The organism is Gordonia sp. SID5947 (assembly GCF_009862785.1).
Taxonomy (GTDB): domain Bacteria; phylum Actinomycetota; class Actinomycetes; order Mycobacteriales; family Mycobacteriaceae; genus Gordonia.
This window is the reverse complement of the sequence record NZ_WWHU01000001.1, coordinates 402,603-633,288: the sequence shown is the minus strand read 5'-3', so window position 1 is coordinate 633,288 and position 230,686 is coordinate 402,603. Positions and strand designations below refer to the sequence as shown.

Sequence of the window (230,686 nt, the reverse complement as noted above, 5' to 3'; positions counted from 1 at the left end):
CGCTCCTTCATCTGTTCGGACTCGGTCTGATCCATGCGCCGGGCCAGGAACGACAACACACCTTCGAATTCGGTGTAGTACGAACGGGTTCGCCCGTACCGATTTCGGAACTTCACATGGACCTGGTGGTCGCTGCCGTTCAGGATGGCGTTGCGCGCCTTGGCCGGCAGCTTCCGCCACGGGGTGTCAACATCGAACCCCATCTGATCGGCGAGGCCACCCATCAGCCGCAGGAAATAGTCGGCATTGTGCCCACCCGACCACGGGGCGATGGCCCCGTCCGACAGCGAGAGGTCGGGGTCGGGGACCACCAGTTCCTCGTCGACTTCTTTGCGGATGCCGAGGCCGTCACACTCCGGGCAGGCGCCGTACGGCGAGTTGAACGAGAACGACCGCGGTTCGAGATCGTCGATCGCGATCGGGTGCCCGTTCGGGCACGCCATGCGCTCGGAGAATCGGCGTTCCCGGTGCGGGTCCGATTCGTCGAGGTCGACGAAGTCGAGGACCACTATGCCGTCCGCGAGGCGCAGAGCGGTCTCGATGGAATCGGTGAGACGCTGCTTCGCACTGGTCTTGACGGCGAGACGGTCGACGACGACCTCGATGTCGTGCTTCTCCTGCTTTTTGAGCTTCGGCGGATCGGTCAACTGATGCACGGTGCCGTCGACCCGCGCACGGGAGAAGCCCTGGGTCTGCAGTTCGGCGAAGAGGTCGACGAACTCGCCCTTGCGGGTGCGGACGACGGGGGCGAGCACCTGGAAACGCACGCCCTGATCCATCTCGAGGACCTGGTCGACGATCTGCTGTGGTGTCTGCTTGGCGATCAGGGCACCGCACTCGGGGCAGTGGGCACGTCCCGCACGGGCGTAGAGCAGACGGAGGTAGTCGTAGACCTCGGTGATCGTGCCGACCGTGGACCGCGGGTTGCGGTTGGTCGACTTCTGGTCGATGGAGACGGCCGGTGACAATCCTTCGATGAAATCGACGTCCGGCTTGTCCATCTGCCCGAGGAACTGGCGCGCATACGCTGACAGCGATTCGACGTAGCGTCGCTGTCCCTCGGCGAAGATGGTGTCGAACGCCAATGAGGACTTGCCCGACCCGGAGAGCCCCGTGAACACGATGAGGCTGTCCCGAGGGAGATCCACGTCGATCCCGCGCAGGTTGTGTTCGCGGGCGCCGCGGACGATGAGACGGTCAACCACTTGCAGTCCTCATTCATTGCTGACCGGCAGGCGCCGGTGTGCTGGTGTGTGAGCTGGCAGGACGCGATCCGGATCTGCCCAGACCGCTCCGCGCACAGCTTATGGGCGACCACCGACAGGATCGGCGAGCTCGGCTGGCCTCCCCCTGGCTGGAGAGCTCCACGCCTGCCGCCTCCGATGGTCACCTCGGCCGATGTTCCACGATACCCTCGTCGGCCGACCGACCGCTGGTTCGCCGAGCCCGGGTGAGCGGCGCACGATCCGGGGCTAACCTGACGGCCATGAGCCCCCAGGATGTATCCCTCAGCGACAGTTACACCGGCGATCTCTCGGAGTCACCTCGGCCTCAGCGGCGAACCCTCGGCTCGGCGACGATCGTCAAGATGTCTGTCGGTCCGATGGACAACAACGTCTACGTGATCACCTCCGCACAGACCGGCGACCAGCTGATCATCGACGCCGCGAACGACGCCGACCGGATCCTCGAGGTGGTCAGGTCCCTGCCCGGTACCCCGAAACTGATCTTCACCACACATCAGCATTTCGATCACTGGCAGGCGCTGACCGAGGTGGCAGGCGAACTGGGCGTGCCGACGGCGGCGGGCCGTCTCGATGCCGGCGAGCTGCCCGTCACCCCGGACCGGTTGATCGATGACGGCGACACCATCGAGGTGGGCGACCTCACCTTCGACGCCATCCATCTGGCCGGCCACACCCCCGGCTCGATCGCGCTCGCCTACACCGACGGCGACGGGGTTCACCTCTTCACCGGCGATTGCCTCTTCCCCGGTGGCGTCGGCAAGACCTGGGAGCCCGGTCATTTCGACACGCTGATCGACGACGTGTCGACCAAGATCTTCGATCGCTATCCGGATTCGACGGTGGTCTATCCAGGGCACGGCAAGGACACCACGCTGGGCGCCGAGCGTCCTTCGCTACCCGAATGGCGCGAGCGCGGCTGGTGATCGCGCGGGACGACGACGCCGATTCTCGTCGCGCGTACCTGCGGGCGCTGTCCGCGACCGGTAGCCTCGATGAGGTTCACCACTCAAGTCGTGGGGGGTCGAACATCCGAGTTCTGTCACGAGGAGGCCGTCAATGTTGATCCGCCGAATTGCCCGACCCATGCTGGCCACTGCCTTCGTTGCCTCCGGCATCGATGCCCTGCGCAATCCTGCGCCCAAGGCCGAGATGTCGCGGGATCTCGTCGACAAGTCGGTCGAGGCCCTCCCGAACAGCGTCACCGACAACGTCCCGACCGAGCCGGAGGTCTTGGTGCGGGTCAACGGCGCGATCCAGGTCGGCGGAGGAATCCTGCTGGCGACGGGCAAGTTCCCGCGTTTCGCCGCCCTCGGTCTCGCGGGTTCGCTGGTCCCCACCACGCTGGCGGGCCACCCTTTCTGGGAAGAGACCGACCCGGCGGCCCGGGCTCGGCAGCGCACCCAGTTCTACAAGAACGTGAGCTTGCTCGGCGGGCTGCTGATCGCGGCCGTCGACACCGAGGGCAAGCCCTCGCTGGCGTGGCGTGGTCGCCGCAAGGCAGGCGAGGCGGGCCAGGCGATCACCGCCGCCTTGCCGATCGGAGTGGCCGCATCGGAATCGACCTGGGACACGATCCGCGAACGCTCCGCAGAAGGCGCCCACGTGTTGGGTGAGCGTTCCGCCGACGCCGCCGAGGTCATCAAGAATCGCGCCCCCGGGATCGCCGAAGCCGCGCGCGACCGTTCCATCGAGGCCGCCGAGGTCATCAAACACCGTGCGCCCGAGATCGCCGAGGCCGCGCGTGACCGTTCCGTCGAGGCCGCGGAGCTGATCCGGCACCGCGGACCGGAATTGGCCGGTGCGGCCCAGAAGCGATCCGCAGATCTGGCTGAGGCCGCCCAGAAGCGTTCCGAGAAGGTGACCAAGGCCGCCCAGAAGCGATCCGACAAGGCAACCAAAGCTGCCCAGAAGCGATCCGACAAGGCAACCAAGGCCGCCGAGAAGCGCGTGACCAAGGCCGCCGACCGCATCAAGGATCGTGCACCCGAGATCGCCGACCAGGCGGCGGCACTCGCCGGCAGTGCGAAGGACAAGGCGTACGACGGTGCCGAGGAGGGCCGGCGTCGCTGGCGAGAGGCCCGCTCATAGACGCTCTTCCCGACCCCCACGGCCCGGGCAGGCCGGAAACCGACGACAGGACGGTTTTCCCCGCCCATGCATACCCATGGGCGACACCCGACGGCGTCGACGATGACCACGTGCGCGAGGACTCCCTCGCCGGCCGGACACTCGTCGTCGCCGTCGGGTCCAACGCGTCGGCCGCGGTACTGCGCGCGAAGCTCGCGTCGGTCGTCCGCGACACCGAGCCACCGATGGTCCGGGTGACGGTGTCCCATCTGGCCGCCGGACACTCCGCTCACGTCTCCGCACGCGGATACATCCCCGCGGCGCCCTACCTTTCCCCCGGGGCGCGACTTCGTACCGTCGGCGCCTGGCTCACCGACGACGAGACCGCAGTCCTCGACCACACCGAACCGAATTACGATCGCATGATGCTCTCCACCGCCGACCACCCGGTCGTTGCCACAACCGTTGTCCCCCAGACATTCTCGCTGTACGTGTCGCGGCACGGCATTCTTCGGGATGCACACACGGCCATCACCGTCCCGCTGGGCTCGCAACGGTCCGCCATCCGATGGCTCGGCGAGCGACTGCCGGATCCGGCGCTACGCGGCGCGGCGGAAACCGTGTGCCGGCGGCTGGCGGAGCCGCCCACCGCCGCGCGGCTCACCGCGTCGATCCGATCGGCGGACCTGGCAGGCGACGCACAACTGGCGTCGACCACATCTCACGAAGGCGTGGCACGACGGTGAGCTCGACAGACACGGAAAAATCGGAGTCCGACGTGGACTCGCGGATCAGCGAGGAACAGTCACATCTCGATCAGGTCTACGGACGGCTCGATCGCATGCGCGCCAACACGCAACGTCGACTGTCGTCGACGTTGCGCGAGAAGGGTGGCACTCCACAGGCGCGCTCCGAACGCGAATCCTATGAACGCATGTACACCGACGATCTCGCCAAGTTCGATGCCGCCGAACACAATCTGTACTTCGGTCGGCTCGATCTCGACGACGGCGAGGTCCGTCGGATCGGCCGTATCGGCGTGCTCGACGACGACGACGCCGACACCACACTGCTGCTCGACTGGCGTGCGCCGCTGTCTCGGCCGTTCTATCTGGCCACGCCCGCGGCTCCCGAGGACGTCGATCGTCGCAGGCATGTCCGGACCCGCAGCAGGCGGGTGCGCGCCGTCAACGACGAGTACCTGGCTCTCGGTGACGCCTCTCCCGACGACGTCGGGCACGGGGACGTGGTCAACGAGACCGCGTTGGTCGCCGCGCTGAACGCGGCCCGCACGGGCGAGATGACCGACATCGTCGAGACGATTCAGCGCGAGCAGGATCTGATCATCCGATCCGCCCACCGCGGGGTCACGGTCATCCAAGGCGGGCCCGGTACCGGGAAGACCGCCGTGGCGCTGCACCGGGCGGCGTACCTGCTGTACACCCACCGGGACATCCTGTCGCGCAGCGGCATTCTGATCATCGGCCCCAACGACGACTTCCTCACCTACATCGGCCAGGTTCTCCCTCGCTCGGTGAGTCTGGTGTGCTCCTGTCCACCATCGGCGATCTCTACCCCGGCGTACACGCCGCGGCGACCGAGAGCCGGCAGGCCGCCGCCGTCAAGGGCGATCTACGCATGGTCGATCTGCTGAAGCGCGCCGTGCGTGCCCGACAGTCGTTGCCGTCCAAGCCGGTTCCCGTGGACTTCGACACCTATCACGTGATGATCGATTCGACGTTGATCAAGGCGGCCCGAGCAAAGGCACGGAGTTCTCGCCGCGCACACAATCTCGCCCAGCCGGTCTTCTTGCGCACTGCTCTGGACGGCCTGGCCCAGGCGCACGCCCGCGCGATCGGCTCGAGTCTGCTCGACGGTTCCCAGCTGCTCAGCGGCGCCGACATCGCCGACATCCGCGACGAGATGAGTCAGGATCCCGAAATTCGTCGCGCGGTCCTGCAATACTGGCCGAAGTTGACGCCGCAGGCCATGCTGCGCGATCTGCTTGCCGATCCCACTGCGGTACGCAAGGCCTCCCCCGGCTGGTCCGATGAGGATCGCACCGCGCTGCTGCGCCCCGCCGGCCGCCCACACGCCGACAGCGCCGACCTGACTCCGGCCGACGTCCCGCTGCTCGACGAACTCGCGGAGTTGATCGGTTACGGCACCGACGATGCCGAGCGCGTGGAACGTGAACGCTGGCGTCGTCAACTCGCCGACGCGCAGGACGCGCTGGACATCCTCACCGGGTCGGCACCGCAGGATCTCGAGGACGAACTCGATCCGGAGATCCTGATGGCGTACGACCTCATCGACGCCGAGCAGCTGGCGGCCCGCCAGACCGAGACGCAGCGGCTGACCACCGCCGAACGCGCGCACGGTGACCGGAACTGGGCCTTCGGCCATGTCATCGTCGACGAGGCGCAGGAGTTGTCGGCCATGGCCTGGCGAATGGTGATGCGCCGCATACCGAACCGCTGGATGACGATCATCGGTGACACCGCACAGACCGGCGACCTGGCCGGTACACGCTCCTGGGGCGATGTGCTGACCCCCTACGTCGCCGACCGGTGGCACCTACGTGAACTGACCGTCAACTATCGGACGCCTGGCGAGATCATGACCTACGCGACACGCATGCTCGCGCAGATCAGTCCGATGCAGTCCCCGCCGACGTCGTTGCGGAGCAACGGGATAGAGCCGGTCGCGATTCGCACCGACATCGCCAAACTGGCACAGGTCGCGGTGGAGGTGGCGGGCAAACCCGAGCTCAGCGGCGTCACCGCGGTGATCGTGCCCGCCCGTCTCCGTGACGACGTGATCGCCGAGTCGAGCGACATCGATTCACCACCACGTGTTCTCACGGTCGGCGCATGCAAAGGCCTCGAGTTCGACAACATCGTGGTCGTCGAGCCCGCGGCGATCGTCACGGACTCTCCCCGTGGGTACTCGGATCTGTATGTCGCACTGACCCGGGCGACGCAGCGACTGACCGTGGTCCACTCCGAGGACCTGCCTGCCGAACTCGCCGACCTGCCGAGAGCGAGCAGCTAGGACGAGGAGTCCGCGCTCCCGGTGAGCCACGACACCGCGTCGTCGATACCGATCACATCCGCGTATTTGGCCTGCAGATCCAGCAGATTGGCATCGTGTAACGAGGCCTCCCGATCGCCACACGCATCCGCCACGATCAGCGGGCGGAATCCGTGCTGGAGCGCATCCGTCGCGCTTGCGCGAACGCATCCGCTGGTCGACAGCCCGCAGATGTACAGCGTGTCGATTCCCTGGGCCGTGAGCGTGGAGGCCAGCGACGTACCGAAGAACGCGCTCGCATACTGCTTCGTGACCACGGTGTCGTCGGGTCGCGGCCGACATGCCGGCACGAAGTCCGCGAGCGCGGACCCCTCCTCGAACACTTTGAGCGACGGGATCTTTCGGCGGAACAGGCCCCCGTCGGCACCGCCGGGCAGATAGCTCACCCGGGTGAAGACGACTGGGACACCCGCGCGACGACCGGTGTCGATGAGCACCGCGGCGGTTTCGACAGCATCCTCGACGGGCGCGCGCAGCGGCGACGAGTCGTCGAGATAGGCCATGGCGAGGTCGATCGCCAGTACCGCAGGCCGGCGCCCAGGCCCCAGACGACCGGCGAATCCCGATCCTCGATACGACCCGAGGGTGTCGTTCACGTGCGAACCGCCTTGCGGACGTTCACCGGCGGTCGTGGTGCGGGCAGCCCCGTCTCCTCCTCACAGCGATCGATGATCTCGGCGAGCGAAGGTCCCTTGTCGAAGACCGGCAGTTCCCCCCGGTGGCCACGTAGATCCTCGCGGCGCGCACGGGTTGCCGCCGCGTCGACCACACCGTCTGCATCGCAGACCACCCCATAACCGTCGGCAGCACCCTCCACGCTGATCAGACGTCGACGCACCTCCAGCGCGACCAGGTCGGGGTCACGGTCGAGAGGATCGCCCCATCCGCCCCCGCCCCACGTGACGAAGTGCAGCACATCGTCACGAAAGACCGGGACGTCGTGGATCTTGCTCGGCAGGATCTCGACTTCCCCGAAGCGCGCTGAATCCACTTCCTGCCCCGGGCGCCCGGTTTGCCGCCGTTGACTCCCCACGGGTAGGTCAACCATCGGTCGTCATGGATGGCGATGGTGCCCGGCTCGGCGAACCGATACGCCACATCCACACCGTTTCCGCCGCGGTGCAGTCCGGCGCCGCCGGTGTCGGCGATCGTCTCCCACCGTTCGATCCGGAGCGGATAGTACGACTCGAGGTACTCGCACGGGATGTTCACGAACGACGGCCACAACGAGTGACCGTCCGGACCGTCGCCCATCGGACGTCCGGGTATCCCCCCGAAGCCGATCGAGTACAGCTGGAACCACTCTCCGTCGCGCGATCCCCCGTCGTAGTGACCGGAGTACATGAAGTGCGGTGACGACGAGAATCCGGCCGCGTTGAGGATCTCCGGATTCTTCTTGCCGAGAAGCCCGCCGAACAGATCGAACACCCGGCCGATGCCATGGTTGCGGCCGTTGAGGGCGGCGGGATATCGCGGCTTCCAGAAGGAGTCCTCGGGGATGGTCACGTCGATGAGTGGGTAGAACCCGTCGTTCCACAGGATCTGTGGATCCGCGACGGTGATGACGTAGATTCCGAAGAACATCCGCACAAGATTCTCGTTGATGAAGTAGTTCACCGGACCGACGGCTTGTGGCGCCGCCTCACTGAAATCGAGATGGATCTTCTCGCCCGTTCGAGTCAGCTTGATAGTGAGTTCGTAAGGCCCGTAACCACATCCGTCGTCACAGATGTAGTCGCTGAACTCGACGGTCTCACCGTCCTCGAACAGTGTCGCCAGGAGAACCTTCATCGCCTGGTAGTTGCGGTCGAGCAAGGCGTCGAGCGCGGAGAGGTAGACGTCGACGCCGAACCGGTCACACAGCTCCACGATCCTGCGCGACGCCGTGGTACACGCGGCGACGAGACCGTTGAGATCGGCCCGGTTCCAGTCGGGCATCCGCACCTGGTTCAAGATGATGTCGAGGGCGGTCTCGTTCATCTTTCCGGCATCGTAGAGCTTGAACGGTGGGATGATCACGCCCTCTTCGTAGATCGTGTGTGCATCGGCGGGCATCGAGCACGGCGTCTTCCCCCGACGTCGGACATGTGGCCGAACATCGACGACCAGCCGACCACCCGGCCGCTGTGGAAGATCGGCAGCACGATGAGCCAGTCGTTGGCGTGGCTGATGGCCGCGCCACATGCATAGGGGTCCGAGGTCAGGAGGATGTCGCCCTCACCGACCGTGCCGTCGAAATTGTCCAGGAAGTCGGGTACCGAGAGACCGAACTGCCCGACGACCATCTTTCCGCTGGGGTCGGCGATGAGCGGGAACTCGTCGTGTTGCTCCCGGATCCCCGGGACAACGCGGTGCGGAACAGCACCTCGTCCATCTCGTATCGCGCATTGCGCAAGGCATTCTCGATGATGTCGAGGGTGACGGGGTCGACCGGGACCTTGTCGACGGGTGTGCTGGCGGTCTCGACGATGGTGGCCATCGGGGCTCCTGATGTGTGAGGTCGGATGGAGTGGCGACGCGTGGTCAGAGCGGACGGATGAGGAGGCTGGCGTTGGCGTGGACGGTGGCGGCATGGCCGGTGAGCACCAACGTCGTCGAATCCATCTCGGTGATCACGGCCGGCCCCTCGATCACGTTGCCGGCGTTCAGCTTGGCGCGGTCGTAGATTCCCGCCGACACCTTCGACCCGTCCATCCACACCTCACCGGTGCGGACGAGCGCTGCCGAAGAGTCGGTACCACCGTCGGTGAGCGGTTGCCACGCAACATCCGGGCGCGGGCCGCTCACCGTGACACGCAGGTTGATCACCTCACGCTCGTTCTTCAGCAGAAAGGAGAAGAGGCGCTGGTGTTCTGCGTCGAAGGCCGTTCCGAGGCCAGCGAGGATCTCACCGCCGGCGATCACGTCTGGATCGAGGTCGACCGGGATCTCGAATCCCTGTCCGTGGTAACGCAGATCCACCTGGAACCGGGTGGTCTGATCCTCGCGGGCGACACCTTCGGCCGAGAGCCGTTCTGCAGCCGCATCTGCCAGTTCCCGGAAGGCCCCCAGCAGTTCGTCATCGGTCGTCTCCGAGAAGGCCCGGATGAATGTGCGAGCGCTCTCCTCGCGCAGACATGTGGTCGCGTCGCCGTATGCGCAGAGGACACCCGGCGAGGGCGGCACGATCACCGGCCACGAGCCGGTGAGTTTGCCGAGCGCGTTCGCGTGCAGCGGTCCGGCTCCGCCGAACGAGACGAGAGCGAAATCCCTGGGGTCGTAACCCTGTTGGACACTCACCAGGCGCAGGGCGCCGAACATGTTCTCGTTGACGATGTCGACGATGCCCGCGGCTGCCGCTTCCACACCATCGAGACCCATCGCGTCGGCGATCGACGACACCGCGGCACGGCTGGCCTCGACGTCGAGTTCGACCTCGCCGCCGGCCAATTCGCTCTGCAGATACCCGAGCACCACGTTCGCATCCGTCACCGTCGGCTCGGTACCACCGCTGCCGTAGGCCGCCGGGCCCGGGTCGGCGCCTGCCGACTGTGGCCCTACCCGCAGCGCCCGTGTCAACTCCGGGACGTGCGCGATCGACCCGCCACCCGCGCCGACCGTTCGTACATCGACACTCGTGGCGCGCACCGCGAGATCGCCGACCTTGGTCTCCCGGCCGATACGTGGTTCACCTCCGAGGACCAGCGCGACATCCGTCGACGTCCCGCCCATGTCGAAGGTCAGGAAGTCGGCGTATCCCGCCTGCTGGGCGAACCACGCGGCCCCCGTCACGCCTCCCGCCGGACCCGACAGCAGCAGCGACACCGGATCCTCGGCCGCCTTGGCGGCCTGGACGAGGCCGCCGTCGCTACGCAGGATCGACAGCGGTGCCGAGATACCGTCCTGTTCGAGCGATCGCGCGAGATTCCCCACGTACCGCGAGACCTCGGGCTGGACATAGCTGTTGGCGACAGTGGTGAGAGTGCGCTCGTACTCACGCATCTCGGGCAGCACGTGGCTCGAGATCGACACGGGGATACCGGGGAGTTCCTCCGCCGCCCAGAGCGCTATCTGTTTCTCGTGCGCGTCGCTGGCGTAGGAATTGATGAGCGCGACGGTCAATGCCTCGATGTCGGCATCGGCGAGGCTGCGCAGCTGTTCACGAGCCTGCGCCTCGTCGAGCGCGGTCACCTCCACACCGTCCGCACCGATCCGGCCGACCACCTCGACCGTGTGCTCGAGCTTCGCCAGCGGCTCCGGTTTGGGCCAGATGATCCAGCCCGCGAGGCCACCCGGGACGAACGACCGAGCGATCTGCAGCACCTGACGGAACCCCTCGGTGGTGACCAGCCCGACACGGGCGCCTCTGCCCTGCAGGATCGCGTTTGTCGCCACGGTGGTGCCGTGGAAGATCTGTCCGAGCTCGGCGAGGTCGATGCCGGCTTCGGTACACACCTTTCGGATGCCGTTCAGCACACCGATCGACTGGTCTGCGGGCGTCGAGGGCGTCTTCGCGCGGTAGGTGATGCCGGAAGTCTCCTCCAGCAGCAGGACATCGGTGAAGGTTCCGCCGACGTCGACGCCCAATCGGTAGCGCATGTGGTTCTCCAAGGTCGTAGAAGTTTGTTTGCGTAGAAGCGGAATGCAGAAGGGTCAGATGATGCCGCGTGCGGCGAGCCCCGCCTGCTCCGGCGGCGAGAGCCCCAGGATGCCGCCGTAGATCTCGCTGTTGTGTTCGCCGAGTTCGGGACCTGGCCTGCGTACGGCCCCAGGCGTGTCACCGAGCTTGGGGAAGACCCCGGCCATCGGGAACTCGCCGAAATCCGGATGTGCCAACCGGACGATCGCGTCGCGTGCGGCGAAGTGCGGATCGGCGAACATGTCGCGGGCGGTGTAGATGCGGCCGGCAGGCACTCCGGCGACGTGCAGGATGTCGAGGACCTCGTCGGTCCCGTGATCGGCAGTCCAGGCACCGATCAGATCATCGAGAGCGTCCATGTTCACACCGCGCGCGGCGTGGTCGGCGTACCTCGGGTCCTCGATGAGTTCCGGTCGATTCATCGCGGTTGCGAGACGTCCGAACACGGAGTCCTGGTTCGCTGCGACGAGCACCATCTCGCCACCCTTCGTCGGGTACACGTTGCTCGGCGCGATGTTCGGGAGAACCGATCCGGTGCGTTCGCGTTGATATCCACCGATCGACCATTCCGGAAGCAGGGACTCCATCATCGCCAGCACGGCTTCGTAGATCGCCGAATCCACGAGTTGCCCGCGTCCGGTGTTCTCCCGGTGGTGGACGGCGATGAGGATTCCGATGGTCGCGAAGACAGCAGCGAGCGAGTCACCCAGCGAGATACCGGCGCGCGACGGGGTACTGTCGGGATCTCCTGTGACATAACGTATCCCACCCATCGCCTCACCGATGGAACCGAATCCTGCCCGAGGTGCGTACGGCCCGTCCTGCCCGTACCCGGTCACCCTCGCCATGATGAGGCCCGGATGCAGATCGCGCAGTGCATCGAATCCCAATCCCCACCTCTCCAGCGTTCCGGGCCGGAAGTTCTCGATCACCACGTCGGACTCGGTGATGAGGGTGCGGGCGAGTTCCTGGCCTTCCACGCTGCGCAGATTGCAGGTGACGGACTTCTTGTTACGTGCCACCACCGGCCACCACAACGACTTCCCGTGGGGCTTTTCACGACCCCACTGTCGCATCGGATCACCCACACCGGGTGCCTCGAGTTTGATCACCTCCGCGCCGAAATCCGCGAGTAACTGACCGCAGAACGGTCCGGCCAGCAACTGGCCCATCTCCACCACCCGGAGGTCTGCCAGTGGCCCCTTGTCGGTCATGTCAGCTCTTGCCTTTCAGGTTTGGCGGTCGACGCATTCGGACGAGTGGCCTGGTCGGACGAAAGTGCCTGTAAGAGCACATGTTTTGCCGCCCGGACATGCGCCCGCATGACCGAGTCCGCCCACACCTCGTCTCGGGCCCGCAAGGCGGCCACCAGATCACGGTGGTGGGCGCAACTCCGTACCAGGTCATCTGCCGAGTAACGATGGAAGGTGCGCATGACGAGCGGTAGCTGGATCACGGCGCCGAGCATCGTCACGAGGCGCGTACTGGCGGACGCGGAACGGACGATGGCATGGAACTCGTCGTTGAGCTGGGCGACGAGGTCGAGCTGGCGTTCCGGCCCGGAGGCCGCGGCCTCCATGAGCTGACACAGTTCCGCCATCCGATCGACATCCTTGTCCTCGATGCGGGTCGCGGCACGACCGGCGGCCATGGCCTCCAAGGTCATCCGCAGGTCGTAGATCTCCTCGAGATCCTCCGACGACCACGAGCACACCCGTGCACCGCGATGCGGCAGCACCTCGACGAGCCCTTCCATCTCCAGTTGCCGTAGCGCCTCGCGAACCGGAGTGCGACTGGTGTCGGTCAGTTCGGCGATCTCCACCTCGCCGAGGCGCGCGCCCGGGGCGTAATCGCCGTCCACGATCCCGTCACGGATATGCGCGTAGACGCGGTCGACAGCTCTGGCCATCCCCACCTCCTCGCTCGATTGTTCACAATCTAAGCGACTGGGCTCCTTTGCGCTGTCCGTTTCGGTTAAATCTGCGTTTCCAATGACCTCGTTGCATACAATTGCCCGACACGGCAGGATGGGGTGATGAACTCGTTCACCGTCGTCGAAGTCGGGCCGCGTGATGGGCTGCAAAATGAGAAGGCGCTGTTGTCGGTCGACGACAAGGTCGAATTGATCACTCGCAGCATCGGAGCCGGCATGCGCCGGATCGAAGCCGTGAGCTTCGTCAATCCCAAGCGGGTTCCGCAGATGGCCGGCGCCGAAGATGTGATGGCCGCGGTACCTCGCGACGCCGGTGTCTCCTACATCGGCCTCGTCCTCAATCGCCGCGGTCTCGACCGAGCGCTCGCCGCGGGTGTGGACGAAGTGAACTGTGTGGTGGTGGCCACCGACGAGTTCAGCACCCGGAACCAAGGATGCACCGTCTCCGAGGGGATCGCTGCCGCACTCGACATCGTGCGTGACGCCCGCGCGGCCGGCGTTCCGAGTACCGTGACCATCGCCGCGTCGTTCGGCTGCCCGTTCTCGGGTGAGGTCACCGCGGATACCGTGGTCGACATCATGCGGCAGCTGTCTGAGGCCGCACCGGATGAGATCGCACTGGCCGACACCATCGGCGTCGGGGTACCCGCGCAGGTGCGGGCGCTGGCGGCCGGTGCCGCCCAGGTCGCGCCTTCGACTCCGCTGCGGTGGCATTTCCACAACACACGCAACACCGGGTATGCGAACGCGCTCACCGCGCTCGAACTCGGTGCGGCCGCACTCGATTCGAGTATCGGAGGCTACGGCGGCTGCCCGTTCGCGCCGGCTGCGACGGGCAACATCGCCTCCGAAGATCTCGTCTACGCACTCGACCGATCAGGCGTCTCGACCGGTATCGACCTGCATCAGCTCGTCGACGCCGCCGACTGGCTGTCACGGGCGCTCGGCAAGGACGTGCCGGCCCTGTTGGGTCGCGCCGGTTCGTTTCCCCCGTCCGCCTGAATGCACTCGGTCCGCCTGCCGGCCGACTGGCCGGGAGGCGGACCGTGGTAGTCCCTGGGTACGAGGGTGACTACGTCGTGTGCACGATCAGCACGTCGCAGGCGGATTTGCGTGCGACGTCTGCCGGGACCGAACCGAGAAGGCGTCCGGCGATCGAGTTCAGCCCTCGGTTACCGACGACCAGTAGATCCGCGTTGACGTCCGCGACCAATTGCAGCAACGCGTCGACCGGCGCACCCTTGATCGAACGAGCGTCGATGTTGGCCGCGCCCGCCTTGGTTGCGCGCTCCTTGGCGGTACGCAGAATCTCTTCGGTCGGAGACGATCCGGTGATCTGGTATGCCTCGTCCTTCAGCACATCGGCCGCGCCGCCCGCGCCGCGATCGTTCGGAAAGTAGGCGCACGCGATGACCAGCGAGGCTGATTCGCCTGCGGTCGCCCCCGCACGATCGACAGCCCGCAACGACGACTCAGAGCCATCGGTGCCCACGACGACCGTCTTGTATGCGCTCATCCCAACCTCCACGAGTCAGTCTGCCTCGCGGTCACGAGACAGGTGTCATCCCCACACTGTAGAACCCCTGACCCGGCAGAGTAGTTGGCAGCGTGCCGGTTTGTCCGCACTTCGTGGTTATCGGCACATTTCCCGATGATGTGCGATCTGCTACGCCCCCGTCCCTCTGGCCGGCTCACTTGATGCCTGCGGCGTCCATTCCACGCAGTTCCTTCTTCAGGTCCGCGATCTCGTCACGCAACCGGCCCGCGAGTTCGAACTGCAGGTCGCGCGCGGCACTCATCATCTGGTCGGTGAGCTGTGCGACCAGGTCGGCGAGTTCGGCCCGTGGCATCGACGACGTGTCGCGCTTCTCGATGACCCCGGCGCTGCCACCCCTCGCCTTGGAGACCTCACCCTGTGCCCGACGGCCGCGGCTGGCGTTGCGCCCCGAGCCCCCGACAGCGACAGCCTCATCCTCGGCTTCTCGATAGACCTGGTCGAGGATGTCGGCGATCTTCTTGCGCAACGGTTTCGGGTCGATGCCCATCTCGGTGTTGTAGGCCACCTGCTTCTCCCGACGACGTTCGGTCTCGTCGATCGCGTTGCGCATCGAATCGGTGATCTTGTCGGCGTACATGTGAACCTCGCCGGACACGTTGCGGGCAGCACGTCCGATGGTCTGGATCAGCGACGTCGTGGACCGCAGGAAGCCCTCCTTGTCGGCATCGAGAATGGCGACAAGCGACACCTCTGGGAGGTCGAGGCCCTCTCGGAGCAGGTTGATGCCGACCAGCACGTCGTATTCGCCGGATCGCAGCTGGCGAAGGAGTTCGACGCGACGCAGGGTGTCGACCTCCGAATGCAGGTAGCGCACCCGGATGCCGAGTTCGAGCAGATAATCGGTGAGGTCTTCGGCCATCTTCTTCGTCAGCGTGGTCACCAGGACACGCTCATCACGGTCGGTGCGCTCCCGGATCTCGTGCACGAGGTCGTCGATCTGCCCCTTGGTCGGCTTGACCACCACCTCCGGGTCGATCAGCCCGGTCGGACGGATCACCTGTTCCACGAATTCGCCGTTGGCCTGACCGAGTTCGTACGGACCGGGCGTCGCGGACAGGTACACCGTCTGTCCGATCCGGTCGACGAACTCATCCCACGTGAGTGGCCGGTTGTCGACCGCCGACGGCAGTCGGAATCCGTAGTCGACGAGGTTGCGTTTGCGCGACATGTCACCCTCGTACATGCCGCCGATCTGCGGCACGGTCACATGGGACTCGTCGATGACCATGAGGAAATCGTCCGGGAAGTAGTCGATGAGGGTCGCAGGCGCGCTGCCCGCGGCGCGACCGTCGATATGTCGCGAATAGTTCTCGATACCGGAACAGAAGCCGACCTGACGCATCATCTCGAGGTCATAAGAGGTACGCATCCGGAGTCGTTGCGCCTCCAGCAGTTTGCCCTTCGACTCCAGTTCCGCCAGCCTGGCTTCGAGCTCCTCCTCGATTCCCTTCATCGCCTTCTCCATGCGCTCCGGTCCGGCGACATAGTGGGTGGCGGGGAAGATCCGCAGCGAGTCGACCTGACGCACAACGTCTCCGGTCAACGGGTGCAGATAGTAGAGCGACTCGACCTCGTCGCCGAAGAACTCGATGCGGACCGCCAGTTCCTCGTACGAGGGAATGATCTCGACGGTGTCGCCGCGTACGCGGAAGCTGCCACGGGTGAAGGCGGTGTCGTTGCGGGTGTACTGCACATCGACGAGGAGCCGCAGCAGGGCATCGCGGTCGATCTCGTCACCGACGGACATCTCGACCGATCGGTCCATGTACGACTGCGGCGTACCGAGGCCGTAGATGCAGGACACCGAGGCCACCACGACCACGTCCCGCCGCGACAGCAGATTGGAGGTCGCCGAGTGCCGCAGGCGCTCGACATCGTCGTTGATCGACGAGTCCTTCTCGATGTAGGTGTCGGTCTGCGCGATGTACGCCTCGGGTTGGTAGTAGTCGTAGTACGACACGAAGTACTCGACGGCGTTGTTGGGCAGCATTTCGCGCAGTTCGTTGGCGAGCTGGGCGGCGAGCGTCTTGTTCGGCGCCATCACCAGCGTCGGACGCTGGACACGTTCGATCAGCCACGCCGTGGTGGCCGACTTACCGGTACCGGTTGCGCCGAGCAGGACGATGTCCTTCTCGCCTGCCGCGATCCGTCGTTCGAGGTCGTCGATGGCGGTGGGCTGGTCGCCGGCCGGTTCGTACTCGCTGACCACCGCGAACCGGCCTTCGGTGCGTTCGATCTCCCCGATCGGCCGGAACTCGGAATGCGCGAGTACGGGGTGTTCTGCTGCAAAAGCCATAGTGCCAGGGTAAACGCGCGGTACGACAGATGTGTTCCGTCAGCGACGTCGGCCGTCACCACATAAGGTCACGGCCATGACGGTAGCTCCGCATCCACCCAAGCGGGAGATCTTCGACGTGCCGGCGATGACCAACACCGACAACAAGGGGTTCGTGCGGCCGGTGGAGCGCTACGAGGTCACCGACCATGGCCTCTACATGTCACGCCCGGCCGATCATCCGCGGTTCTTCCACCTCGAGTCGTGGCTGCTCCCCGACCTCGGGCTCCGGGCGAACATCTTCCACTTCACCGCGGGCCACCACGACGGTCAGCGCCTCTATCTGGACGTGGGCAGGTTCGGTTGGCCGGATGGCGACGGTCGATGGCATGCCGAGGACTGGTACTTGGATCTGGTGGATGTACCGGGACTGTCTCTCGAACTGATCGACGTCGACGAACTCTTCGAGGCTCACAGCGCAGGTCTGCTCGACACGGCGCAGTGCGAGGAGGCGGTCGCGATCGCCACCCGAGCCCTGGTGGGTGCTGCTGAGCACGGTCATGACGTACAGGGATGGCTCGACGATGCCGCGGGTGGGCCGGTGTTCTTCCGGGATCACCGCGCGAGCTGACCCATCGGTACCCGGCGGACGCGGGCAGGGCCGGCGACCGCAGGACGAGATCCGTCCCTGTGAGTTGGAGCTGAGGGATTATCCCCCTCGGAGTGAGCTCACGGGGAAAATGCCGGACCTTGACGATTCGGGGCCGGACGGGTCCCGGGCCGGGGATTCGCGATGAGACCCCCGCCGAGAATGAACGAGGGCAACTGGATGCCTGTTCCGACCTGGGCCGTGGTGGTCTTCCATACGCCGCGCTGCGTTGCAGTGATCGTGTAGCTTGCCGCGTGCCGCGAGCTTCCCGGTGACGGTCACCGTCCCGGCCGTTGGCTTCACCTCGATGAGCTTCTCCGAAGATCCGCTGTTACGCGTGGCAGTAATGGTGACCATGTCTGCGGTGTCCGAGTAGTCGTCGACGGTCGCGGCCATCTCGTACGGGCAACCCGTCCCGCAGCGGTTCATGACCAGTCCGTATCCCAACGGGGGTGGTGACCTCCACCTTCGCCGCCACGGCGTTCGCGGGCACCGCCATCACGACACCGGCCGCACCGACGCTCGCGATCGCTGCCGCCGACCACAGAACCACTTGCGCTACTTGCCATTGTGTTCTCTCCATTGCTGATTCGTGCCGATGCCCCGATCCGACGGACGGGACCCGCCAACCATGCCGTCACTCGCCGCGGAATCCCAGGTTGGCGGGACAGACGCGCCGAGAACGGAAAGACCACGGACAGAACACGATCGGGGGCGTTGCGAACAGTGTCCGCAGCGCCCCCGATCGATCAGTTCGGAAAGCTCACATCGTCATCTCATCAGCCGAGAACGATGCAGGAGCCACTCAGCGGAAGTTCCACCGACCCGGTGCTCGGGAGCTGGATACCGGTGCCCACTTTGGCCTCGACCGACTGGGACATCGGGTTGCCTTTTTGGAAGGCCTTGATCGTATAAGTTCCCGGCGATTCAGGCTCGAAGGTGTAAGCAGCCTTCGAGTTCGAAGGCTGTACCGATTTCGAACCAATGTTTGTGCCGTCCTTGGCGACAGTGAACGCAACAGTTTCGCTACCTGTCACCGTCGCCTCGACGTCATAGGAACAGCCCGCGCCGTACAGACCCGCCGTCGAACCGTATCCGGAAGGTGTGGTGATTTCGATCTTCGACACCGAAGCACTCGCCGGCGCGGCCATGACGGCGCATGCGGCTCCGGCGCCGAGGAGCGCCGTGGCGGCTCCGACGATCCGACGACTCTTGCCTACAGCCATGTGTTGATCTCCCTTGAGGTTTGGTGGCTTCTCGGCCACAGTCCATCGACTGCGGCCGTCTCAGGTATTTCACAGATGTCGCAGTCCGGCAACCCGGGACAGCTCTCGATCGCGTCCTCGACGCGCACAGTTCATCCGCTGCCCGGGTTCACGTGACATCCACGCGAGCGATCACAGAATGATGCACGAACTTCCGGTGTAGACCGCCTGCACCACCGTGAGTTCGCCGGTCGTCTTGGTCGAGCTGCCCTGCTTTGCGGTGATCGTGTACTTGCCCGGCAGCAGTGGAATCCAGCTGAAGACGGCCTTGTTGTCGTTCGGGGTGACCGTCTGGGATCCCGGCACTGTTCCGGTGACGGTGAACTGCACAGGTTCATCGGTGTTCACCGTCGCGATGACGCCGTACCCGCAACCCGCGCCATATCGGTTCTCGCCCACCGATCCCAGTAACGCCGAGTTGTCGATCTGCAGATCCTCGGTCAGCGCAGCGTTCGCCGGCGCGGCCAGTACGGCTCCCGCCGCGACGACACTCGCGAATGCGATGGCCGTCGACGCCGTCCGGACCCTCGTGTGTACACCCATGGCTGTTCTCCCTCGACTCAGAGCAGTGACGTAGGTCGCACCTACAGGTGCGCGCTTCACGCTAGCAAAGCCCGACGTCGGCGGCCGGGCGAAGCGCTGAATCTGGAGACGGACGTATTCAGAGTTCATCTGAACACGGGACAGTCAACTGTCGGAGCGGGCGCGCTTCCACTCGGCGATGCGGCGATAGGCGTCGTCGAACCACGGCTCTTTGGCCGCGATGTAGCGGGTCAGATCCCCGCCCGCCCCGGCCAGAGCCTTGTCCTTCATCTCGGCATATTCGCGACGCGCAACCTCATCGGCCCGCAACCAGTCGCGGAAGTCGATCGCGAAGGCGCGGCCCGGAGATGCGGCAGGCCGCACGTGCACGTTGACCGGGCGGCCCGGGTCCGCCGAGCCATGAAAGCGCTTCCCCCACAGCCCTTCGTCGACCGACCCCGTCGCAGGATCTGGTTTGGGACGGTCGGCCTCGATACCGGGAACCCGCGGAAATCCGCCGTCGGCGAGGACGTCGACGAGGGCGTCGGCAACCTTCAGATCGGCGACGGTGATCTGCACGTCGATCGTAGGTTTCGCGGGCAGACCGGGAACCGCCGTCGAGCCGATGTGATCGATGGCGGTGGCCTTGTCCCCTACCACCGCCCACAATCGGTTCACGATCCGAGCCCCCTGGGCAGCCCATGAAGGATCCGGATCGACCAGCGTCAATGCACCCCGCACCGCGGTCCGTGACCGCACATTCTGGTCGAAAGGTATGAGACGTTCGTCCCACAACGCAGCGGCCGCCGCGGCGAGATCCTCGGGCGAACCCGAGTTGTCGAGCCACACGTCGGCGACCGCGCGTCGTTGCTCATCGGTGGCCTGCGCGGCGATGCGGGCGCGGGCATCGGCTTCCGGCATGCCCCGCGCCGTGGTCAACCGCTGGATCCGCACCTCGGCGTCCGCATGGACGATCACGACGAGGTGGAAGAACGGGGCCATGTTCCCTTCGACGAGCAGTGGGATGTCCTGCACGACGATCGCATCGTCGGGAGCGGCGTCGAGCAGTTCCTGGGTGCGCTTCCCGACGAGCGGGTGAGTGATCGAATTGAGCTTCGTGCGCTGTTCTTCGTCGACGAAGGCCTTGGCCGCCAGTGCCGGACGATCGAGGCTGCCGTCGCCGGCAAGGATGTCCGGTCCGAACGCCTCGACCAGGGCGGCCAGCCCCTCGGTACCGGGCTCCACCACCTCGCGCGCGATCTTGTCGGCGTCGATGTGGTAGCCGCCGCGTTCGATGAAGGTCGTCGCCACGGTCGATTTGCCGGCACCGATGCCGCCGGAGAGCCCCAGTCTGATCACACCGACCAGTCTTGCAAACCCGGTGGCAGACGTTCCCGCGACCTCACGGTGGAGGTCGCGGGAACGGTCGGACGCAAGGTATCGGATCAGCCGGTGACGCCCGTCAGTTCGATCGTCTGCTCGCCCACCTCGGCCTGAGCCTTCTGCTCCCCCGTGTTCAGATCGACCGCGGTGATCGTCTTCGCCGCCGGATCGGAGACGTAGGCGACCTCTTCCTGGACGTGCACATTGGGCATCGCAGACTGCCACTCGTCCGGTTCGGTCCACGCGGGGATGACCGGGACCTTGCGGATCTGCTCGGCGGTGACGGGGTCGTACACGTAGAGGGCACCGTCGGTTCCGAGAATGACCGCGGAGCCGTTGGGCCCGCGCTCGATCGAACGGAAGCTGTAGCTCGTCGGGAACGGCACGATCCGCAACTGCCCGGTACGGGTGTCGGTCAAGGTGAACCGGTTCGGCCGCTCGAGCTCGGCGTCCTCGTCGGTCTTGTAGTCACCCAACACGATCGGTGAATCCTCCGCGCCGGCCTGATTGCCGATGCGTCCATACCCGTCAGGACTCTGCACCTTCCGGATCTCGTTGCCGCGCACGATCAGGATGCCGTCCTGGCAGCCGAAGGTCAGCACACCGTCGGCGGCCGCGGCCTCACCGTGGACCCCCGGGCACTGGTCGTTGCGGGCGATCTCGTTGCGCTCCCGGTCGAGGATCACGATGCCGGAGCGGGTGTCCTCGTTGCCCGAGGTCACCACCAGGCTGCCGTCACCGCGCGAGACCGCAACACCGTGGTGCGGCTCGGGCACGGTGTACTCGGTCGACTTCGCGTTGCCGCGCTCCAGTTCTGCGGGCTCCACGATGTCGACCTCGCCGGTACCGTCGGAGAACAGCGTGATCCGGGAGTCGTGTGGGACCACGTGACCGGGCTCAGCACCGCCGAACCGCATCTCGGTCATCGACGGCGCGACCGTGTAGTAGTGGCCGTGATCGCCGTGCTGACGCGTCCACGTACCCATGTCGAGGACGCGGAAACCGCCTGTCTCCGAGACGAAGACGTTTCGACCGTTGTCGGCGCTGTTGAGCCGGATGAATCCCTCGGTCGGGATGTCGGCGACCTGGTCGAGGCTGTCGGCGTCGAGAACGAGGATGCCGCCGTCGTAGCTCAACGCCAGGCGCGGTGTGGCGCTCTGTTGTTCGACAGACTGCCCGTCGACCGCCGAGCTCGAGGAAGCACTACTGGTGGCCGAGGTCTCGCTCCCCGACCCGCAGGCGGTGAGGGAAAAGGACGACGCGACCAGCAGTGCGGCGACCTGTGTCAGTTTTGTCCGTTGTGATTGCACGCGGGACAGTCAAATGTCTAATGACAATTATTGTCAACAACGCATGCTTCGTCGGCCGGAAAGACACCACTCCCCGGTTCGGTATCCGAACCGGGGAGCGGTGAGCGTTACTGCTGGGTGCGTATCAGGCGTTGCCCGACAGCTTCTCGCGCAGAGCAGCGAGCTGCTCGTCGCTGGCCAGCGAGCCACCCGTCGAAGCGGGAGCGCTGCTCGCGCTCGAGCGGCCCTCCGATGCCGACGAGTAGTCCGACGGGGCCTTCTCGGCCTCGGCGGCAGCGGCAGCGAACTTCTCGATCTGGGCGGTGTGCATCTTGTGGCGACGCTCGGCCTCGGCGTACCGGGCCTCCCATGCCTCACGCTGCTTCTCGAAGCCTTCGAGCCATTCGTTGGTCTCGGCGTCGAAGCCCTCCGGGAAGATGTAGTTGCCCTGCTCGTCGTAGCTGTCGGCCATGCCGTACTTCGAGGGGTCGAACTCTTCGGTGTAGTCCTCGTTGGCCTGCTTGAGGCTCAGCGAGATCCGGCGACGCTCCAGATCGATGTCGATGACCTTGACCATCGCGTCGTCACCGACTGCGACAACCTGATCCGGCACCTCGACGTGGCGCTCGGCCAGCTCGGAGATGTGGACCAGACCCTCGATGCCCTCGTCGACGCGGACGAACGCACCGAACGGCACGAGCTTGGTGACCTTGCCCGGCACGATCTGACCGATCGCGTGGGTGCGGGCGAACTGACGCCACGGATCTTCCTGAGTCGCCTTGAGCGACAGCGAGACACGCTCGCGGTCCAGGTCGACGTCGAGAACCTCGACAGTGACCTCGTCGCCCACCGCGACGACCTCGGACGGATGATCGATGTGCTTCCAGGACAGCTCCGAGACGTGGACCAGACCGTCGACCCCGCCGAGATCGACGAACGCGCCGAAGTTGACGATCGAGGACACGACGCCCTTGCGGACCTGCCCCTTCTGCAGCTGGTGCAAGAACTCGCTGCGGACCTCGGACTGGGTCTGCTCGAGCCATGCCCGGCGCGACAGGACCACATTGTTGCGGTTCTTGTCGAGCTCGATGATCTTGGCCTCGATCTCCTTGCCGATGTACGGCTGGAGGTCGCGGACGCGACGCATCTCCACCAGCGACGCGGGGAGGAAGCCACGCAGACCGATGTCCAGGATCAGGCCGCCCTTGACGACCTCGATGACGGTGCCCTTGACGGCCTCGTCCTTCTCCTTGAGCTCCTCGATGGTGCCCCAGGCACGCTCGTACTGAGCGCGCTTCTTGGACAGGATCAGGCGGCCTTCTTTGTCCTCCTTGGTGAGGACCAGTGCCTCGACCTCGTCACCGACGTTGACGACCTCGTTGGGGTCGACGTCGTGCTTGATCGAGAGTTCACGGGAAGGGATGACGCCTTCGGTCTTGTAACCGATGTCGAGCAGAACCTCGTCACGATCGACCTTGACGATGGTCCCTTCGACGATGTCGCCATCGTTGAAGTACTTGATCGTGGAGTCGATGGCGGCGAGAAAGTCCTCGGCCGAGCCGATGTCATTGACGGCTACTTGCGGCGAGGTGATCGTGGGGGACGACATATGTTGAGTTGCTCCGGACAGGTGTGTAGTAGGTAAAGTTCTTCTGATTGCACGTGCGAACAGCGTGTAGTCGAGCACACGCGCGTGAGCCAGCGTACTCCAGCCGCATTGAACTGGGCAAATAGTTGCCACGACGGAGGGTGACCACGTGGTCCATTCGCTCGAACTCCTCCTGGACGATGCGTCTGACCAGGAGATTCGCGCTCAGTGGAGACTGCTCGCCGAGGCCGGTCTGCCGAACCAGGGATCGATCCGGTCCGGGACCAATCGGCCGCACGTCACACTCCTGGCGGCACAACATATCGCGACCTCCGCCGACGGCGCGTTGACACCGGTGAGCACGCGACTCCCGGTGCACATGACGATCGGTGCACCGATCGTGTTCACCCACGGCTCCCGGATGACACTGGCCCGCCTCGTCGTTCCCTCGACCGAGCTCCTCTCGATACACGCCCAGACGGTCAGATCGACCGTGGGGCACCTCGGTGACGCGCCCGCACCGATGCCCCACAGCACCCCGGGCCGGTGGACACCACACGTCACAGTGGCCCGGCGCCTCGATCCCGGACAGCTCACCCACGCGCTCGCGACCATCGACACCCGCTCGACTATCGAAGGAGCTTTCGTCGCGATCAGACACTGGGACGGCGACGCCACGACCGAGACGATCCTCGCGGGCCGCGACTGCTGAGCTTCCCGTCGACCCCGCTGCATCATTCGGTTCCCGCGGCATCGATCGACGCAGCGGGAGCGGAAGGATGCAGCGGGAACGTCGTCAGGATCGTCGAGACCGCACTGTGTGCACCACTCGCCGCGCATCATTGACAGATGACCGCATCATCGAACGACGTCAGCGCCGACGAGTTCTCCGAACGCCTCTTCGCCTCGGCCCTCGCGACCGCCGAGACGATGAGTGTCTATCTGGGCGAGAAGCTCGGCTGGTATGCCGCTCTCGTCGACCGCGGACCGCTCACCTCCGACGAACTCGCCGAACACACCGGGACCGACGCACGATATGCGCGGGAATGGCTGGAGATGCAGGCCGCATTCGGCATCCTCCACGCCGACCTGGACACCCGACCGGTCCGGTTCGCCATCACTGCCGGCGTGGCCGAAGTCCTCACGGACCCATCGAGCCTCGCCTTTCTCGGCCCCCTCCCCCAGATGTTCGCCGCATCCTTCGCGCACCTTCCCGAGTTGCTCGACGCCTACCGGACAGGTGGCGGCGTGAGTTGGGAGCGCCTGGGCGCCGACGCCCGCGAATCTCAGGCGGCGATGAACCGCCCATGGTTCGACCGGCGTCTCGCTCCGTCGCTGGCGGCCGTCGATCATCTGCACGGCAGACTGTCGCGGCCGGGCACTCGGGTCGCCGACATCGGCTTCGGGGGCGGGCACTCGACCGTCGCGCTGGCAACGGCCTACCCCGGTGCGACGTTCGTCGGACTGGAGGTAGATGCGGAATCGGTACAGATGGCGCGCCGCGCCGCCGTCGATGCCGGCGTCGCCGACCGGGTGGAGTTTCTTCTCGTCGACGGCGCAGAAGCCACGGCGCGGGGACCGTTCGACATTGCCTTCGCCTTCGAATGTCTGCATGACATGCCGCGTCCGGTCGAGGTCCTCTCGGCGGCGCGTGCCTCGTTGGCACCGGGCGGGTCGATGGTGGTGATGGACGAGGCCGTGTCGGATGAATTCTCGGGTCCGGCAAGTGATCTGGACAAGATCATGTACGGATTCTCCCTGTTCGTCTGTTTGCCGGATGCCATGAGTTCGCCGCCTTCGGCGGCGACAGGGACCGTGATGCGCCCGTCGACGCTGACGTCGTATGCCCATGCGGCGGGCTTCACGAGAGTCGACGTCCTGCCGATCGAGGACTTCGGCTTCTTCAGGTTCTACGAACTCATGACAGACTGAGGCCGATGATCGAGGACGAACCCGGCCACCCGGATTCTGCCGAGTCGAATCCGGCCGAGACGAGCAGCATCCGGCCGCCTCGCGTGCTGGGCAGGGTCGATTCGACGACGAGCGACCGCGCGAATCGGTGGTGGTGGGATCACGATGCCGAGAACTATCACGCCGAACACGGCGATTTTCTCGGCACCTTTGCCGACGGTGGAGATTTCGTGTGGTGTCCGGAAGGTCTCCGCGAGGCGGATGTCGGGCTGCTCGGCGAGGTCGCCGGGCGCGACATACTCGAAGTCGGGTGCGGTTCTGCACCCTGCTCCCGGTGGCTCGGTTCGCAGGGTGCTCGCGTCGTCGGTGTCGACCTGTCCCGCCGGATGCTCGGCATCGGGCTGGCCGCGATGGCCGCCGACGGCGCACACGTTCCCCTCGTCCAGGCGACCGCCGAGTCGTTGCCGTTCGCCGACGAAGCCTTCGATGTCGTGTGTTCGGCCTTCGGTGCCGTCCCGTTCGTGGCGGATTCGGCAGGTGTGATGGCCGAGGTCGCCCGCGTCCTCCGACCCGGCGGACGTTGGGTGTTCGCGGTCAACCACCCGATGCGATGGATGTTCCTCGACGACCCCGGACCAGATGGACTCGTCGTGCACATCCCCTACTTCGATCGCACCCCGTACACAGAGGTCGACGAGTCCGGTGCCATCACCTACGTCGAACATCACCGCACGGTCGGTGATCGCGTCCGGGAGATCCGTTCCGCCGGATTGGTTCTCGACGACATCGTGGAGCCGGAGTGGCCCGAGGGATTCGAACACGAATGGGGCCAGTGGAGCCCGTTCCGGGGCCAGTACTTTCCGGGGACCGCGATCTTCGTCTGTCACAAGCCGCGCTGACCCGTCGAGGAATCCCCGATCAGAGCAGCTTCGACAGAAAGCTCTGCGTCCGCTGGTGCTGTGGGCTGGCCAGAACGTCGCGAGGTACGCCCTTCTCCACCACCACACCGGCATCCATGAACACCAGCTGGTCGGCGACCTCGCGCGCGAAACCCATCTCATGGGTGACCACGACCATCGTCATACCCGACGCCGCGAGTTCACGCATAACGCCGAGGACCTCGCCGACGAGCTCCGGATCCAACGCCGAGGTCGGCTCGTCGAACAGCATGAGCTTCGGCTCCATGGCCAACGCGCGCGCTATCGCGACACGTTGCTGCTGTCCACCCGAGAGTTGCGCGGGGTAGGTGTCGGCCTTCTCCGACAGGCCGACCCGCTCGAGCAGATAACGCGCACGTTCCGACGCATCCTTCTTGCTCTGCTTCTTGACCTGGGTCGGCGCCTCGATGACGTTCTCCAGCGCGGTGCGGTGCGGAAACAGGTTGAAGTGCTGGAACACCATGCCGATGTCGCGTCGCTGGCGGGCGGCATCCTTGGGACTCATCTCGTAGAGCTTGTCGCCCCGCTCCCGGTAGCCGATGAGATCTCCGTCGACGTAGAGTCGGCCGGCGTTGACCACCTCGAGATGGTTGACGCACCGCAAGAACGTCGACTTCCCGGAGCCGGACGGGCCGATGAGGCAAAGGACCTCACCCCGCCCCACCTCCAGCGTGATGCCCTTGAGTACCTCCAGCGAACCGAAGCTCTTGCAGACCCGGTCGGCCTGGACCATCGGCTGCTCAACGACGCTCATCGCTCTCCCCATCCACGATCGGCGCATTCTGGACGGCGGCCATGGCTTTCAGCTGGCGTGCGGTCATCTGCCTGCTCGCCCCCTTCGAGTAGTAGCGCTCGAGGTAGTACTGCCCCACCATCAACACACTCGTGATGACCAGATACCAGGTAGAGGCCACCATCAGCAGTGGGATCGGCTGGAAGTTCACGCCCGAGATGTCGCGCGCACGTCCGTAGAGTTCACCGGTGAACGGCACCGCAGCAACGAGGCTTGTCGTCTTGAGCATGCTGATCACTTCGTTGCCGGTCGGCGGGATGATGACCCGCATCGCTTGCGGCAGCACGGTCCGACGCATCGTCTGCGCCCATGACATGCCCAGCGCCACCGAGGCCTCGGACTGTCCTTCACCGACCGAAGAGACACCGGCCCGGACGATCTCGGCCATGTAGGCCGCCTCGTTCAGGGCCAGACCGATCATCGCGAACGTGAAGGCGGCGTTCAGCGACTGGATGTCGAAGTGGGCGAACTGATACACGAATGGGATACCCAGGTCGATCTGCTTGTAGATCGACGGGAACAGCCCCCAGAACACCAACTGGACGTATACCGGTGTTCCGCGGAACACCCACAGGTAGACCCACGCGGTATAGCGCAACACGGGGTTCGGCGACAGTCGCATGATCGCGAGCAGGACACCCAAGATGATCGCGATGAGCATCGCGAGCACGGTCAGGGCGAGCGTGTACCAGACCCCGGACAAGATGCGTGTGTCGAAGAGGTACTTGGCGTACGTATCCCAGGCGTACGCCGCGTTGGTGGCCGCGCCATAGACGAAGAGCGCGGCCAGCACCAGGACGATCGTCGCGGCAGCCCATTGGCCGGGATGACGCAAGGGTACGGCTTTGATCGGATCCGGATCGGTGGCGTCGGCCCCGGTCGGTTGCGGACCCGTGGACGGAGAGCTCACTGCCTAGCTGACCGCGCCGTTGATCACCGCGTTCGGGATGGTGCCCGACTGGACACCCCAGTTCTCGGCGATCTGCATGTACTGGCCGTTGTCGATCAGATGTTGCACGGCCTGTCGCAGAGCCTCGCCGAGCGGCGAGCCCTTGGCCACCGGGTACCCGTACGGAGCCGATTCGAAGACACCACCCGCAGGCTCGATCGCACCCTCGGATCGCTTGATCGCATAGGCGGTCACCGGCGAATCGGCGGACATCGCGTCGACCTTGCCGAGCACCAGGGCGTTGACCGCTTCGTCCTGCGAGTCGAACTTGACCTTCTGGATGGCGGGCTTGCCCGCGTCTGTGCATGCCTTGCTCTTGGCCGGGACCTCGTCAGTGTCCTCGACGGTGGTGGACTGCACGGCGACGCGCTTCCCGCAGGCGTTGTTCGGGTCGATCGATGCACCCTTCTGCTTGGCCCACTGGATCCCCGCGCTGTAGTAGGTCACGAAGTCGACCTGCTTCTCGCGCTCCTTGCTGTCGGTGAACGACGACATCCCGACGTTGTACGTACCCTGCTGGACCGCGGGGATGATCTTGTCGAAGTCGGCTTCCTTGTAGACCGGCTTCAGCCCGAGGACGCCGGCGACAGCGTTCATCAGATCGACGTCGTAGCCGACGATCTGGCCGCTGGGATCCTTGAACTCGTTGGGCTGGTACGGCACGTTCACCCCGACGATCAGCTGGCCGGACTGCTTGATGTTGTCGGGAACCAGATCGGCGATCTCCTGGACCTTGGTCGCCTCCACCTTCGACGACGACGCCGCCGGGCCGGACGACTCGGAATCCTCGTTGTTGGAACATCCCGCCAGGGCGAGAGCCAAGACCGCACAGAGCGCGACCAGCACTCCACCGGGCCGGGACGATCGCAGAAAACGCATCACATACCCCATCTGTTCAATACCTCGCATGCATCCGCATGGTCGGGCGCACGACGGCATCGGCGGCCATCGACGACGCACATGACGAACTTAATTGCTACCAACCCTATCCACCGGGTAGTTACCAGAGATTTACCGGATGGGGGTCTCGATACGACCCGCAGAACGGCGCACCCGCGCACTCCTGAGCTACTCGACCGGCAGAACGGCAGGCCTCCTCATCCGATCGCCTGTCAGATCCGCTCGAGTACTGCATCGGTGAACCCACGGGTCGTCGCGGTGCCGCCGAGGTCCGCAGTTGCCGTCGACTGCGCGAGCGTGTCGGCGACCGCCGCCTCCATCCGTCCCGCCGTCGCGATCAGTCCACCATCGGATGTCGCCTCTCCGTGTCGACGCACCGCCATGGCCGTCGACATGATGATGGCAGCCGGATTCGCGAGCCCGCGGCCGGCGATGTCGGGAGCGGCGCCGTGCGTGGCCTGCGCCATCACCTTGGTTTCCGAACAATTCACCGACGCGGCGAGACCCAGCGAGCCGGCCAGCTCGCCCGCGAGATCGGAAAGGATGTCGCCGAACAGATTCTCGGTGACGACCACGTCGAAATCGGAGGGACGCCGGACGAGGTGCGCCGCCATCGCGTCAACGTGCTGTTCGTCCGCGACGACGTCCGGGAACTCCGCGGCCACCTCGCGGCACACGTCACGGAACAGTCCGGTGGTGAGCCGCAGAACGTTCGCCTTGTGCACGATGGTCACGTGTGATGATCGTTCGCGGGCCGCCTCGAAAGCCACGCGTGCGATCCGCTCGGATGCCTGTCGCGTGATCATCCCGACCGCGAGCGCCACGTCCGGCGTCGGCATGAACTCGCCGGTGCCGGCGAACATGTTGCGGTCCGCGTACAAACCCTCGGTGTTCTCCCGGACGATCAGCACGTCGATGTCCCGCGCGGTGGCGCGGACGCCGGGAAAGGCACGGGCCGGGCGAAGGTTCGCGAACAGTCCGTACCGGGTCCGGATCACCGCTCCGGGCGTTCGTTCGGAGTGCGGTGCCGGATAGCTCGCGGAGTCGTGCGGCCCCATCACCCAGACGTCGAGATCGTCGAGGGCGCACAAGGTCTCACCGGGAACAGGATCGCCGTGACTGTCGATCGCGCTGCGCCCGAAAGGCAGCTCGACCCACTCCACCTCGATGTCCTCGGCCCTTGCGGCAGCGCCGGCGACCGCAATGGCAGCCGGCACGATCTCGGGTCCGATGCCGTCGCCGGTCAACACCCCGATACGCAACATCAGTGTGCCGCGTCGTCCCATGAGCGCCCGAACCCGACCGAGACCTCCAACGGGACGGACAAGGTGATCGCGCTGCCCATCTCCTCACGGACCACGGCCTCGACAGCGTCGCGCTCCCCGGCGGCGACCTCGACGACCAGTTCGTCGTGGACCTGCAGGAGCATGCGGGACCGGAGTTGCTCACGCTCGAGACGTCCGTAGACGTTGATCATCGCAACCTTGATGATGTCGGCGGCGGTGCCCTGGATGGGAGCGTTGAGTGCCATCCGTTCCGCCGACTGCCGTCGCTGCCAGTTGTCACTGTTGAGATCCGGGAGATACCGGCGCCGCCCGAAGAGCGTCGCGGTATATTCGTTGCGCCGTGCCTCGGCGACCACGTCGTGCAGGTAGTCGCGGACGCCCCCGAACCTCGCGAAGTACGCCTCCATCTGCTCTTTCGCCTCGTCGCGGCTGATCTTCAGCTGCGCTGCGAGTCCGAATGCGCTGAGTCCGTATGCGAGTCCGTAGGACATCGCCTTGACCCGGTGGCGCATCTCCGTGGTGACCGCGTCGATAGGTACGCCGAATGCGCGGGACCCCACGAAATTGTGGAGGTCCTCGCCCGTGTTGAAGGCCTCGATCAGTCCGGCATCTTCGGACAGATGGGCCATGATGCGCATCTCGATCTGGCTGTAGTCCGCGGTCATCAGGCAGTCGAAGCCCGGTCCCTCGGACTGGGTGCCGACGATGAAGCCCTTGCGAATCTGACGGCCCGCCTCGGTGCGAACCGGGATGTTCTGCAGGTTGGGTTCGGTCGACGACAACCTGCCGGTCGCCGCGACGGTCTGGTTGAACGTCGTGTGCACCCGCCCGTCGTCGGCCACGGATTTGAGAAGGCCGTCCACGGTGACCTTCAGGCGTGTCGCGTCCCGGTGCTCGAGCAGATGCGCGAGGAAGGGATGTTCGGTCTTCTCGTACAGACCCTGCAACGCGTCGGCATCGGTGGTGTAGCCGGTCTTGGTCTTCTTCGTCTTCGGCATGTCGAGCTTGTCGAACAGCACCGTCTGCAGCTGCTTCGGCGAACCGAGATTGATCTGCTCGCCGATCACGTCGTATGCGGCATCCGCGGCAGTGCGGATGCGCTGGGCGAAGTCACTTTCCAACTCCCCGAAGTGATCGACGTCTACCGCGATGCCGGCCGCCTCGAGCTGGGCGAGCACGAACAGCAGAGGCAGTTCCATCTCGGTGAGCAGCGGCTTCGAGTCGATCCGCTCGAGCTCGGTGTCCAGGGTGTCGGCGAGTTCGGCGACCGCCCGCGCCTCCAGCATCTGATGCTCGGCATGCTTCGCATCTCCGGCGTCCTCGTCGAGCAGCGACATCTGTCCGTCGTCGGGTGCGGTGTCGTCGCGGAGTTCGCGACGCAGGTAGCGCAGCGTGAGGTCGTCGAGGTTGAACGTGCGCTGCCCGGGACGAACGAGATAGGCGGCCAGCGAGGTGTCGCTGGTGACACCTGTCAACGTCCAGCCACGGGCCCGTACGGCGTGGATCGCCCACTTCACCTCGTGCAGCGCCTTGGGCCGATCGGTGTCCGCGAGCCAGGCACCCAGCGCCACCTCGTCGTCGGCGTCGAGTCCGGTCACATCCAGGTAGGCCGACGTCCCGTCGGCAGCGGCGATCGCGATCCCGGTGGCGTCCGCGCCGATCACCTGACGCGGTGACGTGACCGCCACACCGCTACGTCCGGTCGCGGTGTGCTCGTCCAGCCACGCACGCACCTCCCCTGCCCCGAGTATGGTCCCGTCGAGTTCGAATCCCGATTCTGCTTCTGGCTCAACGGAACTCAACGTCGAGAACAAACGGTCACGGAGAACCCGGAACTCGAGGTCGTCGAAGAGCCGGTGGATGCGGTCACGGTCCCAACCGACCATCGCCAGTTCATCCGGCCCGGCGGGGAGCTGCATGTCACGCACCAGTTCGGTGAGCTGCCGGTTGGTCTGCACCGAGGCCAGGTGGGCACGCAACGCGTCACCGACCTTGCCCTTCACCTCGTCGACGTGGTCGACCAGGGATGCGAGCGACCCGTATTCGCGAATCCACTTCGACGCGGTCTTCTCTCCGACACCGGGGATGCCGGGCAGGTTGTCGCTCGGATCGCCGCGGAGCGCCGCATAGTCGGGGTACTGCACCGGCGTCAGACCATACTTCTTCTCGACCTCCTCGGGAGTGAACCGGGTCAGGTCGGAGACGCCCTTACGCGGGTAGAGCACGGTGACGCTGTCGTCGACGAGCTGCAGCGAGTCCCGGTCACCGGTCACCACCAGCACCTTGTAGCCCTGGGCCTCGGCCTGGGTCGCCAGGGTCGCGATGATGTCGTCGGCCTCGTAACCCTCGATCGCCATCACCGGGACCCCGAGCGCATCGAGCACCTCCTTGGTGAGGTCGACCTGGCCGTTGAACTCGTCCGGAGACTTCGACCGCTGCGCCTTGTACTCCGGGAACATCTCCGACCGGAACGTCTTGCGTGACACGTCGAAGGCCGCGGCGATATGGGTGGGCTCCTCGTCACGCAGCAGATTGATCAGCATCGACGTGAACCCGTAGACGGCGTTGGTCGTCTGACCGGTCGCGGTCTTGAAATTCTCCGCCGGTAACGCGAAGAAGGCGCGGTAGGCCAACGAATGTCCGTCGAGCAGCATCAGGAGCGGCTGCCCGTCCTTGCCTGCCGGTTTCGTCGCGGGCGCTGTCGAACTCTTCGCGGGACTCACCCCAGGGAGTCTAATGACCCGACCCGACAGTTCGAGGAGGTGTCAGCCCGGTCGCCGCATGGGCCACAGCTTCGGCCCGCCGTGCGGCAGGTCGATCTCGCCGATGACCTCGAAACCGAACCGTTCATAGAGCGGGACGTTTGCCTCGTTGGACGCTTCGAGATGCACCGCCCCGGCCATCCCGTCGAGCCGGGCGTGCAGCATGCTGGTGCCGACGCCCTGCCCCTGGACCGTTGCGCCGATCAACGGCAGATACCAGTACGGTTGGTTCGGCCGGTACTCGGCGCACAGCTCGTCGAGTTCCTGGCCGTAGGACGCACGCTTGCCGAGCGCACAGATGAAGCCGGCGATGCCACGCATCTCGTCGACCTTGCGGACGGCGAATCCCGGCGGATCCCACACCGATGCGCCCACCGCGGTTCCGTCGAGCATGGCCACGTCGCGTCCACTGTCCCGTCCGTGGCCGGTGGTCAGCATCGCCTGGAAGAACAGATGATCCTTGCCGCGATCGGGCAGCATCCACCGGATCACCGGGTCCTCCACGAACGCCTGCGCGAGCAGGGTGGTGATCAGCTTCTTGTCCGAGGACGCGACGACCGAGATACCCGCCATCTCACGAGATTAGGGCCGGCCGCCTCCGGTGTCGGCCGTTTCGCCAGGTTCAACCCCGCCGATACATCGGCCACACCGTCGGTCCACCCTCGGGAAGAGTGATCTCGGTGGTGACCTCGAACCCATATCGCTCATAGAGTGGGATGTTCGCCTCGTTGGAACTCTCCAGATACGCCGGCGCGTCGACCCGATCGATACCCGCGGCGAGCAGTGCGCTGCCGATGCCCACACCCTTCACCGTCGCCCCCACCTGCCCCAGGTACCAATGCGGTTCCTTGGGCCGTAGCTTGGTGAACTCCTGCTCCAGCAGCGCGCCATAGCGCATCCGGCCGCCCAGGGCTCGGACGAACCCCACCATCGATCCGATCTGCCGGGTGGGCGAGATCTTGTGTCCGGGTGCATCCCACACGGCCGCGCCGATCGGCACTCCGTCCCGCAGGGCCAGATCGATCGATGCATCCTCGCCGTGCACCCAACGGACCAGCGTGCGGAAGATCTGCTTGTGATGACGGGAGTCCGGCTGCAACCAGCGGATGACGGGATCGTCGACGAATGCTTGAGCGAGGAGCGAACTCACCAGGTCGAGATCTCGGCTCGAGGTCACTGCGATGGCCGGCATGCGCCGAGCGTAGACGATCTGGACCGGTCACCGGCAGTGTGCGACACCGGCGCTACGCGACATCGTCAGGCGACACCGTCAGGCGACACCCAGGTATGCCTCACGAACCGCGTCGTCGACCAGCAGGTCCTTGCCCGCACCCTCTTTTGTGATCGCACCCGTCTCCAGGATGTAGCCCCGCGTCGACCGGCTCAGAGCCTGCTGCGCATTCTGCTCGACGAGCAGAATGGTTGTGCCCTCGGAGTTGATCTTCGCGATTATCCGGAAGATCTGCTGGATCACCATGGGCGCCAACCCCATCGACGGTTCGTCGAGCAACAGCAATTTGGGCCGTGCCATCAGTGCACGCCCGATCGCGAGCATCTGCTGCTCACCGCCGGACATGGTCCCGCCGAACTGCTTGCGGCGCTCGCCGAGTCTCGGGAAAAGCGTGAATACGTGCTCGAGCGACTCCTGGTAGGCCGCCTTTGACCCGAACTTGCGGCCGTAACAACCCATGTCGAGGTTCTCGAGCACGGTCATCCCGGGAAAGATCCGGCGCCCCTCGGGCACCTGGATGATGCCACGCTTGACCCGCTCGTGCGCCGCCAGACCGGCGATGGACTCGCCGTCGAAGAGGATGTCCCCCTCGGTGAGGCGATTGAGTCCCGAGATGCCGCGCATCGTGGTCGACTTCCCTGCGCCGTTGGCACCGAGCAGCGTGACCAGTTCCCCGGCACCGACATTCAGGGAGATGCCGTGCAGTGCACGGATTCGTCCGTAGTGGATCACCACATCGCGCAATTCGAGGACCGGGGTCGACGATCCGTCGGCGGTGTTCCGCGGCGGCTCGGGGTCAGACGGTTTCGTCATCGGGAACTCCCAGGTATGCGGCCACGACGGCCGGGTTGTCGCGGACTTCTCGCGGCGTCCCGTCCGCGATCTTGCGACCGAACTCCAGGACGACGATACGGTCGGTCACCCCCATCACAAGGCGCATGTCGTGCTCGATGAGGAGCACGGTGTATCCGTCGTCGCGGATCTTCTGGATCAGGCCCATCAGTGCGGTCTTCTCGCTCGGATTGAATCCGGCGGCCGGCTCGTCGAGACACAGCAGCTTGGGTTCGGTCGCCATCGCCCGGGCGATCTCGAGTCGTCGCTGGTCGCCGTAGGGCAGGTTCGACGCCTTCTCTGCTGCTCTGGGCCCGATGCCCACGAACTCGAGCAAGGCCATGCCGCGGTCGACCGCGTCGCGTTCCTCTCGGTAGTGACGTGGGGTTCGGAAGATGCCACCGACCACCGAGGTCTTGTGCCGCGCGTCGGTGCCGACGCAGACGTTCTCGAGGGCGGTCATCTCTCCCCACAGCCGCACGTTCTGGAACGTGCGGGCGATGCCACGGCGGGTGATCTTGTGCTGCTTGATCTTCCCGAGCGGCGCACCATCGAAGACAACGGTGCCGCGGGTCGGTCGATAGACCCCGGTGATCGCGTTGAAGCAGGTGGTCTTGCCTGCGCCGTTCGGGCCGATCAGGCCGAGGATCTCGCCACGCTTGATGTCGAAGGTGACGTCGTCGAGGGCGGCGAGGCCACCGAACTCGACGGTCAGGCCACTGACCTCGAGCAGCGGTTCGCCCGTCGCGGTGGCGATATCTCGTTGGGGCGCGACGGCCTCGGCAACCGCTTCGGGATCGGCGAGGTCAGGATCGATGGCCGCCGGATCGACGATGGCGGTGGCAGATGGATCGGCGACGGCCTCCGCTATCTGTTCGTCATGGTCCGGGACGCTGCCGGCACCCGAATTGTCGCCCGGCTCGTGATCCCTGCTCACGCCTTCACCTCCTCACCACGGGTCGGCCCGCCACCGGGCGCACGTTTCACGGCTCCGTAGATACGCCGACCGAACGTGATCAACCGCGCTCGAGCAGGGAACAGGCCCTGCGGCCGGAAGATCATCAGCACCACGAGTGCGACCCCGAAGAACAGATACTTGAACTCGCTCAGCGACTGACCACCGATCTCGACGCCCTGAACTCGCGCGGGCAGATAGACGACCAGGAACGCCCCGGCGATCACGCCGAGCTTGTTGCCCTGTCCACCGAGCACCACCGCGCACAGGAACAACATCGAGTTGATGACGGTGAAGGCCTTGGGGTCGACGTACTGGACCTGACCGGCGTACACCGCACCCGAGAGTCCGCCGATCCCGGCGCCGATGACGAACGCCCAGAGTTTGTACTTGAACGTCGGCACCCCCATGATCTCGGCGGCGTCCTCGTCTTCCCGGATCGCCACCCACGACCGGCCGACGCGGCTGCGTTCCAGATTGCCGATGATGATCAGGACGAGGATGACCAAGGCGATGCCGAGCCAGTACCACCAGACGCCGTAGTTGAGCGTGTCCGCGTTGTTGGCGCTGGAGAACACACCGGCCGGGTGTTTGTCCGAGGTGCCGAGTTCGGGGAACAGCACTCCCTGCAGGCCCGATGCCCCATTGGTGACGTCGCCCAGATTGTCGGCGAGGAGTCGCACGATCTCACCGAACCCGAGGGTGACGATCGCGAGATAGTCACCGCGGACGCGCAGCGTCGGGGTGCCGAGGATGACGCCGGTGAGACCGGTGATGACGATCGCCAACGGCACACAGGCCAGCCACGCCCACGGACCCGAGAAGATCCCGTGGTCGGCACTGTCCCACAGTGGGCTCGCCGGGCTGGTCATCAGCGCGACGACGTAGGCGCCGACCGCATAGAAACCCACGTACCCGAGATCCAGCAGGCCGGTCTGGCCGACCACCACGTTCAGGCCGATCGCGATCAGCGCGGTCATCGCGAAGGTCGCCATCACCACACCGAAATCGGTTGCCGTGGTGGTGATCAGCGGCGGATTCACCACAGGGAGCAGGCCGATCACGATGATCGCAGGCACCCCGACGAGCCATTGCATGACGCGGGGTAAACCGTTCCACCACGTACGGATCGCGTCGCCGACACCACGAGGTGGGGGCGCGTTCGGGTCGTCGGGCACCGTGGCGCCTGCGGGCTGCTGAGTCGTCATACCCGTGCCTTCCCGAGCTTCTCACCGAGGATGCCCGTCGGGCGGAACATCAGCACCAGGATCAGCAGGACGAAGGCGACGACGTCCCGCCACTGGTTGCCGAGCACCACCGATCCATAGTTTTCCATGACCCCGAGCAGAAGTCCGCCGAGCAGCGCACCCCGAACGTTGCCGATGCCGCCGAGGACCGCGGCGCAGAACGCCTTGATCCCGAGGATGAAACCGCCGTAGTACACGATGTTCGTGGGGACGCGCAGCGTGTAGAGCAACGCTGCCGCGCCCGCGAGCAGGCCACCGATGAGGAAGGTGACCATGATGATGCGCTCGCGCGACACACCCATCAGCAACGCGGCGTCGGGATCCTGGGCGACCGACTGGATTCCGCGGCCGAGGCGCGTGCGGTTGATCAAGTAGTCGGTACCGAGAGCCAGTACCAGAGCCGAGATGATGATGATCAACGTCAGGTTGTAGACGGGCGCCCCGAAGATGCTGAATTCCTTGACAGGCTGTACCAGTCTGATCGTCGGTTGCGCGCTCGAGCCACCCAGCGGCGGATCGATCGGCAGCTTCGGCAGCACGTAGTGCACGAACTCCTGCAGCACGAACGACATACCGATCGCCGTGATCAGGAAGGCGAGAGGCTTCGCCCTGCGCTTGCGCAGCGGACGGTAGGCCACGAACTCCAGACCGACTGCCGCACCACCCGATACGGCCATGCCGCACAGCCCTGCCAGGAGCAGGTAGAGAACGGTCATGACCGTGCCCTCGGAGTAGGTGTTCCCCGACGGGGTGAAACCGAGCAACAACAGGCCGATGTATTGGCCGAACATGCCGAGCATGAAGACTTCGGAGTGCGCGAAGTTGATCAGGCGCAGTACGCCGTAGACGAGGGTGTACCCCACCGCGACGAGTGCATAGATCGCACCGTACGTGAGCCCCTCGATCGTCAGCCCCCAGAACCCGTTCTGGAGAGCGCCGAGATCGAAGTTGATGGTCGCTGCCACCGACGCCGCCTCGGCCATCGAGTACACGATCATGCGTGCCTTTCAGCCACGAGAGAATCCCCCAGAGACCACGGTGCGTCCGGGCTGGTGTGCCCGGACGCACCGTGATGATTGCGCCTTACTTGACGTCGTAGACCCAGATGAGCGAAGACGTGAGCTCGCCGGTGGGACTCCACTGGTACTCGCGCGCCAGGCCCGGGCCCTTGTAGCTGCGAACGAACGACAACAGTTGGGGGCGAGTGCGCTTGCCCTCGTTGATCCCCTTCATCAGGATCGACGCGAGGTCGTAGGCCTCGACCGAATAGACGCCGGGCGCCTGGTTGAAGGCCGCCTGATAATCCTTCTTGAACTGCGACGGCGCCGGACCGCACGGGCACGACAGGACTGCGCCCTTGGCACTGTCACCCGCCTGGGCGGTGAACTGCGGATCGTTGGCGCCGTCACCGGAGACGAAGGTCGCCTGCGAGCCCGCGGTTTTCAGCTGCTGGGCCAGCGGAGCGGCCTCCGCGTAGTAGCCGGAGTAGAAGACAGCGTCCGGATTGGCGGCGGTGACCTTCGAGATGATCGCCGAGAACTCGCGGTCACCCTTCTTCACGTCCCCGGAGCAGGAGGCGTCAGCGGCCGACCCCAAGGACTGGGTCATCGCCTTGGCCAGTCCGACTCCATAGTCGGTGTCGTCCTTGATGACACAGACCTTCTTCTTGCCCATCGTGCCGGTCAGATACTTCGCGACCGCCGGGCCCTGCACGTCGTCGTTGGCGAGACCGCGGAAGAAGGTCTTCCAGCCGTTGTCGGTGAGCGTCGGGTTGGTGGCGGACGCAGTCGTCGCGACGAGACCCGCCTGGTTGAAGATTCCCCCGGTCGCCTTCGTCTCGCCGGAGAAGGCGGGGCCGATCAGTCCGACGATGTCTTCGTCGTTGACGATCTGGGGTGCGACCTGGGTGGCCTTCTGGGGATCGCCCTCGGTGTCGAAGGTCTTGAGTTCGATCTGGCAATTCGGGTTGGCTTTGTTGTGCTGGTCGACCGCGAGTTGCGCGCCGTTCTTGATGTTGATGCCGAGTGCGGCGTCCGCACCGGTCAGAGCGCCCGCCATCGCGATCGTCGACCCGGGACACTGTGCCTGGCCGTCGCCGGCCGGATTGAGTGCTGCCGACTCCGAGGCGCCCTGGACCTCATTGCCCTGGGTGTCGATCTGGGCCAGGGGCGCGATCTCGAGACCAGTACTCGCGCCGGCCGAACCGCTGGAACCGGATTCGGTCCCGGAGTCGCTGGATTTGCTGCTACACGCTGACACGGCGAGCACACTCGCCATCGCCAGCGCGAGAGCACCTGTCGCCACACGACGATGCATACTCTTACCTCTTCACTTCCCACCCACCCGGCGTGGACGTCGACTGTCGAGGCCGATCGTCGGTGCCAAGAGATCTGCTGAGGAGACCTTGAGAAAACATAGTCCGAAACCACGGCGCCCGCGATGGATTGGGGTCAAACGTCCATGACGGCGCTCGGCGTGTTTTCACAGATTTAACGGCGCGAGTCCTGCACGTGTCAGCTGTCGGCGCCGAGCGTCTCGACGACCACCTGAGCGACGGCCTTCATCGTCGTGCGGCGGTCCATGGCGGCTCGCTGAATCCACTTGAACGCCTCCGGCTCTGAGAGCGCCTGCTTTTCCATCAGAAGCCCCTTCGCGCGTTCGACCAGTTTGCGCGTCTCCAGACGGTCGGCGATCGTGGCGACTTCTTTCTCCAGCGCGGCCACCTCGTTGTAGCGGCTCACCGCCACCTCGATCGCCGGCACGAGATCGGCCTTGGTGAACGGTTTGACCAGATAGGCCATCGCACCGGCGTCACGCGCCTTTTCGATGAACTCACGCTGGCTGAACGCGGTCAGCATCACCACCGCCGCCAACTTCTTCTGTGCGATCTCGGACGCCGCGTCGATGCCATCACGCACCGGCATCTTCACGTCCATGATCACCAGGTCCGGCCTCAGGCTCTCGGTCAGCTCGACGGCGACCTGTCCGTTCGGGGCCTCCCCGACCACCTCGTAGCCCTCTTCACGGAGCATCTCGATGAGATCCATCCGGATCAACGAGTCGTCCTCGGCGACGAGCACCCGATGGGTTGTCATCTGTTCGCCGGTCCGATCCGCAGCCCTGTCTGCCACCGTCACCATCCCTCCTCCGCTTCGAATCAGCCACTACCAGCGCTGACCTGCATGCGCCGATGCGAGCAGCGTACCGGTTGGCCGGTCGCTCGGCCGATCATCTAAAGTGGATTGTCGCGGCAGTCGCACCACGTCGACTCGCGGCAGATGCCCTCGTAGCCCAATTGGCAGAGGCAACGGATTCAAAACCCGTCCAGTGTGAGTTCGAGTCTCACCGAGGGCACCACGAACACCGCCTACCAGCACAAACCCCAAGCGGGGTCGAAGTCGCACCGCTCGAAACCGGGGCAAACGCGACCAGGATGTCACCCAAGACATTCAGCCCGCGGGGAGTCTCCCGGATCCCGACGATCGGTGCGGCTATGCCGCTGCGGCACATGCTCATCGGCGCGTCGGGCGAAGGTCACCCCGCAGGTTGGCGGGCGCGGCGAGGTGACCCGCGTGTTCCCGGCCGGCGAACCACCTCACTCGGTCGTCGAGTTCTCGTCACCGTCGTCGTCGCGGGAGCCGGCGATCATGTGGTCGAGGATGTCGATGGTTGCCTCCGCCGCAAGTGAAAAAGGTTCCAGCACGATGTCGGCCCCGGCGGCGCGGAGTCTCTCTGCATCGTGTGGATGGTGCGCAGTCACGACCACATGTCCGTGATACTTGTGATGCCGCAGGGCATGCAGCAGCGCGAAATTGGCATCCATCGTCGGGATGGTGCTGATGATGAACCGCGAACGTGACAGCGGCAGCGTCTCGAGGAAATGGAGGTCCGAGGCACTTCCGTAGACCGATCTCACCCCCGGACGCGCATTTGTCGCCAGACGTTGCGGATCGAAATCGACGGCGAGCACCTGGTGGCCGGCAGCGCTGAACTCGTCGGCGATGTGCCGGCCGAAGCGTCCGAGCCCGTACAGAATCGCGTCCACGGCGACTTCGTCGGCCTCGGACGCCGTCGCGCGTCGGCTGGCGGACCGGTCGAACCTGGACAGCAGTGGTTCCAGCCGCCGGTAGAGCTGATGCGAGAAGAGGATCAGATAGGTCGAACCACCGATGGTGACCAGCGCGACGACCGTGATGACGCTGGAGGTGGTGTCGGAGATGTGGCCCAGACCGAGGCCGAGGGCCGCCAGGATCAGCGAGAACTCCGATATCTGTCCGAGCGGCAGGCCGGTCATGAACGTCACCTGCGGCGGATAACGCTGAATCACCATCAAGATCATGATGATGAGTGGTTTCCCGACGAGGACGAACAGCGACAACACCACCACTTCCGCGATGTGTCCCGAGGCATCGGCGAAGTTCAGTCCCGCTCCGAGGTCGAGGAAGAAGAACAGCAACATGAAGTCGCGCAGACTCACCAACCGCGCGCCGAGCGCGTCGCGGTAAGGGGTGGCCGCCAACGACACCCCGGCCAGGAAGGCGCCGACCTCCGAACTGAAACCCAACGCCTCGGTGGCCGCGGCCAGCGCGATCGCGTAGGCGACGCCGAAGAGCACCAGCAGCTCCTGCGACCGTGCCACCTGATGCAGCAACCACGGCAGGACGAAGCGCATCACCAGTCCCACGCCGACGATCAGGCCGATGCCCTTGACCAGCACCAGCGCCATGCTCACCGCCATGGCGTCATCGGTGTCCTGACCGAACGCATTGATCGCGATCATCACGACCACCACGACGAGGTCCTGCACGATCAGCAGTCCGACGGCGATCCGTCCGTGAAGTTGTTCGATCTCCCGGGTGTCGGAGAGGAGTTTGACGATGATGATGGTGGAGGAGAACGTCACGGCCAGTGAGATGTAGAACGCCGCAACGGCGCTCGTGCCGAATGCGATCGCGAGCAGGTAGCCGAGACCCCCGGTGAGCACCACCTGCCCGATGCCGGTGATGAGAGCCACCGGGCCAGTGGTCCGGATCAGGTTCATGTCGAGGCGCAAGCCCACCAGGAACAGCAGGATGGCGATGCCGAGTCGGGCCAGTAGCTCGATGGTCTCGTTGGCGACCACCCATCCGGTACCGGTCGGGCCCACCAGGATGCCGACACCGATGAAGGCGACGATCATCGGCTGTCGCAGCTTGGTCGCCACCAGGCCCGCGACCGCCGCGATGGCCAGAATGGCTGCGATCAGAGCGAAGTCGTGTGGTTCCACCACGCTGAACTCTTTCTTCGGGCGATCTGCCCACCCAACTTAACCGTTGTGCAGTCGCGTCGTGGGCAGGCTGAGCCGAGACCGCACCGACATCCGATCAGCGTCGATAGCGCTCCACGAAGCGCCGCAGGATGGCTGCCGGATGCCGCGCATCGGTCGCTCGAGCAGCCTCCTGCAGCGATCGCGCCTCCGCCGGATCGAAGTAGCCGAAGTCCCGGTACACATCGATGCGCGTACAGAGGCTCTCGGCGTCGAGTTCCGGATGGAACTGGGTGGCATAGACGTTTGCTCCGACCCGGAAGGCCTGAACCGGGCACGTCGGCGACGAGGCGAGGGGCACGACGTGCCCGGGTAGCCGGCGCACCGCTTCTTTGTGGCCACCGTATGCGTCGAACGTGTCGGGCAGATCCGCGAAGAGCGGATCGACACGACCGGTCGCGGTCAAGGTGACGGTCACCGCCCCCACCGGCTCACCGTGGGTGCGGTCGATCTCCGCACCGATCACCGACCCGACCGCTCCCACGCCGTAGCAACAGCCGAGAAACGGGTAGTCGGCGGAGACGATCCGGCCCACCAGCTCCGACAACTCCGTTTCCGCCCGCAACTGTGTCGCGGACTTGGAATGCGCCGGGTCGCTGACGTTGTAGGGCCCACCGCCGAGGATGACGCCCGACCACGCACCGAGGTCGACGGGACCCAAGCGGCGACGGGTCACGTTGATCGAGCGAAGCTCGTCGCAGGCGAGCCCACCGAGCCGCAGCACCGACCGATACTCGTCCACGGCCGCCTCCTCCTCGGCGCGGATGGACAGCAACAGGAACGGGGCGGGCCGAGACCGGCCGAGCGCGTTCACCTACCGACGGAAGAGCTTGTTCCCCAACCACACCAAGGGGTCGTAGTGGCGATCCACGACCCGCTCCTTCATCGGGATCAGTGCGTTGTCGGTGATCTTGATGTTCTCGGGGCACACGTCCGTACAGCACTTGGTGATGTTGCACAGCCCCAAACCGTGGTCCGCCTGGGCGGAATCACGTCGCTCGGCGACGTCGAGGGGATGCATGTCGAGCTCGGCGACTCGCATCAGGAAACGAGGACCGGCGAAGCTCTGCTTGTTCTCCTCGTGGTCGCGGACCACATGACAGGTGTCCTGGCAGAGAAAGCACTCGATGCACTTGCGGAACTCCTGCGACCGCTGCACGTCGACCTGCTTCATCCGGTACTCGCCGGCCTTCAGGCCATCTGAGGGTGTAAACGACTGGATCTCACGGGCTTTCGCATAGTTGAACGACACGTCGGTGACCAGGTCACGGATCACCGGGAACGTCCGCATCGGCGTCACGGTGATGACCTCGTCTTCGGTGAACGTCGACATGCGGGTCATACACAGCAGCTTCGGACGGCCGTTGACCTCTGCTGAGCACGACCCGCATTTGCCCGCCTTGCAGTTCCAGCGAACCGCCAGGTCGGGAGCCTGGGTCGCCTGTAGGCGGTGGATGATGTCGAGCACCACCTCACCTTCGTTGACGAGCACGGTGTAGTCCTGAAGGTCACCGTCATCGGTGTCTCCGCGCCACACCCGGAACTTCGCGTCGTAGCCCATGTCAGTTCTCCTTGCTGCCCCCGGAATCGGGATGCCCGGCGATCTCACCGGCCGTGTAGTACTTCTCGATCTCGGCGAAATCGAAAAGCTCCAGCAGATCCGGACGCATCGGGGTCTGCTCTTCTTTCGCCACCGTCACCGACGGCACCGCCGACCGGTCACCGACGTCGGCGGTGCAGACCAGCAATGTGTTTCGCCAGTCCGGATCCATTTCGGGGTGGTCGTCACGCGTGTGGCCACCGCGGCTCTCCGTGCGCATCAACGCCGCTTTGGCCACACATTCACAGACCAGCAGCATGTTTCGCAGATCCACGGCCAGGTGCCAGCCCGGGTTGAACTGCCGGTGTCCCTCAACCTGCATCCCGGGCAGTCTGGCACGGATGTCCTCGAGCACGCTGATCGCCTCGGCCACCTCCGCTTCTTTCCGGATGATGCCAACGAGGTCGTTCATGGATTGCTGCAGGTCGGTGTGCAGGGTATACGGGTTTTCCGGCTTGCCGCCCGACGCGGATTCGAACGGCGCCAAAGCAAACGCCGCAGCGCGATCGACGTCGTCGGCGGACACCCTGGGGCGGTTGCTCAGCGATTCGATGTACGACGCCGCACCAAGTCCGGCGCGCCTCCCGAACACCAACAGGTCGGACAACGAGTTGCCGCCCAAGCGGTTCGAGCCGTGCATGCCACCTGAGCATTCACCCGCCGCGAACAACCCGGGCACACGCGCCGCCCCGGTGTCCGGATCCACTTCGATGCCACCCATCACGTAATGACATGTCGGGCCGACCTCCATCGGCTCGGCGGTGATGTCCACGTCGGCCAGTTCTTTGAACTGGTGGTGCATCGACGGCAGCCGTCGGATGATCTCGTCGGCCGGCATCCGCGAGGCGATGTCGAGGTAGACGCCACCGTGTTCGGTGCCGCGTCCGGCCTTGACCTCCTCGTTGATGGCGCGCGCAACCTCGTCGCGCGGCAGCAGATCCGGTGTCCGCCGGGCACTGTCGTTGTCGGCGAGCCACTTGTCGGCTTCGTCTTCGGACTCGGCGTATTGGCCCTTGAACACCGGCGGGATGTAGTCGAACATGAACCGTTTGCCGTCGGCGTTCTTCAGCACACCACCGTCGCCGCGGACCCCCTCGGTCACCAGGATGCCCTTGACGCTTGGGGGCCAGATCATCCCGGTCGGATGGAACTGGACGAACTCCATGTTGATCAGGCTTGCGCCGGCCCGCAACGCAAGTGCGTGACCGTCCCCGGTGTACTCCCACGAGTTGGACGTCACCTTGAACGACTTGCCGATCCCACCGGTCGCCAACACCACCGCAGGTGCTTCGAACAGAACGAAGCGGCCGGACTCACGCCAGTACCCGAACGCGCCCGCGATTGCATCACCGTCCTTGAGCAGCTCGGTGATGGTGCATTCGGCGAAGACCTTGATGCGCGCCTCGTAATCGCCGGTGGCCGCGTAGTCCTCCTGCTGCAGCGAGACGATCTTCTGCTGCATGGTCCTGATCAGCTCGAGCCCGGTCCGGTCGCCGACGTGTGCGAGTCTCGGGTAGGTGTGACCACCGAAGTTGCGCTGGGCTATTCGGCCGTCCGCGGTCCGATCGAACAGCGCTCCGTAGGTTTCCAGCTCCCAGACCCGGTCTGGTGCTTCCTTGGCGTGCAGTTCGGCCATCCGCCAGTTGTTCAGGAACTTGCCGCCGCGCATGGTGTCCTTGAAATGCGTCTGCCAATTGTCCTTGGCGTTGGCATTACCCATCGACGCGGCACAACCACCCTCGGCCATCACTGTGTGCGCCTTGCCGAACAGCGACTTGCACACGACGGCGACGGAATAGCCCTTCTCACGCGCCTCGATGACCGCACGCAGACCGGCCCCACCGGCACCGATCACTACAACGTCGTACTGGTGGCGTTCGGTTTCGGTCATCTAGCGGGTACCCCCAAGGTCAAATCGTTTGTGCAACAGGCATCGCGCACAGGACGGTGGATCAGCCCACAAATCTCAGGTCCGAGATCGTGTTGCTGGCAACCAGCATGATGTAGAAATCGGTGAGCACCAGTGTGCCGAGCGTGATCCAGGCGAATTGCATGTGACGGGTGTTCAGCTTCGAGACCACGGTCCACATCCGGTATCTCACCGGATGTGCCGAAAAGTGCTTGAGCCGACCACCGGTGACATGCCGGCACGAATGACAGGACACCGTGTAGGTCCACAGCAGGATCACGTTCACCAGCAGGACCACGTTACCCAGTCCGAAGCCGAATCCCCCGCCCTTGCCATGGAAAGCGATGACGGCGTCGTAGGTGTTGATCAGCGAAACAACCACTGCCACATAGAAGAAGTAGCGGTGCGCATTCTGGATGATCAGCGGGAGGCGGGTCTCCCCCGTGTACCGACCGTGCGGCTCGGCCACTGCGCACGCCGGCGGAGAAAACCAGATCGAGCGGTAATAGGCCTTGCGGTAGTAGTAGCACGTCACCCGGAAGCCGAGGAGAAACGGAAGGACGACGAACCCGAGTGGAATCCACATCGGGAGTTCCGGGAACGGAGTCCCGAAATGGCTCGACCCCGGTACACACGAATCGCTGAGGCAGGGCGAGTAGAAGGGTGTCAGATAGTGATAGTCCGCCACCCAGTATGCGCTGCGGACAAAGGAGCGCACCGTCGCGTAGACGACAAACGCCAGCAGACCGAGCGCGGTCAGGAGTGGCGAGAGCCACCACCTGTCGACTCGAAGAGTGCGCGCCGTGATGCGCGCCCGACCCGGAGAAGAAACCCCGGTAGCATCCCGCTCAGCCGCGGGGGCGCTCACTTCGTACGCTCACGCGAGTGGAAGCCCAGTCCTTCGTCTTGCGCACCGAGCCACGCCGACTCGTCTGATTTGCTGTCGGGTACATAGATCACGTCGTCCTTGTTCACCGGAGGTCGAATCACCGGTGGTGGCGCGTGTTCGAAATCGTGCAGGTCGATCTCGAGGCGATCGAGGTCGTTGGTCATGCGACGGACGGCATCGACATCCCCGTACTGCGCCTTCAGCGTGACGATGTGATGCCGCAGCACTCCGATGCTGCGGTGGAGTTCCTTCATCTCGGCCGTTGCCATGGCGCTCCCTCCAAGACCTGTGTGATATCTACCACACTACTGGCAGGGTGCACTCAGTCAACGGTTTTGAGTGAACGTGTCCCGTGCCCAGTCGACCCTGGCCCGCACACCTCGATAGCCATCCGAAAGTCTTCGAGAGCACTGTCGTCGATCCGATAATCGCAGTTCAGAACCATTTTTGTGAGCACTCGAGGGTAGTTCCGCGGGCGACGACGTGGCTCCGGGAAGTCTCGTCCAGACCGTGATCTCACCGGGGGTGGCGGCGATACCAGAGACGGAGGCCCCGGCCTTTCTTGTCGGCCGAACGGCAGATCGCATGGGCACTGAAGCCGCGTAGTGAACCTGCGTACATGGCGCTGCTCGCGGGACCTCGCCCACGCACGTGGCCGCTTCCCGACAACGTCGAGTCCCCTTGCGCCGTCGGCATTGTCCGAATCGACATCCACACCCCGAGGCGTACGGTTGGACGGTACTCAACTGCGCCCGCATTGTGCTCCGGAGGTCTCATGCGTCTCACCAAATACACCCACGCCACCGTCACCCTGGCCAAAGACGACAAGACGCTACTGATCGATCCGGGCGCGTTCACCCCGAACGCCGCCGACCTGTTGGCCGACGCCGACGCTGTGCTGATCACGCATGAGCATTTCGACCACTTCGACGCCGAGAAGATCGTGGCCGCGATGAAGGAGCGCGAAGAACTCCACCTGTATGGCCCGGCCTCGATCGCCCGTTCGTTGTCGGAGGTCGCCAGTCGCGTTCACCCCGTCTCAACCGGGGAGTCTTTCGACATCGCGGGTTTCTCGGTCGAGACGTTCGTCGCCGACCATGCGGTGATCCATCCCGAGATCCCTCTCGTCGACAACGTCGGGTTCCTGATCGATCACAGCGTCTTCCATCCGGGTGACGCCTACCTGAATCCGGGCCGACCGATCCAGACGCTGTTGCTCCCGGTCAGCGGTCCGTGGATCTCCACCGAACAGGCCATCGACTTCGTGCGGGCCGTGGCGCCCCAACTCAGCATCGCGATCCACGACGTCATGCTCAGCGACACCGGCAAGGCCACGACGGACATGTTCCTCGGCGCAGATTCGCTGACCGGGACACCGCTGGAAGTGCTGGCCGTGGGTGAGGATCGGGAGCTGGCAGGCGCGTAGTCGGGGCGTCGATACACTCACCGCATGACCTTCGAGGGCTTTCCCGAAGCCGCGCTCGACTTCTACGACGACCTCGAGATGGACAACACCAAGTCCTTCTGGGAGGCGAACAAGGAGGTCTACCGTACGGCTGTCGCGGAGCCGATGCGTGCGCTCACCGACGCGCTCGCCGACGAGTTCGGTGCGGCAAAGATCTTCCGCCCCTACCGAGACGTGCGGTTCGCCAACACGAACCGGACGCGACTTACAATCTACATATGTCCATCTCCGACAGCAACCAAACCGGCTTACGAGTCCTCGGTCGACTCCGGATCTCCCGAGTCCGCGAAGAGTCCACTTCGATTGAGCGACAACGCGAGATAGTCCAGAACTGGGCAGACGCCCACGACCACACAGTCGTCGGTTGGGCCGTCGACGAGGAGGTCTCCGGCTCGGTCGACGCGTTCGACTCGCCGGCGTTCGGACCGTGGCTCACCGACCCCGAGAAGATCGACGAGTACGACGTCATCGCCGCGTGGAAGCTCGACAGACTCGGACGTAACTCGATCCGGCTCAACAAGCTCTTCGGCTTCTGCCGCGAACACGACAAGACTCTCGTGTGCGTCGCAGACAATATCGACCTGTCGACGTGGGTCGGTCGATTGGTCGCGAACGTCATCGCCGGACTCGCCGAAGGCGAACTCGAAGCGATCAGAGAGCGCGTCATCGACTCCCGCCGGAAGCTGCGCCACGACGGCTACTGGACCGGAGGCAGACCACCCTACGGTTACAAAGCGATCAGACTGGACGACGGACACAAGACCCTTGTCCACGACGCCGATACCGCTCGGATCGTCCGCGAGGTATTCGACCGCGTCGTCTCCGGCGACTCCGTCGGGTCGATAGCCGAGGACCTGACCGACCGAGGTATCCCGACACCCGCCGACGTCGTCCGAGTCCGCAACGGCAACCCGAAGAATCCGCCGACCGGTGCGGCGTGGCGACGCGGGACGCTGCACGACATACTCACGTCTCCATCGCTTCTCGGTTTCGCGATGCACCGGGACGAGATCGTCCGCGACGACGCAGGACGACCTGTCCGCAAAGGTCCGGAGCTTCTCACCGCCGACGAGTTCGAACGACTACAAGCACATCTTGCCGAACGGTCGAAGCCGCTCGACCCGACCCGACGGACTCAATCCCCGTTGCTCGGCGTCGTCCGCTGCGACGAATGCGACGCGAACATGCACCACAAAGCGCAGCGGTGGACGAGAGCCGACGGAACCGACGCGGTCACCCGCTACTACGTCTGTCCCGAGAACCACGGAGGACAAGTACGAGCGGCGGAACTAGAGCAGCTACTCGAAACCGAGTTCCTAGAGCAGCACGGCGACCGCGAGGTCACCGAGCGTCGGTTCATCCCAGCGGAGTCACACGAACGAGACCTAGCAGACGCTCAGCGCGCTCTAGACGACCTCACGAGGATGTATGCGACCGCGAGGTCGAACGCCGCACGGGAGCGCTACGAGAGCCAACTACGAGCTGTAGACGACCGCGTCGCGGAGCTAGAACAGATGCCCGCACGCGCTGCGCGGTACGAGACGATCCCGACCGGACGGACGTACGCCGACGAATGGCGAGACCGCGACACCGAACAACGCCGGAGGTTACTCTTATCCTCCGGCATCGTCTTGTCGGTGTTCAAGTACGAGCGCAGTAACGCGATGAGGACACACGTCCGCGTCCCGCTGGACTGGGACGGGACCGGCGACGCCGCCCGACTCGTCGATTGAGCCGGACGACGCCGTCGGAAAGTCACCTCTTCTTGAACTGGAGTGACTTCTTCTTCTTCTCGAGATCCTCTTTGCGCTTCGCCTCGTCGATGTCCTTGACGATGTACGTCGCTCCGGACCCCTCCTGCTCCTTCGGGTTCGGGGTGACCGATCCGTTGATGAACTGGGAGATAAGCGAACCGACGACACCCGACGACGAGAACCCGAGATCGGATGCGAGGGTCTGGAACGGTGCCTGTGCGATCGACTTCCCCGAGGCGATGAGATCCTGGGAGATCGTGTCGTCCCACGTCTTTTTCACCGAATCGGCGAGCTTCTTCGTCGCGTTCTCGACCGGCGTCGTGTTCGATAGTCCGTTGGTGAGACCTTGGACGATGTTCATGCCGTAGCCGTGGAAGACCTTCGACGGGGAGTGGATACCGAGAACGCTCTTGAACGCGTTCTTGATGCCGCCGGCGATAGAGATAACCGTCCCGAGTACCGGAACAGACTTCAGGCCGTTGAGCAACCCTTGCATGATCTGAGCGCCGATAGCCGTCAGGTCGATGGACGAGAACGTACTGACGATCTTGTCCTTTGTGTCGGTGACGATCTGCTTCACCGCATCGAGACTCACGGACACGGCTTCTTTGAACTTGTCGAACGCGTTCGACAAGGTGTCGATCACACCCGAGATGACGTTCCCCGCATTCGAGAACGCTCCCTTGAGGATCCCGACCTGAGTAGCCGTGATCTTGAAGATGTTGATCGCAGAACCTAGCGGTCCGAGGATGATCTTGAACAACGAGACCACTCCGGACATGACCGGCTGGAGACCACCGAGTACGCCGGTGACCTGTGCGACGACGCCGACCCACTGAGTGAACCCGTTGAGGATCGTCAAGACATACGGTGCGAGGGTGATGATCCCTGTCGTGATCTGCGGTAGCGCGTTAGTCGAGAAGTTGACGAACGAGTCGACCAACTGTGGCATGACGGCTACGAGCTTCGGGATCAGATTGACCGCCATCTGCACGAGTTGCGGCATCAGCGGAGCGAGCTTCACCGCGGCATCTCCGAGAGCGATACCGAGCTTCGCCATCGAGTCGGCGATCTTCGGAGCGTTGTCGGCGAGAGCTCCCGCGAACGCGGTAGCCATCTGACCGAACCCTTCGACGATCTGCGGAAGCACCGGAGCAAGTTGGTTCATCACAGACAGCAGAGAGTCGGAGAGAATCCCGGCTACCTCGGTGAGGACCGGAGCCATCTTCGTAGCGAGACCGCTCCAGAGGTTGCCCATCGAGTCGTAGAACTTCACGAGCGCCGGTTGCATCTTCTCGATCGCGGGCGCGAGCGCGTTGAGGAACGAGCCGGCTGTCTTGAGGATCGCGTTCGAGAACGCGGCGAGACCGGGCATCGCGGCGGCTAGCGAGTTCGCGAGCCCTTCGATGGTCGAGCGAATCGGGCCACCCATCGAACCCATGACCTTCACGCCGGACTCGAACAACGTGTTGAACGCGTTACCGAGACCGGTGACGACCTCGGAGAGTCCCTTCATAGCGGAATCGAGAGCCCCGGACGAGGCCAGCCGGTCGACGACCGCACCAAACCCGTTGGCGAACGTGCCGAAAGCGTCGGCGAGGTAGCCGAACGCCGCGGACCCTTCGGAGGCGAGTTTCAGGAACCCCGACGTCAGCGTCTCGACGCCGGGAGCGAGACGGGTCATGAGCGTAGCGGTGTTGTCGAGAATCCCGCGCATAGCCGACATACCCGCTTGCGAGTTGACGACCTTGAAGAATGCGCCGGAGACGTCGAGCATCCCTTCGGCGATCCTGGACAGCGACGGTTCCATCTTCCCGAGCGTCTTCGAGAACGCTTCGAACTGACTCGTCAGACCGCGTTCGAACACACCGGAGATCGACGTCTTGAGATGATCGAGAACAGGATTCAACGCCTCGGCGGCTTTCTTGATCCCGTCGAAACCGAGGTAGGTCACGCCGGCGGCGGCACCGACCGCGCCGAGCAACGACGGCAGACCCGCGAGCAGCGACGAGACCAGACCGGTCAGCGGAGCTATCAACGCCGCGACGGCGACCGCGATCAGACCCATCGACCCGCCGGAACCGCCGAGACCGCGGAACGACCGCGACGCTCCGTCGGCGGCTCCTCGCATCCGCGAGAGCTGTTGACTCATCCGCGACATACCGCCGATAGCGTCACGCGAGGTCTTCTGGTCGATCTCGACGGGGATCTCGACCTTCTCGCGGCGGGCGATAAGCCGGAGTTCAGCGGCCAACGCGCGGAGGCTCGCGCGGGTGTGCTGCGAACTGACACCGACCTTGACTTTGACCTTGTCGTCGAGACCGGCGGTCGCTTTCTCCATGTCGGCTCGAAGATTCTTCGTCTTCAGTTTCACCGGGACTTTGACCTTGAGTCCCTTGGTCGCCCGCTTCAGCGACCGATCTGTGTCGCGCCGGAAATGACTCGTGTCGGGCATGACGCGTACGGATACGCGCCCGACCTCTTTACCTTGTGCCACAGGGTGGCTCCTATCTGATACGACGAGACGCCGGACCCCCGAAGAGGTCCGGCTCACGTCTGGTTGTTGTTCCTAATCGACCTTCATCCCGAGTCGCCACTGGCAGACCCGGAAGTCGGTCATGAGACCCTCGACGATCAACGGATGAGCGTCGGGGTGTTCGCGCGCTTCTCGAGCGATACGGTCGAGTAGGTCGCACGCCTCGTCGAGGACGTCGGGATCGGCGTCGGCGTACCGAGACAGCACATGTTCCCGGTACCGATCTCCGGTGCTCACCGAAGAGTGATCGGCATCCCCGGTGCCTCTGTCCCGGTGCCGGCGTATCCGCGGACGCGGCTCGCTTCGAGCTCGTCGACGAGATCCCCAGCGGCCTTCGGCGTCAGCATCCGGAAGCCGATACCTTCGCGTGCCGCGGTCAGCCACACCGGATTCAAGCTCTTCTCGACTTCGGACATCCCGCGTCCCGCTGCGAGCCGTCCGTCGGCGAGCTTCCAGAACTGTTTCGCCGCCGACGGTGCGGTGATCCGCAAATGTACCGGAGCCAACCCGCCGACGCCGGGGAGATCCGACAACGACACGATGAACGCCTGGTACCCGGCGAGTTCGGCGGCGGCTCGCTTCGCGTCGTTGAGCGCGGCGAGAACGTCGGGATCACCGATCCGGACGATGTCGTCGTTCGTCACGCCGACGGGCAGACGGTTGACCGCGTCGACGTACCGCGCTGCCGCGTCGTCGAACGCCGGAGTCAACTGGTCGACGGCGTCGTCGACGGTCGCGGCGAGACCGCGCAACGCGCGGACCGCGTAGTTCTGTTGGATCTCGCGCTTCGCACGACTCATCGCCGACTGGTTGCCGATGTCGATCGACGGGACGAGTTGAGCAGCGCGTTCGCGGACGACGTGCTCGGCGTTCTTCTCGGTGATCTCGACGTCGGCGAGTCCCGGCGGACGGGTGTCGACGTATTTCAGCGCGTCGAGACCGGCGCGGAGCTTGTCGAGCTCTTTCGAGAGCTTGACCCCGGCGTCGGTCCACGCGTCGAAGGTCTGGTTAGCGGTGATGGTTGCGTCAAGTGCCATGTAGTGATTCCCCTTATCGTTGGGTGTGGTGGTGGCGGTGGCTATTCAGTTGTGGGACTGGACAGGGTCGGGTTACCGGAGGGTCCTCCGGACCCGGCTCCGCTGCACCTATTCGGAGCGTCCGACGGTCGGGTCCGGCTCGACGAGGCTCCGGACGAGTTGAGCCGTCGACGTCGACATCGGGGCCGACGTATCGCCCCTGAGAGCGGCTGAGACCGCGTCGATAACCCGGTTCCCGTTCAGCGGTAGCGGTTCCGATTCCGTCGGCTCAGAACGGCTCTGAGCGCCGTACTCGTTCTGTAGCTCAGCGGCTCGGACGATCGGGTCCGACGATCCGGCGGCATCGGCGTCGGTCGACAACCCGAGTGCGCCTCGGAGCGCGTCGGCGGCGGATACCTTCTGGGTCGGTTCGGTCATACGTTCAGTTCCTCTCGGTCGACGAGGACGACCAGCGGAGCGAATCGGCGGGTGTTCACGTCGTGTCGGTTGTGGCAGCGGATGCACATCGGCATGTAGTGGTTCACGTCGAGCGAATACGGAGATCCCTCGGCCTTCCCGGGGCCGGCGATCTTCTCGTCGGGGTCGGCGTAGTCGTACGCCCACGAGTACGCCGGACCTCCGCAGTAGTCGCACGCGTAGTCCGACGCCGGTCCGCGCTGCGCCCGCACGCGCTGGTGCGCGGTGTCGTACGACGCGGTATCACCGACCCATCGCGGGTGATCGGGTCCGAACTTCTCCGACGCGGTCTCGGCGACGATCAGCGGGTCACCGTGGGCTTTCCACCGGCGGAGGTGGGTAGCGCAGTACCCGCGTCCCGAGTGCTTGCGGTCGCATCCGTCGACCGAACACGTCTTCGGCGGTCTCGGCGATGTCGTCCCGGTGCGGCGGACGCGCCGGTAATGCTTCTGGCAGAGATCCGTCTCGACTCCGTCGATGTCGATGCAGCAGAAGTACTTGCCGCGGCATCCGTCGACTTCGCAGACCTCTTCGTGGTCGAGCTTCTTCTCTTGGACGACGTCGAGATCCCCGGTGCTGCGTAGTCGCGAGTAGTGCGGCCGGCAGTACCCGCGAACCTTCGCCGGGTCCTCGCAGACGTCGACTAGACAGACCGACATCAGTCGAGATCCATCTCGTCGAGTTCGTCGGCGACCGCGCGGAGCCCTTCGGCGACCGACGCGGCGAAGTCGTCGGGATCGACCGGAAGCTCAGCAGTCGCTATCCGGTTCCCGTTCAAGACGATCTCCATCGGAGCGATCTCGGTACGAGCGTCGACGTAGACGCCTCGGTGGTGTTTACAGGTCATTCTGGTGGTTTCCCCTTTCGTTGTGCTCAGCGACCGGGTCGGTCGAGAGCTTCTTCGAGGTCCTCGAGCCGGAACCCGGCGAGAGCGTTCTGTCCTCGGTTGACCTCGATCGCTCCGGCGACTTCGAGTTCGCCGCGGGCGATCAGACCGATGACGGTCGACGGTTCGGCGACACCGAGCGCGATCAGCTCTCGCGCCGAATACAAACCGGCTTGCATATTCAGTTCCTCCGGATCTGGTAGGTGAGATGAGCGGTACGACGAGATCCGTTGTTGTAGTCGGGATCTCCGTCGATCTGCCACGTCTGGTCTTTCCAGACGATTTCGGATTGAGCACCCAGCAACGGGAATCCGCGGGGGAGCTTCATCCGGTAGACGCCCTCGGCGTCGAAGCCGACGTCGGTGTCCTCTTCGGGGACTCCGGCGGGTTGGATCGTCGCCCGGGTGACGACTCCGACGGACGACGGACGCGTCCGCGTGTTCCCGTCGGCGTCGGTGACGAGTTCCTCGGGATAGACGGTGACGACGTCGCGGTGACGGTCGAGAAGTGATGGCATTCGTTGTTCCTTGTTCAGGCGACGCCGGCGGCGAGCCTCTCCGCGGCTACGGCGGTCTCAGCGGCTTCGGACGCGTCGAGCAACCGGAGCGACGCTGCGACGGCTTCGGGGTCTTCGCCGGCGGTGAGCCTCGCGTGCCACTGGACGGCGTGACGCTTCGGTACGTGGTGGCGGTACCGGAGCGTCTCGGCTTGCTCGGCGATCGGTCGGTGGTCTCGACCGCGCTCGATAGCTCGATCCCAAAGGATCTGTCCGTACGACGGTCCGTCGAGTCCGTAGGGGCGAATATGCGTCCGGAGGATCTGCGGAGTCATATCCGCGAGTTGCTCCCAGTCGATGGCGAGCCACGAGAGCTCTAGCGAGGTCCACTCGATCTTCGCGTCGGGCGAGTTCGGGATGAAATGGTTGGTGATGGCGGACAGGTCGCAGAACCGCTCGAGCGCGGCGTCGGAGTCGATCAAGCGGGTTGTTTCCTCTCTCGGATCTCGCGGTACCGCGCCGCGTCACGTTGGATTCGCTGCGCGTACTCGCGCTGACGCTCTCGGCGGCAACGTTGACAGCGTCGGACCCCGTCGGGAGCTTCGTAGACGTCGTCTAGCGGATGTCCTCGTCGGCAGGTGTCCATCGGTTCACCTCCTTTCGGTGAATCAGGTGATTCTTTGTGGCACAAGAAAATGCGGTCAACGCTTCGGGCGTTGCCGCTACGTGGGTCGAGAAGAGAGGTCTTGAGCACCGGGAGCCGGACCCTCGATCGACGGAAGGGGGTACGTCGGTCGGGCGATGTGGGCCGTCTCGACCGGTGCTTCCGAGCGACTCCGGGCAAAGGGACCGGGTCCTCGGATACCGAGACCGTCGTCCAGGAGGGGGACGGTCTCGATCAAGTCTGTGGGTAGGAGACCTCCGAGTGTCTCCTTGCTCCTACTTAGAGTGAAGGTTCAACTTTCGAGGTTCTGAGACCGAACGTGACCGACGTCACTCGCTCTAGGTCTCTCCCTCTACTTGTATAAAGGTTCCAATTTCACGCTTCGTTATCGGCTGTTACCGAGCCGATGCGAAGACGTGATAGTCGGGGGTCTGTCACAAGTGAGGTACCCACCTAGCTAGACCACCGGAGATCGAAGAGAAAGCGAGCGAAGCTCGCGCATCGGAAGTCGAAGACAGGATTCTTCGCTTCGGAGAAGGGAAGAACCTAACCGGGTTCGTCCGTCCCTAGGGGTCCGGACGACCCGAAGACTCTAAGGCGAAGGGTCGATGTCTCCGTCTCCCTAGGGGTCGACGTCGACTCGGAGAGTCCGACCCGAAAGGGAGGACGACGCTGTTGTTACGTCGTGCTGTCAGGGTCGGTCGTTCGGTCGTCTCAGTCACTTCGTTCCTTCGACTCCCTCTCTCCCTCTACTTGTATAAAGGTCTGATTCTTCGATCCCGGAGTACAAAGTCAAGTAATCGTTATCCGAACGAGATCGTAGAGCGGTAGCGTCTAGAGAACATCCGTCTCCTACATCGGGCCGATGCACAGACACTCGTTCCTGGCTCTGAGAGCGACGCTGACGGAGTTTTACCCGTTCTCCGGTACGCCTACACCCCCGGACGGTTACAGACGCTCTGAGCGCTCTCACCACAAATGCGATAGCCGGCGGGTTGAAATACTCCTGCCACTCGACGTCGGGGAGGTCGATCCGGTCTCCCGGCTTGACGTCGGTCGCGAACCCCGCGTCGATCGCTCGCTTCCACGCCTTCCGGTACTTGATGACCGACGGCTTGGACATGGCTCCTGTCTGTGCGAAACCAGTGACCGTAAACCGGTTAAGTTCTTTACCGGTTTTGCCTCTACCACCTTTGGCTTCATCGGTGGTGAACGCCCACACCAGCGCGGCGCGCTTCCACGTCTTGCGGTATTTGGCGACCGTCGGGCGAGACATCGCCCCTGTACGTGCGAACTCCGACACCGACTGCCTGTCAATTTCTTTACAGGCATATTGATTTCGGCCTTCGTAGGTGAACGCCCACAGTCGGACCAAGTCCGACGAAGAGGGCCGACTCCGTCGTCCCGACCAGCGCTCGACTCGGAGCAGGTCAACCGACGGAACACCCACGCGATGTACGGGAGTCGGAGCTTCTAACCTGCGCGTGACGACGGAGGCGCATAACGAGGCGGGACAGACCCCACCGGGAGGGGTCCCCCCGTGCCCCTGCGACGACCAGCAACGACGATTGCACTCGACACGAACGCGAGCGACGAACGAGACGGTCGAGGACGAACGAGGATCGAACAATCGTTCGGCACGACGATGCACCGACCACCCGCGCGTCAACGGGAGCGCGGCGAACCACCGACCCGCGTCGCGTTCTCGGCTCGAGTGTCGGTGACAGTCGGTAGCGTCCCCCGTATGACCCAGCCGATACCCGCCGGCCCACAACAACCGGAGCCCTACTTCGACCAGGGCATCGGCATGTGGATCTACCCCGACGGGTCGATGTTCGATCCCGTCTCCGGTTCGTGGGTGACCCAGTACCGACCCGACTACACCCACCCTCCGGTGGTCAATCAACAGGTCGTCTACGGCTACAACGGACCGGTCTACGTCCCGCGGAAGTCGTGTCCCCACGTGATGCACGCGGTGTTGACGTTGCTCACCTGCGGTCTGTGGCTCCCGATCTGGATCATCGACGCGATCGCGAAGAGCGGGTAGATCGGTCGTAAGGAAGTCTTCCGCTTTCATGACGCGGATTCGTTGACCCGACGCCCCGCTCGGTAGCGAACTCGGGGACGGAGCATAGAACAAGCTGTTAGCGGACCTGTGTAGGACACGCCGGTGAATACGGCGCGATGATCCACAACGTAGCCCTGAGCAGGGCTTTGATGATTCGCGGTGAAGAAGCCAGTCTCATCCACCAGTTTGACCGCGCCGAACGATATCGTAAGTACCACACGAGAACAGCGAAAACCTCGGCACCCGCCGGGGTTGCTCGAGGGTCTCACCGTGAGCTTGTGTCAATACACCTACCTCAAGCTAACACACCGTCTACCTAGACTAGTAGAGGCTCTCACTCGTGTGTCCGAGCAGGTCAACGTGTGAGGAGAGCAAATGTCTGATCCTTCGCCTATCGGGGGTTTTCTCGAACCCCTTGTCCGAGTCCTACCGCCCGAGACGGTCCCGATCGTCTTCGTGACGGGTCTGATCGCATGGGGACTCGTCCCCGCGGTCTGGCTTCCGTATGCGGGCATCGTCTTGATCCTCCACGCGGTCAAGTCGCTGATCGGGCTCAAGTCTGGCTGAGGACGTACTCCTCCTCGATCCCGACGTCGGGTTCATATTCGGCCGGCGTCGGGTCTCGGCCCTCGTCCAACCGTGAGCGTGGACAGCACGCCGGTCTCGTTCGGAGATCAGCCGTATCGAACGCGAGTGGTTCCCTCGGGTGGTTAGTCCGTCGTCCGGTGGGAGTTGAACGGGTTTGTCCACGGATCGTCAGGCGTCGGAGTCGACGACCTGTTGGGAGTCGACGACGGTCTCTGACTCTTCGGTGTCGAACTCAGGTCGTGCGGTAGCTCGACCGTTGAACGGCGCGGCTCCGCTGCGCCTAGTTCCCAACCGTCGAACGGTCGGTATTCCCCGGTGCTGTACTCGACGACGTCACCGTCATCGGTGACACGCCAACTACGAGGAGTCGACGACGCAGGAGTCGACGACGCAGGAGTCGACGACGCAGGAGTCGACGACGAGCCGACACCGGAGTCAGCCGGAACAAAAGGAGGCTGACGATCGTCTTCGCCTCCCTCGGGGTCGGCTTCGACTCCGGTGCTGTGAGTCATCGACCCCGAGGGAGATGACGAACTCATCGGTTCGTCACCGGTGACCCGAGGAGGATGAGACGGAGGAGTCGGAGGAACCGAAGGGTCCGACGACGACGGAGTCGAAGACGACGAGGCCGACTCCCTAGGGGTCGTCGACCCCGATGAGTAGTTCCGTTGAGTAGTTGGTGTCCCACTGACGGGACCCACTTCTCCCACAGATGGGACCCAGTTCTCCCACGAACGGGACCCAGTTTCGGCAACGTCGGGTATGTGAGTCCCATCAGTGGGACCCGGTTTGTCGATCGTCGGGATCGTCAATCGGTACTCGGTCGACGTTCCTCGGACGCTTCCACCGCGCGAGATCCGCTCGATCCAACCTTTGTCGACACACAGATTGATGTGTTCTATGACCCGAGTCCTCGACACACCGGACTCACGGACGAGGGTCTCGAGCGATGGCCACGCTTCGAGCGTGTAGTTGTCGGCGTAGGTCATCAGCGCACCGAGCGTCTTCGCGACGGGCCTAAGGTCCTTATCCGGGCACCGGAAGAACGCTCGCTGCCACCGGATCAACGGAACCGCGAGTTGTTCCCTACGCTGTCGATCCTCCTCCGGAGAGAGCACGTAGTCGGTCTCTGTCATGCACCCACCTTCGTGTAGAACTCGGTGACCGAGCGACCGATCACCGGAGAGTCGTCTGAGTACTCCTCGACGACGCTCTCAGATAGCTCGTAAGCGCCTCCGGCGAGCTCTTCGGCTACCGGTGCGTACAGGTCCGAGTCGGTCCGGACAAGCTCGCTCCGGAGCACGAGCAACCCTTCGGCGGTCGCGTGCGCGTACAACAACCCGTCTTCGGCGACGAGTTCGACAGCGGTCTCATTCCAAGTGTGTTCGTAGTTCATGGTTCAATTCCCTTCTTGTATCTTGTGTCGTGTTTGACAAGGACAAGACGCCGTACAAGACCCATCAGGGCGCTTTCGTCGGGGTGGCTCCGGCGACCGGGTACTACGTACAGATCGGCGCACCGGGCGTCCGCGTCGGCGCCGGCTTCTACGAGGCGTCCGCCGACCGCCTTGTCGCACTGCGGGCGGCGATCGACCATGACCGGCACGGTGCGGAGCTCGAACGGCTGGTGAAGAAACTCGCCAAGGCCGGGTGGGAAGTCGGCGGCGACAAGCTCAAGACCTCCCCACGCGGCTGGGACCCCGACCACCCTCGGATCGACCTGTTACGCCACAAGTCCCTCACGGTCGGCCGGGACTACGGCTTCGAGGACGTGATCCACACAGGCGACCTCGTCGATCGCATCCGTACGGACTGGCGCGCGGCGACTCCGCTCGTCGAATGGGTCGCGCGGCACGGGTCACCCTAGAGGGAGCCGTCACCGACGTCCGGAGCGGCGAGTCCGTTCCGTAGCGCGTAGAGGCTCGCGCCCACCCGATTGACAGCGCCGATCTTGGTGTACGTGTGCTCAACGTGATTGCGTACTGTCTTCTCGCTCAACACAAGCCGTGCCGCGATCTCCCGGTTGGACATGCCGCGCGCCACGAGTCCAAGGATCTCGGTCTCGCGCGGCGTCAGCGTGTCCTCTCGTCGGACGCGCGCTCCCTTGTGTCCGGCGGCGCTCAGAACCGCCTCCACACAGTCACCGTCGAGCGCGCCACGGTCAGCACGCCTCGTAAGCCGGGCCGCGGCATCTTCGTCGGTGAATGCGTCGCGATACGGCCGCGGCTCAGTCGCCGACTGGTACGCGACCGCAGCCGCCACCAGCCGTTGGCTGCGGCCGAGCGCGGCACCCCCGACCCCCAGCGGGTAGCCACTGCCGTCGAGATGCTCGTGATGGCTCCGCGCGATCGCCGCGACGGCACCAAACCCGGGGATACGCATGAGAACTCGATCGGTGAGATACGGATGCATCCGAACCCGCTCCCACTCGGCACCGGTCAGCTCTGCCGGTTTCGACCAGATCTGACTGGACACACCGATCCGCCCGATGTCATGGAGATGCCCGGCCCGACGGACAATGTCGACCTCGGCCGACGACATCCCCATCTGCCCGGCGGCAGCGCCCGCGAGCGTGGCCACATTCCGCGAATGTCCCAGCGAAAAAGGGCATTTGAGGTCACCGAAGTCGCCGATCGCGGTCACCAGGGCGTCGAGTCCGGCATCGTCGAGTGCCATTTCCCAGTCGGGGGCGAGAGTGATCGCATCGCTCCACGGATCATCGCCGGCGACTGCGAGCATGCTCTCCGCGTCCGCGACGAACGCGTCGACGACCACCGGATCGAAATGGCCGCCGCGACGGCTGCCTGCCATCGCGACCGCCCCGTCGAGGCCATACGTCCGGTGATGGACCTCTGCCACGTCGGCGACCTGCGCGACCCGCATCTCGATTGGTATGTCGTCGCCGGCCGCGCCGGCGGGCAGTCCACCGCCGTCGAAACGCTCGTAGGTGAAGGCGATCGCACGCTCGACGTCAGGGCCGAGGCCGACGTGCCGGGCCAACGCCGCCGCCGACATGCAATGGGAGTGCACGAGGGTCGCGAGTTGGCCGCGAGCGTCACGGAACAGCGTCGCCATCGTCTTCACCCGGTATCCGAGCGGCTCACCCCGCCCCACATTGCCCAGCAGAAACCGCAAGTACGGAATCCCGGACCAGTCGACGAGGTACGCGTCTCTGCGGACCGCGATGTCGTCGCCGAACCACCGTGCGTACTCGTGCGAATCCGCATGACAACCGATCCACATCAGCAGGGTCGCGTAATAGGTGGTGGCACGCTGGGCGCGGTCCAGGCCCAACCGGTCGGCCAACCGGCAGGCGATGACGGCCGAACGCAGCATGTGCTCGGCGGGCTGACCGAGCCCGAGGTCGATGGCGACCGAGAGACCCGCCAACACCTCGACACGCCGCGGGAGCAGAGGTTGCCCGGTCATGAGTCCATTGTCATCCCGATGACCGGCGATGTCAGCCGTCGGTTCGCCCGCACACCGCGCGAACAGTCCGGCGCGTCGTCCTCACGCCACCTCCGCATCGTCGGCGACCACGTCACCTGCCCGTGCCGGCGGCGGAGTGAAGCTCGCCTGCCCGACGAAGAACAACCCACGCTGTGGGAGCCAGAAATCCCCCAGCGCGGTCTGCACGTCGAGCGGGGCAGGTGCACCGAGGTTCTGCCCCCGATGCGTGGCCTCGGCGGAGGCCACCCGCCAGACCTGGAGCGGCGTCGCGCGGAACAGAGGACCATTCGGTGTCCGTCCGCACAATCGCATGCGGCCCGAGCCCAGCACCGCACCGGCCATCGGGCCCATGACGGTCAGAACCGAAGCACTGGTCAATGCCCGCATGGGCATGGCCGCACCCATCGCGGTCAGGATTCGGGTCGCCGGGGACGACGCCAACTCGAGTCGCCACCGCAGTTCATCGCCGAGGGCCACCTCGACCTGCGACCCGTCGGTCCACGAGATGTCGATGGCAGGCACGCGTCTCACATCGGCGCCCGCGCCGAAGTAGCGGGGACAGCTGGCAGCAGGATCCGTCGTCGTATGAATAGTCCACCGGCCCTGTGGGTCTCTGTGCCAGATCGTTCGGTAGGGAGCCCCGAGGGAACTCGCCAGCATCTCGCGTAACGCGAGATAATGGCCCGAGGCGAACGGAATCCCCATGACGCCGTAGCCCGCGAACCGCTCGTCGGACCCGCCAGGTAGATCGGGATGTGCACGCAGGGCGGTGACCGCCTCATATGGAGTGTGAGTGTTCATGAACTCAGTTTGAGACCGGACATGTGGACGGCACGTGGGGCAAATGCCTCAAATCTGGAGCGATGGCGAGGTCACGCGTGCGGAACTCTAGGTGACAAAGCCGTCGACATACACCCAGCGTCCGTCGAAGCGCTCGAAACGGCTTCGCTCGTGAAGTGTTCCGCGGATCCCGTCACGCCGGTGGTACGCGGTGAACACCACTTCTCCGGTCTTCTCGAACGGTGTACCGCCGGAAGTGGATTCGATGTCCAGCCGATACCACTCCTGCGTGTCGTCGAGGTCGAGGACACGGGGTCGCGTGCGTGGATGCCAACTCGCGAGAAGGTGCTCACGGTCGCCCAACGCGAATGCCGTGAATCGTGAGCGCATCAGGGCCTCGGCGGTACCGGCCTTTCGTTCACCGGACAGGACCGGTCCACAGCAGTCGTCGAAGGCCAGACCCGACGTACACGGGCATCGCTCCGACTGCAGGCTTTTCGAATTGCTCATCGTCGTCAGCCTATTCCCAGACAGCCTTCGACAGCGGATCGGCAGGCCGCCCACCTGGACGGGACATGATCGCGAGACGCGGGCCGTCTCCACTCACGCGGGGCGAACGGCCAGACGCGGGTCGTCGACTACCCGCGTCACCCGAGCCCACCCGCGTCACCGAAGACCACTCGTGGCGTGGCCACCCTTCGTGACGCTCGCTCCTCAGGGACCGGGCCGGAGGACGCTCATCGACACCAGTACGAACTGGCGCACCCGTCCGATGGCCTGCGAACCGCACGTCGACTGCAGGGGGTCAGACATCTCTTCGGACAGGATCACCTCGACCGGACCGTCGGGATCGTCGAGCAGGACCCGGATCTGTTGATCACCCCGCTGCACGTCCAGCGGGGCCAACGCGTCGATCCGGTCGATGCCGGTCTCCTGCCGCACGAAATGCTGGGCCGCCTGCACCGGGTGCGGCAACGAGGTCCGGCCTCGCAGGTGCGAATCGTCAAGTCTTCCAGCGTTGTACAGCCGGACCAACGCGGCCGGATCGTCGGACGAATCGACTCTGCCGTAGCTCAGGCCGTGCGGCAGGATGAGCATCGTCGCGGCAAACCGGTCGCCACCGAGATGGGAACACTCCCAGGTCCATTCGGGGAACCCGGCGGCGATGGCGGTGGTCGCCGCACGACCGCGTACCGCGCAGCACTGATCATGTTTCCCGTGTGCGCAGATCGCGACCACAGGGTCCGACGACGATTCACCGTCGGAGCCGTCCAAGGCGAGTTCGAGGTAGTCGGCCGGGCCGGCCACCTCTCCCCGATGGACCGACTCCGCTCCGGGGCGCGAGTGCACGACAAACCAGCGCCACCGTGGAGTGGGTGCACGTTTTCCCGGCCGCCGGATCGCGACGATACGCATGCCCGTCGCCTCGACCCGCCGGACGATGGAGCGGCCGAGCGCCGGGTCGATGATCTTGGGCGAGTTGAGGAACACCGACGGTCCCCACGGGCCCGACAGTTCCAGGAGCAGCCACGAGAACCCAGCTGACGCGGTGCCATACATTGGGTCGCCACGCTCCAGCGACTGATCGCTACACGGGGTGCTGCCCCTCACGCCGGCGAACCCGTCGACATCTCGGCGGGCACGACGACGGCCTCGCGGAGCAACCGTCTGATCAACACCATGCCGTCGGCCGCGTCGAGTCCGGGCAGCGCTCCGGCGGACACGATCTCACGGTGTGCCACCGCGTTCAGAGCGTCGGCACAGTATCCCGGGAAGCTGATCGTCCGATCACGTAGACGGAGCTCCACACGGTCCGCCGCCCGACGCACCGTTCCCACCAATCCGTGCCGCCACCGCACCGCAACCGTGGCATCGAGGTCGTCGATGACGGCGGCCGTGCGGAGGGGCCACACGGCGGCCGGCCGGGTCTGCTCGGCGAACCGCGCTCGCAGTCGGGCGGTGGTGGCGTCACCGAGCTCGGTGCTCCGGTCCCGCAGCACCGCGACGAGCGCGGCCATCGCTTTCGTGGCCATCGCCTCTGTCTCGTCGCGATCGGTCAGGTCGATTGCCATCGGCAACGACGACCGGAACTCCTCGACACCGGCGAGCTCGTCGACGACGGCCCGGACCACGTCGCCGACGGTGGTCGCGGCCACTCCGATGGTGAGATGAATCGAGGTGTCGCCCTGTGCCAGCGCCGAGTGAATCCACCCGCGAGGGAGGTACAGAGCGTCGCCGGGGGCCAGCACCGTGTCGATGACCGGGTCGTCGCCGACGCGCGCCTCGATGGCCGCACGATGATCTGTCCATGGCTGCGACACGAGCGGGTCGCGGTACACGGGCTCGTGCACCGTCCAGCGCTTGTGGCCAGCGGTCTGCAGGATGAACACATCGTGAACGTCGTAGTGCGGATCGAACCCCCGGTTGCCGGCCGGGGTGACGTAAGCGTTGGCCTGCACCGGGTGTCCGAGATCGTCGACCATGCCTCGAACAAAGTCGATCACCGGCGGCCACAGGCGGTGGAGTCCCTGCAACACGATCGTGGCGCCGGCCGCGAACTGGGCGAGCACTTGCGCGGAGTCCACCTGATCGGGCATCTCCGCACCGAACCCGGCCGGTCCCGTGTAGCACTCACGACCGACGAGTCCACCGTCCCTAGCCATCCGGATGAACGGAGTCCGGAGGCCGCGTCGCGCGATCAGCTCATCGACATCCGATTCCGACAGCAGGTCGTCGAAACCGCGGGGCAGCGACTCAGAACTGCTGAGCAACGGGAGCCGGCCCCAGTTCTCGCGACCGAAAGTCGCGCGATCGACCGAGATACAGCGACTCAGCATCAGGCTTCGGTCAGGCGGTTCCGTCGGCACCTCCGTCATGACCGTCGGGGTTCGAGCCACCGTCGGCCGGTCCCTCACCACCGGCGGTACCGTCGGCGCCGCCATCGTGACCGTCGGGGTTCGAGCCACCGTCGGCCGGTCCCTCACCACCGGCAGTACCGTCGGCACCGCCATCGTGACCTTCCGGATTCGAGCCACCGTCGGCAACGCCTTCGCCGCCGCCGGAAGTGGTGATGTCATCGTCGTCGAGTGCCATCGGCTTTCCTTTCGTCGTTCGGAGCTGCGTGATGGCTCCTCTTTCCACTATGAAGAGATCTCCGCGCGATGTCCTGTCATTCGCGCGATCGATCCGCGACTGTCGCTCATCCGATCCGGATGATTTCCCCTCACCAGCGGCAGCAACGGACTTCGGCCCGTGTTCCACGGCGTAATCTCACCGCGGTGCAACACTGGCGCGTTCTGATCATCCTCTGCGCAGCGCAGTTCATCATGGTGCTCGACACCACTGTCATGAACGTGTCGGTGTCCAGCGTCGTGGTCGACCTGGACACGACCATCACCCAGGTGCAGCTGGCCATCACGTTGTACACCCTGGTGATGGGCTCGTTCATGTTGTTCGGTGGGCGGCTCGGCGACATGTTCGGCCGTCGACGCGTGTTCTCGATCGGCCTGATGGTCTACGGCATCGGTTCGCTGATCACAGCGTTCAGCCCGAACATCGGGGTACTGTTGTTCGGCTGGTCCTTCGTGGAAGGAGCGGGCGCGGTCCTGGTGATGCCGGCCATCATCTCGCTCACCGCAACCAATTACGACGGCAGGGACCGCGCCACCGCATACAGCGCACTGGGCGGGATCGCCGCGGCCGGCGCCGCGGCCGGCCCCTTGATCGGCGGATGGGTCACCGAGGCATTGACGTGGCGGGTCGTGTTCGCGGCCGAAACCGTTGTGTGCCTGGCCGTGATCGCCTGCGTGCGGGTGATCTCGGATACCGGGCGATCGGGCTCGCGGCGGATGGACTGGGGCGGCACCTTCCTCTCCGCAGCAGGTCTGGGTCTCATCGTGCTGGCCTTCCTGCAGTCCGGTACCTGGGGTTTCATCCGGCCATCCGGTGCGTTGACGATCGCCGGAACTGAGATAACGCCTTTCGGGCTGTCGGTGGTGCCGTTCATGATCGCCGCCGGGGTGTTCATCCTCATCGGGTTCTTCAGTTGGGAACGTCATGTCATCGCGCGCGGTCGCACACCGTTGATGCACCCGGACCTGCTGCGGAAACTGCAGCTGCGCAACGGTCTGGTGATGATGGTCGCGCAGCAGACGATCATCGGTGGAATCTTCTTCGTGATCCCGATCTACCTGCAATACGTCTTGTTGAAGAATGCATTCGAGACGGGTGTGAAGCTGGCCCCCATGTCGGTGGCGATGCTGATAGCCGCGTTCGCGAGCCCGAAACTCGCTGCGACACAATCGCCGCGTCGAATGGTCCGGATCGGGCTGGTACTCGTGATCGTCGGGTCGTCGCTGTTGGTCACCACGATCGAGCCCCAGCTCGACGGTGTGTGGTTCGCGGTGGGGATGGCGATCTTCGGAGCCGGATTCGGCTTCATCGCCTCGCAACTCGGCAACGTCATCATGTCGTCGGTGGGTGACCGCGATCGCGGTGAGGCCGGAGGCCTCCAGGGCACCGCACAGAACATCGGTACGTCGGTCGGCGTCGCACTGCTCGGTGCGCTGCTCGTCGCATCACTCGGTGCGGGCTTCAACAATGCCGCACAGGTGGATCCGAACCTGTCCGAGCAGAGCAAGACCCGTGTCGCGGAACTGTCTGCCAACGGCGTCGAGATCGTGACCAGGGACCAGCTCACCGAGGCGGCCGAGGCGAGCGGCCTGTCGACACAGGACGTCGAACAACTAGCCGAGCACTACGAGGACGCCCAGATCCAGTCGATCAAGGACGCGATCCTGCTCGCGATCCTGTTGGCCGCGCTGGGATTCGTCATCGCCCGGCGACTCCCGCGACAGCCCGGCGCGGAACTCGGCGCGGCGCCCGTGGCCGATGCCACCCCGGAGACGCCCTGAAATCGCAAAGACCTCACCTCCCGTCAGCGATCTTGCGCGCTCCCGAGGTCTGCTGCGAGAGGTGAGGTCCGTGCAGCCGCGAAGCGGCCGCCGTCCCCCTCGGCCCGTCAGAGCCGGACGACGTTGAGGTCTTCGAGACGGCTCGGGCAACCGAGCGGCCCGTTGATTCGCGAATGGTTGTGTCGCCGCAGGTTCAGGCGGTCAGCAGCACTGCGATTCCGATGAGTGCGGCGAGGCAGCTACCGATGGTCGACTGCACAATGAACTCCTCGGCGTTTGAGAAAGTGGCAAAAGTCAAGGTGGGTCAGGCCGCTCGGACGCGTCGGGTGTGACGGGCGTAGCGGGGACTGCCGAAGATGTGCCAGATGCCGCGGACCGGGGCGGGAAGGCCGGCCAGCAGGCGTGCGCGTTCGGATGGGTTCGCATCCTCGAGGACTACGCCGAAGAGCATGAGCAATGTGAGCTTGGGAGTGTGCGTGACCAGGTGCTCGCCCTGCGAGGCCCATTCCGCTTCGGTGAGGTGGTCGGCGGCGAGCGGCAGCAGAGTGGCCTCCTCGTCGTCCAGATGCTCCAGCAGGACCGCTCGATGGTCGGTGAGCGAGGCCACCAGGGCGTCACGTTCGTCGGCTCCGGCAGTGGCCTCCCACGCTGACACCTCGGTATCCAGCCTGGTCAGCGTGGCGGCTACGCGCGTGTGCTGGCTCTCCATCCGCAGGACGATGTCGGCCCCGAGGTCCACACGGGCCAACAGCGGCGGCCACAGCAACTCGTCCTCGCCTTCGTGGTGGTTGTGCAAACCCAGTCGATAGAGGCGAAAGTGGTCGGCGATGATCGCGGCGCGACGGGTGTCGCCCGGCGCGACCGCCGCCACCAGTTCGATCAGCAGGCGCGCCTCGCGGCGGAGTCCGCGGTGGACTACTTCCATGTCCTGGGTGTCGATACTCATCTACTGGTTCCCTTCGTGTTTCATCGGTTCGATGCACCCGAGACTGCGTCCCGGCTTTTGGAAGGCACTTGGAGACAACTTGGAACACCACTGCGGGTCGCGCGTACGATCGGCCTGGTCATGGTCTTGATCCGGGTATTGGGTTCGTTCGCGGCCGAGGACAACGATGGGCCGGTTCCACTCGGCGGACCGCGGCAGCGCGGCGTGCTGGCCTTGCTGGTGGCCGCACGCGGGCAGGTCGTATCGGTCGACCGTCTGGTCGAGGATCTGTGGCAGGGCGAACCGCCAAGCCACGCCCGCACCTCGTTGCAGGCGTACGTGTCCAACCTGCGCCGGCTGCTGGAACCCGGTCGCGCACCGCGCACCCCGGCTCGGCTGCTGGTGAGCGCCGCGCCCGGTTACGCGCTGCGATTGCCGTCAGAAGCGGTGGACGCGTGGACTTTCGAGGATCTACTCGACGAGGCTCGAGCGCTCGCCGACCCCCGCGCCGCCCACACCCGGCTGGGTACGGCGTTGGCGCTGTGGCAAGGGTCGGCGTTCGCTGAGTTCGTCGACGAGCCATGGGCCAGGGCCGAGATCACGCGGCTCGACAATTTGCACGTGGTCGCCCGTGAACTGCGCGTCGCGGCGGGACTGCGGTCGGGCGACCCTGCCGCGGTGGTTCCCGAGGCCGAGGACCTGACCCGTGACGAGCCGCTGCGCGAAGAAGGCTGGCGGATGCTCGCTCTCGCCCTGTGGGGCAGCGGTCGCCGAGCCGACTCGCTGGCGGTGCTGCGTCGGGCGAGCGCGACGTTCGCCGACGAGCTGGGGCTCGATCCAGGGCCGGATCTGGTGGAACTGGAGGCAGCGATCCTCGCCCAGCGCACAGACATCCTGCGCGCTGCCGTTCCGCCGACGCCCGTGGCACCCCCGCGTGCGCAGGGTACGCCCGGCCACAATGCTCCGACGTTCGATTCCACCCGGGCGAAAGCTATCGCGGATCAGATGCGGGACGTCACACGATTGCCTGGGGAACAACCGGATTCGATACCGACAGAGGGTGGATCCGCTCCACCGCCGAGCGGCGGGCCCCGCGCCGGCACATTCGTGGGCCGCGATCGCGAACTCGCGACGCTGCTGGCCGCCGCAGAGGAGGCCACCGCCGACGGGGTTCGCGTCGCTCTCGTCACCGGGGAGGCCGGGCTCGGCAAGTCGACATTGCTGGAGCACCTCGGCGCACGCCTCGGGCAGGACGGATGGCTCGTGGCCGCCGGGCGCTGCCCAGAGCTGGACAGCGCCCCGCCGGCGTGGGCATGGGTCGAGGCACTACGGACGGTGGCGGCGGCATTCCCGCCCGCCGAGTCGGACGTCGATCTGGCGCCACTGCTCAGCGATTCCGCGCCCGGTACCGACGATGCGACGGCCGGGCGGTTCCGGCTGCGCCGAGCCCTGTGGAAGTGGCTCACCGCGGCTGCCGACGCGCGTCCCGTAGCGCTGATCCTCGACGATCTGCACTGCGCGGACGGCACAACCTTGGATCTGGTCGGCGGTGGCGTGGGTGTGCGGGCCCCGATCCTGATCGTCACGGCATATCGGTTGGACGAGAGCGAACGCCTCACCGCCACCCTCGGATCACTCGCCCGGTCCGCGCCGTTGCGGCTGGACCTGCCCGGACTGCCCGTCCACGCTGTTGCCGATCTCGTGCGCGCCGAATGCGCGGCCGACGACACGACTGTGGAAGGGATCGCCGAGCGGACCGGCGGCAACCCCTTCTATGTGCGGGAGAGCGCGCGGCTGCTTCGCGGCGAGGGCGCGCTGGTCGCGCTATCCGAGGTCCCCGGCGGTGTCCGGGATGTGCTGCGGCGCAGGCTCGCCCGGCTCCCGGAGGGCGGTGTCTCCGTCCTGCGATTGGCGGCGGTGGCCGGACGGGAGAGTTCGGTGGACCTGCTCGTCCGGGCCGCCGATACGGACGAGGACGGCGTGCTGGACGCGCTGGACGCAGGCGTCCTCGCCGGATTGCTCGACGAACCGGGGCCCGGGCGCGTACGGTTCGTGCACGCGCTGGTCCGGGACACGTTGATCACCGATGTCAGCCGGGTCCGGACCACGAGAATGCACGCCCGGATTGCCGCTGCACTGGAAGGTTCGGGCGATATCACGGCCCTCGCCCATCATTACTCGCGGGCGGGGTCACCCAAGGCCGTCAGCTATTGCGTGCGCGCCGCCGAGCTGGCCGAAGCACGCTATGCCCACGACGTAGCTGTCGCGCTCCTCACCGATGCCGTCACCAACTCCCGCGACCCGGACGAACGCATGGACCTGCTCGGCAGGCTGCTGCGCGCACAGGTCCGGTCCGGCTCCTTCGCCGCGGCCAGGGACACCCGCGAACGGGCCGTGGAGGTCGCCGACTCGATCGGGCGCGAGGACCTGATGATCGCCGCGTTCACCGCCTGGACCGAACCCACCCCCTGGCAAGCCCGCCCCTATGGCACGATCGACCACCCCATCGTCGAGCGCCTCCGCCGCCTGCTCGAACGGCCCGGCCTCCCCCCAGGCACGCGATCCCACCTTCTCATCGCCTACGCCCACGAGCTGGTCGGCGAGGACGATCCAGCAGTCGTCGCGGCGGGCGAACAAGCCCTCGACCTCACGGCCGATCCCCGCCTCCGCGCCGCGGCTTTGCTGGTCCTGGCACGCGCTTCCGGACGGGAGGAGTACTCCCGTGAGATGGTGAAGATCGGTGTCGAGCACGACCTGCCCGTCTATCACGTGACCGGGCTGCTGAACCAGGCCGCCAACGCCGCGGGGGCCAACGATCCGGCGACCATGCGCCGCGTCTCCGACAAGGCTCTCGATCTCGCCCGCACCTACCGAATGCCCGAAGCGATCGGCGCCGCCGAGATCGCACTGGCGACGCTGGTACTCATCGAGGGCCGGTTCGCCGAGGCCGAGCGCCGCTACGCCGAGGCCACCGAACGTATGGAACGCGCCGGATCGGTGCACGCCGCCGGCTTCCTCCGCCTGACGCGGGCAGCGATCTGGATCAGCGACGGCACGCTCGGCGACCACCTGGACGACGTGCGCGCTTTCCACGAGGCACTGGGCCCCATGGTCGCCGACCTGCTCACGCTCGCTCTCCACACTGCCGGCCACAGCGACGAGGCACTCCGCGCCGATGCAGCACCGGCCGCCATCCGGCCCGACTTCTTCTTCACCTTCCTGACCAGCCTGCGCGCCCTGGCGAGTATCGCGTCGAACGACCGCGCCGGCGCTGAGCAGGCCTACGCGAACCTGCTCCCACACCGAGACGGCCCCCGGCGGGCGCGGAGACCGTGTCCCTGGCGCTGCGCCCGGTGGCCCACACACTCGGCGAACTCGCCCTCTTCCTCGGCCGCCACAACGACGCCGCCGCCCACTTCACCCGGGCCGCGGACATCGCCGACCGGTGGCACGCCCCCCACTGGTCCGCCGACGCCAGGGCATAGGCCGAACGTGCTCTCGACCAACATGTTTCGCCTCGCGGCAAGCCGGAACAGCGTTCGACTGCGGGCGCTCCAGGTACCGGTTGAGCCTTCCAAGTCAGCTCCAACCACCTTCCAAAACCCCGGGACCATTGTGGAGCTCATCGGAATCGAACCATCGAGGAGCGAAGCATGAGTACACCCACTTTCCACGCCGCCGTCGTCCGCACTCCGAGCGGACCCGACTCGATCGAGATCATTGACGTCCCGCTCACCGAGCCAGGCGCCGGTGAGGTCGCGGTCGCGGTCGCGGCCGCGCCGGTCAACCCCACCGACCTGGGAGTCGCGGGCGGGTTCTTCCACGAGATGGGCATGATCGAACAGCCGTCGCACACCGGCCTGGGCTGGGACTTCGCCGGCACCGTGCGCGCCGCCGGTCCGGGCGTGGACGTGGCTGCCGGTACCCGGGTCGCCGGTGTCGTGCTCGGTTTCGACCGCGACTTCGGCACCTACGCCGAACAACTCGTCGTTCCCGCCGCCGACCTCGCCGTCGTACCCGAAGGACTCGACCTGGTCTCGGCATCGACAGTGCCGCTCAGCGGTCTGAGTGCAGCGCAGATCGTCGATCAGCTCGGCGAAGCGCCCACAGACGGAAACCAACTGCTGGTGACCGGCGCCGCCGGCGCGATCGGCGCCAACGTTGCCGCGCTCGCCCCCGACCGCGGTTGGCAGGTGACCGGCCTGGCCCGAGCATCGGACGAACAGTTCGTGCGAAGTCTCGGCGCCGACTTCGTCACGAGTACCGGGATGGGATGGGACGCGGTGGTCGACGCCACGCCCCGGCAGGCCTGGGGCCTGACCCTGGTCCGCGACAGCGGAACTTTCGTCGGCGTACGACCCAATATCGTGCCCGCGGCCGAGCGAGGGATCACAGTGCACACACTGATGGCGCGGTCGGACGCTTCGCGGTTGGAGCAACTACTGGCCTACGCGGCGTCCGGCCGGTTGCCGACTCGCGTGCATGCCGTCATGCCGTTGGACCGGGCCGCGGACGCCCATCGGGCCATGGCCGAAGGCGGGACGCGCGGTCGCTACGTACTCAAGCCATGACCGACAGCGACCACTGCGCAGATCAGACTCTTCGGTGGCGGTCTCCCGCGTGAACAGCGTTGCCAGACGGCAGGTTACGCCCGTCGGTTCCCGTGCGTCTCAGGTCCTGCAACCTGTTTCTCACAACGAAACTCGTACTGTTCGGGCACCGACAACAGGGCCGCCCGTCGGCGACGAAGCCTCCTCGGTTTCGGCCCCCTGGACGCCCGGATCGGACCTCAGCTGCCGAGGATCTTCGCCTTCTGCACGGCGAATTCCTGTTCGGTGAGGATGCCCTGCTGATACAGCGCGCCGAGCTCCTTCAGTTGCTCGATGGTGTCGCCGGACGGGGCAGCGGGCGCAGCCGCCGGCGCGGGCGCGGGGGCCACGTACTGCTGTGTGGGCTGGGGCTGCGCATAGCGCTGTTGATTCTCGTATTCCTGCTGCGCCCACCTGTTCGACTGACGACGGGACACGCGGTTGCTCACCGACGTCGCGGTTCCGGCGATGACGGCAGTGCGCGCAGCTGCGCGAATGAGTCCGGGCATGTTGTTCTCCTTTGCGGGTCGGACGTGATCGAGCGAAGGCCTCAGGCCTCCGCGGCGTCCAGGGTTTCGAGGAAGTCGTCCATCGGGATACGACCGGCGGCCACCAGCTGGCCACCGTTTCGACGTAGCGCCGCAGCAAATCCCGCGGCCCAGGCATTCTCGTACACGATGATCGCCGCGGCGGTTCCCGGCTGCAGAACCGACGCTGCCTCCGAGACGTCATCGGTCGAGATCAGATCGGTGGAGACGCCGTCGAAAACCTCGAAGTCGGCGCCGAGCTGATCGAGTTCGATCTGGGTGATCTCACCCCCTCGTCCTTCATCACGAAGGCGAGGTCGATGATGCGGATGACACCGCGATCAACCAGTTCGATGAGGTACGGAATGGCCTCGCCGTTCGGCTGTTTGTCGGGCCACTCCAGCACCACGTAGTCGATGGGTCCAAGTTCTTGGGCGGCTTCTTCGGTCATGAAAACCTCGCTGCATCGCGATTGACAGGTGGTGATCGACCTTCCCGCACCGCGGGAACGACGACCCTCCGATCGATCCTAGTGTGAAGTTGCCGTTCCCCTGCCGGGTTCGACCTCATTTTCATCCCGGTCGGGTGAGACGCGACTCGACCTCCGGATCGGGGCTGGTCGTCGCTACGCTGGCGGGGTGACGCCCGACATGCCCCGCAACCGGTCGGGGCGTGTCGTCGTGGCGGGTATCGCGGTGGCACTCGCCGGGGTCTGCTACTCGTCATGGGTTCTGGAGTTCCTGTGGCCCAGTCCGCTTGATCCGCTTCGTACCTTCCTGAGCGAGCTCGACGCCGCCCATCGTCCACATCGCGAGGTCTACGTCGCGGGTGACATCACGACGTCGTGTTGTGCACTGTTCGCCTCGGTCGCCCTGCTCGTACCGCGGCCCGCGTTCCGTGGCTTTCCGGCGATCACCGCGGTGGTGGCATTGGGCGCCTTCGGGATGTCGACGCTCGCCGACGCTCTCATGCCCATCGAATGCATCCCCGGGGTGGACGCCGGCTGCCCCGAGGAACCGAGCGGCTTTCTCCCACAGCTGCACCACATTCATGCGCTGACGAGCACCCTGGCGGTGTTCTCGATCTTCACGGCCATGATCGCGGCCACCGTCGCTGCACATCGCTCGGGGAGTTGGCCGGAACTGAGGGTGGTCGGGACCATCGTCTTGGGCGTCATCGTGGTGTCGACCGTGTGGATGTTGGCCGCCGACAACCTGTCAGGCGATTTCCGCCTCGGTCTCGCCCAACGAATCCAGGTCGGTGGGATCACGGCGTGGCTGATGATCTGGGGCTGGGCGATCGTCGCTGCGCGACGCAGGCCAGATGTCGGCAGCGTGTGACATTCAGCGCTAACGGAGGTCGATGATCTCGCTTCCAGGCGATTCCCCGTACAACGCATCGATGCGCTCGGCATATTTCGTCGCAATCGGCTTACGCCGCAACTTCATCGTCGGCGTCAGTTCGTCACCGCCCGGATCCCAGGCCGCCGGCACCAGCGTGAACCGTTTGACCTGTTCGACTCGCGACAGTTTGCCGTTGCCTTTCCGGATGGCGGCGGTGACCTCGTCGATCACCTCGCGCCGGCTCGACAGGGTCGCGAGATCGGCATCCGGGATGTTCAGATTCTTCGCCCGTGCGGCGGCTGCGTCCGGGTCGAGGACGACGAGCGCGGCGACGAACGGTTTTGCGTCACCGATCGCCACGACCTGACCGATCAGCGACGACGCCGCCTTCATCGCGTTCTCGATGTTGGTCGGCGACATGTTCTTGCCCGCCTCGCTGATGATCAGTTCCTTCTTGCGATCGACGATCCTCACATTTCCGTCGTCGTCGATGGTGGCGATGTCACCCGTGGCGAGCCACCCGTCGGCATCGATGGTCTCCGCGGTCTTGTCGGGTTGTTTGCGATAACCGCGCATCACGACGGGACCCCGGACGAGGAGTTCGCCGTCGTCGGCCAGTTTCGTCTCGACGCCGGCCACCGGCCTGCCGACGGTGCCGATCGCGAGGTTCTCCGCGGTGGTCAGCGTGGACACCCCGGTGGTCTCCGACATCCCCCAGACCTCCAGCACCGGGATGCCGAGGCCGAGGAAGAACTGGAGCACCTCGGCCGGGATCGCGGCGGCGCCCGACCCGGCGAACTTGACCTGATCCAGCCCGATGGCGGTGCGGACTTTGTGCAGTACCAATTTGTCGGCGAGTCCGTGCTGGACGCCACCGACCAGCCCAGCGCCGCGACCCTCGAGATGCGCCTTCGCCGAGGCGGCTCCCGCGCCGAGCGCCCACGCCGCGAGATTCTTCTTGACCGGACTCGATTCCTCGGCCATCTTCGCCTCGATCCCGGCCCGGATCTTCTGCCATACCCGCGGCACACCGAAGAAGAACGTCGGCCGCACCTCCGGCAACGCGGCCGCGATCTCGCGTGGATCCGGCACCGTGGTCACCTGGATGCCGCGAACCATGTTGGCCGCATGGGACGACACCCGGTCGGCGATGTGGGCGGCGGGAAGGTAGGAGATGACCCGGTCATCGAAGCCTGCCTCGACGTGCTCCTCGAGGGCGGCGAGCTCGGCGATGATGTTGCGATGGGTGATCTCCACGCCCTTCGGTGGGCCGGTGGTGCCCGAGGTATAGATCAGCGTCGCCAGATCATCGGGTTGCACGGCGCGCCAGGATGATTCGAAGTCAAATCCGTCCGGCGGTTCGGTCTGCTCCAACTCGGCGAGGGTCATCGTTCCGCTCGCGGCGCCGTCCACGACGATCGTCGTCGTGACCGCGGTCGCGGCGGCACGGATGACCGGGAGGAATACCTGTTCGGTCACCACCACGGCATTCTCGGCATTGCCGAACAAGTACGCGATCTGATCGGGTGAACTCGTGTTGTAGATGGAGAACGGGATCGCCCCGAGGTGCAGCGCCGCGGTGTCCACCAAGTGGAATTCCGGGCGGTTGGTCAGCATGATGCCCACGGTGTCGCCACGTCGGACACCCAGCGCGGCGAGGCCGCCCGCGATCGCTTCGACGCGCTCGGCGTATTGCGCCCAGGTGATCTCCTGGATTCCGCCGACCGTCCGGATCGCCACCGCGTCCGGTCGTACCTTTGCCGTCAGCGCAAATGCCTCCGGAAGCGTGGCGACCGCGGTGCCGCTCGCGTGAGGAAATGTGATCCGCTCTGTGTCCGTCATGACCGATTCTCTCACTCCGCCCGACAATGTGGTCGGGCTCACATTACCGAGAGATGGAGGAGCCTGGCGAGAATCCGCCAGATTGGTAATGAAATGGTAAAACTCAGTCGTCAGAGCATGATTCGTGCGGCCGAGGCGCGGTCAGGTGCCGACCGGACGAACCTCCCACGCACCTTCGCCGATCAACTCGAGAACATTAGTGTGGTGCTGGTCGGTGGTGCTGCGGTGACTGACGGACACGAGGATCGTCTCCGGCAACTCGGCCCGGATCAGCGAGTACAGCGAGAACTCCAGACCTTCGTCGACCGCAGAGGTCGCCTCGTCCATGAACACCACCTCGGGCCGGGTCAGCAGGATGCGCGCAAAAGCGACCCGCTGTTGCTCCCCCGGTGACAGGACCTTCGACCAGTCCTCCTCCTCGTCGAGACGATCCACCAGATGTGGCAAGAACACCCGCGCGAGTGCGGACCTGATCGCGTCGTCGCCCACGTCGTCCGGTTGGGCCGGATACGCAACAGCGGTCCGCAGATTTCCGAGCGGGATGTAGGGAATCTGAGACAGGAACAACGTGCGGTCGCCTGCCGGGCGAGCGAACTCACCGTCGACGAACGGCCACAGTCCGGCCAGGCCGCGTAGCAATGTCGTCTTGCCCGAACCCGATCTGCCCTTCACGACGAGCGCATCGCCGGGATCCAGCGAGAGGGTGAGGTCGCGGATCAACTCGTCGCCGTCCGGCGTGGTGATGTCGACATCGGTGAGACGGACGGCGCGGTCACGGTCGATGGTTGTCATCGCCGAGAGCTCACGTGATTCCTCGTTGGCATCCTCGAGCCCGTTGAGGCGGATCAGCGCTGCTCGGAAATCGGCAAACGAATCGTAGGCCTCACGAAAGAATGACAAGGAGTCGTGCACATTGCCGAACGCCGACGCCGTCTGATTCATGTCGCCCAGCGTGATCGTCCCGGCGAAGAACCGCGGCGCCTGGATGACATAGGCGAAGACGACCGAGAGCTGGTTGACCACGAAGTTCCAGCCGTTGAACTTGAGGGTTCGGAACACGATCTGCCAGAAGTTGCCGACCACGGCCCCGAAACGTTCCAGCAGGCCGGCTCGTTCGACTCCCTCACCGTGGTAGAGGGCGACGTTCTCGGCGCCGTCGCGTACTCGGACAAGGGCATACCGGAAATTCGCGGTGAGTCGTTCGCGGAGGAAGTACAGCCGAATCAGCGGGCGGCCGATCCAGAATGCGACGACGGTGGTGATGAGGACGAACATGTACACGAACCAGACCATCGCCCTCGGCACCTCGGTGCCGAACACCGACATCGGCCCGGAGAGGTCCCAGAGGATCTTGGTGAACGAGACGATCGTGATGATTGCCGGGATCACACCGTTTGTCGACGATCCGCCATAGCCGAACACCAGCTGACGACTAGACGTGGCGACGGTCGTGATGTCTGTCTCGATGCGCTGGTCGGGGTTGTCCACTCCGGGCTGGATCGCCGAATCCGGTCCTTGGGGGCGCGCCGCCTCGACAAACCTGTTCCGGTAGAAAGCCTTTCCGCCGAGCCAATCCGTGGTGTTGCGAGCAGTCATGTACTCGCGCAGCTTGATCTCGAACGCGCTGCCCAGATAGAGCTCGATGAGCGTGCGGACGATGTGGATGGCCGCCAGAACGCCGAAGATCCACATGGCTTTCCAGAACGCCGACTTTCCCGCGTCGAGCGCATCCTGATTGCCTTGGGCGAGCCCCTCGGCAGCAGTCTGGAGGGCCGTGAACATGTCATTGCCCTGGTACGAGAACAGCACCGTGACACGTACTCCGGCAACGGCCAGCAAGAGCAGCACCGCGACCAGCCCCCACCCGAGCAGACGGGTATCGCGATCGGTGAAGAATCCGCCGGCCGCGCGCCAATACTGGCGCCCCCAGTGGGTGAACCGTGCAAGCAGATAGCCGACCACCAGCACGCCGACGAGAGCGATCGCGAACACGATCCCGATCCACCGAAGCGAACCCAATACCTCGTTGCCCCAGTCGATGCTGTCAGTCACCCTCTCCCCCATCCGTACCAAGGTCACGTGTGGGTCCTGCCCGGGAATCGGCCAGGGCTCACAGAGATCGCCGCAGTCTAACCCGCGCCTTCGCTTACCACCCGTTAAGGCACGTGGTCAGGAAACCGGGCGCAGCACCACACCCGACGAAAGCGCCGATTCGGACACGGTTTCCTGGAGGACATCGCCGATGCGAATCACATAACCGTCTCGTCCGGACTCGACATCGTGCGCGCGGAAGGGCATCTCGCAGCGACCGCCGTCTCCGCTGCGCCGTTGACCAAGTGTGGTGGTCGACAACTCGCCACCGGTCTCGTCGTAGATCTGCACCGTTGCTCCGGGACCGATCTGCAGAGCCTGCGCCTCGGCTGTCGGGCACACAACCACGCCGCGGGCGGTGAAGGACGTCCGATTGACCGTGCCGACCAGCAGCGCCGCGACGGCGACCGCGGCCAACGCCATGGCCGCCAGCGAACTGATGACGATGATCGGCGACCGCGTGCTGCGCTGCCAGGTGCGCTGCGGCAGCATCGGTCCCGAACGCAGCCAGAACTGCGGAGCGTTGGCGGATCCGGTGTAGGGGTCGACCGGATGGCCTGCACGGTGGTGGTCATGCGCCTGGGGCGCCACGTCATGTCGAGGAGGCTGGCCGGAGGTCATGGGATCAGTCTGCCACCCGCTCGATCAGTTCTTCGGCGGGAAGTACTTGATCAGCGCCTCTTGGACCACCGAGGTCGCCAGGGTGCCGTCGCGTTTCCAGAACCGGCCCGACCCCATGCCGCGGCTGCCCGTCGCCACCGGCGACCGCGTCGCATACAGCATCCACTCGTCGAAACGGAAGTCGCGATGGAACCACATCGAATGGTTGACGGTGGCGGCGAAAAGTCGATCGATCCCCCACGAGAGCCCATGTGTCGTGATGACCGAATCGAGGACCGTGGTGTCCGATGCGTAACACATGGCTGCAACGTGCATGATCGGATCGTCGGGCATCGCGCCGTCGGTCTTCATCCACACCCGGTTGTCCTTGAGCGTCGCGCCGGCGTCGCGCATCTTCCACGTCGGATCGTTCGCGAACCGAATGTCTATCGGGTGCAACGCGTTGACGAAGGTTGCTATCCGATCCTCGTAGCCCTTGAAATGCTCGCCGAGCGGCGGCAATTCCTCCGGGTAGGGAACCTGCGGGATCTCCACCGCGTGTTCGAGACCGGCACTGTTGTCCTGGAAGGCGACCAACATCGTGAACACCTCGGAGCCGTCCTGCATGGCGGTCACCTGGCGGTTCGCGAAGGACTTGCCGTCGCGGAACCGTGCCACGTGATACTCCATCGGCTTGCTGACATCGCCGCCCCGGATGAAATGGGCGTGCAGCGCGTGGATCGGCGGATTGCCTCGGGTGATGGTGCGCCCGGCAGACACCACCCCCTGCGCCAGCAACTGACCACCGAACGTGCGCGCCGTCTTCTGCTCCGGGTGGCGGCCGATGAACAGGTCGTCGTTCTGCTGCTCGACGTCGAGCAGGGCGAGCAGCTTGCCGAGGTCCTCGGATTGTTCGGTCATGACAGGACACCCTATGCCCCCGGCCCGGGTGGTCTCGATACGACTCCTCGCTCCGCTCGTCGCCTACTCGACCAGCACGAACGACTCGTCGCTCGCACGACAGCGGGGAGGGTCGTCTACTCGACCAGAGGCAGATCAGGCGGGCGAGCTCAGTGGTCCTGCTCGCCGATCCGGTGGACGTGAATCATGTTGGTGGAGCCGACCGTTCCGGGCGGGGCACCTGCGACGATCACCACCACGTCGCCTTCCTTGAGGCGCCCGATGCGCAGGAGTTGATGATCCACCTGATCGATCATGTGATCGGTGGTGTCGACGGGATCGACGATGAATGTCTCCGTGCCCCAGCTCAGCGCGAGTTGACTACGCACCGCCTGGGTCGGTGTGAACGCCAGCAACGGCAGACGCGAATGCAAGCGAGCGAGCCTGCGGACGGTGTCGCCGGACTGGGTGAATGCGACGAGGGCCTTCACCTCCAGACGCTCACCGATGTCACGGGCGGCGTAGGAGATGATGCCGCGCTTGGTACGCGGCACATGCGACAGCGGCGGGACCTCGCGGGAGCCGGATTCAACCGCTCGGGCGATCTTGTCCATCGTCAGCACCGAGTCGATCGGCCACTTGCCCACCGAGGTCTCGCCGGAGAGCATCACCGCATCCGCACCGTCGAGCACCGCGTTGGCGACGTCGGAGGCCTCCGCGCGGGTGGGGCGTGAGTTCTCCATCATCGAGTCCAGCATCTGGGTCGCCACGATGACCGGCTTGGCGTTCTCGCGGGCCATCTGGATCGCACGCTTCTGGACCAGCGGCACCTCTTCGAGCGGCAGCTCGACACCGAGGTCGCCGCGAGCGACCATGATGGCGTCGAATGCGAGCACGATGGCCTCGAGATTTTCGATGGCCTCGGGCTTTTCCAGCTTGGCGATCACCGGGACCCGGCGCCCCACGCGATCCATCACCTCGTGGACCAGCTCGATGTCTGCGGGGCTTCGGACAAACGACAGGGCGATCATGTCGACACCCAGTTCGAGAGCGAACTCCAGATCGGCGATGTCCTTCTCCGACATCGCCGGCACCGACACGTTCACGCCGGGCAGCGACAACCCCTTGTTGTTGCTGACCGGGCCGCCCTCGGTCACGGTGCACACCACGTCGTTGCCCTCGACCGCGGTCGCCACCAGGCCGACCTTGCCGTCGTCGACCAGGAGTCGATCACCGGGCTTGGCGTCCGATGCCAGATTCTTGTAGGTGGTCGACACCCGGTCGTGCGTCCCGACGATGTCGTCCACAGTGACGCGGACCTCTTCGCCGGTCGCCCACATCACTTCGCCGTTCGGCGCGCCGGTGTCCTCGAATTTGCCCAGACGGATCTTCGGACCCTGCAGGTCCGCGAGAATGCCCACCGCCTTCTCGGTGGCATCGCCTGCCTTACGCACCCTGGCGTACACCTCGCGGTGCACATCATGGGTGCCGTGGCTCATGTTCATCCGGGCCACGTCCATACCGGCCTCGACGAGCTCTTTGAGCTTCTCGTCGCTGCTGGTCGCCGGGCCGAGGGTGCAGACAATCTTTGTTCGCCGTGTCACTGTGTTCACCTTAGTCCCGTTGTATCGCCATCTCTATCCCGGCGCGGATTGGTCACCTGCGGGCCACATGCAGTTCGTGCAGGTCAGCGCGGTGTCCGAGGTGACCGCGAACACAATGAAACCAACGCTTCCCGCGCGCGTTGCGAGCGCCCGCAGGTGTCGCCGTCACCGCACCGACAGCGGCAGAGTCGCGGGCCGCACCGGCGACGGCAGGTCGGACTCGCCCATCAGGAGCTCGTCGACCGCGCGCGCGGCCGATCGCCCCTCCGCGATGGCCCACACTACGAGCGAGGCACCGCGATGGGCGTCTCCGCAGACGAAGACCCCCGGCGCGTCGGTCTGCCAGTCACTGCCGCACGACAGCGCGCCACGTCCATTGGGTTCGAGTTGGAGGTCGGTCAGCAGCGCGCCACGCGCGACACCGGCGAACCCGATTGCGAACAGAGCCATCTCGCACGGTATCTCGAACTCGTCCCCGACTGGTGTGACCACTCGTCGGCCGTCCGGCTCACGCACCACCTGCACCTCGGCGAGCACCAGGGTCGTCACGTTGCCGTCGTCGTCGCCGAGGAACCGCTGGACGGCCACCTCATACTTGCGCTCGCCGCCCTCGGCGTGCGCCGATGATGTCCGCATGACCAACGGCCATGTGGGCCACGGCGATCGGCCCTCGTCGCGGTCGCTGGGAAGTGCGGGGTTGTAGTCGAGCTGCACCACCGATGCCGCCCCCTGACGATGCGCAGTGCCGAGGCAGTCGGCACCGGTGTCGCCACCGCCGATGATGACGACGTGCTTGCCCTGCGCGGAAACCGGCGACGGACCGTCGCCCTCGCATTCGCGATTGGCGGGCACGAGATGCTCCATCGCGAGATGTACGCCGCCCAGTTCACGACCGGGCACCGGGTTGTCACGGGCCTCCATGGCCCCGATCGCCAGCACGACCGCGTCGTGCCGCGAGCGCAACTGCTCGACCGACATGTCGGTACCGACGTCACAACTGGTGACGAATTCGGTTCCCTCGGCCCGCATCTGGGCGATCCGCCGATCGATGTCGGACTTCTGGAGCTTGTACTCGGGGATGCCGTATCGCAACAATCCACCGAGCCGGTCGTCGCGCTCGTACACGGTCACCTCGTGACCGGCTCGCGTGAGTTGTTGCGCGGCAGCAAGTCCTGCGGGCCCCGAGCCCACCACTCCCACCGACTTGCCCGAGCGGGCCGCCGGCGGTTCGGGCCCGATGATCCCCTCCGCCCACGACTCGTAGGCGATGGTCTTCTCCACCCGTTTGATGGTGACACTGCCCCGCTGGTCGCTTCCGAGATCGACAAGACGCAGGCCGCCTCGCAGGGCGCCGGACACACCATCCCGGTGAACTCGGGAAAGTTGTTGGTGGCATGCAGTCGGCTGCTCGCTGCATCCCACCGGCCACGCCGCACCAGATCGTTCCACTCCGGGATCAGATTGCCCAGGGGACAACCTGCGGTGCCGGAGTGGCAGAACGGAATTCCACAGTCCATACACCGCCGCGCCTGTTCGGACACTTCGGACAACTCACGCAACGGGTTGTCACGGTGCTCGTAGACGTCGTCCCAGTCCTGCACGCGCTCGGCGACCGGACGATACTTCGATTCCTTCTTGGGGATCTCCAGGAACCCTCTCGGATCAGCCACGTGCCGCCTCCATGATCGCCGAATCGATGTCGCGTCCCTCGGCCTCTGCCATCCGGGCGGCATCGAGCACTCGCTTGTAGTCAGTGGGCATGACCTTGGTGAAGCCCAGGCATCGCCGCGGCCAGTCGGCCAGCATCGATGCGCCGATCGCCGAACCGGTGAGTTCGGTGTGCTTGATGATCGTCTCGCGCAGGAAGCACAGGTCGTCGGGATCCGGTCGCAAGAGCTCCACCATCGCCATGTTCACCTTGGCGACATCGAGGTCGTACACAAACGCGATACCCCCGGACATACCGGCGGCCAGGTTGCGTCCGGTGGATCCGAGGATCACCGCCCGCCCCCGGTCATGTACTCGCACGCGTGGTCGCCGACGCCTTCGACCACCGCCGTGGCGCCCGAATTGCGGACCGAGAAGCGTTCGCCGACCTTGCCACGCAGGAACACCTCCCCCGACGTCGCGCCGTACAGGATGGTGTTGCCGGCGATGACCTGGTCCTCGGCGACGAACCGGGAGCCGGGATCGGGTGCCACGACGATCTTGCCGCCACACAGCCCCTTACCGACATAGTCGTTGGTGTCGCCCGACAGACGGATCGTCACGCCAGGTGGCAGGAATGCACCGAGGGATTGTCCGGCCGAGCCCGTCAGCTTCACCACGATCGTGTCCTCGGCCAGTCCTTCGGCCCCGTAACGTCGCGTGACCTCCGATCCCAACAACGTGCCGACCGTCCGGTTCACGTTGCGCACCGGCAGTTCCAGCGTCACCGGATGGGCATCCTCGAGCGCACCTTCGGCGAGTTGGATGAAGGTCTGATCGAGTGCACGATCGAGTCCATGGTCCTGGCCGCGTATCCGGCGGGTCGGTCCTTTGTCGTCGTGTGTGCGGAAGATCGGGGTGAGGTCGAGGCCCTTGCTCTTCCAGTGCGCCACCGCGTCTGCGGTGTGCAACCGCTGAGACTGTCCGATCGCCTCGTCGAGCGTGCGATAGCCCAGTTGTGCCAGATGCTTTCGCACATCCTCGGCGATGAACCGGAAGAAGTTGACGATGTGCTCGGCCTGACCGGTGAACCGGGCACGTAGTTGCGGATTCTGCGTCGCCACGCCGACCGGGCATGTGTCGAGGTGGCAGACCCGCATCATGATGCAGCCGCTGACGATGAGCGGTGCCGTCGAGAAGCCGTACTCTTCGGCACCGAGCAGGGCTGCCATGATCACATCGCGGCCGGTGCGCAGTGCGCCGTCGCACTGAACGGTGATGCGATCGCGTAACCCGTTGAGCATCAACGTCTGTTGCGCATCGGCGAGCCCGATCTCCCACGGCGTGCCTGCGTGCTTGAGGGAGGTCAGCGGCGACGCACCGGTACCACCATCGTGACCGGAGATCAGCACCACGTCGGCATGTGCCTTGGACACACCGGTCGCAACGGTCCCCACGCCGACCGCACTGACGAGCTTCACGTGGACGCGCGCGTCGGAATTGGCGTTCTTCAGGTCGTGGATCAGCTGTGCGAGATCCTCGATCGAGTAGATGTCGTGGTGCGGCGGGGGCGAGATCAGTGCGACGCCGGGAGTGGAATGCCGCGTCTTGGCGATCCATGGATACACCTTGTAGGCCGGGAGTTGCCCTCCCTCACCGGGTTTCGCCCCCTGCGCCATCTTGATCTGGATGTCGGTTGCGTTGATCAGGTAGTCGCTGGTGACCCCGAAACGGCCGGAGGCGACCTGTTTGACCGCACTGCGTCGTTCCGGATCGTAGAGCCGGTCGACATCTTCGCCGCCCTCACCCGAGTTGGAGCGGCCACCGATCCGGTTCATGGCGATGGCGATGGTCTCGTGGGCCTCGGCCGAGATCGACCCATAGCTCATCGCGCCGGTGTTGAATCGCGTCATGATCGTCTCGACGGGCTCCACCTCGTCGAGCGGGATCGGTTCGCGCTCAGTCAGATCGAAGTCGAACAGGCCACGCAGGGTGCCGCCCTCGCGCGAGAGCTCGTCGACCTCGTCCGAGTACTTCTGGAACACCTCGGCCTGACCGGTTCTCGTGGCGTGCTGGAGCAGGAAGATCGTCTCAGGGGTGAAGAGGTGGAGCTCGCCCTCACGGCGATACTGGTACTCGCCTCCGACCTCGAGACGCCGGTACACCTGCTCGGTCGGGTTCTCCGGGAACGCGCGATGGTGACGGAGCCGCACCTCCTCTGCGAGTTCGTCGAGTCCGACGCCTTCGATACGGGAGACAGTGCGCGTGAAGTATTCCTTGACGACCTCCGACGACAAGCCGACGGCCTCGAAAGCCTGCGCGCCGGTGTACGAGCTGATGGTGGAGATCCCCATCTTGCTCATCACCTTGAGCACACCCTTGCCGAGCGCCTCGAGGTAGTTGCGGCTGGCCTTGGACGACGGGACACCGGTGAGCTCGCCCCCGGCGATCAGGTCATCGATCGATTCGAGAGCGAGGTAGGGGTTGACCGCGGCCGCGCCGAAGCCGATCAACAGAGCGATGTGGTGCACCTCGCGAGCGTCGCCCGACTCGACGACAAGCGCGACCTTGGTGCGCTCCTTGGTACGGACGAGATGGTGATGCACCGCCGACGTCGCGAGCAGCGACGGAATGGGCGCATGATCACGATCGGTTCGACGGTCGGAGATCACCAGCGTGGTGTGCCCCTCGGCGATCGCCTGACTCGCACGCAGGCGCAGATCTTCGAGCGCGGCCGCGAGCCCCGGCCCGCCGTCGGCAACCTCATACAGACCGTGGAGCACCTTCGCCGACAAACCCGGGTTGTCCCCGTCGTCGTTGATGTGGACGAGTTTGGCGAGATCGTCGTTGTCGATGACCGGCCAGTGCAGCAGGATCTGCCGGCACGACGCAGCGGTCGGCTGCAGGAGATTGTGCTCCGGCCCTGTCACGCGTGCCATCGACGTGACGATCTCCTCGCGGATCGCATCCAACGGTGGATTTGTGACCTGCGCGAACAGCTCCACGAAATAGTCGTAGAGCAATCGGGACCGCTTGGACAGCACCGCAACCGGGGTGTCGGTGCCCATGGAGCCGAGAGGCTCGTAACCGGAGGCGGCCATCGGGGTGAGGAGAACGCGCATGTCCTCCTCGCTGTAGCCGAAGGAGACCTGGCGTCGGACGACGGTATCGTGATCGGGCTTGTAGACAGGACGGTTCGGCAGGGTCGCGATGTCGAGCAGACCGGCATGCAGCCATTCGTCGTACGGTTCGGCAGCGATCAGCTCCCCTTTGATCTCCTCGTCGGGGATGACCCGGCCCGCCTCGGTGTCCACCAGGAACATCCGGCCCGGTTCGAGCCGCCCCTTCGACAGGACGTCGTCGACCGGGACGTCGAGCACACCGGCCTCCGACGCCAAGATCACCCGACCGTCGCGGGTCTGCCACCAGCGTCCCGGCCGCAGACCGTTACGGTCGAGCACGGCCCCGACGACGGTTCCGTCGGTGAACGTGACACATGCCGGGCCGTCCCACGCCTCCATCAGCGACGCATTGAACTGCAGGAACGCGCGTCGTCGCGGGTCCATGTCCGGTACGTTCTCCCACGCCTCGGGCACCATGAGCATCACCGCGTGCGCAACACTGCGGCCGCCGAGATGCAGGAGTTCGAGGACCTCGTCGAGCGATGCGGAATCCGACGCGGCCGGAGTGCAGATCGGGAAGACACGTTTCAGATCCCCCGGGATCAGGTCGGTCTCGAGGAGCGCCTCCCGTGCTCGCATGCGGTTCCGGTTGCCGCGGACGGTGTTGATCTCGCCGTTGTGCGCGACGAAGCGGAACGGATGGGCCAGCGGCCACGACGGGAAGGTGTTTGTCGAGAACCGGGAGTGCACGATCGCGATCGCGCTGTGGCACCGATCGTCGCGGAGGTCGTCGTAGTAGAGGGGCAGCTGCATCGTCGTGAGCATGCCCTTGTAGACGATGGTGCGACTCGACAGCGACGGGAAGTAGATGCCCGTACCCGCTTGTTCGATCTCCGGGGTGACCCGCTCGGCCTGCTTGCGGAACGGGTAGATGAAACGGTCCAGTTCGAGGCCGCCGATCCGTTGCGCACCGGCCACCGGATCGACGGTGACGAACAGTTGCATCATGTACGGCATGCAGCCGAGCGCCGTCTCCCCGATGTCGGCGCGGTCGGCGTCGACCGGCAGTTCACGCCATCCCAGGATGGTGACCCCCTCGTCGAGGGCCAATGCGCGAACCCGTTCGACGGCGCGCTCGCGCAGGACCGGATCGGTGGGCAGGAAACAGATGCCGGCGGCATAGGTGTTCTGTCCGTCCACGGTCGGTGCGGGCAGGTCGAAATCCGCCACCGCGCGGAGCAATTCGTCGGGGAGCTGGATGAGGATGCCTGCCCCGTCACCGCTGTTCACCTCGGCGCCCGCGGCACCGCGATGTTCGAGGTTTTCCAACGCCAGCAATCCGTCGGCGACGATCGAGTGGGAGCGTCGGCCGTAGATGTCCGCCACCATGGCGACGCCACACGAATCGACTTCGGCCTCCGGGTCGTACAGACCCTGCTTGGCCGGGAGCGCAGAAAACAACATCTCGAACCTCCACTCGACTCGGTGACGAATCGCAATGCTCGATGTCCTCAGGGACAACGCTGGCCCGTGGAGCAGTTATCTGGTGTCCGAATTCGACGTTCTGAACCCGATCACCGTGAAGCTTCACTGTATCGGACGGTATCCGAGGATGCCGCCGACTGTGTTCGCTCACACGGACAACGGCGAACCGGTGACGGAGGTGTCGTCGTCAGCGCTGTTCGGAAGGCTCGTCCGTGTCGTCGGCGGTGCTGTCGGTGTCGTCGGCGGTGCTGTCGGCGTCAGTCGTGTTGCTGTCGACGTCATCTGTGTTGCTGTCGACGTCGGCGGCGGTGCCGTCGGCGTCAGTCGTGTTGCTGTCGGCGTCAGTCGTGTTGCTGTCGACGTCATCTGTGTTGCTGTCGACGTCGGCGGCGGTGCTGTCGGCGCCAGTCGCGGTGCTGTCGGCGCCAGTCGCGGTGCTGTCGACGTCAGTCGCGGTGCTGTCGACGTCAGTCGTGTTGCTGTCGACGTCATCTGTGTTGCTGTCGACGTCGGCGGCGGTGCCGTCGGCGTCAGTCGTGGTGCTGTCGGCGTCGGCGGCGGTGCTGTCGGCGTCAGTCGTGGTGCTGTCGACGTGATCTGTGTTGCTGTCGGCGTCAGTCGTGGTGCTGTCGGCGTCAGTCGTGGTGCTGTCGACGTCATCTGTGTTGCTGTCGACGTGATCTGTGTTGCTGTCGGCGTTGGTGGTGGTGGTGTCGACGGCACCTGGAGCGGACTCGGAAGCGTCGTCCTGCTCCGATTCCAGCACCCAGTCGTCGGTGGAGGACTCGGCCGTCAGTGGCTCCCCTTCATCGGTCCGGGGAGTGTGTCGAGCGATTGCGGCGGCAAGCGCGGCCTCGGCTGGGCTGTCGGCATCGGCACCGGTGTCGGCACGCCTGGCTCTGCCGCGCCTGGTGTCCGGCTCGGCGTGATCGACATCGTCGGCACCTGTGTCCTGGCGGTCATCGACGTATCCGACCACCCCCAGCTCCTCGAGTTCTTCGGCACGGCGTGGGTGATAGATCTCCAACCCCTGCTCGCGGCCACGTGGCGCGAGGACGAAATACGCCGCAGCACAGGCAAACACCAACACCGCGGTGAAGACGTTGATCCGAGTGCCGAAGATGTGCGTGGCCGGGTCGGATCGCATCAACTCCACGCCGAAACGACCCACGCAATAGCCGGCCACATACAGGGCGAACAAGCGTCCGTGACCGATCCGGAAACGCCGGTCGACGACGACGAGCAGGATGACCACCAGCACGTTCCACAACAGTTCGTAGAGGAACGTCGGGTGCACGATCGCCACCACATGCCCATTCGACGTGCCGGCGATCAGGCCGGGATCGGCGACCCCGTTCGCGTCGACCCGCTCGTAGATCTTCAGACCCCACGGCACTGTCGTCTCGCGTCCGTAGAGCTCCTGGTTGAAGTAGTTCCCGAGACGTCCGATGGCTTGCGCGAGCAGGATCGCCGGGGCGAGCGCATCACCGAACGGGGGATCTTGATGCCGTGTCGTCGCGCACCGATCCAGGCACCGAGCGCGCCGAGCAACACGGCCCCCAGATACCGAGGCCGCCATCCCAGATCTTCAGTGCGTCGATCGGCTCTTTCGGGCCGTCTCCGAAGTAGGTCTGCCAATCGGTGGCGACGTGGTACAACCGCCCGCCGACGAGGCCGAAGGGCACCGCCCAGATCGCGACGTCGAGGACCTCGCCTTCCTGCCCGCCTCTGGCCCTCCACCGCCGATCTCCCCACCAGACCGCGACGATGATCCCGACGATGATGCAGAGTGCGTAAGCGCGGAGCGGAAACGGTCCGACGTGCCAGACGCCCTCGGGCGGGCTCGGGAGATACGCCAGGACCATCGATCCTGCGGATCCAGTCCCGTCGAGAGTCATCGGCCCAGCAAAGGGTGTCGGCACCGTCACGTTGCCACCCTAACCGACGGACCGAACCGGGTCGTGGACCGGCGGCGGGAGCCTATGCGCCGCGCGAAGCCGGATCTGCAGGCGTCGCCGCACGAACACCCTCGGCGAGTTCGCCGACCAGCGAGCCGAGTTCGCTGGTGCCCTTCTTGGCCGCCGACACGAGCGCCGAGCCGACGATCACGCCGTCGGCATAGCTCGCGATCTCGGCGGCCTGCGCACCACTGCGAACGCCCAGACCGACTCCGATCGGGATGTCCGAGTGCGCTCGCACCCGTGCACAGAGCTCCGGCGCGGCGTCGGACACGGCGTCACGGGCGCCGGTGACGCCCATCGTCGACGCCGCATACACGAAGCCGCGCGACGCATCGACGGTCATCGCGAGTCGCTCGGCCGTCGACGATGGTGCGACCAGGTAGATGCGGTCGAGGTCGTGGGCGTCGGAGGCGGCTTCCCAGGCCGCACCCTCCTCCGGAATCAGGTTCGGGGTGATCAGCCCGGCACCTCCGGCGTTCGCCAGATCCTGTGCGAACCGGTCGACACCGTACTGCAGCACCGGGTTCCAGTAGCTCATCACGACGGCCTTGCCCCCGGCCGCGGAGATCGCCTCGACGGCTGCGAAGACGTCGCGGACCCGCACACCGTTGGTCAGCGCCAGATCGGCGGCCTCCTGGATGGTGGGACCGTCCATCACCGGATCGGAGTAGGGCACACCGACCTCGATGATGTCGCAGCCGGCGTCGACCATCGTCCGGAAGTACTCCACCGACTTCTCGACCGTGGGGTATCCGACGGGTAGGTACCCGATCAGGGCACTGCGGCCCTCATCGCGGCATCGGGCGAAGGTCGGGCCGAGCCTCGACGGCGCGGTGTGGGTCACGACCGCCGATTCCCCGGCACTCATACCGTCTCCCCTGTCTGTTCGCCGCCTGCCGTCGCCTCGTCCTGTGACGGTGGCTTGTCGAACAGGTGGAACCATTCCGCGGCGGTGTCGACGTCTTTGTCACCACGACCGGACAGACTCACGACGATGATCGCTCCGTCGCCGAGTTCGTGGCCCAGTTTGAGTGCCCCCGCGACGGCATGCGCGGACTCGATGGCCGGGATGATGCCCTCGCGACGACTCAGCAACGCGAGCGCGTCCATCGCCTCGGTGTCGGTGATCGGCTGGTAATCGGCGCGGCCGATGTCCTTCAGATATGCGTGTTCGGGACCGACGCCGGGATAGTCCAGACCCGCTGAGATCGAATGCGATTCGATCGTCTGCCCGTCCTCGTCCTGCAGCAGGTAGGAGTAGGCGCCCTGGAACGCACCCGGTGTGCCGCCGGTGAAGGTCGCGGCATGCCGACCGGTCTCCACGCCGTCGCCGGCCGCCTCATATCCGACGAGTCGCACGCCCTCGTCGTCGATGAACGGATGGAAGATCCCGATCGCGTTGGACCCGCCGCCCACGCACGCCACCACGGCATCGGGCAGACGTCCGACCTGCTCCTGGATCTGCGCACGCGCCTCGAGTCCGACGACCCGCTGAAAATCCCGGACCATGGTGGGGAACGGATGTGGACCGGCGGCCGTGCCGAAGCAGTAATAGGTGTTGTGCGCGTTGGTCACCCAGTCACGCATCGCCTCGTTGATGGCGTCCTTGAGGGTTGCCGAACCGTTGTCTACAGCGATCACCTCGGCGCCGAGGAGCCGCATCCGGGCCACGTTCAATGCCTGGCGGTCGGTGTCGACCCGGCCCATGTAGACCACGCAGTCGAGTCCGAGCAACGCGCAGGCGGTCGCGGTGGCGACCCCGTGCTGACCGGCACCGGTCTCCGCGATCACCCGGGACTTGCCCATGCGCTGCGCGAGCAATGCCTGCCCGAGCACGTTGTTGATCTTGTGCGAGCCGGTATGATTCAGATCCTCGCGCTTGAGGAAAAGCCTTGCGCCACCGGCATCTTCACGTAGCCTCCCCGCCTCGTACAGCGGCGATGGCCGACCCGTGTAGTCCCGTTGCAACCGATCGAGTTCGGCCAGATAGTCGTCGTCGCGGCGCAATTTCTGATACGTCGTGGTGACCTCGTCGATCACTGCCATCAACGCCTCGGGGACGTGGCGTCCGCCGTATACGCCGAAATGGCCGCTCTCGTCTGGCTCGATCGAGGTACGGGTGGTGAGCCCGACGCTCATGGCCGGGTAGGGAACGTTGGGGGAATCGGTATTCGCGCTCACGGTCTCTTGTCGTCGACTATCAGGGTCAGCGGGCGGAAGTGACCGTCAGCGAACCGGTTTCGGGCAGGAAGGGTGTGTCCCGGCGGTCACCAGTTCGGAGACGGCCGCCCGCGGGTTGCCACTTGTGACGAGCCCTTCGCCGACGAGCACGGCATCGGCTCCCGCCCCGGCGTAGGCCAACAGGTCGGCAGTGCCGCGAACACCGGATTCGGCGACCCGGATCACCCGGGTCGGCAGACCGGGGGCGATGCGGGCGAAGCAGTCACGGTCCACTTCGAGGGTCTTCAGATTGCGCGCGTTGACGCCCACCACCGAAGCACCGGCCTCGAGCGCGCGATCGGCCTCTTCCTCGGTGTGCACCTCGACGAGTGCCGTCATGCCGAGACTCTCGGTGCGATCGAGCAACGACGCCAGCACGTTCTGCTCGAGTGCCGCGACGATCAGCAGGATCACGTCGGCACCGTGTGCCCGGGCCTCGTGGATCTGATAGGGCCCGACGATGAAGTCCTTGCGCAGCACCGGGATGTTCACCGCGGCCCGCACACTGTCGAGATCGGCGAGCGATCCGCGGAATCGGCGCTGCTCGGTCAGCACACTGATGATCCGGGCGCCACCGGCCTCATAGGCTGCGGCCAGCTCGGCGGGGTCGGCGATGGAGGCCAGATCACCCTTGGACGGGCTGGCACGCTTCACCTCGGCGATGACACCGATGCCCGGCTTGTTGAACGCGGCCATGGCGTCGATGGGATCTGGGGCCTGCGCGGACGCCGCTTTCACAGCCGCGTAGTCGAGCACGGCTTCGCGCGCGGCGACGTCAGCTTTCACTCCCTCGATGATGGAGTCGAGGACAGTCGGCGTACTCACGACGTGTGGGCCCCCTTTCGATGTTCGTGTGTTCTCAGGGTAGACCGGTGCCCGAATCGTCCTGTGGCCGGGTTGGCCGCTCACGGCCGTCGTCCGCGGGGGTGTCCGGGACATCGGTGGGATCGATCCCGGTGTCGAGTGCGTCCCACATCATGCGTTCGTTCGCCGGCGGCGCTTCGTTACGTTCATCGGTGGGTGCGGCGTCGCCGGAACCCGTGTCGCCGGTGGCCGCGGCGCCGGCAGCGCGCTCGTGTTCGGCGAAGATCTGGCGTTCCAGTTCTTCGCGACGCGCACCGGGAGTCTTGTACTTCGAGGACATCCCGGCTCCCCCCGCCACCCGCAGGAGCAGGACGCCGGCGAGGACCGCGCAAACGGTGCCGGCGAGCGCCACCACCGCCGCCCACGAGTTGGTGGTGATCAGCAAGACCTGGAATCGGCCGGGGAGATCAGCGGCGTCGGAGGCGTAGTCGGAGTCGGCACCGCCGGTCATCAGCGAGATGGCCGGGATCGCGGCCAGGACGCCACCCGCGGCGACAAGGATCGCGATCACCCGAAGACCCCATCCGCGCACCGAGAACGCCGCGAGGACAGCCGCGAGCAACACCAGCGCCAGCGGCGTCAGCCACGGGCTCCAGTCCGACCCTTTGACGTCGAAATCGCGCGCGGGGGCCAGACCGTCCGCGGCGAGTACCCGGCACCACACCAGCCGCGACGCCGACCAGAAGGCCAACGCCGCCAACGCGAGCAGAATCGCGGCGAGCATCTGGCGTCGACGCATGAACGACTTGGTGGCGGCCGCCGGATCGGCGCTCGATGGTGTCGGTGCGTTCATCGGGTCCCGCTCTCCGCCGCGACCTCGCCGGCGCCCGATCCCACCCGCCGCATCGTGCCCGCGGCCGCAACCGCGTTGAGCACGGCGGTCGCCTTGTTGCGCGCTTCGTTGTATTCGTATTCGGGTTCGCTGTCGGCCACCACGCCGCCACCTGCCTGCACAAATGCGCGTCCACCCGACATCAACGCCGTGCGGATCGCGATGGCGGTGTCGGCGTTGCCGGCGAAATCGAGATAACCGACGATCCCGCCGTAGAGACCGCGCCGCGTCACCTCGTGCTCGTCGATGAGTTCCATGGCACGCACCTTCGGCGCGCCGGTGAGGGTGCCCGCCGGAAAGCATGCCGTCACGGCGTCGAGCGCGTGTTTGTCGTCGCGCAGGGTCCCGGAGACCGTCGAGACGAGGTGCATCACGTGGCTGTACCGCTCGACGTGGCGGTAGTCGCTGACCTTCACCGTGCCGGGTCGGCAGACGCGACCGAGATCGTTGCGTCCGAGGTCGACCAGCATCAGATGCTCGGCGTTCTCCTTCTCGTCCTCGACGAGGCCCTTGGCGAGGAGTTGATCTTCTTCCTCGGTGGCACCACGCCAGCGTGTGCCCGCGATGGGATGGGTGGTGGCCACCCCGTCGGACACGGTGACGAGCGCCTCGGGGCTGCTCCCGACGATGGTGAAGGGGCCGGTGCCGCCGCCCGTGTGACCGGGCATCCGCAGCAGATACATGTACGGACTCGGGTTGGACGCGCGCAGCACCCGGTACACGTCGACGGGGTCGGCGTCGGTCTCCATCTCGAAGCGCTGCGACGGCACCACCTGGAATGCCTCGCCCGCTTCGATCTCACCCACCAGGGACGTGACGATCTCGCTGTACTCCTCGAGTGTCCGCTGTGAGCGGTACTCGGGCGTGGGGCGGTCGAAGTGCGACACCGTGGACGGCGACGGCGCGGCGAGGGCTGCGGTCATGCGGTCGAGGCGTGCCACCGCGTCGGTGTAGGCCTGCTCCACTCGCTCGGACGAGCCGTCCCAGTTCACCGCGTTCGCGATCAGGGTGATGGTGCCCTCGTGGTGATCGACCGCGGCGAGGTCGGTCGCCAGCAGCATCATCATGTCGGGGAGCCCCAGATCGTCCTTCGTGGTCTCCGGCAGCCGCTCGAGCCTGCGCACCATGTCGTAGGCGAAGAAACCGACGAAGCCGCCGGTCAGCGGCGGCATGTCCGGGAAGGAGTCGGTCGCGAGCAGGCGCAGCGACTCGGCCAGCGCCTCGATCGGGTCGCCTCCGTCGGGAGCGCCCGTCGGGACCTCACCCCACCACCGCGCCTGGCCGTCGGCGACGGTGAGCGCCGACGGCGAGTGCGCGCCGATGAACGACCAGCGCGACCACGAACGGCCGTTCTCCGCCGACTCCAGCAGGAAGGTGCCCTCCCGGTCGCCTGCCAGCTTTCGATAGGCCGACAAGGGCGTCTCGGAATCGGCGAGCACCTTGCGCGTGACGGGGACGACGCGATGGTCGGCCGCGAGGTCGAGGAACTCCGCGAGGGTCGTCGTGTCGGAGCTCATCCCAGCGGCTCGCCGCCGACGCCCCACTGCTGCCGGGGGATCTCGGTGATGGTCACCCACACCGAGTCGGGATTCTTGCCGGTCGCCTTCGCGTAGGCATCGGTCACCGCCGCGATGGTCTCTCGTTTGACCCGGTCGGACAGGCCCGGGGTCTGCGAGATCTGGATCATTGGCATCGGCGCCGTCACCGCCTTTCTTCTCGACTGGTCGGGTTCATTCTCCCCCGCCGACGCCGGACGACCCGTCGCCCGGGGGTGCGTCGGGTGCCGAGAGCGGCAGCGATGGGGTGTCGAAACAACTGTGATTACCGGTATGGCATGCGGCGCCCACCTGATCGACCACCAACAACACCGTGTCGCCGTCGCAATCGAGCCGGACGTCGTGGACGTACTGGGTGTGGCCGCTGGTCTCGCCCTTCACCCAGTACTGCTGCCGCGAACGCGAATAGTAGGTGGCGCGCCGGGTGGTCAGCGTCTGCTCGAGGGCGGCGTCGTCCATCCACGCCATCATCAAGACCGTGCCGGTCTCGCGTTCCTGTGCCACCGCGGCGAACAACCCGTCGTCGTTGCGTTTGAGGCGGGCCGCGATGTCGGGGTCGAGCGCCATGTCGGTGTCCTGTCGTGTCGTCGAGTGCGTTCCGGGGCAACGTCGGGTCAGCGGACGATGATTCCCTCGGCCGCCATCGCGGCCTTCACATCGGGAATGGTCAGCTCGCCGAAATGGAACACCGAGGCGGCCAGCACCGCGTCGGCACCGGCCGCCACCGCCGGCGCGAAGTCGGCGATCGCACCCGCACCGCCGCTCGCGATCACCGGCACATCGACCTCGGCGCGTACCGCGGTCAGCATGCGCAGGTCGAAACCACGCTTGGTGCCGTCGGCATCCATCGAGTTGAGGAGAATCTCACCGACGCCGAGTTCCTGTCCGCGTCGAGCCCAGTCGACTGCGTCTATACCGGTTCCGCGGCGGCCACCGTGGGTGGTGACCTCCCAGCCCGAAGCGGTGGGCTCGTCGCCCTCCGGAACAGTCCGCGCGTCCACGGACAGCACGATGCACTGCGACCCGAAGCGACGGCTCATCTCGGCGAGCACCTCGGGACGGGCGATCGCCGCGGTGTTGACGCTGACCTTGTCGGCGCCGGCACGCAACATGGTGTCCACGTCATCGACGGTGCGGATGCCACCGCCGACGGTCAGCGGGATGAAGATCTGGTCCGCTGTCCGCTTGACGACCTCGATCATCGTCGACCGGCCGGAGCTCGACGCCGTGACGTCGAGGAAGGTCAGTTCGTCTGCACCCTCGCCGTCGTATCGGGCGGCGAGTTCGACGGGATCACCCGCGTCACGCAGGTTCTGGAAGTTGACCCCCTTGACGACCCGACCGTCGTCCACGTCGAGACAAGGGATGACGCGTACCGCAACTGTCATCGAAAAGCCCTCCCGGTCGAGACGTCCCCGACAACACCGTCGAGACAAGGGATGACACGTACCGCAACTGTCATCGAAAAGCCCTCCCGGTCGAGACGTCCCCGACAACACCGTCGAGACAAGGGATGACCCGTACCGCAACTGTCATGGTTGACCTCCCGAGTTGTCGAGGTGACCGGTGTCGGCGGGATGCGTCCCCCACTCGTCGCCGACCACGTCGTCGATGACCGTCATCAGCTCCGCGTGCAGACCCGGCGCCGCACACACCAGCGACGTCGACTCCGCGGTCCACGGCGCGCCGCCGAGGTCAGACGCCACTCCCCCGGCCGCGCGCACGAGTGCCGCACCGGCCGCGTTGTCCCAGGCGTGACGACCGAAAGCGATTGCCCCGCCGAAGATCCCCGCCGCGGTGTAGGCCATGTCGACGCCGGTGCTACCGGTCATTCGCAGCCGCGCGACCCGAGAACTCAACGCCCGGATGACATCTGCTCGCCGCGCTCCGGGATAGCGCCCTTTCGCACCCGCGTTGAACGGGCCATAGGCGATGGCCGATGTCTGCAGGTCGATCGGGGTCAACGGTGCCGCCGGCTTGCCGTCGACGAGCAGTGGACCATCGACGTGCCCGGCAAATCGGCGCCCGAGCACCGGCAACCAGGTGAGCCCGAGTACCGGGTCTCCGTCGACGAGCAGCCCGAGCAGGATGCCCGCCAGCGGGAGACCGGTCGAGTAGTTGTAGGTGCCGTCCACCGGGTCGAGTACCCAGACCGCCCCCTCGGTGACCGACGGGCCGCCGAATTCCTCACCATGGACCGGGATCTGGGTGCGCTCGGCGAGTTCGCGGGCGATCCGTCGCTCCAGATCGAGGTCGACCTGGGTCGCGAAATCCGTGGGCCCTTTGGCGACGGCGCTCGGCGCGCCGAGTCCGGCCACGAAGTCGTCGGCGACCGAGTCGAGGATGGAGCTCGCCGTGTCGAGCAGTCTCAGGTGGTCCATCACGTCCCGGCGACCGCCGACAACGCCTGGGGCAGGGTGAACCGGCCGGCGTACAGCGCTTTGCCGACGATCGCCCCTTCCACGCCGCGGTCGACGAGACCGGCGATCGCGACCAGATCCTCGAGGGCCGATACGCCGCCGGACGCGACGACGGGGGCCGATGTGGCCGTGGCGACTTCAGCCAGGAGCTCCAGATTCGGACCGGCGAGGGTGCCGTCCTTGGAGACGTCGGTGACCACGTAGCGCGCGCATCCGTCGCGGTCGAGGCGCTCGAGCACCTCCCACAGGTCTCCGCCGTCGGTGACCCAGCCCCGCCCGCGGAGACGATAGGACTCCCCTTCGCGGATGACGTCGAGCCCGACCGCGATCCGGTCGCCGTGACGTTCGATCGCCCGTGCGCACCATTCCGGGTTCTCCAGCGCGGCCGTTCCGAGATTCACTCGGGTGCAACCGGTCCCGAGCGCCGCCGCGAGCGAGTCGTCGTCGCGGATACCGCCGGAGAGTTCGACCTTCACGTCGAGCTCACCCACGACGTCGGCCAGCAGCTCTCGATTGTTGCCGCGACCGAACGCGGCGTCGAGATCGACGAGATGGATCCACTCGGCCCCGTCGGTCTGCCAGGCCAGCGCGGCCTCCCTCGGCGACCCGTAGGAGGTCTCGGTGCCGGCGGCGCCTTGGACCAGACGCACGGCCTGCCCGTCGGCGACGTCGACGGCGGGGAGGAGTTCAAGGGTGTTACCCATCGGTGGATGTGTTCCTGTCTGTCGGATCGGAGGGATGGGGCTGGGCCGAACGCGCGGCCAGGATCTCATGCTCGGCACGGTCGATCATGCGTCGGGAGACGCCGCCGATCACCCCGATCATGGCCAGCACCGCGAGCAGTGCGATGACGAGCCCCGCAATGGGCGACCACTGCGCGACGCCCAGGATCACCGGGATCGCCACCAGCAGTACGACGACACCCGCGCCGAGCGAGTACAGGACCAGCTTGCCGTAGGAGAATCGGGTGTCGTCGACCTTCATGCCAGCGACCGCACCCAGTTGCGGAGCAGGTGCGCACCGGCGTCACCGGACTTCTCCGGGTGGAACTGGGTCGCGGCGAGGGCGCCGTTCTCGACTGCCGCGAGGAACGGCCCACCGTGCGTCGCCCATGTCAGCTTCGGTGGATCGATCCGCGAACCGTCGGTGTCCATGTCCCAGTCCTGCACGGCGTAGGAGTGCACGAAATAGAAGCGGGTGTCGGCGTCCAGACCGTCGAACAGCACCGACCCGGCGGCCGCGTCCACGGTGTTCCAACCCATGTGCGGGAGCACCTCGGCCGGGAGCCGGCTGACAGTACCCGGCCACTCGCCGCATCCCTGTGCCTCGACGCCGAATTCGACGCCGCGCTCGAACAGGATCTGCATGCCGACACAGATGCCGAGCACCGGCCGCCCACCGGCCAGTCGCTGGTCGATGATGCGGTGCCCGGTGACCGCGGTCAGCCCCTCGATACAGGAGGCGAAGGCTCCGACCCCGGGGACCACGAGTCCGTCACACTCCGTCGCGATGTCGCGGTCGTCGGTGACGGTCACCTCGGCCCCGGCCCGTTCGAGTGCGCGCTGCGCCGAACGCAGGTTGCCCGAACCGTAGTCGAGGATGGTGACCGCCGGCGCACCGCTCATCGCGTGCACCCCATCACAAGGCGCCCTTGGTGGACGGCACGCCGCTGACCCGGGGGTCGTTCTCGGTGGCGGCACGCAATGCACGGGCCACCGCCTTGAACTCGGCCTCGGTGATGTGGTGCTGATCGCGGCCGTACAGCACGCGCACGTGGAGTGCGATCCGCGCGTTGAGCGCGATCGCCTCGAAGATATGCCGGTTGATGACCGTCGAGTACGGCACACCCGGATATCCGCCGATGACAGCGGTGAGCATGTGCTCGGGTTCGCCGGTGTGGACGCAGTAGGGGCGGCCGGACACGTCGACAGCCGCGTGCGCGAGCGACTCGTCCATGGGTATCCAGGCGTCGCCGAACCGCCGGATGCCCTTCTTGTCGCCGAGCGCCTGACCAAGGGCCTGTCCGAGCACGATCGAGGTGTCCTCGATGGTGTGGTGCCCCTCGACCTCGATGTCACCCTTGGCCTCGACTGTCAGATCGAAACTGCCGTGCTGGCCGAACGCGGTGAGCATGTGGTCGAAGAACGCGATACCGGTGGAGATCTTCGTGACGCCGGTGCCGTCGAGGTCGAGTTCGACCGCTATCGACGACTCCCGGGTGGTGCGTTCGACACGCGCCGAGCGAGCGGTGCGCCGGCGTTCTTGTTCGGGCGGCTGTGCGGTGGTCACTTACCCATTCTCCAGATCTGTTGACGCGAGCGTGCGGCTGACGTCGAGGAAGGCGTCGTTCTCGGCTGCCAGGCCGATGGTGACACGCAGATGGCCGGTGATCCCGACGTCCCGGATCAACACGCCGTGGTCGAGGTAACGTCGCCAGCTCGCGGGTGCGTCGGTGAAGTGGCCGAACAGCAGGAAGTTGGCGTCGGAGTCCACCACCCGGTAGCCCACTTCGGACAGTTCCTCGGCGACGCGCTTGCGTTCGGCGATGATGGCCGCGACACCCGCGAGCGTGTCGTCGCGATGCCGCAGCGCCGCCCGTGCCGACGCCTGCGTCAGCACCGACAGGTGGTACGGGAGACGGACCAGGAGCAGCGCCTCCACGATCGCGGGCGCCGCCGCCAGGTAGCCCAGACGCCCGCCGGCGAACGCGAACGCCTTGCTCATGGTGCGGCTGACGACGACCGTGGCCGGGAACTCGTCGATCAGTTCGACCGCACTCGGCCGTTCCGAGAACTCGCCGTATGCCTCGTCGACGATCACGATGCCCGGCGCCGCCTCGACGATCCGCCGGAGATCGTCCAGGGTGACCGAACCGCCGGTCGGGTTGTTGGGCGAGGTCACGAACACCACGTCCGGTTGCCGCGCCGTCACCTCGGCGACCGCGTAGTCGATGTCGAGACCGAAGTCGGCGGCCCGATGTGCGGCGAGCCAGGTGGTGTCGGTGCCATCGGAGATGATCGGGTGCATCGAGTACGACGGCACAAACCCGAGGGAGCTGCGGCCCGGCCCGGCGAACGCCTGCAGCAACTGCTGCAGGATCTCGTTGGAACCGTTTGCCGCCCAGAGGTTCTCGACGCCGAGCGACACACCGGTCGCGGCAGAGAGATACTCCGCCAGATCGGTCCGCAGGGCGACCGCGTCGCGGTCGGGATAGCGGTGCAGCGACGCGGCCGCGACACGCGTCGACGCCGCGACGTCGTCGATCAGCGCGGCCGACGGCGGGTGCGGGTTCTCGTTGGTGTTGAGGACCACCGGGACCTCGAGTTGCGGTGCGCCGTAAGCACTCTTGCCACGCAAGTTGTCACGCAGGGGCAGATCGTCGACGGTGATGCCGGAGCCGGGGATCACCGTGTCGGTTGCGCTCACCGCTCACCTCCGGCAAATCGTTGCCTCACCGCGTCGCCGTGACCGGGCAGGTCCTCGGCGTCGGCGAGCGTCACGACCTTGTCGGCGACCTCGCGCAACGCAGCCTCGTCGTAGTCGATGACGTGCACGCCCTTGAGGAATGTCTGCACCGACAGTCCGGACGCGAACCGCGCCGAACCCGACGTCGGGAGAACGTGATTCGATCCCGCGCAATAGTCACCGAGACTGACGGGCGCATACGGGCCGACGAAGATCGCGCCGGCGTTGTGCACCCGATCGGCAACCGACGCGGCGTCTCGCGTCTGGATCTCGAGATGCTCCGCGGCATAGGCATCGACTACGGCCAGACCCGCCTCCAGGTCGTCGACGAGCACCACCCCGGACTGCTTGCCGGACAGGGCGGTGGTCACGCGCTCACGATGTTTGGTGGCCGCCACCTGGGTGTCGAGTGCGACATCGACCGCATCGGCGAGATCGACGCTGTCGGTCACGAGCACCGACGCCGCCAGGACATCGTGCTCGGCCTGACTGATCAGGTCGGAGGCGAGGATGCCCGCGTCGGCACTGTCGTCGGCGAGGATGGCGATCTCGGTCGGGCCAGCCTCGGAGTCGATGCCGACCACACCGCGGCACAGGCGCTTGGCCGCGGTCACGTAGATGTTGCCCGGGCCGGTGATGAGGTCGACCGGGTCGAGGATGGCGCCGGGGTCGTCGGCGGCGTCGGTGTCGGTGCCCCCGTACGTGAGCAGTGCCACGCCCTGCGCACCGCCGACCGCCCACACCTCATCGACGTCGAGCAGCGCGCACGCGGCGAGGATGGTCGGGTGCGGCCAGCCACCGAAGTCCTTCTGCGGAGGCGATGCGATCACCAGCGAACCGACGCCCGCCTCCTGGGCGGGGACGACGTTCATGATCACCGACGACGGGTACACCGCATTGCCGCCGGGCACGTAGAGCCCGACGCGACGTACCGGGATCCACTTCTCGCTGACCACTCCACCGTCGACAACCTGGGTGCGCGAGGTCTCCCGCCGCTGATCGGCATGCACCTTGCGGGCCCGGGTGATGGATTCGCGCAGCGCGTCGGCCACCGCGGGGTCTAGGTCGGCCAGCGCCGCAGCGATCACCGTCGCCGGGACACGGACCGACGTGGGGCGGACACCGTCGAACGTGGCCCCGAACTCGAGAGCGGCGTCGACGCCACGCTCGGCGATCTCGTGAACCACCGGCGCCACCGTGTCGAGGACGGCGTTGACATCGGTGCCCCCGCGCGGCAACGCTCGACGCAGTTCAGCGAGCGTCGGGGTGGCACCGCGCAGGTCGGTTCGGGCGAGCATGAGCTTCTCCTGTTGGGCTGAGGTTTCCCGTCCAGGATATGGGGTCGTGCCACGCGACTCCCAATCCGTAGCACCAGTCCGCGCCCAGCGCCGACTATTGCTACGGATTCGCGGGGGTGCCGGGATGTCGAGTCCGAGGTCGAGGACGGTGACCGAATGGGTCAGCGCGCCCACGGCGAGATAGTCGACACCTGTGCGGGCGTAGTCGGCGGCCACGTCGAGCGTGAGCCCACCAGAACTCTCCAGCTTCGTGTGCGGCGACCGCTTGTTGCGGCGCTGCACCGCCATCTGCGTCTCCCACAGCGCGAAGTTGTCGAGGAGCACCAACTGCGGTTCGAGCGGCAGCACCTCGTCGAGTTGGGCGAGCGAATCGACCTCGACCTCGACCGGCAGGTCGGGGGCGGCCGCACGCACCGCGCTCAACGCCGCGCTCACCGAACCAGCCGCCACCACATGGTTGTCCTTGATGAGCGCAGCGTCGCCGAGACCCATGCGGTGGTTCACCCCGCCACCGGCGCGCACGGCGTACTTCTGCAGGTACCGCATCCCGGGCAGCGTCTTGCGTGAATCGCGCACCTTGGCGTTCGTCCCCTCCACCTGCGCCACCCAGCGAGCCGTCGCCGTGGCGATGCCGGACAGGTGAGAGACCAGGTTGAGCGCCGTCCGCTCGGCCGTCAGGAGAGCGGCGGTGGGAGCCTGCACGCTGAGCACCACATCCCCTGGCCGGACGGAACTGCCGTCGGGAACAGCGGTGGTCACCGCGTACTCACCCGCACCGATGACCTCGTCGAACACCGCGAGGACCACCGCCACCCCGGCGATCACGCCGTCGGCCCTGCTGACGACTGCGGCGTCGGTCCGGGCATCGGCGGGCACGGTCGCGAGAGTCGTGACATCGGGGCCGTAGCGCAGATCCTCGTCGAGCGCGGTCCGGATCAACGTCCGGACGTCCTCGGTGACGGTCAGCTCGAGATCGTGGCCGGCCCGGGCCTGGCCGACAAAGGCTTCACTCACCGGAGCCGGGGTTCCCGATCGAGATCATCCGCTCGACACTCTTGCGCGCACGCTCGGCGACATCGGGTGCCACGTGGACCTCGTCACGGCCCTCGCGCAACGAACGCAGCAGCGCCGCCGGGGTGATCATCTTCATGTACGGGCACGACGCGCGATCGTTGACGGCCTGGAAATCGACGGTCGGTGCGGCCTTGCGCAGTTGGTGCAGCATCCCGATCTCGGTGGCCACCAGGACCTGCTTGGCCCCGGTCTGGCGGGCGGCGTCGAGCATGCCGCCGGTGGACAGGATCTTGACGCGGTCCTCCGGCACAGCCCCCTCGCCGGCGAGGTAGAGCGCAGACGTCGCGCATCCGCATTCGGGATGGATGAACAGATCGGCCTCCGGGTGGGCGCTCGCCTGGTCGGCGAGTTCGTCGCCGTTGATGCCCGCGTGCACGTGGCATTCGCCCGCCCAGATGTGGATGTTGTCGCGGCCCGTCTCCCGCTTCACGTGCGCGCCGAGGAACTGATCCGGGAGGAAGAGCACATCGCGATCGGGATCGATCGAGGCGACGACGTCCACGGCGTTCGATGACGTGCAGCAGATGTCGGTGAGCCCCTTCACCTCCGCGGTCGTGTTCACATACGAGACCACCACCGCGTCGGGGAATTCCGCCTTCCACTCGCGCAGTTCGTCGGCCGTGATGGAGTCGGCCAGCGAACACCCGGCGCGGGCGTCGGGGATCAGCACCCGCTTCTCGGGGCTGAGGATCTTCGCGGTCTCGGCCATGAAGTGCACACCACAGAAGATGATCTCGTCAGCGTCGACCTCGGCGGCGATCCGTGACAGCGCCAGCGAGTCGCCGACGTGGTCGGCGACATCCTGGATCGCGGGAAGCTGGTAGTTGTGCGCGAGCAACGTCGCATTGCGCGCCCGGGCCAACCGTCGGACCTCGTCGGCCCATTCGGGGGTCGGCTCCACGCCGGTGTATCCACCGGGGCCGTCGGTCCACACGGCATCCATCAGACCGATGTCGCCGCTCGTCACGCCGGACGCCGCGGCCGGACGGTCGCTGGTGATGCTCATCTGCCACTCCTCTACCGGTCGCGCTCGGAGCACGGGTCATGCGGCCGAGCCAGGTTTTCGACTGGTGATCGAAAACGCTGTCCATCGTAACACCGGTCACATCTGCGGCATTCCCTCGCCGATTCGAGTAGTCCACTACGCGTTTGCCCGCGAGCGCCGAACCATAGCGTCGGCCAGGTACAGACCTCATCCGGCCAGTCCAGACCACGGCCACCGGACCAGATTGCGAGCAACGCGATGACCGTCTCCCCATCCGACAGCTTCCGCCCCGCCCCCGCACCGACGCGTCCTCGTCCCACTCCGCCCGGCATCGGACGTCCCGATGCCGCCGCGCGGCGCCGCGAGGCCGCCCTCGCCCGCCTGGCCGCCCGACGGATGCCCCTGCCCGGCCAGCCCATGGCGATCCCCGCCACCTCGTCGCCGGCGCGCGTATTGCCCACGTCGCCCGCGGCGCCGCGCGTGCATCCGGCCGACGGACGATCACACATGCGGTTGATCCCGAGCACCGATCCGGTTCCGTACGGCACATCGTCGTTCGCGGCGCCACCGGCCCCACGAGCGACGTCACCGGCATTGCGACCGCATCCCGAGAACCCCACCCGCCGGCGGCCCGGCCTCACCGACCGCGAGGTCCAGGTGCTCCGCACCTGGCTGCTCACCGATTCCAAGATCTGCGTGGCCGCCGAACTCTCGATCTCGATCGGCACGGTGAACACGCATCTGACGCGAATCCGGGCCAAGTACACGTCGGTCGAGCGCACCGCCCGCACCAAGGCCGCGCTGGCGGCCCGAGCGATCCAAGACGGGATTCTCGCACTCGACGAACTGTGAGTCACGGCGTGGCGACGGGCGGGCGGGCGGCCCCGACACCCATACAATCGACGCCATGCCACCGCCGCCGCCGTCGTCGCCCGCCGGCCCGGACGGGTCACGCGGGGTGCGCGTCGAGGTGTTGACCGCGGTGTTCCAGGTGCGCGCAGCCGGCCCGGACTCGACTTCCGCGTTATGTGTCCTGCTCGAGCGGACCGCCACCACGGGCACGTGGTCGCTGCCGGGTGGCGACGTCGCCGACGACGAGACGCTCGAGACCAGTTCGCGACGTCTGGTCGCCGACAAGGTCGACATCGGGAAGATCGCTCACCTGGAGCAGTTGGCCGTGTTCTCCGGTCCCCGCCGAGTCCCCGGCGCGCGCACCATCGCGTCCACGTACCTCGGACTCGTCCCGAGCGACGTTCGCGCGCCGCTGACCGAGACCACGGCCTGGCATGCTGTCGACGCCTTGCCGGACCTCGCCTTCGATCACGGCGAGATCGTCGCCGCCGCGCGACATCGTCTGGCCGCCAAACTGTCGTACACCAACATCGCCTTCGCGCTGGCCCCGGCACGCTTCCCGATGTCGGAACTATCCGAGATCTACTGTGCGGCACTCGGTTACCCGGTCGACACAACCAATCTGCTCCGCATCCTCAGTCGTCGTGCAGTGGTGGTGGCCACCGGAACGGTCGGCAAGACCGGACGGTCCGGCGGTCGCCCGCCTGCCCTGTATGCGTTCGCCGACACCCGACTGCGGGTCACCGACGAGTTCGCGACACTCCGGCCGCCGATGTGACCCGTACGCGGGCTCCGGGCCTACGTCAAAGACCAGGTCGGGACAACACGCTGTCGTGACAACATGCCTGACGCACCCCCTGTCACAGCGCGGTGAGCACCTGGGCATCACCCTCGGTGATCGCGATCGTGTGCTCGCTGTGCGAGGTACGTGAACCGTCGGCGGACCGGATAGTCCAACCGTCGGGGTCGTAGACGATCCGGGACGTGCTCTGCGCCAGCCACGGTTCCAGCGCCAACGTGAGCCCGGGCCGCAACCGCATCCCGTGCCCGGCGCGCCCCAGGTTGGGCACATGTGGATCCTCGTGCATGGTTCGACCCAATCCGTGACCACCGAACTCGGTGTTGACGAGATAGCCCTGGGATGTGCAGATCTCGCCGATGGCCGCCGAGATGTCGCCGAGACGGTTTCCCGCTCGGGCCGCCGCAATCCCCGCCGACAGGGCGGCCCTCGTGGTCTCGACCAGGCGCTCGTCGTCGCCGAGTGCGGACCCGACGATCACCGTCCGCGCCGAGTCGGCCACCCAACCGTCGATCGCCACGGCGATGTCCATGCTGAGCACGTCGCCGTCGGCGAGGACATGGTCGTGTGGCAGACCGTGCAGCACGGCGTCGTTGACCGACAGGCAGATGACATTGCGAAACGGTCCTCGACCGAATGAAGGTTCGTAGTCCCAGTAGCACGAGACCGCCCCGCGTCGCTCGATGAGCCGACGGGCCCGCATCTCGAGGTCGAGGAGATTCACGCCGACCTGCGCACGACCCGCCAGATCCTCGAGCAGCTCAGCGATGAACTGCCCGGTCACCCGCATTGCAGCAACCTCTTCGGGTGATTTCAGTTCGATCACTACGACCTCCGGTAGCCGACTCCTACGTATTTAAATACCACCCTACGCACGGAGGCCGGTATTTTCATACCAGGGTCGCTAGAGTGGGCACATGGTTCGCGCACCCTTGACAGCTGAGCAGATCGCCGCCGGCCGAAGGCTGGGAGCGCTGTTGCGCGACGGTCGTGGCAGCCGCACGACGAACGAGGTCGCGCGCGCGGCGGGGATATCGCCGGAGACGTTGCGCAAGATCGAGGGTGGTCGGCTGTTGACCCCGTCGTTCGCGACGGTCGTCGCATTGAGCCGGGTGCTCGACATCTCGGTCGAGACGCTCGCCGCCGCCGTGAGCGACGAGGCGATCGCTCACATCGGCTGAGGCGTGGGCCGCAACGGCTCGTCGACACCGACGTCGGGCAGGTCGCCGACCCCGAGATCACCGGTCCGTGCGGCGAGCGCGAATCCGAGATAGACCAACGCCGCGGCGAGCGGCGCGCAGACGAACAGGACCCATGGACCGCCGACCCCACCGCGCACCGCGCCGTCGAGCCAGAGGTCCGGGACCACGTCGAAGGTCGCACCGACCGGCGACGAGCGCGGATCGTCGAAACGCCAGTCGGCCACCCTCGTACCGACCCACGCGGCGATGAGCGAACCGGCCACCGTCGCCACCGCCACGGCCGCGAATCCCAGTGGACCGCGCCATCGACGACTCGCGATCCAGGCGATCACCACGGCGACCGCTCCGTAGCCGAACAGCAGGAGGGCGAAGGTCCCGACACCTGCGAACTCCTCGGGGAACTCGCCCGCCGGGATGATCGCGGAGTCGGCGGCGAGAACCCGGCCGGACATCGCCGGGGTCACCGCCGCCCAGATCATGCCCACCACCGACCCGAGCAGCACCACCGAACCGACCACCGCGACCAGTGGTCCGGGGCCGGCGGTCGGCGTGCGTCGGTCACCGCCGGCCCAATTCGGACGAGTCGATCGTGCCATGGCGGGAGCAGCGTGCACCCCACCCATCGGGGCGGACCTGCACCACCATGCGCCGACCGCACTGCCCGCAGAACCGGGGCGGTTCCAGGCCCATCCGTGCCGCGGGCGGCACCGCGCCCGGTGACTCCAGTTCGAGTTCGAGGCCGGTGTACACACCGAACCGGCAGGGCTCGGCCAACGGGCCCGGGATCTCATGCAGCGCGCCCGGAGCGCCCGAGGGCCCCGGCGTCGTCATCGGAGACGTCACGTCGTCGAGCCTAGATGCTGTCGTTGAGCGCTTTGATCGGCATCGACAGATCCGACAGGAGATCGAGGTCGTCCTCGGCCGGTCGTCCCAGCGTGGTGAGGTAGTTGCCGACGATGACGGCGTTGATCCCGCCGAGGATGCCCTGCTGGGCGCCGAGGTCGCCGAGCGTGATCTCGCGGCCACCCGCGAAGCGCAGGATGGTGCGCGGCAACGCGAGACGGAATGCGGCAACCGCCGTCAGCGCTTCGGACGCAGGCAGCACATCGAGGTCACCGAACGGGGTGCCCGGACGCGGATTGAGGAAGTTGAGCGGAACCTCGTCGGGCTCCAGCGACGCGAGGTCGGCAGCGAACTCGGCGCGCTGCTCGAGGCTCTCCCCATGCCGAGGATGCCGCCGCAACACACCTCCATCCCGGCGTCGCGGACCATGCGCAACGTGTCCCATCGCTCCTCCCACGTGTGGGTGGTCACGACGTTCGGGAAGTGGCTGCGTGCCGTCTCCAGATTGTGGTTGTACCGGTGCACACCCATGTCCTTGAGCTGATCCACCTGCTCTTGGGTGAGCATCCCGAGGCTGCAGGCGATCTGGATGTCGACCTCGTTGCGGATCGCCTCGATACCGGCCGCGACCTGGCTCAGCAGGCGCTTGTCCGGTCCGCGTACGGCTGCCACGATGCAGAACTCCGTGGCGCCGGTCTTCGCGGTCTGCTTGGCCGCCTCCACGAGTGACGGGATGTCGATCCACGCACTTCGTACCGGTGACGCGAAAAGTCCTGACTGCGAACAGAAATGGCAGTCCTCGGGGCAACCGCCGGTCTTGAGGGAGATGATCCCCTCCACCTCGACCTCGGGTCCGCACCACCGCATCCGGACGTCGTGGGCGAGTTGCAGCAGCTCGGTCAGGCGGTCCTCGGGAAGCCGCAGCACCTCGAGGATCTGGTCGCGGTTCAATGGCTCCCCGCGGTCGAGCACCTGTGCGCGCGCGACGTCGAGGATGTCGTCCGATGTGGGCCGCCGATCGGTGCCGGGTGCAACGGATGCCTGGGTCACGAGTGAACTCCTTCTGTGGACTGACTGTCGGGGTGGGCGGCTACCCACGTGGAGGATTCGGGTGCGATCGGCGGGAATCCGGGTCTTGTCGACCGGGAGGCATCGCTCGACGGCGGGGCACTCTCGCGCCGGAGCCACTCGGGATCGATCCACGACGGCGCGCGGCGACGGAACTCCGCGGGTGCGAGGGTCCCGGCACCCGCCGGGAGCACACCGACGATGGGCACGCCCGTGACGCGCGGGAGATCCGTACGGTTGCAGGTCATCGCGAGGTCGGGTTCGGCGGGCCACGAGCCCACCACCAGACCCGCTGGGCGCAGACCTCGTGCGACGATCGCGCCCACCGTGAGCTCCGCATGATTGAGCGCACCGAGTCCGGCCGGCACCACGACGACGACACCGGCATCGGTGGCCGCGGCGACGTCCAGAAGGGTGAGTCCTTCTGCCAGCCGGACCAGGATGCCACCGGCACCCTCGACAAAGGTGACGTCGTGGGCTGCGGACATCGCGCCGACCGCGGCCGCCACGGCCTCGGGATCCAGTGCGTCCATCCCTGCGCGCCGGGCCGCGGTGTCCGGGGCCAGCGGGTCGGGGAAGCGCGCACATTCCGCGGTGGCGACCGGCCCGGCCAGTCGCTCGATCACCGCCAGGTCGCCGGGCTCGCCCGGCGCGATCCCGGTCTGCGCCGGCTTGCACACGGCCGCAGTCAGTTCCGCATCCACCGCAGCCACGACCAGCGCAGCGGTGACGATGGTCTTGCCGACGTCGGTGGACGTACCGGTGACCGCCAGAACACGTCCCGTCATCGCGCTCCGACCTCGCGCAGTGCATCGTTGATCACAGCGGCGACGTGATCGAGCACCGGGCCGTCGAGATCGGCACGCACCGTCACACGCAGTCGCGAGGTGCCTGCGGGCACCGACGGCGGGCGGAAACAGCCGACGAGCACACCGTGCTCTCGACAGATCGCCGCAGCGGCCACCGCACGCTGCGGTTCCCCGACGATCAACGAGATCACCGCGGCGGACGGGGCGGGTGCACCGATCGCGACAGCGAGCCGGGTGGCGTTGGCGCGCAACCGCTCCGGCGTCGCGGCGCCCGAACGGAGGAGTCCGAGGGCAGCGCGGGCCGCGCCCACGGCCGCCGGATTGAGGCCGGTGTCGAAGATGAACGTCCGTGCCCGATCGATCAGATGCGCACGTAGCAGCTCGGAGCCGAGTACCACCCCGCCTTGCGCCCCGAGCGATTTGGAGAGCACCGTGGTGACGACCAAGTCGGGTGCGCCGGAGAGTCCGAGTTCGGCGACCAGTCCACGGCCACCGGGCCCACGTACCCCCAGAGCGTGCGCCTCGTCGACCAGGAGGGCTGCACCGTGATCGCGGGCGGCCGAATACAACTCGGCCACCGGCGCCGGATCGCCGTCGATGCTGTACACCGAATCGGTGACCACCAGGGCCCGCTGTTCGGTCCGCTCGCGTAGGGCCGCTCGCACCGCGGCGTGGTCGCCGCGCTCGGTGACCACCACCCGTGCGCGCGACAGCCGGCACCCATCGATCAGCGATGCGTGCGTGCCGGTGTCGCTGACGATCAGGTCGCCGCGCCCGGCCAACGCGGTGATCGCGCCGATGTTGCCGAGATAGCCCGACGAGAAGGCCAGCGCAGCGGGGAAGCCGAGGAAGTCGGCGAGATCGTCCTCGAGATCGACATGGAGTTCGGTGGTCCCGACGACGAGCCTCGACGCGGTCGATCCGGCCCCCAGGTGTCCAGTGCGGCATGCGCACCGGCGATCACCGCTGGATGGCCGGACAGGCCGAGGTAGTCGTTGGACGCCAGATTGACCATCGTCGCATCCGGTGGCCGGACGACCGGGTCGCGGTGGAGTCCGGCGGCGCGTAGTGCGGCGGCCTCGTCGGCCAGCCAGGCCAGCGCGTCGTCGACGTCGGCGGCCTGCGCGAGTGCGGTCTGCGAGAGATCGGTGGTGGTCATCGCGCGGCTCCCGCGATCAGATCGGCGGCGAGACAAGCCTGCGCGGCGGCCCGCACGCCGCGGGTGATGGTGTCGACGTCGTCGTCGGTGCACACGAAAGGCGGCATCACGTAGATGAGGTCCCGGAACGGCCGGAGCCACACGCCCGCGTCGAGGGCGGCGGCGCCGGCGACCGCGACGTCGACCGGACGGTCGAGTTGCACGACCCCGATGGCGCCGCACACCCGAACCTCGACGACACCCGTCCGACCGACGAGTTCGGCCAGGCCCGAACGCAATCGGTTCTCGATACGCGCGACCCGCTCCCGCCATGGGGAGTCGAGCAGCAGTTCGACGGCCGCCACCGCGACGGCACAGGCCAGCGGGTTGGCCATGAACGTCGGTCCGTGGGCGAGCCCGCCGGCCTCCCCGGCACTGATCACCTCGGCGATCTCGGCGGTGCACAGTGTGGCCGCCAGGGTCAGATACCCGCCCGTCAGCGCCTTGCCCAGACACATGATGTCCGGCGCCACCCCGGCGTGGTCGGCCGCGAACAGCGCCCCGGTGCGGCCGAATCCGGTCGCGATCTCGTCGAAGATCAGCAGGATGCCGGCACGGTCGCAGATCCGGCGCAGTTCCGTGAGATACCGCGGGTCGTGGAAGCGCATTCCGCCCGCACCCTGCACGACCGGTTCGACGATGACGGCCGCGAGGCGGTCGCGGTGTTCGTCGACCGCGTTCTCGAGAACGCGGACATAGTCGTCGTCGAAGGCCGCAGGCGGCGCGGGGGCGAAGACCTGCTCGGTGAGGACATCGGTCCACATCGAATGCATCCCGCCGTCGGGGTCACAGACGCTCATCGGGGTGAAGGTGTCGCCGTGGTAGCCGCCGCGCCACGTGAGCAGCCGGGTCCGCTGTGGCTGACCGCGACTGCGCCAGTACTGCAGGGCCATCTTGACCGCCACCTCGACCGACACCGAACCGGAATCGCAGAAGAAGACCTTCTGGAGTGGACCCGGGGTGATCGACGCGAGCAGTTGTGCCAATCGCGCAGCGGGTTCATGGGTCAGGCCGCCGAACATGACGTGCGACATCGATCCGATCTGACGGGTCACCGCGTCATCGAGCACCGGATGGCGGTAGCCGTGGATTGCCGCCCACCACGAGCTCATCCCGTCGACGACACCGCGCCCGTCGGCCAGTTCGAGCCGGACCCCCTGCGCACCACGCACGACAAGGGGTGCCGGCTGATCCGAGTCGGTGCCGGAGGCCGTCATCGCGCCATACGGATGCCAGACGTGCTCGGCATCGATACGACTGATGGTGGCCTCGTCCACGGCGATGTCCTTCGGGTTCGGGAGACACAGGTCGGGCTGACCGCGTCCTGGACACTGTACAGGCTTCCTGGACGCTGTACAGGCCTCGCACTCGGGCGGGCGTGCTCCCATTACCCTGAGCGGGTGAGCAACAATCGGGCCGACGTCCTGCGAGCGGCTCGGGACATCCTCACCGACCACAGCCTCGCCGACCTGTCGATGCGGCGACTCGCCGCGGATCTCGGCGTGCGGCCGAACGCGCTGTACTGGCATTTCCCCAACAAGCAGACGCTGCTGGCCGCCCTCTCCGACGACATCCTCGACGAGGTGCGTTCGGCTCCGGAAGCATTGCCGTGGGATGAGCGACTGGCGTTCCTGGCGACGGGGATGCGCGCCGCTCTCCTGTCGGTACCGGACAGCGCCGAGGTGGTGTCGTCGAGCTGGGCCAGCGGCCTGTCACCGAAGTCGATCGCCATCGACCTGTCCGCGACGGCACGCGACGGCGGGCTGAGCGAGCGCGACGCCCGAGCGGTCGCAACCGCCGTGTGCCAGCTGGTGATCGGACTCACCATCGAGGAGCAGACCCGCGCCCAGATGCAACGCCTGCAAGTGATCGAACCGTCGGATCGGGACTTCACCGCCGAGTTCATCGACGGACTGAGCGTGATCCTCGACGGCGCGCGAGTGCGCGCAGCCGCCGTCACGGCATCCGCGAGTTCGGCCGAGAGTAAAGAAAAGTAAAGGTCAGCCGGGGTGCGGTCGAAGGCGTGTCGGAGACCACCGAATCGGGTTATCACAGTTTGGACATGTAGATTGCTTCCCGACACCAAGCCATTAGCACACCCACCCCGTCGTCAGGTTTCGTTCGCCGAACCCCGACGTCCGAGACAGGAAGACGCACCCAGGTAGTGGCAGCCACGACCCACACCGCCGCCCCGGCCGCGCCGGCACCGGTGGACAATGTGCCCGCGTATCGGACCGATCTCGACGGTCTGCGCGGTATCGCGATCGCGCTTGTCGCGTGTTTCCACATCTGGTTCGGTCGGGTCTCGGGTGGTGTGGACGTCTTCCTCGCGCTCTCCGGGTATTTCTTCATCGGTTCGCTGCTGCGCCACGCGATCCACAGCCAGGCACCGCACGTCACCTACCGCGACACGATCAATCCGTGGCCGCGCCTGAAACGACTGCTGCGACGGCTGCTACCTGCGTTGTTCACCGTGCTGCTCGCAGTCACGGTCCTCACCCTCATCGTCATCCCGCAGACCCGCTGGGTCAGCATCGGTCGCGAACTGATCGCGAGCGCGCTGTATTACCAGAACTGGCATCTGGCCCTCAATTCCCAGGACTACCTGGCCGCGAGTTCGGCCAACAGTCCACTCCAGCACATCTGGTCGATGTCGGTGCAGGGACAGTTCTTCGTCTTCACCATGGTTGTCGCACTGGCGTTCGCCGCAGCCCTGAAGCTGTTGGCGAAAGCCATCACACCGATGGCCCGGCCGCAGGCGATACGCGTGGTCGTCGGTGTCTGCGTCCTTCTGGTGGCCGCGGCATCGTTCTACTGGGCGCACATGCGGATGGGTGTGAACCAGCAGTTCAACTACTACGACACGATCTCCCGGGTCTGGGAGCCGCTCGCCGGCGGACTCCTCGCCATCTGGTTGCCGAGCTGGCGCGTCCCGAGGTGGCTTCGTACGGTCGCGGCGGTCGTGGCCCTCGCGCTGATCGTCACCTGCGGCTGGTGGATCGACGGTGTCGACTCCTATCCGGGTCCTTGGGCACTGGTGCCCGTCGGCTCCACCCTTCTCATCATCTGGGCGGGCGCCACAGCACTCGAGCGGCCGCGGCCGGGGGTCTCCGAGCCGCAGGGGCTGCCGCCGGTGAACCGGATGCTGGCGAGCCGGTGGCCGGTGTGGCTGGGCACCATCGCCTATTCTCTATACCTCTGGCATTGGCCGCTGCTGATCTTCTATCTGACCTGGCGAGGCAAGGATCACGCCTCGGTGATCGAGGGAGTCGGCCTCCTCGCCGTCTCGATCGCCCTGGCCTGGCTGACCAAGCGTTTTGTCGAGGACCCGTTGCGTGGCGGCGGCCGCTCCAAGCTCGCGCACGCCCGTCGTGACGGTCACACCCGTTGGCTTACCTACACCTCGGTGCTGACCTCGGTCCTCGTGATCGCGACGTTGGTGACCGGGGTCGGCATCAAACTCTGGGACCGGCACGTCTCGACGATGGTCGTCGACACCAAGAACCTCGACCCGCGGCTGTATCCCGGTGGCCGTGCGCTACTCAGCGGCCTCCCCGTGCCCGCGCTGGATCCGCAGCCGTCGCCGTTGCTGGTCACCAAGGACTTTCCGGAGACCTCCACCGACGGTTACATGAGCAGCTTCGAGGATCCCGACATCCATGTGGGTGTCTACGGCGACCCGAACGCGACCAAGACCATCGCGCTGATCGGCGGGTCGCACGCGGAGATGTGGATCAGCGCGCTGAACCTGCTCGGGCAACGCAATCACTTCAAGGTGACCACCTACCTGAAGATGGGTTGTCCGATGTCGACCGAGCTCGTCCCCAAGCAGAACGGTGTGCCGTATCCGCAGTGCCACGACTGGGTGATGCGGGTCCAGAAGAAGGTCATCGCAGACAGGCCGGACGCGATCTTCACCAACTCGACGCGGCCACGCGACCACCAGCCCGGGGACTGGGTGCCGCCGACGTACACGCCGATCTTCGACGATTTCATCGCCGCGGGCATCGAGGTGTTCGGCATCCGTGACACGCCCTGGCCACACAACGCCGAGGGACTCATCGACACGCCGACATGTCTCGCCGACGGCGGATCGGCAACGAGTTGCGCGACCAGGCGCGCCGCTGCCCTGGCGCCCGAGGACCCGGCGAAGGCGTTGGCCGCCACCCGTCCGACGTTCCATGCGCTCGACCTCTCCAACGGCGTCTGCGATGCGGAGTTGTGCCCTGCGGTCGTCGGCAACGTGGTGGTCTACAAGGACTGGCACCATCTCAGCGCGACATATGTCCGCAGTCTGGCCGACGAGTTGGGCAGGCAGATGGCCGCGGCGGCACCGTGGACAGGTCCACCACCACGATGATGAGGGGTCGCGGTCGCCGATCACGTGCGGTCCGGCCTCTCTCCGAGATGAACCGGGCACCGTTGACGGCTAGTGTCGTCTCATGGAATCGCCGAAGCTCGAAGTGATCGAGTCACCGGCCCCCGATGCCGGAGGTTCGCCCCCCGCCGAGCCCGCGGAGGTCACCAACATTCCCGATCCGTTCGATCACGCGGCACCGTCTGACGACCGGGAGCCGTTCATCGTCTGGCCCGGCACCGCCTATCCGCTCGGTGCGACATATGACGGTGTGGGAACGAACTTTTCGTTGTTCTCCGAAGTCGCCACCGCAGTGGACCTGTGCCTCGTCGACGACGCGGGTACCGAACGCCGAATCCGCCTGGAGGAAGTCGACGGCTACTGCTGGCACTGCTACCTGCCCAACGTCGGGCCGGGCCAGTTCTACGGCTTCCGCGTCCATGGCCCATACGACCCCGCCCAGGGGCTCCGGTGCGATCCGAGCAAGCTGCTGCTCGACCCGTATGGCAAGGCCTTCCACGGCAGCTTCGACGGCGATGCGTCGCTGTTCTCCTATCCGATGGTCGAGGACGATCCGGACGCCGACGACGAGACCGTCGAGGCGGCCCCCGCCCCGCCGGACGACGACCCCGAATCGTCGCCGTCCGACGACACCGAGCCCGAGTCCTCGCTGACTCTGACCACCCGGGCGCCTGCCGACATGCCACAACTCGACTCACTCGGGCACACCATGGTCTCGGTGGTGATCAATCCCTACTTCGACTGGCAGAGCGACCGATCGCCGCGCCGGCCGTATCACCAGACGGTCATCTACGAGGCCCATGTGAAGGGCATGACCGCCACGCATCCCGATGTTCCGGAGCATCTGCGTGGCACGTATGCCGGGCTGTGCCACCCGGTGATCATCGAGCACCTGCAGTCACTCGGCGTCACCGCGATCGAGCTGATGCCGGTGCACCAGTTCATGCAGGACTTCGTCCTCCAGGACCAGGGCCTGCGGAACTACTGGGGATACAACACTTTCGGGTTCCTCGCACCCCACGTCGACTACGCCTCCAAACCCGATCAGCCGGCAGGCGCGGTGACCGAGTTCAAGGCGATGGTCCGCGCCTTCCACAAGGCCGACATCGAGGTGATCCTCGACGTGGTCTACAACCACACGGCCGAAGGCAATCATCTCGGTCCGACGATCTCGTTCCGCGGAATCGACAACGCAGCCTACTACCGGCTCGTCGACGACAACCCCGAGATGTACATGGACTACACCGGAACCGGGAACAGCCTCAACGGCCGGCACCCGCACACCCTGCAGTTGATCATGGACTCGCTGCGCTATTGGGTCCTCGAGATGCATGTGGACGGATTCCGTTTCGACCTCGCGTCCACCCTCGCACGTGAGCTCCACGACGTGGACCGGCTGTCGGCGTTCTTCGATCTGGTGCAACAAGATCCGGTGGTCAGCCAGGTGAAACTCATCGCAGAGCCCTGGGACATCGGGGAAGGCGGTTACCAGGTCGGGAACTTCCCGCCGTTGTGGACCGAATGGAACGGCAAATACCGTGACACGGTCCGCGACTACTGGCGTGGTGAACCGGCCACACTCGGCGAGTTCGCCTCCCGCCTGACCGGCTCCTCCGATCTCTACGAGGCGACCGGCCGGCGTCCACTCGCCAGCATCAACTTCGTCATCGCCCACGACGGCTTCACACTGCGTGATCTCGTGTCCTACAACGAGAAACACAACATGGCCAACGGCGAGGACAACCGGGACGGCGAAAGTCACAACCGGTCCTGGAACTGCGGGGTGGAGGGGCCCACCGAGGACCCGGACATCCTCGCCCTCCGCGCCCGGCAACAGCGCAACATCCTCGCCACCCTGTTCTTGTCGCAGGGCACACCGATGCTGGCCCACGGAGACGAGATGGGCCGGACTCAGCAGGGCAACAACAACGTCTACTGTCAGGACTCCGAACTGTCCTGGATGGACTGGTCGCTCGCCGAGAAGAACGCCGACCTCCTCGACTTCACCCGCAGAGCGATCGCACTGCGCCACGCTCATCCCGTACTGCGGCGACGACGGTTCTTCGCAGGCAAGCCGATTCGCTGGGGTGATCAGGCCCTCGACATCGTCTGGCTGACCCCGGCCGGGCAAGCCATGACCGCCGAGGACTGGGACAGCGGCTTCGGCAAGAGCCTGGCGGTCTTCCTCAACGGCGACGGTATCGAGGAGAAGAACGAATTCGGCGAGAAGGTCGTCGACGACAGCTTTCTCATCTGCTTCAACGCACACGACGGCGACATCGACTTCCACCTGCCACCGTCGTCGTGGGCCCAGGAGTGGACAGGCGAGCTCGACACCACCCACGCCACCGGCGCAAGCTATCTCACCGCGGCGGCCGACACATCCGTGACCGTCGGCGCCCGTTCAGTCCTCGTCCTGCGCAAGACGGCGTGAACGCCGACCCGCAGTCCGCCTCCACCCCCGGTGGCGTGCGCGGCGTCGGCAAACGGCGCGAACCCCTCGCCACCTATCGGATTCAGCTCACCCGCGACCACGGTTTCGCCGACGTCATCGATGTCCTCCCCCAGATCGCCGACCTGGGCGTGAGTCACCTGTACCTCTCGCCCATCGGACGCGCGGTGACGGGATCCACCCACGGCTACGACTGGGTGCCGCCGCCCGGGGTGTCCGCCGAACTGGGGGGCATCGACGGTTTGCGCGATTTGCGCCGCGCCGCCACCCGCCACGGCCTGGGGATGATCGTCGACATCGTGCCGAATCACACGGGCGTCGCCGACCCGATGCAGAACCCGTGGTTCAACGACCTGCTCCGGTACGGGTCGGGCTCTCGCCATGCGACGTGGTTCGACGTCGACTTCTCCACCGACAACGGCTCCGACGGCAAGATCGCGCTCCCGGTCCTCGCCGCCGACGGCGACCTCTCGCCCCTCGTGGTCGACGACGCGCACCTCCGCTATTACGATCACGTCTTCCCCACGGCCCCAGGAACTTCCGGTGGCACGCCGGTGGAAGTTCACGACCGTCAGCATTATCGGCTGGTCCCGTGGAACTCCGGCCTGATCGGATATCGGCGATTCTTCACCGTCAACGAACTCGCGGGCCTACGACAGGAGGACCCCGAGGTCTACGCGGCGTCGCACCGATGGCTTCTCGACCTCGTCGAGGAGGACCTCATCGACGGTGTCCGAGTCGACCACCCCGACGGGCTCTGGGATCCGCAGGCGTATCTCCGGAGGCTGCGGGCCGACGTCGGCGAGCACCGGCTGATCTACATCGAGAAGATCCTTGCCGCTGACGAGGATCTGGAGCCGACGTTGCCGGTGGAGGGAACCACCGGCTACGAGCAGCTGCGGGCGATCGACGCCGTCTTCACCGCACCGACCGGGATAATCCAACTCGACGAGATCCATGAGAGCGTCACGGCCACCAACGGCGACTCGGCCTGGCTCGGCGCCGCCGAGCGTGAACGCAAACTGGCCACCATCCGGCAGATGTTCCCGACCGAGCATCGACGGCTCGTGCGGGCCGTCACCCATTCCGATCCGGCCGCCGATGTCGACGCGGTCGCCGAGGCGACGGCCGAGCTGATCGCCGAGATCGGTGTCTACCGCGCCGATTACCCGTCGCTGCGTTCGCGGCTCATCGGCGCCGCGGCCGAGATCGCCCGGCGCACCCCTGCCCTTGCCTCGGCGCTCGAGCTGGTGGTCGCGTCCACCGCGAGTCCCGGTGCGGCCACGTCGCGACTCGCACAGACCTGCGGTGCGGTCACCGCCAAGAGCGTCGAGGACAGCCTCTTCTACCGCACCGCCCGACTCGTGTCCGCCCAGGAGGTGGGCGGCGACCCTGCCGATCCGGCGATGTCACTCCGGGAGTTCCATACCCGCAATGTGCGCCGGGCGCGTGACTGGCCGCGGGCGATGACCGCGACCTCGACACACGACACCAAGCGCGGTGAAGACGTGCGAGCCCGCATCGCCGTCCTCGCCCAGGTGCCGGAACGGTGGTCGATGCTGGTCCGGCGCATCTGGTCCACCACGCCGCCGCCTGACGATCTGACCGGATACTTCCTGCTCCAGAACATCATCGGCGTCTGGCCGGTCACCGGCCCGGTCGACGACACCCTGCGGGCCCGTCTGCGCGCCTACGCACAGAAGGCGGCGCGCGAAGCAGGCCTGCGCACAACCTGGACCGACGTCGACGAGGAATTCGAGCAAGCCCTCGAGTCGTGGGTGGACGCCGTCACCACCGGCGAGGCAGCGGAAGCCATCGCACGCCTGGTCGGTGAGATCTCGGCGAGCTGGCAGGCAGAAGCGATGGCGCGCAAGGCACTCGCACTCCTCGGCCCTGGCGTGGGCGACATCTACCAGGGCACCCAATGGTTCGATGACTCACTCGTCGACCCGGACAACCGCCGGCCCGTCGACTACCGGCAGCCCATCGACCACCCGAAGACCATGATGATCCGAGCGGCGCTGCGGGTACGCGCGGATCATGCGGCCGCTTTCGGACCGGAAGGGACCTACGCTCCCCTCGGTGCCGAAGGCGCCCGCGCAGATCACGTGATCGCGTTTGTCCGGGGAGCCGGCGACGACGATCCTCGCGTGGTGGTGGTGACCGCGCGCTTCACACACAGTCTCTCCGCGGCCGATCGATCCGCGACCTCGGTCGCCATGCCACCGGGGACGTGGACCGACGCCACCACCGGCGAAACCCACGGAGGCGCCACCGATCTGACACGGTTGCTCGCGGGTGGGCCCGTCGCGATCCTCACCCGCGGAGGCTGACCGAATCGACGGGCGGCGAGATCATCCCGCGGGTGCGGGTGCGGGTGCGGGAGCCTGCGGGGTCTGCGGTGCGGCCGGCTGACCGGACTGGTTCTGCTCGCCCTGGGGCGCGCCGATACCGGCCTGCGCGCCGTCGAGCTTGGCGACCAGCCACTTGCCGTCCTCCTTGTGCAGATCCAGCCAGATCAGCATCAGTTCCTTGCCACCCGAGGGCGCCAGGCTGCTGGTACCGCTGACCTCCATCAGCACGCTGGTCTTCGCGGAGTCCGTGTCGAAACTCGTGACCGACACCGACTTCACGGTCGGCGTGGCCTTCACGTTCAGATCCTTGACCGCTTTGGTCCCCGCGGACTGCTGTTGCTCCAGATGTTGACGGAATTCACCGGTGGACAGCGGCCCGAGGAGCTCCTTCATGTTCCCGATGTTGTCGGTGTTCATCGTGCTGACCAGCTTGACCGAGAACTCCTCGGACGCCGACTTGCTGTCGTCGAAGGCGGCGAGTTCCTGGCGCTGGTGGTAGTAGCCCCACCCCAGCAACACGACACCGACCACCACCGCGATCACCACGATCCCGGCCAGTACCTTGGTCAGTCCACGGGTCGTGAAGGTCAGCGAGATCTCGCGCCCGCTCGACGGCTTCGCCGGGTCGGCATCGGTCGCCGGTTCCGTCTCGGAGACTGTGTCGGGCGTGGACGCGGCACCCGGGCGGCGCCCGGCGGTCCGCGCGGACTTCGTCTGCGGTCGCGTTGCCTTCTGTGCCGGCGCGGCAGATTCGTCGGCGGTACCGGGCGCGTCACCGTCTGCGTCGGATGCGACCTCAGAGGGCTGCGTGACGGCGTCTGGTCGGGATTCGGGACGAGCCGGTGCGGACTCTGCCGAGTCGTCGTTCGGTTCGTCGGAGTGGTTGTCCTGCTTGGTCATTCCTTCTCTTCACATCACTTGTCGAGCGGCACGGTCCGCGCATTCGGGTCGTAGTTGGGCGGCGGGCCTGCGGTGTCGTCACCGGGTGGTCGCGGTGCATTGGCCGACCCACGGATCTGTTGGCGCGGGTCTTCGGTGACACAGTACAGATTGGTGGGCACGGTCAGTTCGAGGATCTTCGTCGGCCGCACCGGGGTCACGGCGTAGTTGCAGCTCGGACGCGGGTAGATGGCGCCGAAGGCCCACCATGCGCCGCCGTGGAACATGCTGAGGCTCTTGACACCTGCATCGCGCATCGACGGGAGCAGATTGGCCAGCGCAGGTGCCCGCAGAGCTCCCTGCCGGGCGACGTCCGCGAACTGCTGGAGCACGTCGGACACCGGGTCGCGAATCTGGTTCAGGGAGCCGGTCAGACTCGTCAGTTGCGAGGGTCCCCGGCCGAGCAGGGTGCGGATCTCCTTGTCCGACGCAACCGCCGCGTTCACGATGGTGCTCAGGGAGGCAACCGTGGTTCCCAGGTCCGGCTGGATGTTCGACGTCGTCTGCAAGATCGTGCCGGTGTCGGAGATCAACTTCTTGGTCTGCGGGAGCACGAGTGCGAGGTCGGCGAAGATCGTTCCACCCGAGATGAACAACGCACGCAGGTCGTTGTCGCCCGAGCCATCCGATCCCAGCGCGACGTCGAGGTTGTCCACCGCCGACCGCAACTTGACCGGGTCGATCTGCTCGACCACGTTGAGCGACGCCTCCAGCATCTGCGGGAACGGCGCCGTCACCCGCGTCTGATTCACCTGGACCTCGTCGCCGTCGACGAAATACGGGCCGTCGGCGGTAGCGGGTTCGAAGTCGACATATTGCTCACCGGCCGCCGACAACCCGAGAGCCGCCACGACCGCGTTGCGATTGATCTTCACGTCGTCGGCGATCTCGACCGTCACGTCGACCTCGGTCGGCTGCACCCGGATCGACTGGACCTCGCCGACGCGGCTACCGCGCACCATCACCCCGAGGTGTCCTGGAGTCCACCAGAACTCGTGAAGTGCACGGTCATCTGATAGGTGCCCTTGAAGGGGTCCCACCTCAGCGCACCGAACGAGAGGTATGCCAAACCGACCAGCATCACGAGGATCAGGCCGATGTTGCCGACGAGGACCGAATGCGTGCGCACCCAGCCGAACGGACCGGACAATACCCTCATCCGCAGCACCCCCGCGTTCCGGTGAGGCGCGCCAGCAGCCGGGTGAGCGTCTGCTGCAACGCCTTCGATCCCTCATCCACGTCTTGCAGCTCCGGCAGACGGCTCGCCGAGTCGAATCCCGCGCCCGGATTGAGGTAGTACACCTTGGCCGACAGCGCCGCGGCACTACCCGGCGTCGACTTGATCCATTTGGGAGTCAGCGTCGCCAAGTTGTCCGACAGTGGGCCAAGGATGTTCGCGGCACCGCGCAACCCCTTCAGCGCGGTCGACAGATGCGCAAAGAGCTCCACGAGATTGTCCTGGTCCGAGTTCAGGAAGTCATTGGTCGCCGCAGTCACCTGGTTCGTCTTGTCCAAGGTCGACAAGATCTGGCCGATCTGACTGTTGACGGCATTGAGCGCAGGCGCGAGCTTGTCGATCGACGCCATGATCTGCGCCCGGCCGTCCGAGACCTGAGCGGTCAACACCCGGACGTCACGCATCGACTGGTCGACCTCGGCGGAGTTCTTGTTGAACTTCGTGATCGCCGTGGTGAGTCCCTCGATCGAGCCAGACAGATCATCCGGGTTCGCCGACACCGCACTGCTCAGCTCCGTGAGGATCCCCTGCAGCGAGCTCAGGGACCCGCTGTCGACCAGACCCGATGTACTGACCAGCAGGTCCTCGACCGTCGCGGCGGCGGAGGTCGGCCCGTCGAGGCTGTCGCCGTCGCCCAGATAGCCCGACGGCGCACCCTTGGGCGGGAGCAGGGCCACGAAGACGTCGCCGAGCGGGGTGGCTTGCCGGAGTTCGGCACCGGTGCCGGTCGGCAGCTTGGACTCCTTGCTGACGTTCATCGAGACCACGGCCGAATAGTCCTTGGCGACGATATCCGACACCTGGCCGACGTCGGTTCCGTACAGCTTCACCTTCGCGCGGGTCGGCAGGTTCAGCGCATTGTCGAACTTCGCCGTCAACCGGATGGAGTCACCGATGCCGCCTGGAGCGGGCAGCGGAATCTGCTCGACGGTGAGACCCGGGACCACACCGCACCCCGACATCGACACCACCGCGGCAACCAACATCATCAGCATCGCGCTGCGTGAGGTCCGCCGGCCACGTCCGGCGTCGCGTTGAACTCGGAAGGGCCCGACTGCATCCCGGATCATTTGGTCAACTCCAACATCGCCGAGAACACACCGAGATCCGGACCGAAATCCTTGAGCTGGCCGGTGCGGCACCCGTTCTTCTGCAGGTTGATGGCCTGACAGAAGGTCGACAAGGCCTCCGTGTCGAGCAACGACTTGTCCAACAGGAACTGGGCCCGCCAGGCCCCCTGCTCGGCCGAGACCGAGTTGCTCAGGTTCTGGAACAGCAACGGCCCCAGGTCGATCGTCTCCACCACCTGTCTCGAGAAGTCACTGAGGTTCTCGGCCAACGCGGCGAGTCGACCAGTGGACGTGCCAATCGTGCCCGAGTTGTTCCGCAGGAAGGCAGTGGTGTTCTGCAGAGTGACATTCAGATCGCTCAATGTCGCCTGCAGACCCGGTGATTGCGTACGCAGCATCTGCGACACATCGTTGATCGAGTTGGAGAAGGCCGTCATCTTCGGATAATTGGCCACCAGTGTGGAAGTCAGTCCCTGCACCGTCTTGATGATCTCCATCAGGGCACCGCCATTGCTCGATGCCACCTCAGAAGCCTTGCTGAGTTCGTTGATCGCCTGACGCATCCGTTCACCGTTGCCGCTGGTGATACCGGCGGTGATGTCGACCATGTCGGCAACCGGCCCCTCACCGGGCCGATCACCCGACAGCGACTTGACCAGACCGTCGATCGAGTCGAACAGCTCCCCGACCGACACCGGGCTCTTCGTCTGCTGGATCACCGATCCGTCGGTGAGCTTGTCCCCCTCCGAGTAGGCCGGGGACAGCTCGATGTGCCGCGTGGTCACGATGGAGGTGTTCACGATCGCCGCAGTCGCATTCGCCGGTACCGGAACATCCTTGTCCACGGTGAAGGTCACCTTGACCCGGTTTCCCTGTTGCTCGACGCCAGTCACCTGACCGACCGGCATGCCGAGCACCGCGACGTCGTTGCTCGAGTAGAGACCGGCCACGTCGTCGAAATACGCGGTGACCTCGATGGCCGAGCCGAACGCCGCCGTCCACTTCGCCGGGATCAACGAACACCCCGACAAGCCCAGCACCACCAGGAGTGCGAGCACGGCCGACGACAGCGGTCGACGCAGGCTCCGGACTCCGCGTTCAGTGATCAACATCCGTCCACCACCCTTGCCAGACACAGCCAGTTGTCCGGGAAGATCCCCCAGGGCAGATAGCCGTTCGCGTACGGACCGTCGCCGATGGCGTTGTTGGTGACTCGCGCGGTGACCGGCAGGATCTCGAGAAGCTTGCGCAGATTCTTGCGGTTCTTCTCGAGTCCCTGCGACATCGTGTTGAGGTTGGCCATGATCGGCGCGAACTGATCGCCGTTCTCGCGGGCCACCGCACGCGCCTGCTCGGTCAACTCGGCGATCCCGTCGAGCATCCGTGTCACCAGAGCCTCACGCGCGGTGATCTTCTCCGCGAGCTGACGACCCTGGCCGACGATGATCGACAGCTGCGCCTGACTGTCGTCGACGACGCCCGTCACCGACTTCGTGTCACTGACGAGCTGATTGATCTGATCACGACGGTTGGTGACGACCTTTGACATCGCGGTCAGCGAATCCAGCGTCGGCTTTGTCACCGCGGGTGCACCTGCGAGCTGACGATTGAGGGTCCGCAAGCCCTCGGCGAAGGTCTCGTCGTCGACCCCGGCGATGATCGGGGTGCCCTCTTCGATGGTCTTCTGCAGATCGTAGGGAACACTCGTCTGCGCGATACGTCCGTCGGCGGCATCGGTGGACGAATCCCCAGCGACACATCGACATATCTCTGACCGAGCAGAGTGGACATCTTGATCGCGGCGGAACCGTTGGATGTGACGTTCACGTCGCGGTCGACCTTCATCGTGACGGTGACGTGGTTCCCGGCGAGTTCGGTCGAACTCACCTCACCCACGTCGATGCCTGCCACGCGGACCTTGTCTCCGGGCCTGATGCCACCGGCCTGGGCGAAGTCCCCGGTGTAGGTCTTCTTCCCCAGATGCGCCTGGGCCAGGGTGGTGACGCCGAGGACGAGCAGGACGATCACCACGGCGCCGGCGAGTCCGTACCAGAACCGCCGATTGCTGTCGAAGTGTCTGCGCCACCGGCTCATCGACACACCTCCGAATGCTGGGTGCCACCGATCTTGCTGATCAATCCGGGCGGCAAGAGCACATCTCCGATCGCGATGTCGAGGTCACAGGCATAGACGTTCAGATAGGCGCCCTGCCCGAGGACCAACGGGAAGTGACCGAGGAAGGCCGGCAACTGACCGGCCATCCGGTCGAGCTTCGCCCCGTTGGCGATCAAGGTGGACGTGGCCGCCCGCGCGTCGGTCGCCGCCGCGGACAGCGAACTGCGACTCTCACCGAGAACGTCTGCGAAACCGCTTGCGGTCTGTCCGATTTGGACCACCGACTTACCGAATGCGGCCGAATTGGCGTTGAGGTTCTCGATGAGACCGGAGATGCTGTCGATCACGGTGCCGACCTGACCGCCCTGCTTGGCGAGATCTCGCATGACCGCGCTCAGGTTGTTGATGATCGATCCGATCACGGCATCGCGGTCAGCCATGTCCGAGGCGACCTGTCCGACCTCGGCAACGGTGTAGCTCAACGACACCTTGTTTCCTTGGAAGGTCTGGATCAGCCCCTCCGACAATGCATTCACCTGTTCGGGTTTGAGGGTCTCGAACACGGGCTGGAACCCGGCGAGCAGTCGGGTCACGTCGAACGAGTCCTCGGACGGCTGCTGGAGAGTCGACCCGGCCGCCAGCGGCGCGCTGTCGGCTCCCTTCACCACGGTGAGCGACAGGTACCGCTGACCGATGAGGTTCTGATAGCGGATCGCTGCCTTGGTGTTGGTGAACATGGGCTGGTCGGTCTGCACATCGAAGGTCACCCGGGCACGACCGTCGTCCAGCGAGATGTCGTGGACCCGGCCCACCCGCACGCCGGCCATCCGGACGTCGTCGCCGACGGCGAGTCCAGAGGCATCCGTGAAGTAGGTGGTGAAAGAGTTCGTGTTGCCCGGCAGTGACCGCTCAAGGGTCGACCAGATGACGTACGTCAAGAGCATCGCGACGATCGCGAACACCGTGAAGCCGATCAGTGGCTTCCGGATGCTGGACTGACCGTGACTCATCGACCACCTCCCTGCTGTCCGTCCGGGTTCCCCGATCGCACCGAACTCGACTGGACCAGCGGCCCCAGCATGAGCGTGTCCGCGGTCCCCGGCTTACGCTTCAGCGCCGTCCCCAAGGTCTTCTTGTCCGCCGAGGTGGTCACCGATCCCGCGGTGGACGCGTTGCGGCGCATACCGTCCGAAGGATAGATCATCAACGGCCCGGAACTCGTCGGCCCGGTCCCGGTGCCCGGCCCCACACAACCCGGACCGCGCGTCTGACCGTACGGGCCGCCGTTGTAGACCGGACAATTCTGTCGGGTGTACCGCTGGAACGGACTGAAGCTCAGACCGGCGTTGAGCTGAGCGTGCCCGTTGACCCCGGTGAACACGGTCAGCGCCTTGGTGGCGAGATTGTTCAGCGCTGTCAGCGCCTGCGGCAACGCATCCGGCTCGAGCACGGCCGCGCCGACCATCGTGTTGAGATCGCGCACCACCCGCTTACCACGGTCGCCGTTGGCCGCGAAGAGTGCCTGGGTCTCGTCGAGGACACCCTCGCCGGCAGACAGGATCGCCGTGAGGTCCTGCTGCTTGTCGGCGATCGTCATCGCCGGGATCACGCTGCGCCCCAAGGTGTCCAGCAACTGGGGTGTCGACTGCGACAGCCCTTTGACCGCCCGGTTGAAGTTGTCGAAGCCCGAGGGCGCGCCAGGCGGGAACTGCGCGTTGATCGTCCGCCAGTAGTTGTTCAGCAGCGGGACGAAAGCGCCGAACACGGCGCCGCCACCCTTCAAGGCGTCCGAGATCGTCGCGAGGACCGAGGCGAGGTCTTCCGGTGGCACGGCCTGCAACAGGGTGCGTAGCTCGTTCTGCGCGTCCTGCAACCGCAGGGTCGGCAGGGTCTCGTCGGCCGGGATCGTGGCATCCGAGGACAAGCCCTCACCGCTCGGCTTTGCGGGAGCGACGAGTTCGACGGAGTTGACGCCGAACAGGTTCGACGGCACGGTCCGAGCGGTGACGTTGCCGGGGATGCCCGGCGCCTGCTCGGGGTCGATGTCGATCCCGACGTTCTTGTACTGGAGGTTGCCCGGACCGACCTCGCCGCTGAGGTCGATGGACTTGACCGCACCCACGATCAGCCCGTTGTAGCGGACGTCCGCGTCGGTGACCAACCCGTCACCCACATCGGTGAGTTCGGCGGTCACCGGAACCGTCGAGGTGAACGTGCCCTGATAGCGCATGAAGAGCAACGCGAACAGGATGAGCAGTACGACGAGGAACGCTAGTCCGCGCAGGACGTACTGCAGCAGTGACGGATTGCGTCCGTCGGTGGCGATGTCCATGACCCCCCTAACCCGAGATCTTGATTCCGGGCGAGGTACCCCAGAACACGAGCGTCAGGACCAGGTTGGCGAACACGATGACGATGATCGCCATGCGGATCGCGTGCCCGGCGGCCACCCCCACGCCTTCGGGTCCCCCGGAGGCGAAATAGCCGTAATAACACTGGATGAACGTGGTCAGCAGGACGAAGACGACCACCTTGACGAACGAGGCGACGATGTCCGAGGAGACCAGGAACTGATTGAAGTAGTAGAGGTAGGTGCCGGCGCCCTGGCCGCTCTGCAGCTGGAACATGACCTGGCAGGCAAGGTAGTTCGCGGTCAGCGACACCGCATACAGCGGCACGATCGCCAGCACCGCGGCCGACATCCGGGTGGTCACCAGGTAGGGCAGCGGACGGATCGCGATGGATTCGAGCGCGTCGATCTCCTCGCTGATCCGCATCGATCCGAGCTGCGCGGTGAAGCGACAACCCGATTGCGCGGTGAAGGCGGTGGCCGCCAGCAGTGGCGCGATCTCGCGGGTCGTGGCGAAGGCCGACAGTCCGCCGGTGACCGGCGACATGCCAAGGAGATTCAGCGCGGTGAATCCCTCGATGCCGACGGTGGCCCCGCCCATGACGCCGAGGATCACCATGACGCCGACGGTGCCCCCGCCGACGACGATCGCGCCGTTGCCCCAGGCGACATCCGACAGCAGACGCCACACTTCTTTGCGGTAGTGCGTGAAGGCGATCGGCACCGCGCCGATCGATTTGACGAGAAAGGTGATGAGGTGACCCATTGCGGCGAGCACGCCGCGGGGACCTCGGTAGATCGCCTTGGCCGCCTCGACCGGCCGAAGGGCGGGGGCACATATCGTGAAGCCGTCATCTCACACCACCCTGGCCGGGACGAGGATCGCGAACAGTTGCGTCAGAGCGACGTTCACGGTGAACAACAACAGCACCGAATTGACCACGGCGGCGTTGACCGAGTTGGCCACACCCGCGGGTCCGCCCTTCGTGGTCAACCCTCGATCACAGGCCACCACCGCGACGATCGCACCGAAGATCACCGCCTTGATGATCGCGAAGGCGAGGTCGGAGGTGGATGCGAAGGACGCGAAGGTGCCGGTGTAGCTACCGGGCGTCCCACCCTGGAAGTAGACGTTGAAGACGTATCCGGTGATGAAACCGACGAAACAGACGAAACCGCAGAGCAGGAAGCTCACCACCATGGTGGCCAGCAGGCGCGGCGAGATCAGACGCTGGATCGGGTTCACCCCCATCACCCTCATCGCGTCGATCTCGTCACGGATGGTCCGGGACCCGAGGTCGGCCGCGATCGCGGAGCCGACCGCGCCTGCGAGCAGCAGCGACGTCACCAGCGGAGCGCCCTGCCGGATGACGCCGAGGCCGGTCGCGGCTCCGGAGAAAGAGGTCGCACCGATCTGGCCGGCGATGTTGGACACCTGAATCGAGACGATCACCCCGATCGGGATCGCGACGAGCAGCGTGGGAAAAACCGAGGTGCTCGACATGAATGCGCACTGCCTGATGAACTCCCGGAACGGGAACCGGCGTTTGACGATGTCGACGATGAGGACCCGGAAGACCTCGACGAACATGCCCATCTGTCGACCGAACGTGTCGAACGACGCCATGACGTGCTCGCGGAACCACCGGCGCGCCCCGCCGGACCCCGTACGTGTTCCCTCATCGCTCGAGGTCACCGCGTCAGTACTCAATCCCCTACCCTCGCGTGTCGGCTGCCCCGTCGCCGGGTTCAGTCAAATGTGTCGATCGAGCGGCCGACTCGGCCACCAACCCGCGCACCGTATCGGTGCGGGCCCCCTGGTGGGCCGACCCCCGCCGGTAAATATATCTGATATCTCCAATCCGTCTGTGTCACGGGTCACATTACCGCCATCTGCGCCGGTCACAGCGACGACATACCTTATGTTTCGTGACCGATAAGTCGAAAGCTCCCGACACCATAACTGGGACGAGCGACCAAAGGGGGAGATCTCCGTCTTTCCCGCGCCGGTGCCGCCTTTCATCCCGCCGCAGACCCTTGCGGACATCCGCGTGTGGGCGCCACGTGCGCAGAGCGTCGCGATGCTCGCCGACAACGGGGTCGGTGGCAACGAGGTCGAGCTCCCGATGCGGCGGGGCGAGGCACAAGCGGGCCGGGACGCCGCCGAATGGTGGGCACCGGTCGTCGAGGCACCGCTCGCCGAGCTGTCCGACCTGCGGTATCGCTTTGTCGTCGATGGTGGCGAGCCGGTACCCGATCCGCGTTCGGTGCGCCTGCCCGACGGCGTGCACGGCGCATCGGCGCTACATCGACTCGACGAGTCGATGTGGTCCGACGACGATTGGCCCGGCGTCGACATCCGCGGCGCCGTACTCTATGAGCTGCACATCGGAACGTTCACCGCAGGAGGCACATTCGACGCGGCGATCGAGCGCCTCGACCACCTCGTGCACCTCGGTGTCGACGTCGTCGAAGTGATGCCGGTGAACGCATTCAACGGGACACACGGCTGGGGTTACGACGGCGTCGCGTGGTACGCCGTCCACGAGGCCTACGGCGGTCCCGACGGATTCGCCCGGTTCGTCGACGCCTGCCATCGGCGCGGACTAGGCGTGGTGCTCGACGTGGTCTACAACCACCTCGGACCGTCGGGCAACTACCTGCCGCGGTTCGGCCCGTACCTCACCGAGGGCACCAACAATTGGGGCTCGTCGCTGAACCTGTCCGAGCCGGACTCCGACGAGGTCCGTTCCTACATCATCGGGAACGCCCTTCGATGGATGCGCGAGTTCCACGTGGACGGCCTGCGTCTCGACGCCGTCCACGCCCTCGTCGATCACCGGGCTGTCCACCTGTTGGAGGAACTCGCGGTCGCCACCGACGCGCTCGCACTCGAACTCGGCCGGCCGCTGTCGCTGATCGCGGAGAGCGATCTCAACGATCCCCGACTGATCCTCCCCCGTCGACTGGGCGGCTACGGACTCACCGCGCAGTGGGACGATGACATCCACCACGCGATCCATGCCGCGGTCTCCGGCGAGCGGCAGGGCTATTACGCCGATTTCGGCAGCCTAGCGGGTCTGTCGAAGGCGTTGCGCGGCGGCTTCTTCCACGACGGCACCTATTCGTCGTTCCGGCGACGCCGACACGGCCGTCCGATCCCCACCGACCGGGTCTCCGCCCACGCGTTGCTGGCCTACACGTGCGATCACGACCAGATCGGCAACCGCGCCGTCGGCGACCGGCCGTCGGCCTATCTGACCGGGGGTGCGCTCGCCATCAAGGCGGCACTAGTGTTGCTGTCGCCATTCACCCCGATGTTGTTCATGGGCGAAGAATGGGCGGCCGAGACGCCGTTCGCGTTCTTCACGTCTCATCCGGAACCGGAACTCGGACGCGCGACCGCCGACGGCCGGCGCGCGGAGTTCGCCGACCACGGCTGGGACAGCGCGGAGATCCCCGATCCCCAGGATCCGGCGACGTTCCGATCGTCGAAGCTCGACTGGACCGAGCTCGACCGGCCGACGCATCGTCGAATGCTTGACTTCTACCGCGACCTGATCGCGCTCCGCAAACGCGAAGACGATCTCAATTGCGGCGACTTCGCTTCCATCACAACATCTTTCGATGAATCAGCGGGATGGTTCGCGATGTTCCGCGGCGCATGGTGCGTTGTCTGCATCCTGGGCGAGGCCGGGACCACGGTACCGGTCGACATGTCCCCTCGGCTCTGGTGGGACGAGCCCACGAAAGCCGAGGGGGAACTGCACAGCAACGGTCCGAACGTCGTGATCGGCCGATTGCGGTGACCGTTCAGGTCAGATAGTCGTAGGCCGGGGTGCCCGGTTCGAGTCGCTCGCAGTGCAGCCGCGAGTAGGCCATGCGGTCCATCAAACCGGCGAGGCCCTCCGGCGCACCGAGTTCCACACCGACCAGTGCGGCTCCGGTCTCGCGGTTGTTCCGCTTCACGTACTCGAACAGCGTGATGTCGTCTTCCGGACCGAGCACATCGTCGAGGAACCTCCGCAGCGCCCCCGGTTCCTGCGGGAAGTCCACCAGGAAGTAGTGCTTGAGCCCCTTGTGGACGAGCGAACGTTCGATGATCTCGCCGTAGCGGGATACGTCGTTGTTGCCACCGGAGATCAGGCAGACCACGGTGGCATCGGCGGGCAGGTCCAGAGCCGACAGGGCCGTCACGGCCAGCGCGCCGGCAGGTTCGGCGATGATGCCCTCGTTCTGGTAGAGCGCGAGCATGGTCGAGCAGATGGCACCCTCGTCGACGTGGGTGACGTGGGTGGTCCCCGGGCGGGGCCGGTACGGCACACCGTGCTCGAGCACCTCGACGAGGGGTTTCGGGGCGATCGCAGCCAGTCCGGGATGCCCGGTGACGGTGGCATCGAGATCGGCCATCACCCGGTGGCCGATGTTGCCGATTCGCTTCACCGCGGCACCGTCGACAAAGGAATCGATGGTGCCGAGCGTGACCGGGCCGCCGGCCGCCAATGCAGCGGTCAACGACACGGCCCCGGTCGGCTCCACCCCGACGATGGCGACGTCATCGCTGACGGAACGGAGGTACGTCGCGATACCGGCGAGACAACCACCGCCACCGACCGGCGCGACGACGACGTCGGGCACCTTTCCGAGCTGCTCGACGATCTCGTAGGCGATCGTCCCCTGGCCCGCGGCGGTACGCGGATCGTCGAACGCGTGGATCCACGAGGCCCCGGTGCGCATCACGTCCGACTGCGCCGCGGCCGCAGCCGCGTCGTAGGTCTCGCCGACGGCGATCAATTCGACAAAGTCGCCACCGTGCCAACGGATTCGGTCCCGCTTCTGTTTCGGGGTGGTGGTCGGCACATAGATTCGTCCGTGCACCTGCATCGACCGGCACGCATAGGCGACCCCCTGCGCATGATTGCCCGCGCTCGCCGCGACCACACCGCGGGCGAGTTCCTGCTCGGACAGTTGGGCCATCACGTTGTAGGCACCGCGAATCTTGTACGAGCGCACCGTCTGCAGGTCCTCGCGCTTGAGGAACACCCGGGCACCGACGTCGGCCGAGATCCGCGGCGACTCCTCCAGCGGCGTGCGGGCGACAGCCTCCGCGATCCGAGCGACCGACGCCGTGATGGCGTCGGCGGTCAACGTCGGACCGCGCTGATGAACCGATGCCTCCTGGGTACTCACGCTCTCCATGCTCTCACCCGGAGCGCCGGCAGGTTCATCGGGAGCCCGGCGCACTGCGATCGGAAATGGTCGACGGAGCTCCACCGTGGGCATACACTCCACAGAGGTCAACGAATCAGTCGTCCCCCAGATCTGTGTGCGTGACCGGCAGGCGGACGGCGTCCAACCTCGGGAGGCCGAGATGTTCCGACGCTCCACATCATTCGATCGCGCCGACGACACGGGGTCGCCATCGCGATCGGACCCGAAACCGATGCGGCGACGGCTGATCGCGACCTCCTCCGTGGTCGCACTCACTGCCGGTCTGTTCACCGCACTCTCCGCAGCCCCCGCTGCCGCAGCGCCGGTGTGCGCGGGCGCCGGACAAGCTCCCCGGTTGGTCGGCTCCATCCCAGGAGCAGCACTCGAAGGTCTCACCGTCGACGCTGGTGGACGCCTCTACACGACCGACCTGGTCTCGGGACGGGTCTTCCGGCTGTCAGCGCCGGGGGCACGCCCGGTGCCGATAGCCCGGGTCCCCGAGGGTGGCGCCGGAGCGCTGGCATGGGCCCGGGACGGCGCGTTGCTGGTGGGATACGGTGCCGATGCGCGCGTTGTGGTCGGGGACTCGCTTCGGCACGCGGGCATCGCACGCCTCAACGTGTCCAATCTCGCGCTCCGACCCTGGGTACGCGGCTTCTCGGCCGCCAACGGGATGGACACGGCGGCCAATGGAATCGTCTATGCCACCAATGATTTCGGAAACTTGATCGGCCGTGCCTATCCCAACGGTGCGGTGCAGGCCGATTGGGATTCGCTCCCCAGCGCCAACGGTGCGGTCCTCGGTAAAGGTGACCGTTGGCTCTATGTCTCGCGGACCTTCGTCAATCCCGGGGTCAGCCGGATCTCCACCGCGAATCCTCGTGTGGTGCAGAGTCTGCTGAACCTCGGTGGCAACATCACGGCCGGACCGGACGGCCTGACGGTCGACTCCCAGGAGCGCCCGGTGGTTCCGTTCAACGGCGCCGGCCAGATCGTCCGTATCACGTCGCCGGGTCGCTACTGCGTACTCGGTTCAGGGATTCCCACGTCCAGCGTGCTCTCGTACGGCCGGGGAACCGTGGTTTCTCCGCAGGCCATCTCTACCGGGCGGGTTTCGACGGACGGATCTACGAGATCCCGGGCGGATTTGATCGGGGCGCGACGGCCGCCATCCCCGGCTGAGCACGTTCGATCGCGAGGGCCCGGATTCTCCCGATGAGAGCTGGGATTCTCTCGGCGCGCTTTGGGTTGCTGTCGGCGGATCCGCGGTTGCTGTCGGCGGGTTTGCGGTTGCTGTCGGCGACTAGTGGGACCGGTGTGCTTGCCAGAAGCGTTCGGTCCACCACACGGTGAGAAGGGCGACGCCCGAGGCCCACGCGACCGTCTGGGCCGAGCCGGTGATCGCGAGGGCAAGCACTCCGACGATCACGGCGGCCAGCAGCGCATGCAGCTTGTAGACGGGCCACTGGGTGCCGGCGATCGTCACCGAACGTGCCGACGTCCGCGACCGGTGCGGGCGCACCTCGACCAGCGCGGAGATGTTCGCTGCGGTCATGGTCACTCCTCGGTCAGGCTGCGACGGCAGATATTCGTTGCCGCTGACTCAAGTGTAACGCACCCAGAACTAAATTGTTCGGGTCGCCGAAAACTCGGCCCTTATCAGCCGAGGCAACTCGGTCCGAGCAGCGCCTTGAGGTCCCCCATCAGCGCGGAACTCGGGCTGACCCGCAGCGACTCTGTGAGCCGCAGCATCGTCGACCGCTGTTCGCTGACGAGGGTGACATGAACATCCGCGGTACCCGGATGGCGGGTGAGGACCTGTTTGAGCGCCTGCACGCGATCCGGCGTGCAGGTCCGCGCACTCAGTGTGAGCGATACCGGCTTCGCCGTCCCCACCGCCGCGAGATCGGGCACCGCGAGATCGTTGGCGCTGATCATCGTGCTGTCGTCACGCTTGTTGACTCGCGCTTTGATCAACACGATGTTGTCGGCGACGATGTCGAGACCATAGACCTGGAACGAGCGAGGGAAGAAGTACACCTCGACGCCACCGACCATGTCCTCGAGGGTGACCACCGCGTACGGCTCCCCCTTCTTGTTCACGCGACGGTTGACCGACGAGATGATGCCGCCGATGGTGATCTGCGCCCCGTCGGCGACGGTGCCCTCCAAGAGGGCGGTGATCGACGTGTCGGTCTGGGAAGCGATGGCGTGTGCCACCCCGCCAGCGGATGGTCGGAGACGTAGAGCCCCAGCATCTCCCGTTCCAGCGCAAGCTTGTGCTTGGAGTCCCATTCCTCGTCGGGCACCTTGACGGCGAAGACCTCCGCCATCGTGTCGTCGGCCCCGCCGGCATCACCGAAGAGATCGAACTGTCCGATCGCCTCGGCCTTCTTGGTGCCGATGACGGACTCCACGGCATCCCCGTGGACGAGGAACAGCCCCTTTCGGGGGTGGCTCAACGAGTCGAAGGCTCCGGCCTTGATGAGCGATTCGGTGACCTTCTTGTTGCACGCGGTGACGTCGATCTTGCCGAGGTAGTCGGAGAAGCTGGTGAACTTCCCCTTCTCCTCCCGTGCCGCGAGGATCGCCGAGACCACCCCGGTACCGACGTTGCGCACCGCCGCCAGTCCGAAGCGGATGTCACCGCCGACGGCCGCGAAGTTGCGCTGTGATTCGTTGACATCGGGCGGTAGCACGGTGATGCCGAGTTTGCGGCAATCGGACAGGTAGATGGCGGCCTTGTCCTTGTCGTCACCGACCGACGTGAGCAGGCCTGCCATGTACTCGGCCTTGTAGTTCGCCTTCAGGTAGGCGGTCCAGAAGGAGACCAGGCCATAGCCTGCGGCATGGGACTTGTTGAACGCGTAGCCCGCGAACGGGAGGATCGTGTCCCACAGTGCCTTGATCGCAGCCGACGAGAAGCCGTTGGACTTCATGCCCTCCTCGAAGCCCTCGAACTCGGCGGCGAGGACCTCGGCCTTCTTCTTGCCCATCGCGCGGCGCAGGATGTCTGCGCGACCGAGCGAATAACCGGCCACCTTCTGCGCGATCTGCATGATCTGCTCTTGGTAGACGATCAGCCCGTAGGTGTCGGCCAGAATCTCCTTGAGCGGTTCCTCGAGCTCCGGGTGGATCGGCTTGACCTGCTGGCGCCCGTTCTTGCGGTCGGCGTAGTCGTTGTGGGCGTTCATGCCCATCGGCCCGGGGCGGTACAGCGCGAGCACGGCCACGATGTCCTCGAAGCCGGTGGGCTGCATACGCTTCAGCAGTTCGCGCATCGCGCCGCCGTCGAGCTGGAACACGCCGAGCGTGTCGCCGCGGGCGAGGAGCTCGTAGGTCTTGGGATCGTCGAGCGGAGCGGCGTCGAGGTCGAGGTCGATGCCGCGGTTGGTCTTGATGTTCTCGATCGCGTCGCCGATGACGGTGAGGTTGCGCAGGCCGAGGAAGTCCATCTTCAACAGACCGATGGCCTCACACGACGGGTAATCCCAGCCGGTGATGATCGCGCCGTCCTGGGCACGTTTCCACACCGGGATCGCATCGGTGAGGGGCTCCGACGACATGATCACCGCGCAGGCGTGCACGCCTGCATTGCGGATCAGGCCCTCGAGACCCAGTGCGGTGTCGTAGATCCGCTTGACGTCCGGGTCGGTCTCGATCAGCGACCGCACTTCGGACGCCTCGTTGAACCTCTCGTGATCGGGATCGGTGATTCCCGACACCGAGATGTCCTTGGCCATGATCGGCGGTGGCAAGGCCTTGGTGATCTTGTCGGCGATGGCGAAACCGGGCTGACCGAACTGGACGCGGGCCGAGTCCTTGATGGCGGCCTTCGTCTTGATGGTGCCGAAGGTGATGACCTGGGCGACCTTGTCGCTCCCCCACCGCTCCGTCGCATAGCGGACCATGTCGCCGCGACGGCGATCGTCGAAGTCGATGTCGATGTCGGGCATCGACACACGCTCGGGATTCAGGAACCGCTCGAACAGCAGACCATGCGGAATCGGGTCGATGTTGGTGATCCCCAACGCATATGCGACAAGCGAACCTGCCGCCGAGCCGCGGCCCGGACCGACCCGGATCCCGACCTCCTGCGCATGCCGGATCAGGTCGCCGACGACCAGGAAGTAGGCGGGGAAGCCCATCTCGATGATCACGTCGAGTTCGTAGTCGGCGCGGCGCGCGTACTCATCCGGGACGGGCTCGGGGTCGAAACGGCCCTTCAGGCCCTTAGCCACCTCACGGCGGAGCCACGTCTGCTGGGTCTCACCCTCCGGCACCGGGAAGACCGGCATCCGGTCACGGTGACCGAACACATCGGCATAGCTCTCCACCTTCTCGGCGATCTCGAGCGTGGTGTCGCACGCGCCGGGGACCTGCGAATCCCACAACTCGCGCATCTCGGCGGCGGACTTCAGGTAGTAACCGTCGCCGTCGAACCTGAACCGCGTCGGGTCCGACAGTGTCTTACCGGTCTGGACGCAGAGCAGGGCCTCGTGGCTCGTCGACTGGTCGCGGGTGACGTAGTGGCAATCGTTGGTGACCACCGGCTTGATCCCCAGCCGGCGGCCGATGTCGAGGAGCCCGTCACGCACGCGCCGCTCGATCTCCAGCCCGTGCTCCATCAGCTCCAGGTAGAAGTTGTCCTTGCCGAAGATCTCCTGCCACTTCGCGGCGGCCTCGAGGGCTTCACGTTCGTGCCCGAGGCGGAGCCGCGTCTGCACCTCACCGGACGGGCAGCCCGTGGTCGCGATGATCCCATCCGCGTACTCCGCGATCAGCTCGGCATCCATCCGCGACCACTTGCCCAGCTGCCCCTCGATGGAGGCCAGCGACGACAGCTTGAAGAGGTTCCGCAGCCCCGTCGCATTGCGCGCCATCATCGTCATGTGGGTGTATGCGCCACTACCGGAGACGTCGTCGCTCTTCTGGTCGCGGTTGCCCCACAGGACGCGTTTGGTGTCGAACCGCGACGCCGGCGCGATATAGGCCTCGATACCGATGATCGGGGTGATGTCGTGTTTGACCGCCGCGTTGTAGAACTCGCTGGCGCCGAACATGTTCCCGTGATCTGTCATGCCGATCGCGGGCATCCCGAGGCGTTGGGCCTCCGCGAACAACGGCGACACCTTGGCGGCACCGTCGAGCATCGAATACTCGGTGTGGTTGTGCAGGTGAACGAACGAATCGGCCACGAATCCCTCTCACCTCGACAGCTGTCACGACGTGGACCACTTTAGGCGCGCGGTCCGACACTCTTCGCGGGGCGCGCCCGACTGTGACAGATGGGGCGATCACCCCGGTGTGTCGGTCCGGCGTGTCGCCGGCCGGCGGTCAGGCGTCGCGCAGGACGTCGAGGGCGTGCTGCAGGTCGGCCGGGTACGGACTCGTGAACTCCACGCGGCGACCGTCGGCCGGATGCGCGAACCCGAGCGACCGGGCGTGCAGCCATTGACGCTGCAGACCGAGCCGATCGGCCAGCACCGGGTCGGCGCCGTAGGTCAGGTCACCGCAGCACGGGTGATGCAACGCCGAGAGGTGGACACGGATCTGGTGCGTCCGACCGGTCTCCAGATGGATGTCCAGCAACGACGCCGACGCGAACATCTCGAGTGTGTCGTAGTGGGTGATGCTCGGTTTGCCGTTGGCGGTCACCGCGAACTTCCAGTCACTGCCACGATGACGGCCGATGGGGGCGTCGACGGTGCCCGTCGGCGGATCGAGATGTCCCTGCACGAGCGTGTGATAGCCCTTGTCGACGTCACGCTCCTTGAATGCGCGCTTGAGCAGCGAGTACGCCCGTTCCGACACCGCGAGGACCATCACGCCCGACGTCCCGACGTCGAGCCGGGACACGATCCCCTGACGCTCGGAGGCCCCCGACGTCGAGATCCGAAAACCGGCCGCCTCGAGCGCACCGACCACGGTGGGCCCGCTCCAGCCCTGCGACGGATGCGCGGCAACTCCGACCGGTTTGTCGACGACGATGATGTCGGAATCGTGGTAGATGACGTCGAGATCCTCGACCGGTGTGGGTTCGACCCGAAGGGGCTGCGCAGGCTCGGGCAGCGTGACGTCAAGCCAGCTGCCGGCCGCCAGCTTGTGCGACTTGCCGACGATCACCCCTTCGACGGTGATGTCACCCGCCTCGGCGAGCGCGGCGGCGACGGTGCGCGACAGCCCGAGGATGCGGGCCACCCCGGCGTCGAGCCGCATACCGTCGACGCCGTCGGGAACCGGCATCGACCTCGATTCACGCATCGGCGTCCTCCGCCGACACCGGCGCGCGGTGTTCGGCCCGGCGCGCGGCCCAGCCGGTCCGCGAACCGTCGTACTCGAAGCCCAGCAACGACAGCGCGACGAGCAACACCGCGCCACACACCACCGCCGAGTCGGCGACATTGAAAACCGGCCACCAGCCCACCGACACGAAGTCGACGACGTGGCCGCGCAGCGGACCGGGCGACCGGAAGATCCGGTCGGCCAGATTTCCCATCGCACCGCCGAGCACCAGGCCGAGCCCGACGATCCACCAGGCCGACCGCAGGCGACTGCTGTAGCGGATGATCCCGATCACCACCACGAGCGCCACCACGGTCAACACCCACGTGTATCCCGATGCCATCGAGAAGGCCGCCCCACTGTTGCGGACCAGGCGAAGAGTGACTGCGTCGCCGACGATGTGCACCGGCCGCGACGGATCGAGATGTGCCACGGCCAGTGTCTTCGTCAGCAGGTCGAGGCCGATGACCCCGAGTGCGATGGCCAGCAGAACCCACACCATGGTGGGCCGGCGACCCCCGGCGTCGCCGCCGCTGCGACCGTTCGCGCCGACCCCGGCAGGCAGTGCCCCGTCGGTGCCCTCGGCCCCACCGCCGTCCACCGGACCGGGTGTCGCTTGACTCATGACTCCATCATCCACCTCACCATCATCCACGAGGCCTGCAATACGCTGGCTGCCGTGTTCCTCTCCCGCGTCGTCACGTCAGGATCGGGGTGGCCGCTCCGGCCACCGAGTCGAGGCGCAGGCATCGCCATCGCGGCGCTGTTGTTGGTCGCCCTCGCCGGCTGTGGTTCCGATGATCAGGCTGGTGGCTCGTCGACCGCGGCCACCGAGGCAGGCTGTACCGACGACTCGACCTCAGGTCGCCAAGGCGTCAATCTCCTGCCGATCCCACCGGCGAAGGTGACCGTGCTCGACGGTGGGGGCGCCGAGAAGCGCACCGCCGCGGCCACTCCCGATCGCTCCACGCCACAGTCGTCGACCATGACGACCACCTCGTCGGTACTCTCGCCCGGCGACACCAAGACCCAGACCGTCGAGATGCCGTTGCAGGCGCGCTTCCACTGCACCGACTCCACCGACCTGGAGATGACACTGGGCCGCGTCACCTCGCCGGAACCCGTCCTCGCGGATCAGTTGCGGCCGGTGGAGAATTCTCGGGCGGGTCTGGCCATCGGTCCCGGATCGATGCCGATCTCGCTGCGGCTGCTGCCCGCCGAGGACTCCGGTCCCGAGGCGCGCCTCGCCGTCGAGCAGTCGTTGGTCCAGGCCCTCCAGCTCTCGGTCCCGGTTCCGACCGAGCCGATCGGGCCCGGTGCGCGCTGGCGTTCGGAGCGCACCATCAGTGGGGCCGCGACGGTGACCCAGCACATCGACGCGACCTTGCGGTCGTGGGACGGCAATCGGATGGTCGTGGACGTCGCCGTCGACGAGACCCCGGTCAACTCCGTGTTCGCGATCCCCGGCAGCGATCAGACCCTGTCCATCGCCCGTTTCTCGAATGCCGGCACCGGCCAGGTGACCATCGACCTCGCCCGTGGGCTGCCGGTGGCCGGCTCCATCGAACTCTCCGGCGCACGGGCTCTGGTCGGCAGCGACCCCACCCGTCCGTTGATACAGCAGACCGGCCTCTCCGTGCGGTGGCGCTGAGCGCGACCCACCCAGAACCTCGCGCGCACAGAAAACGGGCCGGTGGCACGAGCTCTCGCCCGTCCCACCGGCCCGGCAGTTCTGTTCGGCCGAACTCAGGTCAGTTCGGCGCCTTCGACGTCGAGCCACCCGCCGGCGTCTTGCACATCGGCGTGGTGACGTTGTTCGCCGTGATCAACGGGCACACGGTCGCACTCGACAACATCCAGCGACCGTCCGTGTAGACGATCCCCGCGTCCAGCTTGGTCGGGGGGTTGTCGGGCAGCTTCACCTGGACCTTCACCGTGGCCTTGTTCGGCCCGTCCGGGATCACCGGCGGGAAGATCTCGTAGGTGACGTCCGGGTTGTCCTGCTTGGCCTTGACCAGCTTGTCGAAGACCGTCGGGTCGGCAGAGGAACCCTCGACCAGCTCGGTCTTCTCCGAGTTCGGCACATTCGGATCCAGCGCCTTGGTGAGCATCGCGTTCAGCGTCTCCACCGACGGCCGCTTGTTCGGATCGGTCACATCGTCGCTGCTCCCGCCGGCATCCGCCGAGCTCGCCGCCGACGACACGGTCGGCACGTCCGGCACGTCGCTGTCGTCGCTGCCGCAGGCCGCAACCGATGCGACCGACGCCGCGATCAACGCGGCGGTCACGATCTTAGGAAACTTCACCGATCTCCCTCACTGTCGTTCGTCACGCCCACGGTGGACTCTCCCCGCCGCAGGTCCTGGCAGATCCTGGTCGGCTCATCCCCCTCCGAGCCGCCAAAACTCACACCACTATGCCAAATGGACGACGAGGGCCCCAACATCCGAGCCGGGAACCCTCGCGGCCGGAACGGCAACGGTTGACGTGACGCGCGGGTTCCATCGACGCTGAACACCATGGCCGACCACCGCACCGTCCTGATCACGACCGGCGGCACGATCGCAGCGCTGACCACCGCCGACGGCGCGGTGCCGAGCCTGGCAGCCGACGATCTGTTCTCCGGCGCGGGCGACATCACCGCGATCGACCTGATGTCGGTCGACAGTTCGGCGATGACGGTCGCCGATCAGTTCACCGTCGTCGCGGCGGTCGTCGACGCATTGACCGACGCAGAGGTGACCGGTGTGGTGGTGACGCACGGGACCGACACCCTCGAGGAGACCTCGTATCTCGCCGACCTCTTCCTGACCGACGACCGGCCGGTGGTCTTCACGGGTGCGCAGCGCCCGGCCGACGCTCCGTCACCGGATGGGCCGGACAACATCGCCGCAGCGTTTCGCGCGGTGGCCGACCCGGCTTCGCGGGGTCGCGGTGTGCTCATCGCGATCGGAGGTGAAATCCGTTCGGCACGCGGCATATTCAAGGCCTCCACAACCGCGCTCGCCGCGTTCGACAATGTGCACGACGCGCTACCGCGACACCCGATCGCGCGTCCGGTACCACGAGGACGGCACGCCCGCGTCGACGCCTTCACGCTCTACCCGGGCGTTGCTCCGGGCATCATCGCTTCCGCCGTCTCCCAGCAGGCGGCGGGCATCGTGCTGTCGGCCACCGGGTCGGGGAACACCCATCCGGACATCACCGCCGAGGTGTCCGCGGCCGTTCGCGCGGGCGTCGTCGTGGTGGTGGCCAGCCGGGTCCCGTTCGGCGCGGTCGTTCCCGCCTACGGAGGCGGTGGCGGCGGCGTCGACCTCGCGCGTGCCGGGGCCATCATGTCACGCTGGCTTCGCGCCCCCCAGGCGCGGATCGCGGTACTCGCACTGCTCTCGGCCGGGGCGGATGCGGACGAGATACGTACCTTCTTCGACACCGTCGAACCTCCGGGGTGACCTGGAACGGCAGACGGTCTGGCGCGTGGCGATGTCCGGTGTGTTCAGCCGTCCCGGTCGGTCTCTGCCGACGAACCGAGATCGGGCCAGGCGAGACTGTCGAGCGGATCGGCCCGGCGGATCGCCGGGTCGTCGCTCGCGAACGTCACGGCCCGGCCCGGACCGGTCGCCCGGGTCTCGAACCGGACCGTCACCACCCCGTGCCCGCTTCCCTGCACCCACCCGTGGCCATGGTCGGGATGCGTCACGTCGGCCCCGGTCTCCCAGGTCTCCCGCCCAGCCCCGTCGGAAGCGCCGGACGAGTCGGGCCCGGACGAGTCGGGCCCGGGCGAGTCGGGGATGAAGCCGTCCGCCGGGACCTCGGCCGCCTGCCCCGAGGCGCCCGCCGCCACGAAGGCGGCCTCGACGTCCTCGGTCTCGGCCGCCTGCGCCCCCGCCGCGCCCCACTCCTCGTCCAGATCTGCGAACAACGAGAACTGTTGCACCGCGGTCAGTCCCGAGTAGCCGACGCCGACGAGCCGGATGGGACCGATGCTGCGCGGGTCGAGGGCCAGCCGCTGAGCGGCCGAGGTCAGCACCGACAATTCGGTGGTGGCCGCGGGCAGTGTCATCGACCTGGTCAGCACCGACATGTCCGAGCGGCGGAGCTTCAGGACCACCGTCCGGGCCCCGCGTCCGTCGGACACCAGTCGCCGATGCGCGCCTTCGGCGGCCGACTCGATGGCAGGGCGCAGTTCGTCGAGCTCCACGAGATCTCGCGGAAAGGTCGACTCCGCGCTGATCTGCTTGGCCGAGGCCCGCTCGGCGACCGGACGGTCGTCGATGCCCTGTGCCAGGCGGTGCAAGGCGGGCCCGAGGGTCGCCCCGAGCACCGAGGTGACCTCGACGTCGGACATGGCAGCGAAGTCACCGATCGTCTCGATGCCCAGACGTTGCAGCTTGTCACCCGACACCGGCCCGATCCCCCAGAGTTTGCGCACCGGGAGCGCATGGAGGAAGGCGAGTTCGCGGCTCGGTGGGATCGCCATGACCCCATTGGGTTTGGCGAGGCCGGACGCGATCTTCGCAATCTGCTTGCCGCTCCCGAACCCGACCGAGGCCGCAATGCCGACGGTGTCGCGGATCCGGCCGCGCAGACGCTCGGCGAACGCGGTCACCTCGTCGGCGGTGGCCCCCACGAGTTCGTGGGGTTCACCGAACGCCTCGTCGAAGGAGAGCATCTCGATCACCGGTATGGCGTCACGGACCAGACCGAAGATTCGGGCACTGACCACGCGGTAGACCCCACCGCGGGGCGGCAACACCACGGCTCCCGCACCGACCAGCCTCCGCGCCTGATGCATCGGCATGGCCGAGCGGGCGCCGAAGGCCCGGGCGGGATAGCTGGCGCCCGCCACCACGCCGCGGCCACCCGTTCCGCCGACCAGCACCGGCCGCCCTTGCAACGTGGGTCTGGTCAACTGCTCCACGGATGCGAAGAACGCGTCCATGTCCAGATGCATCACCCACCGCGCACTGCGCTCGGGACTCGGGCCGGCGGGCCGGGATGCTGAGGGGACGGCGGACGCCACACCCGCATCGTAGTTCGGCCCCGCGACCGGGCTCAGGACCGGATCTCGAAGACCGGCAGATCGTCGAGGTGGGCGGCCAGGGTGGCGTCGTCGGGCTCGGTCCCCATGCCCTCGGGCAGGAACCGCCCCACCTCCCAGCCCCACTTGTCGAGATAGGCGCGGATCATCGGCGCGCGAGCCGCGACCTCGACCTCGACCAGCCGGACCGCACGACGCCGGCGCCCACGCCGGAGTTCGGCGGCGTCGTTCACGCGCACGTTGCGCACCCACTGAGTGGTTCCGCGGGGCGCCACCAGGTACTCACGGCCGTCGAGTCGCAGCGGGTTGACCGGCACGCTCTGGGGCTTCCCACTGACCCGTCCCGTCACGGTGAGCGTCTGCGCTCCCGCGAGATTCACCCCCGGTCGGCCAACCACCTCATGGTGGAGTTGACGACGTTGTCGAAACCGCTCGGTGCGCTGTAGTGCGTGGTGGTCATGTTCTGATCCCTTCGAGGTCCGAGTTTCGAGAGCACCGCTCTCGAAACTCAGTCTGCACCTCCATGGCGGAGAAAACAAGAGCAGTGCTCTCTTTTATGCGACACTGGTCCGATGACTGGCGGAACACGAGCGGCGAACCGCGCCGCGATGGAATCGGAGATCCTCAGGCTGGGCCGGGAGCACCTCCGCACGCACGGCGCAGCAGGACTGTCACTGCGCGCGATCGCGCGCGAGATGGGCGTGGTGTCGTCGGCGGTGTACCGATACGTCCCCAGCCGCGACGACCTGCTCACGCTGCTGCTCGTGGAGGCCTACTCCGATCTCGCCGACACGGTCGATGCGGCCGTCGCCGCGGTCGGGAAGGGCAGGCCCCTGGATCGACTGCGCGCCGCGACGCGGGCGTTGAGGCGATGGGCAGTCGACGATCCATCCCGGTGGGCTTTGCTCTACGGCAGCCCGGTCCCGGGATACACCGCGCCGGCGGACAAGACGGTCGGACCGGGCACCCGAGTCGTCGGGACACTCATCGCCGAGGTCGCACGCGCCCATGCCGCAGTGTCGCCACCGACCCCGGCCGAGGGGATCACACCGTCGATGCAGACCGATTTCGACTCCATCCGAACAGAATTCGGGGCCGATCTACCCGACTCCGCGATGCTCGTCGCGACGTCCCTGTGGGCCACCACCGTCGGCGCGATCAGCCTCGAGGTGTTCGGCCAGTATGGCGCCGACACATTCGACGACCCGGCGGCACTGTTCGCCGCGCAAGTCGACCTCGCGCTCTCCCCGATCGACGGTTGACGAGACCGCCGCAGGCGCGTCAGCGCGAGATCCGCCGAGGCTGACCGACCCCGGTCAGCTTCTCCGGATTGCGGACGGCATAGATGTCGGCGACGAGGCCGTCGACGACGTCGAGCACGAGCACGCCCTGCAATTCGCCGTCGAAATGGATGCGCATGCCGGGCAGGCTGTTGTAGATCGCCGGTTCGACCCGGAAGTCCGCCAGGTGGCCTCCCACACGCGAGAAGCCGGCGAGCAACCGCGCAACGGCGAGGGCGCCGCGGATCGGGCGACGAACCGCACTCGCCTTTCCATCGCTGTCCGTGGTGAACACCACATCCGGTGACATCAGCGTCATCAGAGTCTCTATCTCCCCCGACTCCGCCGCCGCCATGAACGCCTCCGTGATCTCCGTGGTGCGACTGGCGTCTACCGGTACGAAACGCCGCCGGCGAGCCTGGACGTGCGCGCGCGCCCGGTGGGCCGCCTGCCGTACAGCCGCATCGGATTTGCCGATCATCTCGGCGATCTCGTCGTGCCCGAACCCGAACACCTCCCTCAGCACGAACACGACCCGCTCATCCGGGCTGAGAGTCTCGAGGACGACGAGCATCGCCGTGGAGACCGATTCTGCGAGTACGAGATCCTGTGCGGCGTCACGCTCGTCGAGCAGGATCGGCTCCGGCAGCCAGGGGCCGATGTACTGTTCACGCCGCCGTGACGATGCCCGCAAGAGGTTGAGCGCCTGGCGCGTGACCACTTTCGCCAGATACGCCTTGGTGTCGTCGACGGTGCCGAGATCGACGTCGGCCCAACGGAGGTAGCTCTCCTGCAGGACGTCGTCGGCGTCCGTCGCCGACCCCAGGATCTCGTAGGCGACCGTGAACAGCAGTGGGCGCAGTTCAGTGAACCGGCGCGCATGCTCCCCCTCGGAGTCGCCGCTCATGCGTTCACCTCGACCTGGCGGTCGCCCACCTGACGCGTCGGCCCGAACGACGGCGTCGCCCCCGGCCGGCGACCTTCCAGGCGAAGCCCCCAGATCACGCTGCGGCAGACCAGCTCCTTGATCGTCGCGGCCGCGCGACCCGAGATGACGACCCGCGCGGGCCGGTCGTCGCGATGGGTCAGCTGGACCACTGCGCCCCGGCGGCCGAGCGAGGCGCCCTGCCCGACGAAGGCGAGACGGACCGGCGACGGTGCGTCTCCCGTCAGTCGCGCGAGCACCGTGTCGGCGGCATGCGGGCCGAGTTGATTGGCCGCCTGACAGCTCATCCGGAACGCCATGCCCGACGGTGCGACCGCATCTCCCGCCCCGACGATCCGAGGGTCGTCGACGCTGGTCAGGGTCTCGTCGGTGATGAGCCTGCCTGCCGTGTCCGTCGACAGTCCGCTGACCGCGGCGAGATCGGGCACTCCGAAACCGGCGGCCACGATGGTCGTCGAACTGGGCACGATCCGCCGCACACCGTTGTCCACGATGGTGACGGTATCGGGTCCGACACTCACCACGTGGCAATCCTCGAGGATCTCCACACCGAGCTTCCGCAGCCGACGCCGCGCCGATCGCCGGGCCCGATCACCGAACGACGGCGCCAGGACCACCCCACAGACGATCCTGACCGGCACACCCGCGTCGGCGAGTTCGGCGGCCATCTCGATACCGGTCAGCCCGCCACCGATGACGGTTGCGGGGGCTCCCGGGTCGGTGGCTTCGACAGCATCGAGACGAGCCCGGAGTCGCTGCGCCGCTTCCCATTCGCCCAGTACGAACCCGTGCTCGGCAACACCGTCGATCGTGTCGGCCGGCGTGCCCGACGACCCGACCGCGTACACCAGATGGTCGTAGTCGAGCGCTGCGTCCGACGCCAATTCGACCCGGCCACCTGCCACGTCGATGTGGGTCGCGGTGTCGACGACGAGGCGAACCCGTCCGCTGAGCACGTGGGCGAAGTCCTCGTCGGCGGTGCCGGTGCCGGCTATCCACTGGTGTAACCGGACCCGATGGACGAAACGCGGCCGAGGATTCACCATCACCACGTCGGCATCGTCGGCCGCGCTGAGCCGGTTGGCAGCCATCGTGCCCGCGTAGCCCCCGCCGAGGACGATGATCTGCCGAACATGCGAACCGTTGCGCTGTGTTGCGCTCATGACAACTCCTTTGTTCGAAGGTGGACAACCCCGAGACACCGCCGTGTGCCGCCGTGTGACCGAACGTGACATAGATCACACTTTTCCCGCGTTCAGCCATTCGGCCGGTCCTGGGCGCCGTTCGCCGGCACAACGCTGTGGCGCAACTTTGTGACGACGACACGAGTGCGGCTCGTCACACACGTCCTAGAGTCCCGGACATGACCACCACAGCAGTTGTCACCGGAGCCGGTCGCGGCATCGGTCTCGCCTTTGCCCGACTCCTCGCCGACGCCGGACACCGCGTCGTCCTCACCGATGTCGACGGTGCCGCGGCCGAGCGCGCCGCCGCCGAGATCGGTCGTGGCGCAGTCGGTTTCCGGCAGGATGTGCGAGACATCGCTTCCCATCGCAAGATCGCGGACGAGGCCGCGGCGCTGGGCGAACTGGCCGTCTGGGTGAACAATGCGGGCGTGCTCTTCGCAGGCGACGCCTGGCAGCATCCGGACGAGGAGATCGCGACCATCCTCGAGGTCAACGTACGGGGAGCCATGGCCGGCTCCGCGGCCGCCGTCGCACAGATGGGGCGAGCGGGCGGGACCATCGTGAACATCGCGTCCATCTCGGCGCTTACGCCGGTCCCCGGCCTCGCGCTGTACGCGGCGACCAAAGCCGCCGTGCTCTCCTACACCACCTCGCTCCAGGGCGATCTCGACCATGCCGGACTGCCGATCCGGGTCCACGCACTGTGCCCCGACGTGGTCGGCACCCAGATGGTGACCTCACACGCCAAGGATCCCGGTGCGGCAATGCTGTTCTCAGGACCGAAGCCGCTCGACGAGGAGAGCGTCGCCCGCGCGGGAATGGCATTGATGGACAGTAGGCAACTGTTCCGCGTGATCCCGCGGTGGCGAGGTGCACTGGTCCGCGGCATCGACGTCGCGCCCAGCGTCGGGCTGCCACTGCTCCGACTCATGCGCAAGCTCGGTGACCGCCGTCAGGCCCGTGCCTGACGGATCGCGCGGGGTAGCACGGCAGTCCCCAGCCACTGACACGCCGTCAGTGCGAGTTCCAGGTTGAGGCGATCGTCGTCGAGTGCCCTGCCGCGCGAGTCGATGGCCTTGTCGACGCGGTACTTGACAGTGTTCTTGTGGAGATGCACCACTTCTGCGGCGGCCACATAGCTGCTCTTGGCTTGTAGAAACGCGAGCAGCGTGGCGCGCAGCTGCGCGGTGTTCTCGTCGTTCTCGGCCAGACCGCCCAACGCGGATGCCACGAGACCCCTGGTCGAATCCAGGTCCCGTGCCAGGATCGAACAGATCTGCACGCCGGGTTCGTCGAATGTGGTGACACGGATGTCGCCCGCGATCGAGGAGACGGTGTGGGCTCGCTGTGCTTCCTGATGGGTGGTCCGGAAGCCGGTCCCCGACGCGTGCGGGCGCCCGAGGGCGACGCGCACGCCGGGTCCGGCCTCCTCGGTCAGCCGTTGGATGGCGTCGTGGTCGATCTGACCATGGGCCGTCCGCCCCAACGGAATCCAGCACCACGCCGTACTACCGTCCTGCGGTAGGAACAGGGCCTGACCCGCCGCGTCGACGGATTCTCCGATCGCGCCGACGAGCGACTCCAACCGACGGAGCTCGCTGGGCATCCCGCCCTCCTCCACGGTCCAGACCACGAGCCCCAGGTGATGCTGCCGGAGCAGATAGCCGAGCGCCGCTTCGGCAGCGCCGACATCGTGGTCACGGCCGGACAGAACGGTGTTCAACATCGCGGTACGAACCGAGTTGCGGTTGGCCAACCACCGTTCGCGTTCGGTCTCGTACTCCGCGACAACCTGCTCGGCCACCCGATCCACGTAGGCGAACGAGATCTGCTGGACGATCTGCGCCGCCGCAAACGCGACCTCTCGGTCGGGTTCGTTGCGGGCGACCTCGGCGACCACCCAGTCGAGCACCACATGCTGTCCGACCCGGTAGGCGCGCAACAGCGCGTTCGCGGAGATCGCCCGCTGTGCGAGCCGGTGCGCGTACTCGGTGGCGGCGGGCGGTGGCCGGACCGATTCGATCGGGATGTCGTACTGCGCGACGTGGAGGAAGGTCTCGACGTTGCTTTCCGAACTGGCCCGAAGCAGCTCCAGGATGACCTCATCGCCACGCAGTTCGGGGATCGCCTCGGCGATCTCCGAGTGCAGGTTGCTGCCGAGGCGAGGCAACTCGGCACCCATCGTCCGCGCGACTTGCGCAACGCGCGCAGCCGCCTGACGCCGGAGCTGTTCGGGACTGAGCTTCGCCCCCATCAGTACGTCCTTTCCATACCCACGCTGTCGTCGGGAACCAAGTACATGCCACCGCTCTCGGGTGATCAACCTGAACCACGGCGTCCGATGTGAACCCTGCCACAACCACCCACCGAAACTTTGGTTCGCGAGACCAATCCTCACGCCCGTCGCTGTCCTTAGGCTCATCGCAGTTCCGAACTCCGAGCGTGAAGGAAGTCACATGTCCCACAACCTCCAGGGCAAGACAGCGATCGTCACCGGCGCCGCACAGGGCATCGGTCTCGAGATCGCCCGGCAGCTCTCCGAAGCCGGCGCCGGTGTCGTCATCGCCGACATCGACGAGAGCGCGGCCAAAGAGGCTGCTGCCCAGCTGACGAATGCGACCGCGATGGCGTGTGACGTCCGGGACGAGGAGCAGGTCAAGGGGCTCGTCGACGCGACGGTGGCGACCTACGGCGGACTGAACGTGATGATCCCGAACGCCGGCATCGCAGCGGTGTCCCCGATCGTCGAGATGGACCTGGCCGCGTGGCGCGCGGTCACCTCGGTGAACCTCGACGGCGTCTTTCTCTCCATCCGCTATGCCGCACCCGCGATCATCGCGAGCGGCGGCGGCAGCATCGTCACGCTCGGCTCGATCACCGCGCTCGCCGGGACACCGCTGATCTCGTCGTACGCCGCGAGCAAGGCTGCCGTCGTCAACCTCACCAAGACCGCGGCAACCGAGTTGCGCGACCACGGCGTACGAGTCAACGCGGTCCTGCCGGGCTTCGCCGCAACCAGCCTGGTCACCAGCCAGGTCGACGCGTTCGAGTCTGCGCTCGGGCTGCCGTCCGGCGGGTTCGCGGCGGTCATCGAGCAGAAGCAGGGCCGATTCGGCACGGTCGAGGAGATCGCGAAGTCGGTGCTGTTCCTCGCCGGCGACGAGTCGACCTTCTGCTCGGGCTCGGGTCTCGTCCTCGACGGCGGCCTCGACGCCGGACTGTTCTGAGGCGCATCAGATGACCCTGAGCTATCTCCCGTGGAACCAGCCGGAGGCACGCGCCGACCATCCGTGCGTCCGGGACGAGCGCATCGAGCTGAGCTACGCGGAGTTCGCGGCACGGGTCGACGCCGCAGCCGAGCAGTTCGCCGACCACGGGGTCGCCCCCGGATCGGTGATCGCGGTGATGCTGCCCAACCGCGTCGAACTCCTGGTCTGCCTCGCGGCGGCTTGGCGGCTCGGCGCGGCAGCGACCCCGATCAACCCTGTCTTCACCGCGTCGGAGGCCGAGTACCAGATCACCGATTCCGGTGCGGCACTGGTCGTGACGGCCACCGCGGACACACCTCACGGTGGTCGCCGGACGCTGGTCGTCGATGAGCTGCGGTCCGCACCGACCGGAGGTGTGTTGGCCGATCCGGTCACCTCCGGAGGCGACCTCGCGCTGCTGATCTACACCAGCGGATCGACCGGCCGCCCCAAGGGAGTCGAGCTCACGCACAGCAACATCGACGCGATGGCGAACTCGATGGTCGAGGCCCTGGCCCTCACGGACACCGACCATTGCCTCTTGGTGTTGCCGCTCTTCCACGTCAACGCGATCTGCGTGAGCTACCTGTCGACGATGATCGCCGGAGGCCGGCTCTCGGTGCTCGGCCGGTTTCACCCCGTCGAGTTCCTCGGCGCCGTCGAGCAGCTGCGCCCCACCTACTTCTCGGCAGTCCCCACCATCTATTCGCACCTGGTGTCACTCCCGGCCGAGGTCACCGCGGACACGCGATCGGTACGCTTCGCGATCTGCGGCGCAGCCCCGGCGTCGGCGGAGCTGTTGCGTGCGACCGAGGAGAGATTCGGTTTCCCGGTCGTCGAGGGATATGGACTGACCGAGGGGACGTGCGCCTCCACCGCGAACCCGATCGACGGACCACGCAAGATCGGCACGGTCGGCGTGGCGCTCCCCGGTCAGATCGTGGCCATCATGGACAGCTCCGGCAACCTGCTCCCGGCCGACGAGCGCGGCGAGGTCGTGATCAAGGGACCCAACGTCATGCAGGGTTACCTCAACAGACCTGAGGCCACCGCGGAGGCGCTCGGCGACGGATGGCTGCACACCGGCGACGTCGGCGTGCTCGACGAGGACGGCTATCTCCGGCTGGTCGACCGCATCAAGGACATGATCATCCGGGGCGGCGAGAACATCTACCCCAAGGAGATCGAGTCCGTCCTGTATGGCAATCCGGCGGTGCTCGAGGCTGCCGTCGTCGGTGCTCCACACCCGGTCTACGGCGAGGTTCCCGTCGCCTACGTCGCGCTCCACCCAGAACGCACGGTCACCTCCGACGAGCTCCGTGAGCTCTGCGCGCAACACCTCACCAGGATCAAGATCCCGGTGTCCATCAGCATTCAGGACACTCTGCCCAAGAATCCGGTCGGAAAGATCGACAAGCCCGCGCTGCGGGCGCAGCTTGCCGCCGACCCTGCACAGCAAGGAGTTTGAGATGGGCTTCATCGCACCATCACCGCAGCCGGTGCCACCGGAGGAGTTCGTACGGCTACCGATCCGGGAGCGTGTGCGGATCCTCAGCACCAACTGGGTCGACGACGGATTCGGCACACCCCAGATGCTCTCGGTGGTCTACATCGTCAAGATGCTCGGCCTCTACTTTGCCGTCGGGCTGGCGATCACCTCGTGGACAACGCAATTCGTGGATTTCACCGATCCCGGTTCCTGGTTCGACAACATCGTCGTCTACCAGAAGCTCGCGATCTGGCTCATGTTGCTGGAGGTGATCGGGCTGGCCGGCGCGTTCGGGCCGTTGTGCGGGCATTTCGCTCCGATGCTCGGCAACATCCGCTATTGGGTGCGACCCGGCACCATCCGGCTGGCGCCATGGGGCCGGCATGTCCCCGGCACCGGCGGTGACACCCGCACCGCCTTCGACGTGGTGCTGTTCGTCGCGGTGCTCGCCAGTCTGGTGCTCCCGCTGGTGATGAGCGCGGAACAGGTGACCTTCCTGCCCGCCGGCACCGGGCCACAGGAACTGGTGCCGCCGTGGGCCTTCATCCCGATCCTCGTCACGATGCCGTTGATGGGACTCCGCGACAAGGTCATCTTCCTCGCCGGGCGATCCGAGCAATACCTGCCGATCATGTTCTTCTCGGCCATCTTCGGAGCCATCGTGATGAGCGATGCAGCCGATGCAAGCGATTTCGTGAATCTGGTGGTCGTGTTCAAGATCATCATCTGCGTCGTGTGGATCGGTGCCGGCGTGTCGAAGTTGGGTCAGCACTTCATCAACGTCGTCCCGCCGATGGTGTCCAACAGTCCCGGCCAGCTCCGCTTCGTCAAGCGGCTGTTCTACCGGAACACCCCCGACGACATCCGACCGAGTCGCGTCGCCTGGTTCATGGCACACGTCGCGGGAACCACCGTCGAGATCGCGATCCCGATCATCCTGCTGCTCACCACCAACAGCACGATCGCACTCATCGGCGCCATCCTGATCGTGGCCTTCCACATCTACATCACCTCGACGTTCCCGCTCGCGGTCCCGTTGGAGTGGAATGTCTACTTCGGCTACATCGCGATCGTGCTGTGGGTCGGATTCGACCCGTCGGTCTACAACATCTGGGACTTCTCGCAGCCGTGGCTGCTGATCCCGGTCTTCGCGATCCTGTGCTTCGGGCCCGTACTCGGAAACCTGCGCCCCGACCTCGTCTCCTTCCTCCCGTCGATGCGGCAGTACGCGGGTAACTGGGCGTCGGCGGTCTGGGCGATGAAGCCAGGTGTCGAGGAAAGGCTCAACGAGCTGCCTCAGGTCGAGAACCAGATCGATCAGCTGCAGCGGATGATGCCAACCCCGTACGAGCGCGACGACGCGGACATGACCCTCCAGAAGGCCCTCGCCTGGCGATCCATGCACAGTCAGGGTCGTGGCCTGCTCTCCGTGCTGTTCGAGCACCTCGATGACATCGAGACCCGGACCGTTCGAGAAGGAGAGTTCGTGTGCAACACCATCGTCGGCTGGAACTTCGGCGACGGACACCTGCATGACGAACGACTGATCGCGGCGATCCAGAAGCGGCTCGGCCTCGCCCCCGGTGATCTCGTCGTCGCCTACTGCGAATCGCAGGCGACCCCGTGGAGCAACCCGCCCCAGGAGTACCGGGTCATCGACGCCGCCCTCGGCGTCGTGGAGCGCGGGACCTGGAATGTCAGCGACTGCGTCAAGGAACAGCCCTGGCTCCCCAACGGATCGGTGCCGCTGCAGGTCACATGGAACGCGCCCGGATTCCGCAGGCAGGAGACGCTCACCCAGGGCGAGGGCCGCAACAGCGGCAGGGGTGCGCTGGCATGACGAGCGCAGTGGTGGTCGGCAGCGGGCCCAACGGGCTCGCTGCCGCCATCCGGCTCGCACAGGACGGCCTCGACGTGACCGTGTTCGAGGCCGACGACCGGCCCGGCGGCGGTACGCGCAGCAGTGAACTCACCGTGCCCGGGGTCGTGCACGACGAGTGCGCCGCCTTTCACCCGACCGGGGTGGCGTCGCCGTTCTTCTCGTCGCTGGATCTCGAACGCCATGGACTCACCTGGCGGTGGCCCGAGGTGGACCTCGCCCATCCCCTCGACGACGGCCGCGCAGGCCTCGCTGCGCGTGACCGCAGCCACACCGCGCGTTCGCTCGGGGCAGACGCGCGCACGTGGGACAAGCTCTTCCGCAACGCGACGAACAATTTCGACGACCTCATCGCGGAGGTCTTCCGGCCGCTCGCGCATGCACCTCGTCATCCGTTCGTACTGGGCCGGTTCGGCGTGCACGCGTTGGCACCGGCGACCTGGACGACCCGACGGTTCGACGACGATCCGGCACGCGCGCTGTTCACCGGCGTCGCCGCCCACGCGTTCACCCGGCTCGACACGCCGCTCAGCAGTTCGGTGGGCATGATGCTGACCGCCGCCGCGCATGCCGTGGGTTGGCCGATCGCCGAGGGCGGCACAGAGAGCATCACCCGGGCGCTCGTCGCCGAACTGGCCACGCTGGGCGGCAAGGTCGTCACCGGAACTCCGATCAACTCGATCGGACAGCTTCGCGACCTCACCGGCAGCCGGCCCGACATCGTCATCCTGGACACCGCTCCGCAAGGCGCGCTGCGCATCCTCGGCGACGAGTTGCCCGGCCGGATCCGGTCCGCGCTCGGCCGTTACCGCTACGGGCCGGCCGCCTTCAAGGTCGACCTCGCCATCGAGGGCGACATCCCGTGGACGAATGCAGACTGCACCCGCGCCGGGACAGTCCACCTCGGCGGCACCGCGGAAGAAATCGCGCATGTGGAAAAGCAGACCGTCCGCGGAGTGATGGCGGAACGTCCGTTCGTCCTGCTCGGGCAGCAGTATCTGATCGACCGGACGCGGTCGCAAGGATCGGTGAACCCCGTATACGCCTACGCGCATGTGCCGCATGGCTACACCGGCGACGCGACGGAAGCGATCATCGGGCAGATCGAGCGCTTCGCCCCGGGGTTCCGCGACCGGATCGTGGCGGTCTCCACCCGGAATCCTGCGGCGCTGGAGGAACACAACGCCAACTACGTCGGCGGGGACATCAGCGCTGGTGCCAACACCGCGCGGCAGATCGCCTTCCGCCCGCGGGTCGCGGTGAACCCTTACGCGCTCGGCATACCCGGTGTCTACCTCTGCTCGTCGGCGACCCCGCCGGGCGCCGGCGTCCACGGCATGGGTGGCTTTCACGCCGCTGAGAGCGCACTCGCACGGGCGCACTGACCGACGCCGAACGCCGAACCGGCGTCGGTCAGTGCCCGGTGCCCTACTCGCCCGACGTGGTGCCGGCCGCCTTCGCGATGTCGGCCGTCACCCCGTCGCCGAGGTCGATGGCTCCCGAAGGGCCGCTCTCGACACCGACCACGTCGAACTCGACGGCCAGCACCTCGCCCGCGATCAGACCGGCATGCGTTCGAGCCCAGTCCAGTCGCTCGGCCGGCACCACGAGACGGATGGTGATGCGGTCGGACACGTCGAGACCCAATGTGCGGCGTGCATCCTGAAGTTCACGGACACGGTCCTTGGCCCAGCCCTCGGCCTCGAGTTCCGGCGTGACGGTCGTGTCCAGCACGACCAGTCCTCGCCCACCTGGCATCTCCGCGGTCGAATCGGGCTCGACCGCCACCAGTCGGCGGGTGTACTCGCCGTCGTGCAACTCGATCCCGTCGGCGACCACCACCTCGGCACCGTCGGCGCCCGTCTGGACCGCCCAGTCACCGGACTTGACTGCCTTGATCACCCGTTGGACGTCCTTGCCCAGACGCGGTCCCGCAGCACGGGCATTGACCGCGATCTCCTGACGGCCGTACGCGTCGGCGTCGGTCGACAGCGTCACCGATTTCACGTTCATCTCGTCGGCGATCAGCCCGGTGAACGACGTCAGCTGTTCGGCAGTGGGTGACGCGACCGTCAGCCCCGGCAGAGGCAGGCGGACGCGGAGCTTATTCGCCTTGCGCACACTCGAGGCGACCGAACAGACCGCCTGCACCTCGTCCATCGCCGCGACGAGGTCCGGATCGGACGGCAGGTCGTCGGCCGACGGCCAGTCGGTCAGGTGTACCGAGCGCCCGCCGGTCAGACCCCGCCAGATCGCCTCGGTCGCCAGAGGCAGCAGCGGCGCGGCGAGTCGGGCGGCGACCTCCAGGACCGTGTACAGCGTGTCGAACGCATCGGGGTCTTCGTCCTGACCACCCCAGAACCGCGCCCGAGACCGACGCACATACCAATTCGTGAGCGACTCGACGAATTCCCGGAACGCGTCACACGCGCCCGAGACGTCGTAGATGTCGAGGGCGTCGGTCATCGTGTCCCGGGTGACCGCGAGCTTGGCCAGGATGTACCGATCCAGCACGTTTGTGGAATCGGTCCGCCACGCCGCCGGGCGCTCCGCATAGAGCTGCAGGAAGCTGTAGGCGTTCCAGAGTGGCAGCAGTGCCTGGCGGACGCCCTCCCGGATGCCGCGCTCGGTGACCACGAGATTGCCGCCGCGCAGGATCGGACTCGCCATCAGGAACCAGCGCATCGCGTCGGAGCCGTCGCGGTCGAAGACCTCGTTCACATCCGGGTAGTTGCGCTTGGACTTCGACATCTTCTGTCCGTCGTCGCCCAGGACGATGCCGTGTGCGGCAACGGACTTGAACGCCGGGCGATCGAACAGGGCCGTCGCCAGCACGTGGAGGTTGTAGAACCATCCGCGGGTCTGGCCGTTGTACTCGACGATGAAATCGCCCGGATTGTGCGGCAACACACCCTGATCCGGATCGCCGTCGAACCATTCGGAGTTCTCGAACGGATAGTGGACCTGGGCGAACGGCATCGATCCCGACTCGAACCAGCAGTCGAACACCTCGGGGACCCGGCGCATGGTCGACCGCCCCGACGGATCGTCGGGATTGGGTCTGGTCAGCTCGTCGATGTAGGGACGGTGCAGGTTGTCCGGGCGCACTCCGAAATCACGTTCGAGGTCGTCAAGCGAACCGTACACATCGATGCGGGGATGCTCCGGGTCGTCGGAGACCCACACCGGGATGGGCGCTCCCCAGAACCGATTACGGCTGATGTTCCAGTCGCGCGCACCCTCGAGCCACTTGCCGAACTGCCCGTCCCGGATGTGTTCGGGCGCCCAGGTGATCTGCTTGTTCAGCTCGAGCATCCGCTCCTTGATCGGCGTCACGGCAACGAACCACGACGGCACCGCCATGTAGATCAACGGCTTCCCGGACCGCCAGGAATGCGGATACGAGTGCTCGATGGTGTCGTGGCGCACGATCTTGCCCACGGCCTTGAGGTCCTTGATGATCGCGGGGTTGGCGTCGAACACCATCATGCCCTCGTAGGGCGGGACCTGTGCGGTGAACCGACCGCCCGGATCGAGCGGCTGCACCACCTCGATGCCGTTGGCCGTCGAGAGGTCCATGTCCTCCTCGCCGAAGGCCGGCGCGAGATGCACGACGCCCGTGCCACTCTCGGTCGTCACGTAGTCGCCGAGCAGAACGCGGTGTGCGTTGGGGTGGCCGAGGAAGAAGTCGAACGGCGGCGCGTACGAGAGACCGGCCAGTTCGGCACCGCCGTAGCTGCCGAGCACCTCCGGTTCGCTGATCTCCTTGGCATATGAGCCCAGCAGCGCTTTGGCGAGCAGGTACTCCTGGCCGTCGCCGGCCTTCACGTGGACGTATTCGACGTCGGGGTTGACAGCGATCGCCAGGTTCGAGGGCAGCGTCCACGGTGTGGTGGTCCAGATCAATGCGTTCACGCCGTCCAGGACGGTCAACGGACCGTCCTTCACGACCAGCGGCATCCGCACGGTCACAGCCGGATCCTGGCGCATCCGGTACGCATCGTCGAGCTTGGATTCCTGGTTGCTCAACGGTGTCTGCTCGTACCAGCTGTAGGGCAGGACGCGATAGCCCTGGTAGATCAATCCCTTGTCGTAGAGCCGCTTGAACGCCCACATCACCGACTCCATGAAGTCGAGATCGAGCGTCTTGTAGTCGTTGTCGAAATCGACCCACCGCGCCTGCCGGGTCACATAGTCACGCCACTCACCCGTGTAGCGGAGCACGGAGTCGCGACAGTAGTCGTTGAACTTCTCCATGCCCATCGTCTCGATCTCCGACTTGTCGGTGATCCCGAGCTGGCGCTCGGCCTCGAGTTCGGCGGGCAGACCGTGCGTGTCCCAGCCGAAGCGGCGCTCCACCCTCTTGCCTCGCATGGTCTGGTACCGCGGTACCAGATCCTTGACATACCCGGTGAGCAGGTGTCCGTAGTGCGGGAGGCCGTTGGCGAACGGTGGACCGTCGTAGAAGACGAACTCCTCGGCGTCGGCACGATTGGCGATGGAGGCGGCGAATGTCTCATCGCCCGCCCAATAGGCGAGAACCCGCTCCTCGAGGTCTGGGAAAGACGGCGTGGAACGACCGGTGTCACCGGTCATGTCGGCCACCGGATAGACACGCGCTCCGACACGACGGTCAGTCGGTGGTTGGGCGTCGGTCGGATCGTTGCTGGGGCCCGTGTCGGTCATCGGTCGGTCTCCTCGTGCCTGGCATGTGTATGACTGCTCTTGGCACGGGGACGCATGTCAGGTCGTCGACGACCACCCGATCCGCGCGGTACCACCCCGCTTGCGCCGTCGGTCCTGATCGAACTCTCGACGCCTCTCACCGGTCCGCGGAAACACCGCGAACCCACGGCTGTATCGGGCCGTTCCCGCCCGGGTCTACCGAGGGTGCCGACATGACGCCCTGTTCTTCCGGGTGCTCCCCGGTGATTGCCGGATCAACGCACATCGAGTGTAGCCGCGGCAGCGGGGTCCAGACCAATCGACGCTGACCACGGCCCGGGAGGAGCCCAGGTCATTCCGGCGGCGGTCGCCAGTTCGGGTCCAGTGGATCGAACTTCTGAGTGCGCGATTCGCGCGGGTCCTGTGGCCCACGATCTCCGGCATCCGAGCCCCGGCCCGGTTGCCGCTGCTGTGGACCGGCCTGCGAAGGTCCGCGCTGCTGCGGCGGAAAGGATTCGGTGACGGGTTCGTCCGGGGTTGCGTGGCTTCCGGGCGCGCCCCGCCCCGGAGGGGGGAACTGCCGCTCGTGCGATCCCGGCCCGCGTGGGGTGGGAGGTGATTGCCCCGGCGCGCCCGGCACGCCGCCGGGTTCGGTGCCGTAACCGCCCACCGACCGCAGGTAGTCGTCGTACGTTCCTTCGCGGCCGACGCTCTCGCGCCCCGTATGAGACGCGGGATCCGCCTGACGCGGTGCGGATGGTCGCGGCGCCGGCCGTGCATCTGCGGCACCGAAGGACGACGCACCGGGCGCGCCCCCAGGGCCCTCACGGTGAGGCGAGTCGAGCCCACCATCGCCTCGGGATTCGCGCGACGTCGGCGGGGCGGCCGACATTCCTTCATGGCGTCCGCCGCCGGTGTTCTCCTCGTCGGACTTCTGCTCGTCGGACAAGGAATCGTCATCGGCCGCAACGAAATCGGTGAGCGACGGCTCCTCGGCACGCCGACCCGAACCGACGATGTCGGCGATCAGCAACCCGAGACCTATCAAACACACGACGATGCACGCGATGGCGAGCCATACGGTACCGGTGATCAGGCCGAGCACCAGCAGTACGAACCCGACCAGCGTCGCCGCCAAGGCCAGCGTCAGCACGAACTACTCCCTGCTGCTCGCCGACTAACTCGGTGAGTAACTGGTGAAACCGCCGTTACCCGGATCCGATGAGAAGGAGTCGGCACGCCCACCCTCGACGGGGGCCGCACTGCCACGCTGCTGCAACTCCTCGAGCTGGGATTCCAGATATGTCTTGAGTCGGGTCCGATATTCGCGCTCATAGACCTTCAACTGCTCGATCCGGCCCTCGAGCACGGTCCGCTGCTGGTTGATGGTGCCCATGATCTCGCTGTGCTTGCGCTCTGCATCGCTCTGCAGCGCGTCGGCGCGTTCCTGCGCCTGGCGGACCTGCGCCTCCGAACGTGTCTGAGCATCGGCGAGGATGGCCTCCGAACGCTGACGCGCGTCGGTGAGCAGACCGTCGGCCTTGGCCTGCGCTTCCGACACCATCGCGTCGGCACGCGAGCGAGCATCGGTGACCAGCGAATCGGCTTCTTGCCGCGAGGTCGATGTCAGACGGTCAGCGGTGTCCTGGGCGAGCGCGAGCACACGGGCCGCACGGACATTCGCGTCGTCCTCGCCGAACTCGGGCGTGGGCGCTGCGCTCTGCTGTGGTGCCTGCTGCTCGGGCGCCGCGGAGAAGACCTGCGTGCGCTCTTCCGCGGACGGTGCCGACGACCCACTCGTCGCGGCTCCGGCGGCGGGAGCCGACGAACGAGCATCTGCCAGATCGCCTTCGAGCTCTTCGACCCGCTGCTTCAGGTCGCCGTTCTCCTCGATGAGGCGGGCCAGTTCGGCCTCGACAAAGTCGAGGAACTGATCGACTTCATCCTCGTTGTAGCCGCGTTTACCGATAGGCGGTTTGCTGAACGCGACGTTGTGCACATCAGCTGGAGTCAGCCGCATGTCGGTTCCCCTCATTTGTCGGTCGAGATCATCTTTGTCAGTCGAGATGTGGTCGGGATCTAGCTCTGTTCAGTTGGCCAGCACACCCAGTCTGCACAGTATTTGCTACAGGCTGTCACTGTTTATTCATACCAGTCCAATTGGTAACTGGCGTCAAATCCTGTCACACGAGAACCGTTCGTAGCACGAGATCGATGCGCTCTTGCAACGAAACGGTCACTCGATGATGACATCCAACCGTAAACCACCCACGGTGTGCAGTCACCGACCAGGTTCCACCCGCCGCGATGGGGTCGTAGTTCACCACAGCAAACCACCCAGGTCAGGCCAGCCCCGCCAATGCGGCTGCCGAGCTCCGGCTGAGTGAACTGACGATCTGCATGGCGATCAGCACCACGATCATGACGATCATGAGCGAGAGGTCAAGACGCACCGGCCCCAACGGGATCGGCGGGAGAATCTTCCGCAATGCCCGGATCGGCGGATCCGTCGTGGTGAACACGATCTCGATGATGACCACCGCGAAGCCCGTGGGCCGCCACTCACGCGCGAAGGTCCGCACCAGTTCGACGACAAGTCGCGCAAGCAGGAGCAGCCAATAGATGAACAGCAGGTAATAGAGGACCTGGAGCAGAATCGTCACCACACCAGGTTGCCTGATATGTCCCACCGCCGCTCGAGCGGCCCGCTCGCGACGCCGGACACGACAACGGACCTCCCCGCATCCCCATGACGCAGCGAGGGCCGTTGCCCGAAGAGAGTTCAGCTGTGGTTGTAGAACCCGGTCTCGGCGATCTTGCGCCGGTCCTCGGGCGAGACGTCGACGTCGGCAGGCGACAGGAGGAACACCTTCGTCGCGACCTTGTCGAACGAGCCGCGCAATGCGAACGCCAGGCCCGCCGCGAAGTCGACGAGTCGCTTCGCATCGTCGTTGCTCATGTCGACGAGATCCATGATGACCGGATTTCCGTCGCGAAAGCGCTCACCGATGGTGCGCGCCTCACCGTAGTCGGAGGGCCGGAGGGTGGTGATCTTCTGGAGCGGACCGTCGGCGAACACCCGCTCGAGTTCACGCTCGTCGTTGTTCATCGGCGCGCGCGGCACACCCGCCGCCCGCATGTTCGAACGCTGCAACGGTTCGAGACGCTGAGGACGCATCCGTTCGACCGGATCGCCGGCGTGACGACCACCGGCGTAGGCGTACTCGGGCACCGGCTCATATCCACCACCGTCGTAGGAATTCATGTCGTACGCGCTACCCCGAAGCCTTGCTGGTCGAACTCCGGCGGGAACCGACGATCATCGACGTAGGCGAAGTCCGGGTCGCGCGGCCCTTCCCGGAAGGCAGGCTCCCGGAAGCCGGGCTCGCCGTAGTAGTCGTCGCGATAGCCGCGCCCACCACGCATCGGGCCACCCGGTTCCTCCAGATAGTCGTCCTCGTACTCACCTGGAGGCACCATGCCGAAATATGCTTTGAACTTCTGCATCGTGGTCATAGCTGGCCTCTCTGTCGTCCAACGCTGCCGGGGAAAGCAGTGGGTGGTGCAGTTGTCGATCTGTGTGCTCGTTGGTTCTCATGTGACCAATGTGATTACTGAGAGACTAACCGCCTCGGCCCCATGATCGCGGTACCGACACGCACGCATGTCGAACCGTGCGCCACCGCGGATTCCAGGTCGCCCGACATGCCGGCGGAGAGTGCACCGGCGTCCGGATGATCGGCGACAAACCCCTCGCGTATCTCCGCCGCGCGCGCCATCCAGCGATCCGCCGGCCCCTCGAGCGGCGCGATCACCATGAGGCCGGCCAGCAGCAGGCCGGGTGCGGCACGAACACGCTCGGCGAGCTGCGGCAGATCGTCGACGAGCGCCCCTCCCCGATGCGGATCACCATCGAGACTCACCTGCAGCAGGATGCGCAGCGGCTGCTGCCGGTCGCCTGAGTCGAGTGCTGATCGGGCACCGCCGGAGAGCGCGTCGACCACCTTGTCCCGATCGACGGAATGAACCGTACGGGCCCACGTGGCAATGCTTTTCGCCTTCTTGGACTGAACGGAACCGATCATGTCGAACACCGCGTCGGGCGGGGGCCGGCCGAGTCGGCGGCGGCGAGCTCGGCGAGCTTACGACTCGCCTCCGGTTCTCGCGACTCACCGAAGCACCGCACACCCAGTCCGAGCAGCCGACGCACGTCGTCGGCTGGGAAGTACTTGGTCACCACCATCAGCTCGACGTCACCGGGGGCGCGCCCGGCCGCGGCGACCGCAGCGTCGAGACGACCACGCGCGGCCGAATATCGTTCGGCCAGTTCGTGTGTCCGCGCGTCGACCGGCTCGTCAGGCATCGGCTCCCCTGGCGGACCGGGAGTCCATCCAGATCACCGACGCGAGTCGGCCGGTGGGCGCCTGCCTCCGATGGCTGAACAGTTCGGGGTCGTCGATGGTGCTCCGCGGATCGGCGGCCACCGCACCGACACCGGCGGCGAGAAGCTGACGGCGCAACCCTGCGCGGAGGTCGAGTCCGGTTGTGCCCTTGGCGGTCACGCAGGCGCTGCCGGGCAGATGCTCTTCGACGTCGCGCTGCATGTGCGGCGGAACCTCGTACTCTGCCCCGCCGGCCGCTGGGCCGAGCAGGACGCCGATCCGCTCCGGCCGGGCACCGAGTTCGATCATCGCGCGCAGCGTGGCCGGAACGATCCCGATGCGTGCGCCGACGCGACCGGCGTGCACGCCGGCGATCACGCCGGCCTCGTCGTCGGAGAGCAATACGGGGACACAATCCGCGGAGAGCACCGCCAGCGCCAGGTCGGTCTCGGTGGTGACCAGAGCGTCGGTCGCCGGCACCGCCTCGTCCACCGGGCCGGTGACCACCGTGACGTTGCGGCTGTGGATCTGTTCCATCCAGACGACCCGCCCCGGTGGCAGCCCGATCTGTCCGGCGAGCCGAGACCGGTTCTCGGCGACAGCTTTCGGGTCATCACCGACATGATCGCCCAGATTGAACGAGTCATAGGGCGCCACCGAGACGCCACCGGATCGGCTGGTGACCACGCGGCGAACCCGCATGGGCGAGCTCAGCGCTTCATGAACGACGGCACATCGACGTCGTCGTCGTCGAGGGTGACGTTGTTGCGCCGCGGTCGCTCCTGCGCCTCGACGAACGGGTCGCCGGCTCCGGCAGGCATCTTGCCGAACAGCGGGTCGTTGTCGGGCGAGTTGGCCGCGACCGCGCCCGCCTGTCCGGAACTGACGGCCGATTTGCCCGCCGCGGCCGCCGGGATCTCGGTCCGCTTACGTGGTGCGCCACTGTCGAATCCGGCCGCGATGACAGTCACTCGGACCTCGTCGCCGAGATTGTCGTCGATCACGGTGCCGAAGATGATGTTGGCGTCCTCATGCGCGGCCTCCTGCACCTGGGTCGCGGCGTTGTGGATCTCGAACAGACCGAGATCGCTACCGCCCGCGATCGAGATGAGCACGCCGCGAGCACCTTCCATCGACGCCTCGAGGAGCGGTGAGTTGATCGCCGCCTCGGCAGCCTTCTTCGCGCGTTCCTCTCCGCGCGACGACCCGATGCCCATCAGCGCACTTCCCGCGTCACTCATCACGCCCTTGACGTCGGCGAAGTCGACATTGATGAGTCCGGGAGTGGTGATCAGGTCGGTGATGCCCTGAACACCGTTGAGCAGCACCTCGTCCGCGCTGCGGAACGCATCCATGAGACTGACCTGTGCATCTCCGAGCTGCAGGAGACGGTCGTTCGGGATGACGATGAGCGTGTCGCAGGATTCGCGGAGCGCGGTGATACCGGCCTCCGCCTGACCACCGCGACGCTTGCCCTCGAAGGAGAACGGTCGCGTGACGACGCCCACGGTCAGCGCACCGAGCTTGCGTGCGATCGACGCGACGACGGGCGCTCCCCCGGTCCCGGTTCCGCCGCCCTCACCGGCGGTCACGAACACCATGTCGGCGCCCTTGAGGAGTTCCTCGATCTCGTCGCGGGCATCCTCGGCCGCGCGCCGCCCGACCTCGGGGTCGGCACCGGCGCCGAGTCCACGGGTCGAGTCCCGGCCGACGTCGAGTTTGACGTCGGCGTCACTCATCAACAGGGCCTGAGCATCGGTGTTGATCGCAATGAACTCAACACCTTTCAGACCCTGTTCGATCATTCGGTTGACGGCATTGACACCGCCGCCGCCGATGCCGACGACCTTGATCACGGCCAGGTAGTTGTGCGGTGGCGTCATGTGCCCGCCTTCCTCGTTCGATCCGAAACCCTAAACCTGAACCATAGATTTAGAGTTATGTCAAGTAGATGGATGATGGGGATGACGTTAGGCACCCGATGGCGCGGTCACCAGCAAGCGTGCGGCGTGTCGCGAAGTTGGACCGCATTTTTCGTGGATGTCACGTTCCTGCCCGCCATGGAACCGACGACGTACTGCGGTCACGAACGTCGCGCCGTCACTTGTAGGACGGAAACTCCGGACTCGACACGTTGTACATCGACGCCGGACGTGTCAGCAGCGCATCGAGGGTTCGCGCCTTCTCCGCCCCTCGGCCACTGTCTCCCCAGACGACGGTCTTGTTTCCCTTCAGGGTGAACTCGATGTCGACCGGCGACGAGGCGGCCACCCTGACGATCTGCCGTCCGATCGGTTCCGGCAGGCCCGAGACAGCCGCGAGCGCGGCGGTCGTGGTGGGGTCGCCGGGTCCCGGATTGGGTGTCGAGAACTCCGGCAGGCGGTTCATCTCCGGTGGCACGCCGGTCGTGGTGTCGAAGGTCAGATAACCGACACCGGAGTGATCGAGCACGTGCACCTTCTGCCCATCGGTCACCTTCACGACCGGTTCCCGCTCGACGACGGTGATCGTCAGCGACGATGGATAGCTGCGCTGCACACGAACCGATTCGACCGAAGGGATGGCCGCGATCCGCTGGGCCACGGCGTGCGTGTCGACCTGCAGGAGGGGCGTCCCGTCGGGCACCCTGGCCGCACCGACGATCTGGTCTGTCGGTACCGCCCGGTTGTCGTGAACGTCGGTGGACCGGACCGACATCAGTGGGGTGAAGTAGGCGATCAGGCCGAGGCCGACCACCACCACGATCACCAGGACCGTGCCCAGCAGGAGCCGGGCACGACGGGATGTCCCCCGTACCCGCGGACTCACGGTTGCGACCCCGGTGTCTCTGCGCGATCCGCCTCGTCGGGATCGGCGACGGCGGTGACCGCGTGGTTGGTGTGATTGGCGGCGCCCCGGTCCCGCAGCGCCTCGAGGATCTCCGGTCCCTGCATGGTGATGTCGCCGGCGCCCAGCGTCAGGACGAGATCGCCGGGACCGGCCACCGACGCCACCGTTCGCGCCAGTGCGGAGAGATCGGGCTGGAAGATCACCGGCCGGGTCACCCGGTCGGCGATGCTGGCTCCGCTGATCCCCGGGATCGGCTCTTCGCGCGCACCGTAGACGTCGGCCACGACGACCTGGTCGGCGAGATCGAGTGCGGCGGCGAAATCCTCGGCGAAATCCCGCGTCCGAGAGAACAGGTGCGGCTGGAACACCGCGATGACCCGGCCCGGCCCGGTCGTCTCCACGTCCGTCGTCGCCGCGCTCTCGACCGCGAGCCGCGCCGCGGTGAGCACCGCCCGAACCTCGGTCGGGTGATGAGCGTAGTCATCGAACACGTCGACATCACCTGTGCGACCGCGGAATTCGAACCGCCGATGAACCCCGCCGAACGCCTCGACGCCGTCGATGACACCGGCGAGCGCGCCACCGGCGCACACACAAGCGACCACGGCACCGATCGCGTTGAGTGCCATGTGCTCTCCGGGGACGGTCAACAACATCGTGCGCTCGACGGACGGATCGGCGATCGGCGCATCGAAACGTACCCGCGCCACCCCGCCGGATCCACGTGCCGACCAGGAGATCATCGTGGCGACCTGTTTCGCGGCGGGCGCGAGGTGGGCATACCGACCTGCGCCGTAACCGAACACGGACACACCCCGCTCTGCGAGGCGATCGGCGCATCGGCCGGCGAGGGCGGCCGAACCCTCGTCGTCGAGACACACGATCAGATGTCCGCCCGGTGAGATTCGCTCGGCGAACTCGTCGAACACGTCGACATACGCCTCTCGGGTCCCGAAGTGGTCGAGATGATCGACCTCGATGTTGGTGACGACCACCACGTCCGGGGTGTATTCGAGCAGCGACCCGTCACTCTCGTCGGCCTCGGCGACGAAGATCCCTCCGCTGCCGTGATGGGCGTTGGTCCCCGATTCGTTGAGCTCACCGCCCACCGCGAACGACGGATCCACACCGCAATGCTGGAGCGCGACAACGGCTATCGAGGTGGTGGAGGTCTTACCGTGTGTGCCCGCCACGAGCAGGGTGCGGTATCCGGCCATCAGATCGGCCAGGATGCGGGGACGCAAGAGTACCGGGATGCCCCGCGACCGCGCCGCGACGAGCTCTGGATTCGTCTTGGGGATCGCGGCATGCGTGGTCACGACCACCGAGGGTCCGCCCGGCAGCTGGTCGAGGGCAGATGGATCGTGCCCCACCTGGATGCGGGCACCGCGGGTGCGAAGGGCGAGGATGCCCCGGCTGTTCTTCGCATCGGATCCGGACACCTGACCACCTCGGGCGAGCAGGATGCGGGCGAGTCCACTCATCCCGGCACCACCGATACCGACCATGTGCACCCGGCGAAGGAGTTCGGGGAGTTCGCCGATGGGGCCATCCACCGATTCGCCTGTCATCGCGTCACCTCCCCGGCCCGCCGTCCGGCATCGCCATCACCGTGGCCGAAGCCACGCATCTCGTCACCGCCGCCATCACACCCGTCAATTCTCACCGGTCCGAGGCCGATCCGGGCGCCCGAAACGCGGAACGGAGGCGACGCCGTCCGGCGCCCGCGCGATGCTCGACGGCCAGTTCCAGCGCCGCCGACGCCACCGCGTCCGCGGCGTCCCGATGACCCGATCCGGTGGCCGCGGCCGACATCTCGGCCAATCCGGCCCGGTCGGCGAGAATCGCGGGCACCTCCCGGGCCACCCAGTCCGCGGTCAGCTCGGCGTCGTCGACGATGATGCCACCGCCGGCGTCCACCACCGGGAGCGCATTGAGCCGCTGCTCGCCGTTGCCGTGCGGAAGCGGGACATAGATCGCGGGCAACCCCGTGGCCGAGATCTCGGCGACCGTCATCGCGCCCGAACGGCACATCACGAGATCCGCCGCCGCGTAGGCGAGGTCCATCCGCTTCAGGTAGCCCACCCCGCGATACGGGGGCGCACCGGGTGGCGACTGAGGATCGATCGTGTGCTTCGGTCCGAATGCGTGCAGCACACCGATGCCTGCCTTGCCGAGCGCACCCGCCGCGCCGGACACGGCCTCGTTGAGTCGTTGCGCGCCTTGCGATCCGCCGAAAACCAACAACGTCGGTGCGTCCTCGTCGAGGCCGAAGTAGTGGCGCGCCTTGGCGCGCAACGCCGGACGGTCGAGCTCGGTGATGACGCCACGCACCGGGATGCCGACCACCTCGGCGTCCAGCCCGGAGCCCGGCACCGCTGCCAGCACCCGATCGGCGAAACGCGCGCCCACCTTGTTCGCGATCCCGGCGCTCGCATTGGCCTCGTGGATGACGATCGGCAGCCGATGACGGCCACGGACCCGCAGCTGCGCCGCGAAGTAGGCCGGCAGGGCGACATAGCCGCCGAAACCGACCACCACGTCGGCGCCGACCGAGCTCAACACCGAGCGAGTCGCAGAGACCGAGTGAAGCAGGCGCGCCGGCGTCTTGGCCAGCTCCAGGCCCGGTTTCCGGGGCAGCGGGACGGGCGGGATCAGTTCCAGGGGGTAGCCCCGCTCGGGCACCAGGGTGGTCTCCAGACCCCGGGTGGTGCCGAGCGCGGTCACCGTGGCCGTCGGATCCAGACGGGTCACCGCGTCCGCGACGGCGAGCGCGGGTTCGATGTGTCCGGCGGTACCTCCGCCGGCGACCACCACCGACAACGGCCGATCCGACGATCGGCCTCGCTCAGAACTCACCCGTGCCCAACTCCATTCCGCATCGTCGGCCGCCACGTTCGGGCTGCCGTGCGGTCTCGACCGTCTTCAGTGCCGCGACCAGGTGGAACGGCCCGCCGGCCGCCACTGGTGTGCCGACCCGGCCCGCCCGGTGGCCGAAGCACCGCTCCCGCCGCGATTCGTACGCGGCTGGACCGGACCGCCGCGGCGGGTACCCGTTCCCGAATACCCCGTACGGTAGTCGACCCGGACAGCGGCTGTGCGCGGTGTCCGGGTGGTCGGAGCCGGGCGCCGCGCCCGGCCACGACCCGGGTCCTCGGCGGGCTTGCCCTGACGCAGACGCGCCCAGCGGGAGGGCGCATCGGGCGCGGCCACGCGAACGCGGTCGGGGCGGCGCTGATCGAGCCGATCACGCAGAACGTCGGCACGGGTGGGGCGATATGCCACCGGGGCCGGCAACCGCAGCCAACGGCCGAAGCGTCCGGGTTCGCCACCGCTGAGCGCGGCCACGGCTTCCGGCTCGTGTCGGGCGGCGCTGGCCAGCAACCCGAGCATGGCGAGCACCGTCAGGGTCGACGTACCACCTGCCGACAGCAATGGCAGCTGGATACCGGTGACCGGCAGCAGACCGATGACGTAGCCGATGTTGATGAAGGCCTGGGCGGTGATCAGCACGGTGATCGTGCCGGTCATCAGACGCAGGAAGGGATCCACGGACCGAACGGCGATCCGGAATCCGATGAACGCGAGGATCGCGAACAGGATCACCACGAGCAGCCCACCGATCAGCCCCAACTCCTCACCGATGATGGCGAAGATGAAGTCGTTGTGGGCGTTCGGCAGATAATTCCATTTCGCCCGGCTCTGCCCCAGGCCGACGCCGAACACGCCGCCGTTGGCGAGCGCGTAGGTGGCCTGCCGAGCCTGATATCCCGCACCCTGCGGGTCGTCGATGCTGCCCAGGAAGCTGAGCACGCGCTGGGATCGGTAGCCCTCGACGAGTGCGAGCAGCACGGCGATCGCGGCGCCCACCGCCGCGAAGGTGAGGAACACCTTGACCGGGAGGCCGGCGAACCACAGCAGCGCGCCGACGATGATGGCGATGGTGATGGTGGTGGAGAGGTTCGGCTCCAGGATGATCAGCAGGCAGACCAGCATCGCCACCGGGACCAGCGGGATCAGCAGCTCCTTCAGCGAGGCGTTGTCCCGTCGTCTCGAGGCGAGCAGGTGCGCACCCCAGACGCAGAGGGCAACCTTCACCAGCTCTGACGGCTGCACCGACAGCCCGCCGATCACGAACCACCGCCGCGCGCCCTGACTCAGCGTGCCGATGCCCGGGATGAGCACCAGCGCGAGCAGCACTGTCGTGACGATCATCAGCGGCGCCGCGATTCGGCGAAGCAGTCGTACCGGCAGCCGGAGCATGACGTAGAACCCGACCAGGCCCAGCAGCGCGAAGATCATCTGGGTCGCGAAGAGACCGTAGGAGGACCCGTCCTTGGAATAGCCCTCGACCGACGATGCCGACAGCACCATGACCAGACCGAACACGGTGAGGAGAAGAGCGATCGTGAGGATCAGATGGTAGGAGGCGAGTGGCCGCGACAACAGGTTGCGCACCGCCTCGACCACCGCGGCCGGCCAGGTGGTGCTCGTCGCGGTCGAAGAGTCCTTCTTGCCGGGGGCCGATTTCGTACTCGCCTGCTTTGTGCTCATCGAGATGTTCCGCTCACGTCGACCGCTCCCGGGAGGGACCGCGCGGCCGCCGCGAACGCGTCGCCGCGCCTGCCGTACCCCGCGAACATGTCGAGCGAGGCCGCCGCCGGGGCCAACAACACCGCGTCCGGGCGGTCCTCGGCGGTTCGGGCCAGATGCGCGGCCACCTCGACCGCTCGGCCCATGACGGCAACCGCGGCACGATCGGACTCGGTGTCGTCGGATCCGACGGCCGCCGAGGGCGGTTCGGCCGGGGTGCTCAGTCCGGCGGGCAGTTCGTTCCCGAGGGTTGGGGTCGCGTGCTGAACAGTCACGCGACCATCGTCCCCTGTGAATACTGTGACTGTTGGGACTTCTGGGGCGTGTCGCGAGATCGCGTCGACGATCGACTCGCGATCACGGCCGATCGCGACGACCCCGGCGAGTCGGTCCCGCGTGTGTCGGATCATGTCGTCGACCCGGGCGCCCTTGAGCAGTCCGCCTGCAACGAGCACCACCCGCCGATGCCCCGCGATCGCGGCCTCGGCGGCATGCGGATTGGTCGCCTTCGAATCGTCGATGTAGTCGAGATCCTCGACGCGGGCCACCACCTCGCCGCGGTGCGCTGCAGGCCGGAAGCCGCGCAACGCCTCGGCGACCGCCGCGGTCGGGATCCCTGCCGCGAGCGCGAGTCCCGTCGCCGCCAGGGCATCGGCAACGCCGGATGGGCCGGGCGGGTGGATGGCTGCCGTCTCGATGATCGGGCGGGCCGTCCCCGGCGGCCCGAAGGCTCGGTCGACGATCTGCGCATCGGTCACACCGAGCTCACCGTCGCGCGGTGGTTCCAGGGTGAAGCCGACGCGGCGTCCGGCGACCGGCAGCGACGACGCGGTCCGGTCGTCGAGGCCGACGAGCCCGACGGCGCCGCGCAGTGCTGCACCTTTTGCCTCGGCGTACGCGTCGAACGATCCGTGCCAGTCGAGATGGTCGTCGGCGATGTTGAGCACCACGCCTGCATCAGGTGCCACCGACGGCGCCCAGTGCAGCTGGAACGACGACAACTCTGCGCACAGGATGTCGACCCGCGGGGTCTGCCGCATCGCATCGAGCGCCGGCAGGCCGATGTTGCCGCACGCCGCGGCCGAGCGACCGGCGCCGACGACGATCTCCGTGAGCATCGACGTGGTCGTGGTCTTGCCGTTCGTTCCCGTGACGACCAGCCAGATGCGGGGCTCGCCGAGCAGCCCGGCGCGATCGACGCGCCAGGCGAGCTCCACCTCACCCCAGATGGGTACGCCGGCCTCGAGCGCGCGGACGATCAGCGGATGTGTCGGCGAGAACCCCGGCGAAGCAATCACCAGGGCGGGCTCCGCCGGCCATTCGTCGTCGAGAAGCGACGCGGTGCCCACCAGTTGCGCGCCGAGATCGGACAGCTCGTCGGCGACGGGTTCGTCCGGGCCGAACCGGGCATCGGCCACCGTCACCTGCGCCCCCACGTCGAGCAGGTATCGAGCCGCCGACCGGCCCGCGGTGCCGGCACCGGCCACCAGCACCGTCGTCCCCGACAGTGCGGTCACATCGATGTCGGGCCGCTGATCAGCCACTGACGGCCAGGAACTCGCTGTAGAACAACGACAGACCCAACGCACAGGCGATGGCCGTCAGCAACCAGAACCTGATGATCACCGTGGTCTCGGCCCAGCCGCCCAGTTCGAAATGGTGATGGAACGGCGCCATCCGGAACACGCGGCGGCCCGTGGTGCGGAAGAACGCGATCTGGATCACCACCGAGATGATCTCGGCGACGAACAGCGCACCGATGACCACCGCGAGCAATTCGGTGCGGGTCGTGATCGACAGGCCGGCGAGCATCCCGCCGAGGGCCAACGACCCGGTGTCGCCCATGAAGATCTTGGCCGGTGCGGCGTTCCACCACAGGAAGCCGAGACACGCGCCACCACCGGCCACCGCGATCAGGGCGAGGTCGAGTGGATCACGGACCACATAGCAACCCGGCGTGATCTCCTGGGTCGACTTGGGCCCTCCGGAGCACGCATTGCGGTACTGCCAAAAGGTGACCAGGACATAGGAACCCAGCACCATCGCCATCGAGCCGGCCGCGAGCCCGTCGAGGCCGTCGGTGAAATTCACCGCATTCGACCACGCCGCGACCACGAGCCAGCAGAACACCACGAAGACGACCGCCCACATGGAGATCGCGTCGATGTCCCGGACGTACGACAGATTCGTGCTCGCCGGTGTGTACCCGGCGTCGTTGCGGAACTGCAGCACCAGCACGCCGAAAAGGATCGCGGCGGCGAACTGCCCCAGCGACTTCGCGGTCTTGTTGAGACCGAGATTCCGGTGTTTGCGGATCTTGATGATGTCGTCGAGGAACCCGACGCCGCCCAGCGCGGTGGCCAAGCCCAGGACGAGCAGTCCCGACGCGGTGACGCCCGTTCCGCCGGTGAACATCCCGACGATGTGGGAGCCCAGATAGCCCGCCCACAACGCGACCAGGATCGCCACGCCACCCATCGACGGGGTACCGCGTTTGGTCTGGTGGCTCTGCGGGCCTTCGACCCGGATCTCCTGCCCGAACCCCTGCCGGGTGAACAACCGGATCAGGAACGGTGTGAGGAGGATCGACACCGCGAGCGCGATGCCACCCGCGATCAGGATCTGTGTCACCGCGTCATCCCTGTCTGCCCTGTCACCCTTGCCGCCCTCACTCGTTCGTCCTCGTCGTCGACATGCTCGATGGCCCGTCCCCCGTACCTTCGGTCGTGGTGCCCGCGCGCCCGGTTGTCTCGTGCTCGGCGCTGCCACCCGCGATGCCCCCGGGCTCGGGCCAGAGCTCCACGAGTTCCGCGACCGCCGGGTCGGCCGCGGCCAGCAGGACCACGTCGCCCGGCCCTGGGCGCCACTCGTCGGAGGTCAGCAGATCACGTGCCTCATCGACGGTCGCGACCATCCGGACCTCGTCGCCCCACGACCCCTCCATGACGGTCCCCTGGTGCAGTGCGCGCACCGCGCGCGACTCTCCGACGCACAGCGTCTTGTCGACGGCCAGCCGCACGATCTGCCGGCCCAGACGGTCGTGTTCGACGACGAGTTCGTTCTCCGTGAGCCCGTCGTCGGCGGCGAGTTCGCCCAGGATCGCCCAGGTACGGACCTGATCGGCGCCGGCAGGCGTAGCGCCTGCCTCGACCAGTCGACGCAGCATGACCCGCACGTCGTCGACACGAACCGACGACGCGACGAGAACAGTCGGTGTGGTGGTCACGAACCGCCCTCCCCCGTGGTCGGCTGTGCGATCGATGCATCGAGTGCGGCCCCGGCGACCAGGCGGTCGTCGAACGGGTGTTTGACGCCGTCGACCTCCTGCCCGGTCTCATGTCCTTTGCCCGCGATGAGCACGGTGTCACCCGGCTCCGCCCAGGCGATAGCCGCGGCGATGGCCGCGGCCCGATCGCCGATCTCCCTGACCTCGTGGGCTGGGCCGCCGACATCGGGGGCGCGGGCACCGCCGAGGACCTCTGCGCGAATGGCCGCCGCGTCCTCGGTGCGCGGATTGTCGTCGGTGACGATGACGAGTTCGGCACCGCGAACGGCGATCTCACCCATCATCGGCCGTTTACCCGCATCCCGGTCGCCACCCGCACCGACCACCACCGCGATCCGCCCTCGGGTCTGGTCCCGCAGGGTGGCGATCACCGCCTCGAGCGCGGCCGGCTTGTGGGCATAGTCGACGACGACGAGGAAATCCTGTCCCCGGTCGATCCGCTCGAGCCGGCCGGGAACCGAGACGTCGGCGATCGCACCGATCGCCGCCGCCGGGGTGACGCCTGCGCCGACGGCGATGGCCACCGCGGTCAGGGCGTTCGCCACGTTGTAGCGCCCGGGCAGGGGTACCACCAGCTCCTGGTCGCCGCCGGGCCCCGTGACGGTCACGTGCTGGGCGCCGTCGGCGTCCACCGTCGACGGCCCGGCATGCCAGTGAGCCGGCACCGGCCCGGTCGACACCGTCACCGGCGGTGACTGCTTGTCCGAACGGGCGATGTCGACCATCCGCCGTCCCCACTCGTCATCGACGCAGATGATCGGCCGCACCGCGTGCGTCGGCGACGACGGCGCGAACAGTCGTGCCTTGGCGTCGAAGTAGGCCCTCATCGAGTGATGGAAATCCAGGTGGTCCTGCGAGAGATTGGTGAACGCCCCGATCGCGAACTGGGCACCGTCGACGCGACCGAGCGCGAGGGCGTGGCTCGACACCTCCATCACCACCGCATCGACACCACGCTCGAGCATCGTCGCCAGCATCGCCTGCAGGGTCGGGGCCTCGGGCGTCGTGAGTGCACTGGGCTGTGCGACGCCGTTGATACGCGTCTGCACCGTGCCCATCAGGCCGACCGAGTGCCCCGCGGCGAGCAGGGCCGCCTCCACCATGTAGGCGGTCGTGGTCTTGCCCGAGGTGCCGGTTATCCCGATCAGCTTCAGTCGCAACGACGGGTAGCCGAAGATCCGGGCGCTGACCGGACCGAGTACCTCTCGCGGATTCGGATGGATGAGAACCGCGCATGTCGCGTCGGAACCGAGGACCTCGGTCAGCTCGGCGCGCCCCGCCGGATCGGTGAGCACCGCGGTTGCACCGGCGGCAACCGCCTGATCTGCGAAGCGGGCGCCATGGGTGCGCCCGCCGGGCAGCGCAGCGAACAGATCCCCGGAACCACGTCCTGGGCACGCAAGGTCACGCCGGTGACCTCGGTGTCCGCGGACGCGGAGCCGATGAGATCCACTCGTGCGCCGGTTGCCGTGGACAACACGGATACCGGCGTCGGTGCCACGGTGCTCGGACGAAGCATTCCCGTGCCGGGCTTCGCCCGGGTACGGCGAGTAGACGCCATCTGTGCCTCCCGCCTCCCTCGTTGCTCGACTCGGGCGGCCCGGGTCGGGCTCGCCGGAACGCACTCACGATACCGTCAGCGCGAACCCTGTCCGTTACGGGTGAGTATGGATGCGCACGCGATCGACATCGGTGCGCGCCCTTCGTCGCCTGACCCCCTGCGGTCAGCGCGCCTCCAGGGTCAGCCGCGGCGCGGGACCCGAGAGGGGTACACGGTCGCGCTGCAGCAACCACGACGCGATGGTGCCATACATCGGTGCCGCCGACTGTCCACCGCTACCGTCGGAGCTGCGCTTGGGATTGTCCAGCATGATGCCGATCACGTAGCGGGGGTTATCGGCCGGAGCGATACCCGCGAAGGTGATGTTGTAGTTGGAATTCGAGTAGCAACCACAACTCGGGTCGACCTGCTGGGCGGTACCCGTCTTGCCCGACATCTGGTAACCCGCGACCGCTCCCGTGTAACCGGTCCCCTGCTGTACGCCCATCGGGTCCTTCTGCATGACAGCCCGGAACATGTTCCGGACCGTCTCCGCGGTCCGGGGACTGACCACTCGCACGCCGTCTGGCCGAGCCAGGTCCTCGGTGTCGCGGCCATCGCGCCGCTCGGACTCGATGATCCGCGGCGGCACCCGGACGCCGTTGTTGGCGATGGTCTGATACATCCCCGTCATCTGCAGCAACGTCATCGACAAGCCCTGTCCGATGGGCAGATTCGCGAACGAACCGCCCGACCACTGACTCAGCGCCGGGACCTCGCCGGCACTCTCGGCGGGCAACCCCACACCAGTGCGTTGCCCGAGACCGAATCTGTCCACCAAGTCCGCAAACCGCTTCTCCCCGACCTTCTGGGCGAGCATCAGGGTCCCGACGTTCGACGACTTGCCGAAGATCCCCGTCGTCGTGAACGGCTCGACACCGTGAGACCAGGCATCGTTGACCGTCACACCCGACATGTTGATGCTGCCGGGGACGCGATGGACCTCCGTCGGTGTGGTGACGCCGTACTCGATGGCGGCCGAGGCGGTGATGATCTTGTTGACCGAACCGGGCTCGAACGGCGATGTGACCGCACGATTGCCGAGGTCGGCGTTCTGCTGGTCTGCCAGTGGCTGCGATGCGTTGAACGTGTTGTCGTTCGCCATCGCGACCACCTCGCCGGTCTTGGCGTCGAGCACCACGGCCGAGGCGTTCTTGGCACCCGATGCGGCCTTGGCCGCCGACACCTGACTCTGCACGAACCACTGGACATCGGAGTCGATCGTGAGCCGGACGGTCGCGCCGTTGATCGCCGGATGCACATTGCGGGTGCTGCCCGGGATGATCGCCCCGTCGGAACCTCGATCGTAGGTCTTGGAACCGTTGGTACCCGCCAGTTGCGAATCGAGGGATGCCTCGAGGCCGACCAGGCCGTTGCCGTCGTAGTTCACGTCGCCGATGATGTTGGCGCCCAACGACCCTCCGGGATAGAGGCGGATGCTCTGCGGATCTGCCCCCACCTCCGGGAACTCCTCGGTGATCTTGTTGGCCACCTCGGGGCTCACCGATCGGGCGAGATAGACGAAGGTGTCGTCGCTCTTGAGTTTCGACAACAGATCTTGCTCACTGATCGAGCCGCCGAGCGCCGAGGACACGCCTTTCGCGATCTCACCGAGGCGGTCGTCCACATCGGGCAACGCGGCATCCTTTTGGTGCGCCTCGTCGATCGTCTTGCGCACCGCCTTGGGCAGGAAGGTGAGCGATCGCGCCTCGTCGGTGTAGGCCAACGGACGGCCGTTGCGATCGAGGATGGCGCCGCGTTTGGCGGTGAGGATCTGGGTGTACTCCCGCTGTTGGGCCGCCTGGGCCGAGATCGACGACGCTTCCACGGTGTGCACCACGATCATCCGGACCGCCACTGCGATCACCGCGAGGATCACCAGCGCCCCGGCGATCCGGCTTCGACCCAGAAATGTCTCAGGACGCTGCGGGCCGCCTGCGCCGGCGCCGGAACCTCCGCGACCACCTCCGGCACCACCACGGCCGCCTCGACCGCGACCTGACGAACCCGCGTCGAAACGCTGGAAGACGGCACGTGTCATGGTTGCCAATTGTCCACGCTGTTAGCGGGATTCCGGCGAATTTGCGCCCGGCGCGTTCTGGTTCGTCGGCAGTACGTTGGGCGCCGGGCGGACGGCGGGCGCGGGCGGCGCGGCCGCCCCCGGTCCCGGTGCCGCGGCATCTGGCGTGGTGGCCGACGACGCGCCGGGCGCCGTCGTCGGGGCGGGCGCCGGGTTCGACGTCGCGCCGGCAGCCGATCCGGACGACGGCTCCGTCGACGAATCCTGCTGCGTGCCAGTGGATGACATGGTGCCGCCCGGAAGCCCCTCGGAGTCGTCGACCTTCTTCGGGTCGATGCTGGACACCGGATCGGGACCGGTCGGCGGGTTGATCGAACGCATGGCGCGACCCTGCGCGGCTTCGGGATCGCCGATCACCCGCGGCCGTCCGGTGCCGTTCACGACCATCCGAGCCGGGTTCTTCGCCGGGATCATGCCCAGACGAGATGCCTTGTCGGACAGTTCTGGTGCCGAGTCGCCTGATTCGTAACTCCGCTTGAGCGAGTCACGGCGATCGAGCAGCGCCTGATTCGCCTGACGCTCCTCACCGAGTCGATACGAATCGGCCGCGGCCTTCGTCGAGAGCAGCAGGCTCAGGCCGAGGCCGACCACGAGGAGGGCGAGCACCGGTACCACGAAGGGAATTCCGGCGATTCGGGCACGCACCGAGAGCGGACGACCCGCCACGGGCATCGCCTTCGCCTTTGACCGGCCGGCGATCTGGTCGGCCCGCTCATCGCGCTCGAGTCGCTTGCGCCGACGATCGATCGCGCGCTGCGCCGCGCGCGACCGGGTCGCCCGTTCGCTCTCGTATCCCGAATGCCGTCGGCTCCGGCGGATCTCGTCCGCACCGACATGGTCATCGTCGATCTCGATGTCCTGCAACAGGGTCATGCGCGATCCTTCTCGTCGACACGTTCGATCACCCGGACACGCACCGGGGCTGACCGAGGGTTCTCCGCTTGTTCCTGGTCGTTCGCTCGCTCGGCGCCGCGGGTGATCAGACGGAAATCCGGTGCGGAATCCGGCAATTCGACCGGGAGTCCGAGCGGTGACGTAGATGTGGTGCGAGTGACGAACTCCCGCTTGACTATCCGGTCCTCCAACGACTGATAGCTCATCACGGCGACCCGCCCACCGACCCGCAGGACCGACAGCGCCGCGGGCAGCGCGCGACGGAGCGCATCGAGTTCGTGGTTGACCTCGATACGCAACGCCTGGAAGGTACGCTTCGCGGGATGCCCGCCGGTCCTGCGCGTGGCGGCCGGTATGGCGGCGTAGAGCAGCTCGACGAGGCGGGCGCTGGTGGTGAACGGCTCCCGGTCACGCTCCCGCACGATCGCCGACGCGATCTTCCCGGCGAACCGCTCCTCGCCGTACTCGGAGAGGATGCGCGCCAGGTCGCCGTGTGAATAGGTATTGAGAATGTCTGCCGCAGTTGTGGTCTCGGAAGAGTTCATCCGCATGTCGAGCGGCGCGTCGACCGCGTAGGCGAAACCGCGGTCGGGGCGGTCGAGTTGCATGGACGACACACCGAGGTCGAAGAGCACCGCGTCGACGAGGTCGACGCCGGCGTCGGTGAGCACCTCGCCGATCTCGTCGAATCGGGCCTGATGGAACGTGATCCGATCACCGAACTCCGACAGCCGGTCGCGTGCGATGTCGAGGGCGTTGCTGTCCCGGTCGATACCGATCACCCGCACACGAGGATCGGCGCGCAGGATGAGTTCGGTGTGACCACCGGCACCGAGCGTGCCGTCCACGAAGACGGGGGTGCTGCCGGCCCCGGGGAATGCCGCCGTGATGAGTTCCACCATCCGGTCGGCCATCACCGGCAGATGTCCGAACTCGCCGGACCGGCGGACAGCGTCGCCCGGCTCCGTGTGCGGAGAGCGCCGGTCGGATTCGCCGTCCGGCTGCTCGTGGCGTGCGTTCACCGACCTCCTCCTCGGACTGTGCGGTTCGATTCGTCGGTGGCGGGCGGTAGGGGCTCGCAACGGGGCTTCTCCGATGAGGCGGGGTCTCGGCCCGATCGCGCACCTGGCGTTGGGGAAGTACGCCAGGGTCGCTCCGGGCCGAGGCCTCGACCCATCCGATCCCGTATTCATCTGTCTGCCCGATCGCGTGCCTGCTAGAGCAACGCGTCCAGGGCGGCCGAGCCTGCGGCGGAGAAGTCCTCCTCGTGCCGGCTCTGGTAGTCGCTCCATGCTTGCGCGTCCCAGATCTCGAGGTGGTCGAACCCGCCGATCACCACGCACTCCTTGGACAGGCCCGCGTAGGTCCGGTGTTCGGCCGACAGGGTGATCCGGCCCTGCCCGTCGGGCCGCTGCTCATCGGTACTCGCGAAGAAGTACCGCTGATAGGCCCGAGCCTCGGGGTTGTTCCGCGATGCCGCCATCGTCCGTTCCGCGATCGCATCGAACTCGTCGGCCCGATACACCGACAGGCTGCGGTCCTGGCCTCGTGTGACCATCACCCCTCCTGCCAACGCGTCGCGGAACTTGGCGGGCAACGTGAGCCGCCCCTTGTCGTCCAACTTGGGTGTGTAGGTGCCGACAAATCGCACGGACATGTCGCCACCTCCTGCCCTACCGAGTTCGACGTCCGGTCCGTCTCACCCAGTGCTGCCACAGTACCCCACTTTCCTCCACTTTCCACCCCCGACGCCCACGCATTCCCCTCACGATCGTAAAAGCCCAGTTCAGTGGCTTGATCTGGTGCGGCCGCACCGCGCGACACGGCGCGTCGCAGCCAACTTCGCGTGGTGGCAATGGTGCTGAAAAGCGCCAAAGTTCCAGGTGTGACGCAAGGGTTGGCCGCGGTGGGGCGTAGTGGGGCGCTCCGGTGGGGCGCGGTGGGGAATCGGGTGGGGCGCGGTGGGGAACGCAGGGTGGGGCGCGGCAAAGGTTCCGCCGCGGAGGGGGAACGCCGGGCGGGGCACCACAAAGGTTCCGCCGCGGAGGGGGAACACGAAAAAGACCGCACACCGGCCTGGTGTGCGGTCTGGAAACGACCTGACAGCCGGGAACTCACCCGGCGGAAGTTCTACTCCTGCTCGAACCGGCGGTTGAACCGCTCTTCCATGCGCTCGGAGAACTTTCGTTTGGGTCCGCTGCCACGTGACTCCTTGGCACCGGGGCTTTGCGCACCGTCAGCTCCCGCCGACCGGGTGCCGCCACCCCAGAGTGCGAACAACCCCGCCCCGAACATGACCAGAAAGCCGATCAGGCTGATGATCGGGAAGCCACCGACGCGCACCTCGACGACGAGTCCACCGACGAGGAGGACCAGACCGACAACGAAGATGGCGACCGCTTGCAGGCGGCGCCGGCCACTGGACCGTCCGAGGCGACGGCGTTTGACGCTCGACGCGAACTTCGGGTCTTCGGCATACAGAGCGCTTTCGATCTGTTCGAGCATCCGCTGCTCGTGCTCCGAAAGAGGCACCGACCCTCCTAACTCCCACTCCACCGACCCGACCGCATCGCCGTTGCCGGTCCTGCTCGATGTCGACGCCGTCTGCCGCCGTCTGCGGCTTCAATTTCTCATGATACGAGGAGATTCACCCGGCGACCACCATTACCCGAGGTTGGCTCGGATCATACCGTCAGGCCGTCCGATCCGTACGGGCGGCCTGGTGGGGCAACTTGCCTTGTTCGTACGAGATCAGCAGGGCCTCGACCGCATCGAGCAACTCGATGACCTTCCGGCGCATCTGTTGCAGCATCCGATCGTCGACCGCGCGGACCAGGCCGGCCTCGATGTCGAGACGCGTCCGCGAGCGGGCGGCAAAGTAGGCGGCGTGGTCGTCGAGTTCCGGTACCACCACCGGCACGCGGTTCCAGGCGCTGCGGGAATGCCGACGCCGCACCGGCCGGTTCGACGGCTCATGGATCTCCAGTGCGGCACCCGCGGCACGCAGGGCGGTGAGGTAGTACTGGCGGAAACGCTCGGCGGAGTCGTCCACACCGTCGGCGTTGTCGAACAGGTTCTGGGCGCGGTCGAGCAGGTCACGGCTACGGCCCACCACGATCGGATCGATGTCCGTCGTGGTCCCGGTCGTCGGAGTCGAATTGGGCATGTCCACCTCCCCGTGGTCAGTCGTCCGCCGTTGTGCACGTGCGACTGCTGTATACAACGCCGGCCCGACAGCAAACGCTTCCCTCGTCGCCGTCGGGCCGGCGCCCGATGTCGGCGGGTGGGACAGAACAGCTTGCGGAGGCTGATTCATCGAACACCCGTTCGACATATTCAATATAGCTAGCACCTCCGTCACCTTCAAGGCGACGGGCGACCCCGATCTCCAGTGTCCGACGAGAGGACAGACGTTCGTTGACGATCCGCCTCGTTGATCTGACCGGCCAGGATTCCCGGATTTGGCTCGAACCCGCCCTCGACATCTACGTGACCGCGATGAACTATCCCCGCGGCACCGAGATCCACCGGGCGGCACTCTGGCGCGACCACATCACCCGGCCGGGCTGGCGTGCGATCGGGGCGGTCGCGACGGTGCCGCCCACCGAGATCACCTCCCCGCAGATGGCGCGCAGGCGGCTGTCCCGGCCGGTGGCCATCTCAGACAACGAGCTCCTCGTCGGCATCGCCTACGGCTATCGAGGCGCGCGCGACCAATGGTGGAATCAGCAGCTCCGGATCGGCCTCCGTCAGGCGGGGCATTCCGATTCCTTCGTCGAGGCGATGACCCACGACTACTTCGAGCTGACCGAACTGCACGTACACCCGACCGCCCAGGGCCGCGGGATCGGACAATGGCTACTCGGCCGGCTGCTCGCCGGTCGCCCAGAGGCCCAGGTGTTGCTGTCGACACCCGAGGCGCCCGCCGAGGACAATCGGGCGTGGGCACTCTACCGGCGCATGGGCTTCGTCGACATCCTGCGCCACTTCACCTTCACCGGAGACCCGCGGCCCTTCGCCTTCCTGGGGCGGCCGCTTCCACTGGTGCCCGACGAACCGACCCGTGCATGACGACCAGACGGAGGTACCCGATGTGAGTCCCGACGGCGATCGGACCCATCAGCCACTCGACGCGATCGTCGTCGGGGCGGGCCACAACGGACTGGTCGCGGCGGGTTACCTCGCTCGGGCCGGCCGATCGGTGCGCGTGATCGAACGCGACGAGGTCGCCGGTGGCGCCGTCTCCACGATCGAACGCTTCCCGGGTTACCGGGTCGATCGCGGGTCGTCGGCGCACCTGATGATCCGCCACTCCCCGATCCTCGACGAACTGGCACTCGCCGATCACGGACTGCGCTACGTCGACTGTGACCCGTGGGCGTTCGCCCCCTCGACAGACCGGACCGGGCCGATCATCTTCCGCACCGATCTCGCCGCGACCTGCGAGTCGATCGAGCGCGCGGTCGGCGCCTCCGACGCCGAGGCCTACCGCCGGTTCGTCGAGGTGTGGCGGCCCCGGGCCAAGGCCGTCATGCGCTCCTTCTACTCCCCGCGGGTCCCGGGCGGTTCGCCGCGGCATTCACCGGTCTCACCCGCACTGCCGACTCCGCGCGCACAGGGCTCATCGGGCGCCGGACGGGCGCGATGCTCTCCCTCACGCAGGAGCTGATGTCCTCGGGCGACGCCCTGCTCGATCGGTGGTTCACCTCCGAACCGCTCAAGGCGGCACTGGCCTGGTTCGGTGCGCAATCCGGGCCGCCCATGAGCGCACCGGGCACCGCTCCGATGATCGGCTTCGCCGCACTTCAGCACGACATCCCGCCCGGGCGCGCCATCGGCGGCAGCGGCGCACTCACCGAAGCGCTCCTCAACCGGCTCGGGAGCGATGGCGGTGAGGTGTTGTTGGGGCGGGCCGCCACCACGATCACCCGCTGCGGCGACCACTGGCAGGTCCGGACGATCGACGGCGAGGGCCACTGCGCGCGCAAAGTGATCGCCGCCTGTCACATCGCCACCACCCTCGACCTACTGACCGCAGGGGGTTACGACCAGGAGACCGCGAAACGCTGGCGGTCGCAGATCGTCATCGGGGACGGCATCGGTATGGCCGTGCGGCTCGGCACCGATGCCCTACCCGCCTATCGCGACCTGCCGTCAGATCTCCCCGCGCACGGCGTTCATTCGGCGCTGGCCCTGCTGGTGACCGATCGCGCGCAGCTCCGACGGGCCCACGCCGCGGCGTCGGTCGGCGACCTGCCCGAACGCCCGGCCTGCGTGGCGATGGGATACTCGGCGATCGACCCCTCGCTCGCCCCACCTGGCAGACACCTCGTCAACATCTGGGCTCAGTGGCATCCCTATCGACTCGCAGGCGGCAGATCATGGGCGGAGGCCGGGCGGGATGCGGCCGCCGCGATCGGCGCGGAACTCGATCGGCACGCGCCCGGATTCAGCCAACACGTCGAACACACCCACATCCAGACCCCGGACGACCTCGAGCAGGAGCTCGGTCTGCTCGGCGGCAACATCATGCACGTCGAGATGAGCATCGATCAGATGTTCTTCTGGCGCCCCCACCCCGACCTGTCCGCACACTCCGTCCCGGGTGCGGACGGCATCCTGCTCGCCGGGGCGTCGACCCATCCCGGCGGCGGCGTGACCGGCGCCAGCGGCCGGATCTCGGCGCACCTGGCGCTTCGCAGGTGACCGTGCGCGTCGGCATCGGCTTGCTCACGCGCATCTGGCACGATGAGCAACGTGCGCTCGTCTTCCCGTAGGTCCGCGGTCCTGTTGCTGGTGTCCCTGATGGCTGCCGGTCCCCTGCTCACGGGTTGTCTGGAACGCTCGACCACCGTCGGCGACCGGTATTCCGGCACCATCGTCGTGGCGACCTCTCCGGACAACCCTCGCGGCGCACCCAAGCTCGACGTCCCAGAGTCGATGGGGTCGAGTGTCACCCTCAGTGACTACTCGACCCGGCCGGAGTCCGAGACGACTGCCGCCCCCGGCAGTTCCCCCACGCCGTCGGCCCCGGCGAGCCCGGGTGCGAGCGCCGCCCCGGGCGAGGGCGCCGCCAACGACAAGGTGATTCCGCGCGTCGGCACCCGAGCGGTCTTCACCGATCTCACAGCCGGACAGTTCAGCCAACTCGGCGACATCGTGTCGGCGTCCTTCGGCGAATCCGCGATGAGCATGGATCTGGCGGCGAAGCGCAGCGGCGACGTCGTCCGTTTCCGCGGCTCCGCCGACCTCACCGATCTGACACCCAACCGCGACCTCGTCGAACTCACCGTGACGTTCGGCGGTCCGGTGAGCGCCACCAACGGCGACCAGATCAGCGACAGCACCGTCACCTGGACGCCGGAGCCGCGCAAGCCCTCGGACTTCACCGCCGACGCCACCTACCCCGACCCGGCCACGGCCGCGGTCAGCAGCTGGTCGTGGTTCCTGGCATTGCTCTGTCTCGCGACGGTGGCGATCGTGGGCTGGCTCGCCTACCTCAAACGGGATCGCAGTCCCCGTCCGGGACGACCGCGACGTTCCGGCCCGCCGAGCACCGGATCTGCGACGACAAAACCCGGGACGTCCGAACAGACCACCACGGCGGGCTCCGCCGGGCGCTGATCCACGGCCGCCGGGGCCTCAGCCGACGGTTGCGCTCAGCGCCGACGACGTGTCCACTCCGAGGCGCTCGAGAACCTCACTGGTCGCCTTGGCGAAGTTGAGGCTGCAGAAGTGGATGCACGGAACGCCCTCGCTCACGAGGCGTTGGGCCATCTCGGTCGCGAAGTCGATGCCGACGGCTCGAACCGCTTCGCGATTCTCCTCCGCGCCGTCACCTGCGGCGGCCGCGAATCGCGCCTGCACATCCGCTGGGATCACCGACCCCGACAGCTCGGCCATCCGCCGCACACTTGCCAGCGACGTGATCGGCATGATCCCGGGGATGAGCGGCTTGGCCCCCTGCTCCGGGTCGGCACGGACCAACCGGTCCCGCAGCCGAAGGAAGTGTTCGACATCGAAGAACATCTGGGTGATCGAGTACTCGGCGCCGGCTCGCAGTTTGTTCACCAGGGTGCGGGTGTCGTCCTCGAGCGACGGTGCCCGGTGGTGCCCCTCCGGGAACGACGCGACACCGACATGGAAATCGCCGAGTTGGTCGATCAGCCGGACCAGTTCCTCGGCGTAGGCGACACCCTCCGGGTGCTGAACCCATTCGCCGAGCGGATTCCCCGGCGGATCTCCCCGGAGCGCAAGGATGTTGGTGATGCCCTGATCGGCGTACGCCCCGACGAGAGCCCGCAGTTCGTCGATGCTGTGATCGACCGCGGTGAGGTGGGCCACCGGCAAGAGGGTGGTCTGCGCGGCGAGCTCGCCGGTGATACGGACCGTGCGGTCGCGGGTGGAACCACCTGCACCGTAGGTCATCGAGACGAAGGCCGGGCCCAGTCGCTCGAACGTGCGCACCGCGCGCCACAGCCTCGCTTCGGCGTCGGCGTCTCTGGGCGGGAAGAACTCCACAGAAAACGGGACGGGGCCGCGGTGGGGTGCCGACAAACGGTCCACGATCGAGGGAGCCCTGACTGGGGATGAGGTCACCCGCACATTGTACGGACCACAGCTCCGGCACCGTCGGGGCCGGGCTCCCCGACCGACCCCGTCCGCGGCACTAGCCTGGCAGGGTGACGTCCGCGCTGCCGACCCCCGACACCCTCGAGGCCGTACCCTCAGCCGTCGAGGCCGCCCTCGAGGCCTTCTTCGCGCGCGCGATCCCGGTCGCAGCCGACATCGATCCCCAGGTGGGTGCGGCAGGCGAGGTCCTTCGTGACTTCGTCCTGCAGGGGGGCAAACGAGTTCGTCCCGTCTTCGCCTATGCCGGCTGGCTCGCCGGCCTGGAATCGTCGGCGCGCGACCCGGCCCCCGGACCGGAAGCCCCTTCCGCACACGACGCACTTCGGGTCGCCGCCTCCCTCGAACTCGTGCAGGCGTGTGCCCTGATCCACGACGACATCATCGACCGCTCCGACACCCGACGCGGCCACGCCACCGTGCACCGGGTGTTCGAGCGCAGCCACCTCGACGACCGATGGGCGGGCGACGCCGCGCATCACGGGGTGGCCGCCGCGATCCTGCTCGGTGACCTCGCCCTCGCCTGGGCCGATGACATGGTCCACGGACATCGTCCGGGCGACGCGACCGAGCCGGGCGAATCCGCTCCGCGTGCCCTGCCCGCAGCGGTCGGGCGGGTGTGGTCGTCGATGCGCACAGAGGTCCTCGGCGGCCAGTATCTGGACATCGTGAACGAGGCGGGGGGCGACGAATCGGTCGGCGCCGCCTACCGTGTGATGCGGTTCAAGACCGCCGCCTACACGGTCGCCCGGCCGCTCGAACTCGGGGCGACCCTCGCCTCGGCCCCGGCACCACTGATCAGCGATCTCCGCTCGATCGGCCACGACCTCGGCGTCGCGTTCCAGTTGCGCGACGACCTCCTGGGTGTCTTCGGCGATCCCGAACGAACCGGCAAACCATCCGGTGACGACCTGGTCGCAGGCAAGCGCACCGCGCTGCTCGCCGTCGGCCTGGCGCGGGCAGGCGAGCGCGATCCGGCACTCGCCGCCCGACTCCGTGCTGCCATCGGCAGACCGCTGACCGACGATGAGGTCCGCGGCGCCCGGGCGATCCTCACCGACGTGGGCGCGGTCGATGAGATCGAGACCCAGATCGAGGGTTTGCTCGCCACTGCGTTGGCCACCCTCGCGACGGCCGACATGTCCGATCCGGTCCGTGTCGAGCTGAGCGTTTTCGCCCACCGCATCGCCCACCGCTCGACGTGACCGCGACGCGCGCACGTCGCCGCGACCGGGTGGTGATCATCGGCGCGGGGATGTCGGGTCTCTCGGCGGCGCTGCGGCTCACCGGTCTCGGCCACCGGGTCACCGTCGTCGATGGGTCGCCGAGCGCGGGCGGGCTGGTCCGAACCGAGACACCCGCAGCGGAGCCGCGCGGACCTGATTCCACCCTCGGCGCCGTCGGATTCGACACCGGGGCAACGGTTCTCACCATGCCGTCACTGATCGACGTCGATCCGGATGCCGGTGCCACGGTGACACTGTCCACCCGCGCAACCGCCCTGTACCGCGACGGATCACGCGTCACGGGCGTCCGCCTCGACTCCGGCGACGCCCTCCCGGCGGATGCGGTGGTGGCCGCCGTACCGATCGCCGAGACGGCACGGCTGCTGGGCGCCGAGTTGCCGCGCGGTCCGCGGTGGCGCCGGCTCCGGTACTCCCCGAGTGCCGTGGTGATCCACGGTCTCGCACCACGTTCGGTCACCGAGAGCTGGCCGGGGCACCATCACACTCTCGACTTCGCGGCAGCCTGGACAGAGAAGTTCGTCGACCTCACCCGCACTCCGGGACGCCTCATGCGTGATCCATCGTTCCTGGTGACACGTCCCGCACTGTCCGACCCCGGCCTGACCGGTCCGATGGAGCCGGTCTCCGTCCTCGCCCCTCGCCCCGATCTGACCACCGCGAACCTGCCATGGGAGGCCCTCGCCGGCCCCTACGTCGACGAATGCCCGCAGACACTCGCCGCGCGTGGCCATCACCAGATCGACACGGCTCTGCGCGTGCTGCGCGTCGACGACCCCGGCACGTGGGCGGCCGCCGGCCTGCCGGCCGGAACGCCGTTCAGCGCCGCTCACACGGTTCGACAGACCGGTCCGCTGCGAACCCCCAACCGGTGGCCGGAGAGCCACAATCTGTTCCTGGCAGGTGCGGCAACCGTGCCGGGAGACGGCATCCCGCCGGCGCTGGTGTCGGGGCGGCTCGCCGCCGAGCGCGTCGTCGCGACGCTCGGCGAATCGCCGCGCCGTAGGATCGGGCCGTGACCGCGACCCGCGACCAATCCCCGCGATCTCGCTGGAGCCAGTCGGTTCGCGAGGCGGGGTTCGCGGACCTGCTGGTCGGCTTCATCGGTTCCGTCCTCGTGTGCATCGGCAGCTTCGGCGTCGGCGACATCGCGCGGAACAGCACGGTGGCCCAGGACCTGGGCCTGTCGGCAATCACGTACGGGCACGGCAAGACGTTGTTCGGCAGCGTCTTCTGGCTCGGCGTCGCGACCATGGTCATCGCCTGGGTACGTCTGGGACGCCGGCTCGACACCGACCGGGTGGCGCTCTCGGTGCGCACGTTCCGCTGGGGAATAGTGGGCTGGGCCGCGCCGCTCGCCCTCGCCGTCCCGGTCTACAGCCGCGATGTCTACGCATATCTGGGACAGGGAGCGTTGTTCCGGGAAGGATTCGACCCGTATGCAGACGGGCCGGCACACCTTCCCGGACCGCTCCTCGACAGCATGGCGCAGGTCTGGGCGACCACCACGGCACCTTACGGTCCACTTTTCGTCGGCATGACCCGGGTGGTCACCGAGATCACCGGCGACCACGTCATTCTCGGGGTCTACGCGATCCGGCTGGTCCTGTTGCCCGGACTTCTGTTGGCGCTCTGGGCGATTCCACGACTGGCCGGCCATTTCGGCGCATCGCCGCAGGCCGGACTGTGGCTGGCGCTCGCCAACCCGATGGTCCTCATCCACCTGGTGGCCGGCAGTCACGTCGAGTTGCTGATGATGGGTGTCCTCGTGGCCGGCGTCGCGCTGGTCGTCACCGGCCGACACGTCACGGGTCTCGTCGTGCTCGGACTGGCGGTGTCGATCAAGGTCACCGCCGGTATCGCGATCCCGTTCGTGCTGTGGATCTGGTTGTCGCACATCCGCGCCCGCCGGCGCGTCGAGCCGGTCGACGTGGCCCGGGTCCTCGCCTCGGTGATCGGGATCACCGTCGCGGTGTTCGGCGTGTGCACCGCGCTGCTCGGGCTGGGTCTCGGTTGGCTGACCGGCCTCGGGTGGGCGGATCGAATCATCAACTGGTTCACGGTGCCCACCCTCGCCGGGCACCTCGTGACGCTGGTGGCCGCCCCGTTCACCGCGCTGAATCTGCAACCCGTGCTGGGGGTCACGCGCGCGGTCGGGATGGTGGTGCTCGCGATCATCCTGGTGGGTCTGTGGTGGTCGCACCGTCGCGACGAACGCAGCGCGATGGCAGGCATGACGTGGGCGATGCTCGCGGTCCTGCTCCTCGAACCGTCCACGCTCCCCTGGTATTACACGTGGGTGCTGTGCCTCGCGGTGGCGTTCACGCTGCCAGGGTGGGTACGCGCGACCGTCGTCGGCGTCTCCACGTTCATGCTCATCGTGTTCCAGCCCGACGATTCGATCCTGTTCTACAAACTCCCCGAGGTACTCCTCGCGACTGCGCTGTCGGTACTCGCCGCGGTCTCACTCACACGGCGGGATCCGTTGCGCCTCGGCCGGGTCGTCTCCTGGTTCCGGGGTCCCGACCGGTCTGACGAGCCCGACGGATCGACGACACCCCGTGCCTGAGAGCGTGCTTCGCGATGCCGTCGAGCGACCCGGCCGTCGCGAGACGCACATGGCGTGCCCGCACGTCTGCCCTGGTGGGACCGTCGGTCAGAAGGCCTGGGCCTGCGCTCGGCGGATGACCTCGCGAGCCGAATGTGTGTGCAGCGCTTCGGCGGGACACATACCGAGGTCGTCCTGGGTGGCGAACAGCCACTCCATCGCCTCGTCGCGGGTGTAACCGCCGTCGAAAAGGACCTCCACGAGTCCGGTGAAATGCTTGACGATTCCGAGGTCGTCGAAGAACACCGCCGGGATGGCCGGCTGACCCCCACGCGACACCGCGAGCAGTTGGTGGTCATGGATCAGGGTGCGGACGCGATTGGCCGACACACGCAGCCGGCGCGCCACATCGTCGATCGTCAGGGTGTCGAGCTCGGGCGGGAGACTGTCTTCGGACAGCGGTAGTGAACCCACATCGCCGAGCGTACCGGCTCGGACGTCGTCGCCCAACGATGCCGTCCCGGATCCGGGGCACGCCGACCGTGCTGCGAGCCCGAGTCGATACACCGCCCGCGCGACGTCGCCCGGTAGATTCGGCCACGTGAAACCTCCCGCCGACTCACTCCTGGGCGCGTCCCTCGAGGGCCGCTACCGGATCGACGCGCCGATCGCGCGCGGCGGGATGTCCGCGGTCTACCTCGGGGTCGATCTGCGGCTGGGCAGGTCGGTGGCGATCAAGGTGATGGACGCCCGCTACAGCGGCGATCCGCAGTTCCTGCGGCGGTTCGAGTTCGAGGCCCGGGCCGTCGCCGGATTGAAACATCCTGGGCTGGTGGCCGTGTACGACCAGGGCATCGACGACGGGATCGCGTTTCTGGTGATGGAACTCGTCCAGGGTGGCAGCCTTCGGGAACTGCTGCGCGAACGCGGTCCGATGCCACCCCACGCGGTCAGCGCGGTGGCCGATCCGGTGCTCGGCGGACTCGGCACCGCCCACGCCGCCGGACTCGTCCACCGCGACGTGAAGCCCGAGAACGTGCTCATCTCCGACGTCGGCGAGGTGAAGGTCGCCGACTTCGGGCTGGTCCGTGCGGTCGCCGAGGCAGGCGTCACCTCGGCCAGTGTCATCCTGGGCACAGCGGCCTACCTGTCGCCCGAGCAGGTCGAGGCCGGCGACGCCGACGCCCGTAGCGACGTCTATTCGATGGGCGTCATGATGTTCGAATTGCTCACCGGCCGAACGCCTTTCCGTGGCGATACACCGCTGGCACTGGCATACCAGAGGCTCAGCTACGACGTGCCGGCGCCCGGCGACGTGGTCGACGGCGTACCCGAGGAGTTCGACGAGATCGTTCTGCGCGCCACCGAACGGGATCCCGCCGAGCGCTACGCGGACGGCTACGACATGCGGCGTGCGTTGCTCGCCGCCGCCGACGATCTGGATCTGCCGTCTTTCACGGTGCCGGCCCCGCGAATGTCCGCCGAACGCGACACGATGGCACGGTTGCGTGCCGGTCGCGCACGTCCTCCGGCCGCTGCCGCCCCGATCGTCGACCCCACCAGGGTGGAGTCGGGGCCCGCGGCGACACCGCCCGCCGTCGCGCCCATCGCTGCGGCGCCGAGGACGAGGTCCGACGTCCCCGCGTCGAAGATGACACGTCAGGAAACCCGGTTCGACGATCGGGCGGAACCAGACGACAACGGGCCGGTCCGCGCACTGATCTGGACGACCCTCGTACTGCTGCTCGCAGTCGCGATCGGCGCGATCGGGTGGTGGGTCGGGCAGACTTACCTCAGCTGATCGCGGCGGTCAGCCCCGCAGCATCTCCGCGACGAGGAAGGCCAACTCCAACGACTGTTGCGTGTTCAGGCGGGGATCGCAGGCCGTCTCGTAGCGGCCGGCGAGGTCGAGGTCGGAGATGTCCTGTGCCCCACCGAGGCATTCGGTGACGTCCTCGCCGGTGAGTTCGATGTGCACGCCACCGGGATGGCTGCCCAGCGCGTGATGCACCTCGAAGAAGCCCTGTACCTCGTCGACGATGCGATCGAAGTGCCGCGTCTTGTAGCCGGTCGAGGCCTCATGGGTGTTTCCGTGCATGGGGTCGGACTGCCAGATGACCTTGTGTCCGGTGGCCTCGACCGCGGACACGATGGCGGGCAAGACCTCCCGCACCTTGTTGTTGCCCATCCGGGCCACCAGCGTGAGCCTGCCCGGCCGGTTGTGCGGATCGAGCCGCTCGACGTACTCGACGGCCTGCTCGGGCGTCGTGGTCGGACCGATCTTGACCCCGATCGGGTTGTCGATCAGCTCGGCGAACGCGATGTGTGCGCCGTCGAGCTGCCGGGTCCGCTCGCCGATCCAGAGGAAATGGGCGGACAGGTCGTAGAGCACCTTCTCGCCGTCGCCGGTCGGGATGGGGTCGGCCCCTGCGCTCGGAACATCGGCCAGACGCAGCATTGCGCGCTCGTAGTCGAGGACTAGCGCCTCATGCGACGCGAAGATGGACGCCGACTCCAGATTCGTGTCGGTCACCCCGCACGCGTCCATGAAGCGGAGTCCCCGGTCGATCTCGGATGCGAGCGCCTCATAGCGGGCCCCGGCCGGCGAGGTCCGTACGAACTCCCGGTTCCAGAGATGCACACGCCGCAGGTCCGCCTCCGAACCCGTCAGCGCGCGAACCAGATTCATCGCAGCCGCGGCGTTGGCGTACGCGCGCACCAGTCGCGACGGATCATGCCTGCGGGTGGTCTCGTCGGCCGGGAACCCGTTGACCATGTCCCCGCGATACGACGGCAGCCCGAGCGCATCGGTGTCCGACGACCGCGGCTTGGCGTACTGGCCCGCGATTCGGGCGACCTTGACCACCGGCATGCTCGCGCCATAGGTGAGCACAACGGCCATCTGCAGCAGGGTACGGATGTTGCCCTTGATATGCGGTTCGGTGTTGTCGACGAAGGTCTCCGCGCAGTCGCCGCCCTGGAGCAGGAACGCGCGCCCCTCCGCGACCTCGGCGAGTTGCGCATGGAGATCACGGACCTCGGCCGGCATGCAGATCGGCGGCACGCTCTCGAGGACCGTGCGCATCTTGCGTGCCTCTTCGGCGGGCCAGCTCGGCTGCTGCACTGCCGGGCGCGCCATCGCGTCATCGAACCGGTTCTGCAGGTCGCCGGGCAGCGGCGGCAGCTCCGGGAGCTCCGCGATCGGAACGTCTACGGTCCAGTTCGTCACCACGGCTCCAGGGTAGTTCAGCCGCTCGCGTATGAGGTGCGCGGGGAGCACGACAGCGGACGGGTCGGACCCTCGGCGGATCAGGCTCGCGATTTCTCGATCGCCTGCCACCGCCGCCAGTTGTGCCGGGCATCGGTCAGCGCGTCGTGAGCGTCTCGCGGCGACGGCGGGAGCGCCGGCCGGCCCGCGGCCTCCCAGTGCTGTCGCAGCTCTCGCGTGAACCGCGGTATCGGCCGTGGCAGCGCCGTCATCGGGCCCCACAGCTGACACAGCACCACATGGTCGTAGGCACCCACCCACGCCCACAACTCGACGTCCGCACCGTCGGCGGTCAGGAACGCGAGCAACTCGTCGCGGATCTGTCGACGGCTGCGCCAATAGGGCGAAGCCGGGGACGGTAGCTTGGGCAATACGTTGGTCCGAACCCAGTCGCCGGCCCGGCCGGGGTCGAACTCGGTGGACACCGCGTAGAATTCACGTCCGTCCTCGGCGACGACACCTATCGAGATGAGCTCGATGGTGGTGCCGTCCTCGATAAACTCCGAGTCGTAGAAGAACCGCATACCCACCAGTATTCACACCACGTGGAGCAGAGAACCGCCGAGACCATGACTTACCTGTCCGCGGCCGACAGCCGGCTGCACCGATGGGCGCCGTCGAGCGCCGCACGCACCGCCGTCGCCGCGGTGTTCATCGCGTCGGTCACCCTGCAGATCGTCGGGATCCCGTTCACGTCGAGTTTCGGCACCCGCACCCGCATCGACCTGGACGTCTACCGTCTCGGCGGCCAGATCTGGCAACACGGACAGAGCCTCTACGCCGACGGATCCATGCCGTTCACCAGCGACGGAATCTGGTTGCCGTTCACCTATCCCCCGTTCGCCGCGCTCGGCTTCATGCCACTCGGCGCCATCGGCCTCGGTCTGGCCGGACTGCTGATCTCGCTGATCACCGTCGCGCTGACGGTGGTGATCCTGCACATCGTGCTGAGCATGCTGTCGGTGGGCAATCCGGGAAACAGATGGTGGATCGCCCTGTTGCTCGGCGCCGGGGTGGTCTGGCTCAACCCATTGTGGATGACCCTCGGATTCGGACAGATCAACATCATCCTGATGGCGATGATCATCGTCGACATCTTCGTCGTCGGCCGCGCCCGTGCCGCGGCCACCGGCCCGTTCCGCGGTCTCCTGACCGGGATCGCATCCGCGATCAAGTTGACCCCGTTGGTCTTCGTCGCCGTCTATCTGCTGACGCGCCAGTGGCGGGCGGCCGTCGTCACGGTCGGCACCTTCGTCGGTGCCGGGGCGCTCGCGTGGATATGGCTTCCCGCGGATTCGCACGGCTATTGGACGCACACGCTCTTCCACACCACTCGCATCGGCGACCCCGCGGGCCGGATCAACCAGAACCTCAACGCGATGTGGATTCGCCTCATCCCGCAATCGGAATCGGCCGAGCAACTGATGTGGGTCATCAGTTCGCTGGTGGTGACCGTGCTGGCACTCGTCGCGGCGCGAGCATGTCGACCGATCGCGGCCTTCGAGGCATGTCGCCGTCCCGATGGCGGAGACGCCTCGGCACGGGTCGCGGCAGTCATGACGGTGTCGGTCGTCGCGCTGTGGGGTCTGCTCGTGTCGCCGACCTCGTGGGCCCATCACTGGGTCTGGGCGATCCCGACCATCCTGACCGCCACCGTGGTGGCGTCCCGCGACACCGACCGACGTGTCCGATTCGGATACGGCGCGGTGGCCGCAACAGGACTCGCGATCTTCGCGCTCGGCCCGTTCCAGTTCTTGTCGCCCGCGGTCCGTCAGTGGTCGGTCGTCGACCACCTGATCGGTAATTCGTACACGCTGTGGGGCCTGGCCGTCCTACTCGTGGTGTGGTTGTTCCCGCCGCAGATCACCGGCGAGGGCACCGCCCATGCACGACCACAGCTCGCGGACGCACACATCAGCTGAGCCTCCCGCGGGGCCGTCGCACCACGACGGGCGCGCGCCGGGTCAGGCCGCCGATGCCGGGATGGACTCCTGCGGCTTCGGCTTGGCGTCCTTGAGCGAGGCCGCGTAGATGTCGACGTACTGCTGTCCGGTCAGCTGCATCAGCTCGTACATGATCTCGTCGGTGATCGCGCGCTCGATGAAGCGGTTTCCCTGCATCCCGTCGTACCGCGCGAAATTCAGCGGCTTACCGATCTTGACGACGACGCGCGCCGGACGCGGGATGATCGACCCGGGCGGGTTGAGCTTCTCCGTGTTGATCATCGCGACCGGGATCACCGGCACGCCGGTGTCGAGCGCGACCCGCGCGAGGCCGGTCTTGCCCTTGTACAGCCGGCCGTCCGGGGATCGCGTGCCCTCCGGGTACATCCCCATCAGTTCGCCTGCCTCGAGCTGGCGGCGCGCCGCGGTCAACGCGCCCGCAGCGGCCTCGGCACCGGAACGGTCGATCGGGATCTGGCCGACGGCGGAGAAGAACCAGCGCTGGAACGCACCCTTCGGACCGGTGCCGGTGAAGTACTCGCTCTTCGCCAGGAAGTAGATCCGCCGCCGCACCATGAGCGGCAGATAGAAGCTGTCCATCACGGCCAGATGGTTACTGGCCAGGATTGCCGGACCGCGCGACGGGAGGTTCTCGAGTCCTTCGACCTTCGGCCGGCCGATGAGGCGGAGGAACGGTCCCAACAATACAAATTTGAAGGTGTAGTACCACATCGAAGACTCCGAATCTCGCCTATCGCCACCGCCTCAGACCTTACCCGCAGAAACGATACACATCCTCAGGTTCAGCTGCGTAGCGTCTCCCCGGCCTGCGCCCTGATTGCTTGTCGCGCAACTTCTGCCGCGCCCACCACGCCGGCACTCTCGCCGAGTTGGGTGCCGCGGATACGGGCGAGCTGTCGATGGCCGGCGCCGGTCACCAGCCGTGCATAGTGTTCGCGCGCCTCGTCGAGGAACAGGCCGGACGCCGCGCCGACACCGCCCGCGAGCACGATGAGATCCGGGTCGAAGATGTCCGCGATCATCGCGAGCCCCTGTCCCAGCGATGCGGCGAATTGGGCGAACGCCGCGATCGCGACCGCATCCCCATCCGCGGCAGCGCCCGCCACCCGACGCCCGGTCAGGGAGCCGGGATCGGCGGCCACGTCCGCGGCCAGCTGACTGCGCCCCCAATCGCCGTCGGCGAGCAACTCCAGCACGGTATCAACCAAAGCCGTACCGCTGCAGTATCTTTCCCAACATCCGAGCTTGCCGCACGAGCACACGCGACCGTTCGGGACCACTGTCAGATGTCCGAGTTCGGGCGCGACCCCGAAACTTCCGCGATAGATCTCGCCGTCGAGCAGCAGCCCCGCCCCGATCCCGGTACCGATGGCGAGCACCAGCGAATTCTTGCCGCGTGCCGCAGCCCCGAACCGCCACTCCGCCACCGCGGCGGCGTTCGCGTCGTGCTCGGCGACGACGGGGACACCGATCCGCGACGTCATGTCCTCGGCGACCGTGGCCTCCCGCCACGGCAGGTGCGGCGCGAATCGCACCACGCGGCGGTCGGGGGTGAGGAATCCCGCGATCGCCAGTCCGACAGCCTTCGCCGCCCACCTCGAGGTGAGTTCACCGACCAGGCGGTCGAGGCAGTGTTCGAGCGCGCTCGTCGTCGGCGGCGTGGCCGCGCGCAGGGTGTCCAGCATCGCGCCATGGTCGTCGACCACCGACGCGCGCACACTCGTGCCGCCGATGTCGATGCCGATCGTCAAGTCTCCCATCAGATCTCGCCCTCCGGCTCGGGCCGCCGCACATCGATGCGAACCGCGATCGGCTGGTAGTGCTGGGGCGCATCGGCGGTGGCCGCCGGCGACGATCGCACCGCGTCGGCCATCGCCTCGAGCACCGCGATCAGGGCGGCGAGCAGACGGGCCAGCAGATCTCCGAGTTCGGCGAGCAACGCGGTGATGTCACCGGCGAGATCGGCGAATGCGCCCGTGTCCGCGGACACCCCCGCCGTCGCTGCTGCGGCGTGCTGGCCGGTCGAGCGCTGTCCGGTCCCACCGAACAGTGCGGCGAGTTGATCGATCTGCGCCGCGACGCCGAGGAGGAAGTCCCGCACCGGGTCACCCGTGGCGCCACGGGCGTGGCCTGCGACGTTGTCGTCGCCGGGTCCGGTCGTGTCGTCCGAGGTCATGTGGGCAGCTCTCCTGTCCGGTCCGGCAGTAGTGTACGCGAGACGTCTGCCACGACGCTTCGCGGCGGACTGTCCGACGTCAGCGGCCCTGCGGCCACAATGCCGGATCCGGCATGAACCGGACCGTCAGCTCGGCACCGTCCCACATCGCGTCGACGACCACACAGCGCCGCAGAACCGAGGGTAGGCGCACCGGATGCCGGAATCCGCCGACCGTCACCAGCAGGTCGTCGCCGGAGCGTCCGAGCTGCAGACCGTCCGGATCGGGAAGTCGCTGACGCCAGGACAGTTCGTACACACGCGCGGTGCCCGACCCGCCGTCGGTCGCCTCCGTCACCTGGGCCGCGCCCGACCCGAACGGCCGGCCGTTCGGCACCGGTAGCCCGACGCCGAGTTTGCGCAGCCGCGCGGCACGGTCGATCGGGACGTCGAGACGGGGTAGTTCGGCGACCTCGACGTCGTCGCCCACCGCAGCGCGCAGACGGTCCACCCGGGCGCCGTCCTCCCCGGCCTCGTGACCGGCTCCGACCCCGTGGTTGATCATCACCGATCGCAACGCGAGTCCCATGACGTCGACCGTGGCCAGCAGGTGTGGGAGCGCATGTTCGCCGCGGTGATCCGCCCCGACGACAACGTGCATCGCGACCGCGTGGGGGTCGGTGACGAGCTCGGTGACGTCCACACAGTCCCGGTCGATCGCGTCGACGGCCGCGGTCAGCTGGGCCATCACCGGTCGCTCCGCCGCGGCGGCGAGCCGACGATGCCTGGGCCACAACCGATTCAGCGCCTGACTGAGCACCGACGCCGCCCTCAGGAATTCGAACGGATCGCCGAGACCGGACGCGTCGACCACGATTCGACGCCACTGACCGCTGACCGCTTCGTCGCGGATGCGGCGCAGGACCAGGAAGTCCTCCACGCCGGGGAGCGTAGAGAGTTCTCCGGCGTCGATGTCGGCAACCGAACCCACGCCCGGCAACGCCACCTTGGAGCGCGCGACCGTTTCGGTCAGGACCGCCGTGAACGTCGACCAGGTCCGCTCGAGGAGCACCAGGCGGTCGAGTGACAGCAGGTGCAGTCGCGCCGACACCGCGACGGGCTCGTCGGGCTGCCGGAACACCCCCAGCAGATCGGCCGTCGGCGAGCACCGGTCGACGGTGATCAGCAGGGTGTCTTGTTCCGGAACCGCGACGGATCGGGCACCACCGGACCGGTGGTGCCCGGACCGGCTCAGGGCTCCCGAGGCCGCGGTCACCGAGACCCCGGCGCCACCCGGCCCGATCACCACATGGATGGGCGTGAGATCGATCAGCCTTCGACCCTCTTCTTCAGATCGTTCAGTGCCGCCTCGGTGATCGCCTTCTCCGCGCGGCGCTTCAGCTGACCGATCATCGGCACCAACAGATCGACCATCAATTCGTATGTGACCTTCGTGGAGCCCGGGACCTGCTGCGCGAGAACGTAGCGGCCGCGCTGATCGCGCTGCAGATCACTGCTCACCAACCGCCACGAGACCGCACGTCCGTCGGTCTCCCACTCGTAGGACAGGACATAGGTGTCCTGCAGCACCCCGGCGTCGAGCACGAACCGCACCTCGCTGGGCCTACCGCCCGCGCCGTACTCGGTCACCTCCACCTCACGCGCGGCCGAGACCCAGTCGGGATAGTGCTCGAAATCGGCGATCACCGCCATGATGTCGTCGGCGTCGGCGTTGATGACGATGGAACGTTCGGTGTGTTCGGCCATCAGATCGCCACCCGGTCATCACCGATGGCCGGGCCGCCCACTGCGCGGCCGGACTCGAGACGATCCTTCACCTCGAACGACATCAGCTTGCCGGCTGCACGGCGTTCACGGTTCGCGTCGGCGAGGTACACGGCACGGGCCCGCCCCTCGGCCGGCAGATCGGCCGTGGGCTCCGCATGCAGGAAATAATGCAGCACGAAACCGTCCATCACCGGCTCGCACCAGATCTCCATGGTGCCTGCCAGCGGACCCTCCACACGCCATCGCACACCCTGCGCCCCCCGCTCCTCGGTCACGGTCAGGCGGAGGTCGGGCCACCACCGGCGCCAGTCGGCCCGGCTCCCGACCACCTCCGTCACCAACGACGGTGCGGCGGCGATGAAGGTCTCATCGGCCACCTGAATGCTCGTCACGTTCACTAGCTTCACATACTCGGCCGACGCCGGGACAGCGACCTCGCCAGACGAGGTCGGCGAACGTGCCCCCGGTCACGTCGGAGGCAGCGATACCATCGATGGCGAGAAGTTGCATGCGAAAGGTGCCTCGATGAGTGAGTTCAGCGTTCCCGCACGATTTTCTGTCCCCGAGAACGCCGACTGTACCGACATCATCTTCGGCATCGCCGAGCGAGAACCCGACAAAACGGTGTTCCGCCGCAAAGAAGGTGCCGACTGGGCACCGGTGCGCGCGGGCGATGTCGCGGCACAGATCACGGCCCTCGCCAAGGGGCTGATCGCCGAGGGCATCGCTCCCGGCGACCGCGTGGCGATCTTGTCGCGTACCCGCCCCGAATGGACCTTGATCGACTTCGCCATCTGGTCGGCCGGGGCGATTCCGGTACCGATCTACGATTCGTCATCGGGACCGCAGATCGATTGGATCATGCGGGACTCCGGTGCCACCGCGATCGTCCTGGAGGATGCCGGGCATCGCGCGATCTTCGACGGGATCGAGAACCTCGCGGATGTCAAGGTCTTCCAGATCGACGGAGCAGACGGCGAGACCGGTGCCATCGCCGCTCTCGAGGCCGCCGGCGCCGACATCCACGACGACGAGGTGACCAAGCGTCGCGCGACCGTCACCGCCGCCGACCCCGCCACCCTGATCTACACCTCGGGCACCACCGGCCGGCCCAAAGGCTGCATGCTCAGCCACAGCAATCTCCTCTCCGAGGTCTATGGCGTCCTCGAGGGCAACATGCGCACGTTGCTCGGTCCCGGCAAGCGGTTGCTCATGTTCCTCCCGATGGCACATGTGCTCGCGCGGGCCATCAACCTGGTCGCCATCGAGGCGGGCGTGGAGATCGGCTACACCAACGACATCCCGAATCTGGTGCCGGAGTTCGCGGTGTTCAAGCCGTCGCTGATCCTGTCCGTGCCCCGTGTGTTCGAGAAGGTCTACAACAGCGCCCGGCAGAAGGCCCACGACGAGGGCAAGGGACGCATCTTCGACGCGGCCGCCGACGCCGCCGTCGAATACTCCCAGGCGGTCGAGCGCGGCGACGCCGGTCTGCTCCTCAAGGCAAAGCACGCCGTGTTCGACAAGCTCGTCTACGGCAAGCTGCGCGCGGCGCTCGGCGGCGAGTGCGAACTCGCCATATCGGGCGGCGCACCGCTCGGTGCACGGCTCGGGCACTTTTTCTCGGGTATCGGTATCCCCGTCTACGAGGGGTACGGTCTCACCGAGACGACGGCCGCGTTCAGCGTGAACACACCCGGCCGGGTACGGGTCGGAACGGTGGGTAAACCGTTGGCCGGCAACAGCGTACGAATCGCCGACGACGGCGAGGTGATGCTGTCCGGCGGCGTGGTGTTCGGCGGTTACTGGCGCAATGCCGAGGCCACCGACACCGCGATCGAGGACGGCTGGTTCCACACCGGTGACCTCGGGAGCGTCGACGGCGACGGCTATCTCACGATCACCGGCCGGAAGAAGGAACTGATCGTGACCGCCGGGGGCAAGAACGTGTCCCCGGCCGGACTCGAAGACGTCATCCGGTCGAGTCCCCTCGTCTCGCAGGCGCTCGTCATCGGCGACGCGAAACCCTTCATCGCCGCACTGATCACGATCGATCCGGAGGCCTTCCCCGCATGGAAGGACCGCCACCACAAGCCCGCGTCGGCGAGCGTCGCAGATCTGGCAGGCGACGACGATCTGCGAGCCGAGGTCCAGGCCGCGGTCGACGACGCGAACAAGACCGTCTCGCACGCGGAGGCGATCAAGAAGTTCCGCATCCTGCCGGACGATTTCACCGAGGAGACCGGCGAGATGACCCCGACCCTGAAGGTGAAGCGCAACGTGGTGGTCCAGAAGTTCGCCGACGACATCGACGCGATCTACACGCGCTGAGGCACCAGCTCAGAGCAGCTGCCGCAGCCGGGCAGCGATCGACCGCCACTCCCACGTCTCCACGGCGTGCTCACGCCCCCGCGAGCCCATCTCGGATGCAGCGGCCGGATCCGCGAGGATTGCGGTGATCGCGAAGGCCACCGCGTCGACATCGGTGCCGTCGACGACGGTTCCGGTGACGCCCTCCACGACCGTCTCCGGCGCACCGCCCGATTGGCCGGCGACGACCGGGACCCCGGTGGCCGACGCCTCGAGATAGACGATGCCCAGCCCTTCGACATCGAGTCCACGGCCCCGGGTCCGCGCCGGCATCGCGAACACGTCCGCGATGTTGTGGTATGCGGGCAGGTCCGCCGACGACACCGAACCGGTGAACACCACGTGGTCGGTCATCCCGTACTGCGAGACCAGTTCGCGAAGGGTCTCCGCGTACGGTCCGCCACCCACGATCACCAGGGTCACGTCGCCGATCTCCCGCCGGATCAACGGCAGTGCGCGGATCAATGCATCCTGTCCCTTGCGCGGCACCAGCCTCGACAGGCAGAGCACCGTCGGACGGTCTCCGAGCCCGAGCTGTTCCCGAATCCGCCGCCGCGCCTGTGGATCCGGCGCGAACCGGCTGGTGTCGACCCCGGGTGGCAGATACTCGAGAGCCGCCCGTGCACCGAACGCCGAGGCGAACCGTCCCCGCGTGTAGCGACTCACGAAGGTGACGACATCGACATTCCGCCCGATGAACGACAGCACCTGACGCGCGAGCGGCAGCATGGACCACCCGACCTCGTGGCCATGGGTGCTCGCGATGACCCGGACGGCCCCGGCCCGTCGCATCGCGGGCGCGAGGACCGCCAACGGCGCAGCCGCGCCGAACCACACCGTCGAGATGCCGTGGGCCCGGATGATCTTCGCGGCCCGGCGGGCGACAAACGGCGTGGGCAGCATCAGGGTCGTGCGATGACGTAGCACCGTGTAGGGCACCGAGGCGTCGAACTCCTCATGGCCTCGCCACCGCGGTGCGTAGACGACCACCTCCTCAGGTGGCAGCAGATCGACCAGGTTCTGCAGGTACGACTGGATACCACCCGGGCGCGGTGGGAAATCGTTGGTGATCAACAGGGTTCGACGCATCAGCCGACCTGGTCGTTCAGCCATCGCTGCCATGAGGCGACGAACTCTGCGCGCGACATACCCAGGACACCACGGATCGCGACATCCTGGCGCTTCACGTCGTCGCTAGCAGCGACACCGAGGTAGAGCGCCTTGAGCTTGGCCTCCCCGAAACGCGCCGCGACGAAGGCGGCGACCGACCATGCGGCCTGGTACGCCACGCGCGCCTCGTCCGAGTCCACCGCAAAGTCCCGATCGGCCGGCAGCCCCGTGGGGCCGTCCCCGGCCCGGACGGCGGAAGCGAGGTCGGGCGCGGCATCCTCGAGGCGAACGTAGGTGTTCTTCCGTCCGACGTATTCGGGAACGCCCTCGGTGATCCACAACGGCGCACCCGGCGACGTCGCGACGCGCGCGGCCACATGGGTCAGCTCATGCCGCAGCACCACTCCCAGCGCGGGCTCCGCGATGTCGCGCGCGTTGGGGTGAGGATGATGCGCTGTCCGGCAGCCACATGTGCGCCGGTATCGATCCGGCTGAACACCGTCGCCGCCGCCGCACCCGCGATGTCGGTGGCCGTGCTCTGCGCCAGGTCGCTGAACTCCGCAGGCGTGCCTGTCGCCACCACCGCCGCCCGGCGCGGCCAGTCGGCGCCCCAGAAGTCGGTGACCGCGGCGGTCGCACCTGGGAGCAACCGGCGCACCCGGTCGACCACGGTCTCCGTGCCGGGATAGGAGGCGATCACAGACTCGCCGCCCGCGGTGGCGAGATCATCTGCCGCCACACCGGGTAGTTCCCACAGCTGGGTCGGCATGGCGGCCGCACCGATCGCCGCGGCATCACCGACGATCTTCCACTCGTCTCCGTAGCGCGCCATCACGAACTGAGTCGAGACCACCACCTCGGGCTCGTCGAGCCCTGGTTTCTGCGCACCGCCGAGCGCGTAGTGCAACTCCACCGGCGCGACCCACGAGTCCGAACTGCCCTGTGCGTCTAGGCGTGTCTGCAATTCGGGGGGAACCAGCGTCTCGGCCTCTTCGGTGGGCGCCAGGACATACCGAAGGGAGTTCAGCTGCAAGGCTTCTCCCCTCGCCGGCGGCGTCGAGGCGGACGACAGCGCCGCGGACGACGCGTCCGCTGCCGGCGAACCCGATGGCCGGGTCGACGACGCATCGCCGGCGGGCGGCGAGGCCGGAGCCGGGGTCTCGGACCGGAGGTCGGTGCCGGCCAGATTGGCGACCGATGTCTCGATGCGTGCACGGAAGTCGGAGGACGCCGAGGCGTCGACGAGATCGGTCACGCGGCTCCGGTCGCCGGCGAGCAGTCCCTCACCGAGCGCATCCAGGGTCGCCTGGGCCCCCGCCGCTCGCTGCTCTTCGTAGATGTTGGCCGGGGTGGTCGTCGTGCTGCCACCCGATCGAGATGTCGGGGCGGCATCCTGCCCGCATCCGCTCACCATCACGGCGACGAGGACCATCGACCCGGCGATGGTCAGAAGGCCTCGAGGCCGTCGCGACCGCGACCCGCCCGCGACCGTCATCCGGACGCGCCCTTCACGGCACGCCACTCAGTACCGGCGAGCCGAGCTGAATGGTCCTGCCTCGTCGATCGGCACGACCTTCACCGGCACACCGAATGTGGACGCGTGGATCACGTAGCCGTCGCCGACATACATGCCGACATGGTGTGCATCCGGGTAGTAGATGATCAGGTCTCCGGGGCGCAGATCACCACGGTCGACCGCCTGCCCGGAACCGCTCTGCGCCTCGCTGGAACGCGGCAGCGTCTTGCCCGCCTGCTCGTATGCCCACACCATGAGGCCCGAGCAGTCGAACGAGTCTGGTCCGGTGGCACCCCACACATACGGGTCGCCGATCCGGGTGAGCGCGGCCTGCACCGCGACCAGTGCGGCAGACGTGCCCTTCGGCACGAATCGCGGGTCGAAATCGAACTTCGGGCCGCGCAGCGCCGCGAGCTGCTTACCTGTCATGGACTCGTACACCGCGCGGATCTGCACGGCCTGCAATTGCAGATTCGCCTGCTTCGCCTGGAGCTCACCACGCGTCTTCTCGGCGGCGGCCACCGCAGCGGTCGCCTCGGTCGCGGTCTTGTCCGCGGAGGCCTTGGCAGCCAATGTCTTCCGGCGCGCGTCTTTGAGGCTCCGCAGGTCGGTGGCCGCTTGACGAGAGATCAGCTCCAGGCCCGACATCTGATCGAGCAACGACTGGGGGGAGTCACTGACGAGCACGGCGTACAGGCGGTTGACCCGGGCGCCCTTGTAGCTGGCGCGCACGATCGAATCGACCCGGCCCTGAAAACCCTCGAGACGCTTCTGTGTCACGACGAGCGTGCGGTCGGCGTCGGCCGACGCCTTCTTCGAGTCGGCCACGATGCGTCGCTGCTTGTCGTACTCCATCTGCGCGTTGTGCATCGCCTCCGCCGACTTCTCGGCGTCGTCGCTGAGTTTCTTGTATTGGCCGAGCAGCTGATCCGGGGAACGGACCGGCGCCGCCGAGGCATCCCCGCGCCCGTCGGCGAAGCGAGCTGTCCCGCGGACACCACCAGTGCCAACACCGCGGCCACGAGCAGTACGGATACCGCCCGCATCCGTGCGGTCCACAATCCGGAAACCACGGCTGTCACTTCTCCTCCACCACTGTCCCCCCGCTCACGTGACCTGCGACGGTCCGGAGCGGACCGGCCCTGCCAGGTCAGGTGATTGGTTTGGGCGGATCACGCATTCCACGTGATCCGCCCAAACGAGTTCACATACTCATCGGTGACCCGACGCTCAGTAGCGCCGGATGCCGGTGATCGACCAGTTGGAGACCTTGTCCTTCTTGACCGGCACACCGGCGGTCGAGGCATGGACAAAGGTTCCGTTGCCGACGTACATGCCTGCGTGGCCGCCACCGTTGAAGATCAGCACGTCGCCCGGCTTGGCCGCCGCGATGGACGACACCGGGGTGCCGCCACCGAGCTGTCCGTAGCTGTCGCGCGGGATGGTCTTGCCAGCCTGCTTGTACGAGTAGTAGACGAGTCCGGAGCAGTCGAACGCGTTGGGACCGGCCGACCCGTAGACATACGGAGCGCCGATCTTGCTCTCGGCGACCCGCACGGCCTTCTGCGCCGCCGTCGGCTGCGCACCCAGGATGCCGCCGCCGCCCTTGGGCTTGAACTGCTGCGGGATCTGGTTGTCGTTCAGACCGGGCACGGTGAAGGTACCCAGGTTCGGAACGGAGACGCTCGCTCCGGGCGACTCGGCCGCCGGGGTACTGGGAGCAGCCTTGGGCGCAGGTGCCGCCTTGTGCTCCTGGAATTGCTGGGGGACCTGCTTGGTATCGACCCCAGGAAGTTCGAATGTGCCGACATTGGGCACGTGTATCGGCGCTGCGAGCGCCGGTCCCGCGACAGCGGCGAGTGAGCCGACGGTGATCGACCCTGCAACCACCGCGCGCTTGGCTACCTTGGTGCCGCGGTTGGGCTGTTCCAAACGATGTTTCGCCACGAAGCGACTTCTCCTTGCTCTCCCTTCGACCGCCGACCGAGTTAGCTGTCGGGTTCGGGCCGGAAGAATGGCCCTACACACGTGTCTGGACGACGTCTACGACGTCGCCGGGCATGCGCGATTCACCCCGATTCGGATCGCTCCGAAAACTGATGGTTCCCCGGTTCGCCTGTGGCGATTGAGCGGTGACCGATCCAGACCACTCCTGTTGGAGCGGGACGCTCTGCAAAGGTCTCGGAAAGGTTACGAAATCCGATGCGGGTCTGTCCACCGACCCGTTCGGACCCGAATCACCGATTGCCGTCAGCCGGCGCGCAGGATCCGGAGCTGACGGCCCGAAACGCCGCCGCCATCTGCAGTTATCCCGTTTCTTGCAGATACTGCAGCGGCGCTGGAGGCCATTGCAGCGGCCTCGAAGACGCCGATCGCGGCGGTGATGTCGGCGTCTCCCGGCACCCCGGATCCCGTAACCTTCCCTCCACCTTCGGCGGTGGGGTTTTCGCAGTTGGGGGCGTCGAACAGCACCTGCATCATGCAGCCGTCACAAGCGACGGGACGGCCCGGGCAGGACTGGCAGTCGATGTACATGTGTGATCTCCATCTCAATCGCGTGCTCTGGGTATGTCGCCGGCCCGAATCGCCTGACTCGGCACCGTGCGTCACACGTGATGGAGACTAGGGACGGCCACCGACAGATCCGTGGCCGAAGCCGCCGTCCTCACCTTTCCCGCCTGTCACAACAGAAACTGTCGTACCGTCGAACTAGTGTTCGCTCCGTGGTGCTCAGGGGGCAGACGGACGGCGGACAACTCACCTTTGCCGACGTCGACGACGGCGAGGACGGCTTCCGTCCCGATCGTTCACTGTTCGACACCACGCTGGTCGTCGTCGACCTCGAGACAACGGGCGGCAGCCCGACCGATGACGGCATCACCGAGATCGGGGCGGTGAAGATCCGCGGCGGTGAGGTCATCGGCGAGTTCGCAACGCTGGTGGATCCGGGTCTGCCCATCCCACCGCAGATCGTGACGCTCACCGGCATCACCGAGGCGATGGTCGGCGACGCACCCATGATCGGCGCGGTGTTGCCCTCGTTCGTCGAGTTCGCGCGCGGATCGATCCTGGTGGCCCACAACGCGCGATTCGACATGGGATTCCTCCGGCACAACGCGGCACGCCTGGGAATCGAGTGGCCGTTCACCGCCAGCCTGTGCACGGTGACGATGGCCCGACGCATCCTGACGCGCGACGAGGCACCCACCGTCAGGTTGTCTGCTCTCGCCGACCTCTTCGACGTCTCCACGCGCCCCACCCACCGCGCGCTCGACGATGCGCGCGCCACGGTCGAGGTGTTCCATCGACTTCTCGAACGGGTGGGCAATCAGGGAGTCGACACCTATCGGGAACTGACGGCCTACCTGCCGCGCTCCGATCCCCGACTGCGTGCGAAACGCACCCTGGCGCGGGACCTGCCGTCGAGACCCGGTGTCTATCTGTTCCGCGGTCCATCGGACGAGGTGCTGTACGTGGGGACCGCCGTCGACCTCCGACGTCGCGTCCTGTCGTACTTCACCGGCGGCGACCCCCGCCGGCGGATCGGCGAGATGGTGAACCTGGCCACCCGGGTCGACCACGTCGAATGCTCCCACGCGCTCGAGGCCGGCGTGCGCGAGTTACGCCTCTTGGCCGCCCATGCGCCCGCCTACAACCGGCGATCCACTCAGCCGCACCGCGGGTGGTGGATCGTGCTGACGGGCGAACGCTTCCCCCGGCTGAAGGTCTCGCGCACCCCGACCGACGACTCCGTCGGCCCGATCGGCAACCGCACCACCGCGGCAACGATCGCCGACATGATCAGCCGGTCGGCCGGATTGCGTAGCTGTACGACGCGGTTGGGGTCGGCAACGCACCACTGGTGTCGATCCGAAGCCGTGGGCGGTCCCCGTATCGGAGGTTGCCACGCCGCGTCCGAACGCCCCCTGACCCTGCCCGACTATCTCCCGCGGGTCTCCTCGGTTCGTGATCTGATGACAGGCGATCGAGATCACCTGCTGACCGACCTCACCGACCGCCTGACCCGTCTGGCCGATGCCCAGATGTTCGAAAGCGCTGCGCGACAACGAGACCGGGTGTCCGCGACGGTCGACGCCCTGGCGCGATGCCAGCGACTCGCGGCGCTGTGCGCGATCACCGAACTCGTCGTCGCCCGGCCCGATCCCGATCGGGGTTGGGAGATCGCAGTGATCCGGCATGGACGACTGGCCAGCGCAGGCGTCGCGCGTCGCGGTGTCGCCCCGATGGCCGTCGTCGAGACGTTGACCGCCGCCGCCGAGACCGTTGTCGCGGCCGAGGGGCCGCTGCTCGGCGCCTCTCCCGAGGAAGCCGGGCTGCTCTATCGGTGGATCACCGAGCCCGGCGCCCGGATCGTCGCCACCACAGAGCCGTTCGCGCTGCCCGCGGCGAGCGCCGAGCGGTGGCTGCCGTGGTCGCAGACTGCCCACGCCGCCCGCGATGCGCCCCGCCGGGCAGGCTGACACAACGTGGGCCGACCGCCCCGCCGACCACGCCCCGTGCCACACCGGCACGAATCTGCGCACGGTCGGCGCGATTCTGCGCACGGTCGGCGGGGTCGGGAGCATTACGCTGGCACGCATGATCACCGCCATCGTCCTGATTCACGCCGACGTCCACCAGATCCCGGAGACCGCACAGGCCGTCGCGGACATCCCGGGTGTCTCCGAGGTCTACTCCTGCGCCGGCGACGTCGACCTGATCGCGAAGATCAAGGTGCGTGACCATGAGCAGATCGCCGACGTCGTCACCGGCAAGATCAACCGACTGCCGGGGTCACGCACAGTGCGACCCACATCGCGTTCCGCAGCTATTCCAGCTCCGATGTCGAGGGCGGTTTCTCCATCGGCGAGGAATGATCTAGTCGGCCGCTGCGGCCAGCTCCGTGGTGAGGCGACCCCACCGGTCGAGCAATCCCGTCGCCTCGCCACTGTCGATCACCGCCGCGGCCCGGTCGACGGCAGCGCCCATCGCGTCGGTCAGTTCGGCCGTCGTCATCGCCGAGTCCTGCTCGAACGCGACGATCGCGCCGGCCGCGTTCAGGAGCACGGCGTCACGCACCGGACCCCCCTTTCCGGCGAACAGCTCACGGGCGATCGTCGCGTTGGCGGTGGCGTCTCCCCCTTGTAGCTCGGAGAGTTGCACCCGCCCGATGCCCAGATCGGCCGGGTCGAGTGCTAGCCGATGTACCTCGCCGTCGACCACCTGCCACACCGTCGAGGTGGTGGTGGTGGTGAGTTCGTCGAGCCCGTCGTCGCCGCGCACGACGAGCACCGAACCGCCCCGGTCGGCAAAGGCCTGAGCCAGCACCGGCGCAAGATCGACGAAGGCACACCCGATCAGTCCGCGACGCGGCCGCGCCGGATTGGTGAGCGGGCCGAGCACGTTGAACACCGTCGGGATGCCGATCTGACTGCGCGGCGGCCCGGTGAACCGGAACGCGGGATGGAAGACCGGCGCAAAGCAGAATCCGATGCCGAGTTCGTCGACGCAGCGGGCCACGTCGGCCGCGCCCAGGGAGATGTTGATGCCGAGCGCCTCGAGGACGTCGGCGCCGCCGCTTTTCGACGATGCCGCCCGGTTCCCGTGTTTGACCACCGGAATCCCGGCCGCGGCGATGACGATCGACGTCATCGTCGAGATGTTGACGGTGTGCGAACGATCGCCCCCGGTGCCGACGACGTCGACCGCGGGACGCGCGACGTCGACGAGGGTGGCGTGATCGAGCATGGCGGCTGCCAGACCCCGCAGTTCGGCCGGGGCCGCACCCTTCATCTTGACGCCCACGCCGAACGCGGCGATCTGAGCGCCGGTGGCCGCGTCGCTCATGATCTCGTTCATCGCCCACGCCGCCTCATCGACGGTCAGGTCGATGCCATCGGTGACGCGGCCCAGGATCTGTGGCCAGGTGAGGGACGTCGACGCGGTGCGGGAAGGCTCTGTGCTCACGGTCCAAAGAGTAGTGCGCCGCCGGTCGTCACCGCGCCGCCGGTCGTCACCGCGCCGCCGGTCGTTGCAGCACCTGCCATCGGAGCACCGTGCCACCGTGCCGAGAACCCAGGCTGGCCATCCGCGACCGCTCCTGCGCGAGGTGCATCGCATCGAGTGACTGTGGCCGCGCGAGCACCACGACGACGTCGTCGCCGGCGTCGGAGAGTTGTGAGCCGGTCCCGTCGTCGAGCCGTTGATAACCGTCGAGCGCTGCCGTCGCGACAGCATCGGCAACCCGCGGTGCGGGCATCAGCAACACATGACGCAACACCACGTCCTCGCCGGAGCGCCACCGCGACTGACCGAGCACCGTGGAGCTCGCGGCGGTCTCGTCGTCGGACTCGGCCACGACGACCAGATCCGTCTCGTCGACAGCCAGTGGCGCACCACCGGCGACGCGTCCCGACAACCTGTGTCGCATCCGTTCCCAACGGCCCGCGGACACCGGATGTCCGTTGAGGTCCCAGCGGGCCGAAACCGATGGCCGCGAGGTGCTTCGATCGTCATCCACGAACCCAGCAAACCACGTCTGCGGACACGCCGACGAGGGCCTTCTCGGGGCCCCCACCTGGGTCGGGAGAAATACTTCCGCCAATTTGGTGACCCAAGTGGTCACGGCTTACTACGAACCGTCATACTTCTTTTTGTGACTAGCGCTGTAGGTACCTCAGGAACAGCCATCACCTCGCGCGTGCACTCGCTGAACCGGCCCAACATGGTCAGCGTCGGCACCATCGTGTGGCTGTCCAGTGAGCTCATGTTCTTCGCTGGGCTTTTTGCGATGTACTTCGTCGCGCGTGCCAATTCGTCGATCGGTTGGCCGCCCGAACCCACGGAGTTGAACCTCGCACTCGCGATCCCGGTGACGACCGTCCTGATCTTGTCGTCGGTGACCTGCCAGATGGGCGTCTTCGCTGCCGAGCGTGGCGACGTGTTCGGTCTGCGCCGGTGGTACATCCTGACGTTCCTGATGGGCGCGTTCTTCGTCTGTGGCCAGGGCTACGAGTACTACCACCTGGTCCACGAGGGCACCACGCTCTCGTCGAGTGCCTACGGCTCCGTCTTCTACATGGCAACCGGCTTCCACGGCCTACACGTCATCGGCGGACTCGTCGCATTCATCTTCCTGCTGATCCGTACCAAGCTGTCGAAGTTCACACCGGCCCAGGCCACCGCGGCGATCGTCGTGTCGTACTACTGGCACTTCGTCGACATCGTGTGGATCGGCCTCTTCGTCACCATCTACTTCATCAGGTAGCGGCCCCCGGGCCAGCCCCTGCAACAGCAACAGTCCGTCCGCTTAGTAGAGAGTCACAGATGAGTTCATCTCCACCGCGACCGTCGGATAGCGACGACGTGGACGCCGGCCGCAGCACGCACTCGGCCGACGGCGCGTCGGCCGGACGCCCGGCATCCGCCTCCACCTCGGCGCGCAAGGCGAAGTCACGACGCAAACTGCGTCGCCGGGCCAGCGGCGCCCTCCTGCTCCTCGTCGGTCTCGTGGCCGCCGGGGTTCTCGCATCGGTGCTGACCCCGAAACCTCAGGTCGCGGTCGCCGACGAATCGAATGCCGCGCTGATCAGCGACGGCAAGAAGCTCTACGAGACGTCGTGCATCACCTGCCACGGGGCAAACCTGCAGGGTGTCCAGGATCGCGGACCGGCTCTGCTCGGTGTCGGCGACGCCGCCGTCTACTTCCAGGTGTCCACGGGCCGTATGCCCGCGGCGCGCGGCGAGGCCCAGGCCCTCCGCAAGCCGCCGAAGTTCACCAAGGCACAGATCGACCAGCTCGGCGCCTACATCCAGTCGGAGGGCGGCGGACCTCAGGTCATCTACGAGCGCAACGCCGACGGCTCGGTCAAGATGAAGGACGGCCTGCCCGTCCTCGCCCAGGAGTCCTTGCGCGGCAAGAACCTCGGGCGTGGCAGTGAGCTCTTCAGGCTGAACTGCGCGTCCTGCCACAACTTCACCGGCCGCGGCGGCGCCCTGTCGTCGGGCAAGTTCGCCCCGCCGCTCGACGGGGTCGAAGAGCAGCAGATCTACACGGCCATGCTCACCGGGCCGCAGAACATGCCCAAGTTCTCCAACCGCCAGCTCTCGGTGGAGGAGAAGAAGGACATCATCGGATTCATCAAGTACGTCACCGAGTCCAAGCCGCAGGGCGGCCTCGGGATCGGCGGCTTCGGCCCGGTCAGCGAGGGCATGGTGATGTGGGTTGTCGGAGTTGTGGCGATCGTTGCCGCCGCAATGTGGATGGGATCACGAACATGAGTGCAACCGGCGGTAACGACGTCCCGTCGCAGGACGAGCTCGACCAGATGAGCAAGGAAGACCTGGTCAGACTCGGTACCAATCTCGACGGCGTGGAGATCATCCACCGCGCCGAGCGTTTCCCCGAGCCGGGCACCGGCGTCGAGAAGCGTGCCGAACGCCAGGTCGCCGCGTGGTTCACCCTGGCCGGCATCTCGGCAGTCGCCTGCTTCGTGATCTTCATCTGGAATCACTGGGAGTTCGCTCTCCCCGACTCGGTCGACTACTGGCGCTACACGCTCAACACCCCGCTGCTCGGCGTCACCTTCGGGTTGTCGGTGCTGTCGATCGGCGTCGGCATGGTGCTCTTCACCAAGAAGTTCATCCCCGCCGAGATCTCGGTGCAGGATCGCCACGACGGCGGTTCCTCGGAGGTCGACAAGAAGACGATCGGCGCCGAGCTCAACGATTCGCTGACCACCTCGACGCTGCCGCGCCGCAAGATGATCATCGGCTCCGCGCTGTTCGGTCTCGGCGCGTTCGCGTTCACCGGATTGGTCGCCGGCCTCGGTGGCATCATCAAGAACCCCTGGGCTCAGCGCGACAAGGCCCCGCTGTGGCACACCGGCTGGTCGCCGATCTACAACCCGGCCGGCGATCCGAACGAGACCGTCTTCCTGCGCCGCGACACCGGCAATCCCTACCAGGTCGCCCTTGTCCGTCCCGAGGATCTCGACTCCGGTGCCATGGAGACGGTGTTCCCGTGGCGCGTCTCCGACGGCTACGGCGAGTCCGAGGAGTCCCGTCACAAGCTGGTCGAGGGCCTGCGGTACGTGAGCAATCCGGTGATGTTGATCCGCCTCCGTCCCGAGGACGCCGCCCGGGCCATCAAGCGCAAGGGCCAGGAGAGCTTCAACTACGGCGACTATTTCGCCTACACCAAGGTGTGCAGCCACCTCGGCTGCCCGACCTCGCTGTACGAGCAACGGACCAACCGCATCCTCTGCCCCTGCCACCAGTCGCAGTTCGATGCGCTGGAGTACGCGAAGCCGCTTTTCGGTCCGGCCGCGCGCGCCCTGGCGCAGCTGCCGATCACGGTGAACAATCAGGGGTACATGGTCGCCGCTGGCGACTTCATCGAACCTGTCGGACCGGCTTTCTGGGAGCGTAGATCATGACCATCGCCGACCGTCTCGCGACGCAGGCCGAAGAGGTCGACTCGCGCTACCACCTGTCGCCGGGTATCCGTCGACAGATCAACAAGGTGTTCCCCACCCACTGGTCGTTCCTGCTGGGTGAGATCGCGCTGTACAGCTTCATCATCCTGCTGGTCTCCGGCGTCTACCTGACCCTCTTCTTCGATCCGTCGATGCAGGAGGTCGTCTACGACGGCGCCTACCAGCCGCTCAACGGCGTGATGATGACCCGTGCGTACGAGACCACGCTGAACATCTCGTTCGAGGTGCGCGGTGGTCTGTTCGTGCGTCAGATCCACCACTGGGCCGCCCTGCTGTTCGCGGCGTCGATCATCGTGCACATGGCGCGCATCTTCTTCACCGGCGCCTTCCGACGTCCGCGTGAGGCCAACTGGATCATCGGCAGCCTGTTGCTGATCCTGGCGATGTTCGAGGGATTCTTCGGGTACTCGCTCCCCGACGACCTGCTCTCGGGTACCGGCGTCCGCGCCGCGATGAGCGGCATCGTCCTCGGTATCCCACTGGTCGGCACCTGGATTCACTGGGCGCTCTTCGGCGGGCAGTTCCCGGGCGACATCATCATCCCGCGCCTCTACGTGATGCATGTGCTGCTCTTCCCGGGCATCATCCTGGCCCTGATCGGCGCCCACCTGGCGCTGGTCTGGTACCAGAAGCACACCCAGTTCCCCGGTCCCGGCCGCACCGAGAAGAACGTCGTCGGCGTGCGCATCCTGCCGGTGTTCGCGGTCAAGTCGGGCGCCTTCTTTGCCATCACCACGGGTGTGCTGGCGATGATGGCCGGCATCTTCCAGATCAACCCGGTCTGGGTCCTCGGCCCGTACAACCCGGCCCACGTCTCCGCGGGTTCCCAGCCCGACATCTACATGATGTGGACGGACGGCCTGGCCAGACTCATGCCCGCATGGGAGTTGTACCTGGGCAACTACACGATCCCGGCGATCTTCTGGGTGGTCGTGATCATCACGATCATCTTCGGCCTCATGTTCGCGTATCCCTGGATCGAGAAACGGCTGACCGGCGACGACGCGCACCACAACCTGCTGCAGCGTCCACGTGATGTGCCGGTGCGGACCGCGATCGGCGCGATGGCGCTTTCGTTCTACATCATCTTGACGCTGTCCTGTATGAACGACATCATCGCGCTCAAGTTCCACATCTCGCTGAACGCGACCACCTGGATGGGTCGTATCGGCCTGATCGTGGTGCCTCCGCTGGCGTACTTCATCGCCTATCGCTGGGCGCTCGCGCTGCAGCGCAGCGACCGCGAGGTCCTCGCCCACGGCATCGAGACCGGCATCATCAAGCGCCTGCCGCAGGGCGAGTACATCGAGGTGCACCAGCCGCTCGGCCCGGTCGACAGCCACGGTCATCCGATCCCGCTCCCCTACGAAGGCGCGGCACTGCCGAAACGGATGAACAAACTCGGTTCGGCGGGCGCACCCGGCACCGGCTCGATCCTCTTGGAGGACCCGCCGGAACAGCAGGCACGCAACGTGGAACGCGAACACGAAGCCGAGAAGGCCGAGAAGCAGGCCCTGCGGGAACTGCAGGCAAAGGGCGGCGACGCTCTGAACTGATCGACTCAGGCCTCAACGGACAGACGGATCGGCCGTCGTCGCGAATGCGACGGCGGCCGATCCGTCTGTCCGCGGCCCTCGTCGTGACATGGCTAGGATCGAGATGATGAGATCACCTCGACGATCACGACCCCATTCCCGATTCCGCTGGGACTCTTCGGGTTTACGACAGATCACCCGTGGACTGGGCACCCTCGACGCGGAAGTCTTCGAGACCGTGGCACGGTCGGATTCTCCGGCCCTTGACGCCACGATGCGGCCACTGTCGCGGGCAGCCGATCATTCCACGCTGTGGTTGGCCATCGCCGGCGGAATGGCGCTCAGTGGCCGTCCGGCCGCGCAGCGGGCCGCGGCGCGCGGTGTCGCCACGCTCGCGGTCACCAGCCTGCTCACCAACCAAGTCGCCAAGCGGGTCCGTAACCGGCCCCGTCCGATACCGACGACGGTCCCCTTGGCACGGCGCGGAACCCGGCTACCCACCTCGAATTCGTTGCCGTCCGGTCACTCCGCCAGCGCGGCCGCGTTCGCACTCGGGACCGGCATCGAGCACGGACCCACCGGACTCGTCCTCGGTGGCCTGGCCGGTCTGGTCGGTCTGTCGCGGGTGGCGACCGGTGCCCACTATCCCGGTGACGTCCTGGCCGGATTCGGCATCGGCGCGTCCATCGCCGTGATCGGCGCACGTCTCGTCCCGCCGATCACCGAGCACAGCGTCGCCGTACCGGCAGCCAGTCGCGACCTCGCTCCCCCACGCCCTCGCGGTGCCGGAGTGGTCGCGGTCGTCAATCCCGCCTCGGGGTCGGGCAGCGGGCGGCAGGTGGTCGACACGATGCGCGCCGAGCTCCCCGACGCGGAGATCGTCGAGCTCCGGCCCGACGACGACGTCGAGGCGGTCCTGCGTGATGCGGCTGGTCGCGCCGAGGTCCTCGCCGTCGGTGGTGGTGACGGCACCGTCGCCACGGCGGCGTGCGTCGCGCTCGACACCGGGCTGCCCCTGGCCGTGTTCCCGGCCGGCACCTACAACCATTTCGCGAAGGACCTCTGCATCACGACAGTCGCCGACACCGTGGCCGCATTGGCGGCAGGCGACCTGATGCGGGTCGACGTGGCGCTGCTCAACGACACCCATGTCATCCTGAACACGGCGAGCATCGGTGCCTATCCGCATTTCGTACGTACTCGTCGTCGGCTGCAGCACAAATTGAGTCGGCCTCTCGCCACCGCGGTCGCACTCACCGCGACGTTGAGACATACGCGCCCGGTGCGGATCCGCGTCGACGGCACGGTGATCGAGACGTCGCTGTTCCTGCTGGGCAACTCGCTCTATCAGCCGTCCGGTTTCGCCCCGTCACGACGTGTACGACTCGACGACGGTCTGCTCGATGTGCGCATCCTCGAGGTGGGTCATCGATTCGCGGTACTGCGTCTGCTCGGTTCGTTGATGGCCGGCCGTCTCGAGCGGTCCCCGCTCTTCCATGAGATCCAGGTCCCCGAGTTCTCGTTCTCGGCGGTCGACGGACCGGTCGTCGTCGCGCACGACGGCGAGATCGGCGAGTCAGTCGAGGAAGCCACCTTCCGGGTCGCTTATCGTGCCCTGTCCGTCTACGCACCACGGCAGCGTGACTGACCAACCGACTGAGTCCATGAGCCCTCGCTCACGCAATCGGCCACATCCCCCGCCGGAGGATGTGGCCGATTGCGTGAGAAGAGTGTCGTCAGTGCTTCTCCGGACCCACGTGGTACTCGAACACCAGACCAGCAGCGGTACCGATGATCACGACCGCGGCGAAGATGGCGAACCAGAAGTTGCCCGTCGCGAACCCGATGGCGAACATCGCCGCGCCGGACGCGAGCAGCAGCGGCCACCAGGAGTGCGGGCTGAAGAAGCCGAGCTCTCCTGCACCATCCTCGATCTCGGCATCCTCATAATCCTCGGGACGGATCTCTACGCGGCGCGCGACGAACCTGAAGTACGTCCCGGCGATCAGGGTCAGCCCACCGGTGAAGAACATGGCGGTCACACCCGCCCACTCCACACCTTTGCTGGAGAACGCCGTACAGATCGTGTAGGCGATGCCGGCGATGAAGAAGAATCCGGTCAGCAGCTCGAAGATCCTGGCTTCGATTTTCATCCGTTGGCTCCCACTGTGCAGCCCTGCAGGGACGTATTGGAGGCGTCACCCAGTTCCTTGGGAGTGTCGCCGTTCGTCGCGCGACGCGTGTTGAACGGAACCGTCGTGACCGACTTCGGCACCTCACAGATCGACTCGAGAGCCTGAGCGTTGGTCGCGGTCGGGTTCTGCTCGCGGTACAGGATGTACGCGTCGAACTTCTGCGGGCTGACGGCGCGGACCTCGAAGTTCATCATCGAGTGATACGTACCGCACATCTCCGCGCACCGGCCGACGAATGCGCCGGAACGATCGATGCTCTGGATCTGGAACACGCTGTCGCTGTGGTTCTGCTTCGGGAACGGCATGACGTCGCGCTTGAAGAGGAACTCCGGCACCCAGAACGAGTGGATGACGTCGGCCGACGCGATCTCGAACTCGATGCGCTTTCCCGTGGGCAGTACCAGAATCGGGATCTCGGTCGACGACCCGACGGTCTCGATCTTGTTGAACTTCAGGTAGTCGCGGATGTCGTCGTCGCGACCGCCTGCCGGGCCCTCGATCGGGTGCTCTTCACCGTGCTCGGTACGCATGTTGCGGGTCTGGAGTTCGAAAGGACTCGCCGCGCGCTCGAAGCCGTTGTACGTGCTGCCGTCGGTGAAGGAGACGTCACGGTAACCGAACTTCCAATTCCACTGGAATGCCGTCACATCGACGACGACCTTGGGATCAGAGGTCTTCTTCTCGACGTCGTTCTGGACGACCACGGTGAAGTAGAACAGCACCGCGATGATCACGAACGGAACGGCCGTATAGCCGAGTTCCAGAGGAACGTTGTACGCCGTCTGCCGGGGGAACTCATCCTTGCCGGCCTTGTGCCGGTGAAAGGTGATGGTCCAGAAGATCAGGCCCCAGACGATGATTCCCATGACGAGCGCTGCGATGACCGACCAGGTCCACAGATCGCCCATCTTCTTGGCCTCGGGGGTGATTCCCGCCGGCCAACCGAATCGCATCGCGGTTCGGGCGTCGCAGCCCGACATGAGCAGCGCACCGATACCGAGTGCGACGACTGCCCCGATCTGTTTGATCGTTCGCGATGCGGATCGGGCTTCTTTCGCCCGCGGCCGTCCACCGTGTGCCAATTTCACGCCTTCCCGCTCGCTCGGTTCCGGCACGTCGTGCCGACCGAGTTGCCATGCCACATGACCCGCACAGGGCTGCCCTCGCCTGCACCGGGAGTACTCACACCCAGCACTACAGCGATTCTCGCACCTAGTACTACGCAGCGTAGACCAACACGGCGAACCTTTCGTGATTGGGGTTTACCTACGTGCGTCGAGACCGCCCGCGCGCGTTGTCATCACCCGTTCTCAGGCATACTCGACGCGTCGGGAGCACGTGTAGTCGTCGATAAGTGAGGCCTTTCTGGTGTGTGGTTTGCTCGGTCTGTTGACCTCGGACGGATCGGCGGCCGACGCCGTCGACCTGGTGTCCACCGCATCCCACTGCATGCGTCATCGTGGCCCCGATGAGCCGGGCACCTGGCACGACGACGATCTGGTGCTGGGTTTCAACCGGCTGTCGATCATCGACATCGAGCATTCGCACCAGCCGCTGCGGTGGGGTCCCCCGGACCAGCCGGACCGCTACGCGATGGTGTTCAACGGCGAGATCTACAACTACCTGGAGATCCGCGAGGAGTTGCGCCGCGAGGTGGACGCCCGATTCGCCACCGAAGGCGACGGTGAGGCGATCGTCGCAGCGTTCCACCACTGGGGACCGGACTCGGTGCGGCGACTTCGCGGAATGTTCGCGTTCGCCATCTGGGACACGGTCGAGGGTTCGCTGTTCCTCGCGCGCGACCCCTTCGGGATCAAGCCGTTGTTCATCGCGACCGGCCCGGGCGGTACCGCCTTCGGCAGCGAGAAGAAGAGTCTGCTGGAACTGATCGGCCGTCTCGGTCTCGACGAGGAACTCGATTCGCGGGCGATCGAGCACTACACGGTGCTGCAATACGTTCCCGAGCCGGAGACCCTGCACGCTGCGATCCGTCGCCTGGAGTCGGGCTGTCACGCAACGTTGCGGGCCGGTCAGGCACCCCAGGTGCAGCGCTATTTCACCCCGCGATTCGGCGTCAAGCCGGTAACCGACGCCACGCGCCAGAAGCGATACGACGAGATCGCCGATGTGTTGTCGGACTCGGTGGCCAAGCACATGCGGGCCGACGTGACGGTCGGCTCGTTCCTGTCCGGCGGCATCGACTCGACGGCGATCGCTGCGCTGGCGATCCGGCACAATCCCGACCTCATCACCTTCACCACCGGTTTCGAGCGCGATGGATACTCCGAGGTCGACGTCGCCGTCGAATCCGCCGAGGCGATCGGGGCCCGCCACATCGTCAAGGTGGTGAGTCCGCGCGAGTTCATCGACGCGATCCCGGAGATCGTCTGGTACCTGGATGATCCGGTGGCCGACCCGGCGCTGGTCCCCCTGTACTTCGTGGCCGCCGAGGCCCGCAAGCATGTGAAGGTGGTGCTGTCCGGCGAGGGCGCCGACGAGCTGTTCGGCGGCTACACGATCTACAAGGAGCCGCTGTCGCTCGGCGCATTCGACCGGTTGCCGACCACCCTCCGACGCCTCGCAGGGCGCGTTTCCGACCGAATCCCCGAGGGCACCCGCGGCAAGAGCCTGTTGCACCGGGGTTCGTTGACCCTGGAAGAGCGCTACTACGGCAATGCACGCAGCTTCGACGACGCGCGGCTGCGTGCCGTGCTGCGCGACTACCGTCCGGAGTGGACACACACCGACGTCACGGCACCGATCTACGCGATGTCGGAAGGGCTGGACCCGGTCGCCCGGATGCAGCACATCGACCTGTTCACCTGGCTACGCGGCGACATCCTGGTGAAGGCCGACAAGATGACGATGGCCAACTCCCTGGAACTGCGCGTCCCGTTCCTCGATCCCGAGGTCTTCCGGATCGCCGAGACCCTGCCGTTCGACGAGAAGATATCGCACGGCACCACCAAGTACGCGCTGCGAAAAGCGCTCGAGCAGATCGTCCCGGCTCATGTCCTGCACCGCAAGAAACTCGGCTTCCCGGTTCCGATCCGACACTGGCTGGCCGGCACCGAGATGTACGACTGGGCTCACGAGACGATCGAGCACTCGCAGACCGATCACATCCTGAACAAGGAAGCGGTGACCGCGATGCTGAACGAGCATCGCGACGGCGTGGTCGACAACAGTCGTCGACTGTGGACGTTGCTGATGTTCATGGTGTGGCACGGGATCTTCGTCGAGAAGTCGATCGAGCCGTCCATCACCGATCACCACTACCCCGTCCGGCTGTAGAGGCCACACCCTCGCCCATCCGCCGACGATGGGCCCCAGCGTCAGAGGTGCGCGGCGATCTCCGCGGATGCCGCGTCGCCATAGGCGTCGGCGAGTCGCTTGAGGGCCAGGTCACGGTCCCACGACCAGTCCTGCGTGGAGACGGTCTCGAGGATCAGCACCGCGACCATCGACCCGACCTGTGCGGCCCGTTCGAAGTCGAGTCCCTTGCCGAGTGCGGTGAGGAAGCCCGCGCGGAAGCCGTCCCCGACGCCCGTCGGGTCGACCTTCTCGGTCTCCGGGACCACGCCGACGTGGGTCCTGGTGCCGTCCTTGGCGACGATCTCGACGCCGTCTTTGCCGAGCGTGGTGACCCGGACGCCCACCATGTCCGCGACCTGCGCCTCGGAGAGGCCGGTCTTCTGGCGAAGCAGACCCCACTCGTATTCGTTGGTGAACAGGTAGGCGGCGCCGTCGATGAGTGCACGGGCCTGCTCACCGTCGAGACGTGCGAGCTGCTGGGACGGATCCGCAGCGAACGGGATGCCCAGTGCCCGGCATTCGTCGGTGTGCCGGACCATCGCGTCCGGATCGTCGGCCCCGACGAGTACCAACTCCGGGGTGCCGACCTGCTCCACCACATCGGACAGCGCGATCTCACGTGCCTCGCTCATGGCACCGGCATAGAACGTCGCGAGCTGCGCCATCGTCTGGTCGGTGGTGCACATGAACCGTGCGGTGTGCTTGCTGTCGGAGACCCGGACAGCTCGACAATCCACGCCGTGAGCCTCCAGCCAGCGGCGATAGTCGTCGAAGTCGGCGCCGACGGCGCCGACGAGCGCAGGGGTGCCACCCAGCTCACCCATCGCGTAACAGATGTTGCCGCCGACGCCACCGCGCCGGACCACCAGGTCCTCGACGAGGAAACTCAGCGAGATGTGCTCGAGATGATCACCGAGCAGCTGTTCGGAGAACTTCCCGGGGAAGGTCATCAGATGGTCGGTTGCGATGGAGCCACAGACAACGATTGCCACGTGCGGATGCCCTTCGGTTTTCGGGAGCTGGACAGCAATCCACGCTACTCACGTCACCGAGACGACACTGACCGCACCCCCGGAACGGGGATACGGTCAGTGTCGTGAGGGTCTGGACTCAGTTGAACGAGTCGCCGCAGGCACAGCTGCCCGTGGCGTTCGGGTTGTCGATGGTGAAACCCTGCTTCTCGATGGTGTCCACGAAGTCGATGGTCGCGCCGCCGACGTAGGGAGCGCTCATCCGGTCCACCGCAAGGGTGACGCCGCCGAAATCATCGGTGAGGTCACCGTCGAGGCTCCGGTCGTCGAAGAACAGCTGGTAGCGCAGGCCCGCGCAACCGCCGGGCTGAACCGCGATCCGCAACGACAGGTCGTCGCGTCCCTCCTGCTCGAGCAGCGCCTTCGCTTTGGTGGCAGCCGCGTCGGACAGAATCACACCGGTGGTGGTGGCGGTTCCGGATTCGTTCTGAACGGTCATCGATGCTCCTGTGTGTCTCGGGTCGGGATCTCCTCGGCAGCCGCGTCCATAGACCGGCGGCACGCCGATTCGGCCACGTGCTCATCTCAACGGTACCCCGTCCTGGTCTATTCCTGCCGATCCGCGCCCGTCCCGCGGGCGTCTGTCGCCACCTCGGCACGTGCCCATCCCGCCGCCACCTGCTCGGCCAACCGCGACAGCTGATCGGGCGCATCGGTCATCGCGAGCTCGACCGACCCCGCCACGTCGACGATCGCGTACGCGGCGGCGATCCCGGCCGCGGCGATCTCCTCGGGGGCAGCGCGACCTGACCGGCCAAGACGAGCACCGGGACACCGGCGCCGGACGCCGATGCGGTGAGAGCGGCGACGACCTTGCCCCGCAAGGTCTGCGTGTCGAACTTGCCCTCACCGGTGATCACCAGCTGGGACGAAGCCACGTCGGCGTCGCGGCCGGTCGCTGCAGCGACGACGGTTGCCCCCGAGACCCGGGTACCCCCCAGGGCCAGCAGCGCCGCACCGAGTCCGCCCGCGGCACCTGCGCCCGTCTCACCCGAGACGTCTCGGCCGGCGATATCGGCCAGCACCAGCGACCACTGTGTCATCCGTTCTTCCAATCGCAGCACGGTGGCCGGATCGGCGCCCTTCTGTGGGCCGAACACCGCGACGGCGCCGTGGTCGCCGAGCAGGGGGTTCTCCACATCGGAGGCCGCCACCAGCTCGATGCCGTCGAGACGTCCGGCGGCCTCGCGAGGGCCACCCAGGGCATCGATCAGGCCGCGACCACCGTCGCTGGTCGCGGACCCGCCGAGGCCGACGACGATCCTGCCCGCACCCGCCGCCAGGGCCTCCGCGACGAGGAGCCCGACGCCCGTGGTGTCGGCCGCCAGCGCCGTGCGGGCGGTCGGCCGGCCACCGAGCTGGTGCAGCCCGCATGCTTGCGCGCACTCGATGTACGCCACCGGGGTGGCATCGCGGGCATCAAGGAGCCAGGAGGCGGTCACCGATGCACCGAGTGGGCCGGGGACGTCCGCGGTACGCACCGACCCGAACCTCGAGGCCAGGACATCGACGAACCCGGGACCGCCATCTGACTGCGGTGCCCGCCGCATCACGTCGGCCGGGCGCGCAGCAGACCAGCCGCGCGCGATCGCCTCGGCCGCGGCCACCGCGGAGAGCGTGTCGCCGAACGAATCCGGCGCGATCAGGATCTGCATGTCGGCCTCACCGACCCCTCACCCGCCGGCAGCGCGCTCGTCCCATGGGCGAAGTATAGGGAGGTCGGAGAACCTCGGCAGCGCGGAATCACCTAGGCTCGAAGGTGTGAAGTTGCCATGGAAGTCAGATGACGACTCGATCGCGCAGAGCGCCGACACCGAGGTGTCCATCGCCGCCGATGACGAGTCGTCCGCCGGTGCGAACAACGGCTCCAAGGGCACCGCGTACACGGCAGCCAAGGGCCGCGCGACGCCGTCCCGACGAGAGGCCGAGGGCCGCCGCCGCGGCCCGGTCGCACCCCCGCCGACCACGAGGGCCGAGGCGCGCGCACGCAAGAAGGCGATGAAGTCGAGCATGTCGCGCGAGGAGAAGCGCAAGCTCTCCGACGACCGTCGCTCCCAGCGCACCGAGCAGCGCGAGAAGATGATGGCGGGCGACGAGCGCTATCTGATGCCGAGGGACAAGGGACCGGCCAAGCGGTTCACCCGCGACCTCGTCGACTCGCGCCGCAACTTCGCCGGTCTGTTCATGCCGTTCGCGATCGTCCTGATCGTGGTGATGTTCGTGCCCCAGATCGCCGTGTTCGCCAACATGCTGCTCCTGGTGTTCGTCGTCTTCATGGCGATCGACGCATTCATCCTCGGTCGTCTGGTGAATCGCCGTGTGCGCGAGCGATTCCCGGACGTCGATTCGTCGCAGACCGGCTTCCGTCTGGGCTGGTACGCCTTCACCCGCGCCATGCAGCTCCGCATGATGCGTGCCCCGAAGCCGCAGGTGTCCCCGGGCGACGAGGTCTGACCCGCATGGGATCTCGGGGACCCGCACACTGATCCTCGGCGGGGTGCGGTCGGGTAAATCCGGCCATGGGGAAGCACTGCTGCTCGGCCATCCGTCGGTGCGGTACCTGGCCACCGGCCCGACGACCTCGTCGGACGCCGAGTGGGTGGCCCGTCTCGCGGCCCATCGGGCTCGTCGCGACGAGCGGTACACCACGGTCGAGACGATCGATGTGGCCGCCGCACTGCGAGCGGATTCGACCCCGACGTTGCTCGACGACCTGGGCAACTGGCTCGCCGCCCAACTCGACGCGGTCGGGGGGTGGGGCGACGAGCCCGTCGATCTCGCCGCGATTCGATCCGAAATGTGTTCTGCCATATCGGGTTTCACCGGCGAACTGGTGATCATCAGCCCCGAGGTCGGTCTGTCGGTGGTCCCACCCACGCCCGCAGGCCGCCGTTTTCAAGACGAGTTGGGCGCGCTCAACGAAGCCGTCGCCGCCGTCTGCGACCGTGTCGTCCTGACCGTCGCCGGACGTGTCCTCGACCTCCCGGCGCCGGTCACGTCACCCGAAGAACCGCCGTCGACCACTCCTGTCCCGGCCGAAACCGATTCCGCGTCCCCGGCGCCAGAGGCGTCTCCGGTGACACCTCCCCCGCCGCCGTCGACAGCCACCCCGGCCCCGACCGCGCACCCACCGGTGGACCCGACCGACGCGGAGAACTTCCCGCCGGTCGTGCCGCCGGACACCGCCACGGCCACCGACGCACGTGCGCGCCATCTCGAGCTGACCAAACCCCCCGGGTCGCTCGGACGGCTCGAGGACATCGGGGTATGGCTCGCGGCATGCCAGGGCGCCTGTCCCCCACGGCAACTGACGGCGCCGTCGGTGGTCGTGTTCGCCGGTGATCATGGTGTCGCCAAGTCGGGGGTGTCGGCATTCCCGTCCGAGGTGACCGCCCAGATGGTGGCCAACATCGCGTCGGGCGGTGCGGCCGTCAACGTGCTCGCGCAGCGCGCCGGGGCCACCGTGCGGGTCTTCGACATGTCCGTCGATGCCGACACCGCCCCCGAGGTCTCCCGCTACAAGGTCCGGCGTAGCAGCGGCGACCTACGGACCACCGATGCCCTGACCCTCGCCGAGGCCCGGGAGGCGCTCGCGGCCGGCCGCGCGATCGCCGACGAGCTCGTCGACTCCGGCGCGGACCTGCTCATCGGCGGCGAGATGGGTATCGGGAACACCACGCCGGCAACGGTGCTGATCGGTACGCTCACGCGGCGCGAGCCCGTCGAGATCGTCGGGCGCGGAACCGGTATCGACGATGCCGGGTGGATCCGCAAGACCGCCGCGATCCGCGACGGCATGCGTCGGGCACGAAAACACGTCCATGATCCGCTCTCGCTGCTCGCCACCGTCGCGGGCGCCGACCTCACCGCGCTCGCCGGGTTCCTCGCGCAGGCGGCCGTGCGCCGCACGCCCGTGATCCTGGATGGGATGGTCGTCACGGCTGCCGCGATGGTCGCCAACGAACTCGCGCCGGGCGCTTCGCGCTGGTGGCTCGCGGGCCATCGCTCGGTCGAGCCCGCGCACACCGTCGCGCTGGCCCATCTCGACCTCGAACCGGTGCTCGACCTCTCGATGCGACTCGGTGAGGGCAGCGGCGCGCTCGCCGCACTGCCGATCGTCGCGTCGTCGGTGGACATCCTCACGACGATGGCGACGTTCGCCGAAGCAGGCGTCAGCGACAAGGATGAACCCGCCGGCGCACTGGCCGCCGACAGGTCCTGACCGACGCGCGTCGATGCACTCTCCGCTACGCGCCGCGCACATCGCGCTCAGCTGGCTGACCGTACTCCCGCTCCCCCAGCCGCGCGTGGCCATGGACCGCCGTGTCGGTGCCGCGGTGATGAGCGCGGTCCCCGCGGTGGGCGCGGTCCTCGGCGCACTGGCCGCCGGGGTTGCGGCGCTCTTGTCGCTCACCGACCTACCCGCCACACTCATCGGCGCGGTGGTGGTGGTCGTGCTGGCGCTGCTCACGCGCGGAATGCACCTGGACGGTCTGGCCGACACCGCAGACGGGCTCGGCTGTTATGGACCACCCGAGAGGGTCGCCGAGGTGATGCGCAGCGGTTCGGCGGGTCCGTTCGGAGTGGCCACCATCGTCGCGGTGATGCTCATCCAGTCCATCGGACTCGGTGCGCTGGTCGGTGAACACCGTTGGTATGACATCGGTTTCGCCGTCGCGCTCGGCCGGCTGGTCGCCGTGGTCGGTGCCCGGCGCGGGCTGCCCGCCGCGCATCCCGAAGGTTTCGGTGCACTCGTCGCAGACAGTCAGCGCACGTCCATCGTGGTGTGGGCCGGGATCGCAACCGTCGCCGCGCTCGCCACCGGATGGGGTATCGACGACTTCTCCGCTGTGCAGGCCGTCCAGTCGGTGATCGTCGTCGCCGTGGTGACCGGGTTCGGATGGTGGTTCACGCGGCACTGTGCCCGTCGGATCGGCGGTGCCAGCGGCGACATCCTGGGTGCCGGCATCGAACTCGGTGTGACGTTCTCGGTGGTCGGCCTGCTCGTCTGAACATGTCCCGGCCGCCCGGGCCTAGCGGCGGTAGAGCTCGGTCATCCAGCCGTGTGTGTCGGCGAAGGTGCCGCGCTGGATCCCGGTGAGCGTGTCCCGTAGCGCCTGGGTGACCTCGCCCGCCGAACCGTCGCCGATCATGTAGTCCTCGGTGTCGCCCTTGACCCGACCGACGGGCGTGATGACGGCCGCGGTCCCGCAGGCGAAGACCTCGGTGATGTCCCCAGAGGCGACGCCCTTGCGAAGTTCCTCGGTGGTGATCCGGCGTTCCTCGACAGCAAAGCCCGCGTCGGTTGCCAACTGCAGCAAGGATTCCCGAGTGATACCGGGCAACAACGATCCGCTCAGCTCCGGGGTCACGAGCCGCGCATCGGCGCCGGACCCGAAGACGAAGAACAGATTCATGCCGCCCATCTCCTCGATGTAGCGACGCTCGACGGCATCGAGCCAAACCACCTGATCACAGCCGTGCTGGGTGGCCTGCGCCTGCGCGAGGAAGGCGGCAGCGTAGTTGCCGCCGCATTTGGCGAATCCGGTGCCGCCCGGCGCGGCGCGGACGTACTCGGTCGACAGCCAGACGCTGACCGGCTTGATGCCACCCGAGAAATACGCTCCGGCCGGCGACGCGATGACCGAGTAGATGTACTGGTCGGACGGGGCGTTGACTCCCAGACCGGCCTGCGAGGCGAACATGAACGGACGCAGATAGAGGGCCTCCTCGCCGCCGGCGGCCGGCACCCACTCGTTGTCTGCGTCGAGCAGCACCCGCAGTGACGCGATGAAGTCCTCGACCGGCAGCGGCGGCATCGCCAGGCGCTCGGCGGAACGCTGCATCCGCAGGCCATTGGCCTCCGGACGGAACGCGGCGATCGAGCCATCGGGCTGACGGTAGGCCTTCAGACCTTCGAAGACCTCCTGGCCGTAATGCAGCACCATGGCGGACGGGTCGAGCGCGATCGGGGCGTAGGGCCGCACCTGCGCGTTGTGCCAACCGCGGTCCACGTCGTAATCGACCATCACCATGTTGTCGGTGAAGAATTTGCCGAAACCGGGGCGGAGAGAATCTCCGACCGACGATTCTCCGACACCGGGTGGGGATGCTCGGTACGCGTGAACTGCAAGGTCATTGGCCAATCGTACCGCCGCACCGCAAACGAGTTGTCGCCCGCCGTCACCGTCGGGACGCCGGGCACCTCCGCGCAGCGTCGGCCCGGTCAGGACCCGAGGTCAGACGTGCGGGGTGACGAACGGCGGCGTGACGACCTCACACGGCAGGTCCCGTCCGCGCACATCCACCACCACCTCGTCTCCGACGCCGATGCCGGCGTCGGTCGCCAGCAGCGCGAGCGCGATGCCCTGTTTGAGAGTCGGCGAGAACGTCCCCGACGTGCACGTCCCGATCTGCCTGCCGCCGGGCCCGGACAACACCGCACAGTCCGGTCGCGGCACGCCACGGCCGACCGCCTTCAGTCCGTAGAGCCGGCGGGCCGGGCCGGCGGCCTTCTCGGCGACGAGCGCCTCCCGACCGAAGAACTCGGGCTTCTTCCAACCCACCGCCCATCCCGACCGGGCCTGGACCGGCGTGATCTCCGTGCTCAGTTCGTGCCCGTGCAGCGCATATCCCATCTCGGTCCGCAGCGTGTCCCGGGCGCCCAGGCCGGCAGGTTGACCGCCGAGTTCGGTGACCGCCGACAACAGCGCGTCGAACACGGGTCCCGCGTCGTCCCACCGGGGCAGGAGTTCGAAACCGCGCTCACCTGTGTAGCCGGTCCGGCACACGCGCACCGGGAGTGCCCCGGCCTCGGTGACCAGATCTGCGTCGGTGAACGCCATGTACTCCATGTCGGTGGGCAGACCGAGGCGCGCCAGGGCATCGGGAGCCTTGGGGCCCTGTACCGCGAACACGCCGTATGCACGATGCAGATCCGTCACGGTGACACCGTCCGGCGCCACCGCCGACAACTGCGCGACCACGCTCGCGGTGTTGGCCGCATTCGGGATCAGGAACACCTCGTCGTCGCTCACGAGATACGTGATGAGGTCATCGATCACGCCACCGGATTCGTTGCAGCACAGCGTGTATTGGGCCTTACCCGGTCCGATCTTGCCGAGGTCGTTGGTCAACGTGCGGTTCACGAGGTCGGCGGCCCCGGGGCCGGCGACGACGGCCTTGCCGAGGTGACTCACGTCGAAGATACCCACCGTCTCGCGGACAGCGGTGTGCTCGGCAACGGTTCCGGCGTAGGAGACCGGCATGTCCCAGCCACCGAAGGCGGCGAAGGTGGCGCCGAGCGCACGATGGCGGTCGGCGATCGGGCCCGCTAGGAGTTCACTCATGGACACCAACGGTACTGGGGTCGCGACGACATCACGGCGACGCCACACGCGCCGTCGCCCGCCGTCGCGCCACGCGGCCCTGTGGCACAGTTGTCCCGTGAGCAAGAACGAGACGACTGACCGCGTGCGCGGCCCGGAACTGGAGTTGGCGACCACCCTCGGCAAGGCCGACGAGGCCC

185 protein-coding genes, 1 tRNA gene, 25 pseudogenes and 1 riboswitch (2 of these 212 only partly in view) are annotated in these 230,686 nt (G+C 66.7%); of the genes and pseudogenes, 59 read left to right on the top strand and 152 right to left on the bottom strand.

Annotated features, from left to right (window positions below; genetic code table 11):
* Positions 1-1,205 carry the 5' portion of an excinuclease ABC subunit UvrA gene (gene uvrA / locus GTV32_RS02980; protein WP_161058880.1) on the bottom strand. 1,678 nt of this gene lie to the left of the window's left edge, so the window shows 1,205 of its 2,883 coding nt (coding positions 1-1,205); it begins with the start codon at positions 1,203-1,205; the stop codon falls past the left edge of the window.
* A gap of 281 nt (positions 1,206-1,486) precedes the next feature.
* Here uvrA and GTV32_RS02975 point away from each other — a divergent pair, with 281 nt between their 5' ends.
* The 4 genes and pseudogenes from GTV32_RS02975 to GTV32_RS02960 all read left to right on the top strand — a co-directional run bounded on the left by GTV32_RS02975 (position 1,487) and on the right by GTV32_RS02960 (position 6,368).
* Positions 1,487-2,170, top strand: coding sequence for an MBL fold metallo-hydrolase (locus GTV32_RS02975; protein ID WP_161058879.1), 684 nt, complete (start codon positions 1,487-1,489; stop codon positions 2,168-2,170).
* A 133-nt stretch (positions 2,171-2,303) separates the two neighbouring features.
* Positions 2,304-3,335, top strand: coding sequence for a DoxX family protein (locus GTV32_RS02970; protein ID WP_161058878.1), 1,032 nt, complete (start codon positions 2,304-2,306; stop codon positions 3,333-3,335).
* A gap of 110 nt (positions 3,336-3,445) precedes the next feature.
* Positions 3,446-4,060, top strand: a complete 615-nt coding sequence (locus GTV32_RS02965) for a hypothetical protein (RefSeq protein ID WP_161058877.1) — start codon at positions 3,446-3,448, stop codon at positions 4,058-4,060.
* A pseudogene (locus tag GTV32_RS02960) lies at positions 4,057-6,368 on the top strand (ATP-binding domain-containing protein). Before GTV32_RS02965 ends, GTV32_RS02960 begins: the two are co-directional and overlap by 4 nt.
* On the opposite strand, the gene GTV32_RS02955 reads toward GTV32_RS02960, so the two are convergent.
* From GTV32_RS02955 to GTV32_RS02950, 3 genes and pseudogenes are all read right to left on the bottom strand, one after another.
* A complete protein-coding gene (locus GTV32_RS02955; RefSeq protein ID WP_161058876.1) occupies positions 6,365-7,003 on the bottom strand; it encodes an isochorismatase family protein in 639 nt (212 codons plus the stop codon). The pseudogene GTV32_RS02960 and the gene GTV32_RS02955 overlap by 4 nt on opposite strands.
* Positions 7,000-7,245: a hypothetical protein gene (locus tag GTV32_RS23115; protein WP_202421577.1), complete on the bottom strand. Its 246-nt coding sequence runs from the start codon at positions 7,243-7,245 to the stop codon at positions 7,000-7,002. Before GTV32_RS23115 ends, GTV32_RS02955 begins: the two co-directional genes overlap by 4 nt.
* Positions 7,230-8,692, bottom strand: a pseudogene (locus GTV32_RS02950) (hydantoinase B/oxoprolinase family protein). The gene GTV32_RS23115 and the pseudogene GTV32_RS02950 overlap by 16 nt, the downstream one beginning before the upstream one ends.
* Positions 8,693-8,728: 36 nt before the next feature.
* On the opposite strand from GTV32_RS02950, the gene GTV32_RS23105 reads away from it, so the two are divergent.
* On the top strand, positions 8,729-8,905 hold the full coding sequence (locus GTV32_RS23105; protein WP_202421571.1) for a hypothetical protein: 177 nt from the start codon (positions 8,729-8,731) through the stop codon (positions 8,903-8,905).
* A gap of 25 nt (positions 8,906-8,930) precedes the next feature.
* On the opposite strand, the gene GTV32_RS02945 is transcribed toward GTV32_RS23105, so the two are convergent.
* From GTV32_RS02945 to GTV32_RS02935, 3 genes are read right to left on the bottom strand one after another with little or no spacing between them, the layout of a single operon-like run.
* The gene (locus tag GTV32_RS02945; RefSeq protein WP_161058875.1) at positions 8,931-10,985 is read right to left on the bottom strand and encodes a hydantoinase/oxoprolinase family protein; all 2,055 of its coding nucleotides are present in this window, start codon (positions 10,983-10,985) and stop codon (positions 8,931-8,933) included.
* A gap of 54 nt (positions 10,986-11,039) precedes the next feature.
* On the bottom strand, positions 11,040-12,239 hold the full coding sequence (locus GTV32_RS02940) for a CoA transferase (protein ID WP_161058874.1): 1,200 nt from the start codon (positions 12,237-12,239) through the stop codon (positions 11,040-11,042).
* Positions 12,236-12,934, bottom strand: coding sequence for a GntR family transcriptional regulator (locus GTV32_RS02935; RefSeq protein ID WP_161058873.1), 699 nt, complete (start codon positions 12,932-12,934; stop codon positions 12,236-12,238). Before GTV32_RS02935 ends, GTV32_RS02940 begins: the two co-directional genes overlap by 4 nt.
* Positions 12,935-13,060: 126 nt before the next feature.
* Here GTV32_RS02935 and GTV32_RS02930 point away from each other — a divergent pair, with 126 nt between their 5' ends.
* On the top strand, positions 13,061-13,960 hold the full coding sequence (locus GTV32_RS02930) for a hydroxymethylglutaryl-CoA lyase (protein WP_161058872.1): 900 nt from the start codon (positions 13,061-13,063) through the stop codon (positions 13,958-13,960).
* Positions 13,961-14,030: 70 nt separating this feature from the next.
* Here GTV32_RS02930 and GTV32_RS02925 read toward each other — a convergent pair whose 3' ends face one another.
* Positions 14,031-14,474 carry a universal stress protein gene (locus tag GTV32_RS02925; protein WP_161058871.1) on the bottom strand — a complete coding sequence of 148 codons (444 nt, stop codon included), beginning with the start codon at positions 14,472-14,474 and terminating at the stop codon, positions 14,031-14,033.
* Positions 14,475-14,649: 175 nt separating this feature from the next.
* Positions 14,650-16,812, bottom strand: coding sequence for an excinuclease ABC subunit UvrB (gene uvrB / locus GTV32_RS02920; RefSeq protein ID WP_161058870.1), 2,163 nt, complete (start codon positions 16,810-16,812; stop codon positions 14,650-14,652).
* A 76-nt stretch (positions 16,813-16,888) separates the two neighbouring features.
* Here uvrB and GTV32_RS02915 point away from each other — a divergent pair, with 76 nt between their 5' ends.
* Positions 16,889-17,422, top strand: a complete 534-nt coding sequence (locus tag GTV32_RS02915) for a DUF402 domain-containing protein (RefSeq protein ID WP_161058869.1) — start codon at positions 16,889-16,891, stop codon at positions 17,420-17,422.
* Between the two features lie 797 nt (positions 17,423-18,219).
* On the opposite strand, the gene GTV32_RS02910 is transcribed toward GTV32_RS02915, so the two are convergent.
* The 5 genes from GTV32_RS02910 to rpsA all read right to left on the bottom strand — a co-directional run bounded on the left by GTV32_RS02910 (position 18,220) and on the right by rpsA (position 23,508).
* Positions 18,220-18,666 (bottom strand): hypothetical protein, encoded by a 447-nt coding sequence (locus GTV32_RS02910; RefSeq protein WP_161058868.1) that lies wholly within the window; start codon positions 18,664-18,666, stop codon positions 18,220-18,222.
* 171 nt (positions 18,667-18,837) lie between these two features.
* Entirely contained in the window at positions 18,838-19,248 is a 411-nt protein-coding gene (locus GTV32_RS02905) for a hypothetical protein (RefSeq protein ID WP_161058867.1), read from the bottom strand.
* 144 nt (positions 19,249-19,392) lie between these two features.
* On the bottom strand, positions 19,393-20,586 hold the full coding sequence (gene coaE, locus GTV32_RS02900) for a dephospho-CoA kinase (RefSeq protein WP_161058866.1): 1,194 nt from the start codon (positions 20,584-20,586) through the stop codon (positions 19,393-19,395).
* Between the two features lie 86 nt (positions 20,587-20,672).
* Positions 20,673-21,920: a zinc metallochaperone AztD gene (aztD, locus tag GTV32_RS02895; RefSeq protein ID WP_161058865.1), complete on the bottom strand. Its 1,248-nt coding sequence runs from the start codon at positions 21,918-21,920 to the stop codon at positions 20,673-20,675.
* A 124-nt stretch (positions 21,921-22,044) separates the two neighbouring features.
* On the bottom strand, positions 22,045-23,508 hold the full coding sequence (gene rpsA, locus GTV32_RS02890) for a 30S ribosomal protein S1 (RefSeq protein WP_161058864.1): 1,464 nt from the start codon (positions 23,506-23,508) through the stop codon (positions 22,045-22,047).
* 148 nt (positions 23,509-23,656) lie between these two features.
* Between rpsA and GTV32_RS02885 the strand changes: the two genes are divergently transcribed.
* The 3 genes from GTV32_RS02885 (at position 23,657) to GTV32_RS02875 (ending at position 26,297) form a co-directional block, all read left to right on the top strand.
* Complete coding sequence (locus GTV32_RS02885) at positions 23,657-24,199, top strand: 2'-5' RNA ligase family protein (RefSeq protein ID WP_161058863.1); 543 nt, start codon at positions 23,657-23,659, stop codon at positions 24,197-24,199.
* A gap of 137 nt (positions 24,200-24,336) precedes the next feature.
* Positions 24,337-25,419 (top strand): class I SAM-dependent methyltransferase, encoded by a 1,083-nt coding sequence (locus tag GTV32_RS02880; RefSeq protein WP_161058862.1) that lies wholly within the window; start codon positions 24,337-24,339, stop codon positions 25,417-25,419.
* Positions 25,420-25,424: 5 nt separating this feature from the next.
* Positions 25,425-26,297, top strand: a complete 873-nt coding sequence (locus GTV32_RS02875) for a class I SAM-dependent methyltransferase (RefSeq protein WP_161058861.1) — start codon at positions 25,425-25,427, stop codon at positions 26,295-26,297.
* A 19-nt stretch (positions 26,298-26,316) separates the two neighbouring features.
* Here GTV32_RS02875 and GTV32_RS02870 read toward each other — a convergent pair whose 3' ends face one another.
* The 13 genes from GTV32_RS02870 to GTV32_RS02810 all read right to left on the bottom strand — a co-directional run bounded on the left by GTV32_RS02870 (position 26,317) and on the right by GTV32_RS02810 (position 40,430).
* Positions 26,317-27,090: an amino acid ABC transporter ATP-binding protein gene (locus tag GTV32_RS02870; protein WP_161058860.1), complete on the bottom strand. Its 774-nt coding sequence runs from the start codon at positions 27,088-27,090 to the stop codon at positions 26,317-26,319.
* Complete coding sequence (locus tag GTV32_RS02865; protein ID WP_161058859.1) at positions 27,077-28,039, bottom strand: amino acid ABC transporter permease; 963 nt, start codon at positions 28,037-28,039, stop codon at positions 27,077-27,079. Before GTV32_RS02865 ends, GTV32_RS02870 begins: the two co-directional genes overlap by 14 nt.
* Before the next feature lie 3 nt (positions 28,040-28,042).
* Positions 28,043-28,957, bottom strand: a complete 915-nt coding sequence (locus GTV32_RS02860; RefSeq protein ID WP_202422040.1) for an ABC transporter substrate-binding protein — start codon at positions 28,955-28,957, stop codon at positions 28,043-28,045.
* A 233-nt stretch (positions 28,958-29,190) separates the two neighbouring features.
* Positions 29,191-30,243 (bottom strand): isocitrate/isopropylmalate family dehydrogenase, encoded by a 1,053-nt coding sequence (locus GTV32_RS02855; RefSeq protein WP_161062299.1) that lies wholly within the window; start codon positions 30,241-30,243, stop codon positions 29,191-29,193.
* Entirely contained in the window at positions 30,243-32,987 is a 2,745-nt protein-coding gene (gene polA / locus GTV32_RS02850; protein ID WP_161058858.1) for a DNA polymerase I, read from the bottom strand. Before polA ends, GTV32_RS02855 begins: the two co-directional genes overlap by 1 nt.
* A gap of 42 nt (positions 32,988-33,029) precedes the next feature.
* Positions 33,030-33,599 carry a GNAT family N-acetyltransferase gene (locus tag GTV32_RS02845; protein ID WP_161058857.1) on the bottom strand — a complete coding sequence of 190 codons (570 nt, stop codon included), beginning with the start codon at positions 33,597-33,599 and terminating at the stop codon, positions 33,030-33,032.
* A gap of 49 nt (positions 33,600-33,648) precedes the next feature.
* Positions 33,649-34,218 carry a GNAT family N-acetyltransferase gene (locus GTV32_RS02840; RefSeq protein WP_161058856.1) on the bottom strand — a complete coding sequence of 190 codons (570 nt, stop codon included), beginning with the start codon at positions 34,216-34,218 and terminating at the stop codon, positions 33,649-33,651.
* Between the two features lie 78 nt (positions 34,219-34,296).
* Positions 34,297-35,070, bottom strand: a complete 774-nt coding sequence (locus GTV32_RS02835) for an ABC transporter ATP-binding protein (protein WP_161058855.1) — start codon at positions 35,068-35,070, stop codon at positions 34,297-34,299.
* Positions 35,054-36,025, bottom strand: a complete 972-nt coding sequence (locus tag GTV32_RS02830) for an ABC transporter ATP-binding protein (RefSeq protein WP_161058854.1) — start codon at positions 36,023-36,025, stop codon at positions 35,054-35,056. Before GTV32_RS02830 ends, GTV32_RS02835 begins: the two co-directional genes overlap by 17 nt.
* Complete coding sequence (locus GTV32_RS02825) at positions 36,022-37,251, bottom strand: branched-chain amino acid ABC transporter permease (protein WP_161058853.1); 1,230 nt, start codon at positions 37,249-37,251, stop codon at positions 36,022-36,024. The genes GTV32_RS02830 and GTV32_RS02825 overlap by 4 nt, the downstream gene beginning before the upstream one ends.
* Entirely contained in the window at positions 37,248-38,288 is a 1,041-nt protein-coding gene (locus GTV32_RS02820; protein WP_161058852.1) for a branched-chain amino acid ABC transporter permease, read from the bottom strand. Before GTV32_RS02820 ends, GTV32_RS02825 begins: the two co-directional genes overlap by 4 nt.
* An 85-nt stretch (positions 38,289-38,373) precedes the next feature.
* Positions 38,374-39,606 carry a branched-chain amino acid ABC transporter substrate-binding protein gene (locus GTV32_RS02815; RefSeq protein ID WP_161058851.1) on the bottom strand — a complete coding sequence of 411 codons (1,233 nt, stop codon included), beginning with the start codon at positions 39,604-39,606 and terminating at the stop codon, positions 38,374-38,376.
* A 197-nt stretch (positions 39,607-39,803) separates the two neighbouring features.
* Positions 39,804-40,430, bottom strand: a complete 627-nt coding sequence (locus GTV32_RS02810) for a response regulator (protein ID WP_161058850.1) — start codon at positions 40,428-40,430, stop codon at positions 39,804-39,806.
* Between the two features lie 140 nt (positions 40,431-40,570).
* On the opposite strand from GTV32_RS02810, the gene GTV32_RS02805 reads away from it, so the two are divergent.
* Positions 40,571-40,647, top strand: a tRNA-Leu gene (locus GTV32_RS02805).
* A gap of 238 nt (positions 40,648-40,885) precedes the next feature.
* On the opposite strand, the gene GTV32_RS02800 is transcribed toward GTV32_RS02805, so the two are convergent.
* From GTV32_RS02800 to GTV32_RS02775, 6 genes are all read right to left on the bottom strand, one after another.
* Entirely contained in the window at positions 40,886-42,559 is a 1,674-nt protein-coding gene (locus tag GTV32_RS02800; protein ID WP_161058849.1) for a cation:proton antiporter, read from the bottom strand.
* 94 nt (positions 42,560-42,653) lie between these two features.
* Positions 42,654-43,409 (bottom strand): glutamine amidotransferase, encoded by a 756-nt coding sequence (locus GTV32_RS02795; protein ID WP_161058848.1) that lies wholly within the window; start codon positions 43,407-43,409, stop codon positions 42,654-42,656.
* On the bottom strand, positions 43,410-44,156 hold the full coding sequence (locus GTV32_RS02790) for a succinate dehydrogenase/fumarate reductase iron-sulfur subunit (protein ID WP_161058847.1): 747 nt from the start codon (positions 44,154-44,156) through the stop codon (positions 43,410-43,412).
* A 1-nt stretch (position 44,157) separates the two neighbouring features.
* Positions 44,158-46,086 (bottom strand): fumarate reductase/succinate dehydrogenase flavoprotein subunit, encoded by a 1,929-nt coding sequence (locus GTV32_RS02785; protein ID WP_161058846.1) that lies wholly within the window; start codon positions 46,084-46,086, stop codon positions 44,158-44,160.
* Between the two features lie 61 nt (positions 46,087-46,147).
* On the bottom strand, positions 46,148-46,972 hold the full coding sequence (locus tag GTV32_RS02780; protein ID WP_161058845.1) for a hypothetical protein: 825 nt from the start codon (positions 46,970-46,972) through the stop codon (positions 46,148-46,150).
* Positions 46,969-47,262, bottom strand: a complete 294-nt coding sequence (locus GTV32_RS02775) for a hypothetical protein (protein WP_161058844.1) — start codon at positions 47,260-47,262, stop codon at positions 46,969-46,971. The genes GTV32_RS02780 and GTV32_RS02775 overlap by 4 nt, the downstream gene beginning before the upstream one ends.
* 506 nt (positions 47,263-47,768) lie before the next feature.
* Between GTV32_RS02775 and GTV32_RS02770 the strand changes: the two genes are divergently transcribed.
* From GTV32_RS02770 to GTV32_RS02760, 3 genes and pseudogenes are all read left to right on the top strand, one after another.
* Positions 47,769-48,419 (top strand): MBL fold metallo-hydrolase, encoded by a 651-nt coding sequence (locus GTV32_RS02770; protein WP_161058843.1) that lies wholly within the window; start codon positions 47,769-47,771, stop codon positions 48,417-48,419.
* Positions 48,420-48,443: 24 nt separating this feature from the next.
* Positions 48,444-48,644: pseudogene (locus tag GTV32_RS02765) on the top strand (DUF2461 family protein); the annotation flags it as partial.
* A gap of 32 nt (positions 48,645-48,676) precedes the next feature.
* Positions 48,677-50,191, top strand: coding sequence for a recombinase family protein (locus GTV32_RS02760; protein ID WP_161058842.1), 1,515 nt, complete (start codon positions 48,677-48,679; stop codon positions 50,189-50,191).
* A gap of 22 nt (positions 50,192-50,213) precedes the next feature.
* Here the strand turns inward: GTV32_RS02760 and GTV32_RS02755 are convergent, their stop codons facing one another.
* The 9 genes from GTV32_RS02755 to GTV32_RS02715 form a co-directional block, all read right to left on the bottom strand.
* A complete protein-coding gene (locus GTV32_RS02755) occupies positions 50,214-52,709 on the bottom strand; it encodes a hypothetical protein (RefSeq protein WP_161058841.1) in 2,496 nt (831 codons plus the stop codon).
* A 72-nt stretch (positions 52,710-52,781) separates the two neighbouring features.
* Positions 52,782-52,985 (bottom strand): hypothetical protein, encoded by a 204-nt coding sequence (locus tag GTV32_RS02750; protein WP_161058840.1) that lies wholly within the window; start codon positions 52,983-52,985, stop codon positions 52,782-52,784.
* Positions 52,982-53,785, bottom strand: coding sequence for a hypothetical protein (locus GTV32_RS02745; protein ID WP_161058839.1), 804 nt, complete (start codon positions 53,783-53,785; stop codon positions 52,982-52,984). The genes GTV32_RS02750 and GTV32_RS02745 overlap by 4 nt, the downstream gene beginning before the upstream one ends.
* Before the next feature lie 108 nt (positions 53,786-53,893).
* On the bottom strand, positions 53,894-54,202 hold the full coding sequence (locus GTV32_RS02740) for a hypothetical protein (protein ID WP_161058838.1): 309 nt from the start codon (positions 54,200-54,202) through the stop codon (positions 53,894-53,896).
* Positions 54,199-54,900, bottom strand: a complete 702-nt coding sequence (locus GTV32_RS02735) for a hypothetical protein (protein WP_161058837.1) — start codon at positions 54,898-54,900, stop codon at positions 54,199-54,201. Before GTV32_RS02735 ends, GTV32_RS02740 begins: the two co-directional genes overlap by 4 nt.
* Positions 54,900-55,088, bottom strand: a complete 189-nt coding sequence (locus GTV32_RS02730) for a hypothetical protein (RefSeq protein ID WP_161058836.1) — start codon at positions 55,086-55,088, stop codon at positions 54,900-54,902. The genes GTV32_RS02735 and GTV32_RS02730 overlap by 1 nt, the downstream gene beginning before the upstream one ends.
* A 26-nt stretch (positions 55,089-55,114) precedes the next feature.
* A complete protein-coding gene (locus GTV32_RS02725; RefSeq protein ID WP_161058835.1) occupies positions 55,115-55,306 on the bottom strand; it encodes a hypothetical protein in 192 nt (63 codons plus the stop codon).
* 2 nt (positions 55,307-55,308) lie between these two features.
* Positions 55,309-55,644 (bottom strand): hypothetical protein, encoded by a 336-nt coding sequence (locus GTV32_RS02720; RefSeq protein ID WP_161058834.1) that lies wholly within the window; start codon positions 55,642-55,644, stop codon positions 55,309-55,311.
* Between the two features lie 14 nt (positions 55,645-55,658).
* Positions 55,659-56,105: a hypothetical protein gene (locus GTV32_RS02715; protein ID WP_161058833.1), complete on the bottom strand. Its 447-nt coding sequence runs from the start codon at positions 56,103-56,105 to the stop codon at positions 55,659-55,661.
* Positions 56,106-58,031: 1,926 nt separating this feature from the next.
* Between GTV32_RS02715 and GTV32_RS02710 the strand changes: the two genes are divergently transcribed.
* Both GTV32_RS02710 and GTV32_RS02705 read left to right on the top strand, forming a co-directional pair.
* The gene (locus GTV32_RS02710; RefSeq protein WP_161058832.1) at positions 58,032-58,334 is read left to right on the top strand and encodes a hypothetical protein; all 303 of its coding nucleotides are present in this window, start codon (positions 58,032-58,034) and stop codon (positions 58,332-58,334) included.
* Between the two features lie 396 nt (positions 58,335-58,730).
* On the top strand, positions 58,731-58,922 hold the full coding sequence (locus tag GTV32_RS02705) for a hypothetical protein (RefSeq protein ID WP_161058831.1): 192 nt from the start codon (positions 58,731-58,733) through the stop codon (positions 58,920-58,922).
* A gap of 1,153 nt (positions 58,923-60,075) precedes the next feature.
* Here the strand turns inward: GTV32_RS02705 and GTV32_RS23290 are convergent.
* Positions 60,076-60,339 (bottom strand): hypothetical protein, encoded by a 264-nt coding sequence (locus GTV32_RS23290; protein WP_237421999.1) that lies wholly within the window; start codon positions 60,337-60,339, stop codon positions 60,076-60,078.
* 26 nt (positions 60,340-60,365) lie between these two features.
* Between GTV32_RS23290 and GTV32_RS02695 the strand changes: the two are divergent.
* Positions 60,366-60,809, top strand: a pseudogene (locus tag GTV32_RS02695) (DUF2461 domain-containing protein); the annotation flags it as partial.
* On the opposite strand, the gene GTV32_RS02690 reads toward GTV32_RS02695, so the two are convergent.
* The 6 genes from GTV32_RS02690 to GTV32_RS02665 all read right to left on the bottom strand — a co-directional run bounded on the left by GTV32_RS02690 (position 60,806) and on the right by GTV32_RS02665 (position 66,265).
* On the bottom strand, positions 60,806-62,371 hold the full coding sequence (locus GTV32_RS02690; protein ID WP_161058828.1) for an HD domain-containing phosphohydrolase: 1,566 nt from the start codon (positions 62,369-62,371) through the stop codon (positions 60,806-60,808). The pseudogene GTV32_RS02695 and the gene GTV32_RS02690 sit on opposite strands and share 4 nt — an antisense overlap.
* 81 nt (positions 62,372-62,452) lie before the next feature.
* Positions 62,453-63,193, bottom strand: a complete 741-nt coding sequence (locus tag GTV32_RS02685; protein WP_161058827.1) for a hypothetical protein — start codon at positions 63,191-63,193, stop codon at positions 62,453-62,455.
* A gap of 87 nt (positions 63,194-63,280) precedes the next feature.
* Positions 63,281-63,682, bottom strand: coding sequence for a YchJ family metal-binding protein (locus GTV32_RS02680; RefSeq protein WP_161058826.1), 402 nt, complete (start codon positions 63,680-63,682; stop codon positions 63,281-63,283).
* Between the two features lie 204 nt (positions 63,683-63,886).
* Complete coding sequence (locus GTV32_RS02675) at positions 63,887-64,732, bottom strand: sucrase ferredoxin (RefSeq protein ID WP_161058825.1); 846 nt, start codon at positions 64,730-64,732, stop codon at positions 63,887-63,889.
* 47 nt (positions 64,733-64,779) lie between these two features.
* Positions 64,780-66,009 carry a cupin domain-containing protein gene (locus GTV32_RS02670; protein WP_161058824.1) on the bottom strand — a complete coding sequence of 410 codons (1,230 nt, stop codon included), beginning with the start codon at positions 66,007-66,009 and terminating at the stop codon, positions 64,780-64,782.
* A gap of 10 nt (positions 66,010-66,019) precedes the next feature.
* The gene (locus GTV32_RS02665; protein ID WP_161058823.1) at positions 66,020-66,265 is read right to left on the bottom strand and encodes a BatC protein; all 246 of its coding nucleotides are present in this window, start codon (positions 66,263-66,265) and stop codon (positions 66,020-66,022) included.
* Positions 66,266-66,450: 185 nt separating this feature from the next.
* Between GTV32_RS02665 and GTV32_RS02660 the strand changes: the two genes are divergently transcribed.
* A complete protein-coding gene (locus tag GTV32_RS02660) occupies positions 66,451-68,085 on the top strand; it encodes an MFS transporter (RefSeq protein WP_343287192.1) in 1,635 nt (544 codons plus the stop codon).
* Positions 68,086-68,389: 304 nt separating this feature from the next.
* Here GTV32_RS02660 and GTV32_RS02655 read toward each other — a convergent pair whose 3' ends face one another.
* Complete coding sequence (locus GTV32_RS02655; protein WP_161058821.1) at positions 68,390-69,031, bottom strand: hemerythrin domain-containing protein; 642 nt, start codon at positions 69,029-69,031, stop codon at positions 68,390-68,392.
* Positions 69,032-69,151: 120 nt separating this feature from the next.
* On the opposite strand from GTV32_RS02655, the gene GTV32_RS02650 reads away from it, so the two are divergent.
* Together GTV32_RS02650 and GTV32_RS02645 are read left to right on the top strand one after the other, a co-directional pair.
* The gene (locus GTV32_RS02650; RefSeq protein WP_202421569.1) at positions 69,152-72,667 is read left to right on the top strand and encodes a BTAD domain-containing putative transcriptional regulator; all 3,516 of its coding nucleotides are present in this window, start codon (positions 69,152-69,154) and stop codon (positions 72,665-72,667) included.
* The gene (locus GTV32_RS02645; protein ID WP_161058820.1) at positions 72,664-73,581 is read left to right on the top strand and encodes an NADP-dependent oxidoreductase; all 918 of its coding nucleotides are present in this window, start codon (positions 72,664-72,666) and stop codon (positions 73,579-73,581) included. The genes GTV32_RS02650 and GTV32_RS02645 overlap by 4 nt, the downstream gene beginning before the upstream one ends.
* A gap of 218 nt (positions 73,582-73,799) precedes the next feature.
* On the opposite strand, the gene GTV32_RS02640 is transcribed toward GTV32_RS02645, so the two are convergent.
* Genes GTV32_RS02640 through GTV32_RS23980 form a run of 3 tightly spaced genes read right to left on the bottom strand, consistent with a single transcriptional unit; the run spans position 73,800 to position 74,577 of the window.
* A complete protein-coding gene (locus tag GTV32_RS02640) occupies positions 73,800-74,108 on the bottom strand; it encodes an SHOCT domain-containing protein (RefSeq protein ID WP_161058819.1) in 309 nt (102 codons plus the stop codon).
* A 41-nt stretch (positions 74,109-74,149) separates the two neighbouring features.
* Complete coding sequence (locus GTV32_RS23985; protein ID WP_343287427.1) at positions 74,150-74,401, bottom strand: hypothetical protein; 252 nt, start codon at positions 74,399-74,401, stop codon at positions 74,150-74,152.
* Entirely contained in the window at positions 74,341-74,577 is a 237-nt protein-coding gene (locus GTV32_RS23980; RefSeq protein WP_343287191.1) for a hypothetical protein, read from the bottom strand. Before GTV32_RS23980 ends, GTV32_RS23985 begins: the two co-directional genes overlap by 61 nt.
* A gap of 199 nt (positions 74,578-74,776) precedes the next feature.
* On the opposite strand from GTV32_RS23980, the gene GTV32_RS02630 reads away from it, so the two are divergent.
* Positions 74,777-75,466 (top strand): DUF998 domain-containing protein, encoded by a 690-nt coding sequence (locus GTV32_RS02630; protein ID WP_161062298.1) that lies wholly within the window; start codon positions 74,777-74,779, stop codon positions 75,464-75,466.
* A 9-nt stretch (positions 75,467-75,475) separates the two neighbouring features.
* Here GTV32_RS02630 and GTV32_RS02625 read toward each other — a convergent pair whose 3' ends face one another.
* The 25 genes and pseudogenes from GTV32_RS02625 to nadA all read right to left on the bottom strand — a co-directional run bounded on the left by GTV32_RS02625 (position 75,476) and on the right by nadA (position 105,456).
* Positions 75,476-77,311, bottom strand: a complete 1,836-nt coding sequence (locus tag GTV32_RS02625) for a long-chain fatty acid--CoA ligase (RefSeq protein WP_161058818.1) — start codon at positions 77,309-77,311, stop codon at positions 75,476-75,478.
* 141 nt (positions 77,312-77,452) lie between these two features.
* Positions 77,453-79,363, bottom strand: coding sequence for an ABC transporter ATP-binding protein/permease (locus GTV32_RS02620; RefSeq protein WP_161058817.1), 1,911 nt, complete (start codon positions 79,361-79,363; stop codon positions 77,453-77,455).
* 117 nt (positions 79,364-79,480) lie between these two features.
* Positions 79,481-80,023 (bottom strand): hypothetical protein, encoded by a 543-nt coding sequence (locus GTV32_RS02615; protein ID WP_161058816.1) that lies wholly within the window; start codon positions 80,021-80,023, stop codon positions 79,481-79,483.
* A gap of 24 nt (positions 80,024-80,047) precedes the next feature.
* The gene (locus GTV32_RS02610; protein WP_161058815.1) at positions 80,048-80,923 is read right to left on the bottom strand and encodes an acyl-CoA thioesterase II; all 876 of its coding nucleotides are present in this window, start codon (positions 80,921-80,923) and stop codon (positions 80,048-80,050) included.
* A gap of 149 nt (positions 80,924-81,072) precedes the next feature.
* Complete coding sequence (gene pyk / locus GTV32_RS02605) at positions 81,073-82,506, bottom strand: pyruvate kinase (protein WP_161058814.1); 1,434 nt, start codon at positions 82,504-82,506, stop codon at positions 81,073-81,075.
* 165 nt (positions 82,507-82,671) lie between these two features.
* Positions 82,672-84,176 (bottom strand): annotated as a pseudogene (locus GTV32_RS02600) (glutamate synthase subunit beta).
* A pseudogene (gltB, locus tag GTV32_RS02595) lies at positions 84,169-88,739 on the bottom strand (glutamate synthase large subunit). Before gltB ends, GTV32_RS02600 begins: the two co-directional pseudogenes overlap by 8 nt.
* A gap of 208 nt (positions 88,740-88,947) precedes the next feature.
* A pseudogene (gene lgt, locus GTV32_RS02590) lies at positions 88,948-90,658 on the bottom strand (prolipoprotein diacylglyceryl transferase).
* An 82-nt stretch (positions 90,659-90,740) separates the two neighbouring features.
* Entirely contained in the window at positions 90,741-91,589 is an 849-nt protein-coding gene (trpA, locus tag GTV32_RS02585) for a tryptophan synthase subunit alpha (protein WP_161058813.1), read from the bottom strand.
* A complete protein-coding gene (trpB, locus tag GTV32_RS02580; protein ID WP_161058812.1) occupies positions 91,586-92,860 on the bottom strand; it encodes a tryptophan synthase subunit beta in 1,275 nt (424 codons plus the stop codon). The genes trpA and trpB overlap by 4 nt, the downstream gene beginning before the upstream one ends.
* A gap of 87 nt (positions 92,861-92,947) precedes the next feature.
* Positions 92,948-93,766 (bottom strand): indole-3-glycerol phosphate synthase TrpC, encoded by an 819-nt coding sequence (gene trpC, locus GTV32_RS02575; protein ID WP_161058811.1) that lies wholly within the window; start codon positions 93,764-93,766, stop codon positions 92,948-92,950.
* Positions 93,767-93,800: 34 nt separating this feature from the next.
* A complete protein-coding gene (locus GTV32_RS02570; protein ID WP_161058810.1) occupies positions 93,801-94,598 on the bottom strand; it encodes a TIGR02234 family membrane protein in 798 nt (265 codons plus the stop codon).
* Positions 94,595-96,154, bottom strand: a complete 1,560-nt coding sequence (locus GTV32_RS02565; protein WP_161058809.1) for an anthranilate synthase component I — start codon at positions 96,152-96,154, stop codon at positions 94,595-94,597. The genes GTV32_RS02570 and GTV32_RS02565 overlap by 4 nt, the downstream gene beginning before the upstream one ends.
* On the bottom strand, positions 96,151-96,330 hold the full coding sequence (locus tag GTV32_RS02560; protein WP_161058808.1) for a 4-oxalocrotonate tautomerase family protein: 180 nt from the start codon (positions 96,328-96,330) through the stop codon (positions 96,151-96,153). Before GTV32_RS02560 ends, GTV32_RS02565 begins: the two co-directional genes overlap by 4 nt.
* 37 nt (positions 96,331-96,367) lie before the next feature.
* Positions 96,368-96,760 carry a phosphoribosyl-AMP cyclohydrolase gene (hisI, locus tag GTV32_RS02555; RefSeq protein WP_161058807.1) on the bottom strand — a complete coding sequence of 131 codons (393 nt, stop codon included), beginning with the start codon at positions 96,758-96,760 and terminating at the stop codon, positions 96,368-96,370.
* A 47-nt stretch (positions 96,761-96,807) separates the two neighbouring features.
* Positions 96,808-97,581, bottom strand: a complete 774-nt coding sequence (hisF, locus tag GTV32_RS02550; protein WP_161058806.1) for an imidazole glycerol phosphate synthase subunit HisF — start codon at positions 97,579-97,581, stop codon at positions 96,808-96,810.
* A 144-nt stretch (positions 97,582-97,725) separates the two neighbouring features.
* Positions 97,726-98,574, bottom strand: a complete 849-nt coding sequence (locus GTV32_RS02545) for an inositol monophosphatase (protein ID WP_161058805.1) — start codon at positions 98,572-98,574, stop codon at positions 97,726-97,728.
* Positions 98,574-99,317, bottom strand: a complete 744-nt coding sequence (gene priA, locus GTV32_RS02540) for a bifunctional 1-(5-phosphoribosyl)-5-((5-phosphoribosylamino)methylideneamino)imidazole-4-carboxamide isomerase/phosphoribosylanthranilate isomerase PriA (protein WP_161058804.1) — start codon at positions 99,315-99,317, stop codon at positions 98,574-98,576. The genes GTV32_RS02545 and priA overlap by 1 nt, the downstream gene beginning before the upstream one ends.
* On the bottom strand, positions 99,310-99,597 hold the full coding sequence (locus tag GTV32_RS02535; RefSeq protein ID WP_161058803.1) for a hypothetical protein: 288 nt from the start codon (positions 99,595-99,597) through the stop codon (positions 99,310-99,312). Before GTV32_RS02535 ends, priA begins: the two co-directional genes overlap by 8 nt.
* Positions 99,594-100,238, bottom strand: coding sequence for an imidazole glycerol phosphate synthase subunit HisH (gene hisH, locus GTV32_RS02530; protein WP_161058802.1), 645 nt, complete (start codon positions 100,236-100,238; stop codon positions 99,594-99,596). The genes GTV32_RS02535 and hisH overlap by 4 nt, the downstream gene beginning before the upstream one ends.
* Before the next feature lie 13 nt (positions 100,239-100,251).
* On the bottom strand, positions 100,252-100,902 hold the full coding sequence (hisB, locus tag GTV32_RS02525; RefSeq protein WP_161058801.1) for an imidazoleglycerol-phosphate dehydratase HisB: 651 nt from the start codon (positions 100,900-100,902) through the stop codon (positions 100,252-100,254).
* Positions 100,903-102,039, bottom strand: coding sequence for a histidinol-phosphate transaminase (locus GTV32_RS02520; RefSeq protein ID WP_161058800.1), 1,137 nt, complete (start codon positions 102,037-102,039; stop codon positions 100,903-100,905).
* Complete coding sequence (hisD, locus tag GTV32_RS23285; protein WP_237421663.1) at positions 102,036-103,376, bottom strand: histidinol dehydrogenase; 1,341 nt, start codon at positions 103,374-103,376, stop codon at positions 102,036-102,038. Before hisD ends, GTV32_RS02520 begins: the two co-directional genes overlap by 4 nt.
* A gap of 135 nt (positions 103,377-103,511) precedes the next feature.
* A pseudogene (gene nadC, locus GTV32_RS23280) lies at positions 103,512-104,390 on the bottom strand (carboxylating nicotinate-nucleotide diphosphorylase); the annotation flags it as partial.
* Positions 104,383-105,456 (bottom strand): quinolinate synthase NadA, encoded by a 1,074-nt coding sequence (nadA, locus tag GTV32_RS02510; RefSeq protein ID WP_161058798.1) that lies wholly within the window; start codon positions 105,454-105,456, stop codon positions 104,383-104,385. The pseudogene nadC and the gene nadA, both read right to left, overlap by 8 nt.
* 237 nt (positions 105,457-105,693) lie before the next feature.
* Here nadA and GTV32_RS02505 point away from each other — a divergent pair, with 237 nt between their 5' ends.
* Together GTV32_RS02505 and GTV32_RS02500 are read left to right on the top strand one after the other, a co-directional pair.
* A complete protein-coding gene (locus GTV32_RS02505) occupies positions 105,694-106,287 on the top strand; it encodes a helix-turn-helix transcriptional regulator (protein ID WP_161058797.1) in 594 nt (197 codons plus the stop codon).
* Positions 106,288-106,342: 55 nt separating this feature from the next.
* Positions 106,343-107,065 (top strand): NUDIX hydrolase, encoded by a 723-nt coding sequence (locus GTV32_RS02500; RefSeq protein WP_161058796.1) that lies wholly within the window; start codon positions 106,343-106,345, stop codon positions 107,063-107,065.
* 82 nt (positions 107,066-107,147) lie between these two features.
* Here the strand turns inward: GTV32_RS02500 and map are convergent, their stop codons facing one another.
* Positions 107,148-107,912, bottom strand: a complete 765-nt coding sequence (map, locus tag GTV32_RS02495) for a type I methionyl aminopeptidase (protein WP_161058795.1) — start codon at positions 107,910-107,912, stop codon at positions 107,148-107,150.
* Between the two features lie 91 nt (positions 107,913-108,003).
* Between map and GTV32_RS02490 the strand changes: the two genes are divergently transcribed.
* A complete protein-coding gene (locus tag GTV32_RS02490; RefSeq protein WP_161058794.1) occupies positions 108,004-108,267 on the top strand; it encodes a helix-turn-helix transcriptional regulator in 264 nt (87 codons plus the stop codon).
* Here the strand turns inward: GTV32_RS02490 and GTV32_RS02485 are convergent.
* From GTV32_RS02485 to GTV32_RS02460, 6 genes and pseudogenes are all read right to left on the bottom strand, one after another.
* Positions 108,255-108,884: a DUF2567 domain-containing protein gene (locus GTV32_RS02485; RefSeq protein ID WP_161058793.1), complete on the bottom strand. Its 630-nt coding sequence runs from the start codon at positions 108,882-108,884 to the stop codon at positions 108,255-108,257. The two genes, GTV32_RS02490 and GTV32_RS02485, sit on opposite strands and share 13 nt — an antisense overlap.
* On the bottom strand, positions 108,847-109,119 hold the full coding sequence (locus tag GTV32_RS02480; RefSeq protein ID WP_161062297.1) for a hypothetical protein: 273 nt from the start codon (positions 109,117-109,119) through the stop codon (positions 108,847-108,849). The genes GTV32_RS02485 and GTV32_RS02480 overlap by 38 nt, the downstream gene beginning before the upstream one ends.
* A gap of 22 nt (positions 109,120-109,141) precedes the next feature.
* Positions 109,142-110,181 (bottom strand): annotated as a pseudogene (bioB, locus tag GTV32_RS02475) (biotin synthase BioB).
* Positions 110,178-110,987: a dethiobiotin synthase gene (bioD, locus tag GTV32_RS02470; RefSeq protein WP_161058792.1), complete on the bottom strand. Its 810-nt coding sequence runs from the start codon at positions 110,985-110,987 to the stop codon at positions 110,178-110,180. The pseudogene bioB and the gene bioD overlap by 4 nt, the downstream one beginning before the upstream one ends.
* A pseudogene (locus GTV32_RS02465) lies at positions 110,984-112,167 on the bottom strand (8-amino-7-oxononanoate synthase). The gene bioD and the pseudogene GTV32_RS02465 overlap by 4 nt, the downstream one beginning before the upstream one ends.
* The gene (locus tag GTV32_RS02460) at positions 112,164-113,483 is read right to left on the bottom strand and encodes an adenosylmethionine--8-amino-7-oxononanoate transaminase (RefSeq protein WP_161058791.1); all 1,320 of its coding nucleotides are present in this window, start codon (positions 113,481-113,483) and stop codon (positions 112,164-112,166) included. Before GTV32_RS02460 ends, GTV32_RS02465 begins: the two are co-directional and overlap by 4 nt.
* A gap of 123 nt (positions 113,484-113,606) precedes the next feature.
* On the opposite strand from GTV32_RS02460, the gene GTV32_RS02455 reads away from it, so the two are divergent.
* From GTV32_RS02455 to treY, 4 genes are all read left to right on the top strand, one after another.
* Positions 113,607-114,203, top strand: coding sequence for a TetR family transcriptional regulator (locus GTV32_RS02455; protein ID WP_161058790.1), 597 nt, complete (start codon positions 113,607-113,609; stop codon positions 114,201-114,203).
* A 167-nt stretch (positions 114,204-114,370) separates the two neighbouring features.
* On the top strand, positions 114,371-116,566 hold the full coding sequence (locus tag GTV32_RS02450; protein ID WP_161058789.1) for an acyltransferase family protein: 2,196 nt from the start codon (positions 114,371-114,373) through the stop codon (positions 116,564-116,566).
* An 82-nt stretch (positions 116,567-116,648) separates the two neighbouring features.
* Positions 116,649-119,018 (top strand): glycogen debranching protein GlgX, encoded by a 2,370-nt coding sequence (gene glgX / locus GTV32_RS02445; RefSeq protein ID WP_161058788.1) that lies wholly within the window; start codon positions 116,649-116,651, stop codon positions 119,016-119,018.
* Positions 119,019-119,053: 35 nt separating this feature from the next.
* Complete coding sequence (gene treY / locus GTV32_RS02440) at positions 119,054-121,369, top strand: malto-oligosyltrehalose synthase (protein WP_161062296.1); 2,316 nt, start codon at positions 119,054-119,056, stop codon at positions 121,367-121,369.
* A gap of 21 nt (positions 121,370-121,390) precedes the next feature.
* Here treY and GTV32_RS02435 read toward each other — a convergent pair whose 3' ends face one another.
* From GTV32_RS02435 to GTV32_RS02395, 9 genes and pseudogenes are all read right to left on the bottom strand, one after another.
* On the bottom strand, positions 121,391-122,290 hold the full coding sequence (locus GTV32_RS02435; protein ID WP_161058787.1) for a hypothetical protein: 900 nt from the start codon (positions 122,288-122,290) through the stop codon (positions 121,391-121,393).
* A 14-nt stretch (positions 122,291-122,304) separates the two neighbouring features.
* A pseudogene (locus GTV32_RS02430) lies at positions 122,305-123,488 on the bottom strand (MlaD family protein).
* A complete protein-coding gene (locus GTV32_RS02425) occupies positions 123,485-124,561 on the bottom strand; it encodes an MlaD family protein (protein ID WP_161062295.1) in 1,077 nt (358 codons plus the stop codon). Before GTV32_RS02425 ends, GTV32_RS02430 begins: the two are co-directional and overlap by 4 nt.
* A gap of 71 nt (positions 124,562-124,632) precedes the next feature.
* On the bottom strand, positions 124,633-125,748 hold the full coding sequence (locus tag GTV32_RS02420; RefSeq protein ID WP_161058786.1) for an MCE family protein: 1,116 nt from the start codon (positions 125,746-125,748) through the stop codon (positions 124,633-124,635).
* Positions 125,742-126,730, bottom strand: a pseudogene (locus GTV32_RS02415) (MCE family protein). Before GTV32_RS02415 ends, GTV32_RS02420 begins: the two are co-directional and overlap by 7 nt.
* The gene (locus GTV32_RS02410) at positions 126,727-127,761 is read right to left on the bottom strand and encodes an MCE family protein (RefSeq protein ID WP_161058785.1); all 1,035 of its coding nucleotides are present in this window, start codon (positions 127,759-127,761) and stop codon (positions 126,727-126,729) included. Before GTV32_RS02410 ends, GTV32_RS02415 begins: the two are co-directional and overlap by 4 nt.
* Complete coding sequence (locus tag GTV32_RS02405; protein ID WP_161058784.1) at positions 127,758-129,083, bottom strand: MCE family protein; 1,326 nt, start codon at positions 129,081-129,083, stop codon at positions 127,758-127,760. The genes GTV32_RS02410 and GTV32_RS02405 overlap by 4 nt, the downstream gene beginning before the upstream one ends.
* Before the next feature lie 7 nt (positions 129,084-129,090).
* Positions 129,091-129,956 (bottom strand): annotated as a pseudogene (locus GTV32_RS02400) (ABC transporter permease).
* A 1-nt stretch (position 129,957) separates the two neighbouring features.
* Entirely contained in the window at positions 129,958-130,812 is an 855-nt protein-coding gene (locus GTV32_RS02395) for an ABC transporter permease (protein ID WP_161058783.1), read from the bottom strand.
* A 370-nt stretch (positions 130,813-131,182) separates the two neighbouring features.
* Between GTV32_RS02395 and treZ the strand changes: the two genes are divergently transcribed.
* Positions 131,183-132,910, top strand: coding sequence for a malto-oligosyltrehalose trehalohydrolase (gene treZ, locus GTV32_RS02390; RefSeq protein ID WP_202422028.1), 1,728 nt, complete (start codon positions 131,183-131,185; stop codon positions 132,908-132,910).
* A 4-nt stretch (positions 132,911-132,914) separates the two neighbouring features.
* On the opposite strand, the gene ilvA is transcribed toward treZ, so the two are convergent.
* A complete protein-coding gene (gene ilvA, locus GTV32_RS02385) occupies positions 132,915-134,300 on the bottom strand; it encodes a threonine ammonia-lyase IlvA (RefSeq protein ID WP_161058782.1) in 1,386 nt (461 codons plus the stop codon).
* A gap of 244 nt (positions 134,301-134,544) precedes the next feature.
* Here ilvA and GTV32_RS02380 point away from each other — a divergent pair.
* Positions 134,545-135,494: pseudogene (locus GTV32_RS02380) on the top strand (hypothetical protein).
* Between the two features lie 121 nt (positions 135,495-135,615).
* Here the strand turns inward: GTV32_RS02380 and GTV32_RS02375 are convergent.
* From GTV32_RS02375 to lspA, 4 genes and pseudogenes are all read right to left on the bottom strand, one after another.
* On the bottom strand, positions 135,616-135,867 hold the full coding sequence (locus GTV32_RS02375; protein ID WP_161058781.1) for a hypothetical protein: 252 nt from the start codon (positions 135,865-135,867) through the stop codon (positions 135,616-135,618).
* Between the two features lie 104 nt (positions 135,868-135,971).
* Positions 135,972-139,510: pseudogene (dnaE, locus tag GTV32_RS02370) on the bottom strand (DNA polymerase III subunit alpha).
* A 139-nt stretch (positions 139,511-139,649) separates the two neighbouring features.
* Complete coding sequence (locus GTV32_RS02365; protein WP_161058780.1) at positions 139,650-140,576, bottom strand: RluA family pseudouridine synthase; 927 nt, start codon at positions 140,574-140,576, stop codon at positions 139,650-139,652.
* Positions 140,569-141,099: a signal peptidase II gene (gene lspA, locus GTV32_RS02360; protein ID WP_237421660.1), complete on the bottom strand. Its 531-nt coding sequence runs from the start codon at positions 141,097-141,099 to the stop codon at positions 140,569-140,571. Before lspA ends, GTV32_RS02365 begins: the two co-directional genes overlap by 8 nt.
* A gap of 114 nt (positions 141,100-141,213) precedes the next feature.
* Between lspA and GTV32_RS02355 the strand changes: the two genes are divergently transcribed.
* Positions 141,214-142,248: a hypothetical protein gene (locus tag GTV32_RS02355; RefSeq protein WP_202421563.1), complete on the top strand. Its 1,035-nt coding sequence runs from the start codon at positions 141,214-141,216 to the stop codon at positions 142,246-142,248.
* Between the two features lie 100 nt (positions 142,249-142,348).
* Here GTV32_RS02355 and GTV32_RS02350 read toward each other — a convergent pair whose 3' ends face one another.
* On the bottom strand, positions 142,349-142,903 hold the full coding sequence (locus GTV32_RS02350) for a hypothetical protein (RefSeq protein WP_161058778.1): 555 nt from the start codon (positions 142,901-142,903) through the stop codon (positions 142,349-142,351).
* 213 nt (positions 142,904-143,116) lie between these two features.
* Here GTV32_RS02350 and GTV32_RS02345 point away from each other — a divergent pair, with 213 nt between their 5' ends.
* Positions 143,117-144,049 carry an asparaginase gene (locus GTV32_RS02345; protein WP_161058777.1) on the top strand — a complete coding sequence of 311 codons (933 nt, stop codon included), beginning with the start codon at positions 143,117-143,119 and terminating at the stop codon, positions 144,047-144,049.
* 44 nt (positions 144,050-144,093) lie between these two features.
* Here the strand turns inward: GTV32_RS02345 and GTV32_RS02340 are convergent, their stop codons facing one another.
* Entirely contained in the window at positions 144,094-145,620 is a 1,527-nt protein-coding gene (locus tag GTV32_RS02340) for a DNA polymerase IV (RefSeq protein WP_343287190.1), read from the bottom strand.
* A 32-nt stretch (positions 145,621-145,652) separates the two neighbouring features.
* A pseudogene (locus tag GTV32_RS02335) lies at positions 145,653-146,098 on the bottom strand (nitroreductase/quinone reductase family protein).
* A 112-nt stretch (positions 146,099-146,210) separates the two neighbouring features.
* On the opposite strand from GTV32_RS02335, the gene GTV32_RS02330 reads away from it, so the two are divergent.
* Complete coding sequence (locus GTV32_RS02330) at positions 146,211-146,900, top strand: TetR/AcrR family transcriptional regulator (RefSeq protein ID WP_161058776.1); 690 nt, start codon at positions 146,211-146,213, stop codon at positions 146,898-146,900.
* A gap of 19 nt (positions 146,901-146,919) precedes the next feature.
* On the opposite strand, the gene sigJ is transcribed toward GTV32_RS02330, so the two are convergent.
* Together sigJ and GTV32_RS02320 are read right to left on the bottom strand one after the other, a co-directional pair.
* Positions 146,920-147,825 (bottom strand): RNA polymerase sigma factor SigJ, encoded by a 906-nt coding sequence (sigJ, locus tag GTV32_RS02325; RefSeq protein WP_161058775.1) that lies wholly within the window; start codon positions 147,823-147,825, stop codon positions 146,920-146,922.
* Positions 147,822-149,027 carry an FAD-dependent oxidoreductase gene (locus GTV32_RS02320; protein ID WP_161058774.1) on the bottom strand — a complete coding sequence of 402 codons (1,206 nt, stop codon included), beginning with the start codon at positions 149,025-149,027 and terminating at the stop codon, positions 147,822-147,824. Before GTV32_RS02320 ends, sigJ begins: the two co-directional genes overlap by 4 nt.
* A gap of 200 nt (positions 149,028-149,227) precedes the next feature.
* Between GTV32_RS02320 and GTV32_RS02315 the strand changes: the two genes are divergently transcribed.
* Positions 149,228-150,019 (top strand): SDR family oxidoreductase, encoded by a 792-nt coding sequence (locus GTV32_RS02315; RefSeq protein ID WP_161058773.1) that lies wholly within the window; start codon positions 149,228-149,230, stop codon positions 150,017-150,019.
* Here the strand turns inward: GTV32_RS02315 and GTV32_RS02310 are convergent.
* On the bottom strand, positions 150,004-151,305 hold the full coding sequence (locus tag GTV32_RS02310) for a helix-turn-helix domain-containing protein (RefSeq protein ID WP_237421469.1): 1,302 nt from the start codon (positions 151,303-151,305) through the stop codon (positions 150,004-150,006). The two genes, GTV32_RS02315 and GTV32_RS02310, sit on opposite strands and share 16 nt — an antisense overlap.
* 202 nt (positions 151,306-151,507) lie before the next feature.
* On the opposite strand from GTV32_RS02310, the gene GTV32_RS02305 reads away from it, so the two are divergent.
* Genes GTV32_RS02305 through GTV32_RS02290 form a run of 4 tightly spaced genes read left to right on the top strand, consistent with a single transcriptional unit; the run spans position 151,508 to position 157,052 of the window.
* A complete protein-coding gene (locus GTV32_RS02305) occupies positions 151,508-152,278 on the top strand; it encodes a glucose 1-dehydrogenase (protein WP_161058772.1) in 771 nt (256 codons plus the stop codon).
* 10 nt (positions 152,279-152,288) lie between these two features.
* Entirely contained in the window at positions 152,289-153,767 is a 1,479-nt protein-coding gene (locus tag GTV32_RS02300) for an AMP-binding protein (protein ID WP_161058771.1), read from the top strand.
* A 1-nt stretch (position 153,768) separates the two neighbouring features.
* The gene (locus tag GTV32_RS02295) at positions 153,769-155,628 is read left to right on the top strand and encodes a DUF3556 domain-containing protein (protein ID WP_161058770.1); all 1,860 of its coding nucleotides are present in this window, start codon (positions 153,769-153,771) and stop codon (positions 155,626-155,628) included.
* On the top strand, positions 155,625-157,052 hold the full coding sequence (locus GTV32_RS02290) for an NAD(P)/FAD-dependent oxidoreductase (RefSeq protein ID WP_161058769.1): 1,428 nt from the start codon (positions 155,625-155,627) through the stop codon (positions 157,050-157,052). The genes GTV32_RS02295 and GTV32_RS02290 overlap by 4 nt, the downstream gene beginning before the upstream one ends.
* Positions 157,053-157,095: 43 nt before the next feature.
* Here GTV32_RS02290 and ileS read toward each other — a convergent pair whose 3' ends face one another.
* The 22 genes and pseudogenes from ileS to GTV32_RS02185 form a co-directional block, all read right to left on the bottom strand.
* On the bottom strand, positions 157,096-160,263 hold the full coding sequence (gene ileS / locus GTV32_RS02285) for an isoleucine--tRNA ligase (RefSeq protein ID WP_237421658.1): 3,168 nt from the start codon (positions 160,261-160,263) through the stop codon (positions 157,096-157,098).
* A gap of 421 nt (positions 160,264-160,684) precedes the next feature.
* Positions 160,685-161,485: a hypothetical protein gene (locus GTV32_RS23100; protein ID WP_202421561.1), complete on the bottom strand. Its 801-nt coding sequence runs from the start codon at positions 161,483-161,485 to the stop codon at positions 160,685-160,687.
* Between the two features lie 24 nt (positions 161,486-161,509).
* Complete coding sequence (locus GTV32_RS02280; RefSeq protein WP_161058767.1) at positions 161,510-162,352, bottom strand: DivIVA domain-containing protein; 843 nt, start codon at positions 162,350-162,352, stop codon at positions 161,510-161,512.
* A gap of 322 nt (positions 162,353-162,674) precedes the next feature.
* Positions 162,675-162,998: a YggT family protein gene (locus GTV32_RS02275; RefSeq protein ID WP_161058766.1), complete on the bottom strand. Its 324-nt coding sequence runs from the start codon at positions 162,996-162,998 to the stop codon at positions 162,675-162,677.
* 116 nt (positions 162,999-163,114) lie between these two features.
* Positions 163,115-163,848: pseudogene (sepF, locus tag GTV32_RS02270) on the bottom strand (cell division protein SepF).
* 95 nt (positions 163,849-163,943) lie between these two features.
* Positions 163,944-164,695 (bottom strand): annotated as a pseudogene (locus GTV32_RS02265) (alanine racemase).
* Positions 164,688-165,416, bottom strand: coding sequence for a peptidoglycan editing factor PgeF (gene pgeF, locus GTV32_RS02260; RefSeq protein ID WP_161058765.1), 729 nt, complete (start codon positions 165,414-165,416; stop codon positions 164,688-164,690). Before pgeF ends, GTV32_RS02265 begins: the two are co-directional and overlap by 8 nt.
* A gap of 8 nt (positions 165,417-165,424) precedes the next feature.
* Positions 165,425-166,597 (bottom strand): cell division protein FtsZ, encoded by a 1,173-nt coding sequence (ftsZ, locus tag GTV32_RS02255; RefSeq protein ID WP_161058764.1) that lies wholly within the window; start codon positions 166,595-166,597, stop codon positions 165,425-165,427.
* A 217-nt stretch (positions 166,598-166,814) separates the two neighbouring features.
* On the bottom strand, positions 166,815-167,522 hold the full coding sequence (locus tag GTV32_RS02250; protein ID WP_343287189.1) for an FtsQ-type POTRA domain-containing protein: 708 nt from the start codon (positions 167,520-167,522) through the stop codon (positions 166,815-166,817).
* The gene (gene murC / locus GTV32_RS02245; RefSeq protein WP_161058763.1) at positions 167,519-169,114 is read right to left on the bottom strand and encodes a UDP-N-acetylmuramate--L-alanine ligase; all 1,596 of its coding nucleotides are present in this window, start codon (positions 169,112-169,114) and stop codon (positions 167,519-167,521) included. The genes GTV32_RS02250 and murC overlap by 4 nt, the downstream gene beginning before the upstream one ends.
* Before the next feature lie 91 nt (positions 169,115-169,205).
* Complete coding sequence (gene murG / locus GTV32_RS02240) at positions 169,206-170,402, bottom strand: undecaprenyldiphospho-muramoylpentapeptide beta-N-acetylglucosaminyltransferase (RefSeq protein ID WP_161058762.1); 1,197 nt, start codon at positions 170,400-170,402, stop codon at positions 169,206-169,208.
* A 66-nt stretch (positions 170,403-170,468) separates the two neighbouring features.
* Positions 170,469-172,097: a putative lipid II flippase FtsW gene (ftsW, locus tag GTV32_RS02235; RefSeq protein ID WP_161058761.1), complete on the bottom strand. Its 1,629-nt coding sequence runs from the start codon at positions 172,095-172,097 to the stop codon at positions 170,469-170,471.
* Positions 172,094-173,680, bottom strand: a complete 1,587-nt coding sequence (gene murD / locus GTV32_RS02230; protein ID WP_343287188.1) for a UDP-N-acetylmuramoyl-L-alanine--D-glutamate ligase — start codon at positions 173,678-173,680, stop codon at positions 172,094-172,096. Before murD ends, ftsW begins: the two co-directional genes overlap by 4 nt.
* On the bottom strand, positions 173,673-174,767 hold the full coding sequence (gene mraY / locus GTV32_RS02225; RefSeq protein WP_161058760.1) for a phospho-N-acetylmuramoyl-pentapeptide-transferase: 1,095 nt from the start codon (positions 174,765-174,767) through the stop codon (positions 173,673-173,675). Before mraY ends, murD begins: the two co-directional genes overlap by 8 nt.
* A 37-nt stretch (positions 174,768-174,804) precedes the next feature.
* Positions 174,805-175,302 carry a UDP-N-acetylmuramoyl-tripeptide--D-alanyl-D-alanine ligase gene (locus GTV32_RS02220; protein WP_237421655.1) on the bottom strand — a complete coding sequence of 166 codons (498 nt, stop codon included), beginning with the start codon at positions 175,300-175,302 and terminating at the stop codon, positions 174,805-174,807.
* 56 nt (positions 175,303-175,358) lie between these two features.
* Positions 175,359-176,983, bottom strand: a pseudogene (locus GTV32_RS02215) (UDP-N-acetylmuramoyl-L-alanyl-D-glutamate--2,6-diaminopimelate ligase).
* Between the two features lie 163 nt (positions 176,984-177,146).
* On the bottom strand, positions 177,147-179,063 hold the full coding sequence (locus tag GTV32_RS02210; protein WP_161058759.1) for a penicillin-binding protein 2: 1,917 nt from the start codon (positions 179,061-179,063) through the stop codon (positions 177,147-177,149).
* A 21-nt stretch (positions 179,064-179,084) separates the two neighbouring features.
* Complete coding sequence (locus GTV32_RS02205) at positions 179,085-179,975, bottom strand: hypothetical protein (RefSeq protein ID WP_161058758.1); 891 nt, start codon at positions 179,973-179,975, stop codon at positions 179,085-179,087.
* The gene (gene rsmH, locus GTV32_RS02200; RefSeq protein ID WP_272918244.1) at positions 179,972-180,919 is read right to left on the bottom strand and encodes a 16S rRNA (cytosine(1402)-N(4))-methyltransferase RsmH; all 948 of its coding nucleotides are present in this window, start codon (positions 180,917-180,919) and stop codon (positions 179,972-179,974) included. Before rsmH ends, GTV32_RS02205 begins: the two co-directional genes overlap by 4 nt.
* Before the next feature lie 293 nt (positions 180,920-181,212).
* Positions 181,213-181,653 (bottom strand): division/cell wall cluster transcriptional repressor MraZ, encoded by a 441-nt coding sequence (gene mraZ / locus GTV32_RS02195; protein WP_161058756.1) that lies wholly within the window; start codon positions 181,651-181,653, stop codon positions 181,213-181,215.
* A 473-nt stretch (positions 181,654-182,126) separates the two neighbouring features.
* On the bottom strand, positions 182,127-182,528 hold the full coding sequence (locus tag GTV32_RS02190) for a DUF3040 domain-containing protein (protein WP_161058755.1): 402 nt from the start codon (positions 182,526-182,528) through the stop codon (positions 182,127-182,129).
* A gap of 160 nt (positions 182,529-182,688) precedes the next feature.
* The gene (locus tag GTV32_RS02185; protein WP_161058754.1) at positions 182,689-183,162 is read right to left on the bottom strand and encodes an SAV_6107 family HEPN domain-containing protein; all 474 of its coding nucleotides are present in this window, start codon (positions 183,160-183,162) and stop codon (positions 182,689-182,691) included.
* Positions 183,163-183,413: 251 nt separating this feature from the next.
* Between GTV32_RS02185 and GTV32_RS02180 the strand changes: the two genes are divergently transcribed.
* The 3 genes and pseudogenes from GTV32_RS02180 (at position 183,414) to GTV32_RS02170 (ending at position 186,620) form a co-directional block, all read left to right on the top strand.
* On the top strand, positions 183,414-184,067 hold the full coding sequence (locus tag GTV32_RS02180) for an N-acetyltransferase (RefSeq protein WP_161058753.1): 654 nt from the start codon (positions 183,414-183,416) through the stop codon (positions 184,065-184,067).
* A gap of 22 nt (positions 184,068-184,089) precedes the next feature.
* A pseudogene (locus tag GTV32_RS02175) lies at positions 184,090-185,702 on the top strand (NAD(P)/FAD-dependent oxidoreductase).
* A 42-nt stretch (positions 185,703-185,744) separates the two neighbouring features.
* Positions 185,745-186,620, top strand: a complete 876-nt coding sequence (locus GTV32_RS02170; protein ID WP_237421468.1) for a DUF3153 domain-containing protein — start codon at positions 185,745-185,747, stop codon at positions 186,618-186,620.
* An 18-nt stretch (positions 186,621-186,638) separates the two neighbouring features.
* Here the strand turns inward: GTV32_RS02170 and GTV32_RS02165 are convergent, their stop codons facing one another.
* Entirely contained in the window at positions 186,639-187,595 is a 957-nt protein-coding gene (locus GTV32_RS02165; RefSeq protein ID WP_343287187.1) for a methylenetetrahydrofolate reductase, read from the bottom strand.
* A gap of 83 nt (positions 187,596-187,678) precedes the next feature.
* On the opposite strand from GTV32_RS02165, the gene GTV32_RS02160 reads away from it, so the two are divergent.
* The 3 genes from GTV32_RS02160 (at position 187,679) to GTV32_RS02150 (ending at position 191,438) form a co-directional block, all read left to right on the top strand.
* On the top strand, positions 187,679-188,830 hold the full coding sequence (locus tag GTV32_RS02160; protein WP_161058751.1) for a polyprenyl synthetase family protein: 1,152 nt from the start codon (positions 187,679-187,681) through the stop codon (positions 188,828-188,830).
* Positions 188,827-189,888 (top strand): FAD-dependent oxidoreductase, encoded by a 1,062-nt coding sequence (locus GTV32_RS02155; RefSeq protein WP_343287186.1) that lies wholly within the window; start codon positions 188,827-188,829, stop codon positions 189,886-189,888. Before GTV32_RS02160 ends, GTV32_RS02155 begins: the two co-directional genes overlap by 4 nt.
* Before the next feature lie 68 nt (positions 189,889-189,956).
* Positions 189,957-191,438: an alpha-(1->6)-mannopyranosyltransferase A gene (locus tag GTV32_RS02150; protein WP_202422011.1), complete on the top strand. Its 1,482-nt coding sequence runs from the start codon at positions 189,957-189,959 to the stop codon at positions 191,436-191,438.
* Between the two features lie 87 nt (positions 191,439-191,525).
* Here the strand turns inward: GTV32_RS02150 and GTV32_RS02145 are convergent, their stop codons facing one another.
* Positions 191,526-191,891: an Rv2175c family DNA-binding protein gene (locus GTV32_RS02145; RefSeq protein WP_161058749.1), complete on the bottom strand. Its 366-nt coding sequence runs from the start codon at positions 191,889-191,891 to the stop codon at positions 191,526-191,528.
* Positions 191,892-192,018: 127 nt separating this feature from the next.
* Between GTV32_RS02145 and GTV32_RS02140 the strand changes: the two genes are divergently transcribed.
* Positions 192,019-193,218 carry a protein kinase gene (locus GTV32_RS02140; protein WP_161058748.1) on the top strand — a complete coding sequence of 400 codons (1,200 nt, stop codon included), beginning with the start codon at positions 192,019-192,021 and terminating at the stop codon, positions 193,216-193,218.
* A 9-nt stretch (positions 193,219-193,227) separates the two neighbouring features.
* Here GTV32_RS02140 and GTV32_RS02135 read toward each other — a convergent pair whose 3' ends face one another.
* Positions 193,228-194,646, bottom strand: coding sequence for a 3-deoxy-7-phosphoheptulonate synthase class II (locus GTV32_RS02135; protein ID WP_161058747.1), 1,419 nt, complete (start codon positions 194,644-194,646; stop codon positions 193,228-193,230).
* Positions 194,647-194,726: 80 nt separating this feature from the next.
* Positions 194,727-195,209: a polyadenylate-specific 3'-exoribonuclease AS gene (locus GTV32_RS02130; RefSeq protein WP_161058746.1), complete on the bottom strand. Its 483-nt coding sequence runs from the start codon at positions 195,207-195,209 to the stop codon at positions 194,727-194,729.
* A gap of 45 nt (positions 195,210-195,254) precedes the next feature.
* Here GTV32_RS02130 and GTV32_RS02125 point away from each other — a divergent pair, with 45 nt between their 5' ends.
* Positions 195,255-196,607 carry a glycosyltransferase 87 family protein gene (locus GTV32_RS02125; RefSeq protein ID WP_161062286.1) on the top strand — a complete coding sequence of 451 codons (1,353 nt, stop codon included), beginning with the start codon at positions 195,255-195,257 and terminating at the stop codon, positions 196,605-196,607.
* A 42-nt stretch (positions 196,608-196,649) separates the two neighbouring features.
* On the opposite strand, the gene GTV32_RS02120 is transcribed toward GTV32_RS02125, so the two are convergent.
* From GTV32_RS02120 to GTV32_RS02095, 6 genes are all read right to left on the bottom strand, one after another.
* Positions 196,650-197,360 (bottom strand): lysophospholipid acyltransferase family protein, encoded by a 711-nt coding sequence (locus GTV32_RS02120; RefSeq protein ID WP_161058745.1) that lies wholly within the window; start codon positions 197,358-197,360, stop codon positions 196,650-196,652.
* 71 nt (positions 197,361-197,431) lie between these two features.
* Entirely contained in the window at positions 197,432-198,409 is a 978-nt protein-coding gene (locus GTV32_RS02115) for an ROK family protein (protein ID WP_161058744.1), read from the bottom strand.
* Complete coding sequence (locus GTV32_RS02110) at positions 198,409-198,825, bottom strand: hypothetical protein (RefSeq protein ID WP_161058743.1); 417 nt, start codon at positions 198,823-198,825, stop codon at positions 198,409-198,411. The genes GTV32_RS02115 and GTV32_RS02110 overlap by 1 nt, the downstream gene beginning before the upstream one ends.
* A 79-nt stretch (positions 198,826-198,904) precedes the next feature.
* Positions 198,905-200,113 (bottom strand): ArsA-related P-loop ATPase, encoded by a 1,209-nt coding sequence (locus GTV32_RS02105; RefSeq protein WP_161058742.1) that lies wholly within the window; start codon positions 200,111-200,113, stop codon positions 198,905-198,907.
* A 20-nt stretch (positions 200,114-200,133) separates the two neighbouring features.
* Positions 200,134-200,571 (bottom strand): SRPBCC family protein, encoded by a 438-nt coding sequence (locus GTV32_RS02100; RefSeq protein WP_161058741.1) that lies wholly within the window; start codon positions 200,569-200,571, stop codon positions 200,134-200,136.
* Positions 200,571-200,999: a hypothetical protein gene (locus GTV32_RS02095; protein ID WP_161058740.1), complete on the bottom strand. Its 429-nt coding sequence runs from the start codon at positions 200,997-200,999 to the stop codon at positions 200,571-200,573. Before GTV32_RS02095 ends, GTV32_RS02100 begins: the two co-directional genes overlap by 1 nt.
* Positions 201,000-201,117: 118 nt before the next feature.
* On the opposite strand from GTV32_RS02095, the gene GTV32_RS02090 reads away from it, so the two are divergent.
* Positions 201,118-202,920, top strand: coding sequence for a long-chain fatty acid--CoA ligase (locus GTV32_RS02090; protein WP_161058739.1), 1,803 nt, complete (start codon positions 201,118-201,120; stop codon positions 202,918-202,920).
* 9 nt (positions 202,921-202,929) lie between these two features.
* On the opposite strand, the gene GTV32_RS02085 is transcribed toward GTV32_RS02090, so the two are convergent.
* The 6 genes and pseudogenes from GTV32_RS02085 to GTV32_RS02065 form a co-directional block, all read right to left on the bottom strand.
* Positions 202,930-204,048: a glycosyltransferase family 4 protein gene (locus GTV32_RS02085; protein ID WP_161058738.1), complete on the bottom strand. Its 1,119-nt coding sequence runs from the start codon at positions 204,046-204,048 to the stop codon at positions 202,930-202,932.
* Positions 204,048-204,470, bottom strand: coding sequence for a hypothetical protein (locus GTV32_RS23975; RefSeq protein ID WP_343287185.1), 423 nt, complete (start codon positions 204,468-204,470; stop codon positions 204,048-204,050). Before GTV32_RS23975 ends, GTV32_RS02085 begins: the two co-directional genes overlap by 1 nt.
* On the bottom strand, positions 204,452-205,564 hold the full coding sequence (locus tag GTV32_RS02080; protein WP_343287184.1) for a hypothetical protein: 1,113 nt from the start codon (positions 205,562-205,564) through the stop codon (positions 204,452-204,454). Before GTV32_RS02080 ends, GTV32_RS23975 begins: the two co-directional genes overlap by 19 nt.
* A 27-nt stretch (positions 205,565-205,591) precedes the next feature.
* Positions 205,592-206,631: pseudogene (locus tag GTV32_RS02075) on the bottom strand (C40 family peptidase).
* 184 nt (positions 206,632-206,815) lie between these two features.
* Positions 206,816-207,532, bottom strand: a complete 717-nt coding sequence (locus GTV32_RS02070; RefSeq protein ID WP_161058737.1) for a C40 family peptidase — start codon at positions 207,530-207,532, stop codon at positions 206,816-206,818.
* A 14-nt stretch (positions 207,533-207,546) separates the two neighbouring features.
* Positions 207,547-207,727: riboswitch (cyclic di-AMP (ydaO/yuaA leader) on the bottom strand.
* A 108-nt stretch (positions 207,728-207,835) separates the two neighbouring features.
* Positions 207,836-208,120, bottom strand: a complete 285-nt coding sequence (locus tag GTV32_RS02065) for a hypothetical protein (protein ID WP_161058736.1) — start codon at positions 208,118-208,120, stop codon at positions 207,836-207,838.
* 188 nt (positions 208,121-208,308) lie between these two features.
* On the opposite strand from GTV32_RS02065, the gene GTV32_RS02060 reads away from it, so the two are divergent.
* Both GTV32_RS02060 and GTV32_RS02055 read left to right on the top strand, forming a co-directional pair.
* Entirely contained in the window at positions 208,309-210,066 is a 1,758-nt protein-coding gene (locus GTV32_RS02060) for a DEDD exonuclease domain-containing protein (protein ID WP_343287183.1), read from the top strand.
* A 118-nt stretch (positions 210,067-210,184) separates the two neighbouring features.
* A pseudogene (locus GTV32_RS02055) lies at positions 210,185-210,462 on the top strand (Lrp/AsnC ligand binding domain-containing protein).
* Between the two features lies 1 nt (position 210,463).
* Here GTV32_RS02055 and trpD read toward each other — a convergent pair.
* Both trpD and GTV32_RS02045 read right to left on the bottom strand, forming a co-directional pair.
* Positions 210,464-211,552, bottom strand: a complete 1,089-nt coding sequence (gene trpD, locus GTV32_RS02050; protein ID WP_343287182.1) for an anthranilate phosphoribosyltransferase — start codon at positions 211,550-211,552, stop codon at positions 210,464-210,466.
* Positions 211,553-211,598: 46 nt separating this feature from the next.
* On the bottom strand, positions 211,599-212,105 hold the full coding sequence (locus GTV32_RS02045; RefSeq protein ID WP_161058734.1) for a hypothetical protein: 507 nt from the start codon (positions 212,103-212,105) through the stop codon (positions 211,599-211,601).
* Between the two features lie 135 nt (positions 212,106-212,240).
* Between GTV32_RS02045 and GTV32_RS02040 the strand changes: the two genes are divergently transcribed.
* From GTV32_RS02040 to GTV32_RS02020, 5 genes are all read left to right on the top strand, one after another.
* Positions 212,241-212,852 (top strand): heme-copper oxidase subunit III, encoded by a 612-nt coding sequence (locus tag GTV32_RS02040; protein WP_343287181.1) that lies wholly within the window; start codon positions 212,241-212,243, stop codon positions 212,850-212,852.
* Positions 212,853-212,911: 59 nt separating this feature from the next.
* A complete protein-coding gene (locus GTV32_RS02035; RefSeq protein ID WP_161058733.1) occupies positions 212,912-213,865 on the top strand; it encodes a cytochrome c in 954 nt (317 codons plus the stop codon).
* On the top strand, positions 213,862-215,022 hold the full coding sequence (locus GTV32_RS02030; RefSeq protein ID WP_161058732.1) for a ubiquinol-cytochrome c reductase iron-sulfur subunit: 1,161 nt from the start codon (positions 213,862-213,864) through the stop codon (positions 215,020-215,022). The genes GTV32_RS02035 and GTV32_RS02030 overlap by 4 nt, the downstream gene beginning before the upstream one ends.
* The gene (locus GTV32_RS02025) at positions 215,019-216,638 is read left to right on the top strand and encodes a cytochrome bc complex cytochrome b subunit (RefSeq protein WP_161058731.1); all 1,620 of its coding nucleotides are present in this window, start codon (positions 215,019-215,021) and stop codon (positions 216,636-216,638) included. Before GTV32_RS02030 ends, GTV32_RS02025 begins: the two co-directional genes overlap by 4 nt.
* Before the next feature lie 106 nt (positions 216,639-216,744).
* A complete protein-coding gene (locus tag GTV32_RS02020; protein WP_161058730.1) occupies positions 216,745-218,265 on the top strand; it encodes a bifunctional phosphatase PAP2/diacylglycerol kinase family protein in 1,521 nt (506 codons plus the stop codon).
* 88 nt (positions 218,266-218,353) lie between these two features.
* Here the strand turns inward: GTV32_RS02020 and GTV32_RS02015 are convergent, their stop codons facing one another.
* Both GTV32_RS02015 and GTV32_RS02010 read right to left on the bottom strand, forming a co-directional pair.
* Positions 218,354-218,770 (bottom strand): cytochrome c oxidase subunit 4, encoded by a 417-nt coding sequence (locus GTV32_RS02015; protein WP_161058729.1) that lies wholly within the window; start codon positions 218,768-218,770, stop codon positions 218,354-218,356.
* Positions 218,767-219,840, bottom strand: a complete 1,074-nt coding sequence (locus tag GTV32_RS02010) for a cytochrome c oxidase subunit II (protein WP_161062283.1) — start codon at positions 219,838-219,840, stop codon at positions 218,767-218,769. Before GTV32_RS02010 ends, GTV32_RS02015 begins: the two co-directional genes overlap by 4 nt.
* A gap of 340 nt (positions 219,841-220,180) precedes the next feature.
* Here GTV32_RS02010 and asnB point away from each other — a divergent pair, with 340 nt between their 5' ends.
* The gene (gene asnB, locus GTV32_RS02005; RefSeq protein ID WP_161058728.1) at positions 220,181-222,106 is read left to right on the top strand and encodes an asparagine synthase (glutamine-hydrolyzing); all 1,926 of its coding nucleotides are present in this window, start codon (positions 220,181-220,183) and stop codon (positions 222,104-222,106) included.
* Positions 222,107-222,147: 41 nt separating this feature from the next.
* Here the strand turns inward: asnB and GTV32_RS02000 are convergent, their stop codons facing one another.
* The 3 genes and pseudogenes from GTV32_RS02000 to GTV32_RS01990 form a co-directional block, all read right to left on the bottom strand.
* On the bottom strand, positions 222,148-223,119 hold the full coding sequence (locus GTV32_RS02000; protein WP_343287180.1) for a carbohydrate kinase family protein: 972 nt from the start codon (positions 223,117-223,119) through the stop codon (positions 222,148-222,150).
* Positions 223,120-223,237: 118 nt separating this feature from the next.
* The gene (locus GTV32_RS01995; protein WP_161058726.1) at positions 223,238-223,597 is read right to left on the bottom strand and encodes an iron-sulfur cluster assembly accessory protein; all 360 of its coding nucleotides are present in this window, start codon (positions 223,595-223,597) and stop codon (positions 223,238-223,240) included.
* 107 nt (positions 223,598-223,704) lie between these two features.
* A pseudogene (locus tag GTV32_RS01990) lies at positions 223,705-224,813 on the bottom strand (glycerate kinase).
* A 163-nt stretch (positions 224,814-224,976) separates the two neighbouring features.
* On the opposite strand from GTV32_RS01990, the gene GTV32_RS01985 reads away from it, so the two are divergent.
* The 3 genes from GTV32_RS01985 to GTV32_RS01975 are packed head-to-tail and all read left to right on the top strand — an operon-like array spanning position 224,977 to position 228,170.
* Entirely contained in the window at positions 224,977-225,612 is a 636-nt protein-coding gene (locus GTV32_RS01985) for a DUF3043 domain-containing protein (protein WP_343287426.1), read from the top strand.
* A gap of 10 nt (positions 225,613-225,622) precedes the next feature.
* The gene (cobT, locus tag GTV32_RS01980; protein ID WP_161062282.1) at positions 225,623-227,380 is read left to right on the top strand and encodes a nicotinate-nucleotide--dimethylbenzimidazole phosphoribosyltransferase; all 1,758 of its coding nucleotides are present in this window, start codon (positions 225,623-225,625) and stop codon (positions 227,378-227,380) included.
* A gap of 13 nt (positions 227,381-227,393) precedes the next feature.
* Positions 227,394-228,170 (top strand): adenosylcobinamide-GDP ribazoletransferase, encoded by a 777-nt coding sequence (locus GTV32_RS01975; RefSeq protein ID WP_161058724.1) that lies wholly within the window; start codon positions 227,394-227,396, stop codon positions 228,168-228,170.
* A gap of 21 nt (positions 228,171-228,191) precedes the next feature.
* Here the strand turns inward: GTV32_RS01975 and GTV32_RS01970 are convergent.
* Positions 228,192-229,297: pseudogene (locus GTV32_RS01970) on the bottom strand (branched-chain amino acid aminotransferase).
* A gap of 100 nt (positions 229,298-229,397) precedes the next feature.
* The gene (gene gcvT / locus GTV32_RS01965; protein WP_161058723.1) at positions 229,398-230,507 is read right to left on the bottom strand and encodes a glycine cleavage system aminomethyltransferase GcvT; all 1,110 of its coding nucleotides are present in this window, start codon (positions 230,505-230,507) and stop codon (positions 229,398-229,400) included.
* A 97-nt stretch (positions 230,508-230,604) separates the two neighbouring features.
* Here gcvT and GTV32_RS01960 point away from each other — a divergent pair.
* Positions 230,605-230,686 (top strand): annotated as a pseudogene (locus GTV32_RS01960) (leucyl aminopeptidase); it runs 1,468 nt beyond the window's last position.

What these genes read in the sequence shown, in the direction of transcription:
- GTV32_RS02975 (WP_161058879.1), top strand. Translation starts at nt 1,487, where the DNA reads ATGAGCCCCCAGGATGTATCCCTCAGCGACAGTTACACCGGCGATCTC.
- GTV32_RS02970 (WP_161058878.1), top strand. Translation starts at nt 2,304, where the DNA reads ATGTTGATCCGCCGAATTGCCCGACCCATGCTGGCCACTGCCTTCGTT.
- GTV32_RS02945 (WP_161058875.1), bottom strand. Translation starts at nt 10,985, where the DNA reads ATGCGCTACCGATTGGGCGTCGACGTCGGCGGAACCTTCACCGATGTC.
- GTV32_RS02940 (WP_161058874.1), bottom strand. Translation starts at nt 12,239, where the DNA reads ATGACCGACAAGGGGCCACTGGCAGACCTCCGGGTGGTGGAGATGGGC.
- GTV32_RS02935 (WP_161058873.1), bottom strand. Translation starts at nt 12,934, where the DNA reads ATGGCCAGAGCTGTCGACCGCGTCTACGCGCATATCCGTGACGGGATC.
- GTV32_RS02930 (WP_161058872.1), top strand. Translation starts at nt 13,061, where the DNA reads ATGAACTCGTTCACCGTCGTCGAAGTCGGGCCGCGTGATGGGCTGCAA.
- GTV32_RS02925 (WP_161058871.1), bottom strand. Translation starts at nt 14,474, where the DNA reads ATGAGCGCATACAAGACGGTCGTCGTGGGCACCGATGGCTCTGAGTCG.
- uvrB (WP_161058870.1), bottom strand. Translation starts at nt 16,812, where the DNA reads ATGGCTTTTGCAGCAGAACACCCCGTACTCGCGCATTCCGAGTTCCGG.
- GTV32_RS02915 (WP_161058869.1), top strand. Translation starts at nt 16,889, where the DNA reads ATGACGGTAGCTCCGCATCCACCCAAGCGGGAGATCTTCGACGTGCCG.
- GTV32_RS02910 (WP_161058868.1), bottom strand. Translation starts at nt 18,666, where the DNA reads ATGGCTGTAGGCAAGAGTCGTCGGATCGTCGGAGCCGCCACGGCGCTC.
- GTV32_RS02905 (WP_161058867.1), bottom strand. Translation starts at nt 19,248, where the DNA reads ATGGGTGTACACACGAGGGTCCGGACGGCGTCGACGGCCATCGCATTC.
- rpsA (WP_161058864.1), bottom strand. Translation starts at nt 23,508, where the DNA reads ATGTCGTCCCCCACGATCACCTCGCCGCAAGTAGCCGTCAATGACATC.
- GTV32_RS02880 (WP_161058862.1), top strand. Translation starts at nt 24,337, where the DNA reads ATGACCGCATCATCGAACGACGTCAGCGCCGACGAGTTCTCCGAACGC.
- GTV32_RS02875 (WP_161058861.1), top strand. Translation starts at nt 25,425, where the DNA reads ATGATCGAGGACGAACCCGGCCACCCGGATTCTGCCGAGTCGAATCCG.
- GTV32_RS02870 (WP_161058860.1), bottom strand. Translation starts at nt 27,090, where the DNA reads ATGAGCGTCGTTGAGCAGCCGATGGTCCAGGCCGACCGGGTCTGCAAG.
- GTV32_RS02860 (WP_202422040.1), bottom strand. Translation starts at nt 28,957, where the DNA reads ATGCGTTTTCTGCGATCGTCCCGGCCCGGTGGAGTGCTGGTCGCGCTC.
- GTV32_RS02855 (WP_161062299.1), bottom strand. Translation starts at nt 30,243, where the DNA reads ATGTTGCGTATCGGGGTGTTGACCGGCGACGGCATCGGACCCGAGATC.
- GTV32_RS02845 (WP_161058857.1), bottom strand. Translation starts at nt 33,599, where the DNA reads ATGGCGGGTATCTCGGTCGTCGCGTCCTCGGACAAGAAGCTGATCACC.
- GTV32_RS02840 (WP_161058856.1), bottom strand. Translation starts at nt 34,218, where the DNA reads ATGCCGGCCATCGCAGTGACCTCGAGCCGAGATCTCGACCTGGTGAGT.
- GTV32_RS02835 (WP_161058855.1), bottom strand. Translation starts at nt 35,070, where the DNA reads ATGACGAAACCGTCTGACCCCGAGCCGCCGCGGAACACCGCCGACGGA.
- GTV32_RS02825 (WP_161058853.1), bottom strand. Translation starts at nt 37,251, where the DNA reads ATGACGACTCAGCAGCCCGCAGGCGCCACGGTGCCCGACGACCCGAAC.
- GTV32_RS02820 (WP_161058852.1), bottom strand. Translation starts at nt 38,288, where the DNA reads ATGATCGTGTACTCGATGGCCGAGGCGGCGTCGGTGGCAGCGACCATC.
- GTV32_RS02815 (WP_161058851.1), bottom strand. Translation starts at nt 39,606, where the DNA reads ATGCATCGTCGTGTGGCGACAGGTGCTCTCGCGCTGGCGATGGCGAGT.
- GTV32_RS02810 (WP_161058850.1), bottom strand. Translation starts at nt 40,430, where the DNA reads ATGGTGACGGTGGCAGACAGGGCTGCGGATCGGACCGGCGAACAGATG.
- GTV32_RS02790 (WP_161058847.1), bottom strand. Translation starts at nt 44,156, where the DNA reads ATGGGCTACGACGCGAAGTTCCGGGTGTGGCGCGGAGACACCGATGAC.
- GTV32_RS02785 (WP_161058846.1), bottom strand. Translation starts at nt 46,086, where the DNA reads ATGACCGAAACCGAACGCCACCAGTACGACGTTGTAGTGATCGGTGCC.
- GTV32_RS02775 (WP_161058844.1), bottom strand. Translation starts at nt 47,262, where the DNA reads ATGGCAACGGCCGAGATGAAGGAACTCCACCGCAGCATCGGAGTGCTG.
- GTV32_RS02770 (WP_161058843.1), top strand. Translation starts at nt 47,769, where the DNA reads ATGCGTCTCACCAAATACACCCACGCCACCGTCACCCTGGCCAAAGAC.
- GTV32_RS02760 (WP_161058842.1), top strand. Translation starts at nt 48,677, where the DNA reads ATGTCCATCTCCGACAGCAACCAAACCGGCTTACGAGTCCTCGGTCGA.
- GTV32_RS02745 (WP_161058839.1), bottom strand. Translation starts at nt 53,785, where the DNA reads ATGGCACTTGACGCAACCATCACCGCTAACCAGACCTTCGACGCGTGG.
- GTV32_RS02740 (WP_161058838.1), bottom strand. Translation starts at nt 54,202, where the DNA reads ATGACCGAACCGACCCAGAAGGTATCCGCCGCCGACGCGCTCCGAGGC.
- GTV32_RS02735 (WP_161058837.1), bottom strand. Translation starts at nt 54,900, where the DNA reads ATGTCGGTCTGTCTAGTCGACGTCTGCGAGGACCCGGCGAAGGTTCGC.
- GTV32_RS02730 (WP_161058836.1), bottom strand. Translation starts at nt 55,088, where the DNA reads ATGACCTGTAAACACCACCGAGGCGTCTACGTCGACGCTCGTACCGAG.
- GTV32_RS02725 (WP_161058835.1), bottom strand. Translation starts at nt 55,306, where the DNA reads ATGCAAGCCGGTTTGTATTCGGCGCGAGAGCTGATCGCGCTCGGTGTC.
- GTV32_RS02720 (WP_161058834.1), bottom strand. Translation starts at nt 55,644, where the DNA reads ATGCCATCACTTCTCGACCGTCACCGCGACGTCGTCACCGTCTATCCC.
- GTV32_RS02710 (WP_161058832.1), top strand. Translation starts at nt 58,032, where the DNA reads ATGACCCAGCCGATACCCGCCGGCCCACAACAACCGGAGCCCTACTTC.
- GTV32_RS02705 (WP_161058831.1), top strand. Translation starts at nt 58,731, where the DNA reads ATGTCTGATCCTTCGCCTATCGGGGGTTTTCTCGAACCCCTTGTCCGA.
- GTV32_RS23290 (WP_237421999.1), bottom strand. Translation starts at nt 60,339, where the DNA reads ATGAACTACGAACACACTTGGAATGAGACCGCTGTCGAACTCGTCGCC.
- GTV32_RS02690 (WP_161058828.1), bottom strand. Translation starts at nt 62,371, where the DNA reads ATGACCGGGCAACCTCTGCTCCCGCGGCGTGTCGAGGTGTTGGCGGGT.
- GTV32_RS02685 (WP_161058827.1), bottom strand. Translation starts at nt 63,193, where the DNA reads ATGAACACTCACACTCCATATGAGGCGGTCACCGCCCTGCGTGCACAT.
- GTV32_RS02680 (WP_161058826.1), bottom strand. Translation starts at nt 63,682, where the DNA reads ATGAGCAATTCGAAAAGCCTGCAGTCGGAGCGATGCCCGTGTACGTCG.
- GTV32_RS02675 (WP_161058825.1), bottom strand. Translation starts at nt 64,732, where the DNA reads ATGTATGGCACCGCGTCAGCTGGGTTCTCGTGGCTGCTCCTGGAACTG.
- GTV32_RS02670 (WP_161058824.1), bottom strand. Translation starts at nt 66,009, where the DNA reads ATGCTGAGTCGCTGTATCTCGGTCGATCGCGCGACTTTCGGTCGCGAG.
- GTV32_RS02665 (WP_161058823.1), bottom strand. Translation starts at nt 66,265, where the DNA reads ATGGCACTCGACGACGATGACATCACCACTTCCGGCGGCGGCGAAGGC.
- GTV32_RS02655 (WP_161058821.1), bottom strand. Translation starts at nt 69,031, where the DNA reads ATGAGTATCGACACCCAGGACATGGAAGTAGTCCACCGCGGACTCCGC.
- GTV32_RS02650 (WP_202421569.1), top strand. Translation starts at nt 69,152, where the DNA reads ATGGTCTTGATCCGGGTATTGGGTTCGTTCGCGGCCGAGGACAACGAT.
- GTV32_RS02645 (WP_161058820.1), top strand. Translation starts at nt 72,664, where the DNA reads ATGAGTACACCCACTTTCCACGCCGCCGTCGTCCGCACTCCGAGCGGA.
- GTV32_RS02640 (WP_161058819.1), bottom strand. Translation starts at nt 74,108, where the DNA reads ATGCCCGGACTCATTCGCGCAGCTGCGCGCACTGCCGTCATCGCCGGA.
- GTV32_RS23980 (WP_343287191.1), bottom strand. Translation starts at nt 74,577, where the DNA reads ATGACCGAAGAAGCCGCCCAAGAACTTGGACCCATCGACTACGTGGTG.
- GTV32_RS02630 (WP_161062298.1), top strand. Translation starts at nt 74,777, where the DNA reads ATGCCCCGCAACCGGTCGGGGCGTGTCGTCGTGGCGGGTATCGCGGTG.
- GTV32_RS02625 (WP_161058818.1), bottom strand. Translation starts at nt 77,311, where the DNA reads ATGACGGACACAGAGCGGATCACATTTCCTCACGCGAGCGGCACCGCG.
- GTV32_RS02615 (WP_161058816.1), bottom strand. Translation starts at nt 80,023, where the DNA reads ATGACCTCCGGCCAGCCTCCTCGACATGACGTGGCGCCCCAGGCGCAT.
- GTV32_RS02610 (WP_161058815.1), bottom strand. Translation starts at nt 80,923, where the DNA reads ATGACCGAACAATCCGAGGACCTCGGCAAGCTGCTCGCCCTGCTCGAC.
- trpA (WP_161058813.1), bottom strand. Translation starts at nt 91,589, where the DNA reads ATGAGTGCCGGGGAATCGGCGGTCGTGACCCACACCGCGCCGTCGAGG.
- trpB (WP_161058812.1), bottom strand. Translation starts at nt 92,860, where the DNA reads ATGAGCGTCGGGCTCACCACCCGTACCTCGATCGAGCCAGACGAGAGC.
- GTV32_RS02570 (WP_161058810.1), bottom strand. Translation starts at nt 94,598, where the DNA reads ATGAACGCACCGACACCATCGAGCGCCGATCCGGCGGCCGCCACCAAG.
- GTV32_RS02565 (WP_161058809.1), bottom strand. Translation starts at nt 96,154, where the DNA reads ATGAGCTCCGACACGACGACCCTCGCGGAGTTCCTCGACCTCGCGGCC.
- GTV32_RS02560 (WP_161058808.1), bottom strand. Translation starts at nt 96,330, where the DNA reads ATGCCAATGATCCAGATCTCGCAGACCCCGGGCCTGTCCGACCGGGTC.
- hisI (WP_161058807.1), bottom strand. Translation starts at nt 96,760, where the DNA reads ATGGCGCTCGACCCCGACATCGCGGCCCGCCTCAAACGCAACGACGAC.
- hisF (WP_161058806.1), bottom strand. Translation starts at nt 97,581, where the DNA reads ATGACAGTTGCGGTACGCGTCATCCCTTGTCTCGACGTGGACGACGGT.
- GTV32_RS02545 (WP_161058805.1), bottom strand. Translation starts at nt 98,574, where the DNA reads ATGGACCACCTGAGACTGCTCGACACGGCGAGCTCCATCCTCGACTCG.
- priA (WP_161058804.1), bottom strand. Translation starts at nt 99,317, where the DNA reads ATGGGTAACACCCTTGAACTCCTCCCCGCCGTCGACGTCGCCGACGGG.
- GTV32_RS02535 (WP_161058803.1), bottom strand. Translation starts at nt 99,597, where the DNA reads ATGAAGGTCGACGACACCCGATTCTCCTACGGCAAGCTGGTCCTGTAC.
- hisH (WP_161058802.1), bottom strand. Translation starts at nt 100,238, where the DNA reads ATGAGCGGTGCGCCGGCGGTCACCATCCTCGACTACGGTTCGGGCAAC.
- hisD (WP_237421663.1), bottom strand. Translation starts at nt 103,376, where the DNA reads ATGCTCGCCCGAACCGACCTGCGCGGTGCCACCCCGACGCTCGCTGAA.
- nadA (WP_161058798.1), bottom strand. Translation starts at nt 105,456, where the DNA reads ATGAGCATCACCAGCGACCGTCCGGCCGCGGCGTCCGGCGTGACGAGC.
- GTV32_RS02505 (WP_161058797.1), top strand. Translation starts at nt 105,694, where the DNA reads ATGACCGTCTCCCCATCCGACAGCTTCCGCCCCGCCCCCGCACCGACG.
- GTV32_RS02500 (WP_161058796.1), top strand. Translation starts at nt 106,343, where the DNA reads ATGCCACCGCCGCCGCCGTCGTCGCCCGCCGGCCCGGACGGGTCACGC.
- GTV32_RS02490 (WP_161058794.1), top strand. Translation starts at nt 108,004, where the DNA reads ATGGTTCGCGCACCCTTGACAGCTGAGCAGATCGCCGCCGGCCGAAGG.
- GTV32_RS02485 (WP_161058793.1), bottom strand. Translation starts at nt 108,884, where the DNA reads ATGGCACGATCGACTCGTCCGAATTGGGCCGGCGGTGACCGACGCACG.
- GTV32_RS02480 (WP_161062297.1), bottom strand. Translation starts at nt 109,119, where the DNA reads ATGACGACGCCGGGGCCCTCGGGCGCTCCGGGCGCGCTGCATGAGATC.
- bioD (WP_161058792.1), bottom strand. Translation starts at nt 110,987, where the DNA reads ATGACGGGACGTGTTCTGGCGGTCACCGGTACGTCCACCGACGTCGGC.
- glgX (WP_161058788.1), top strand. Translation starts at nt 116,649, where the DNA reads ATGGAATCGCCGAAGCTCGAAGTGATCGAGTCACCGGCCCCCGATGCC.
- GTV32_RS02435 (WP_161058787.1), bottom strand. Translation starts at nt 122,290, where the DNA reads ATGACCAAGCAGGACAACCACTCCGACGAACCGAACGACGACTCGGCA.
- GTV32_RS02425 (WP_161062295.1), bottom strand. Translation starts at nt 124,561, where the DNA reads ATGCTGATGATGTTGGTTGCCGCGGTGGTGTCGATGTCGGGGTGCGGT.
- GTV32_RS02420 (WP_161058786.1), bottom strand. Translation starts at nt 125,748, where the DNA reads ATGTTGATCACTGAACGCGGAGTCCGGAGCCTGCGTCGACCGCTGTCG.
- GTV32_RS02410 (WP_161058785.1), bottom strand. Translation starts at nt 127,761, where the DNA reads ATGAGTCACGGTCAGTCCAGCATCCGGAAGCCACTGATCGGCTTCACG.
- GTV32_RS02405 (WP_161058784.1), bottom strand. Translation starts at nt 129,083, where the DNA reads ATGGACATCGCCACCGACGGACGCAATCCGTCACTGCTGCAGTACGTC.
- treZ (WP_202422028.1), top strand. Translation starts at nt 131,183, where the DNA reads ATGCTCGCCGACAACGGGGTCGGTGGCAACGAGGTCGAGCTCCCGATG.
- ilvA (WP_161058782.1), bottom strand. Translation starts at nt 134,300, where the DNA reads ATGGAGAGCGTGAGTACCCAGGAGGCATCGGTTCATCAGCGCGGTCCG.
- GTV32_RS02375 (WP_161058781.1), bottom strand. Translation starts at nt 135,867, where the DNA reads ATGACCGCAGCGAACATCTCCGCGCTGGTCGAGGTGCGCCCGCACCGG.
- GTV32_RS02365 (WP_161058780.1), bottom strand. Translation starts at nt 140,576, where the DNA reads ATGCGTGAATCGAGGTCGATGCCGGTTCCCGACGGCGTCGACGGTATG.
- lspA (WP_237421660.1), bottom strand. Translation starts at nt 141,099, where the DNA reads ATGGTGTGGGTTCTGCTGGCCATCGCACTCGGGGTCATCGGCCTCGAC.
- GTV32_RS02345 (WP_161058777.1), top strand. Translation starts at nt 143,117, where the DNA reads ATGGCCGACCACCGCACCGTCCTGATCACGACCGGCGGCACGATCGCA.
- GTV32_RS02330 (WP_161058776.1), top strand. Translation starts at nt 146,211, where the DNA reads ATGACTGGCGGAACACGAGCGGCGAACCGCGCCGCGATGGAATCGGAG.
- sigJ (WP_161058775.1), bottom strand. Translation starts at nt 147,825, where the DNA reads ATGAGCGGCGACTCCGAGGGGGAGCATGCGCGCCGGTTCACTGAACTG.
- GTV32_RS02320 (WP_161058774.1), bottom strand. Translation starts at nt 149,027, where the DNA reads ATGAGCGCAACACAGCGCAACGGTTCGCATGTTCGGCAGATCATCGTC.
- GTV32_RS02315 (WP_161058773.1), top strand. Translation starts at nt 149,228, where the DNA reads ATGACCACCACAGCAGTTGTCACCGGAGCCGGTCGCGGCATCGGTCTC.
- GTV32_RS02310 (WP_237421469.1), bottom strand. Translation starts at nt 151,305, where the DNA reads ATGGGGGCGAAGCTCAGTCCCGAACAGCTCCGGCGTCAGGCGGCTGCG.
- GTV32_RS02305 (WP_161058772.1), top strand. Translation starts at nt 151,508, where the DNA reads ATGTCCCACAACCTCCAGGGCAAGACAGCGATCGTCACCGGCGCCGCA.
- GTV32_RS02300 (WP_161058771.1), top strand. Translation starts at nt 152,289, where the DNA reads ATGACCCTGAGCTATCTCCCGTGGAACCAGCCGGAGGCACGCGCCGAC.
- GTV32_RS02295 (WP_161058770.1), top strand. Translation starts at nt 153,769, where the DNA reads ATGGGCTTCATCGCACCATCACCGCAGCCGGTGCCACCGGAGGAGTTC.
- GTV32_RS02290 (WP_161058769.1), top strand. Translation starts at nt 155,625, where the DNA reads ATGACGAGCGCAGTGGTGGTCGGCAGCGGGCCCAACGGGCTCGCTGCC.
- ileS (WP_237421658.1), bottom strand. Translation starts at nt 160,263, where the DNA reads ATGACCGGTGACACCGGTCGTTCCACGCCGTCTTTCCCAGACCTCGAG.
- GTV32_RS02280 (WP_161058767.1), bottom strand. Translation starts at nt 162,352, where the DNA reads ATGCGGCTGACTCCAGCTGATGTGCACAACGTCGCGTTCAGCAAACCG.
- pgeF (WP_161058765.1), bottom strand. Translation starts at nt 165,416, where the DNA reads ATGCGGGTTCGCCGCGTGGTCACCAGCCGATCCGGTGGCGTCTCGGTG.
- ftsZ (WP_161058764.1), bottom strand. Translation starts at nt 166,597, where the DNA reads ATGACGCCACCGCACAACTACCTGGCCGTGATCAAGGTCGTCGGCATC.
- murC (WP_161058763.1), bottom strand. Translation starts at nt 169,114, where the DNA reads ATGACAGGCGAATCGGTGGATGGCCCCATCGGCGAACTCCCCGAACTC.
- ftsW (WP_161058761.1), bottom strand. Translation starts at nt 172,097, where the DNA reads ATGAGCACAAAGCAGGCGAGTACGAAATCGGCCCCCGGCAAGAAGGAC.
- GTV32_RS02220 (WP_237421655.1), bottom strand. Translation starts at nt 175,302, where the DNA reads ATGCTGCGTCGACTGGTCGAGGCAGGCGCTACGCCTGCCGGCGCCGAT.
- GTV32_RS02210 (WP_161058759.1), bottom strand. Translation starts at nt 179,063, where the DNA reads ATGACACGTGCCGTCTTCCAGCGTTTCGACGCGGGTTCGTCAGGTCGC.
- GTV32_RS02205 (WP_161058758.1), bottom strand. Translation starts at nt 179,975, where the DNA reads ATGACCCTGTTGCAGGACATCGAGATCGACGATGACCATGTCGGTGCG.
- mraZ (WP_161058756.1), bottom strand. Translation starts at nt 181,653, where the DNA reads ATGTCCGTGCGATTTGTCGGCACCTACACACCCAAGTTGGACGACAAG.
- GTV32_RS02185 (WP_161058754.1), bottom strand. Translation starts at nt 183,162, where the DNA reads ATGCCCAATTCGACTCCGACGACCGGGACCACGACGGACATCGATCCG.
- GTV32_RS02170 (WP_237421468.1), top strand. Translation starts at nt 185,745, where the DNA reads ATGAGCAACGTGCGCTCGTCTTCCCGTAGGTCCGCGGTCCTGTTGCTG.
- GTV32_RS02130 (WP_161058746.1), bottom strand. Translation starts at nt 195,209, where the DNA reads ATGCGGTTCTTCTACGACTCGGAGTTTATCGAGGACGGCACCACCATC.
- GTV32_RS02125 (WP_161062286.1), top strand. Translation starts at nt 195,255, where the DNA reads ATGACTTACCTGTCCGCGGCCGACAGCCGGCTGCACCGATGGGCGCCG.
- GTV32_RS02120 (WP_161058745.1), bottom strand. Translation starts at nt 197,360, where the DNA reads ATGTGGTACTACACCTTCAAATTTGTATTGTTGGGACCGTTCCTCCGC.
- GTV32_RS02115 (WP_161058744.1), bottom strand. Translation starts at nt 198,409, where the DNA reads ATGGGAGACTTGACGATCGGCATCGACATCGGCGGCACGAGTGTGCGC.
- GTV32_RS02110 (WP_161058743.1), bottom strand. Translation starts at nt 198,825, where the DNA reads ATGACCTCGGACGACACGACCGGACCCGGCGACGACAACGTCGCAGGC.
- GTV32_RS02100 (WP_161058741.1), bottom strand. Translation starts at nt 200,571, where the DNA reads ATGGCCGAACACACCGAACGTTCCATCGTCATCAACGCCGACGCCGAC.
- GTV32_RS02090 (WP_161058739.1), top strand. Translation starts at nt 201,118, where the DNA reads ATGAGTGAGTTCAGCGTTCCCGCACGATTTTCTGTCCCCGAGAACGCC.
- GTV32_RS02085 (WP_161058738.1), bottom strand. Translation starts at nt 204,048, where the DNA reads ATGCGTCGAACCCTGTTGATCACCAACGATTTCCCACCGCGCCCGGGT.
- GTV32_RS02080 (WP_343287184.1), bottom strand. Translation starts at nt 205,564, where the DNA reads ATGACGGTCGCGGGCGGGTCGCGGTCGCGACGGCCTCGAGGCCTTCTG.
- GTV32_RS02065 (WP_161058736.1), bottom strand. Translation starts at nt 208,120, where the DNA reads ATGTACATCGACTGCCAGTCCTGCCCGGGCCGTCCCGTCGCTTGTGAC.
- GTV32_RS02035 (WP_161058733.1), top strand. Translation starts at nt 212,912, where the DNA reads ATGAGTTCATCTCCACCGCGACCGTCGGATAGCGACGACGTGGACGCC.
- GTV32_RS02030 (WP_161058732.1), top strand. Translation starts at nt 213,862, where the DNA reads ATGAGTGCAACCGGCGGTAACGACGTCCCGTCGCAGGACGAGCTCGAC.
- GTV32_RS02025 (WP_161058731.1), top strand. Translation starts at nt 215,019, where the DNA reads ATGACCATCGCCGACCGTCTCGCGACGCAGGCCGAAGAGGTCGACTCG.
- GTV32_RS02020 (WP_161058730.1), top strand. Translation starts at nt 216,745, where the DNA reads ATGAGATCACCTCGACGATCACGACCCCATTCCCGATTCCGCTGGGAC.
- GTV32_RS02015 (WP_161058729.1), bottom strand. Translation starts at nt 218,770, where the DNA reads ATGAAAATCGAAGCCAGGATCTTCGAGCTGCTGACCGGATTCTTCTTC.
- GTV32_RS01995 (WP_161058726.1), bottom strand. Translation starts at nt 223,597, where the DNA reads ATGACCGTTCAGAACGAATCCGGAACCGCCACCACCACCGGTGTGATT.
- GTV32_RS01975 (WP_161058724.1), top strand. Translation starts at nt 227,394, where the DNA reads ATGCACTCTCCGCTACGCGCCGCGCACATCGCGCTCAGCTGGCTGACC.
- gcvT (WP_161058723.1), bottom strand. Translation starts at nt 230,507, where the DNA reads ATGAGTGAACTCCTAGCGGGCCCGATCGCCGACCGCCATCGTGCGCTC.